At 41.4% G+C, this 171,808-nt stretch carries 130 protein-coding genes, 1 tRNA gene and 1 pseudogene (1 of these 132 only partly in view); 74 read left to right on the top strand and 58 right to left on the bottom strand.

Annotated features, from left to right (window positions below):
- Window positions 1–301: 301 nt before the first annotated feature.
- Together FRX45_RS18620 and FRX45_RS18615 are read left to right on the top strand one after the other, a co-directional pair.
- Entirely contained in the window at window positions 302–1,075 is a 774-nt protein-coding gene (locus FRX45_RS18620) for an SDR family NAD(P)-dependent oxidoreductase (protein ID WP_152269975.1), read from the top strand.
- 64 nt (window positions 1,076–1,139) lie between these two features.
- Window positions 1,140–2,075, top strand: a complete 936-nt coding sequence (locus FRX45_RS18615) for a hypothetical protein (RefSeq protein WP_152269974.1) — start codon at window positions 1,140–1,142, stop codon at window positions 2,073–2,075.
- Between the two features lie 214 nt (window positions 2,076–2,289).
- Here FRX45_RS18615 and FRX45_RS18610 read toward each other — a convergent pair whose 3' ends face one another.
- The gene (locus tag FRX45_RS18610) at window positions 2,290–2,721 is read right to left on the bottom strand and encodes a GNAT family N-acetyltransferase (protein WP_152269973.1); all 432 of its coding nucleotides are present in this window, start codon (window positions 2,719–2,721) and stop codon (window positions 2,290–2,292) included.
- Window positions 2,722–2,776: 55 nt separating this feature from the next.
- Window positions 2,777–3,913: a radical SAM family heme chaperone HemW gene (hemW, locus tag FRX45_RS18605; RefSeq protein WP_152269972.1), complete on the bottom strand. Its 1,137-nt coding sequence runs from the start codon at window positions 3,911–3,913 to the stop codon at window positions 2,777–2,779.
- A gap of 28 nt (window positions 3,914–3,941) precedes the next feature.
- Between hemW and FRX45_RS18600 the strand changes: the two genes are divergently transcribed.
- The 8 genes from FRX45_RS18600 to porN all read left to right on the top strand — a co-directional run bounded on the left by FRX45_RS18600 (window position 3,942) and on the right by porN (window position 14,824).
- Window positions 3,942–5,774, top strand: coding sequence for a BamA/TamA family outer membrane protein (locus tag FRX45_RS18600; protein WP_152269971.1), 1,833 nt, complete (start codon window positions 3,942–3,944; stop codon window positions 5,772–5,774).
- Window positions 5,775–5,836: 62 nt separating this feature from the next.
- Window positions 5,837–6,832: a DUF4271 domain-containing protein gene (locus FRX45_RS18595; RefSeq protein WP_152269970.1), complete on the top strand. Its 996-nt coding sequence runs from the start codon at window positions 5,837–5,839 to the stop codon at window positions 6,830–6,832.
- A 52-nt stretch (window positions 6,833–6,884) separates the two neighbouring features.
- Complete coding sequence (locus FRX45_RS18590) at window positions 6,885–7,661, top strand: uroporphyrinogen-III synthase (RefSeq protein ID WP_226805450.1); 777 nt, start codon at window positions 6,885–6,887, stop codon at window positions 7,659–7,661.
- A gap of 39 nt (window positions 7,662–7,700) precedes the next feature.
- Window positions 7,701–9,758: a thioredoxin domain-containing protein gene (locus FRX45_RS18585; protein WP_152269969.1), complete on the top strand. Its 2,058-nt coding sequence runs from the start codon at window positions 7,701–7,703 to the stop codon at window positions 9,756–9,758.
- Between the two features lie 161 nt (window positions 9,759–9,919).
- Entirely contained in the window at window positions 9,920–11,200 is a 1,281-nt protein-coding gene (porK, locus tag FRX45_RS18580) for a T9SS ring complex lipoprotein PorK/GldK (RefSeq protein ID WP_152269968.1), read from the top strand.
- A 162-nt stretch (window positions 11,201–11,362) separates the two neighbouring features.
- Window positions 11,363–12,124 carry a type IX secretion system motor protein PorL/GldL gene (porL, locus tag FRX45_RS18575; protein ID WP_152269967.1) on the top strand — a complete coding sequence of 254 codons (762 nt, stop codon included), beginning with the start codon at window positions 11,363–11,365 and terminating at the stop codon, window positions 12,122–12,124.
- A 76-nt stretch (window positions 12,125–12,200) separates the two neighbouring features.
- Window positions 12,201–13,721, top strand: coding sequence for a type IX secretion system motor protein PorM/GldM (porM, locus tag FRX45_RS18570; protein WP_152269966.1), 1,521 nt, complete (start codon window positions 12,201–12,203; stop codon window positions 13,719–13,721).
- A 53-nt stretch (window positions 13,722–13,774) separates the two neighbouring features.
- Entirely contained in the window at window positions 13,775–14,824 is a 1,050-nt protein-coding gene (gene porN / locus FRX45_RS18565; protein WP_152269965.1) for a type IX secretion system ring subunit PorN/GldN, read from the top strand.
- Between the two features lie 18 nt (window positions 14,825–14,842).
- Here porN and FRX45_RS23355 read toward each other — a convergent pair whose 3' ends face one another.
- The 6 genes from FRX45_RS23355 to gpmI form a co-directional block, all read right to left on the bottom strand.
- Window positions 14,843–15,004, bottom strand: a complete 162-nt coding sequence (locus tag FRX45_RS23355) for a hypothetical protein (protein ID WP_193311772.1) — start codon at window positions 15,002–15,004, stop codon at window positions 14,843–14,845.
- 72 nt (window positions 15,005–15,076) lie between these two features.
- The gene (gene uvrC / locus FRX45_RS18560; protein ID WP_152269964.1) at window positions 15,077–16,894 is read right to left on the bottom strand and encodes an excinuclease ABC subunit UvrC; all 1,818 of its coding nucleotides are present in this window, start codon (window positions 16,892–16,894) and stop codon (window positions 15,077–15,079) included.
- Window positions 16,895–17,215: 321 nt separating this feature from the next.
- Complete coding sequence (locus FRX45_RS18555) at window positions 17,216–17,800, bottom strand: hypothetical protein (RefSeq protein WP_152269963.1); 585 nt, start codon at window positions 17,798–17,800, stop codon at window positions 17,216–17,218.
- Between the two features lie 98 nt (window positions 17,801–17,898).
- Window positions 17,899–19,221 carry a porin family protein gene (locus tag FRX45_RS18550; RefSeq protein WP_152269962.1) on the bottom strand — a complete coding sequence of 441 codons (1,323 nt, stop codon included), beginning with the start codon at window positions 19,219–19,221 and terminating at the stop codon, window positions 17,899–17,901.
- A 56-nt stretch (window positions 19,222–19,277) separates the two neighbouring features.
- On the bottom strand, window positions 19,278–19,853 hold the full coding sequence (locus tag FRX45_RS18545) for an RNA polymerase sigma factor (protein ID WP_152269961.1): 576 nt from the start codon (window positions 19,851–19,853) through the stop codon (window positions 19,278–19,280).
- A 91-nt stretch (window positions 19,854–19,944) separates the two neighbouring features.
- On the bottom strand, window positions 19,945–21,486 hold the full coding sequence (gene gpmI, locus FRX45_RS18540) for a 2,3-bisphosphoglycerate-independent phosphoglycerate mutase (RefSeq protein ID WP_152269960.1): 1,542 nt from the start codon (window positions 21,484–21,486) through the stop codon (window positions 19,945–19,947).
- 160 nt (window positions 21,487–21,646) lie between these two features.
- On the opposite strand from gpmI, the gene FRX45_RS18535 reads away from it, so the two are divergent.
- The 3 genes from FRX45_RS18535 (at window position 21,647) to FRX45_RS18525 (ending at window position 25,318) form a co-directional block, all read left to right on the top strand.
- Window positions 21,647–22,858 carry a hypothetical protein gene (locus tag FRX45_RS18535; protein ID WP_152269959.1) on the top strand — a complete coding sequence of 404 codons (1,212 nt, stop codon included), beginning with the start codon at window positions 21,647–21,649 and terminating at the stop codon, window positions 22,856–22,858.
- Between the two features lie 147 nt (window positions 22,859–23,005).
- Window positions 23,006–23,410 (top strand): DUF4783 domain-containing protein, encoded by a 405-nt coding sequence (locus tag FRX45_RS18530; protein WP_152269958.1) that lies wholly within the window; start codon window positions 23,006–23,008, stop codon window positions 23,408–23,410.
- Window positions 23,411–23,584: 174 nt separating this feature from the next.
- Window positions 23,585–25,318 carry a GMC oxidoreductase gene (locus FRX45_RS18525; RefSeq protein WP_152269957.1) on the top strand — a complete coding sequence of 578 codons (1,734 nt, stop codon included), beginning with the start codon at window positions 23,585–23,587 and terminating at the stop codon, window positions 25,316–25,318.
- A gap of 11 nt (window positions 25,319–25,329) precedes the next feature.
- On the opposite strand, the gene FRX45_RS18520 is transcribed toward FRX45_RS18525, so the two are convergent.
- The 5 genes from FRX45_RS18520 to FRX45_RS18500 form a co-directional block, all read right to left on the bottom strand.
- Complete coding sequence (locus FRX45_RS18520) at window positions 25,330–26,688, bottom strand: MFS transporter (RefSeq protein WP_152269956.1); 1,359 nt, start codon at window positions 26,686–26,688, stop codon at window positions 25,330–25,332.
- A 31-nt stretch (window positions 26,689–26,719) separates the two neighbouring features.
- Window positions 26,720–28,114 carry a glucuronate isomerase gene (gene uxaC / locus FRX45_RS18515; RefSeq protein WP_152269955.1) on the bottom strand — a complete coding sequence of 465 codons (1,395 nt, stop codon included), beginning with the start codon at window positions 28,112–28,114 and terminating at the stop codon, window positions 26,720–26,722.
- A 64-nt stretch (window positions 28,115–28,178) separates the two neighbouring features.
- The gene (locus FRX45_RS18510) at window positions 28,179–28,841 is read right to left on the bottom strand and encodes a beta/alpha barrel domain-containing protein (protein WP_152269954.1); all 663 of its coding nucleotides are present in this window, start codon (window positions 28,839–28,841) and stop codon (window positions 28,179–28,181) included.
- Window positions 28,842–28,954: 113 nt separating this feature from the next.
- Window positions 28,955–29,962, bottom strand: coding sequence for a sugar kinase (locus FRX45_RS18505; RefSeq protein WP_193311771.1), 1,008 nt, complete (start codon window positions 29,960–29,962; stop codon window positions 28,955–28,957).
- A 117-nt stretch (window positions 29,963–30,079) separates the two neighbouring features.
- Window positions 30,080–32,206 carry a T9SS type A sorting domain-containing protein gene (locus FRX45_RS18500; protein WP_152269952.1) on the bottom strand — a complete coding sequence of 709 codons (2,127 nt, stop codon included), beginning with the start codon at window positions 32,204–32,206 and terminating at the stop codon, window positions 30,080–30,082.
- Between the two features lie 273 nt (window positions 32,207–32,479).
- Between FRX45_RS18500 and gldF the strand changes: the two genes are divergently transcribed.
- Together gldF and gldG are read left to right on the top strand one after the other, a co-directional pair.
- Window positions 32,480–33,199, top strand: a complete 720-nt coding sequence (gene gldF, locus FRX45_RS18495; RefSeq protein WP_152269951.1) for a gliding motility-associated ABC transporter permease subunit GldF — start codon at window positions 32,480–32,482, stop codon at window positions 33,197–33,199.
- 7 nt (window positions 33,200–33,206) lie between these two features.
- On the top strand, window positions 33,207–34,913 hold the full coding sequence (gldG, locus tag FRX45_RS18490; RefSeq protein WP_152269950.1) for a gliding motility-associated ABC transporter substrate-binding protein GldG: 1,707 nt from the start codon (window positions 33,207–33,209) through the stop codon (window positions 34,911–34,913).
- 191 nt (window positions 34,914–35,104) lie between these two features.
- Here gldG and FRX45_RS18485 read toward each other — a convergent pair whose 3' ends face one another.
- On the bottom strand, window positions 35,105–38,053 hold the full coding sequence (locus FRX45_RS18485) for a glycoside hydrolase family 3 N-terminal domain-containing protein (RefSeq protein WP_152269949.1): 2,949 nt from the start codon (window positions 38,051–38,053) through the stop codon (window positions 35,105–35,107).
- 333 nt (window positions 38,054–38,386) lie between these two features.
- Here FRX45_RS18485 and mutL point away from each other — a divergent pair, with 333 nt between their 5' ends.
- A complete protein-coding gene (gene mutL, locus FRX45_RS18480; protein WP_152269948.1) occupies window positions 38,387–40,246 on the top strand; it encodes a DNA mismatch repair endonuclease MutL in 1,860 nt (619 codons plus the stop codon).
- Window positions 40,247–40,471: 225 nt separating this feature from the next.
- On the opposite strand, the gene FRX45_RS18475 is transcribed toward mutL, so the two are convergent.
- The 3 genes from FRX45_RS18475 to queD all read right to left on the bottom strand — a co-directional run bounded on the left by FRX45_RS18475 (window position 40,472) and on the right by queD (window position 43,240).
- Window positions 40,472–41,860 (bottom strand): APC family permease, encoded by a 1,389-nt coding sequence (locus FRX45_RS18475; protein ID WP_152269947.1) that lies wholly within the window; start codon window positions 41,858–41,860, stop codon window positions 40,472–40,474.
- A 109-nt stretch (window positions 41,861–41,969) separates the two neighbouring features.
- Window positions 41,970–42,620 carry a Crp/Fnr family transcriptional regulator gene (locus tag FRX45_RS18470; RefSeq protein WP_193311770.1) on the bottom strand — a complete coding sequence of 217 codons (651 nt, stop codon included), beginning with the start codon at window positions 42,618–42,620 and terminating at the stop codon, window positions 41,970–41,972.
- Between the two features lie 263 nt (window positions 42,621–42,883).
- Window positions 42,884–43,240: a 6-carboxytetrahydropterin synthase QueD gene (queD, locus tag FRX45_RS18465; RefSeq protein ID WP_152269945.1), complete on the bottom strand. Its 357-nt coding sequence runs from the start codon at window positions 43,238–43,240 to the stop codon at window positions 42,884–42,886.
- Between the two features lie 199 nt (window positions 43,241–43,439).
- Here queD and FRX45_RS18460 point away from each other — a divergent pair, with 199 nt between their 5' ends.
- From FRX45_RS18460 to FRX45_RS18445, 4 genes are all read left to right on the top strand, one after another.
- Window positions 43,440–43,796: a putative zinc-binding protein gene (locus FRX45_RS18460; protein ID WP_152269944.1), complete on the top strand. Its 357-nt coding sequence runs from the start codon at window positions 43,440–43,442 to the stop codon at window positions 43,794–43,796.
- A 444-nt stretch (window positions 43,797–44,240) separates the two neighbouring features.
- A complete protein-coding gene (locus tag FRX45_RS18455) occupies window positions 44,241–44,633 on the top strand; it encodes a hypothetical protein (RefSeq protein WP_152269943.1) in 393 nt (130 codons plus the stop codon).
- Between the two features lie 456 nt (window positions 44,634–45,089).
- On the top strand, window positions 45,090–45,995 hold the full coding sequence (locus FRX45_RS18450; RefSeq protein WP_152269942.1) for an ion transporter: 906 nt from the start codon (window positions 45,090–45,092) through the stop codon (window positions 45,993–45,995).
- A 712-nt stretch (window positions 45,996–46,707) separates the two neighbouring features.
- On the top strand, window positions 46,708–47,310 hold the full coding sequence (locus tag FRX45_RS18445; RefSeq protein WP_152269941.1) for a hypothetical protein: 603 nt from the start codon (window positions 46,708–46,710) through the stop codon (window positions 47,308–47,310).
- 93 nt (window positions 47,311–47,403) lie between these two features.
- Here FRX45_RS18445 and cas2 read toward each other — a convergent pair whose 3' ends face one another.
- The 4 genes from cas2 to cas9 form a co-directional block, all read right to left on the bottom strand.
- Window positions 47,404–47,739, bottom strand: a complete 336-nt coding sequence (gene cas2 / locus FRX45_RS18440) for a CRISPR-associated endonuclease Cas2 (protein WP_152269940.1) — start codon at window positions 47,737–47,739, stop codon at window positions 47,404–47,406.
- 90 nt (window positions 47,740–47,829) lie between these two features.
- Window positions 47,830–48,726: a type II CRISPR-associated endonuclease Cas1 gene (gene cas1 / locus FRX45_RS18435; protein WP_152269939.1), complete on the bottom strand. Its 897-nt coding sequence runs from the start codon at window positions 48,724–48,726 to the stop codon at window positions 47,830–47,832.
- A 290-nt stretch (window positions 48,727–49,016) separates the two neighbouring features.
- Window positions 49,017–50,939, bottom strand: coding sequence for a hypothetical protein (locus tag FRX45_RS18430; protein WP_152269938.1), 1,923 nt, complete (start codon window positions 50,937–50,939; stop codon window positions 49,017–49,019).
- The gene (gene cas9, locus FRX45_RS18425) at window positions 50,878–54,687 is read right to left on the bottom strand and encodes a type II CRISPR RNA-guided endonuclease Cas9 (RefSeq protein WP_152269937.1); all 3,810 of its coding nucleotides are present in this window, start codon (window positions 54,685–54,687) and stop codon (window positions 50,878–50,880) included. The genes FRX45_RS18430 and cas9 overlap by 62 nt, the downstream gene beginning before the upstream one ends.
- A gap of 308 nt (window positions 54,688–54,995) precedes the next feature.
- On the opposite strand from cas9, the gene FRX45_RS18420 reads away from it, so the two are divergent.
- Window positions 54,996–57,074, top strand: coding sequence for a CehA/McbA family metallohydrolase domain-containing protein (locus FRX45_RS18420; RefSeq protein ID WP_152269936.1), 2,079 nt, complete (start codon window positions 54,996–54,998; stop codon window positions 57,072–57,074).
- Between the two features lie 64 nt (window positions 57,075–57,138).
- Here the strand turns inward: FRX45_RS18420 and FRX45_RS18415 are convergent, their stop codons facing one another.
- Together FRX45_RS18415 and FRX45_RS18410 are read right to left on the bottom strand one after the other, a co-directional pair.
- Window positions 57,139–57,912 (bottom strand): response regulator transcription factor, encoded by a 774-nt coding sequence (locus tag FRX45_RS18415; RefSeq protein ID WP_152269935.1) that lies wholly within the window; start codon window positions 57,910–57,912, stop codon window positions 57,139–57,141.
- A 5-nt stretch (window positions 57,913–57,917) separates the two neighbouring features.
- Window positions 57,918–61,085 (bottom strand): ligand-binding sensor domain-containing protein, encoded by a 3,168-nt coding sequence (locus tag FRX45_RS18410; RefSeq protein ID WP_193311769.1) that lies wholly within the window; start codon window positions 61,083–61,085, stop codon window positions 57,918–57,920.
- A gap of 168 nt (window positions 61,086–61,253) precedes the next feature.
- On the opposite strand from FRX45_RS18410, the gene FRX45_RS18405 reads away from it, so the two are divergent.
- The 11 genes from FRX45_RS18405 (at window position 61,254) to FRX45_RS18355 (ending at window position 79,089) form a co-directional block, all read left to right on the top strand.
- The gene (locus FRX45_RS18405) at window positions 61,254–64,439 is read left to right on the top strand and encodes a SusC/RagA family TonB-linked outer membrane protein (RefSeq protein WP_152269933.1); all 3,186 of its coding nucleotides are present in this window, start codon (window positions 61,254–61,256) and stop codon (window positions 64,437–64,439) included.
- A 99-nt stretch (window positions 64,440–64,538) separates the two neighbouring features.
- Window positions 64,539–66,440 carry a RagB/SusD family nutrient uptake outer membrane protein gene (locus tag FRX45_RS18400; protein WP_152269932.1) on the top strand — a complete coding sequence of 634 codons (1,902 nt, stop codon included), beginning with the start codon at window positions 64,539–64,541 and terminating at the stop codon, window positions 66,438–66,440.
- A gap of 19 nt (window positions 66,441–66,459) precedes the next feature.
- Window positions 66,460–67,161 carry a DUF3823 domain-containing protein gene (locus tag FRX45_RS18395; RefSeq protein WP_152269931.1) on the top strand — a complete coding sequence of 234 codons (702 nt, stop codon included), beginning with the start codon at window positions 66,460–66,462 and terminating at the stop codon, window positions 67,159–67,161.
- 118 nt (window positions 67,162–67,279) lie between these two features.
- Window positions 67,280–69,133 carry a glycoside hydrolase family 2 protein gene (locus FRX45_RS18390; RefSeq protein ID WP_152269930.1) on the top strand — a complete coding sequence of 618 codons (1,854 nt, stop codon included), beginning with the start codon at window positions 67,280–67,282 and terminating at the stop codon, window positions 69,131–69,133.
- A gap of 359 nt (window positions 69,134–69,492) precedes the next feature.
- Window positions 69,493–70,542, top strand: coding sequence for a glycoside hydrolase family 43 protein (locus FRX45_RS18385; protein WP_152269929.1), 1,050 nt, complete (start codon window positions 69,493–69,495; stop codon window positions 70,540–70,542).
- 31 nt (window positions 70,543–70,573) lie between these two features.
- A complete protein-coding gene (locus FRX45_RS18380) occupies window positions 70,574–73,036 on the top strand; it encodes a glutaminase family protein (protein ID WP_152269928.1) in 2,463 nt (820 codons plus the stop codon).
- 80 nt (window positions 73,037–73,116) lie between these two features.
- The gene (locus FRX45_RS18375) at window positions 73,117–74,142 is read left to right on the top strand and encodes a LacI family DNA-binding transcriptional regulator (protein WP_152269927.1); all 1,026 of its coding nucleotides are present in this window, start codon (window positions 73,117–73,119) and stop codon (window positions 74,140–74,142) included.
- 4 nt (window positions 74,143–74,146) lie between these two features.
- Window positions 74,147–75,334: a galactokinase gene (locus FRX45_RS18370; protein ID WP_152269926.1), complete on the top strand. Its 1,188-nt coding sequence runs from the start codon at window positions 74,147–74,149 to the stop codon at window positions 75,332–75,334.
- 137 nt (window positions 75,335–75,471) lie between these two features.
- Window positions 75,472–76,668: an aldose epimerase family protein gene (locus tag FRX45_RS18365; protein ID WP_152269925.1), complete on the top strand. Its 1,197-nt coding sequence runs from the start codon at window positions 75,472–75,474 to the stop codon at window positions 76,666–76,668.
- Between the two features lie 229 nt (window positions 76,669–76,897).
- Window positions 76,898–78,052: a cellulase family glycosylhydrolase gene (locus FRX45_RS18360; protein WP_152269924.1), complete on the top strand. Its 1,155-nt coding sequence runs from the start codon at window positions 76,898–76,900 to the stop codon at window positions 78,050–78,052.
- A 95-nt stretch (window positions 78,053–78,147) separates the two neighbouring features.
- Window positions 78,148–79,089, top strand: a complete 942-nt coding sequence (locus FRX45_RS18355) for a glycoside hydrolase family 43 protein (protein WP_152269923.1) — start codon at window positions 78,148–78,150, stop codon at window positions 79,087–79,089.
- Between the two features lie 281 nt (window positions 79,090–79,370).
- Here the strand turns inward: FRX45_RS18355 and FRX45_RS18350 are convergent, their stop codons facing one another.
- From FRX45_RS18350 to FRX45_RS18335, 4 genes are all read right to left on the bottom strand, one after another.
- Window positions 79,371–82,661 carry a S41 family peptidase gene (locus tag FRX45_RS18350; protein ID WP_152269922.1) on the bottom strand — a complete coding sequence of 1,097 codons (3,291 nt, stop codon included), beginning with the start codon at window positions 82,659–82,661 and terminating at the stop codon, window positions 79,371–79,373.
- 37 nt (window positions 82,662–82,698) lie between these two features.
- Complete coding sequence (locus FRX45_RS18345; protein WP_152269921.1) at window positions 82,699–84,315, bottom strand: porin family protein; 1,617 nt, start codon at window positions 84,313–84,315, stop codon at window positions 82,699–82,701.
- Complete coding sequence (locus FRX45_RS18340) at window positions 84,315–84,860, bottom strand: RNA polymerase sigma factor (protein WP_152269920.1); 546 nt, start codon at window positions 84,858–84,860, stop codon at window positions 84,315–84,317. The genes FRX45_RS18345 and FRX45_RS18340 overlap by 1 nt, the downstream gene beginning before the upstream one ends.
- A gap of 277 nt (window positions 84,861–85,137) precedes the next feature.
- Window positions 85,138–85,662, bottom strand: coding sequence for a DUF6702 family protein (locus FRX45_RS18335; protein ID WP_317163136.1), 525 nt, complete (start codon window positions 85,660–85,662; stop codon window positions 85,138–85,140).
- On the opposite strand from FRX45_RS18335, the gene FRX45_RS18330 reads away from it, so the two are divergent.
- The 4 genes from FRX45_RS18330 to FRX45_RS18315 all read left to right on the top strand — a co-directional run bounded on the left by FRX45_RS18330 (window position 85,592) and on the right by FRX45_RS18315 (window position 90,448).
- Window positions 85,592–86,320, top strand: coding sequence for a HupE/UreJ family protein (locus FRX45_RS18330; protein WP_226805449.1), 729 nt, complete (start codon window positions 85,592–85,594; stop codon window positions 86,318–86,320). The two genes, FRX45_RS18335 and FRX45_RS18330, sit on opposite strands and share 71 nt — an antisense overlap.
- Before the next feature lie 46 nt (window positions 86,321–86,366).
- The gene (locus FRX45_RS18325; protein WP_193311768.1) at window positions 86,367–88,679 is read left to right on the top strand and encodes a M1 family metallopeptidase; all 2,313 of its coding nucleotides are present in this window, start codon (window positions 86,367–86,369) and stop codon (window positions 88,677–88,679) included.
- A gap of 76 nt (window positions 88,680–88,755) precedes the next feature.
- Entirely contained in the window at window positions 88,756–89,211 is a 456-nt protein-coding gene (locus tag FRX45_RS18320) for a hypothetical protein (RefSeq protein WP_152269918.1), read from the top strand.
- 79 nt (window positions 89,212–89,290) lie between these two features.
- Window positions 89,291–90,448 carry a peroxiredoxin family protein gene (locus FRX45_RS18315; protein ID WP_193311767.1) on the top strand — a complete coding sequence of 386 codons (1,158 nt, stop codon included), beginning with the start codon at window positions 89,291–89,293 and terminating at the stop codon, window positions 90,446–90,448.
- Here the strand turns inward: FRX45_RS18315 and FRX45_RS18310 are convergent.
- The 3 genes from FRX45_RS18310 to FRX45_RS18300 all read right to left on the bottom strand — a co-directional run bounded on the left by FRX45_RS18310 (window position 90,417) and on the right by FRX45_RS18300 (window position 94,672).
- Window positions 90,417–90,833 (bottom strand): hypothetical protein, encoded by a 417-nt coding sequence (locus tag FRX45_RS18310; protein WP_152269916.1) that lies wholly within the window; start codon window positions 90,831–90,833, stop codon window positions 90,417–90,419. The two genes, FRX45_RS18315 and FRX45_RS18310, sit on opposite strands and share 32 nt — an antisense overlap.
- A 299-nt stretch (window positions 90,834–91,132) precedes the next feature.
- Window positions 91,133–93,685: an alanine racemase gene (alr, locus tag FRX45_RS18305; RefSeq protein WP_152269915.1), complete on the bottom strand. Its 2,553-nt coding sequence runs from the start codon at window positions 93,683–93,685 to the stop codon at window positions 91,133–91,135.
- A gap of 15 nt (window positions 93,686–93,700) precedes the next feature.
- Window positions 93,701–94,672, bottom strand: coding sequence for a TerC/Alx family metal homeostasis membrane protein (locus tag FRX45_RS18300; RefSeq protein WP_152269914.1), 972 nt, complete (start codon window positions 94,670–94,672; stop codon window positions 93,701–93,703).
- 304 nt (window positions 94,673–94,976) lie between these two features.
- Between FRX45_RS18300 and FRX45_RS18295 the strand changes: the two genes are divergently transcribed.
- From FRX45_RS18295 to FRX45_RS18285, 3 genes are all read left to right on the top strand, one after another.
- Window positions 94,977–96,242 (top strand): adenylosuccinate synthase, encoded by a 1,266-nt coding sequence (locus FRX45_RS18295; protein ID WP_152269913.1) that lies wholly within the window; start codon window positions 94,977–94,979, stop codon window positions 96,240–96,242.
- A 93-nt stretch (window positions 96,243–96,335) separates the two neighbouring features.
- On the top strand, window positions 96,336–96,773 hold the full coding sequence (locus tag FRX45_RS18290; RefSeq protein WP_152269912.1) for a hypothetical protein: 438 nt from the start codon (window positions 96,336–96,338) through the stop codon (window positions 96,771–96,773).
- A 9-nt stretch (window positions 96,774–96,782) separates the two neighbouring features.
- Window positions 96,783–98,069, top strand: coding sequence for an anthranilate synthase component I family protein (locus FRX45_RS18285; protein WP_226805448.1), 1,287 nt, complete (start codon window positions 96,783–96,785; stop codon window positions 98,067–98,069).
- A gap of 33 nt (window positions 98,070–98,102) precedes the next feature.
- On the opposite strand, the gene FRX45_RS18280 is transcribed toward FRX45_RS18285, so the two are convergent.
- From FRX45_RS18280 to FRX45_RS23880, 3 genes and pseudogenes are all read right to left on the bottom strand, one after another.
- The gene (locus FRX45_RS18280; protein ID WP_152269911.1) at window positions 98,103–99,266 is read right to left on the bottom strand and encodes a lytic transglycosylase domain-containing protein; all 1,164 of its coding nucleotides are present in this window, start codon (window positions 99,264–99,266) and stop codon (window positions 98,103–98,105) included.
- Between the two features lie 374 nt (window positions 99,267–99,640).
- On the bottom strand, window positions 99,641–99,784 hold the full coding sequence (locus FRX45_RS23885) for a sigma factor-like helix-turn-helix DNA-binding protein (protein WP_193311766.1): 144 nt from the start codon (window positions 99,782–99,784) through the stop codon (window positions 99,641–99,643).
- Between the two features lie 44 nt (window positions 99,785–99,828).
- Window positions 99,829–100,011 (bottom strand): annotated as a pseudogene (locus FRX45_RS23880) (sigma factor); the annotation flags it as partial.
- Window positions 100,012–100,231: 220 nt separating this feature from the next.
- Here FRX45_RS23880 and FRX45_RS18265 point away from each other — a divergent pair.
- The 7 genes from FRX45_RS18265 to FRX45_RS18235 all read left to right on the top strand — a co-directional run bounded on the left by FRX45_RS18265 (window position 100,232) and on the right by FRX45_RS18235 (window position 107,859).
- Window positions 100,232–100,305 (top strand) — tRNA-Ile (locus FRX45_RS18265).
- A gap of 186 nt (window positions 100,306–100,491) precedes the next feature.
- On the top strand, window positions 100,492–103,272 hold the full coding sequence (locus FRX45_RS18260; protein WP_226805447.1) for a type I restriction endonuclease subunit R: 2,781 nt from the start codon (window positions 100,492–100,494) through the stop codon (window positions 103,270–103,272).
- Between the two features lie 182 nt (window positions 103,273–103,454).
- Window positions 103,455–103,832, top strand: coding sequence for a GxxExxY protein (locus tag FRX45_RS18255; protein ID WP_152269983.1), 378 nt, complete (start codon window positions 103,455–103,457; stop codon window positions 103,830–103,832).
- A gap of 163 nt (window positions 103,833–103,995) precedes the next feature.
- Window positions 103,996–104,871, top strand: coding sequence for a DUF3800 domain-containing protein (locus FRX45_RS18250; protein WP_152269909.1), 876 nt, complete (start codon window positions 103,996–103,998; stop codon window positions 104,869–104,871).
- 241 nt (window positions 104,872–105,112) lie between these two features.
- Window positions 105,113–106,471 carry a restriction endonuclease subunit S gene (locus FRX45_RS18245; protein ID WP_152269908.1) on the top strand — a complete coding sequence of 453 codons (1,359 nt, stop codon included), beginning with the start codon at window positions 105,113–105,115 and terminating at the stop codon, window positions 106,469–106,471.
- 1 nt (window position 106,472) lies between these two features.
- The gene (locus FRX45_RS18240) at window positions 106,473–107,477 is read left to right on the top strand and encodes a hypothetical protein (protein WP_152269907.1); all 1,005 of its coding nucleotides are present in this window, start codon (window positions 106,473–106,475) and stop codon (window positions 107,475–107,477) included.
- Window positions 107,458–107,859 carry an SAM-dependent methyltransferase gene (locus FRX45_RS18235; RefSeq protein WP_226805446.1) on the top strand — a complete coding sequence of 134 codons (402 nt, stop codon included), beginning with the start codon at window positions 107,458–107,460 and terminating at the stop codon, window positions 107,857–107,859. Before FRX45_RS18240 ends, FRX45_RS18235 begins: the two co-directional genes overlap by 20 nt.
- Window positions 107,860–107,927: 68 nt before the next feature.
- Here the strand turns inward: FRX45_RS18235 and FRX45_RS18230 are convergent, their stop codons facing one another.
- On the bottom strand, window positions 107,928–109,580 hold the full coding sequence (locus FRX45_RS18230; RefSeq protein WP_152269906.1) for a M28 family metallopeptidase: 1,653 nt from the start codon (window positions 109,578–109,580) through the stop codon (window positions 107,928–107,930).
- Window positions 109,581–109,877: 297 nt separating this feature from the next.
- Here FRX45_RS18230 and FRX45_RS18225 point away from each other — a divergent pair, with 297 nt between their 5' ends.
- The 3 genes from FRX45_RS18225 (at window position 109,878) to FRX45_RS18215 (ending at window position 112,250) form a co-directional block, all read left to right on the top strand.
- Window positions 109,878–110,600, top strand: a complete 723-nt coding sequence (locus tag FRX45_RS18225; protein ID WP_152269905.1) for an outer membrane beta-barrel protein — start codon at window positions 109,878–109,880, stop codon at window positions 110,598–110,600.
- Window positions 110,601–110,697: 97 nt separating this feature from the next.
- Window positions 110,698–111,891, top strand: a complete 1,194-nt coding sequence (gene hflX / locus FRX45_RS18220) for a GTPase HflX (RefSeq protein WP_152269904.1) — start codon at window positions 110,698–110,700, stop codon at window positions 111,889–111,891.
- A gap of 23 nt (window positions 111,892–111,914) precedes the next feature.
- A complete protein-coding gene (locus tag FRX45_RS18215; protein ID WP_152269903.1) occupies window positions 111,915–112,250 on the top strand; it encodes a Rieske (2Fe-2S) protein in 336 nt (111 codons plus the stop codon).
- A gap of 83 nt (window positions 112,251–112,333) precedes the next feature.
- Here FRX45_RS18215 and FRX45_RS18210 read toward each other — a convergent pair whose 3' ends face one another.
- Entirely contained in the window at window positions 112,334–113,146 is an 813-nt protein-coding gene (locus tag FRX45_RS18210; protein WP_152269902.1) for a carboxypeptidase-like regulatory domain-containing protein, read from the bottom strand.
- Window positions 113,085–114,566: a xylulokinase gene (locus FRX45_RS18205; protein ID WP_152269901.1), complete on the bottom strand. Its 1,482-nt coding sequence runs from the start codon at window positions 114,564–114,566 to the stop codon at window positions 113,085–113,087. Before FRX45_RS18205 ends, FRX45_RS18210 begins: the two co-directional genes overlap by 62 nt.
- Window positions 114,567–114,833: 267 nt before the next feature.
- Here FRX45_RS18205 and FRX45_RS18200 point away from each other — a divergent pair, with 267 nt between their 5' ends.
- Window positions 114,834–116,723, top strand: a complete 1,890-nt coding sequence (locus FRX45_RS18200) for a BatD family protein (protein ID WP_152269900.1) — start codon at window positions 114,834–114,836, stop codon at window positions 116,721–116,723.
- Window positions 116,724–116,894: 171 nt separating this feature from the next.
- Here the strand turns inward: FRX45_RS18200 and FRX45_RS18195 are convergent, their stop codons facing one another.
- The 8 genes from FRX45_RS18195 to FRX45_RS18160 form a co-directional block, all read right to left on the bottom strand.
- Window positions 116,895–117,320: a hypothetical protein gene (locus tag FRX45_RS18195; RefSeq protein ID WP_152269899.1), complete on the bottom strand. Its 426-nt coding sequence runs from the start codon at window positions 117,318–117,320 to the stop codon at window positions 116,895–116,897.
- A 133-nt stretch (window positions 117,321–117,453) separates the two neighbouring features.
- Window positions 117,454–118,161, bottom strand: coding sequence for a hypothetical protein (locus FRX45_RS18190; RefSeq protein ID WP_152269898.1), 708 nt, complete (start codon window positions 118,159–118,161; stop codon window positions 117,454–117,456).
- Window positions 118,162–118,193: 32 nt separating this feature from the next.
- Complete coding sequence (locus tag FRX45_RS18185; RefSeq protein WP_152269897.1) at window positions 118,194–118,745, bottom strand: RNA polymerase sigma factor; 552 nt, start codon at window positions 118,743–118,745, stop codon at window positions 118,194–118,196.
- Window positions 118,746–118,768: 23 nt separating this feature from the next.
- On the bottom strand, window positions 118,769–119,725 hold the full coding sequence (locus tag FRX45_RS18180; protein ID WP_193311765.1) for a transketolase family protein: 957 nt from the start codon (window positions 119,723–119,725) through the stop codon (window positions 118,769–118,771).
- Between the two features lie 37 nt (window positions 119,726–119,762).
- Window positions 119,763–120,818, bottom strand: a complete 1,056-nt coding sequence (gene galE / locus FRX45_RS18175; RefSeq protein WP_152269895.1) for a UDP-glucose 4-epimerase GalE — start codon at window positions 120,816–120,818, stop codon at window positions 119,763–119,765.
- A 19-nt stretch (window positions 120,819–120,837) separates the two neighbouring features.
- Window positions 120,838–121,731, bottom strand: a complete 894-nt coding sequence (gene rfbA, locus FRX45_RS18170; protein ID WP_449369417.1) for a glucose-1-phosphate thymidylyltransferase RfbA — start codon at window positions 121,729–121,731, stop codon at window positions 120,838–120,840.
- A gap of 164 nt (window positions 121,732–121,895) precedes the next feature.
- Window positions 121,896–123,089, bottom strand: coding sequence for an inorganic phosphate transporter (locus tag FRX45_RS18165; RefSeq protein ID WP_152269893.1), 1,194 nt, complete (start codon window positions 123,087–123,089; stop codon window positions 121,896–121,898).
- 58 nt (window positions 123,090–123,147) lie between these two features.
- Window positions 123,148–123,792: a DUF47 domain-containing protein gene (locus tag FRX45_RS18160; RefSeq protein ID WP_226805445.1), complete on the bottom strand. Its 645-nt coding sequence runs from the start codon at window positions 123,790–123,792 to the stop codon at window positions 123,148–123,150.
- Between the two features lie 210 nt (window positions 123,793–124,002).
- Here FRX45_RS18160 and FRX45_RS18155 point away from each other — a divergent pair, with 210 nt between their 5' ends.
- The 4 genes from FRX45_RS18155 to FRX45_RS18140 all read left to right on the top strand — a co-directional run bounded on the left by FRX45_RS18155 (window position 124,003) and on the right by FRX45_RS18140 (window position 129,387).
- Window positions 124,003–126,795, top strand: coding sequence for a TonB-dependent receptor domain-containing protein (locus tag FRX45_RS18155; protein WP_193311764.1), 2,793 nt, complete (start codon window positions 124,003–124,005; stop codon window positions 126,793–126,795).
- Between the two features lie 36 nt (window positions 126,796–126,831).
- Window positions 126,832–128,232 carry a hypothetical protein gene (locus FRX45_RS18150; protein ID WP_152269891.1) on the top strand — a complete coding sequence of 467 codons (1,401 nt, stop codon included), beginning with the start codon at window positions 126,832–126,834 and terminating at the stop codon, window positions 128,230–128,232.
- Between the two features lie 64 nt (window positions 128,233–128,296).
- Window positions 128,297–128,812 carry a toxin-antitoxin system YwqK family antitoxin gene (locus tag FRX45_RS18145; protein ID WP_152269890.1) on the top strand — a complete coding sequence of 172 codons (516 nt, stop codon included), beginning with the start codon at window positions 128,297–128,299 and terminating at the stop codon, window positions 128,810–128,812.
- 110 nt (window positions 128,813–128,922) lie between these two features.
- Complete coding sequence (locus FRX45_RS18140; RefSeq protein ID WP_152269889.1) at window positions 128,923–129,387, top strand: hypothetical protein; 465 nt, start codon at window positions 128,923–128,925, stop codon at window positions 129,385–129,387.
- A gap of 103 nt (window positions 129,388–129,490) precedes the next feature.
- Here the strand turns inward: FRX45_RS18140 and FRX45_RS18135 are convergent, their stop codons facing one another.
- A complete protein-coding gene (locus tag FRX45_RS18135) occupies window positions 129,491–129,778 on the bottom strand; it encodes a cell division protein ZapA (RefSeq protein WP_152269888.1) in 288 nt (95 codons plus the stop codon).
- Between the two features lie 94 nt (window positions 129,779–129,872).
- Between FRX45_RS18135 and FRX45_RS18130 the strand changes: the two genes are divergently transcribed.
- Entirely contained in the window at window positions 129,873–130,166 is a 294-nt protein-coding gene (locus FRX45_RS18130; protein WP_152269887.1) for a hypothetical protein, read from the top strand.
- Here FRX45_RS18130 and FRX45_RS18125 read toward each other — a convergent pair whose 3' ends face one another.
- Window positions 130,167–130,457, bottom strand: a complete 291-nt coding sequence (locus tag FRX45_RS18125) for a hypothetical protein (protein ID WP_152269886.1) — start codon at window positions 130,455–130,457, stop codon at window positions 130,167–130,169.
- Window positions 130,458–130,481: 24 nt separating this feature from the next.
- Window positions 130,482–132,911 (bottom strand): phenylalanine--tRNA ligase subunit beta, encoded by a 2,430-nt coding sequence (gene pheT, locus FRX45_RS18120; RefSeq protein ID WP_152269885.1) that lies wholly within the window; start codon window positions 132,909–132,911, stop codon window positions 130,482–130,484.
- A 509-nt stretch (window positions 132,912–133,420) separates the two neighbouring features.
- On the opposite strand from pheT, the gene dnaB reads away from it, so the two are divergent.
- From dnaB to FRX45_RS18090, 6 genes are all read left to right on the top strand, one after another.
- Window positions 133,421–134,983 carry a replicative DNA helicase gene (gene dnaB, locus FRX45_RS18115; RefSeq protein WP_152269884.1) on the top strand — a complete coding sequence of 521 codons (1,563 nt, stop codon included), beginning with the start codon at window positions 133,421–133,423 and terminating at the stop codon, window positions 134,981–134,983.
- A gap of 263 nt (window positions 134,984–135,246) precedes the next feature.
- A complete protein-coding gene (locus tag FRX45_RS18110) occupies window positions 135,247–135,948 on the top strand; it encodes an RsmE family RNA methyltransferase (protein ID WP_152269883.1) in 702 nt (233 codons plus the stop codon).
- A gap of 18 nt (window positions 135,949–135,966) precedes the next feature.
- A complete protein-coding gene (gene dinB, locus FRX45_RS18105) occupies window positions 135,967–137,112 on the top strand; it encodes a DNA polymerase IV (RefSeq protein ID WP_152269882.1) in 1,146 nt (381 codons plus the stop codon).
- 83 nt (window positions 137,113–137,195) lie between these two features.
- Window positions 137,196–137,831: a peroxiredoxin gene (locus FRX45_RS18100; protein ID WP_152269881.1), complete on the top strand. Its 636-nt coding sequence runs from the start codon at window positions 137,196–137,198 to the stop codon at window positions 137,829–137,831.
- Between the two features lie 243 nt (window positions 137,832–138,074).
- Entirely contained in the window at window positions 138,075–138,332 is a 258-nt protein-coding gene (locus FRX45_RS18095) for a hypothetical protein (RefSeq protein ID WP_152269880.1), read from the top strand.
- A gap of 175 nt (window positions 138,333–138,507) precedes the next feature.
- Window positions 138,508–138,900, top strand: coding sequence for a histone (locus FRX45_RS18090; protein ID WP_152269879.1), 393 nt, complete (start codon window positions 138,508–138,510; stop codon window positions 138,898–138,900).
- A 63-nt stretch (window positions 138,901–138,963) separates the two neighbouring features.
- On the opposite strand, the gene pyrF is transcribed toward FRX45_RS18090, so the two are convergent.
- From pyrF to atpB, 8 genes are all read right to left on the bottom strand, one after another.
- Complete coding sequence (pyrF, locus tag FRX45_RS18085) at window positions 138,964–139,767, bottom strand: orotidine-5'-phosphate decarboxylase (RefSeq protein ID WP_152269878.1); 804 nt, start codon at window positions 139,765–139,767, stop codon at window positions 138,964–138,966.
- 57 nt (window positions 139,768–139,824) lie between these two features.
- The gene (locus tag FRX45_RS18080) at window positions 139,825–140,157 is read right to left on the bottom strand and encodes a winged helix-turn-helix domain-containing protein (protein ID WP_226805444.1); all 333 of its coding nucleotides are present in this window, start codon (window positions 140,155–140,157) and stop codon (window positions 139,825–139,827) included.
- Between the two features lie 565 nt (window positions 140,158–140,722).
- A complete protein-coding gene (locus FRX45_RS18075; RefSeq protein WP_152269877.1) occupies window positions 140,723–143,848 on the bottom strand; it encodes an Ig-like domain-containing protein in 3,126 nt (1,041 codons plus the stop codon).
- 301 nt (window positions 143,849–144,149) lie between these two features.
- Window positions 144,150–145,727: a F0F1 ATP synthase subunit alpha gene (atpA, locus tag FRX45_RS18070; protein ID WP_152269876.1), complete on the bottom strand. Its 1,578-nt coding sequence runs from the start codon at window positions 145,725–145,727 to the stop codon at window positions 144,150–144,152.
- A 69-nt stretch (window positions 145,728–145,796) separates the two neighbouring features.
- Window positions 145,797–146,360, bottom strand: a complete 564-nt coding sequence (gene atpH / locus FRX45_RS18065; protein WP_152269875.1) for an ATP synthase F1 subunit delta — start codon at window positions 146,358–146,360, stop codon at window positions 145,797–145,799.
- A 76-nt stretch (window positions 146,361–146,436) separates the two neighbouring features.
- On the bottom strand, window positions 146,437–146,946 hold the full coding sequence (gene atpF, locus FRX45_RS18060; protein WP_152269874.1) for a F0F1 ATP synthase subunit B: 510 nt from the start codon (window positions 146,944–146,946) through the stop codon (window positions 146,437–146,439).
- Between the two features lie 88 nt (window positions 146,947–147,034).
- Window positions 147,035–147,247, bottom strand: coding sequence for an ATP synthase F0 subunit C (gene atpE / locus FRX45_RS18055; protein WP_152269873.1), 213 nt, complete (start codon window positions 147,245–147,247; stop codon window positions 147,035–147,037).
- A 30-nt stretch (window positions 147,248–147,277) separates the two neighbouring features.
- Complete coding sequence (atpB, locus tag FRX45_RS18050) at window positions 147,278–148,387, bottom strand: F0F1 ATP synthase subunit A (protein ID WP_152269872.1); 1,110 nt, start codon at window positions 148,385–148,387, stop codon at window positions 147,278–147,280.
- A gap of 231 nt (window positions 148,388–148,618) precedes the next feature.
- Here atpB and FRX45_RS18045 point away from each other — a divergent pair, with 231 nt between their 5' ends.
- The 7 genes from FRX45_RS18045 to FRX45_RS18015 all read left to right on the top strand — a co-directional run bounded on the left by FRX45_RS18045 (window position 148,619) and on the right by FRX45_RS18015 (window position 153,391).
- A complete protein-coding gene (locus FRX45_RS18045) occupies window positions 148,619–149,422 on the top strand; it encodes a LiaF transmembrane domain-containing protein (protein ID WP_152269871.1) in 804 nt (267 codons plus the stop codon).
- A gap of 17 nt (window positions 149,423–149,439) precedes the next feature.
- Window positions 149,440–149,799, top strand: a complete 360-nt coding sequence (locus FRX45_RS18040; RefSeq protein WP_152269870.1) for a DUF4288 domain-containing protein — start codon at window positions 149,440–149,442, stop codon at window positions 149,797–149,799.
- A 10-nt stretch (window positions 149,800–149,809) separates the two neighbouring features.
- The gene (locus FRX45_RS18035) at window positions 149,810–150,841 is read left to right on the top strand and encodes a sensor histidine kinase (RefSeq protein WP_152269869.1); all 1,032 of its coding nucleotides are present in this window, start codon (window positions 149,810–149,812) and stop codon (window positions 150,839–150,841) included.
- Window positions 150,838–151,581, top strand: a complete 744-nt coding sequence (locus tag FRX45_RS18030; protein WP_152269868.1) for a LytR/AlgR family response regulator transcription factor — start codon at window positions 150,838–150,840, stop codon at window positions 151,579–151,581. Before FRX45_RS18035 ends, FRX45_RS18030 begins: the two co-directional genes overlap by 4 nt.
- Before the next feature lie 18 nt (window positions 151,582–151,599).
- Complete coding sequence (locus tag FRX45_RS18025) at window positions 151,600–152,169, top strand: hypothetical protein (protein WP_152269867.1); 570 nt, start codon at window positions 151,600–151,602, stop codon at window positions 152,167–152,169.
- Between the two features lie 73 nt (window positions 152,170–152,242).
- Complete coding sequence (locus tag FRX45_RS18020) at window positions 152,243–152,737, top strand: copper resistance protein NlpE (protein WP_152269866.1); 495 nt, start codon at window positions 152,243–152,245, stop codon at window positions 152,735–152,737.
- A 102-nt stretch (window positions 152,738–152,839) separates the two neighbouring features.
- The gene (locus FRX45_RS18015) at window positions 152,840–153,391 is read left to right on the top strand and encodes an outer membrane beta-barrel protein (protein WP_152269865.1); all 552 of its coding nucleotides are present in this window, start codon (window positions 152,840–152,842) and stop codon (window positions 153,389–153,391) included.
- Window positions 153,392–154,170: 779 nt separating this feature from the next.
- Here FRX45_RS18015 and FRX45_RS18010 read toward each other — a convergent pair.
- The 3 genes from FRX45_RS18010 to FRX45_RS18000 all read right to left on the bottom strand — a co-directional run bounded on the left by FRX45_RS18010 (window position 154,171) and on the right by FRX45_RS18000 (window position 157,058).
- A complete protein-coding gene (locus FRX45_RS18010; RefSeq protein WP_152269864.1) occupies window positions 154,171–155,667 on the bottom strand; it encodes an ATP-binding cassette domain-containing protein in 1,497 nt (498 codons plus the stop codon).
- A gap of 139 nt (window positions 155,668–155,806) precedes the next feature.
- Window positions 155,807–156,070, bottom strand: a complete 264-nt coding sequence (locus FRX45_RS18005) for a hypothetical protein (protein WP_152269863.1) — start codon at window positions 156,068–156,070, stop codon at window positions 155,807–155,809.
- Between the two features lie 271 nt (window positions 156,071–156,341).
- On the bottom strand, window positions 156,342–157,058 hold the full coding sequence (locus tag FRX45_RS18000; RefSeq protein WP_317163134.1) for an NUDIX hydrolase: 717 nt from the start codon (window positions 157,056–157,058) through the stop codon (window positions 156,342–156,344).
- 135 nt (window positions 157,059–157,193) lie between these two features.
- Here FRX45_RS18000 and FRX45_RS17995 point away from each other — a divergent pair, with 135 nt between their 5' ends.
- The 6 genes from FRX45_RS17995 to FRX45_RS17970 all read left to right on the top strand — a co-directional run.
- Entirely contained in the window at window positions 157,194–157,862 is a 669-nt protein-coding gene (locus FRX45_RS17995) for an HAD family hydrolase (RefSeq protein ID WP_152269862.1), read from the top strand.
- 379 nt (window positions 157,863–158,241) lie between these two features.
- Window positions 158,242–161,466 (top strand): SusC/RagA family TonB-linked outer membrane protein, encoded by a 3,225-nt coding sequence (locus FRX45_RS17990; protein WP_317163133.1) that lies wholly within the window; start codon window positions 158,242–158,244, stop codon window positions 161,464–161,466.
- 10 nt (window positions 161,467–161,476) lie between these two features.
- Window positions 161,477–163,354: a RagB/SusD family nutrient uptake outer membrane protein gene (locus tag FRX45_RS17985; protein ID WP_152269861.1), complete on the top strand. Its 1,878-nt coding sequence runs from the start codon at window positions 161,477–161,479 to the stop codon at window positions 163,352–163,354.
- Window positions 163,355–163,454: 100 nt separating this feature from the next.
- Window positions 163,455–166,805, top strand: a complete 3,351-nt coding sequence (locus tag FRX45_RS17980; protein WP_226805443.1) for a VCBS repeat-containing protein — start codon at window positions 163,455–163,457, stop codon at window positions 166,803–166,805.
- Between the two features lie 206 nt (window positions 166,806–167,011).
- On the top strand, window positions 167,012–168,289 hold the full coding sequence (locus FRX45_RS17975) for a Gfo/Idh/MocA family oxidoreductase (RefSeq protein ID WP_152269860.1): 1,278 nt from the start codon (window positions 167,012–167,014) through the stop codon (window positions 168,287–168,289).
- 127 nt (window positions 168,290–168,416) lie between these two features.
- Window positions 168,417–171,808, top strand: partial view of a family 16 glycoside hydrolase gene (locus FRX45_RS17970; RefSeq protein WP_152269859.1) — the 5' portion only. 31 nt of this gene lie beyond the right edge of the window; the window shows 3,392 of its 3,423 coding nt (coding positions 1–3,392); the start codon lies at window positions 168,417–168,419; the stop codon falls past the right edge of the window.

Genomic DNA, 171,808 nt, shown 5'->3' with positions numbered 1-171,808 from the left:
GCAAAAGAAAGCAGAAAAAGAATGACAATCTATACAGTAAAAATTAATGAAGATGACCCATTAAATAAACAATTAAATTTGTTTGAACCATTATAAAATATGTCAACCTATTTTAGGTACACACAGGTTGAAAAGAAAGAGCAGGGAAAGGATGAGTATCACAAAATACCCACAATGATATGCAGATGAACGGAGCGTCGCAAGGAACGATCAATCTGTGTTGCTGTAGCGGGTACCATAAAAAACATTGTTAACCGGGGTTGCATTTCAAATTTAAAATTTAAAATCTCAAATTGTTCTCATGTTCAGATTAGATGATAAAGTAGTTGTTATTACGGGCGGCGGAAGCGGAATAGGTAAAGCCATCAGCACAACCTTTGCAAAGCAGGGCGGTATAGTATATATTCTTGAGATGGATGAAAAAGGCGCTGCATTAACTGTTGACGAAATTACCACAGAAGGCGGAAAAGGCAGCTTCTTCAAATGCAATATCGCTGACCAGCAGGAAGTAAAAACCGTAATAGCGCAGATCACTCAAAAACATACGACAATAGATATACTCGTAAACAATGCTGGTATTGCGCATATCGGGCAGGCCGATACCACAGCCGAAGAAGATTTCGACCGGGTTGTGGCTGTAAATATTAAAGGCGTATATAATTGCCTGCATGAAACCATCCCTTTTATGAAAGAAAAGGGCGGTTCTATATTGAACATGGCTTCTATTGCAGCCCTGGTGGGTATCCCCGACCGCTTTGTTTATTCGGCTGCTAAAGGTGCAGTGGGCGCCATGACCCTGTCTGTAGCCAAAGATTATATTGGTTATAATATTCGTTGCAACTGCATTTCCCCGGCAAGAGTGCATACACCCTTTGTTGATGGGTTCCTGGCAAAGAATTATGCGGGAAAGGAAAAGGAAATGTTTGAGAAATTATCTAAAACCCAGCCAATAGGGCGAATGGCCAAACCCATTGAAATTGCGCACCTGGCGCTGTACCTGTGTTCGGATGAAGCTTCCTTTATTACCGGCTGCGACTATCCGATTGACGGCGGGTTTGTTAAATTAAATAACTGATCGGGGTTTTGATCATCAGCCGCAATTTTGTTTGAGCGCACGGCGTTAGCAATAAAATGATCACATGAAACATTATCGGGTTGCTTATATAGCGCTATGTATATGTGCTGCATCTTGCACCAAGGCAGATAATGGTGAGGCTGCAGAAGCAAAACTGATCTTCAGGTACAGGTTCGATTCAACGCAGGAAAGGTTGAATAATACCGGCCAACCCGCTTCGCTTCCTGATGGTAACGCCGCTCAAAGTCCTGTGTTCAATAGCATGAATACACATTACATTGAATTAGCGTTGAATGCTTCTACGCCATTGGGCAAAGGTGTTATTCTTTATAAAGCCCCCGAAACGGATGCGGGCGGAGAAGCCGCTATTGATTTTGAACGATCCGTTTCTGCCCGTAACAATGAAGTGTTTTATGCAATGTCCCTGAAAGACATCGCCTCCGGAGAATATGAATGGTTGCGTATTTCGCTGGCTTACCAGAATTATAGTGTGCAATACCATATTGATACTACCATTACTATAGCTACCGATACTACTTCCAGCACTATAGTGATTGACCAGGACCTTACCGGAACGATCGCGTCATTTATCGGGTATAATACTTATCTCAAATCCTATCTCATCAAAACCCAGTCGCTAACGGTTGATGGCAACCGCAAACAGGGATACTGGGGTTTTGAAACTACATTGAGCGGTGAAGGATTCAACGAAATGTATACCACGTCAGGGCAATCGCCTGAAGGCGGTACAACTGTAGTTAATCCCATTTTTGATACCTCACCTGTACCCGCAGGTTCCTGCGTGGTAACAGCGGCATTTATACCAGGCAAACTGGTTATTACAGGAAAGGAAACGGAAAATATCATAGTAGAAGTATCCCTTTCCACCAATAAAAGCTTTGAATGGAAGGAAGTGGTAAACAATGGCAAATGGGATCCGCTGAAAGGAGAACCGGTGGTGGATATGGGAATACGGGGCATGATACCAACCATAAAATAAACCGTGCATTACCACTCATCATTCCTTCATTAAATGGAGGGCTAAAATTTGTAAATTGTATAAGTTAAAGTGTAAAAATGCCTTTTTCGTACAGTTTATTAAGCAATAGCGCTATTCTTGTTATTATAGCGATACTGGCAGGAGCCCAGCTTGTAAGGGTAATTCGAAAATCATCTCACAAAACCAATTGAGCAGCATTTATCTTTTGTAGCAGTCATGATTTGTTTCTACGCATCACTCTTTCAGGTTGGGGATGAACAGCAAAGCCGTATTGTTCGTACAATCCATGAGCATCTTTGGTCATCAGCAGCCAGTTGCGCAAGTGCTGCAATTCAGGATATGCCATTATGGTTTTCATGAGCAGTTTGGATAGTCCGAGTCCCCTGTAATTTTTATCAATAAAAACATCGGCCAGGTAGCCGAATGTAGCCATGTCTGATATTACCCTTGCAAATCCAACCTGCTTATCATTTTCAAATACACCAAAACAAAGCGAATTAGCAATAGAGCGTTTTACTGTATCTATTGATATACCTGAAGCCCAATAAGAATCCCGGCTCAAATAATGATGAATATAAGGGAGGTTAAATTCTGTAATATTGGTTGAGATCCGAAACCTGTTTTCAATTTGTGTTACTGTGTTCATAAAGAAAGAAGATATATAAAGCTGGTCGCTTCCTTTTCATAAAATTACAGCGTAATCATTTTAAAAGCTCATCCTCAAATAAATTTGCCGCTATTCCATCGGCAAACAATTTGCCGGCATTGGTAAGCCTCAGGCTATTGTTCTGCATTATCAACTTCTCATTCATATAAGGTTGCGCAGCAGCTAAGAGCCGTTGTGCATAAGTTGCTCCAAACCGGGTTTGAATATGGCTGAGGTCAGTGCCTTCTGTAGTGCGCAAACTCGTCATAATATATTCATTAAGCCTTTGTACAGTTGTAAGCCTTTCTGTTTCTGCCGGGATAATATTTTGCAGGAGGGATTGAATATATAAAGTGTTATTAGCGATATTCCAGCTTCGGGCATCTGTTCCGTTAAAAGAGTGCGCTGCAGGGCCGAAGCCGTAATAGGCCTTGCCCTGCCAGTAGGAAGTATTATGGCGGCTTCTTTTACCCGGAATGGAAAAATTAGATATCTCATAGTGCTCATATCCTGCATCCTCCAGCCAGCTAATAAGTTGCATAAACTGCCTTGCCTGTTGTTCCGGATCGGTGTCCTGCATTTTATTTTTGGCGATCAGGCTGTGTAGTGCTGTTTTAGGCTCCACAGTTAACGCATAACAACTTAAATGTGGTATATTAAAATCGATGGCTTTTTTAACGTTCTGCTGCCATTTTTCATCACTTAGCCCCGGTGAGCCATAGATCAGGTCAATCGTAAGATTATCAAAACCTGCATGCTGTGCCAGCATAATGCTGTTAACAGATTGTTCGCCTGTATGCGCCCGGTTCATCCATTTCAGATCTTCTTCAAAAAAAGATTGAACGCCAATGCTCAGCCGGTTAATGCCCATGCTTTTCCATGAGGTCAATAGTTGTCCTGAAATATCATCCGGATTGGCTTCCAGAGTAATTTCAGCATTGGGATCAATATGAAACTTCTGGTGCAGCGCATCTAAAATGGAATTCAATGCTTCTGCCTGCAGCAGGCTTGGCGTGCCCCCGCCAAAATAAATCGTTTCAACGCTTTTATCATTATATACGGTGCATAATGCTATTTCTTTCAATAAAGCGTTTATTAAATCGTTCTTGAGCCGGAGCGAAGTGGAAAAATGAAAATTGCAGTATAAACAAGCCTGCCTGCAAAAAGGGATATGGATGTATATGCCTGCCAATGCTAAATGATTTTTGATTTCAGATTTTATGCTTTTAGTTTTGCTGGTAATGAACCGGCTGCGCTGCTTTACAGGGTTGGTGTTTTTTCTGGTGCTGTCGTTATACGCAGGCGCCCAGGATAAGTACAGGCTTCATTATATTTTTATTGACAAAGATACCAGCTTCCGGCCTGAAACACTGGATTTACAAACCACATTTGCTAACCAGGAGCATTGCCGTCAATACATTGATCAGGTAATTGGCTCATTGCAGGCTAAGGGCTATATCACCGCATCTGCAGACAGCACCGCGTTTGATTCAGCAACAGCCAAAGTTTGGATGTATATTGGAAGCACATACCAATGGGTTGAATTGAATACCGACAGCGCCGACAAGAAAATGCTTGCCTCCATAGGATGGAACAGCAAAACTTTTTCAAAGGATATGCTGAGTTTCAATAAAGTGCAGTATTGGCAGGAACGGATACTTAATTATTACGAAAACAATGGTTATCCGTTTGCAAGTGTTGTATTGGATAGCCTGACTGTACAAAATGAAAAGGTATCCGGCAGACTTAAAACTGAAAAAGGTCCCGCCTATAAAATTGATAGCATACGAGTATATGGAAAAGCAAAGATCTCCAATTATTTTCTGCAGCGATATCTGGGTATTGAGAACGGTTCTCTTTATAAAAAGGCCAGGCTTCAGTCTGTTAGTCAGCGATTGCTGGAGCTGCCTTACCTGAAAGAAATTAAAGCATGGGATATGACAATGACAGGCTCCGGCTCCGTATTGAACCTGTATATTGATCCCAAAAAGAGCAGCCAGGTAGATGTGCTGGTAGGATTTTTACCTGCGGCGGAAGGAACCGGCAGAACAAAATTGCAACTAACCGGTGAGGCGAATATTAATCTTAAGAATGCATTGGGCAGTGGCGAAACAATTGGAGTGAACTGGCAGCAAATACAGGTGAAATCGCCGCGGTTGCATCTGTTGTATGAACATCCTTTTGTTTTTAATACAGCATTTGGATTGGATTTCAATTTTGATCTGCTAAAAAAAGATTCCTCATTCCTTAATCTGAATGCCGGGTTCGGCGTACAATACCTGTCAACCGGTAAGCAGAGCGGGAAAGTGTTTTTTCAAAATTTTTTTACCAATGTACTGCCTGGCAGTATAGATACTTCACAGGTAAAAGCATCCAAAAAACTACCTTCCTATATTGATGTAACAACCAGCAATGTGGGGATAAACTATAAGTATAATAATACGGATTATCGTTTTAACCCCCGCAGGGGAAATGAGTTTACGGTTATAACTTCGGCAGGGTTAAGAAAAATTAAGCCCAATACAACTATTACCAGCATTAAAAAAGACGCATCAGGTAATGATTTCGATTATGCTTCGTTGTACGATACACTGGATCTGCGGACCTACCTTTTAAAGATCAATGTATCGGGCGCACATTATTTTAAAACGGGCAGGCAATCTGTAATAAAAGCTGCTGTAAACGGTGGGTGGTTGTATACACGTGATATTTTTAAGAATGAAATGTACCAGGTAGGCGGCTATAAATTATTAAGAGGTTTTGATGAAGAAAGTATTTATGCCAGCAGTTATACGGTATTAACGGCTGAGTATCGTTTTTTTATAGGATTAAATTCTTATTTTTTTGGATTTGCCGATGGGGGCTGGGCGCAGAACAATGCTTATGGTGAAATACAGCAAAAAGACCATACTTATCTCGGAATGGGAATAGGCATGGCGTTTGAAACAAAAGCCGGCATATTTAATTTAAGCTATGCGATAGGCAAGCGGGATGATATACCGTTTAATTTCAGGCAATCTAAAATACATTTCGGATTGGTTAGCCTGTTTTAGCAATAAGCCTGAAATAATTTATGACGATTCAGATATTTTTGCAGCATTAAACATTTGAACAATTGAGAAGAATCATTTTATTATGTGTGGTTTTGCAGAGCATTTTGATCTCTGCCGTATGCGGCCAGGATGATTCTTCGGGGGTAAAACTGCCTCCTGTACAGACAACGATTATAAAAGATTCTTCCATATCTAAACCTGCGCAGAAAAAGACCATCCCGGTTAAGGTAGTAAAACCATCCCAGGTGCTCTTACGAACCGATTCAATACCAATGGTTCAAAAAGATACCCTTGTTCCAGGGTTTCTGCCTTATGGAAGTGCTGTTCGCTCATATGTAATGCAACATCCCTATTATAATACTGGCGGTGATGTTGTTTATATGCCTTCACAACGGTACAGCCCCGATAGCAAGGATGAGCTGTTTTACATTTTATGCGGAACCTTGTTTTTCCTGGGCATATTAAGAGTAGGGTTTCCCAAATATTTCCAGGACGTATTTAACGTTTTCTGGAAATCGGCTTTCAGGCAGAAACAAATACGGGATCAACTTCAGCAGGCGGGGATGACAACCCTGCTCTTTAATATCTTTTTTGTTTTCAGCACTGCGCTTTTCAGCTACCTGGTAATAGAATATACAGCCAATAATGTTGCAAAGCCCTGGCTGTTATTTGCCATTTGTTTTTTTAGTATAGCATTGATCTATTGCGGAAAATATTTTATTTTAAAGCTAATGGGCTGGATGTTCGGGCAGCCAATGGCAGCGGATTCTTATATTTTTATTGTCTTTTTGGTCAATAAAATATTATCAATTTTATTAATACCATTGATGCTTGTCCTGGCCTTCGGCGATCCTGTATTTCAGCAGATTGCTTTTACAGTTTCAATTATTTTGTTAGGATTTTTATTAATATACAGGTTTATACTATATTTTTCTGTATTGCGTAATGAGTTAAAAATTAGCTTGTTGCATCTTGTTTTGTATGTCTGTGGTTTTGAAATCATACCGGTTTTACTGATTTACAAACTCCTGTTACATTTGTTTGGAAGAAGTTCGTAACTTTGCAAAATCATTGCCTACTAAAGATAAACATATAGTTAAACAGGAGAAAATGGCAGTAAGCAGTTCTACTATGTCTATTAAAAAGGTCCTGATAACCCAACCACGCCCGGATTCGGATAAATCCCCTTATTTTGAACTGGCACGAAAGCACAGTGTTGAACTGGAGTTTTTCCCGTTTATAAGGCTGGAGGGCATCCCTTCAAAGGACTTTCGTAAGCAAAAAATTGATATTGGCTTATATAGTGCTGTTATATTTACCAGCAGGCATGCTATTGATCATTTTTTTCGTATCTGTGAAGAGCTGAGAGTAGCAGTATCACAGGATACCAAATATTTTTGCATTACAGAAGCGGTAGCTTTATATCTTCAAAAGTTTATTCTCTATAGAAAGCGAAAAGTGTTTTATGGTGCTGACGGAACAAACAAAAGCCTGTTCGATGTAATTAATAAACACAAGGAGAATGAACAGTTTTTGTATCCCTGTTCGGAAAATCAGCAGGATAACGATATAATCAGCTGGCTCAAGGCCAATAAGTGCGAATTTGCTACCCCATTTATGTACAGAACCATCAGTAATGATGTAAAACAGGTGCTTACAAAATCTGAATTTGATGTAATATGCTTTTTTACACCCAGTGGGGTTAGAAGCCTGTTAGAGAATTTTCCCCGGTATAAGCAAAATGGAACAAGGATAGGCGCCTTTGGAAACAATACTTCCAGAGCCATAGAAGAAGCTGGTTTAACACTGCACATTAAAGCTCCCGCTCCCGAAACACCTTCAATGGTAGCAGCCCTGGAAAAGTTTTTAAGCAGCAATAAAAAGTAATTTAAGCAGCAATAAAAGTAATTTTACGAATTTAGCTGAATGGCTGAACACACCAATCATCTCATACATGAAACCAGTCCTTATTTGCTGCAACACGCCCATAATCCGGTTAACTGGTATCCCTGGGGCGAACAATCTCTAAAAAAAGCACAGCAAGAAAATAAACCCATATTGGTAAGTATTGGTTATGCCGCCTGCCATTGGTGCCATGTAATGGAAAAGGAAAGTTTTGAAGATGAAGACACCGCGGCTATCATGAATGAGCATTTTATTAATATTAAGATAGATCGCGAAGAAAGGCCGGATCTGGATCATATTTATATGAATGCCGTTCAAACAATGACCGGCAGTGGAGGATGGCCGCTCAATGTGTTTTTAACACCGAACAAAAAGCCATTTTACGGGGGCACCTATTTTCCTCCTTCTCCCGCTCTTAACCGGTCTTCATGGCGGCAGGTGCTGCAGGGTGTTATTACCGCTTTTAAGGAAAAACGCGATGAAATAGAAACACAGGCAGAAAACCTTACCGGCCACCTGTTGCAATCCAATGCTTTTGGGATCGTACACTCCCCTGACCAGGAAAAAATAACAGCAGGTCAGCTCAATACAATTTTTGACCATATTATGCAATCTGCGGACACAACGGATGGTGGTTTTGGACGAGCGCCTAAATTTCCACAAACATTCACTATACAGTTTTTATTGCGGCATTTTTTCCACACAAAAAATGAAAAGGCATTGCAGCAGGCATTGCTTAGCCTGGATAAAATGATTTATGGAGGAATATACGACCAGTTGGGAGGAGGATTTGCGCGGTACGCTACCGATAATGAATGGCTGGCGCCTCATTTCGAAAAAATGCTTTATGATAACGCACTATTGATAATTGTATTAAGCGAGGCGTATCAAGTCACCAAAAACCCTTTATACGCCCACACAGTGGAGGAAACGATGAATTTTATTGAACGCGAACTGATGAGTGAAGAAGGTGGTTTTTTTTCTGCTTTGGATGCCGACAGTGAGGGCGTTGAGGGCAAATATTATGTTTGGGATAAGAAAGAAGTTGAAGCCGTGTTGCTGGAAAACGCCGCCGTCTTCTGCAAGTATTATGATATCACCGCGGAAGGCAACTGGGAGCATCAAAATATATTAAGAATACTCCAACCTTTCGATGAATTTGCCGCTCAAAATGATTTGAATGGGGAAACATTGCAGGCCTTATTAAAGTCCTGCAAAACCAGACTTTTAGAAGTGCGGGGCAAAAGAATTCCTCCTTTAACCGATGATAAAATTTTGCTGAGCTGGAACGCCCTGATGAATATAGCCTGCAGTAAAGCGTATGCAGCCCTGGGCGATGAAAGGTATAAACGGGTAGCCCAAAAGAATATGGCATTTCTGCTGGATAAATTTAAGGAGGTGGACACGGACAATTGGATGCATACATACAAAAATGGAGTAAGCAGGCATCCGGCCTTTTTAGATGATTATGCATACCTGGTTCAGGCGCTTATTTTTTTGCAGGAGATTACTGGGGACCAGGATTGCCTGCTCAAAGCAAAGCAACTGACCGAATTGATAATTGATAATTTCAGTGAGGAAGAGACGGGCTTCTTTTTTTATACGCACCGCAACCAGCAGGACGTTATTTTGCGTATAAAAGAAATATACGATGGCGCAACCCCTTCGGGTAACTCAATAATGGCTTGGAATTTGCATTATTTGTCACTTGTTTTTAATAATGCCGCCTGGAGAGAAAGGGCATTGAATATTTGTGCTTCTTTAAACGGGGTGATCGTAAAATATCCCACCTCGTTTGGGATATGGGCATCTGTTATGAACGATATATTTTATGGGTTAAATGAAATAGCGGTGGTAGGGAATCGTTATAAAGATATTACCGGGGGTATTTTGTCGCATTACCTGCCCAATAGGGTAATTCAATCTGCCGGGGGAAATAATGACCATTATCCATTATTGAGCAACCGGTATGTGAAAGACAAAACCGCTATCTATTTATGCCGTAATTATTCGTGTTTACAGCCGGTAGAAAAGGTGGCAGATTTGATGCAACTCATTGATCAGGAACCGAAAAGATAAAGAAGGTCAGGCACAATAACTTGGGGAACATACCGTTTATATCTCCTGGGTTTCAGGATAATTTTGAGTCCTGACGCTAAAAAAAATATAATATTCAAAACGTCTAAAATTTAATTTAATATTTCATCTATATTTGTCCATATACCCTTTAAGCTATTTGTATGAAAATGAAAAGCCTGTTACTTAACCTCGTTGTAATTGCTACGCTGGGCATGGTGTTTGCAAGTTGTGGCAAGTTAAAATCATCTAAAGGCTTGCCAAAAGATGGTCAGTTACATGGAGTTGCACCAGGAGGAAAGTATATACTTCCAAAACCTCCGGGCATGGTTTATATCCCTCAGGGAACATTCCATATGGGAGCCAGCGATGAGGATATCAATTATGCTTTTACTGCACGTAACAAGCAAATTACCATCAATGGTTTTTGGATGGATGAAACCGAAATTACCAACAATGAATACCGACAGTTTGTAAATTGGGTTCGTGATTCTATTGCCGGTGATAAACTGGGTTATAAATCCAAAGATGGCAACAGTCTTGACTGGAAAAAAATTCAAACCATTAAATGGAACGATCCCAAAACTGTTGAGCAATTAGATGCCATGATCGTTACTCCGGATAACCGCATATTCGGTAAAAAAGAAATTGATGCAAGGGGATTGGTGTACCATTCAGAAACCTTTGATTATAAAGAAGCTGCAAGGAAGGAAAATGCAAAAGAAGCGCGTTCTAAGTTTATAGTTAAAAAAGATATTCCTATTTACCCCGATACACTGGTTTGGATAAGGGATTTTTCTTACTCTTATAACGAACCGATGTCGAAAAGATATTTTTCTCATCCCGCTTTTGGTAATTATCCTGTTGTAGGAGTAACCTGGAAACAGGCGGTTGCGTTTACCGAATGGAGAACAAAATATTTAAACAGTTTCCTTGAATCTCAGAAAAGAACCCAGGAATCAGATTTCCGGTTACCTACTGAAGCAGAATGGGAATATGCCGCACGTGGCGGACGTTCACAGGCACCTTTTCCCTGGGGTGGCTATTACCTGAGAAACAAAAAAGGATGCTTATTGGCCAACTTTAAACCCGGACGCGGTAATTATGCCGAAGACGGCGGTTTATACCCTGTTCGTGCAGACGCTTACTGGCCCAATGATTTCGGATTATATAATATGTCGGGAAATGTTGCAGAATGGACATCTTCTATTTATTATGAAGGCGCTTATAATTTTCAGCACGACATGAATCCTGATATTCGCTGGAATGCAAAAGACAGTGATCCTCCCCGCATGAAAAGGAAAGTTTTACGCGGCGGTAGCTGGAAAGATGTAGGCTATTTTCTGCAGGTGAGTACCCGCACTTACGAATACCAGGATACAGCAAAATCCTATATCGGTTTTCGTTGTGTAATTGATCTTCCGCCATCTGGTAAACGCAGATAGAACAGGCGGTTATCAACCAACCAATTGCTTATTTTAAAACGAATTGTACCGTACTAAACTATTTATGCTTTTGTGAAGTTGTATAGCTTGACATGGCATGATCATTACCTTTTGAAATCTAAAAAAGAAAAACCCTTTAAAAAACAAAAAACTCTCTTTTTTATGGCAGGCACAAACAGATCCACCGAAAGACTCGTTAACGTTTTAGTGTGTGTTGGCGCAGCAGTAGTAATTTTTGGCGCATGGGCTAAAATTCTTCACAAGCCCTTTGCTGATATTATGCTTACTGTTGGGCTATTAACTGAAGCGGCAATATTTTTAGCTTATGCATTTTTACCCCCTCCCGGTGGCGAAATGAAAGAAATAGCAGAAGCTTTTAAAGGCGGTGCTGTTTCCGGTGGTAATCCCGCCCTGGCATCTATGGACAAAATGTTACAGGATGCAGCTATTAACCCTGCCAACCTGAAACGCTTAGGCGATAATTTCAGCAAGTTTGGATTAACAGTTGAAAAAATGTCGGATATAGCCGATATTACTGCAGCTACAGGTGAGTATACTGCTAAAACCAAAGCGGCTTCGCAGGCGCTGGATACCGTTAAGGATGCTTATCTCGGCGCGGCCAATACGGCAAAAACCTTTAATGAAGCTTCCGAATCTACCAAACAATTTCACAACCAGGTGCAAACACTTACCAAGAACTTATCTTCTTTAAATACGATTTACGAATTGGAATTACAGGATACGAATAACCATCTGAAAGCGATGAACGGGTTTTACAGCAACCTGGTACAGGCCTCACAAACCATGCAGGGTAGCGTAGAAGACGCAAAGAAGACACAGGAACAAATTGGGCTGCTGGCCAAAAACTTAGGAAGCCTGAATAATGTGTATGGTAATATGCTGACTGCAATGCAGGGCAGATAATTTAAAATTGATGGGTTGAATATTCAATCCATCGCTTATTAACCCTTGATTCGTATACATTAAATCCTGAAAAATCATGTCACTACCTAAAGAGCCGCGGCAGAAGATGATCAACATGATGTATTTGGTGCTGACTGCAATGTTAGCGCTGAACGTATCTGCCGAAATCATCAATGCCTTTAAAACAGTTAATAGCAGTCTGGAAAAATCCAACGGCACGCTGTCTACAGCTACGTCTGAAATATATGATGCATTTGTAGTAAGCCTCGAAGACCCCAAGACCCGTGATAAAGCAGCTATCTGGAAGCCGAAAGCCGACCAGGTAAAAGAATTGTCTGCCCAGTTATCTTCTTATATTGATGGGTTAAAAGAAAAATTAAAGAAAGAAAGCGGATATAATGAAGAAACAGGCGCCGGCATAGATAACCTGGATGCCGCTACCCGGTTAATGGGCACAGGCAAAGAGGGCGAAGGAGAAAAGCTTCGTTTAGCATTAGAGCAATATAAAAAAGATATTCTTGCTATTGATCCCGACATCACAAAAGAATTTGATCATAGCCTTCCTATAAATACAGATATGCCTGTATCACAGGCTGGTAATACCAACCAGGAATGGTCTGCTGCTTATTTTCATATGACGCCTACTGTTGCAGCGCTAACGATTCTCAGCAAATTTCAAAACGACGTAAAAAATACTGAGAATAAGGTTTCATCTTTCTGCTTCAAGAAAATTGGCGATGTAAAAGTTATTTTCGACAAGTTTGAACCGATGATCGGGGCAAACGCTACTTACCTGATGCCAGGCGAGCAATTGGAAATTAAAGCCGGATTAGGTGCATTTAATGCCAGCGTTAAACCCAAGGTATTTATTAATGGTAACCCGGTAACGGTGGGTGATAATGGGGTGGCAGACATCAAAATGCCTGCCGGTGGCTCTGGTGGTCACAGCCTCAAAATAGATGTTAAATATCCTGATCCGTCTACAGGTGAAGAGAAAACCATCAGTAAAACATTTGATTATACCGTTGGTCAGCCTTCGGGTGTAGCCGTAATGGCCGATAAGATGAATGTATTGTATGTTGGTGTACCCAATCCTTTAACCATTACTGCCGGTGCAGGTAGCGAAAAAGTAAATGCTTCTATTACCAATGGAAAGATTTCAAAAAATGCGGGTAGCAAATATACCGCTGTACCAGATCAGCCCGGTGAAGCAAATGTAAATGTAATGGTGGATGGCAAAGCGGTAGGTAAGGTAGCTTTCCGTGTAAAATACCTTCCTCCTGCTACAGGTATGGTGGGTACATTTGAAGGTGGACAGGTATCAACAGCACAATTTAAGGCCATGGGTGGTGTAAGAGCGGTTTTGCAAAACTCCGAATTTGAAGCACTGTACCAGGTGATTAGCTATACTATAGCTGACTTAAGCAGTCCGGATTATAACCCGATTGCTAATAACGGTCCGCGCTGGAGTGGAGGTGCTGCCACATTGGTTAACAACCTTAAGCCAGGAAGAGGAGTATACATTGATAATATTAAAGCCAAAGGGCCCGACGGAAGAACGATCACTTTAAAACCATTGTCGTATATATTGAGGTAGTATGCCTTTTATATAAGTTTTATCATTTGTTTTAGATATTAACACTTTTGACCATGAAATGGAAATTCGCGAAATATGCTTTGCTGGTAGTGGCTTTTGGAATGGTTGTCAACACAGTTGATGCGCAAACCAGGAAAAAAAGCACAAGAAAGACGACTACATCGGCAAAAAAGAAGACAACTGCCAAGAAAACGCAGGCTAACGTAGCCAATGCCAATCTTGATGTGGCGAAGCAGGATACAATGATCGTTAAAGCGCCGCCCAAGCACGATCCTCTAAAAATGGATACGATAAGGAAATCGCTTCGCAACGACAATGCGATAGAGAAAAACCTTGTAAAAGATCGTACGCCATTGGCATATGAAAATATTCGCGAGGATGATGCCATTTACAGGGAAAAAGTATGGAGGGAAATAGATATTCGTGAAAAAGTAAATTTGCCTTTTCGTTATAAAGCAGATGAAGACAATGGTAACCAGCGTTTTATTGCTATTTTACTCAATACCATTAAAAGCGGTGAAGTTACAGCCTTCGATGCGTCTATAGATGACCGGTTTACTACACCCATGACGTTGGACCAGATAGGTTCAAAACTGGCGGGATCATGCGATACGATAATGGTACCGGATGTTGAAAAGGATCCAACTTTAGCGAAAGGAATTATGAAGGAATCTGTGGTATGCGAAGAGTTCAATATGGATGATATTACCAAGTTCAGAATTAAAGAAGAATGGGTTTTTGATAAAGAATCTTCCAGGATGTATGTGAGGATATTGGGTATTGCCCCGGTAAAGACCTATTTCGATAAGGTAACCGGCCAGGAAATTGGTTCTGCCCCCATATTTTGGGTATACTACCCCGATATGCGCCCCGCACTTGCCAAGTATGAGGTGTACAATGGTAAAAACTATGGCGCTCGGATGAGCTGGGAGGAATTGTTTGAAAGCCGTTTCTTTGGGAGCTATATTGTTAAATCTACACTCGATAACCCATATGATCTCTATTTGAAACAATATGTAAAAGATGATATCCTTCGTTTGCTGGAAGGTGAGGATGTAAAAAGCAGGATATTTAATTACGAACAGGATCTTTGGTCATATTAAAAAGTAGTCAGAAAATTTTCAGAAAGGATTGCCGGTTGCCGGCAATCCTTTTTTTATGGTATTATTGTTCCAACCGGGGATTATAATAAAGCGAAATGTAACTTTAATATTCATTAAAAATACCCACATTTGGGTATTGCAATATGAACCTGCTACACTATCTTTATCCCGGTTTTTCATAGGATATTGGATTTTAAAAACGGGGCTGGATATCTATCCTGGCCCCTTTTTTATTAGGGCTCTGGTAATATTTTATTGGTCTTTTTCCTGGTTTTTGAAATACGCATCAATAAGCTGTGCTCTTGCGCTACCAATAAGCGGTACCAGCTTTTCGGCGGGCGTTTGCTTTATATTTTTTACCGATCTGAATGTTTTCAACAGCATGTCTGCTGTAGTTTTTCCAATACCGGGTATCAGCTCAAGTTCATTTTTAAATGTCCCCTGGCTTCTTTTTTTGCGGTGAAAGGTGATACCAAACCGGTGTACTTCATCCCTGATCTGCCTGAGTAATTTCAAACTGTCACTTCCCCACTCTAATTTCAGAGATTGTTTGTCGCCACTAAAAAAAACTTCCTCTTCGTTTTTGGCCAACCCTATCACGGTCATTTGCCCGGTAAGATCAAGTTCACGAATGGCTTCAAGTGCGGCGCTTAGCTGACCTTTTCCCCCGTCAATAATTGCCAATTGAGGAAGTGGCTGTTCCTCATCAACCAGTCTCTTATATCTCCTGTAAACGGCTTCCTTCATAGTAGCGAAGTCATTAATTCCCTCTACTGTTTTTACATTAAAATGACGGTAATCTTTTTTACTGGGAATACCCATTTTAAAACATACCATTGCCGATACCGGGAAACTGCCCTGGAAATTTGAATTGTCAAAACATTCAATATGGGAAGGGAATGCAGGCAAAAGCAAATCCTTTTGTAACTGGAAAAGTGTTTCTTTTTTTTGTTCATCTGTTTTTCCTTCCAGTTGAAGCATTTTTCTCTTCTTCAGTTCTTCCTGGAAATAATTTACATTTTTTTGCGAGAGGTCTAAAAGTTTTTTCTTATCTCCCGCCTTTGGCACTGTTATCAATACGCCTTGCTGGGGATAATGAATTGGGAACGGTATAATGATTTCCGGGGCATTGCTGTTGAATGTATCCCTTAGCTGTGCAATAGCAAATTCCAGTACATCTGTTGCTGTTTCATCTAATTTTTTTTCAAGTGTGATGGTTTTTGTTTGTACAATAGTACCATTTTCCACCATCAGGTAGTTTACATAGGCAATACTCCCTTCTTCTAAAATGGAAAACACATCAATATTGCCCAGCTTATTGTTTACGATTGTTGATTTAGATTGGTATTGGTACAAATGCTCGATTTTTTTTCTGAGCATTTCAGCCTTTTCAAACTCCATGTTTTCTGCATGCTTTTTCATTTCTTCCCTGAACTTGTGAATAACAGGGGCTAAATTACCTTTAAGGAGGTCCTTTATCTGCAATAAACCTTCCCGGTAGTCTTCTTCAGTTTGTAATGCTTCGCAGGGACCCTTGCAATTGCCCAGGTGATATTCAAGACAGACCTTAAATTTTTTCTTCTGTATATTCCCGGGAGTAAGATTGAGCTTACAATTGCGCAGAGGTATGTTTTGCCTTATAAAATCCAGCAGTTCTCTTACTTTCCCAACTGATGTGTAAGGCCCCATGTATTCGGATCCATCGCTGATCTTTCTTCGTGTAAGAAAAATGCGCGGGAAATGCTCGTTCTTAATCACAATAAACGGAAAACTCTTATCATCCTTTAACTGGATATTATATTTTGGAAGGAACTGCTTGATGAGGCTATTTTCCAGCAAAAATGCATCCTGTTCCGAATCAACAATGGTAAACTCAATGCTATAGATGCGCTGAATTAATTCGTGTGTTTTATAATTGGTAAAGCTCTTGTTAAAATATGAACTGACTCTTTTTTTCAGATTTTTTGCTTTGCCTACATACAACAGTTCATGCTCTTCATTATAATACTTGTAAATGCCCGGTTGTATGGGGATGGTATGCACAATTTGCTGAAAGGATGCTGTAGTCATAATAAATCAACTGCAAAATTAGTTGAATTATTATTGGCAGGGATTATATAGCGGTATTGTAAAACAATATTCACAAAAAATACAAATGCCCGGTGGACTTGCTGCTATGGGTAAAAATCACATATAGTGCTGTGTAAACCATATTTCGTCTCATCTCTACGTGAGAAGAGAGACCTGCCTACCGCCTGCGCGACTGAGTCATTCAGGCGGGGATGACACCAGTGGGATGGGCAGGCGGGCGAAAGATGTCAGATTCTCACGTTTCTCGTCCGCCGCTTCACGATTAACTTAACACAGGGTCTGCTGCATTATATTTCAGCGTCAATGCCTGTCATCCCATACATATCTTTCGAGGATAACAGCTTCAGGTTGTCCTTCCTTTTGTATGAGTGTAGTGATCTGGCAGTTAAGGTTAGCTATCCACAACATTTTTTTTATTACTGAACTATCAGAACCGGGTATAATTTTTTCGACATAAATGGTTCTCACACCGGTATTTTCCTGGTTTAGCAAAATGTCTGTTTTACGTATCTGCACTTTGTCGTTTTTGGCGGTATACGTTAGTGTTATGGTGCCCAGTGTAGCATCAATAAAAGAATGCTCTTCATATTGTGATTTGAATTCGGGTGAACTGATATCGGGCGTCATAAACGCTGCCGCAATGTGCTTAAAATCCTTCTTTTCTATAATAGAAGTATCTGTAACGTTATGTATAGTTGTATATTTTATTACAGCCAGCGGCATGGAATCAATATAAGCCAACTGGCTGCGTATATATTTACCAACAGGATAAAATGCTTTCCCGGCAGTATCTTCCTTTGATTGATCTGATGATGTATCATTGTTCGTGCAGTTGTAAAGCGCAAAGGGCAAAAGAATAAAGAAGATGAACAATTGTTTTTTCATCTGTTAAAAATAATGAACAAATAATTGAATAGAATGGAAAAATGTACAAGTTTTTGGAGACAATAAATGCCGGCTGGCGTTAAGGAAAAAAGAAGTGTTTATCTTAATGTTTTTGTTACACCGATTTTGAATCCAAAATCAACTAAGTATTCTTTAACCGGGTACTGGCTCTTGTAGCTCGACATCAGCTGGTACCTCAGTTGTGGCCCGGCCTGCCACTTAAAGGATCCCATATTGTAAGAAACATAGGTTTCAATGCCTGCATTAATATTCCATTTGCGAATAAGGGAAGGATCCTGGCCATAACGCTTGAAATCGGTAGAAAGGAGATAAACGTTATTGGCGAAATTATATACTGGTTGCGCACTGGCGGCAATATTCCACCGTAATGTTGAATTGCCCAGCACACCCCATTCAAAACCAACAGGGACAGACACCTGAAAGTATTCATTATTGAACCATGATGATCCGCTGCCACTGAAGTTTTGTAACGTGGAGATAACATTTATTGAATCTGTGCCCAATGGGTTAGAAACAACTGCAAGCGTAGCCTGTTCTGGTTTGGAAGCATAAGCCCTGAGCTGGTATCTTGAATAATTCAATTGCAAGCCTGCCCTTAATAAAAAGTTATCGGTTAGTTTATATATTACGTTAGCTCCAACTTCGGCACCAATAGCGGGTTTATGTGTAACGAGATTATTTATCGTGGTGTTTTTTTGAACGGTACTGTACGGCACCCCTCTGAACACATCTGTAACCTCGCTAATTCCGCTTGTAAGTTTTCTATAGCTTATAGTGGGTGAGAAAAATAACTGCCATTCAAATTTTGATTTTTTAAATGCTTCACCGCCCCATAACACTTTCTTTATTTTTTTGTCATCATCATTTTCCTCTGCTGTTGTGGTAGTCTTAGGTTTTATAATAATATTTGCTCCATCCGAATGAACGGGCGAAATTTCAGAACCTGTTATTTCTATATCATCATTGTTTGCATAACTATCACCGGCATTACCGGTCAGCAATGGTTTTGTTGGAGTGATTGTTTTTTTGGTAAAAGAAGATAACCGAGGAGCAGCTTGTGCACCATTATCATCTCTTTCCGTTAAAGGGGTATCCGATGGCAATGCGGATGCATTTAAAGCAACGTCAGAAACGGGGGTTAAATTACTTCTCTGAAAATTAGGATTATTAAAAGTAAGCACCTTATTAACCGGTACCACTAAATTGTAAGTATAATAATCAACAAACACGGCAGTGCCAAGCAGTAGCAATAACGTTAGTGAAATGTACGGCCATTTTTTCCTGGGATGAAGAGAACGGTGAATGTTGCTCCAGGCTTTATCTGATGGATACATCTTATACTGATCAGCCTTCTCTTTCAGGAATTCTTCAAATTCATCTATATGAATATTTCTCTCCATAGTCAGTCCCTTGGTATATTCAATAACAGCTTAGTAGTTTTGGTTTATGATTTATTTTACGGATTAACAGCCGCCAACTCTAATTTTTCTGTGTATTGCGGTAAAATATGTTTCTTTATCAGTATGTCTTCCAGCATAGCTTTTGCTCTTGTATACTGCGAGCGGCTTGTGCTTTCTTCAATATCAAGCATCGTTGCAATTTCACGGTGCGAATAGCCTTCCACAGCATACAGGTTGAGTACAGTACGATACCCTATCGGCAACATTCTGATGCATTCAACCACCTGCTTTGCCTGCACTATGGAAGGAATACTTTCTTCACGGATATGCACACCCGAAGCATGTATAAGATCTACACTTTCAGTAAACTTTTTGTTCTTTTTCAGATTGTTGATACAGGTATGAACAATGATCTTCCTTATCCATCCTTCTAACGCCCCCCTGTTTTGAAATTGCCTTAACTGTCCAAAAATCTTAATGAAACCTTCCTGAAGCATATCTTCAGCATCCTCCCGGCTTTTTGCGTAACGATAGCAAACAGACAGCATTTTAGGACTATACCGGTAGTATAATTCCTGTTGCGCTGCTGCCTGGTTACGTATACAGCCCTTGAGCATTGCCTCTTCAGTCATGAAATCAAAGTTGATTTCATGTAATTTAGACAATTTTTTGATACAATGTGCTGCCCGGGAAAGAAAAAATTTGCTTTTTGATAACCGATTCTTACTGAGTAAGAAGTGATTTTTCCATTAAAACATTCCCCGTCATTTCAGCGGGAATGGGCAAACCCATTATTTTTAAAATAGAAGGAGCCAGGTCACCCAGTTTACCATTGTTTATTTTCCCTTTCCATTCGTTATCAATAATAAAGAAAGGCACAAGATTCAATGTGTGCGCGGTATTGGGCGTCCCGTCTTCATTAACAATATAATCGGCGTTACCATGATCTGCTGTAAGAAATACAGTATAGTTGTGTTCCAATGCTGCTGTTACTGCTTTTTCCACGCAGGTATCCACGGTTTCCACCGCTTTAATTACGGCGTCCCAGACCCCTGTATGTCCTACCATATCTGCATTGGCATAGTTGATACAGATAAAATCAGCAGTTTCATTGCTGATCTCCGGCAACAGGGAGGCTGTAAGTTCATATGCGCTCATTTCGGGTTTGAGGTCGTAAGTGGCTACTTTTGGCGAAGGAGCCATAATCCTTTTTTCCCCTTCAAAGGGCATTTCGCGTCCGCCACTGAAAAAGAAAGTTACATGCGGATATTTTTCCGTTTCTGCCATCCTGATCTGCTTTAATCCATGGGCAGCTATCACTTCTCCCAAAGTGTGGGTAAGATTATCATTCTCAAAAATAACATGCACATTTTTATAGGTTTTGTCGTATTCCGTCATGGTAGTATATTCCAGCGGAAGCGTATGCATATTATAATCCGGCATATCGGTTTGGGTAAGCACTTCAGTTATTTCCCTGCAACGGTCGGTCCGGAAATTGAAACACACCACCGCATCGCCGGGTTTTATGAGTCCTCTTCCGGCAACAGCCTGATTTTTAATAATGGGCTTTATAAATTCATCGGTAACATTTGCAGCATAAGAGGTTTCTATAGACTCAATAATATTCTCGGTTTGATCACCCACACCATTTACAAGGGCACTGTAAGCCAATTGCACCCTTTCCCACCGCTTGTCTCTGTCCATAGCATAATAACGCCCGGTAACCGTGGATATCTCGCCGGTAGTTTGGGCAAGATGCTGCTGCAGATCTTTAATAAAGCCCAGCCCGCTTTTAGGGTCGGTATCGCGGCCATCGGTAAAAGCATGGATAAAAACATCATCTAATTTTTCTTCCTGGCAGATGCCTGTTATCGCTTTCAAATGGTTGATATGAGAATGAACCCCGCCATCGCTTACCAGTCCTAACAGGTGCAATGATCTTTTTTGAGTTTTGGCATATCGTATGGCATTCAATAAAATCTTATTCTTCCTGAGCTCCCCGCTTCTTACGGCAACATTAATACGCTGCAACTCCTGGTACACAATCCTTCCTGCGCCAAGGTTTAAATGTCCCACTTCACTGTTGCCCATTTGTCCATCCGGCAGCCCTACCGCTTCACCACAGGTAACAAGAGTACTGTTGGGATATTTTTCGTAAAGAGAGCTAACAAAAGGCGTTTTGGCGTTTTGAATGGCATCGCTGGATTTTACCTTGCCCAATCCCCAGCCATCCATTATGATCAATATTACTTTTTTGCGTTTCATAGGGCAAAATTACACTATTTGACTACGTTTTGATTTATCCTTTATTCACTTTATTCACTAATATTGTTTATTGATAAGTTTACAGATATGGTAAATGACAAATAATCCTCTTCGTGACAAATTTAATTTCCTAAACACTCCTGCCTTTATACTGCTTATTTTGTCTGTAGCCTATATGGCTAACAGCTTTACCCATTTTCGGTTAGGCAATGACGTATTGCGTTATATTCAATTAAAAGAATGGCTTGAGACCGGAAAACACCCTGTCATGGAAATGGGGAATCACCTTCCGTATGGCTACCCGGTATTTCTGTTATTGCTTTCGAAACTCGGCTTATGCAGCTCTTTTTATATTGTGCTGGCGAACTATTTATATCTGGGAGGAAGCTTATATTTTGTGAACAGCATTTTTCGAAACAGGATAAAAGCCTGGCATCTTATTGCATTAACCCTGTTAAACTGGGCAATTGTTAAAAGCGCAATTACTCCTTTGTCTGATATTCAGTATATGTTTTTTTCAACAGGAACTTTATTTTTTTTTACAGCATACATGAGTAATAAAAAGATAAGCTTCATGGCAGGATTGTTGATTTTTGCTTTTTTGGCGATTATAACCAGGACCATTGGCGTGCTTCTTATTTTTTCAATGGTGCTGACACTTATTCTTCAAAAGAAGAATACAAACAGGGGGAAAGCACAGGCTTTGAGAATATTGTTACTTGCCACGACTTTATGTCTTATCCTCGTTGTTTTATTCTCAACCTTTTTCCGCATCAATGATTATGTCAATTTGATGCTTTCTTTTTTTGAAACTGATCCCACCGGGTTTTGGATGACCAATATCCGGTGGCATCTTGCCGATCTGGCAGAAATATTTATAAATACCTCACAATTCAAAATTAATTTTGTCAACACAGGCATAAAAGAAGCATTTTTCATAGTTGCAGGAGTTTTTTCACTGATCTATTTTCTTCAATTGCTTATAAAAAAGAAGAAGGATATTCCCATCGTCATCATTATTTATTTACTGGGTTATATCATCATAGTTTTTAATTGGCCAACATATGATGCCCGGTTTTGGGTTCCGGTTATACCCTTGTTAATTACGGTTGTATTGCATACTCCGGTGTCTGCGAACCCTTACCTCCATTATGGTTTTTTTTCGTGGAAGCTTGCTTATATATGTCTTGGTGCATTTGTTATTGGTTATTATTCCTATCTCACTTTTAATAAAAGTGCATTTGCCGAAAGACATGACGCAGGAATATGGAAAAATGAATACGAGACCTATTTTTTTGGCAGATCCATAGATAATCGTAATACAAAGCCCCGTCCTTATATTTTGTATATACTGGATACATATGATCGCTAATGAGTTTTAATATAAACTGCAATACAATATTTTATAAAAATATAAGTTTGTTTTATAATATATTTATTCATATTTAGTGTTAGTCTTAAGTTCAAGATTCAATCTGGCACATTTTTGGGGAGTATTTGGCAATGAATTCTTTTGTTCATGAAAAACTATTTTCTTAAAATCCTTTTATCTGTGGCAATGATAGGCGGACTGTCGTTTAATTACTCGGGTTCCCCTTACTCCTATTCAATTGAGGATGTAGTTACGGCCATGAATACTGGTAATGCCAACCAGTTATCGCATTATTTTGATAAAATGGTAGAAATTACCCTGCATGACAAAAGCAGCTCTTACAGCCGCAGGCAGGCTGAAATCATACTGAAAGATTTTTTCCATTCCTATGGCGTTGAAGCATTTCGCATTGTTCATAAAGGATCGAATAGCGGTTCCGAATTCTGTATCGGGAATCTCCAAACAAAATATGGTGAATTCAGAACTACCATTTTTATGATTACCCGCTCCCAAAAACAAGTGCTGCAGGAAATACGATTTGAAGAGAATTAACCTTAAATTTTAAATAACAGAGATGAAAACGCTGCCGCCCGGTGGCGTTTTCTTATTTATTGGCTTTTGTTACGGTTTGGTTGTTTGTGTATAATATTGAGCTGATACAGCTCAATTATTCTACTTTTGATATACCCTTCTTTAAGTATTTTTTCAAAACTCAACGATCAGCACATGCCACAGGATTCATTACAGGTAAATATTAATGGCAGGGGCATACAACAAAACACGTATGATGCTATTGTTATTGGTTCGGGTATCAGCGGGGGATGGGCGGCAAAAGAGCTGTGTGATCAGGGATTGAAGACATTGGTTTTGGAACGGGGAAGAAATATTGAACATATAGAAGACTATCCTACTGCTTTTAAAGATCCCTGGGAATTTCAGCACCGGGGTGATGTAACAAAAGCATACCTGAAAGAAAACCCGTTAATCAGCAAAGCTGCTGGTTTCAGCGAGGAGACGGCTCATTTTTTCATCAGGGATAAAGATCATCCTTATGTGCAGGAAAAGCCATTTGACTGGATACGGGGTTACCAGGTAGGGGGTAAATCCCTTACCTGGGGAAGGGCATGCCAGCGCTGGAGCAAATTTGAATTTACTGCACCTGCACGGTATGGCTATGGCTTAGAATGGCCTATTGGTTATGAAGATATAGCGCCCTGGTACTCACATGTTGAGCTGTTTGCCGGTGTTTGCGGCAACAAAGATGGTATAGAAGCTATGCCTGATGGCGAATTTCTTCCTCCTTTTGATCTGAATTGCGTGGAACAAACTATCCAGCAAAAAATAAAAGCCCATTATAAAGACAGGTTTTTAGTGCAGGCCCGTTGGGCGCAGTTAACCCAGCCCAGGGAAGTACATTTGCAGCAGGGCAGGGGCAAATGCCAGGCCCGGAATTTATGTATGCGCGGATGCCCGTTTGGCGGATACTTCAGTTCTGTGTCTGCTACTTTACCCTGGGCTAAAAAAACAGGTAAATTAACGATCCGGCCCGATTCTGTGGTAGAGTCTGTAATTTATGATGAGCAAAAGGGAAGGGCCAAAGGCGTACGTGTAATTGATGCCCACAGCAGGAAAGTAACAGATTATTTTGCTAAAATTATTTTTGTAAACGCTTCCGCCTTAAACAGTAGTCTGATTTTGCTGAACTCCACCTCATCCCGCTTCCCCAATGGATTGGGAAACGATAGCGGCTTATTGGGGAAATACGTTTGCTTTCATAATTACCGTGCTTCTGTAAACGGAGAAATGGAAGGTTTTGAAGATAAATATTATTACGGACGCAATCCTACAGAACCTATATTGGCCAATTACAGGAACCTGCATAAACAGGATACTGATTATGTGGGAGGCTTTACCACTTTTATGGGATCCTACCGTACAAGGATTGATGAAAGCTTGGCAGAAGAAACGATTGGCGCAGCATACAAGCAGGCGCTTACAGAACCTGGCGGATGGAAAGTGTATATGTATATGCAGGGTGAAACCATTCCCAAAGAAAAGAATCATGTACGGTTAAGTACAGAACAAAAAGATCAATGGGGGATGCCCTTGCTGGTAACTTCCGTTGGTTATGATGATAATGATGAAAAAATGATAAAGGATTTTTTAACGGAAAGTACGGCAATGCTGGACAAGTCCGGGGTAAAAAATATCCGGCAAAATGATACCAAACAGGCTCCCGGGCTGGATATTCATGAAATGGGAGGATGCAGGATGGGCATTGACCCACAAACATCTTTACTGAACAAATGGAACCAGTTGCACGCCTGTAAAAATGTTTTTGTAACAGACGGCGCCTGTATGACAAGCACCGGCAATCAAAGTCCTTCCATTTTATATATGGCGCTAACTGCCAGGGCAGTGCATCATGCCGTGGATGAACTTAAGAGAGGAAACCTGTAAATAGGCAATTATTATAAATCCACCGGTTTCAACTTTGGTAAAATAAGGTGTATAATAAGCAGCGCTACAATATATGCGCCGCTGGCTATAATAAACATGGAAGCATATCCAAACCAGTTGATCAGGTAGCCCGTAATGAAGGCTAAAAGGACACCCCCAAGTGCACCAGCCATTCCCCCAATACCGGTTACAGAAGCTACCACGTTTTTAGGAAACAGGTTGCCTGCTATAGCATACATATTGGCCGACCAGCCCTGGTGTGCGGCAGTTGCCAAAGCTATTAATCCTATTACCAGGTACATGCTGTGGGTTTGCGCGGCCAATGCTATTGGTAGCACACACAAAGCACAGATAAGCATAGTCGTTTTGCGGGCTCTGTTCTCCGACCAGCCCCTGTGCATGAAACGGCTGGCTAACCAACCAAAGAATATACTTCCCACATCGGAAACCGAATAAATGATCAGGAAAGGAATACCCAATGTGCTGATGCTGAACTCGTGATCCCCCCCCGTATTGTCTACAAAATATTTGGGTAACCAGGTAAGGTAAAACCACCAGATGGGATCAGCCAGAAATTTTCCGGTTATAAATACCCAGGTTTGCCTGTAACCCAATAATTGTCTCCACGGAATTTTTTTGGTCGTTACAGGTTCATTGTCGCTGTTGATGTAACTGAGTTCTCTTGCAGAAAGCTTCTTGTTTTCTTCCGGCCTGGTATACGTTAAACGCCATACGATCAGCAGAATAAAACCCAGAATACCGGTTATAATAAAAGCAGTGCGCCAGCCCCAGTGATGGATAATATAAGGAACAGTAAGGGCTGTAACAATGATGCCCACGTTTGTTCCGGCATTAAATATTCCCGATGCATGTGATCGTTCTTTTTTAGGAAACCATTCTGCAATGGTTTTAATAGCCGATGGGAAGTTAGCGGATTCACCCAATCCTAAAATAAATCTTACAACTCTTACGCCCATTACAGTATGTACAAAACCGGTTAACATACCTGCTATACTCCATACCAGTATGCCCAGCGAATATCCTTTTTTAGTGCCTATCTTGTCAATGAGCCATCCCATGATCAGAAACCCAATGGCGTAAGCGATTTTAAAGGCCGCATCAATCATGCTTACGATGATATTATAATCTTCATTGTTTTGCTGTGTGAATACGCTTCCTACGGGCAGCCCAAGCATTTGGCGTTTAAATACATCATCGGCAACCACAAATGAAAGCACCTGCCTGTCAATATAATTTACGGTAGTAGCAAAAAACAGTAGTGCCACTATGCGCCAGCGGTAGGTGCCTGCGCCTTTAGGATCGGATGCATTGCGAACGGTTTGCTCCAGGTTGGGTAATGATTGTATCATGTATTATGTTATATGGTTTTACGATCGTAAACTACAGGTTAAAATATTGCTTTGCATTATAATAAGAAATGTTTTGTACCATTTTCCCAAGCCATCCTGTGTCATTTGGCAGCAGGCCGTTTTCCACATCGTTGCCTATCAGATTACAAAGAATGCGGCGGAAATATTCGTGGCGTGGCCAGGAAAGGAAACTGCGTGAATCGGTTGTCATACCTATAAACCGGCTTAGCAATCCCATGTTGCTCAGTACATTCATCTGTTCTTCCATTCCATCTTTCTGATCAAGAAACCACCAGCCCGATCCAAATTGTATTTTCCCGGGCGTAATGCCGTCCTGGAAGTTGCCGGTCATTGTGGCGTATACGGCGTTATGCGCAGGATTATTATTATAGATAATGGTTTTTGCCAGTTTATTTTCTTTGTCTAACCGGTTAAAAAAGGCCGACATGGGCTGTGCCACGCTCCGGTCGCCTATTGAATCCACACCTGCGTCTGCGCCTAACCGTTGCAGGAGCCGGGCGTTGTTATTGCGCAAAGCACCGATATGAAATTGCTGAGCCCATTGCTTTTCCGCATTCCACTGGCATATAAAATAAAGCGTCGCCGATTTAAACTGCTCCACTTCATCAGCCTGGAGGCCTTTACCATTCCTGATGCTGTTAAAACTTTCTTCCAGTTGGGCCATTGTAAAATCGTTGGCATACATGGTTTCAAGCCCGTGGTCGGAGATGCGGCATCCGGCCTTATGAAAAAAGTCGTGACGTTTTTTTAATGCGTCTAACAAATGCTGGTAGGTACTGATATGGATATCCGCAGCGGCTGCCAATATATCTATATAGCCGTTATAGGATTTGGGGTCTTCCACCGCCATTGCTTTATCGGGGCGAAAGGCAGGAAGCACTTTTGTGCCGAAGCCGTTTTGTTCTATTTGGATGTGGTAGCGCAGGTCGTCTGAGGGGTCATCTGTGGTGCAGAGGATTTCTACGGAAAAATATTTCAGCAGGGCGTGTACCGGCAAGCCGGTTAATTTTTCGTTGCATTGTTTATATATGCGTTCCGCCGATGATTCATTTAATATTTCTGTTATGCCAAATGGATTCCGAAGTTCAAGATGCGTCCAGTGATACAACGGGTTACGCATGGTATAAGGTACTGTTGCTGCCCATACTTTAAACTTAGTGTAATCATCGGCGTTACCGGTGATATTATTTTCATCAACGCCGTTGCTTCGCATGGCTCTCCATTTGTAATGATCGCCTTTCAGCCATACTTCGGTAATGTTATTGAATTGTTTATTGCCCGCTATCTGATCCGGCGGTAAATGATTGTGATAGTCTATAACAGGCATTGCAGCGGCATACTCATGATAGAGTTGCTGTGCGGTGGAACTTTGCAGCAAAAAATCTTCGTTCAGAAAACTTTTCATATAGGCATATTAAACAATTGTAAAAATGGATAACATATGGCTTTTCTATCGTCAGCAGCGGTATTTATACTCTTGCCTTTTCAATATAATGAATGATCTTTTTTATATGGTCGGTCACCAATGCATATTGGTTGTTTGCCAGCCAGTCTGGAGGGAAAAGTTGCGATCCAATGCCCACAGCCGCGGCGCCGCCTTTAAACCAGTTGCCGATGTCTTCCCCGGTGGGCTCAACACCGCCGGTAACCATAAAGTGCATGGCTGGGAAAACTGCTTTTATTGCTTTAATAAAAGCCGGGCCTCCCAATTGTTTGGCAGGAAATATTTTTACAGTATCTATTCCCCAATATTCAGCCAATCCAATTTCTGAAGCAGTGGCGCATCCTGGTATCCATAATTTTTTATGCGTTGCGGCTACATGCTGTATTTCTTCAAGTATCAATGGAGAAATCAGGAAATCCGCGCCTGCATGGATAAATTGCTCTGCCTGCTGTGCATTTTTTATAGTGCCTATACCCAGTACCATGCCGGGCAACTGATCGTTGCAGTATTTCCGTAGCGCAATAAAGTTATCAAATGAATTGGCATTGCGGTTGGTAAATTCAAATAAACGTACACCTGCATCATAGGAAGCTTTAAGCACATTGCGGCACACCTCCGCATTGGTGTGGGTAAATAAGGGCATAAAACCCGTTTGTTGTACCAGTGATGCTATTTGTTGCGGGTCCATAATTATTTTAATTTATGTGGTGAAATGCATAGGGTTAGGGCATAAGGTATAGGGTACTATGGACAAACAATAAACTTTAAACTACAAACTACAAACTACAAACTACAAACTACTTATCTGATAATTCTTCCACTACCGTTTTGCTGTATCACGGTATCAATTTCTTGCTTCGTGGCTATATTAAAATCGCCGGTAATGCTATGCTTTATTACACCGCAGGCGGTAGCGAACTCAATGGCTTCATCTAAACTGTTTTTCATTTTAAGTGAATGTATCAGCCCGGCCATAAAGGCATCACCTGCACCAATGCGTTCAGCAATTTGTTGTATATGGTATGGTTGCGAAGTATATATCTTCCCTTCATTCCATAAATAACCAATGTACTGATTCGAGTTGGCGCTTTCCTGCTTTCGCATGGTCATCGCAATATGTTTTACATTGGGCAAAGCTTTTTTTAAAAGCGCAAAAGTGCTTTCTACAAGGTTGGCAGGATCTGGTTCAATACCAAAATACAGCTTTGCCGTATCCACATCGGCCAGTATCACATCGCAAAACTGCAACAGTTCAGGCATCACCCGGCTGCAATGTTTTCCATATTGCCAAAGCGTGTTGCGATAATTAAAATCGGCTGAAATTACCATTTTTTTTTGTTGGGCCGCCTGTAATGCCTCCATGCATATATCTGCGAGTTCCTGATTTAAGGCAGGTGTAATACCACTCCAGTGAAACCAGCCGGCTGTGTCCAATATTTCGGTCCAGTTTATTTGGCCGGCCTTCAGGTAACTGAATGCGGAATATTCCCTGTCGTAGATCACTCTTCCGGGCCTTGCACCCTGGCCGCTTTCATAATAATATGTTCCAACCCGTTTGCCTCCTGTTTTTATGATTTGCGTTTGAACACCGTATTGATGCAATTGGCTGAGCCCGGCTCTTGCCAGTTCATTTTCGGGTAAAGCGGTAATATATAAAGAAGGGCTTCCAAAAATGGATAGCGAAACCGCGATATTCGCTTCCGAACCTGCCCAATGCATTTCAAGTGAACGGGACTGAACTAACTTTTGCTGTTGCGGTGGAGTAAGCCTGAGTAAATATTCACCAAATAAAGCAATCTTTTTGTTCATAAACGGCATCTATCAGCCGAAAATAAAGCAAATCACTGAAAATATGCCTTCGATTATAGTGATAATAAAAAAAAGCCTCCCGATGGAAGGCCTTTTTTGCAGTTGGTTTTGGGGCTATTATAGATTATACTTGATAAATGGAACAATCAAGGAAGATTGCCCCTGCATTGTTTTAATATAATACAACCCCGGCGATAAGTTCAAAATGTCCACACTAACAATTGTAAGGTTACTGGCATGTATCCATTTTACAACTGAACCGGTTATATTGACAACTGCTAAGGTGGAAATGCTGCTTTGAGCTGATATTTTTATAAATATTTTTTCCCTGGCGGGGTTAGGGTATACCATAAGAGCAGGTAGAACCGGCAAAATAACCTGTATTATATTAGAAAAATATGTTTTGCCATCTGCCTCAATAATCTTTAAACGATAATAATTATTGCCGCCCAGGGGTTGTATGTCACTTAGTGTATAGTTAAATGCAAAGATATGTTGTGCGGCAATAAGGGGTGAAATAGGTGTATATAATGTTCCATTGGCGCTTCTTTCCACTATATACCCTTTGGAATCAATTTCATCCGATGCTTTCCATTGCAGCATTACGCCATTCATATCCCGGTAAGCTGTCCATTCTAATAATTTTATGGGCAGTGGATTGTTGGGATAAGCGCTTGAACCGGCAAGAGTAAAATTGCCAAATTCATTTAGCGCGTTGCTCGTTACGGAGCCATTGGACCCCGGTGTTCCCGCAAAACTACTCACATTCATATCCGTCCATTGCGAAGCGGTATAGCGTGCTACCCTCAGGGCATTCATATCGGTTACGCCACCGCTATTGGGGTCGTAAAAGGTAAGTTCCACATTTCCGCTACCCGTTCCCGTAATATTCCAGTATTCAATATGACTGATATGATGAATGCCTGCGCCCATAGTGGCACTCATGTCAAGATAAGGATCACTTCTTTTATATTCCACGGTAAAATCGCCTGTGGCATTATGAAGCAAAACGGGTCTCAGTTTGCCGCCTGATCCAACCGGGAAAGCAAAATCAGCATTGTTCAGTCCCTGTTTTTGAACCGGGCCTTCTATATAAGCATTGTCGCAACCCATATTTGTATAAGGCAAATGCGAATAATCGTGTGTGCAGCTTTGAAGGCTGGCTGTAGCGCTGAGGGTTAACAGGGCGGATGAGGATGTTTGTATGATGCCATGTTGCATATCCAGCAGGCCACTTACCGTAATATTTCGGTTCAACAGTGTAGAAGTATTATTGGTCGTGAGATTTTTAATAATGATCGTTCCTGTGCCTCCTCCCGAACCAATGCTTTGATTGGTACCCAACAGTTGTACTGCGCCGGGCATATTATCACTGCCTATATCAATATAACTCGTGCCTTCACATATAATATTACCATAAATATTGAAGTTGCCGGTGTGAGACCCATTTGTGTTGGGGTTAAATAAAAAGAAGCCGGAAAGCAGCCTTAAATCGTTTTGAATGATGCAATCTCTTGCAGAACCAATACCGCTAAAATTCAGGTTGCCATCTATGTAGAAGTAGCCAAAGACCCTGCCCGCAAGTGATGAGCCGGCACCATTTCTCTGGTATCTGTAGATGCTGCCCGGGTTAAAAATAGCAACAGCGTTTGGTGCTGCTGCGCCAAAAGGATTACCTCCAGCTTTATTAATATATTCCGCTCCGCTTTCAAATATAACCGAATTCAGATTCGTTGGTCCGAAGGCGTTCCCGTCAAACCCCGTATTAGCTGTGAATGTAGCGCTGGATTTAAACAAGAGTGAACTAACAGAGACTGCCGTTAAACGGTGTGCTCCATCAAAAAAATCAATACTGCCAGATACTTCTCCTGAATAATCCGATTCAATATTGAATGCAATAGCATTATTGCCACTAACATTTAATACAGTGCCAGCCTCTACTGCAAAATGCGGAGCGGTTACTGTTGCGTGGCCGATAGTAATAACGCTGGCAATTGTGGTACTGAAGTTTACTACGGCATTATTATGCAGCCATAGTTTGCCAATACTTTCCGTTGCAGGCATATCTGTTACGGTAGCATTGGATGAAAATTCGAGCACATCATTTACTGCGGGAGTAGTTCGTGTTGGTGTCCAATTGAATGGCTCGGTCCAGGAACCGGAGCTTACATTCCAAACATAGGTTTGCTGTGCAAACAATAGCAATGGTGCTGCAAAGATGCAGGTTAACAGGTGTTTTTTCATTTTATTCCTTTTTTTACGTGATGATTAGCAACGCACAGGAATTGAATTTTACGGTCAGCATTTGAAAATTAATAAAAATTTTGAATACATATTCAATAATTTTCAGGCTTCTCAATACACAATTGTATTTTTGAGCGCGCCTGAACGATCATTCGTCCGCCCGGATGACACCAGTCGGACGGGGCAGGCCCGCCTGAATGACTTTAGTTGGGCAGGCCCGTCAGTATGACTTTAGTAAGGCAGGCATTTCCATCATCCAGAATAAACTATTTCATGTTTGCAATTTGTAAAAAAGAGCTCAGGCAGTTTTTTAGTAGTTTAACCGGGTATTTGGCTATCATTATTTTTTTGTTGCTCAGCAGCCTTTTCCTGTTCGTGTTTCCCGATACCAACCTGTTTGATTACGGATATGCTACGCTCGATACTTTTTTTGAATTGGCGCCCTGGATATTACTGTTGCTCATCCCTGCCATTACGATGCGTAGTTTTGCCGATGAATTTAAATCCGGCACCTACGAAATATTGGTAACCCGGCCGCTCAGCAAATGGCAGATCATCGGGGGAAAATATTTTGCAAGTCTTATTATCGTTGCCATAGCCCTGCTGCCTACATTGATTTATATCTTTACCATAAAAAGTCTCTCAACAGGGGGCATTGACAGCGGCGGCATAACAGGTTCTTATATAGGACTTATTTTTTTGTCGGCCGCTTTTACTGCTATTGGTATTTGCTGCAGCAGTTTTACCAATAATGCGGTGGTGGCTTTTTTGGCATCCGCATTTTCCTGTTTTCTTTTATACAACGGGTTTGCTGCTATCAGTGGTATTCCATCTTTACAGGGCGGTTGGGATTACGTGATAGAAATGATAGGTATTGATTTTCATTACCGCAGCCTGAGCCGCGGCGCGGTTGACAGCCGGGATATGATTTATTTCCTGAGCATTATTGTGTTGTTTTTGTTTATTACCCGAAAAAAATTACTGAACCGATAGGCGTATCATGAAAAAACTGTTGCATTCCCCCTATAGCTGGATATTTCTTATTGCAGGATTGCTGCTCGTTAACTGGATGGCATCGCAATGGCATACCCGGCTTGATCTTACTTCAGAAAAAAGGTATACCATTTCGGCTGCCACCCGGGAACTGCTCCAATCATTGGATGGGCCTGTAACCATCACTGTTCTGTTAGATGGCGATTTACCTGCGGGATTTAAGAAGCTTGCCGGCAGCACCCGCGACATGCTCCAGGAATTTAAAGAGATCAGCGGAAGCAATATCCAGTATTTTTTCAGGCAGCCCGGGCAGGGCATGAATGATACATTAAAATCGGAACTGATAGATTCCCTGCATAGCATGGGTATCAACCCAACCAATGTACGTGCAAGAGCTAAAGAAGGAGAGGGAGAAGAACAGCGGCTGGTGTACCCCGGTGTTATTGTTGAATACAACGACAGGGTATCGGGCACTGACCTGCTGCAAGGGCAAAGTTCCATTGATGGAATTAATTCATTGAACAATGCGGAGGCTTTATTGGAATACAAGCTGGCCAGCGCTATTGATAAAATAAGGCGCGATAAGGTTCCCGTCGTGGCCTATCTTACCGGCAACGGACAGCCGCAGCGTTATGAAGTGTATGATTTGATAGAGAAAACATTAAAGCCCAACTATGGATTCAGTATTTTGCCTGTGGATAGCGTGCCGGTTATACCGGGTGTGTTTGACGCATTGCTGATTGTAAAACCTCTTACAGGATTCAATGAAGCGCAAAAGCTGAAGATTGACCAGTACATCATGCAGGGTGGCAAAGTAATATGGTTGATAGATAAGCTGTACGCCAGTCTGGATAGTTTGCAGCGCAACCAGGGAAGTTTTATAGCGTTTGAAATGGGATTGAATATAGATGATATGCTGTTTAAATATGGCGTACGCATCAATCCCGATTTGGTGCAGGATCTCAACTGTACACAAATCCCCTTGGCCGTAGGATCAATGGGCGACCGGCCGCAAATGCAGTTAATGCCCTGGGTATATTTCCCTTTATTATCTGCAATCAACAATAATCCTATTTCTAAAAACTTAGATTATGTGCTCGCGCAATTTCCGCAATCTATAGATACGGTTAAAGCCGAAGGAATTAAAAAAACAGTATTGCTGGCAAGTTCAGTCAATGCCCGAATATTGAATACACCTGCCAAAGTGGAGTTGAACAGTGTAAAAAATGAAGAGGATCTCCAAACCTTTACACAAACCCATATTCCCGTGGCGGTATTACTGGAAGGTAAATTCAATTCCTTATTTACCAACCGCATTTCTTCCGCTGCAAAAGACAGTTTATCCAATCTTTATAAAACGCCCTTTCGCTCATCGGTTGATAGCAGCAATAAAATGGTCGTAATATCCGATGGTGATTTGGTAACCAATTTTGTTTCGCAGGAAAAAGGGCCCTTGCAAATGGGCGAAAATCCTTTTACCCATTACCAGTATGGCAACAAAGAATTTTTTCTCAATTGTATGGAATACTTGATAGGCAACCCGGGAATCCTCGAAACGAGGGGCAAGGATTACACACTCCGGCTGCTGGATAAAAAGAAGGTGGATGAAAGCCGATCTTTCTGGCAGGCGCTTAATATTGTATTGCCGGTTGTACTGGTGATATTGTTTGGATTAATTTATACAGTTGTTAATAAAAGGAGATACCAGAAGTGAGTGGTCCGTAGTAAGTAGTAAGTGGTGTTATCGGGACCTGCCAACGACAGGCAAAATCCGAAAACGGAAATCCGAAACCCGAAGGAAATATAAAGAATCAAATCACAAAAAGAAAATAAAAACCTCGGCCGTGACACAGTGCTTAGGGACGCTTATTGTTTACTCATCTCAAATCAAAGTTTCAAATCTTTTTACTTCTCCTTTGTTGTAATTGCCTTGTATATCGCATCCTGTATATTGGTCCGGGTATTTAACCGGTATAGCTTTACATTGGTTCCGCCTTCCGGGTTTACACGATTGCTCAGGAAAATAAAAGTAAGATTGTACTTTGGGTCTACCCACACACAGGTGCCTGTATAGCCGGTATGTCCGAAAGTTAACGGAGAAGCATACCTGCAGGGATAGGGATTTTCGCTGATCCCGTTATCTTTTTCAGGTTTGTCAAAGCCCAGGGCCCGCCTGCTTATTTTACTGCTATACGCCGTAAATAATTTGATGGTTTCGGGCGAAAAGAAATAATAACCGTTGAACTTTCCCCCATCCAGCAGCATCTGCATCAATACGGCAAGGTCGTAAGCATCGCTGAATAAGCCGGCATGCCCTGCTATTCCGCCAAACATAGCAGAGCCAGGGTCGTGCACCGTGCCGCGCAAAAGTTGCCTGCGGAATATCTTTTCATTTTCAGTTGGCGGAATACGTTCCTCCGGAAATCTTTGCAATGGCAAAAAACCGGTGGTGGTCAATCCTAATTTCCGGTAAAACTCTTTGTATACATATTCATTCAATGGCATGCCGCTGATGGCTTCCACTATCTTCCCTAAAAAAATAAAATCATTGTCGCTGTAAATATATTTATTGCGCGGTCCCACCGGGCTTTCGAGTATTCTCTTGTAAACGGTATCTTCCCAGCTGTTGCGCATGTACATGGTATCGGCAACCTTAATATGGTATTGCGCCGTTTGTTCCTTACTGTAAAATCCTTCAAAAGGAATACCTGTGGAAGAATCAATCGTTTCACGGTAAAAAGGAATAAAGGCTTTTAACCCTGCCTGGTGCAGCAGTATATCATCAATTCTTAAATGCTCTTTATTGGTTCCTTTTACCCAGGTAAGATAATCGCCCAATGTTTTATTCAGATCCAGCTTTCCCTGGTCGTATAATTTCATTACCGACATGGTGGTGGCGCATATTTTAGTTACGGAGGCCAGGTCGTATATGCTTTCTAAGTTTACCCTTTCCGTGCTGTCGTAAGTATAATAACCATAGGCCTTATGAAAAACGATCTTTCCATCCTTTACAGCCATAATGGCCATGCCGGGAGCGGCGTGTTGCTGAATGGCTTCGGCGGCTATGGAATCTATTACTTTAAATTTTTCTGCGTTCATATCTGCTTCAGCCGTATAACTAACAGGCGCCGCAATGGTTTGGATGCCTGTTCCTGAAGGAAATGCATCGCAAATGGTTACCGGCAATTTGCCTTTTGTAATAATGGCTCCTTTTAATATATCCGCGGCTGCATCATGGGTAATGGCATCATCATCATAACAGGCAATAATATTTTTAGCATCGCAAAAGTTTTTAATGGCATAGGGGTTACCAAAAACAAAAGTGATGGATTTTTTAAGCTGCTGCACTTCTTTCAATAACTGCAAAGCAGAGGTGCTGATGCCAAAGTTGCCTGCGGGGAAACGGTTATAGTGGTGAATGCCAATAACCACCACATCATAACGGGTTTGGAGCTGGGCTGCAAGAGTTGCTATGCGTGAAGCATCTTCTTTATAACTAAAATAATAAACGTCTGCATTGTAATTACCCCTCATGCGGCGGGCAAAATCATTATCGTTATTAATGCCGATACCGAGGTAGGCTACTTTCGGCTCTGTTTCTGATTTTTTTATACCCCGCAGCGGTAGAAGAGGAAGAATACTGTCTTGCAAACGCAATGCGGTAATGGCATTGTCAGCAATTTTTTTCTTAATCTCATCGGTTTTTGTATTCAGGTCACGTACAAGGTTACGCGTATTTACAGGTTGCCAGCGGCTTAGTCCGTGCTCATATTTTGCACGCAACACCTTTTTCACCCTTTCATCAACCTGGTCCCAACTGAGCCTTTTCTTTTTTATCGCTTTTTTTATTTCTTCTATGCTGCCGGGAATATCGCCGGGCAGGCAAAGCATATCATTGCCGGCAACCAGTGATTCGGCCGAAGCTTTACCATCAGGGAAAAATTTTTTCACTCCCTGCATTTCCAGGGCATCGGTAAATGTAAGTCCGTTATAGCCGAGCTCTTCTCTGAGCAGTTTGGTTACGCTATTATATGAAAGGGAAGTAGCGCGGTTAGCCGTATTGTCAATGGCCGGAATAAACAGATGCGCAATCATTACGCTGCCCACACCTGCCTTAAACATTTCACGGAAGGGGTATAATTCAAGCGAATCCAATTGTTCACGTGTTTTATTGATTACCGGAAGATCGTAATGAGAATCTACCGCCACATCGCCATGACCCGGAAAATGCTTGGCGCAGGCCATTACGCCCACATCCTGCATGCCCTTCATATACATGATGCCATATTCGGCCACCTTGTATTTATTTTCTCCGAATGAGCGGTCGTTAATAACCGGGTTGTCGGGATTGTTATTGATGTCAACAACAGGAGCATAATTAACCTGTATACCCGCACGGTTGCATTGTTTGCCTACCCATTGGCCATATTCATATATCAGTTGCGGATCCTGCACGGCTCCCATCATCATTTGGCGCGGCAAACCAATCACACTGTCCATGCGCATACCCAATCCATTCTCCGCATCAATACAAATTAATAAGGGTGTTCTGGCCATTGCCTGGAAACGGTTAACGTATTCCGCTTGTGTAACGGGCCCGCCCTGGAAAAGACAAATACCGCCAATATTATATTTGTTGATGGCATCCGCTACTGCCTCTTCATAAAAAGTAACCTCACGGTTGCTACCAATGGAAGAAAGCCGTACAACCATCAGTTGCCCGAGTTTTTCATCATCGCTTAAGGTGGAGAATACACTATCTACCCAAGCTTGCTCATTGAGCTCACTGATATGCTGTGCGGTGGAGGATAAACTTATACAACAAATAACAATTGCTGTGAGTACCTTCTTCATGATCAAAAAATTGTTCAGTAATATATACCTCAGGCGAATTTATTATCATTGAGGCGTTAATGCAAATCAAATTGAGTTGGCGATGTGAAATTTGAAATTTAGAATTTGAGATTTGATTGGTTCTTGTCGATTGATTTTTTGAGACTTTTAAAATGTGACTGCCCTGTATTTTGGACATCAGTCTGCCGCCTTTCCACCCAGGTGTCCCACATGATTTTACGCTCTTTTGTCGTGTTAGGGTTTCTCCATTTTCAAAGTACCACATTTTCCCCATTCCCGCATTTTCTTATTTCCCCTTCCTAACCCGTATTTTTGCTGTTAAACTCAAAGGTTTTGTCAGACAGAATTCAGTTATTGCCCGATAATATAGCCAACCAGATAGCGGCGGGGGAAGTGATACAACGGCCATCGAGCGCAGTAAAAGAGCTGCTGGAAAATGCTGTGGATGCAGGTGCAACGGAAATAAAGCTGATTGTTGCCGATGCGGGAAAATCGCTGATACAGGTAATAGACAATGGCAGCGGCATGAGCGAAACAGATGCTCGTATGAGTTTTGAGCGCCACGCCACTTCGAAGATTAGTAATATAGATGACCTGTTTCGCATACGCACTATGGGCTTCCGGGGTGAAGCACTGGCTTCCATTGCCGCGGTGGCACAGGTGGAGTTGAAAAGCCGCCGTGAAGAAGATGATGCGGGCACGTATATTGAAATAGAAAACAGCCTGGTAAAAAAACAGGAACCCATTGCTTTTCAGGTTGGGACGAGCATAGCGATGAAGAATGTTTTCTTTAATGTGCCTGCGCGTAGAAATTTTTTAAAAAGCAATGCCGTGGAAATGCGGCATATCGTAGATGAGTTCATTCGCGTGGCAATGGCTTTTCCGGAAATTTTCTTTTCGCTTACCGCTAACGGGCAGGAAATATTTCACCTGGGGAGCGGTTCACTCAAACAACGGATCGTTCATTTGCTGGGCAATAACTATACTGCCAAACTTGTAAACGTGCAGGAGAATACCGACTATCTGAATATTTATGGTTTTGCGGGCAAGCCTGAAATTGCTAAAAAAACAAGAGGCGACCAGTATTTTTTTGTGAATAACCGTTTTATCCGGAGTGCATACCTGAATCATGCGGTAATGAGCGCCTACCAGCAAATGATACCCGCCGACAGTTTTCCGATGTACGTGTTGTTCATAGACCTGGATCCTGCGCAAATAGATATTAACGTGCATCCTACCAAGCAGGAAATCAAGTTTGAAGACGAAAAAATTATTTATGCGTTTGTGCAGGCTGCTGTAAAACATGCGCTGGCGCAATTTAGTATAATGCCCACGCTTAATTTCGATCTTGATCCTGGTATCCAGCAGTTGGATGCGGTATCCAAACCTTTTACAGACGAGAAGAAAGTGCATGCCGCAGCATCATCACTCTACAATACCTTCACTCAAAAAAACCAGGCACATTTAATAGAAAGTAAAAGCGAACTAAAACACTGGAAAGATTTTTTTCCTGCTAAGGAATCACAAATTGAACCGCTGCAAAAGGATACCGTTCCGGATAAACTGGAGTATGAACAAAGTGCTATTGGCCTTGCGGCGAATGCAATACAAAAATTACAATTGCTGGAGAACGCCGATCTGCTGCAGTTACATAATACCTATATGGCAGCCTCTACCAACCAGGGCTTTATATTGATCCACCAGCAGGCAGCGCATGAAAGAATTTTATATGAAAGATATGTTACAGCAGCCAAAGGCAGGCCCATTGCCACACAGCGGAGCTTATTTCCGTTAACCGTACAGCTTACTACACCCGACGCCGTACTGCTCCAGGATCTTTTGCCCGACCTGCAAATGCTGGGATATGAAATAGAGCTTTTTGGGAAAGATACTTTTGTGGTACAGGGCACACCTGCCGATGTGGACCAGGGAAATGAAAAAGTAGCCATTGAACAAATGCTGGAGCAATACAAACATTTTAACAACGATGTAAAGTTTTCAAAACGGGAAAAACTTATTCGCAGTCTTGCCTGGCAGCATGCGGTAAAGCCGGGCCGCTTCCTGGCACAAAAAGAAATGAAAGCGTTGGCAGATGAATTGTTTGCATGCGCACAACCCAACATCACACCTTCAGGCAATCCTACCTATATCGCGTTTAAGAAAGATTACCTGGAACGGATGTTTGGGAGGTAACTGGTAATTTGAAAATTTGAAAATGTGAGTGGGTCTTGCATGATGCAGGTTACAGGGTACAAGGAAATATAAAAAACAAATCACAAAAACCAAACTTCTCCACCGTGGCGGATAAACACTGTAGACTTAACAGATTCCAAATGCAAGATGTGAAGTCCGAAGCGAAATGTGCTGTCCAACTGCACCCCCCTGCGACCTGCACCTTGTAACTTGTAACCTGTAACATCACTCTTTCCTTCTTCTGAACCACCAGTAAAACGGAACACCCAATAATATCAGTGTTAGCCCTATACCTGCTTCACGGGGTCGTTCAATAAGGGTATTGCCTACGAGTAAAACACAGAAAATAATGAACAATGCCGGAACAATGGGGTAGCCCCATACTTTATAAGGCCTCGGTGCATCAGGCATCTTTTTTCTTAAAATAAAAACACCTAAGGTGGTGGCTCCGTAGTATATAAAAGCAGCGAAAATAAGCATATCCGTAAGCTGGTCAAATGTGCCCGATAATACGAGCAAACATGCCCATATGCCCTGGCACCACAATGCATTGCCAGGCACTTTTGCGGCATTCAGCCTGGCTACTTTTGAAAAGAATACCTTTTCTTTTGCCATTGCGTAATAGGTGCGGGCATTGCTGAGAATGGTGGCATGCGTACAGCCGAGGGTGGTTACCAATATTAATAATGATATAAGGAATACACCGGTACTTCCGGCAAAGACCTTTACGGCTTCCACCGCTGCAATGGTGTTATTGGATGCATGTACTTGTTCCATATTTGGTGTGGACAATACAGACAGGTAGGTCATGTTAACTAAGAAATAAAGTGTGATCACCAGCAGCAGTCCGATCGTGATGCTTAGCGGCACATTGCGGTGAGGGTTTTTAATTTCACCGCCCAGCATGCCTACGGAATTCCATCCCTCGTATGCCCAGAATGCAGCCAGCATAGCGGTAAATACCGCACTCATGGTTACAGGTGCTGCGTTGGTCGTTTCTAAATGAAATACTGTGGGTACGTTAGCCTCCGGACTGCTTAATCCGAGCACAACAATAAGCGTTATTCCTGCCAGAACAAGCAACATCAGTACCGTGCTTAGTCCTGCACCGGTTTTAAGGCCGGTGGTGTTGATCCATGTAAGTATAAGGACCAGCACAATAGCTGTGAGTTTAACATTGAAGCCGGCAAAAGGATAAAATACGCCTGCTATATTCATATCCGCCCATGATGCCAGCAACGGTGGGAGATGTACAATGCTGTGCAGCGATTGCGCAAAAACGTAGGCGATACTTGCCACAGCCGCTGTTTTAATAGCGGCAAAATTTGACCAGCCATAGAGAAAGGAAAAGAATCGCCCGTATATTTTTTTATAGTAAGCGTATTCTCCGCCGGTATCGGCCAGCATACTGGCAATTTCGGCATTGCTGAGCGCTCCCATGAGTGTAATAATGCCGCCCAGCAACCAGCAGATCAGCACCCACCCGGGTGAATGCAGTTCGGCAGCCATGGGCGCCACCTTTTTGTATACGCCCGAACCGATAATATTGCCCATTACCACTATAATGGCTAAACGAAGTCCAAGGGTGCGGTTCAGTTGGGAAGGAATGCTCATAAGCTGGTTTTGAAATAATAAAGCGGTTAAAATACAAATAAAGACGGGAAGTGAATGGATTTATGATAAGAATTTTAAAGGGGTTTAACCGGAGGGTACCGTCAGGCATTTAGTGGAAGGCTGTAATATTCTGCAAACTGTTAAGGTTTAAAAACTTGAAATGTTTCCCGCTGAGTTTTATGAAACCAGCACGTTGTAATCCGGTAAGCATCCGTGATACCTGTTCTCTTGTAGTACCGGAAAGATCGGCCAGGTCCTGACGCTCCAAATGAACGCGAATGCCGTTACTGCCGGGTTGATAATGATATAGTTTTGCGATTTCTAATAAGGCTCCTGCTACTCTTTCTTTAACGGAGAGATGGGTGAGGCGTACGGCATGCAGTTCAACCTGCCGTATTTCATTTAGCAATAACTGCATCATCTCCTTGTGAAGCGCAGGGCTCTTTTCAATCAATTGTTCATAAAAGGCAAGGGTAATATGGCATACATACAGATCTTCAACCGCTTCTACTGATACGGGTTGTTCATTCTTACTGCCACACATCCGGTGCCCGAGAATTGACCCTGCTCCCGCCAGGCGAAGGATCAGCGGACGTCCGCTTTTTCCATTCACTTCAACTTTTGCTATCCCCGATCTGATAAAATAAATACCTCCTCCGCGTTGTCCTTCAATAAGCAGGCGTTCCCCCTTTTGAAAATGAAGATACTTCTTATGGTCAGATAGTGCTTCCAGGATATCGTTGGAGCAGTTGCTGAGCACAGAACAATTTCTAACACGACAGGTATTGCATCTTGGATTAGGTTGGGCCATATGTGTATAACAGGAAATACCGGAAACAATTGACACAGGATTTGTGGCCAGACTTCCCCCTATCAAAGTTTCTCACTCTATGTTTTTAAAAAACTGACTACCGTGGTTAAGCCAGCTGATTTTTATCATGTTTTGATACTTTGCAGGAAGAAGTTCCCGAAGAATATAATATATACAAGGTCAGCGCGTATTGGTGTGTGAAGCTGCAGGTTTTATGTTCCATCGTATATTACGCCGCTGGTAAGGGTTTCACGTAGTTCTATACGGGCAAGTGGCTGTAACAGGGGTTTTAATCGCTGCCATATCCACATCGCAATCACCTCACAGGTTGGGTTTTCCAGTCCGGGTATACTGTTCAGGCATTTATGATCTAATTGATTCAGTATAAGATGTACACTTTCTTTTATTTCACCAAAATCAACTATCCATCCCGATTGCTCACCGGGCGTTCCTTTCGCGTAAATCCTTACATGGTAGGTGTGTCCGTGCATTGCTGCGCATTTGTGAGCCGGGGGTAGTTTTGGAAGAAAATGTGCCGCATCGAATGTAAAATCTTTGAATATAAGCATGGGTATACAGTGTTTTAAGAACAGTTGATCTTAAAACATTTTTTCAAATGTGCTGCAAATTAATGAGCAACTATGCTTTTAAAAATGCGGAAACGCATATAGTTTAAGTTTTAACAGTAGCCTGTAAATACCATTCCACACTCCGGGGTATAGTTTTGCAACATTTACATTTTATTGTTTTTCTGTTAACTGTACTTATATGGAAACAAAACCATTGATCTATTCCTGTTCAGGATGTTCCAGTGCAGCACAAATGGCCAACTATATTGCCGTTACCACCGACAGGGCCGGAGATGCTGAAATGTCGTGTATTGTGGGCGTGGGGGGCAATGTGAAAAAGTTAGTAAAGACCGCTTTGTCAAACAGGAAAATTGTTGTACTTGATGGTTGTCCTTTGTCGTGCGCAAAAGCGTGTCTTGCTAATCATGGTATTGAACCTGCAGTACACATAGAACTTTCCAGACTGGGTGTGAAAAAAATACAGCATGGAGATTTTGATCCTGAACAGGCACAGCAAATACTGGCATCTGTACGGAATACGTTGCGCAAAGTATAGCGTCACCACTTCTTTTTTATTATTTACTGGTTAACGCTACCATGTTCGGTGGTAAAGCGCATGCAGGACGGCAGCCAGCAGGATTAACATTTTTGGGATGCCACGGACGGCTTTATTTGCTATATTCGCCATTGGTGAAAAAATTGTTCTACATATTATCTTTTAAGCTGACGGGTATGCCTGATTTGACCGGCAAACCACTTTACGCCCGCCAGAGGATGTACTTCTTTTCCAATTTTAAAGACTTCAATACGCTGGCCCCGGCCCAATAAAATTCCGGCCCGGGGTGTTCATTTTTTAATAACCGGTTTTATTCAAATGAAATCAGGTCTTGTTTGCTGTTAAATTATTTAATACAGGTAAAGCTGTATTGATTTTACGGCAGGGCCTTCATTTACCCGGTCATCATGTATTTATTTAATCACTACATCAATAATCACTATCATGAAAAAGATACAGAAAGCGATGCTCCTCAAAGAAGATGCAGATGTGTTAAAGAAACTGCTGGAAGCTGATGCGGAACTTCCGGGCTCCGATGCTATAAGAGAAAAGCTGCAGCATGCAGAAGTTGTAAATCATGCCGACTTTGATTACGAAGTTGCGCGGCTTAATTCCCTGTTGCTGTTGCGTGATAAGGCAGGACGGAGAAATTTTCAATACCGTTTAGCCGTACCCGAAGCCGGAACCACGGTTATTAATACCGATAATGTATTCAGACCACTGGGCGCTGCTTTACTTGGCATGAGAAAAGGGCAGGAGCTCAAATGGAATACCAGCAAAGGGATACGGTATTTTTTTATTATCAATGTAGTTACTCCCGCAGAAGCATTTTATTGAGCTGGCGTATAAAGAGACTTATATAAATTGCTTTTGGTATGAAAACAGGGAACGAAGAAACTGGATGAATCTTCGTTCCCTGTTTTTTATTTATGCTCAACGGCTACTGCCTTGCCGGTGTTCCCGTTATGCCGGTGGATTTATAGGTATGAATCATTTTATTTTTTCCGGGCTCGGTTACTTTTACATTTTTAAATGAAGCAGTATTGCAGGTCATCGGTTACTATAGTCGTTCTGTAATCTTTTTTATGGCAGGATAAAACAAGATTATTTTCAATATTCGTTAAGGTAACATTGGAGATCATCGCATCGGGTAAACTAATTATGGTGACCGGCGATATATTATAATGCAACGTATTAAGCAGCCGGTTTTTATAATGGGCTTAGCTAATGCTTCCTTTCCTTTTAATTTATATGCACAACGCTCATATTTATATACATTTGTCCAGTGCGTATATGAGTTTATTCAGAATTATACCAGACAAAATTGATGTTGTTCAGGATCAAAACAAGCCTGATGACCACACTTCATGGCAATATAAGCTGTATGTAATCATTTTTCAGGCCAACACGCCCATGGGCAGGCTGTTTGATATTAGCCTGTTTTGTTTAATCCTGGTCAACATCCTTCTGCTGCTGCTTGAAAGCGTAGAAAGTATTTCGGCACGCTATGCTTATGTTTTTCAAATGCTCGATTATTTTTTTATCATTGTTTTTAGTATTGAATATGTTTTTCGTTTGTTATGTGTAAAACGGCCAAAGCAATTTGTACTGAGTTTTTATGGGGTCATTGATCTGTTGGCAATACTGCCTTCTTATCTTGAATTCATTTTTCCCCAGTCGCACATGCTGATGATTATCCGGTCATTCCGGCTTTTACGGATATTCAGGATATTCAGGATGGTTAAGTTCCTGGATGAAAGCCGCCTCCTGGTATTTTCACTGATAAAGAGTTTCCGGAAGATCCTTATCTTCCTGTTCTTTGTTTTGGTATTAACCTTTTTCCTCGGATCCCTGATGTATGTAATTGAGTTCAAACACAACCCGGGATTCAGTTCTATTCCTCAAAGTATTTACTGGGCTATTGTAACCATAACCACAGTCGGCTGTGGCGATGTGGCCCCGGTAACAGCGGGGGGAAAGGCACTGGCATCTTTTATTATGATTCTCGGATATGCGATTATTGCGGTGCCTACGGGTATATTATCTGCGTCTATGGTAAAAGAAAGCCGGTTGGACAAAGCTGGATTTATCTGTCCCGGCTGTGGGGCCAGGTCGGATAAAGACAATGTAAAATTTTGCTGGAGCTGTGGCAATAACCTCAGTACAGGCAATATTGCAAAAGAAGAAAATGCTGAATGACCCGGCAGATAGGTGTGAATCAATCGAAGCGCGCTCAATAATAAAAAATCAAAAAACTGCGCGGCAGCCCGAGTTCGCCGCGACAATAAAAGAATAAAAACCTACGCGGCAACCGGAGTTCGCCGCGACAATAAAAGAATAAAAACCTACGCGGCAAATTATTAAGTAGCTTATTTCTTTTACAACTTGCAGGAGTTGCCGTAGTGACATCTGCTTGTTTGTGATTTGCTTTCAACCGAAGCTCGCCGCGACAATAAAAAAATCAAACACTACGCGGCAACCGGAGTTCGCCGCGACAATAAAAGAATAAAAACCTACGCGGCAACCAAAGTTCGCCGCGACAATAAAAAAATCAAACACTACGCGGCAAATTATTATGTAGCTTAGCTCTTATACAACACTGTCCACCAAAAATAACAATACCATGTATGTTGTGATTTGCTTTCAAATTATTATGTAGCTTAGCTCTTATACAACACCGACCGGGGGCGCCTGTAATCATCAAATGTTGTGATTTGCTTTCAAATTATTATGTAGCTTAGCTCTTATACAACACGAATTGCCTAAGCGATTGATTTTAATGTATTTGGACTAAGTTTTACAATGAAAAAATGGGGCTCCGGCTCCATTTTTTTATTCCTGTTCTGCTAAAAGCGGTCCGGGACTTTGCGGGTTTCGGGTAATTTTCGCAGACCATTTTGTATTTTGCTGTATGCCTGATTACCACCTGCCGCTACTACCCGGCGAAAAATACCATGTGCTCAGCAGAGCTGTCGGAAATGAAAAGTTGTTCCGGAACGGGGGTAATTATGCATTTTTTCTCGCCCGTTATATCAAACATATTTCACCGGTTGCGGACACGTATTGCTATTGCCTGCTTCCCAATCATTTTCATTGTATCGTTAAAATAAAGGAGGAAGCGCAATTGGAGCGTCACTTTCATGAAGTAAAATACAATAAACAATTTTCGCCCGAATTGCTTCCTGAATTTGTGATGGAAAGATTCTCTAATCTGCTCAACAGCTATGCCAAAGCTTATAATAAAATGTATAACCGGAAGGGCGCTCTGTTTATTGATTATTTACGGCGAAAACAGATTGAAAGTGATGAGCAGTTTCGGGCTACCGTATATTATATTCATAACAACCCCGTTCATCATGGCTATTGCATCGATTTGAGTAAATGGAAATGGTCTTCCTATTCTGTTATGCGCTCAAATGAGCCAGCCTGGTTATTGCGACCTGAGGTGCTGGACTGGTTTGGGGGAATAAAAGGGTTTGAAGATTATCATAGCGGCCCTGGCTTAGACCTATAAGATTTGCCGCGCGGCTTTCCTGGGCTGCAAATCTTATAGGTCTTGCCCTGCTGCTCCCAGACCTGCAAATCTTATAGGTCTGCCGCCCTGCCCTTAAAATAGCTCCAGTTGCTGCGCTATGGCAGGGGCTTCCGTTAATTCCTTACCCCGGAATATTTCCATCATGCCAAACTGCTTGTCGGTAATGCTCATGATGCCTACATGTCCTTTGGCGGGGAGAAAGCTTTTCACCCTTTTAATATGCACATCGGCGTTTTCCCTGCTGGCGCAGTGCCGCATGTATATGCTGAACTGGAACATATTGAAGCCATCCGCCATAATATCCTTGCGAAATTTCGCATGCAGCTTTTTATCCTTTTTGGTTTCGGTGGGAAGATCAAAGAATACAAGTACCCACATGATGCGATAGGCGTTTAAGCGGTTGAACATATAAGCGTAATTGAAGGTTCCGGATGCCGGCCTGGGCTCAGATCTATAAGGTCTCCGGCGCAGTGCGGCTTCCCGGCAGACCTGATAGATCTAGCTCAGCTCCGGGTATAATATCTTCCTGCTCTTTCCTTCAAAGCATTTGGCCAAACTTGCGGTTGTACGCTGTACTGCATTCATCAGCGGGCTCTTTTGGCCGTCTGCCTGCACATCCATAGCCGGAATTTCCAGCAAGGCTTTTTTCATATTGGGTGTCATCTCCAAAAACTTTCCATTGCCTCTTATAATCTGGCACACCACTTTATCAACAAAAGGCCGGTAAGGTTCCATAATATCATCCGCCAGGCAGTATGCATTGTATTGATTGCGGTGATGAATGCCCAGCGTAGGCAATAAACCGCTGGAAGTTAAACTTCTTGCTACCAGCGCTCTCAGTATGGCATAACCGTAGTTGAGCAGGTTATTGGGTGGCGGACCGTAGCGCTCCCGCCTGAACTGCAGAAAATCGGGGAAGATCCTTTTCCAGTAATAAGCCGCTGCCCTTGCTTCATGATTTTCACTGTCTCCGCTTTTTACATCTTTGGCATAGGTGAGCAATAGTTTGTATTCTTCCCTTTCGTGCTGCAGCAGGGCCGCCTGGTTCTCTATTTTGCACATTACGGTTTGCTGCCACAATTGTTTTTTCAGGGGAACCGATGCTTCTACCTGGGCCTTGAATTTCTGGCTTTGAAGACTGTTGCCATCTAAATTAAACAGCATGCCGCTGGGGTGGTGCGTATCATCGCAACTGATGACCGCGGTATTGTTGGCGAGTAATTTGGACAGCAGGGCCTGCGTGATCGTGATCTGCTGGTTGTCTAATATCAGTAGCCCGATATCCTCTATGGGCGTTGATTTGGTTTCGCCGGTACCATGCATTTCAACAACAAGCTGTTCGTTATTGGTTTTAAGATAAGCGGGGTTGCCGAAATAAAGGGTTCGCTTTATCATGGATAAAGGGTTTCCATGATGAACGCATAATGGTTTTATTTAGTATGTGCAAGATTGGCATAAAAACGATAGTTGTTGTTTTTTACAAACACATCTCCCTTTGCTCATTAATACTGCTTTCACTCTTCTGCCGTAATTTAATGACTATAATATTATTGCCCTGCCCAGTTGTCAAAACAAAAGCTAAACATACTTTCGCTTCGCTAAAAAAAACGAAATGAAGAATAACAATTTCGTCTCCTTACAATTTTTTATTTCTCATCTTCTTCGATCCTGAGCTAGCGATAAAGCTAACTATCAGTATGTGTTTCAATTTTATCTGTCTTTGGTGAACAAAGACATAGTTCTTCAGCTCTTTCTCTATTCCAACACCCATTCGGGAACTCCCAGTAAGGAACAATTTCCTTACCTAACTTGTCTGTGAATACTTTAATTATTTTTTGAATATCATCTTTAGTTTTTCTTTCAAACGGTTCTTGTATTGGTTCAGCTTCTTTAATTTTACCTTTTTTATCTGTTTTTGAATTAAATGTAATTTTATCTGCTAAATTTTTTATTGCCTTTTCCAGATTTTCACTTTCATCGAAATGCTCTTTAAGTAATTTTTTATCTCTTTTTATCTCAGCTTCTTTTTCTTTAATAGTTGTCTTATGAAATTTCAAATCATTTTTGCTTAAATTCTTTTTCCAAATAGAATGGTTATTGCTGAGATTTTCTACTCTTTCTTTTTCAATATTATAGTTTTCTTCTTCATCTTTTAGTTTTTTACTCATTAAATCTAATTCATTGCTTAATCCTGTCGCATTCATCGTATCTTTCAATTCAATGGGGGAAGCAATTGTATGTTTTACAAAACGGATAACACCAGTACTATCAAAATCTAAAACACGATACAATTTATTTGAAAGGGAGGAAATGTTATTCCAATCTATTACATCGTCTGTCTTATCCGGCAGTGCAACCAAATCATTTTTGCTAAGTGTGAATAATAACTTATGACTTGGCGGAATTATTTTATTAGGAATTCTTATTTCTGCCTGAATGAAATCTGATGTTAGTTTTTGATAATCTAATGCTTCTTTAAATTCGATGAAATTAACTTTTCGTTCATTACCCTCTTTTTCTTGAGTAATAATGGCTCTGAATTTACTTTCCAAAACAACAAAGGTCTTGGGACGAATTTCAACCAAGACCTCCTTTTCTTCTGTATTGTCTGTATTTTTCTTTGATTGATTAACTCCTGCAGTATTTCTTACAGTAGCTTTCTTAATTTCAATCTTTTTTTCACCTATTATTATTGGATATTTAATCAATACATTTTCAGGAGTAAATTCATGCTCATATCCGGTGATAAATTGCTTTACTTGTTCTGTCCGGGCATGGTTTATTACTTTTTTACCCTTTTTGTTTTTAACATATTCAATATGCTCAATCATTGACTTATTAAATTCAAATAAAGGGAGCCACCTTCTTTCTTCATCATTGATTACAAAACCATCCTTCATTCTAATGTCATATAAAGCATTGTAGTAAATGGGAGTTTCGAGATATTGCTTCTTCTTCTTCTCCAATTCTTTTTTTCTTTCGTCATTAGGCTTGCTATTTAATTCTTTACTAAGGATGTCAACCAATTCGTTTTTGTAAATTATATACCTTTGTATCCTTTTGTCAATAACCTTATCTACATTGACTTTATTGATGCTTTCGGTGCCCCGCTTAATAGGTATAGAGTCAAAAGTTGTTGCTGCCTCAAAATAGGTCGATTTGTTGTTATTTATTTCATCAAGAAGTTTTGATTTTAATTCATCCGTTTCAATTAGTGATGCGAATTTTTCAAATAATAAAGTCAGCTGTTTTTGAAACTTTTCTTTAAATACAATATCAATAATTATTTCATCAAAACGTTTTTTGGAATTTCGCTTTTCAGAAAATATTCTTTCAATTATTTCAGCAATCGGGACAAGTGTTGAATTATACAATTTACGCTTACCGATTAAGGTTTCCTTGTGCAATCCTTGCCTGATAGAAATTGATGTGTAATTGTATTTATCAAGTTGTTTGTTTCTACTTGGGCTTGTAAGCACATTTGAATTTTTGTGAGCTACAATTATTTTACTCAAAGCGTCTTTTACCTGTGGAATAAATTCATCTTCATTTCCATGGTGTAAAGTATTTTTTTCTTGGTTTACCGGTTTCGTCTTTAACGTATTCATAAAGCAGACTTTGAAGAGCTTTGTATTTCTTTTTTTGAGCTATTTCTTTTTCATCTTCATGCTCAAGTTCGGTTAATTCAAATTGAGCGTTTAGTGTATTCAGTAGTTGTATATGCTGCTGTTTGGTACAGGCTATAATAATTGCATCCAAAGCGTGATGTCTATGATCAAGCCGTTTTGAAAAACTTGGAAATTCTTTTCTGATTTCGGCCTTCTGTGTTTCTTTATTCCAAACTGTATTATCAAAAATTGTATTAGCTTCTAAAGGCGTTGAACCACTTCCAAAATTTACTTGAAACTTCTCATAACGTTCTCTTATCAGTTCTTTCATCACTTTATCATTCAAATGCCAGGCATTACGCAACATATCAGTAATTTGTCCTGTTGTAGTCCAAACTTTGTCCATACCAATAGCTTCCCCGATTTTTTCTCTTATTTTTTTATTGATGTATTGAGTATCTTTTAACTCCCGGTTAATTGGATCTTCAGGAATACTTCGTCTTAACAGATTTTTGGCTTTTCTGCCTTTGAACATTTCTTTTACTTTTTCTTCCCATTGTTTTGCGGGGATTAATCTTACAGGTTGTTCTCTGTTAGGAATTTGGATACTATCATTATCATCCCTTTTACTTATAATAAATTCATAGGCTGTTCTATTGCCATTTTCTGCTTTAGCGCTATTTACTTCCGTCCATGTCAGTACTTTGTTAGAAAATGAATTGTCAGGATAGCGTTTTCTGGGTATAATATGTTCTATCTGTACTCTCAACTGCTTTGAAAAAACATCAGAAAAAGGAATAGGTTCATCTGTGTATGGGCATCTGAATTCTTGCTGCAACCATAAACGGTATTTTAAAATATCGGCTTTAGTAGGCTCAGTAATTACTTTTTTCCTTTTTTCTTCATGTTCTTTTCCTTTTCGGTTAGCAACTACTTCTTCAATTATTTTTATCTTATCAATATTGCCATTGCTTAAAGAAACATCTACCTTTTCCGATTCCTCTTCATTGAACATTTCACGCAACATTTTTTTAGCCCAATCATTACGTTCGTTATTCTTTTTCATTGCATCCCAAATCGCCTCTCTGTCATCTATTGAATTTTTTAATTCACGGCTTAATTCAATTCTTACTTCGTCAAATCCTCCATAAGTCAGATAAATTAATTGAACCAGCTTTAAGGTTTCGTTGACTATTTTTTCTACTATCGGATTATTCATTTTTCCGAACGGAACAGGCTGTAGGTTTTTTATTCTGTTCGCAATTTCTTCGGATGGTATATTAGTAATACCAGCTTTAGAGTGGTTTCCATAAACTACGGCTGCTGCTTCCCAATAATTCAAACCTTTAAATTCCTCTTCCGACATTTTTGAAGAAAGCTTTATCCTTGCACTTTTATCAGTAATAAATTCTTTTAAGGAATAAAGTTTCAAATCATCATTGGTTTCATTTTGTTCCTGCTGATTAAGCTCAATTAAACTCTTTATTTTTTTATCAGCCTTTTCAGTCATAGGATATTGTTCTGCATATTTTCCAACTGCCATTAATGGCAATAGATTGCGAATAGCTTTTGCCGAAAGTTGCCCCATTCCAGCATCGTCAAATTTAATTTTAGCAAGAGATAAGCATTGAGGAGCAGAAATGATATCAGCACTGAAATGGTTACGAATTCTATTTTTAATCATTTCAATATTTGCGCTATCATTGCCCGCTTTATATCCCGTAAGATCATAAATACATTCCCAAAGTAATTGCAGGTTTGAAACAGTATATTCTCTGGTTTTGTAATTTAACGATGAGATTGTTTTTCCATCTTTGTTTGTTCTATCTGGCTTATGCCTGTCTTTACCTTTTTTCGCTGTTTCTAAATACCAACTTTTATCATTAATATTTAAAACATCATCAATTTGTTTCTTTGTTTTATTGCCTTTTAATAGGTTGTCTTGTTCCTCCCCTTTTTTTGATATTTTAATGTAGTTAATAGAATAATATTCCGTTTCAGTTGGTTTCTTTTTTTCTCCCTCCTTTTTTAATTTTACTTCAATGTTAAATATTTCATTTACAAACGTTCTCCATGATTGCTCTTTTCTGTCTTGCAATCGTTCATAAAGAAGCTCTTTAATTTCAATAGGGGTTTTACCTAAAAGCTTTGAGCAAACCTCTGAATTTTCAAACAAATCAATTTGCTTTTCATCCTTCGGATGAAACCATATCCTGACATTATTTATTTGTTGCCATATTTTATATTCCTGATGTAAAGGATGGCTGCGGGGAATAACGGTTCTTCCTTTATAATGGATTTTACCGTCCCTATGTGGAATTATTTTACCATCCTCATCCTTTTTAATATCCGGTATCTTTTCAAATCTGCATTCTCCTTTGTTTTTGGCTTGTTGCCAGGGACGCTGGTAATAAATTATTTTATCCCTGATTAATGCTTTAAGTTGTAATTCAGGGTTGCCAATTTTTCGCAACTCTTTTTTTACCGATTCATCTTTTGTAAATGAAGCATCTATACATTTATTAACTAACTCCTTTGTGAAATTTGCTTTATGTTTTTCAAACTGAATTTTCCAGATAGTTTCAAATTCATCTTCATACCAATTTCTGTTTACCACATTATGGCGAATGCGTTTTAAACGATTTTCTTCAGGAATAGTTTTAATATATTCCTGATTAAAAAAGTTATTATAAAAATAGGAACCGACCGTACCTCTTTTACTTTGGATATACTTTTCTATACTATCGTTGATTAGCCACTTACGGTATGCCCAAGCCTCCTTTTTTAGATTTTGCCACGTAATATAAATTATACTTTTATCATTTTCATCCTCTACTTTTTTATAGGTGGCAACCTCGCCTTTTTTAAATTTTGAGTAAAAGGAACTTTCACCAACTTTCACAACATCTATCCCAATATCTCCATTTTCAAATTTTATTTGATATTGAATTTTATCAAGCTTTTTATTGAGCTTGTCCTTATATATTTTTTTTATGTCAACAACATCATCTACTACAAGCGAGGTATAAAAACCATCATCAGTCTGTTCATCGTCTTCATTGCTGCTGTATCTATCGCTACTATATCCCCTCCATTGATTTAAGTGCAACAAAATTCTACCCCAATCTCTTCTATCTTCTAAAGGATCAATCGCAGCATTGTTTCGTAGTTTATATAAGTCTTCGCCTATTCCGGTAATAATGCCCTCCTCGTTTTTTCTTTTCTTCTTCTTTTTACCGATTTCATCAACTTCATACTCTCTTTTTTTAGTGTACCATTTTCCGTTATTGCCATCTATATCTTTTGCTTCTATCGCTTTCCACATCTCCTTCCCATTTTTATTTTTCACTTTTCTATAAGAAGCGTCAGGCAGCATTCCCAATATTTCCAGTACGGCGCAAAGCTTATCTCTTCTCAATTTATAACGGCTTTTCAGTTTTCTACCAGCACGTATTCTTCGCCTTTGAGCAGTTGGAGTTTCATTAGTTTTTTCATTCAATTTTTTCCCTTCATTGAAACGGCTTAACATTTTACCCTCTTGTGAGATAATTCTTACACCCACTGCGGGCAAGCCATTTTTGCCTATGTGAATTCCAGTTCTATCATTATTTGTGTCAGTTCTTGTTTCAGGCAAATCATCCTCAAAATACTCATTGTATTTTACGGGTTTTTCTGTTTTTGCTTCAACTATTGCCCAGCCGATTGAGGTGGTTCCAATATCTATCCCTAAAATTTTTTTATTTATCATGTCTATTTTTATTTATATTTGGCTTATTAATTTGAAGCAAATCACAATAAGATTTTATCGTTGTGAAAACATTTAAAGCGGTTCCGACTTAGGTTGGGATCGCTTTTTTATGCCCTTACTTCCTAAAATCTTCCTTCTATCTATTGCTAAATTATTATGTAGAGTGGAACAATGGGTTTAGGTTATCGTTGGGGTACTATACCAATAGCAGCAATCACAGCCTTTAAGGTACATTTTTTTTGAATTCAATAATAAAAAAAATTGCCCTGCCCTCTTTATCTTACAGGAAATTAAACCATCGATTGATCATGCGGTACGCATTCATTATTGTTTTACTAATGGGCTTTTCGGTTCTGCATGCCCAGATGCCGGTTAACCTGAAAGGTTTTAGCGATAAAAATGGGGCGCAGGTGCAGGTTGCCCAAAACACGTTTTCTGTTTCATGGCCCTCTGGTAAAAAGCAACGTGCACAGGTAGTATTGAGTGTAAACAGGAATGAACCCCTGTTTAAAAGCATTAACGTACTGGAGGGCGCCACGGTAAAAAATATTGTGGAAGATGTTGATCCCGTGTTTTTGCTTACGGTTGGCAAACGCGACCTGGTATCGCAAAACGGATGGAATATTTTTTTCGACAAAGTGCATCTCAAGCCTTACCAGTTACATCTTGCAGAGATCAATAAAAAATCGGCATCGGTAAGCAGTTCCGGATCAAGAACGATCATTACCATACATGAAATTACAACACCCGGCTTTAGCGGAACCATTGAAATTACCCTGTATAATGGCAGCCCGTTGATGAACATAGCGGCTGTTGTATCCACCAGTAAAGATTCTACCGCTATTGTATATGATGCCGGACTGATAAGCAAAGAGATGAAATGGAACAGCATTTCATGGGCCGATGTGAACGATGAAATGCAGGCTGTTCAACCACAATTTACCGACAGCAGTAAAAATGAGATGGTAAAATATCGTACCATCATTGGTAACACAAAAACAGGCGGCATCGCTGTTTTTCCGGCGCCTCACCAATATTTCTATCCGCTCGATGAAGCATTTAACCTGCGCTTTACATGGCATGGCAACCATTACCGTAAAATCACAGATGGCTATGGCCTGGGTATACGGCAGGAATTAACGGGTGATAACCGCTTTGTACCCTGGTTTAATGCACCTCCCGGAACAGAACAGCGATTAAACTTTTTTTGTTTACTGGGTACAACTGGTCCGGAGGCATTACTGAATGATGTGAAAAAATTTACGAACGGTGATCGGTATGTTTCACTTCCGGGATATAAAACAATGGCAAGCCATTTTCACAATGAGTTTGTGATGAATGTGGTACTGGCTGGCAAGCCGGTGCCCGATACACCCAGTTTTATCAATGTATTTAAACAAACAGGAATTGATATTGTTCATCTTGCTGAGTTTCATTACACTGCGCATCCTAAGGGTCCTGATGAACAACGTTTGAAAGAATTGCATGCTTTGTTTGAACAATGCAGAAGACTTTCAACTGAGAATTTTTTATTATTACCCGGGGAGGAGCCCAATGAATTTTTTGGCGGGCATTGGCTGCAACTTTTTCCAAAGCCTGTTTACTGGATCATGTCGCGCAGCGACAGTGTTCCTTATAAGACGGTACACCCGGTGTATGGAGCGGTTTACCGCGTTGCCAATGCAACAGAAATGTTGGATTTATTAAAGGAAGAAAAAGGGCTGGCATGGACAGCGCACCCGAGAACCAAAGGCTCGGTAGATTATCCTGATAAATATAAGACATCAGCATTCTTTAAATCGGATCGTTTTTTGGGTGCAGCCTGGAAAGCGATGCCTGCTGATCTTTCGCAGCCCCGGCTGGGAAAAAGAGTGTTAGACCTGATGGATGATATGAACAACTGGGGCGTTCAAAAGAAAGTGCTGGCAGAAGCTGATGTATTTACAATTGAGCCGGAGAACGAAATGTATGCGCATTTGAATGTAAACTATTTGCAGTTAAACAACTTGCCTACTTACAACAAAGGCTGGCAAAGCATTCTGGATGTTTTACAAAAAGGGCGTTTTTTTTCAACCACCGGCGAAGTATTGATCCCATCATTTACGGTGAACAAAAAGCAGGCTGGCGATACGGCTGAGCTTGCGGAAAACGGGAAAGCAGCTATTGCTTTTAACCTGCAGTGGACCTTCCCCTTAAACTTTGTGGAGATCATATCGGGTGACGGAAACCAGGTATACAGGCATAAGATGAACCTGGATGCTACGCTTCCTTTTGATAAACAAAAATTCAGGGTTTCATTAAATTTGCCGGGTAGAAAATGGGTGCGCATAGAAGCCTGGGATGCAGCCGCTAACGGTGCGTTTACACAAACGGTTTGGTTGAGGTAAAATGAGCTAAGTCCGAACCAAAACCTGCCATGTTCGCTGTGCTGCAGATTCTGCCAGGCAGATATTACAAGTTCTCCTCCTTCTTCACCCTCGCATATTCTGTTGGCGTCATACCAAACTGTTTCAAAAAGCTTCTGCCGAAATTGTTCTGCGATTGAAAACCTGTCATAGCGGCTATTTCAAATATTTTATATTGGCCTTCGGCTAATAGTCCGGCGGCTTTTTTAAGACGGGTAATATTGATGAGCTCATGCGGCGTTAAGTGGGAGATGCCTTTTATTTTACGGTACAAAGTGGGCCGGCTCATATTCATAATGCGCGACAGGTGCTCTACATCCAATTCCGTATTATCCATATTCCGGTAAATGGCTTCATGGAGCGTTTCCAAAAAATGTTCATCCGATTTAGAATGCGCCATGCTTTTAATATGCACCAGCGGCGAACTGGCAAAATATTCCCTGAGCTTGCTGCGGTTGTTAAGCAAATTGGCGATCTGCACCTGCAGGTGCGCCGGCGAAAAAGGTTTCTCAATATAGGCATCGGCGCCAATCTCCAGACCTTCAATTTTTGATTGGAGGGTGTTCTTTGCCGTTAGCAATATAACGGGTATATGGCTGTAATCGAAATCAGTTTTAATTGTGCGGCACAATTCAAAGCCGTCCATTCCGGGCATCATTACATCGCTTACAATGAGTTGTATGGATTCCTGCAGCAGCAGTGCAAGCGCATCTTCACTATTGGTAGCGGTGAACAGGGTATATTTTTCCTGCAGTTCATCTGTCAGAAACTCAAGAATATCTTCATTGTCGTCTATTAATAAAACAGCAGGTGTCATCATCAACTTTATTTTGATTCATTATCCGCACTTTCCATTACAGCTTTGGAAGATAAGGGTAAACTCAACACGAAAATATTATAGCCGGGCGTATTCGTTTGTTTAAGATAGAGTGTGCCCTTGTGCAGTGCAGCCAGCGATCGCGAGAGTGCAAGGCCTATGCCGGTACCTTTCTGCTTTTCCGTTCCTTTGAGCCGATAAAAAGGTTCGAATATCTTTTCTCTTTTATTTTCAGGTATTACATACCCGTCGCTTATGATCTCCGTTGTAAAATGGCCCTGTGGACCGGCTTCCATTTTAATTTTTACCTCCTGTTGCGCATACTTTACCGCGTTACTGAAAAGGTTGCAGTATATTTTATTCAAAGCATCATCATCCACCCGGGCATACAAATCGCTTTCGGGGAGGGAAAGGGAATAGGCAAGATTCTTTTGTTCCGCCAGTGATTTGAAATTAGAAAAAGTTTCCCTGAGCAATGCCGAAACATTCATTTTTGATAAATTGAGCCTGAATCCTTTCGCTTCCGTTTGCCGGAAGTCGAGCAACTGGCTGGTGAGGTCAATGAGCCGGTTGGTATTCCTTTCCATTGTAGACAGGTGCTTTTGTATTTCAGGCCGGTTATGGGCCTGGTTGATTATTTTTTCCAGTGGGCCTTTTATGAGGGTGAGCGGCGTTTTTATTTCGTGCGCTACATTGGTAAAGAAATCAATTTTTGCTTCATACAATTCTTTTTCTTTTTCGTGGTGCAGGTATTCAATCTTCCTCCTGTTCTTTTCCTCAATATGATTGTGGTATCGTCTTACCAAATAAAATGCAAGCGCCATTGCGGCCAGGGTATACAATGCATAGGCCCAGGAGCTTGCCCACCAGGGTGGAAGGATTTGTATGGTTAACTGTGCGGGTTGCCGGCTCCACCCGCCGTTGCTGCCTGCTGCCTTAACATTAAAAACATAGGTGCCCGGCAACAGGTTGGTAAAATAAACTTTGCGGTTGGTTTTTATGGGTGTCCACTCCTTATCCGCGCCGTGCATGATATAGGCGTAGGCGGTCATTTCTGGGGCGGTATAGCTTAAAGCCGCAAAGTCAATGCTAAAGGAAGACTGATCATAAGGCAGCGTTATTTTCCGGGTGAGGAGAACAGACTTTGTAAGTGGTGAATCTTCGTCCTTAACCTGCACTTCTTTGTTGTTTACCTGTAGCCCTGTAATATAAACGGGAGCGACAAAATTGCTTGCTGAGAAGGTATCGGGGTTAAAACTGATCATTCCTTTTACGCTCCCGAAATACATTTTCCCTTCTTTGTTTTTATATCCCGAATTATAGTTGAACTGGTCATTTAATAATCCATTGGCCCTGGTATACACAAGCATTTTTCCTGTGGTAAGGTTAAGGCATACCAGCCCGCGGGAAGTAGCTATCCAAAGGTTTTTCCTGCCATCTTCCAGAATTTTAAAAATATAGTCGCTGGGCATGCCATTTTTGCTGGTATAACGGGTAAAGGTTTTGTTTTCTTTGTTGAGCTTGCATAGTCCGCCTCCTTCCGTAGCTACCCACAGGTTGCCATTGCTGTCCTCAAAGCTACTGTTCACCATATCGCTGCCCAGGCTTTCCCGGTGTTGCGGATTGTAACGGAAATTGCCCCGTCTGCCCGTTTTTTCATTATAAAAATATAAGCCGTCTCCAATAGTGCTTACCCATACCGTGCCATCGCGATCCTCCATAATATGGTATATAAAATGATCGCCCGGAACCTGTTCCACTTTTATAAAGCTCTGCGATATGGAATCATAGCGGGTAAGGCTAATCGAAGTACCAGTAAGCAGTTCACCGCTTCGTGTTTTATATAAAGAAAGTGGAAAATTGCTGCGCAGTCCGGGAGTAGCGGAGTTGTAATGCTGTATTACTTTACCGGTTCTGATGTCCATCACATCCAGCCCGTGCTCAAACGTTCCGATCCACAACTGGTTGCCTGTTGCCAACAGTCCGTGAATATTGGGATAGGAAATGCTGCCGGGTTTTCCTGTTGGCATATACTGTGTGATATGGCCCGTTTTGGGATTGAGCTTGTTCAAACCCCTGTCTTCAGTGCCGATCCAGAGGTTCCCGTACCGGTCCTGGCATATTTCTCTTACTGCATTACCACTGATGCTTTGCGGGCTGTTATCGGGAAAATACTTTTGAAAAGCGAGGTATTGTTTCGGAAAATAATTGACGCCTCCAAAATAAGTGCCCGCCCAGATACCGCCTTCCTTATCCCTACAAAGCGAATAAATAGCGTTATCTGACAGGGAATAAGGATCGTTGTATTGTTTGTGGAGGTTAGCAATGGTACCTTTCTCCGTATCATAAATAAAAATGCCTGATTCGCTGGCTATCCAGTATTCATTGTTTGTGATATGAACGAAGTCGCGCACAAATATGTTTGTTTTGTCGGGATTATAAGTAAGAACATCGGTATATGAACCATCTTTGGTATCAAAGATTTTGAGACCCTGCCCCGTAGTTCCTAAAAGTATTTTTCCGTTGCCGGCATAAAACATTTTCTCTATCCATTTGGTAGGCGTATGGGGTGAATGGCTGAATACGTCATATGACGCGTAGATCCCTGTTTCAGGATCATATTTTTTTAAGGTACCGAAGGTGGTAAACCATACTATGCCGGCATCGGTAACCCAAATGGAGGTTATCCATTCATCCCGGAGTTCGGCAATCTGGGCAACGTTGCAGGTAACGGGGTTATACTGGTAAAGTTTTGCGCCCATTAAGAACCAGATATTACCCTTGTTGTCTGTTTGTATTTCATTCACATCGGAAAGCTCAAGTGTGGGTACCCGCCTGAAATTTTCTTTTTCTGCATTGTATGCGTAAAGCCCTTTCCCTGTTCCAACCCACATATGGCCGGCATCGTCCTCCCGTAAACTGTATATAAAATTGTTGCCAATGCTGCCGGTATCCTGGTCGTCTTTCCTGAATATTTTAAAGCTGGTGCCGTCAAACCGGTTCAGCCCGTCTTTTGTGCCAAACCACATAAAGCCCCTGCTGTCCTGCAGGGTACAAAAAACGGTGTTGTGAGAAAGCCCGTTCTCCACCTGGTAATGCCTGAAGTAATAACCCTGCGCATAACCGAAGCAGTAAGCAAATGCAATCGTTACCAGTAGTAATACTTTCTTTTTCACAGTAGTAATGGTTGTAAACGAAGGTATAATTATTTGAGATTTGATACAATTTGAAGAAACATTGAGACGCCTGAGCGAATCAATTAAAAATATTCTTTCGTCCTTCACAGTGCCAAAAAATGGAAACGTTTCCATTTTTAAAGATTGTCAATAATAATTAACTGCCATATGAATGTACAAGTTATTGCCAGAACTTCGCGGCAGCGCATTTCAGCAATTGAAATCCTTCTGTCGCACTCCAAAAAAATGCTGGTTACCGCATGCATCTTTTTTACATTGCTTTCTCCCGTTTTTTCACAATCCATTGCTGTTTCGGGCAAGGTTACCGACAGCCTCGGCGCAGGGTTGGTTAATGTAACGGTTACTGAAAAGCGTACCCAAAATTCAACGCTCACCGATGTGGAAGGCAACTTCACGATGAACATCAGTTCATCAGGGTCGGTTCTTGTATTCAGTTCCGTAGGTTACCAGCCCCTCGAAGTAATAGCCGGAAACAAAACCAATTTCATGATCACACTGCAGGCAGCGAATGCCAGCATGGAAGAAGTAGTAGTTATTGGTTATGGTACCCGCAAGAAGCAATCCTTAACAGGCGCTATTTCTACCGTTACCGCCGATGATATTGGAAGGGTACATGGCGCTTCCACGGTTAGCGCTACGCTGGCAGGTAAATTGCCCGGTGTATCCTTTCGAATGGCGGATGGCAGGCCGGGCGCAAGTGCCAATATACAGATCAGGAACATGGGCGATGCGCTTTTTGTTATTGACGGTATACAGCAGGATGCGGGCCAATTCAATAACCTTGCACCCAATGATATTGAAAGCATCACTGTGCTAAAAGATGCTTCTGCTGCTATTTATGGTATACGTGCCGCCAATGGGGTAGTGGTAGTAACTACTAAAAAGGGAAGATTGAATACGGCCAACCGCATCAATATTGATTCTTACCTGGGTTTCCAGAACTGGACCCGTTTTCCTGACGTACTCAACAATTCATACGACTATATGCGCTACAGGGCAGAGGCAGAGATCAACAGGTATGGCAGTACTACGATCACCGATGAAGAATTGCAAAAATACAAAGCGGGAACAGAGCCGGGATATAAAAGCTTTAACTGGAAGGATTTTATTTTGAAGCCTAACGCCCCGCTCAATTCGCTTAACCTGAATGTTACAGGCGGCACGGATAAATTGAATTATTATTTATCCGCCACCAACTTATACCAGAACTCCCCTTTAGGCAGGGAATATAAATTCATGCGTACCAATATCCAGTCAAATGTTACAGCCAAAGTAGCCAATGGATTAAAAGTAGGTATGAGTATTAACGGCAGGATTGAAAGTCGTGAAAACCCCGGTGTTCCCGGTGGGGATGATTACTGGTTGGCCAGGTTTGCCATTTTAAGGAACACCCCTTTGGAAAGGCCTTACGCCAACGATAATCCCGAATACCTGAACGATATAAAACACAACGAAACCAACTGGGCTTACCTCAATTATAAGAACGCGGGTAAATACCGGAACGACTGGCGGGTGCTGCAGGGCAATTTTACCGCCGAATACCAGATACCCTGGATCAAAGGACTTTCTGTAAACGGTGTGTATTCTTATTATATAGCCGACTACCTGTTAAACAATCACGAATACACGTACAATACCTATACCTATGATGCTACTGAGGATTCCTATAAAGCCACTGGAGGCAGCACCAATCCGTGGCGGGAGCGTGAACAGATCAAACAGATCAACAAAACCACGCAGTTGCAGATCAACTATAACCGGTCTTTTGGCCTGCATAATATATCTGCCACCATTGTTAATGAACGGATACTCAACAACCGCTTACGCAACTGGATCCATTCTGTTCCCAGTACCAATGCGCTGCCACTCATTTATTTTAGTACGGCCGACAGGTACGATGACAGTGATGATAAAGAAGCGAGGGTAGGTTATGTGGGCAGGGTTAACTATGCTTATAATGACAGGTATTTCCTGGAACTGGCGGGCAGGCGCGATGCGTCCTATATTTTTCCGCCGGACAACAGGATCGGTTATTTCCCTTCCGCATCAATAGGATGGAGAATTACCGAAGAATCTTTTATGCAAAGATTGCTGGGTGATAAGAATATACTGAACGATCTGAAACTCAGGGCGTCCTATGGTATTCTGGGTGATGATGGCTCTTCACTGGGGCTCAGTCCTTTTCAGTATATAGAAGGATACAACTATAACCAGGGCATTGCTATTTTAGATGGCAGACCCATTGTTGGCTCAAGAGACAGGGGGGTTGCCACTACCAACATTTCATGGCTGGAAAGCAGGATCACCGATATAGGGTTCGATTTTGCATTGTTCAATGGAAAGCTTACGGGCACATTCGACTATTTTTACCGGAAACGCTCCGGACTGATAGCGGTTAAAAACGATGTACTTACGCCTATAGAAATCGGCTATACCCTGCCCCGTGAAAACCTGAACAGCGATGCACAGTTTGGACAGGAGTTTTCCCTCAATTATAATGGAAGAGTAAGAGACATAACCGTTTCTGCAGGGGCAAATATATCTTACTCCCGCTCCAAATTCCTGTCGTCCTACAACCCACTTTTCTTCAATTCCTGGGATCAGTATCGCTGGTCGCAGGAAGGGCGATATACGAAAACCAACTGGGGCTATGAAGTGATCGGCCAATTTGCTTCTGTGGAAGAGATCAATAACTACCCGGTTAATATTGACGGACAGGGCAACAGAACGATGCTGCCGGGAGACCTTATCTACAAAGACTTTAATAAGGACGGGAAGATTGACGGGTACGATGAGCGTCCTATAGGCTATGGCGTTGGTACGCAGCCCAATATCAACTTCGGATTTAATATCGCACTGGCTTATCATGATTTTGATTTTCATGCCGATTTTTCGGGAGGTGCAGGCTATACCTGGTACCAGAACTGGGAAATGAAATGGGCATTTCAGAACGATGGAAATTTCAATACCATTTTTGAAGACCGGTGGCATCGTGCCGATGTTAAGGATATGGGCAGCGAATGGATCCCCGGTAAATATCCCGCTAACCGCTTTAATGACGGCGGGCATAGGAACTATAACAACAGCTCCACATTTTGGGCGCACAATGTAAAATACATCAGGGCCAGGACCGTTGAGCTCGGTTATTCTTTGCCGGTAGCATTGATCAGCCGCATTAAAATGCAGCAGGCCCGCATTTATGTAAACGCGTATAACCTTTTCGCTATTGATAACCTTAAAGATTTTGGCGTGGATCCGGAAGTAAATGAGGAAAACGGGCTGCAGTTTCCGCAAAGCAGGGTTTTCAATTTTGGCGTAAATCTTTCCTTCTAAATAAAAATTATCACATGAAATGAGCCATGGAGATACTATGTAGAAAAGAAGATGATATGGGCGAATTCCGTGTGGCAAATAAAAAATAAAAATTAGCACATGAAAAAGATATTTCAATTCATATTGTTCACCGCCGTGATGGGTGCAGGGAGTTGTAAGAAAGACAAAGACTTCCTTGATATCAAGCCCATATCCATTTTGGATAATGAATCGGCTTTTTCCGACCCCGCGCAGGTATTATCCATTTTGGCTGACTTGTATAACCGGCAACTGGATTTCTCTACATTTGACGATTGGTCAACCTTTGCCGATTTCAGCGAAAGCTTTCCTTCAGAAAACGGCCGTGCCTATATTGTACAAAGAACGGGATGGGGCTATGGCGAATGGGGCATCAACTGGTTCGATTCGTATGCGTATATCCGCGAGCTGAATCTGTTTTTGCAGCGTTGTGAGGCTGCTCCCAATTTATCGGATGGCGATAAAAAACGTTTCCTTGCGGAAGCCCGTTTTTTACGCGCCAATTTTTATTTTGAAATCACCAAACGCCTGGGCGGTGTTCCTTTGATCACCGAACCGCTATTGTATGATTTTAAAGGAGACCCCAGCTACCTGCAGCATCCAAGGGCCAAGGAATCGGAGATGTATGATTTTGTGATAAGTGAAGCGGAAGCCATTAAAAATGATCTGCCTGCAGACGTCAATGTAAAAAGCCGGGCGTCAAAGGGCGCTGCACTGGCCATGGAATCAAGAGCGGCTTTGTATGCGGGTTCAATTGCTAAATATGGCGCAACTACACCACAGGTTGCTTTGCCCGGTGGCGAAGTGGGCATTCCTGCGGGCATGGCAAACGATTATTATACAAAAGCGTTGAACGCAGCAAAGGAGATCATTGATGGCAGCGCAGGCGGGTATGCATTGTACAACAGCAAACCAGATCTTGCCGAAAATTTTGCCAGCATTTTCTTAGATAAGAACAATAACCCCGAATCAATCTTCATTGAAGATTTCAAGTTAAAAAGCGGAAAAGTACATTATTTCACCGGCTGGAATCAGCCACGCTATGGCGCCGAAGAAGAAGAAGGCGGACGGATCAATCCTTCATTGAACCTGGTGGAATCCTTTGAAAAATTAGACAATACCTATGCGCCGCTACCGGTTGAGGATGGTTCAGGCAATCCCATTTATTACACCAACCAGGCAGATATTTTTGAAGGACGCGATGCGCGGTTATCCGGAACCGTTATTTTACCGGGCACTGCTTTTAAAGGAAGAAATGTGGATATATGGGCTGGATACCAGTTGGCTGATGGCAGCATACTTACCGGTGACGACAGGGGCGCCCAGAAAGTACTTCCGGGCGGAACCAATCCTGTGCAGGTAGTAGGGTTTGATGGTCCCATCAATGCAAAGGAATTTACCGCACAAAGTGGGTTTTATATCCGTAAGTATCTCGATCCTGCACCAGGAGGCGGCTCCCGTGGTACCAGCAGCGAAGTGCCTTTTCAGCGTTATCGTTTTGGCGAAGTGTTGTTGAATGCGGCTGAAGCTGCTTTTGAACTGGGCCAGCCGGACGTAGCAGCCGGATATATGAACCAGGTAAGGGCAAGAGCCGGGTTGATTATTGAATTAACAGCCGGCGATATTACTTTCGACAGGATCGTGCATGAGCGTAGGGTGGAGCTGGCATTTGAAGGGCATATTTTGTACGATATGAAACGCTGGCGGTTGGCCACCAAAGTATGGGATGGCAACAAGATGACAGAAGCCGACCTGCTTTCCAATATCGGCAAGGCTACCAAAAGAAATACCCAGCCTTATGCATTGTGGCCGTATAAATATCACAATCCGTCCAGCCCAAATAATGGCAAATGGATTTATAAGATCGTATTGCCTACATTGGTTACGGGAGCCAATAATTTTCAGCTCGGCAACTACTATTCTTTTATTGATGATAATGTGCGTTCCAATAATCCCAAAATCGTAAGGCAACCCAATCAATAAGTATTTAAAAACTTTAATTATGAAAATTACATTTCATTATTTCATCATACTGGTAACTGCTGCTACTTTTATGTCTTGTAAAAAAGACAATTACGATCCGCCAAAAACAAAGCTCAGCGGTAAATTGGTATACCAGGGTGAAGCTATACAGGTGGAGTACGATCGAGTACCTTTTCAGTTGTATCAATATGGTTTTGGTAAAACAGGCGCTATAGGCGGTACATTCGCGCCCGATGGCAGTTATTCCATGCTGCTCTTTAACGGCGACTATAAGTTTGTTATTCCCAATGACCAGGGACCATTTATATGGAAGAAAATGCCTTCGGGTGAGCCAGACAGTTTGTCCATCAATCTTAAAGGCAACCAGGAACTGGATATTGAAGTAACGCCTTACTATATGCTGAGAAATGCGCAGCTTACGGCCGGATCGGGCAAGGTTTCCGCCTCTTTTGCAGCGGAGCAAATTATTACGGGAACCGATGCAAAAGATATAGAAAGAGTGAGCCTGTATATCAATAAAACACAGTTTGTTTCGGGCGCTAACAATATTGCTTTTACGGATGTTTCCGGTTCTTCCATAACAGATATAGGTAGTATAACGATAGAAGGCACAATACCTGACATTGTTCCTGCTCAAAACTATGTGTTTGCGCGCATCGGGCTAAAGATAGCCGGAGTGGAAGATATGATCTTTACACCGGTACAAAAGCTTAGTTTTTAATAATAGCGTATTATGTAAGATGAATGAAGTATAAAGGCAGGATCTCTTGTGTTTGTACGCCGGGTTATTATTATTATTGCAGAATATTGTGTAAAGTTTATCATTCAAAGCAATCATCATGAAGCAATTTTTTTCTTTGGTTTTATTTATAATGATCAGTATGGGATTATATGCGCAGGAAGCATGGAAGCCCGTTTCTGGTAAAATTATTACGCAATGGGCTGCCGATATAAAAGCCGAACAGCCTTTACCCGAATACCCCCGTCCGCAGCTCACCCGCAAAAACTGGATGAACCTGAACGGGCTGTGGCAATATGCCATCGTTCCCAAAACAACAGGCGAAACCGAACCCACCGCTTTTGATGGCAAAATCCTTGTTCCTTATGCGGTGGAATCTGCCCTTTCAGGGGTAGGTAAAACGGTAGGAAAAGACAGTGTGCTTTGGTACAAACGTACAATCGAACTGTCATCCGCATATAAAAAAGGGAAAGTATTGCTCCATTTTGGTGCGGTTGACTGGCAGTGCGATGTATATGTGAACGGTAATAAGGTGGGTACGCACCAGGGTGGATATGATCCTTTTTCATTCGATATAAGCACCGCCCTTAAAAAAGGAAAGCAACAGGAAATTGCCATAAAGGTTTGGGATCCCAGTGATGACGGACCGCAGCCGCGCGGCAAACAAATTAAGAATCCTCACGGTATATGGTACACGCCGGTAACAGGTATCTGGCAAACTGTATGGTTAGAGAATGTGCCTTCTACCTATATTGCTGCTACTGTACAAACGCCCGATATAGACAAGCAATCGCTTTCCGTAAAAGTAGATATCGAAAACCTGCAGCCGGGCGATGCAATAAAAGTTGTTGCATACGATGGTCAGCAACAGGTGGCTGAGCAAACATTGAAGGGTGAAGCGGAAGTTGCCTTAATCATAAGCAATCCAAAGCTTTGGTCTCCTGCCCATCCTTTCCTGTATGATCTTAAATATACGGTTACCCGCAAGGGGAAATTGATAGATGAGGTGGGTAGCTATTTCGCTATGCGCAAAATTTCGGAAGCGCCTGATAACAATGGCATAAAAAGAATGTTGCTGAACAATGAGTTCGTATTTCAATACGGCCCGCTCGACCAGGGATGGTGGCCAGACGGTTTGTATACTGCACCAACCGATGAAGCGCTTAAATATGATGTGGAGCAAACCAAGGCGATGGGCTTTAATATGATCCGCAAACACGTGAAGGTGGAACCCGCCCGCTGGTACTATCATTGCGATAAACTGGGTATGCTGGTGTGGCAGGATATGCCCAGCGGCGATATGGGTGGAAATAAATGGGATATGCGGGTAGGACAGATATCAGGCAAAAACTTAGATAAGGAACGCAGTACAGAATCGGAAGCTATTTATCGTACGGAATGGAAAGCCATCATGAAAGCATTGCATAATTTTCCTTCGATCGTAGTATGGGTGCCTTTCAATGAAGCATGGGGACAGTTTAAAACGAAAGAAATTACGGGATGGACAATGCAACTCGACCCCTCGCGACTGGTAAATGAAGCCAGTGGGGGAAACTTTTTTACTGCGGGTCATATTCTTGATATTCATAATTATCCCGATCCGCAAATGCCGGCGCCGAAAGTATTTGGTGATAAGCAAATATTGGTACTGGGTGAATTTGGCGGATTGGGCCTGCCGGTTGAAGGCCATACCTGGCAGGAGAAAAATAACTGGGGATACCAGAGTTTTAAAAATAATGATGAGCTGCTTAACCGCTATACCACCCTCATCAACGATCTTACACCCCTCATTCCTTTGGGGCTCTCCGCAGCCATATACACACAAACAACAGATGTGGAAGTGGAAGTAAACGGGTTGATGACCTACGACAGAAAGATTATGAAGATGCCTCTGGAAAAGCTAAAGCAACTGCATCAGCAGTTGTACAATAAGGGACTGGTGAAGATGAAGTAGGCCTACCTGTTAGGTCTGCCGAACGGCGAAGCAGCGCAGCAGACCTAACAGGTTTACAGGAAATGCCGCGATCGGTGCGCGACGAAGGAGCGTCAGACCGAATACAAATTGGTTTGTAATTCGAACTGTATTGGTTATATTTTTTAGTTGAAGTGGAAGAATAGAGTGTTTGGCATTATTCTAAAGTGCCGCTCCTCTCCATGCGGAGAGGAGAAGGAGGTGAGGCTGAAAAAGAAATCGGAAGCGTACAAAAGGCAAAGCTAAAAGTGACCTATAGCGAACAGGAGGGGATAGAGGAAAGGAGGAAGCAATCAATCATAAGCCAATGAAACATTAAATAATAGACTGCCTATTTAAAAATGAGGAACTGTATAACTATATTTCTTATTCCATTACTCCTCTTTTCCTGCAAAACCCAATCGCAGGATAAAGAGAAGCATATGTTCAGCAATCCGCTGCTGCCCTCCGGCGCGGATCCCTTTTCGTTTTATAAGGATGGCTATTATTATTATACGCATACTTTGGGAAACCGGATCGCCATATGGAAAACCAAAAACCTGGCTGATCTGAAAAGTGCACAACGGAAAGATATTTTTATACCACCTGCCGGCACCCTCTATTCAAAACAACTCTGGGCCCCCGAAATTCATTTTATTCAAAACAAGTGGTATGTATACTTTGCGGCCGATGATGGAAACAACAACAATCACCGGATGTATGTACTGGAAAATGAATCAGCAGATCCTATGACCGGTGAATGGAAGTTTAAGGGAAAAGTTGCCGATCCGGCTGATAAATGGGCCATTGATGGAAACGTTTTCTTTTACCGGAAGCAATTGTATATGATCTGGTCGGGCTGGGAAGGAGATGTGAACGGACAACAGAATATTTATATCGCCAAAATGAAAAATCCATGGACGATTGATGGCAGCAGGGTATGTATTTCAAAACCCGAACTGGAATGGGAAACACATGGTGACTTGAATGATGCGGATAATCCGCCACATGTAAGCGTAAACGAAGGACCACAGGCTCTGTTCAATGGCGACAAGCTGTTTATTGTATTCTCAGCAAGCGGCTGCTGGACCGACTATTACGCATTGGGTTTATTGAAGTTTGCGGGTTCAGATAATTTGATGGACACTGCTGCATGGAAAAAAGCGCCGCTGCCTGTGTTTAAGCAATCCAAAGAAAATGGCGTATATGCGCCGGGGCATAATTCATTTTTTAAATCACCGGATGGGAAGGAAGACTGGATTTTATACCATGCCAATGCCTTGCCCGGACAGGGTTGTGGCGGGCATCGTTCACCCAGGGCACAGCCATTTACCTGGAACAGTGATGGTACACCCCGGTTTGGCTCACCTGTAAAAACGGAAACGATGCTGCCCGTTCCTTCGGGGAGATAGCAATATTATTGAACAAAACAAGACCAGGAAAATGAAAAAAGTTTGTGCTCTGTTCGCCGTTTATTTTTCTATTGGATTATTGATAGCCCAGGATCTTCGTGCTCCCGCTTATCCATTAATAACACATGATCCTTATTTCAGCATATGGTCTTTCACGGATCAGTTGAATGCTGCACCCACCAAACATTGGACAGGCAAGGATCAGTCTTTACTGGGTTTGATAAAAGTAGATGGAAAAACATACCGGTTTTTGGGTGACCTGGGGAAAGAATACAACAGCATTATTTCTTCCGGGGATGAAAAGCCATTCGAAGCGGTATATACTGAAACGCAACCCGCCGGTGGGTGGACGAATACCGGCTTTAATGATGCCGCCTGGAAAAAAGGAATGGCGCCATTTGGCGATAATGAATCCACTGCAAAGACCTTATGGAAATCACACGATATATGGATGCGCCGCAGTTTTATATGGAACGGCGGAGATGTGAATGCACTCTTTCTTAAGCTCCTTCACGATGACAACGCAGAAGTATATCTCAATGGCGAAAAAATTTACAGTCATACAGGATGGCTCAGCAAGTATCATTATATTCCATTGCCTGAATCTGCTGTAAAAAAATTAGTAAAAGGTAAAAATATGCTGGCTGTTCATGTTGCCAATACCGCCGGCGGCGCTTCGCTTGATGTGGGTATTGTTAGAGAAGTAAAACCACCTGCCGGCAAAATTATAATGCTGGCTGAACAAAAGAAAGTAACGCTAAACGCCACGCAAACCATATATGAATTTAGCTGCGGCCCGGTAAACCTAACCCTTAGTTTCACTTCGCCGCTGTTACTCAACGACCTTAATGTATTATCCCGGCCTGTTTCTTACCTCTCTGCTGCTGTTGTTTCCAATGATGGGGCCAAACATGATGTGGAACTTTATTTTGGCGCCTCAACTGCCCTGGCAGTGAATACCGGATCGGAAACAGTGGTTGCCAGCGGATATAAATCCGGTAATTTGAATATATTAAAGGCAGGAACCAAAGAGCAACCGGTATTACAAAAAAAGGGTGATGACCTGAGAATAGACTGGGGCTATATGTATGTAGCCGTACCCGAAAAAGACAGGTCGGTGCAATACATTACGCCTGCAAAAAATGCGTTCAATGCATTCCTGTCGGGAACTTACCGGTCCAATACACCCTCAACAGAAGGAAGGCAACTCATGCTGAACACGGTATTGCCGCTGGGTAAAACAGGCATTGATACCATTAGTAAAGTAATAATGCTCGGGTATGATGATGTGTACGCTGTGCAATACTTCGGTCAAAACCTGCCTGCCTGGTGGAAAGATGGAAAGAATACGAGTATTGAAAAGGAATTGGCAAAAGCGTATTCGGATTATAATACCATTATAAGGCAATGTAAAGCGTTTAACACAAGTATGTATAATGATGCGCTGAAAACAGGAGGAGAAGAATATGCGCAATTGTGCGCCCTTGCCTACCGCCAAAGTATAGCTGCACATAAACTGGTTAAAAGTCCGCAGGGAGAAATGCTGTTTTTGTCGAAAGAAAATTTCAGCAATGGTTCTATTAATACAGTGGATGTAACCTATCCTTCAGCGCCGCTTTATCTTATGTATAACCCAGACCTGTTGAAGGGAATGCTGAATGGCATCTTCTATTACAGCGAGAGTGGAAAATGGACAAAGCCATTTGCCGCGCACGACCTGGGCACTTTCCCGTTGGCAAACGGTCAAACCTACGGAGAAGATATGCCCGTTGAAGAAGCAGGTAATATGATCATTCTTACAGCCGCGATTGCCAAAGCGGAGGGGAATACTAATTATGCAAAAAAGCACTGGAAAACATTAAGCACCTGGGCGGGCTACCTGCTCAAAGAAGGTTTTGACCCCGTGAATCAATTGTGTACGGACGATTTTGCCGGACATATTGCGCGCAACGCTAACTTATCGGTAAAAGCCATTGTGGCTTTAGGTTGTTATGCGATGCTTGCAGACCAACTGGGAGAAAAAACTACCGCAAAGCAGTATAAGGACAGTACTGCTAAGATGGTGGAAAAGTGGATGAAGCTGGCTAATGACGGAGATCATTATTCGCTTACTTTCGAAAATCCCGGAACATGGAGCCAGAAATATAATTTGGTTTGGGATAAGATACTGGAATTGAAATTATTTCCTGAAGCGGTATATGACAAAGAGATAAAATATTATCTCACCAAACAGAACAGGTATGGCTTGCCGCTAGACAGCCGGAAAACCTATACCAAGTCGGACTGGATTCTATGGACGGCTACGCTTACAGATAATGCTGAGGATTTTACAGCGCTGGTGAAACCTGTATATGATTATGTTAATGAAACGCCAGACCGGGTGCCACTCAGCGACTGGCACGAAACGACCAATGGAAAGAAAGTAGGCTTTCAGGCAAGAAGTGTAGTTGGAGGCTATTTTATAAAATTGCTTGCAGATAAATTCAAAAAGTGAGGATCACAGCTTTTCCGGTAGTGAAATGATGTTTAAATACCAGGCATGCAACAGTAAATATAAATATATTGTAATACCCCATGAGTCAACCGGCCACTATTCTTGACATAGCAAGAGAACTGAATATAGCAGTGGCTACAGTTTCACGGGCGCTCAATGACCATCCGGCTGTAAAAGATACGACCAGGAAGGCAGTACAGCAAATGGCTAAAAAGTTGAATTATCATCCCAATAAAATAGCCACTTCGCTGCGGTTAGGACGTTCAAAGATTGTTGGAGTGATCATTCCAAGCGCTGAGATCAATTTTTTTGGATCGGTTATTCATGGTATAGAAAAAGTGATGAGCGAAAACGGGTACAATGTGCTCATATACCAGTCTAACGAATTATACGAATTTGAAAAAAAGGGAGTGGAAACATTTTTGCGTTCGCAGGTTGAAGGCGTACTCGCTTCTATTTCGAAGAACACCATTAACCTGGATCATTATGCCGCATTAAAGAAGCGCAATGTGCCACTTATTCTTTTTGACCGGGCCAATGATTCGCTTGGCGTGCCTTCGGTTGTGGTAGATGATTACCAGGGCGCCTTTAATGCCACCCGTCATTTAATTGAGCAGGGCTGTGTGCGTATTGCGCATATAGGCGGACAGCAGCATGTTGCTATCTTTAATCAGCGCTTAAGAGGATATATTGATGCTTTGAACGTGCATAATATACCGGTAGACGATAACCTGATCGTGTATGGAAAGGTGAGCATAGAATCAGGAAGGGAGTGTATGACCCAGTTGCTTTCGCAAAATATTGACGCCGTTTTTGCAGTTGAAGATTTTACTGCACTGGGAGCAATACAGTCCATTAAAGCAGCTAATAAAAAAATTCCAGGCGATATTGCCATTGTTGGTTTTGCCAATGAGGCGTTTGGTGAGTATATTACACCCTCCTTATCAACCGTAAACCAGCAAACCGTTCATATGGGAGAAGAGGCAGCAAAATTGTTTTTTGAAACCAGGAACAATAAAGAGTGGTCAAAAATACCGTCGCCGAAACTGGTGCTTCAGCCGGAACTGATATGCCGGCAATCGAGCATCAGAAAAAAACATAAATAGTAAGATGATACCCGGAAAATATGATGCAGAGCCATTAAAGGAAAATTTCAGGGAACGCTTTCATGCAGCGCCCATGCTGTTCCGTTCTCCCGGAAGAATAAATATCATTGGCGAGCATACCGATTATAATGAAGGATTTGTGCTTCCCGCGGCTATAGATAAAGCCGCCTACGTTGCCATTAGCAAAAGAAATGACGACAACATACAACTCGTTTCACTTGCATTTAACGAAACATACACCTGTAAGATTGCAGAAGTGCGCCCGTTAAAAAGCTGGACGGATTATGTGCTGGGCGTAGTGGACCAGTTATCGAAACACGGCATTGCTATCGGCGGATTTAACCTGGCATTGGATGGGGATATTACAATAGGAGCGGGCTTATCATCTTCTGCCGCTGTGGAATGCAGTGTTTTGTATGCATTGAACGAATTGTTTGCATTGGGACTCTCTAAAATACAAATGGTAAAAATGGCTCAGGCCGCTGAGCATGAATTTGCCGGGGTAAAATGCGGAATCATGGATCAGTTTGCTTCTGTGTTTGGTAAAGCAGCCCATGCTATACAGTTAGATTGCCGGAGCCTTGAATACCAGTATGTGCCTTTACATATGGAAGGGATTAAGATCGTACTTTTTAATTCCAATGTATCACATTCGCTGGCATCTTCCGAATACAATACCCGCAGGCAACAATGCGAGCAGGGTGTAGCCTGGATAAAGAAGTATATGCCGGAAGTGCAATCGCTGCGTGACGTGTCGCTTGAAATGCTTCAGGAACACGTGTTGCCAAAAGACACATTAATATATAAGCGTTGCAAATATGTGCTGGAAGAAAATCTTCGCTTACTCGCCGCATGTGATGATCTTAAAAAAGGTGATATAGCAGCATTGGGGCAAAAAATGTTTCGTACACACGAAGGCTTAAGCAAGGAATATGAAGTGAGCTGCACTGAGCTCGACTGGCTGGTTCAAAATGTGCGCAATGAAAAAGATGTGCTGGGCGCCAGGATGATGGGCGGCGGCTTTGGTGGATGCAGCATTAACCTTGTAAAAGAAAATGCAGTAGATGCCCTGGTTGAAAAAGTGAGTGCACAATACACGCAGGCTACCGGCTTAACACTCAGCGCCTATGCGGTGCAGATAGCTAACGGCACGGAAGAAATAGTACAGCCCGGAGAAAAGTATGCTGTATGAGTATGCTGTATGACGCCGCTGTGCGAAGTCTCTGACTTTTCACTCCATATGTTCTTCCGGGACTCTGTCCCGCACAGTAATAATGCCGGGATGAACCGTAATGACATAACATAAAACCAAAAAACCAAACGATTGTTATGATAAAAATAAAAACCTTTGCAATAATTACCTGCCTTATGGCGGTAGCGGCCTGTAACCAGGGGGCCAAAGAGCAGGATGCGGAACAAAAAAGCGGGGCAGATACTGCTGCCGTAAATGCATGTGTGCCTTCATTGGAGCATAAAAACTTTGAAGATACGATAGATGGTAAATCTACCGGCTTGTATATACTAAAAAACAAAGCCGGGGCCTGCGCTGCCATTACAAATTACGGGGGCAGACTGGTAAGCCTGGTAGTGCCTGATAAGGACGGGAAGCCTGTTGATGTAGTGGTTGGTTTTAAAAATGTGCAGGATTATGTAAGTTCCACCGAACCTTATTTTGGCGCTACGATAGGCCGTGTAGGCAATCGCATTGCAAAAGGGAAGTTTAGCTTAGATGGAAAAACCTATACGTTGTTTACCAACAATGGACCCAATACATTGCATGGAGGGAAAAAGGGTTACCAGGATGTGGTATGGGATGCAAGTCAGCCCAATGATTCCACATTGCAATTGAAATATTTATCCAAAGATGGTGAGGAAGGCTTTCCGGGAAATTTGAATATAACGGTATTGTATACCCTTGCGGTAAATAATGCACTGAAAATTGATTACAATGCCACCACCGATCAAAAAACGGTTGTGAACCTTACCAATCATGCTTTTTTTAATCTGAATGGTGAAGGCAGCGGAACCATTAATGATCATGTGCTGCAGATCAATGCGGATAAATACACGCCCGTTGACGCTACATTAATACCCACAGGAAAACTGGAAGCTGTAGAAGGAACCCCATTTGATTTTCGCCAGCCAACGGCTATCGGGAAAAGAATAGATACGGTAAGTAGCCAGCAATTAAAAAATGGTAGTGGCTATGATCATAATTTTGTGCTCAACGAAAATGATCCGGCCGCTCTGCATGAGGCTGCAGAAGCAACAGGCGATAAATCGGGCATTGTAATGAAAGTGTATACAACCGAGCCAGGGCTCCAGTTTTACGGCGGTAATTTTATGCAGGGAAAAAACACTTTTAAGAGCGGGGCTAAGGATGATTTCAGAACCGCATTTTGTTTGGAAACACAACATTTTCCCGACGCGCCCAATCAAAAGAACTTTCCGTCAATTATACTGGAACCGGGCAAGGAATATAAAACGTCTACTGTGTATGCGTTTTCGGTGAAAGGGGGGAAGTGAGAGGTGAAAGGTGAATAGTGAAAGAACCAAATCACAAAAAGCAAGAACCAAATAAATACAGATGGTTCGTCTCTTATCAAGACAGGTAAAATTCAAATCCGAAGCCTGAAATCCTACATCCGAAACGAATGTGCAACTATAAACCACAAACTATAAACTAAAAATCCGAAAGAGAATCGGCTTGTGAATCCTGATATCAGCTTTATCTTAATATTCAAAAATAATTGTAATGAAATTTAGACTGATCGTATTAAGCACTTTATTAATCAGCATGGGTTTTCAGCAATGCAAGCCCAAAGAAGAGAAAAAAGCAGATAATGAAGAAGTAGCTGATGTAAGAGGTACCTGGACAAAGGAGCAGGCCAATGACTGGTATGCGAAACAGGGATGGCTGGTGGGTTGCGATTTTGTTCCCAGCACTGCCATCAACCAGTTGGAAATGTGGCAGGCAGCCACATTTGATACGGCTACCATTAACCGTGAGTTAGGATGGGCAGCTTCACTGGGCATGAATACCGTGAGAGTATACCTGCATGATTTGCTGTACCAGCAGGACGCTGAAGGTTTTTTGCAACGCATGGATGCGTTTTTACAGATCGCGTCCCGGCACCATATTAAACCGCTTTTTGTGTTGTTTGATTCCGTTTGGGATCCCTTCCCCAAACTGGGCACACAGCGGGAACCTAAGCCCGGCGTTCACAATTCGGGCTGGGTGCAAAATCCGGGTAAAGAAGCTTTATTAGACAGCACCCAATACCCACGACTTGAAACCTATGTAAAAGCTGTAGTAGGAAAATTTGCATCAGACGATCGCGTGCTGGGCTGGGATGTATGGAATGAGCCGGAGAATATGAACAACGAATATTACCGTAAAATGGAGCCACCAAACAAAGCGGATATTGTATTGATATTACTGAAAGAGGCTTTTGAATGGGCACGTTCTGTTAATCCACAGCAACCACTTACTGCGGGCTTATGGTCGGGCGACTGGTCGGCTCCGGAAAAACTGAAGCCTATTGAAACGCTTATGGTGGAAGAATCGGATGTAATATCCTTTCACAATTATGATAGTGCGGCTTCCTTTGAAAAAAATATTCTGGAACTGCAACGCTATGGCCGCCCCATTCTTTGCACGGAGTATATGGCCCGTGGCAACAACAGTACTTTTGAAGGCTCATTGCCCATTGCAAAAAAGTACAATGTGGCAGCATACAACTGGGGATTGGTAGATGGCAAATCGCAAACCATTTATCCCTGGGATAGCTGGAAGAAAGCATACAAAGGGGAGCCGGAAGTTTGGTTCCATGATATATTCAGAAAAGATGGAACACCATACAGAAAAGCAGAAACGGACCTGATCAAAAAACTGACCGGCAAGTTGTAATAAGTGTTATATACAGCAATGCAGTAAAATTCATCTGATGCAAAAGTATTGTACAACACTGCAGCTATCCGGGCGATGATTAAAATATATTGCTGATGTATCCGATCATTTATTATGTATTGGTATTGCTGTTGTGTTCCGCTAAAGAAGAGATCAGGCCCGCAACAGAACAAATATATCTCGCCGATCCCACTATTTTCCAGGAAGACGGAAAATATTATCTCTATGGTACCGATGGCTTTAACGCCGATTCAGGATTTAATGCGTATATGTCGGAAGATATGCAGCATTGGAGCAAGGCTTTAACCGGTAATCAGCGGGTGCTTACTAAGGGTGCATCTTTTGGAACAAAGGGTTTTTGGGCGCCGCAGGTATTTCGTTATCACAGCCGGTATTATATGGCATACACAGCCAACGAACATATAGCGATAGCTTGTAGCGATAACCCTGCCGGTCCCTTTAAGCAAACCCGGATAAAGGCAATAGACGCGGATGTAAAGCAGATTGATCCTTTTGTGTTTAAGGACGATGACGGGAAGCTTTATCTCTATCATGTGCGGTTAAAAAACGGCAACCGGATATTTGTGGCTGAATTAAAAAGTGATCTTTCAGAAATCCTTCCCAATACCTTGCGGGAATGTATAAGCGCTGTAAACAACCCGCAGCCATGGGAAAACACACAGCAGTTGAAATGGACGGTTACCGAAGGCCCAACGGTTATAAAACGGGGACACCTTTATTATATGCTCTATTCGGCGAACGATTTCCGCAATCCTGATTATGCGGTGGGATATGCGATAGCCGATAATCCTTATGGTCCCTGGAAAAAATATGAGGGAAACCCCATCATCAGTAAAAAAGTTACGGGCGCCAATGGCTCAGGTCATGGTGATATTGTAAGGGATAAAGCAGGTGATTATTGCTATGTATTTCACACGCATTTTTCCAATGAAAAAGTGGCGCCGAGAAAAACAGTGATGATAAAAATACGGTTTACGGATAATAGAAATACAGAAAGAATGAAAGCGATACTTTAAGTTTTAAGTATTTGAAGTACGGAAGATAATGCCATTGATATAATTCGCTTATCATCAATGATGATTGGTTGGCAGGTTTGTTTAAGTGCCGAGTACTGTAAGTTGAGAAAGCATTAGCTTAGTCGTTATATACAGGTTGGGTATTTCATCCTATTGCTTTTCGTCCTTTTTATTTTCTATTTGTTTGAGTTCGTCTTTGACTTTTAATGCTGTTTTTGCATTAAGTGGTGTTATAACTTTTTTGCCAGTCTTGGCTTCTATTTCTTTTGGAATGGGTGTGCCTACTTTCCCCCCGATTTATCAGGGAATGCCGGTATAGGCGGCACGCCTTTCGGCCCCGGCTCCTGCAGTTTTTTCTGTAGTTCTTCAATCGCTCTTTGAAGCTGCGCATCATTGCCAAGCCATTCCTGGTGCGGGTCGTTGATAACTTCTATATCAGGATGAACCCCTTCTCCTTCAATAATGAATTTGGAGCCATCCGCCGCGAAGTGCGCGAATTCGGGCTTACGCATGTCGGCGCCATCAATAAAGGGTAGCGATCCTCTTATCCCCACAACGCCACCCCATGTACGTTGCCCCAGCAGGGGGCCTATTTTATAAAATTGAAACTGATAAGGAAACAAATCGCCATCGGACGCCGAATACTGGTCAATCAAACAAATTTTTGGACCCACCTGGGCATCGGGCTTTATACCGGCTATTTTATTGTTTCGCATCATCGTGCCCAATCCCGGTATCCGCCGCAGCCGTTCAATGATCATGGGCGATACATTGCCTCCGCCATTGCCCCGGTCGTCAATGATCAACGCTTCTTTGTCTAACTGCGGATAAAAATAGCGGGCAAACTGGTTCAGCCCTTCCGGCCCCATATCCGGTATATGCAGGTAACCTATTTTACCGTCTGAAGCTTTGGTTACTTTGGCGATATTTTGCTGTACCCATTCATGATAATAAAGGTTCGATTCATCGTCAATGGGTTTTACAAATATCTTACGGCTACCAGTAGCCGAAGCTTTGCTGTTTACCAGCATTTCAATCGTTTGGTTTGCTTTCCCAATAAGGGCCTGGTAAATATTGCTGAGCCTGCTCACATCCTTTCCGTTTATAGAAATAATGTAGTCACCTTTATTTACGTTTACTCCCGGTTGGCGCAGGGGCGATACCAGGGTTTTGTCCCAACTTTCGCCGGATAGTATGGAGTCTATTGAATAGTATCCGCTTTTATCGCGACTGAAGGTTGCACCCAGGAGTCCCATTTTTATACGCTCCACATCCGGTCTGTCGCCACTGTTTACATAAGCATGCCCGATGCTCAGCTCGCCGATCATTTCACCAATAATATAGGTAAGGTCATTGCGGTGATTCACGTAAGGAAGCAGCACTGCATACTTATCGTGCATCGCTTTCCAGTTCAGACCATGCATATGAGGGTCATAAAAGTAGTCCCGCATTTGACGCCAGCTTTCATCAAATATCTGTTTCCACTCTGCGTGCAGATCGGTATTTATTTTCAGCGCTGTAAGATTCAGTTTGTTTTTTGCATCTATTTTGATCTTGTTTAAATCTTCTATAAAATAATCGTCCCCCTTTTTGAAAATAATTTTCTTCTGATCATTGCTAATGGAATAACCATTTATATTCCCGATTTCAGTTTCCTTTTTATCTTCAAGATCAAAAAATTTAAATGATCCGGGCGAACGGAATGAAGAAGCAACATAATACAACCCCTCATTGGTGGCAGTAAGATTGTAATAATTGCCTGGTGTTACCGGCAGGGTTTCAATGCGGTCTGTTAACCCCGCCTCCTCTATTTTTACTTCCGGGACGGTGTTCGTTTGCTCCTCCGTTTTCTTCGGTGTCTTGTCCTTATCTTTTTTGGAAATATCTTTTCCCGTGCGGGAAGTGTCTTCCTTTATGGTTACCTCATCATTTTCAACCTGGAAAGGTGATGTAGTTCCTGCTGACAATCTAACCATATAGGGTTTGCTCATGTCTACGTAAGCGTGGTTCCATTCGGTGTTGCTGTATACCGGGTTAAAATCGCGTTCCGATACAAAATACAAGAGTTTCCCATCGGGGCTGAAAGCAGCCCTGCCGCTATTATACCAGTCATCGGTAACGGCAATGCTTTTTTTGCTTTCGATATTATAGAGTTTGATCACATCAAACCTGCGTGCTTTCCCCGGTTCGGTATAAGCTATCCATTTACTACCGGGCGCCCAGGTATACTCGCTTATCTCCCTGTTGTGTGAATGCGTGATTATTGTTTTGGCACCGTTAGTTATATCAATATAATATAGATCCTGGCTACGGTCGGCAAGCAATAGCAGTTTACTATCAGGGCTCCAAACCGGGTAGAATTTATAGCTGCTCCCACCTTTGGTTAGCTGGCGGGCGCTATCCGTTCCGTCCTGTTTTTGAATGTACAGTTCATCTTCTCCTGTTTTGTCGCTTATAAAGCTTATCCATTTACCATCGGGACTCCAGTCAACGTTCCTGTCGTTCGCTCCGCTGCTATGGGTAAGGTTGCGGGTAACGCCATTTTTTTCCGGCACGGTAAATACATCGCCCCTGCCGCTGAATACGGCCCTTTTACCATCAGGTGATAAACTATAGCTGTTCATGAATTTTGAAGCATCTGCCTGTTTGTTACGGCTCCACGACAGGTCTTCCGCCAGTGTAATATTCAGCTTTTCCGTTTTGCCGTTGTTCAGATCGTGTAGATAAATATATCCACCGTTTTCAAATGCGATCGCGTCATTGCCCAGCGAAGGGAACTTGCAGTCGTATTCGGTGAAGCTGGTGATTTTTTTAGTTTGTTTGGATTGGGTATCGTATTCAAACAGGTTCATCGTACGGTCGCGGTCACTGAAAAAGTAGATCCTGTTTTTGCGATACATTGGAAAAATATCCTGGGCGGGATTGTTGGTTATATTTTCGGTTGCAGCAGTTTTGGTATCATATATCCAAATATCATCTGCCATTCCACCTTTATAATATTTCCAGGTTCTGAATTCACGGAATACCCTGTTCATGGCAAGTTTACTGCCATCTTCATTATAAGAGCACCAGCCAGCCACGGAAAAGGGGAGCGCTTCACTCAAATCGCCCGACAGGGGCGCTTTGTATAGTTTGCCTTTAAACGGGTTGAAGGAAGTAGCGCGGCTGCGGTAAATGACTGCTTTATCATCGGGGGTCCAGGCCATTACAATATTGTTAGGTCCCATGCGGTCGGCAATGTCATCACGGTTAAGTGTAGCGGTATAGGTAATGCGCTTAGGTTCGCCGCCTGTAGCGGGAATAACAAACACTTCGGTATTGCCATCATACTGACCGGTAAAAGCAATTTGTTTGCCGTCATGACTGAAACGCGGAAAGGTCTCATACCCGGGGTGGCTGGTAATCTTTCTTGCTACGCCGCCGCTACGGTCAACAGTATACAGATCCCCGGCATAAGAAAATACTACCTGGTTTCCATTTACGGCAGGGAAACGCAGAAGCCGGGCTTCCTGTGCGTATAGAAAATGACAAACAATAAACAGGCATGATGTGATCAGCATGGTCTTTCTCATAATATGCGATTGATATTATGAAAGTAAGAAATAATGCTTATTTTTTCCTGTCGCTTACCACAAGATTATACCTGATGTAAAACTGGAAAGCCTGGTTGCGCGCCTGTGTGGGAGGTAAGATGTTATTGATGCGCAGGTCAACGAAATTGTTTAAAGCCTGGTTGTAACGGAAGCCGAACATAAAGCGGTCGTAATAATAATTGGCATCAAAGAGATAACGCCATTCGGATCCGTTGATTTTTGAAGATAAAGAATCATCTTTTAATTTGATGGTTTCTGAACGCAGCAGGGTATTGTTATTGGATGAGCGTTGTTCAATGTCAGCCAAGCCGCTGTTGAATGACGAGAACTGCAATCCGCTGCCTATATAAAAGTTCCTAACCGGGCTATAATAAAAGCTTACAGGCATATTAAAATAATACAATTTGCGCAGGTAAATATTTTCAGTATAGCCTGCATTACCCGAAGGAACAGTGAATGCTTTATGCGATAATAACAGTGAAGGAGTGGCCTGTGGCGTATTAAACTGGAATTCGCCCAGCAGGTATATCCTGTTGGTTACATGCAACTGCAGGTAAGGTGAGGGAATATAATCCGTGATGATATTTTTGCCCGCGGCCGAATTGTAATTATACGTTTGTTGAGAAGCAATAGCAATATTCTGGTAAGGTGCTATGCCCGCAGCAAACCAGCGATCAGTGGTTTCGCCCCAAAAGGAATGATAGGTTCTGTAAGATTTGACCAATTCTTTTTCTTCTTTTCTTTCCCGCCGTTTCATTTCACGCAGCAGAGCCTTTCTTTGAGTGCTCACATCGGGTAAGGTCGAAACATAGGCAGGAACAATTAATGTACCTGTTTTGTTACTGCCTGCAGATTCAGTAATATTTTTGTGGCTGCTGTAACCCGAATTTTCTGTATTAACTGAAGCATATCCCGTTCCTGCCGATAATCCTTCAGCAATATTGGTTTCATTATTATTAAGGATAACCTCAGCGGATCCGTTGCCTGCTTCAATTTTATGATCACCAACTGCTGATATTTTTTGCGGATTGCTTTTGACAGCAGAAAGCGTGTTAAGCTGTGCTATCCTGCCTAACCCACTATCTTGTTTTGAACCTGCATCAATCCCTGCTTTGTTTTTAAGCGTGTGTTTGTGTGAAGCTGCAGCAAACGGATGGTCGTTTTTATTTAAAACGACTGATCTTTTTTGGTTGGTATTGAGAACTGTTTTATCGTTATTTGATACTGCTCCTGCAGTTTTTTCTTTTATATCAGATGGTGTTATGTTTTTATTATCTCCGGGTGTTTCGTGAATGTTATTTTTATCTGTAGTATTAACCGTCCGCTGTGAAGTGGAATTATAATCAATAGTATTTGCAGGTTCCGGCGAAGTAAGTTCAGTGTTTTCCATATTGCCAGACGCCACACTTTGATCCATCGTATTCGTAACCATCCATATTCCAGCCGAAATTATAATAATGATGCTGCCCAACCACCACCATTTACCGCCACCTCCCCTTTCGCCTTTTTCAGGCAAGGGCATTTCCCGGTCAAGTTTTGCTTTCATTTGCTGCCACAGTATTTCTCTGCCGGGCAACTGCAAATGCTGCATCTTTTCCGCAATTATTTTTTCGTATGGTAGTCTCCGGTTCATTATACTACATGCAGGGTTTTTAAGAATTTCTGCATCAGGCGCCTTGCTTCACTCAGGTGCCATTTACTGGTGCCCTCACTGATCCCCATCATTATGCCTATCTCCTTATGTGTAAAACCTTCTATTATATACAGATTAAAAACGGTTTGGGTGGCAGGCGGCAGTTTTCTTACCAAATGAAGCAATTCCTGCGCATTTAATTTATCAATAGCTTCACTGTCAATATATGGCTCCGCGGCCTGGCCTAGTTCAAGTTGCCTGCTGTGTCTGGTATTTTGTCGTATAAAATCTATAGCGCTGTGAATCATAATGCTTCTTATCCAGGTATATAAGCTGGCTTTAAGCGGATCGAACCTGTGCATATTTTTATACACTTTCAAAAAACCATTATGCAATACTTCTATCGCATCATCTTCAATATGCGTGTAACGTATACAAACAGACATCATAGACACGTAGAACTGTTTATATAAACTTTCCTGTGCCTTGCGGTCATTATCTATGCACCCGTTAATAAGGTCAATATCTGCAGCGGTACTATTCAATTATTTTGTTGATTGTTTAATTCCTGCCACAATCATGCCCGGCTTTTAAGGCATCCTTTGTTTCAATGGGTAAGATAAAAACATTATTTCTTTATACCATGAACATTGACCTGTTTTTAAACGATTATAACACTATTTAAACATGCGATATTTACATTAGAATATACGGTTGGATGAGGCTGAAGGGTTGGGTGGAAGAAGGGTTGCAGGGTTTGCAGGTTGCAGGTTGCAAGTTACAGGGGGCATAAATAAAGTTCTTTCGCCTTTCACATTTTAGCTAAAATGAAAATTGCATACTGGTATCCGGATAAGAGAGCCTTGCGCTTTTCCGGTCGCCATTAACCCTGGTGTGCATCATATTTACCTGCTCTTTTTTGTATTCATACAAAAGATCATTGAAAACCTCAATATTCTTTACTGCCAAAATATTGCCTGCCGAAAAAAAGCACCAGGCGGCTTCTCCTTCAATTTCATATCCTATATAATTGAGCGTCACAGTTTTATTATCGGCTTTTAAATGGAGGTGTTTTTGAATATACCCCGTAATTTGTTTGTTCAGTAATGCCTTGTCCTGAGGATGGTATAAATCAATTTTCGTATGATACATCGCTTTTAATGCCTGTTCAAAATCATCCGTAAATATTTTACAGGCTACCTGTATTTCTTTGTCGGGATGGCTGTACTCAATTTCTGTTACACTCACGTAATATGGGTGAAGCTTCTGGTGTGCAATGTCTGAAAATAAGTTTCCTGCTGTAAAAAGGGGAAGAAGCAATAGCCACTTGTATAAAGATATAACCATCAGGCATCGTATTTTTTGTGGATACAAAAGTCTGATTTATTTTACTATTTCTTTGGTATCGCAGAGATTTGCCGGTATGAATGATTTTTTATTTTATTTCAGGGAAGGCATTTACCATATAACGGATATCAGGGGATATGATCATATTTTATTTGTTGCGGCGCTTTGTTTGCCCTACCTGCTGAAAGACTGGCGTAAAGTATTGATGCTGATCACCGCGTTTACCATAGGGCATTCCGCTACACTGGCATTAAGCATATACAATAAAATACTGGTACCCAGTTCGTGGATAGAGTTTTTAATTCCGGTTACCATAGTAATTACTGCTGTAGAAAATACAGCGGTAAAGCAATTCAATTTCAATAAGATTAATATGCGTTATGCTTCGGCGCTGATCTTTGGATTGATACATGGCATGGGCTTCTCCAATTACCTGCGCAGCATGATGGGGAAAGATGAAAGTATTTTTGCACAATTGCTGGCTTTTAATATAGGACTTGAGATCGGCCAGTTGCTCATTGTGCTGGTTGTTATGCTTGTGGCATTTATATTTGTAAACATTTTACAAGCGCCGCGACGTGAATGGCTGCTGTTTATTTCAGGAGGCATTTTCGCTATTGCTTTATTGCTGGCTATTGAAAGAGCGGCTATATTGTAACCAGGATATTAATATTTCTCTTTAAGAAAATAAAAAATACATATTGATGAATAAAATTTTGTTTGGTTGTGTGCTGCTGGTAATATGCTGTGCTGCTCATGCGCAACATCTCAGTAACCCCGGTTCCGATCATGGCAACCGTTTTGAACAATTGAGCTATTTGCTGCCTACGCCCAATGAATACCGCACGGCAAGTGGCGCGCCGGGCTCAAAATACTGGCAACAACGCGCCGATTATGATATCAGTTGCGAATTAGATGAAAACAACCTTAGTCTCACCGGCACAGAAACCATAACCTATTATAATAATTCGCCGGATCCTTTAAGCTATTTGTGGTTGCAATTGGATGAAAACATTCACGATACCAACAGTGATAATAATCGTGGGAACCGTTCTGCTATGCAGCCGCAAATGAACGACAGGGATTTGACCGACCTGGAGCCCTGGCGCAAAATGGATGGCTATGGAATAAAGATCACGCGTGTTGAATCATCTGGCAGGGCATTGGCCTATACCATCAATCAAACCATGATGCGTATTGACCTGGCTGCTGCTTTACAACCCGGACAAAAATTTGTTTTTAAGTTAGACTGGAATTATAGAATTCCCGACCGGACCTATCAAATGGGACGTGGGGGCTATGAATTCTTTCCGGGTGATGGTAACTATGTATTTACCATGAGCCAATGGTATCCGCGCATGGCAGTATATTCTGATTTCCAGGGATGGCAGAACCTGCAGTTTGCAGGCGGGGCCGAATTTGCATTAACCTTTGGCAATTTTAAAGTAAAAATGACGGTGCCTGCTGATCATATGGTGGCGGCTACCGGGCAATGCCGCAACTATAACCAGGTATTGAACCCCGCACAATTAAAAAAATGGCAGCGAGCTCAAACCGCTGAACAGCCTTTGGAGATTGCCACATTAGATGAAGCCGTAAATAATGAAAAAGATAAAAGTACGGAAAAGAAAACATGGGTATACGAGGCGGAAAATGTGAGGGATTTTGCATGGACGGCTTCGCGTAAATTTATTTGGGATGCTATGCCCGTGACAGTGGAAGGAAAAAAGGTGATGGCGATGAGCTATTATCCTAAGGAAGCGTACAATTTGTACAGTAAATATTCTACCAAGGTAGTTGCGCATACTATTAAAACGTATTCCAAACATACTATACCTTATCCTTACCCGGTGGCCATTTCGGTAGAAGCTTCCAGCGGCATGGAATACCCGATGATCTGTTTTAACTACGGGCGCACTGAAGCCGATGGCACTTACAGTGAAGCCATTAAATATGGAATGATCAGCGTGGTCATTCATGAAGTGGGGCATAATTTCTTTCCCATGATTGTAAACAGCGATGAAAGACAATGGTGGTGGATGGATGAAGGACTGAATACGTTTTGCCAGTTCCTTACTGAGCAGGAGTTTGATAACAATTACCCTTCGCGCCGCGGTCCTGCGTATCTTATCGCCGATTATATGAAGCAGCCCAAGAACAGTCTTGAACCTATTATGACAATGGGTGATAATGTGCTGAGTGTGGGATGGAATGCTTATGCCAAAGCGGCTACAGGATTAAATATTTTACGCGAAACCATTATGGGCAGGGAATTGTTTGATTATGCATTTAAGCAGTATGCCCGGCGCTGGGCTTTTAAACATCCAACACCCGCCGATTTGTTCAGAACGATGGAAGATGCCAGCGGAGTAGATTTAGATTGGTTTTGGCGAGGATGGTGGTTTGGCACTGAACCTGTGGATATTGCGCTTGACAGTGTAAAATGGTACAAGTCTGATGATCCTCAGAATGCGCAGACATTGTCAAAAAGATCTTTCACGCATATCGGGCAGCAAAGAAATAAAGAAGATAAAAGCATTCAATTTTATACCGACTCCGACACTACACTCCGCGATTTTTATTATTATAATCAGGGTGCTGATGAAAAAATGAAACAGGAAAAACAGGACGCACTGCTCGTTAAAGATGAGGTGAATAGTAAGAAGTGGGCTGGTAAGAATTTTTATGAGCTTAGCTTTTCTAATAAAGGAGGCATGGTAATGCCTGTGGTTATTGAATGGACGTTTAAGGATGGCACCAAAGAAACCGATCGTGTTCCGGTAACCGTCTGGCGTTTGAATGAGGAAAAATTCACCAAAGTATTTATTAAGGATAAAGAAGTGACCGCAATAAAAGTTGATCCCTACAGGGAAACAGCCGATATTGAGGAAGGCAATAATATGTGGCCTGTAAAAGAATTGCCAAGCAAATTTCAATTGTTTAAAGCTGCGCAGGGTCCGGCAAGAGGCGCCAGCAGCGGGGGAAATGCAATGCAGAAGCAGGGCAAAAACCTGTAAGGTCTGCCGGGTTGCTACGGGGCCGAGCAGACCTTGCAGGTTTATTCTAACCGGGCCCCCGTATAATTGAACCTTTATGCGAACTAAAATTATGCTTTTAGGAAGTTTGCTTTCCGGTATATTGCACTTAGGTCTGTTGGGGCAACCGGCAAGCGAAGTGTTTTTAATTGAAAAGACTAAAACTGACTCTGTTGCCAGCCTGATCAATGCATCATACAATCCTAAATTTTTCTTTTCCAGGCTTGAGGGAATAGACAAGAATTACTGCGCCTATACTGCATACGTTTTTTGCAGGCCCGAATCAGACGCTTTCCAGAAGATAAGCCTTTATTATAAAGAAGATTCAGCTTTGAACAAGTCCTTTCTTTACAATCGGGGTGTATTACTGAGAATAGATTTTAAAGAAAAGAACTTTTATAATATTTCTAATAAAATTTTTGATCAAAAGGGCATATGGGCTGAGCATTCATTTTCGGATGAACTGATAACTTTAGGAATATGGTTGAAAAAGTTTGTAGATGAATTGAGATAGACATGAGATGTTGAGCTACTTTTTAAGCTACGGTTGTGGTAATGAATACTCCTTCTTTCGTAAATATTACAAATCGTGTATGAAGCTTCAATTAAATTACATCTTACTTTTTGCTTTTACAGTTATCCCATTCTGCTCCGTAGGGCAATATAAATTTACCATTAAGGGGCATATTGACAATAGAGATGAACATTCGTCTAAAAGGATAGCTTCGGGTGATAAAATGATTTTAAGGTTTTATAACTTACAACGCTCCGATACTGCTTTAATTAATAACGATGCTTTTGTTATAAGAGGAGAAGTGCCATATCCTTCAATAGCCATGTTAGAATATAGATACGGTGGGTCTTTAATATTACTTGATAGTAGTGCCTATGATTATCATCTTAGACTAATTAAACTGGAAGGGGCGCAACGGCAGTATGAGTCTGAAATAAAAACCAATTCGCCATTCTTTATGACCTGGAAAAACTTCCAGGAAAATAAAACAAAGTTATTTGAAAAAAAAGCAGTCTTTACAGGCCAGGCGGAAAACACCAAAGATACTGACAGCATTTTATATTATAAATCAAATATCAAGTCGCTCGATGACGAAATTGCCCAAAGCTATAAACAACTGGCTGCTGACAATCGAAATAGCTATGCCACGGCCTACATTGTTCCGGCTGCACCTGATTTTTCGTATGACGGATATATAGACATATACAACTCGCTTCCGGGCAGTATCAAAAATACCTTTTACGGGAAGAATTTTCATAACCGCTTGCTGGCCTTTCAGGCAACAAAATCCACGGAGGGAATCAAACAGGTTGTTGATATTCCTTCGATTACAGGTATAGATACTGTAGCAAACAAGGTAACAATAGATAAAGATTTTTTTAAAAAAAATAAATATACTTTAATTGAATTTTGGGCAAGTTGGTGTGGACCCTGCCGAACAGTAAACCAGGAGTTAAGGCAACGAAGGGATGAATTAAAAAAATCAAACATAGAACTGCTTGGATTTTCCCTGGATATGTATCCAGAGCCATGGAAACGCGCAGTCGCTAAAGACAATACAGGCTGGCCGCAACTAAGCGATTTAAAAGCAACGGGATCTCCTATCGTTAAGTTCCTGGAAATAACAGCAATACCAAGTAATATTATAGTTGACTCATCAGGAAAGATCATAAAAAGAAATATTTATGGGAAAGAGTTAGACGAATTCATTCAAGACGAACCAGGCGCTCCTCTTTAGCTGATCGTTGCTTCCTTTCCTCTTTCTTTATGATCAGCTCTTTGGGAGAAATTTGAAGGATTTGATACATTTCCTCTTGTTGGTTATATGCCAAAGTGAGCAACTGTGATCCTCTGGTATAATTCCAGTGCCCTTTAACATCCTTCATTGTTTGTATAATAAATGTACCATCTGAATTGAATGCAATAGTGGACGGTGATTCTACGCCATGAACCAATCTGACTCCTTCAACTTTGTGGAAAAGTTCAGAGGTAATTATCCATGTATGGCATAACAAGGAATCAACAGATCCTGTTGGGATAGACTTTTCAGAGGGTTGACTAAACGCGTAAAGCGGTAACAACAACGCAATTAACAATTTATTTTTTAATATACTTTGAAGCATAAGAAAAGATTGTCAAAAATGGTGTTTGTAAGTTAATGTTTTTTCTAACAAAATCCGGACTAACATTAATGGTATCCCTTCGGTTAACCCCGGTATTACAGGATTACAGCGTCATGAGATATTTAGCATGTTGGTATTTTAGCGCAGATGAGTGCTTTAGGTTTACCAACAACGGCGAAAATGGAAGCAGGATAAGTGCAGATTAGAGCAAGTGTACAGGCGAAAAGTTAGAAGTGAAAGTGTAACAGAGACAAATGTTTCTCATAGCTGTCTGCTGATAGCTGTTGCCAAAGAAATGTCTACTCTTCATAATACACCCTTTGCACTCTTTGCGAAATACCGGTCATTATTTCGTAAGGAATGGTTTGTGCCCATTGCGCTAACTGAGCAATAGAAAGCCCTTTCCCAAAAACAATAACATCATCTCCTTCCCGCACACCCGGAATATCTGTTATATCAATCATGGTCATGTCCATAGCAATATTGCCAGCAACGGGCGCCAGGTTCCCGTTTACCAGTACACCGCCGGCGCCATTGCTTAAATTCCGGCGGTAGCCGTCTGCATAACCGATTCGTATAGTGGCAATAATGCTGTCTCTTTGCAGTATGCCCTTTCGGGCATATCCAACCGTTTCACCGGCTTTTATTTTTTTAATCTGGGCAATGGTTGTTTTTAATGTGGCTGCTTCTTTAAGCTCAAGCGCATGCATCGCCGTACTGTCTGTGCCATACAGCCCGATGCCCAGCCTCACCATATCAAAATGCAGTTGCGGGTGCCGCACTATCGCCGCAGTATTGGCGATATGGCGGATAAAAGCATAAGGCAGCAGCTCCTGCAATTGCGTGCAGGCAAGTAAATATTGCTCTGCCTGCCATTCCGTAAATATATCTAAGCCCGGATCTTCACTGCCGGCTAAGTGTGTAAATACAGATTGCACGGTAAAAAAGGAATTATTGGTAAGCGCTCCGGCAAGTGCTTTAATCTCTTTGAGCTCAAATCCCAGGCGGTGCATGCCCGTATCTATCTTTATATGTACCGGGTAGTTCTGCAAACCCTGCTCCTGTAAAAATTGACGGAAAGAAGCTAAAACAGGAAAAGAAAAGATTTCCGGCTCAAGATTGTTTTCAGTTATGGCATGATAACTGCTTTCCTCGGGATTCATCACCATAATGGGAAGCCCGATACCGGCTTTGCGCAATTCCACCCCTTCATCGGCATAAGCAACTGCCAGGTAATCTACTTTATGAAATTGCAGGATATTGGCTATTTCATAACTGCCGCTGCCATACGAAAAGGCTTTCACCATGGCCATTATTTTGGTGGAGGGCTGCAAAAATTGCTGGTATTGCTTAAGATTGTGCACAATGGCGGTAAGGCTGATCTCCAGTACGGTTTGATGCGCTTTTTGTTCCAGCAACGCGCTGATGCGTTCGAGTGCAAATTTTCTGGAGCCTTTTATGAGTATGGCTTCATCATGAAATTGCGTGCTGAGAAAATGGGTTATAAAATCTTCAGTTGAATCGTAAAATAAAGTTTCTGCAACAACCTGCTCAAATTTGTTTTTATATTGATAAAGATGACTGCCTATACCGATAAAACGATTGATTTTTTTTTGCTGTAAAGCAAAAGCGATCTCACTGTATAAATTTTCAGGATCCTTTGTTTCGGCAAAATCCGACAATATCACTGTACGTTTGTGATGTTGCTGCTGCTGCTCCAAAAAATCAAGGGCGATGCGCAACGAGCTGATATCTGCAATATAGCTGTCATTAATAATGGAACAGTTATTAGTACCTCTTTTCATTTCAAGGCGCATTTCCACCGGCTTCAGCATATGCACACGATCTGTTATGGCTTCGCTGCTATAACCCATGGCCAATAAAACACTGCAGCAGGTAATGGCGTTTTCTATGGCCGCATCGTCCATAAAGGGGATGTGGATGGTGAGAGGTGCGGGGTGAGAGGTGAGAGGTGAGAGGTGAAAGGTCAAAGGTGGAGGGTGAAGGGTGTTTAGAGAAAGGACGCTTGCCATCTCCTGTTCGTTCACTTCGAGGCGGATGGTTGTATGTGCCTCCTCTTTTTTTATATCAACTACTCTGATAGCACAATGCGCCTGCTTTCCCCAAAAGAAACAAGGAATACCGGATGCCTCAACGGTTTCAACAACCAGCGGATCATCCCCATTGGCGATCATCCGGTTTACACCGGTAAACAATAGCAGCTTTTCCTTTATTTTTTGCCGCTGATCTTTAAAGTTTTCACTGTGGGCATCACCCATATGTGTAAGCACGCCAATAGTGGGCCAAATGATTTTTTGCAAGGCCTGCATTTCCCCGGGTTGCGAAATGCCGGCTTCAAATAAACCAAGTGTATGCATGCCGTTCATTTGCCAGACACTTAATGGCACTCCAATTTGAGAGTTATAACTTTTGGGGCTGCGAACAATCTGATAATCTTTTTCGAGCAGCAGGTTCAGCCATTCTTTTACTATTGTTTTTCCATTGCTGCCGGTAATGCCCACCACCGGTATACTGAACTGTGAGCGATGAAATGCAACAAGTGTTTGTAAAGCGGTTAATACATTAACTACCCGGATGAAATTAGCATCAGGGTAATCCTTTGTTTCAAAAGAAAAATCAACAACAAAATTTTTAATCCCCCTTGCATGCAATTCCTGTATAAAACGATGGCCGCTGCGCCGTGGTCCGGGTAAAGCAAAAAATAAGGAAGTGGCTGCATGCACTACTTTACGGCTGTCTGTTAGCAGGCTATCAACTAAAGCATTCTGGTTGCGGGCCAGTAGCTTTCCCTGCACGATTGCCGAAATCTTTTCAATAGAATAACTGCCCATTATACGATAATGGTTTTATAGTTCGGTTGATTGCTTTGGCATTTTCCGGTTGTGGTAAATAGAATACAAAATGGAAGCTGCCAGGCATATAACGATTACTGCCAGGGAAATATATATAGAAATATGAATGTCAAAAAATTCAATCAGCATTTTAACGCCAATGAATAACAATACCACAGCAATGCCCTGTTGCAGGAAATCGAATTTACTGACCGCACCTTTAAGCAGAAAAAACAGGGCTCTTAAACCCAATATAGCAAAGATATTGGAAGAGTAGATCACCAGCACATCATCGGGAGAAAAAGGAACATTGGCTCCCTCACGAACGATAGATACAACGGTAGGAATAGAATCCAGGGCAAAAACGATATCAATGGCCGCCAGCATGAGCACAACTATTGAAAGTATAGTGAAATATACCTTTCCGTTACGGTTAATAATATACTTTCCTCTGGGTTCAATGGTGGTGAACCGCAGGTATTTTCTTATAAACCTGTACAGTTTGGATTCTCTTGGGTTAAATTCTTCCTCATCTTTTTTAAAAAACAACTTATAACCGGTATAAATGAGGAAGGCGCCAAATATATAGAGGATCCAGTGAAACCGTTCTATCAGTTCAATACCAATGGCTATAAAAATAATTCTGAAAACAATAGCCAGCAGGATGCCGATAAGTAAGGTCCTTGCCGTGTCGGAGTCCGATATTTTAAAAGAGCTGAAAATGAGGATGAATACAAAGATATTGTCAATGCTAAGCGATTTTTCCATCAGGTAAGCGGTTAAAAATTTAGTGGCCACTTTTGAACCGTCTTCAAAAAACAGAAATACACAAAAAGCAAGAGAAATAGCTACCCAGAAAACGCTTTGGTAAAAAGCACTCCTGATGGTTATATGCGAGTTTTTTTTACTGAACAAACCAAAGTCAAAAATCAGAGCAATCAAAAGAACAATGCCAAAAGTGAGGTAAGAAATTTCTGTAGGTGTCATTAACGCGTAATATTTTTTTCAAAGATAAGGGGCTATTTTTGATGCCTGATAAATTGTTGGGAGGCATTAAGGGAATGGTAGGTGGTAAGTAGTGAGCGTTCATTTTTAAATTTGCAGACGGTCTGACGCTCCTTCGCACATACCGACCGCCACCCCTGTAACCTGCAACTTGAAGCCTGCCACCGTCCTGCCATCCGGTAACCCTGCTCTCATTTCCAAATTTTCAAATTTTCATATCTCCACATTTTATTTCCCTTATTCCCTTCATTCTTCTATTTTTGCGCTCTTCCAAATTTGCATTTCAATGGTTGATGTATTATTAGGCCTCCAGTGGGGCGATGAAGGAAAAGGTAAGATTGTGGATTATTTCGCGCCTTCCTATGATGTGATCGCACGTTTTCAGGGTGGCCCTAATGCGGGGCATACCTTGTATGTGAAAGATAAAAAAATAGTGTTGCACCAGATCCCTTCGGGAATATTTCACGACAATACCATTAATTTAATCGGAAACGGAGTGGTATTAGACCCGGTAACGCTTAAAAGAGAGTGTGAAACCGTGGCTTCTTTTGGTGTTGACTATGCTAAAAATCTTTATATTTCTGAAAGAACCAATCTTATTCTGCCCACGCACAGAGCGCTCGATAAAGCATCTGAAGTATTAAAGGGAAATGATAAAATAGGCTCAACCCTGAAGGGTATCGGACCGGCATATATGGACAAAACAGGCCGAAATGCTTTGCGGGTTGGAGATATTCTTGATAAAAATTTTACAACGCAATACATCAGGCTGCGGCTTAAGCACCAGAAACTTTTAGACAGTATGCAGTTCCATGAAGATATTTCTGCATGGGAAGACGAATTTTTTGAGGGCATTGAATTCATGCGGCAGTTTAAAATAATAAATGGTGAATATTTTATTAATGAAAGAATAAGTGAGGGTAAAAAGGTACTTGCGGAAGGCGCACAGGGGAGCATGCTGGATGTGGATTTTGGAACATTTCCCTTTGTAACCTCTTCAAATACCATATCTGCGGGCGTATGTACGGGCCTTGGGGTGCCACCGCAAAAAATTAAGGAAGTAATAGGTGTAACCAAGGCTTATTGTACAAGGGTGGGCAGCGGGCCTTTCCCTACCGAATTGCACGACAGTGTGGGAGAAGAATTACGTAAAACAGGCAACGAGTTTGGCGCCACAACAGGACGTCCGCGCCGTTGCGGATGGATTGACCTCGTAGCTTTAAAATTTGCCTGTATGATAAATGGTGTTACGCAACTGGTAATGACCAAGGCAGATGTATTAGATGCTTTTACTGAGCTGAAGGTATGCGAAGCATATGAAATTGATGGTAAAGCCCGGCAACAGGTGCCTTACCAAATGACCAAACTGGCAATAAACCCGGTTTATGCTTCATTTAAGGGATGGGATACAAACATTACACAATTATCTTCATTTGATTCCGTTCCTGAAGCGATGAAGGATTATATAAGCCATATAAACGGATATTTGGGTGCTGAGATAAAATATATCTCCAATGGCCCCGGAAGAGACCAGATAATTCCGGTACTTTAATTGTTGTATTGTATTACAATAAAAATTATTTTTGAAATTATTTGGCTATCTCAAAATCTCGTAGAAATTTTACGTTGTTAATTTAGTCAAGCTATGGCAAAATCTGAAAGAGAAAAAAAACCTGCTGGTAAGGGAACTTCTGCTAATAATGGCAAAGCAAAGCCCTTAAAAACATCATCCAAATCAAAAAAGAAAGAAGATGAAGAGGATGAGGATGATGATTTGGAATTCGAAGAGAAACCTTCTGTAAAAGGGAAATCTGCGTCTGCCTCTAAATCTTCAAAAGGTGAGGATGAAGAAGATGATGAGGATGTTGAAGATGTAAAAGATGACTGGGAAAAAGTGGATGAAGATGACAATTGGGATCCCGATTTCGACGAGTTTGATATACCCAAATCAAAAGTAAAGAAAGCAGGAGGGAAGAAGGGGAAAGAAGACGATGATGATCTGGGTATTGATGATGAGTTTAAGGATATGGGGTTGTTTGATGATGGAGGACGTGGATTTGATGACGATGACGATGACTTTTAATTGCATAGAGTGAAAAGAACTTTTTGTTCCTTTCCTGTTCATGATTTTTTACAAGTTAAAGAGCAGATGCTGAGTTGGGCCAACCAGTTCAGCATCTGTTGTTTTTTAGATGATCATCAATACCATTTGCCGGAACATAGTTTTGAATGTATACTGGCAGTTAATGCGCAAAGCATTCTTCGCACCGGTCCTCACAATGCGTTTGAGCTGCTTCAAACGTTTATTGATCAAAATAACGACTGGTGCTTCGGACACCTGGGATATGATCTCAAGAACGGGATCGAGGCACTGCATTCCAATAATGCAGACCTGGTAAAATTTGATGATCTTTTCTTTTTTATTCCCGAAATAATTTTAATACTTCGCGGCAACGAATTACGAATAGGGATGAAAGCCTCTGGGCATGAGGCTATAGCCAATGCCGTTTTTAATGCTAAACCCGTTCTTAGCAGCACCCCTTTGCATATTGAAGTAAAAACAAGATTTACCCGTGCTGCTTATATTGATACCGTTCATAAGCTGCAGCAACACATACTGCGGGGTGATTGTTATGAAATTAATTTTTGCCAGGAATTTTATAATGAAAACGCGGTAATTGATCCGCTGCAGGTATACAGGTCGCTAAGCAATGAATCACCCAACCCCTTTTCCTGTTACTATAAGCTGGAAGATAAATACCTGCTTTGTGCCAGTCCTGAACGCTACCTGCGCAAAAGTGGGAATAAGGTAATGTCGCAGCCTATAAAAGGTACAATACGACGAAATAGCAATAATGAAGGGGCGGATATGTTAAATAAGGAAGCATTACAGCACAGCGCAAAAGAACGTTCAGAGAATATAATGATCGTTGACCTGGTAAGAAATGACCTGGCAAAAGTTTGCATAGAGGGTAGTGTGAAGGTGGATGAATTGATGGGTATATATGCTTTTCCGCAGGTGTATCAAATGATCTCTACCATAAGCGGTGAAGTAGAAAGCAAAACTCCTGTTGCAGAGTTATTAAAGGCAACTTTTCCAATGGGAAGCATGACAGGCGCTCCCAAAAAACGGGTGATGCAATTGATTGAGCAATACGAGAGAAGCAAACGGGGCCTATTTTCAGGGGCGATGGGTTATATTTCGCCAGAAAAGAATATGGACTTTAATGTAGTGATCAGGAGTATATTATATAACGCATCAAGCCGGTATCTCTCTTTTCAAGCCGGTTCTGCCATTACTTATTACAGTAACGCTGAGGCTGAGTATGAAGAATGTTTGCTGAAAGCAGCGGCCATAAAAAAAGTGCTGAATATATAAATTCAGCACTTTTCTTTATTAAGATAATCCCCTTTATTTCTTTTTAATGGTTCTATCTGTGCCTGTAGACATAATAGCCTTTGTTTTAGGAAGGTGGATAGCTTCCGGATAGTTACTGCGGTCATTACTGAAAACAGTATTGTTACCAGCCAGCATCATTTCAATGCATTCATTTAAGATGTCTTCGCGTTTTTCGTTGAATTTCTCCATTTTATCCTTAGGCAATCTCATGTCGTAACCATTGGTCACTACTCCGTCATCAAAACCGGGATTGTACATGCTGAATTCAGCTACTTCCATGCCCAGGTTTTTTGCCACTGTAGCTGCATTGAATTTTCCGTTAAGATATAATACTGTTGATTGATTCAGATTTTCAGCCGTGAGTTTTTCCATGTTCATTAAAGGAACCCGCTCTTCATCCTGTTTTTCTAAAATGTACCGGGCAGCTACAAATTTTTTAACATGCGCTCTTGATTCGGCAGGTAAATAGTACTGTAATTTCCAGAAATCGCGGCTATGGCTTTTTTTGATGGCGCTTTCTACTCTTGAAGCTCCGCCGTTATAGGCTGCAATAACCAGCAGCCAGTCGTCAAATTGCTTGTATAAAATTTTGAGATATTTTGCGGCGGCGTTTGTGCTTTTTGTGAGATCGCGTCTTTCATCCCTGTGGCGATTGATGGTTAAACCCATCAGCCTGCCTGTGGGGGCCATGAATTGCCAGGGTCCTACAGCTCCCTTGCGGGATACTGCACCATTGAACATTTCAGATTCAATAAGGGCAAGGTATTTCAGATCTGTGGGAAGTTCATACCGGATCATTATCTTATCTATGAGCGCCAGTTGACGAACATATTTAGATGTGATCTTTTCGAGCCGTGCTTCATGCCTTTTTTCATAAGCCCTTACAAAAGATACAGACATGGGATGTAAACTGCTGTAAACGTTTTGCTTGGTTACTAAGCTTTTATCTGCAGCTATTACTTCAGGCGCCGTCTTTACTTCTTCTTTAGCAATAGCAGCAGCCTCAGTGTTTTTAGAAGGAGAGCTAACTGCCGCTGCCACAACTATTTCTGTAGTGGCGATGCTGGTATCATTTTTCTGGGGTGTAGAATTGCCATGTACTTCTTTAGCTATAGAAGCTAAGGAGATACATAAAACAAGTGCAAAACAACCAAAACCTTTTAATAACATATTCATATAAACTCAATTTTTTGGTTTTCTCCCGGTTTGCAATAATGGTTCCAAAAAGGGAGGGTACAAAATAATTGGTTGATTCACAGGGGGTTAATGAATTCTTAAAGTTTCGTGAAGTTAAATCAGAGGTATTGGAGGAGTGGAAATCAAAAGTACTCCTTCAAAATGGATTGACATAGCTTTAAGCCAAAACTATGCCATGATTTATGGTAAAAACCATAGAATCAGCTTCAAAATTGCGCCGTATTGGCGCAATTCGGAAGTTATGACATGTAAAGATAGATCCAGAATTGAGTTTTAAAGTGATTTTACTCCTGAGGAAACGGACCTGTGTATATCGAACCCGATAGCCGACCCGATTTTTTTTAAGGCAAGTGTCATCTGGTTTTCAATGGTTTTAGGGAAAGATTCAATAATTCAGCAGCCTCCCTGTATTGTAGTCCTTCTTCTTTAATCAACTTAAAAATGAGACTACATCTTGCAGGCAGGCTTTGAACGGCCTCATGAATTTTGCGTATCATTTCGGCGGCGATCATTAATTGCTCAGGGTTGAAAAAAACACTGTTTAATTCAACCCGGCAATCATCCGGCAGCAAATTTCACGGCCCTTTTGCTTTTTCAGGTAATTGAGTGCGGTATTGCGGGTGATGGTAAAAAGGTAAAATTTCAGGTTTGTGATGGTATGGAGCGATTTGCCTTTCTCCCATATTTTAATAAATACATCAGATAGAGCCTCTTCCGAAAGTTGCTTCGATCTGAGAGGATAAGATAAATCTTAAATATGCTGCCTGAAGAAAAATTATTCCGAATGATGTTTTTTTCTACCTTTGCACACCATAAAATAAAAAAGCCGGGGTTGAAGAGCAAAAAGTTTTTATTTTGATAGGGGCAACAATCGGCTCTGGCGGTTTGCTAAAATAAAGTTCTTAGTTTAAAATAATTAATAATATTTCTTCTTTGAGGAGAAAGGACCCTTAGCTCAGCCGGTTAGAGCATCTGACTCATAATCAGAGGGTCGCTGGTTCGAGCCCAGCAGGGTCCACTCAATTATTTACAAGGTCGCGATGTGCGACCTTTTGTATTTTCAGATCTCCTTGCTGCACGCCTACATCCATGTAATTCAGCCTCTTACTGTATAAGGCAATTGTAATAACAATACTTTTTTGTAAGTTGTATTGCCAATTGGCTCATTCATTTCATTTTTATATTGCAATCTAATCCCCTGCCATTGAACCAAAATCCCGAACAGATAGCCCGAGATAAGATAGACACTGCATTAACGGAAAGCGGCTGGATTATTCAGCATAAAGCCCGCATTAACCTTTTAGCCGGTAGTGGAATTGCAGTAAGAGAATACCAAACCGACATTGGTCCTGCCGACTATGTGTTGTTTTTGGATAAAAAGCCGGTTGGTATCGTAGAGGCAAAACGTGCAGAAGAAGGCGTACACCTTATCATGCATGAAGAACAGTCTGAAGCCTATGCGGCTGCCAAATTAAAGTTCCTTGATAATCAGAAACTGCCTTTTGTATACGAAAGTACCGGTGAATTAACGCGTTTTACCGATTACCGTGATCCCAAACCACGTTCCAGAACAGTGTTTACTTTTCATCGCCCTGAAACGTTTCGTGAGTGGTTGATGCAGGAAAAATCGCAGCGGGCCAGGTTGCTGAATTTACCGGCACTGCCGGAGGAGGGTTTGCGGCACTGTCAGGTTACTGCAATCAACAACCTGGAAAAATCTTTCAGAAGCAATCATCCCAAGGCTTTAATACAGATGGCCACGGGATCGGGCAAAACTTTTACGGCCATTACATTTATATACCGCTTGCTAAAATTTGCCAAAGCCAAAAGAATATTATTCCTTGTTGATACAAAAAATTTGGGTGAACAGGCCGAACAGGAATTCATGAGCTATGTTCCCAATGATGACAACAGGAAGTTTACGGAACTGTATGCCGTTACACGGTTGAAAAGCAGTTTTATCCCCGCCGATAACCAGGTGTACATTTCTACCATCCAGCGGATGTACGCTATTTTAAAAGGCACAGAGATGGACGAAGGCGCCGAGGAACAAAACCCCAATGAACGTTTTCAACCCAAAGAACCGCTGCCGGTTGTGTACAACGAAAAAGTGCCTGTTGAGTTTTTTGATTTCATCGTAATAGATGAATGCCACCGCAGCATTTATAATTTATGGAAACAGGTGTTCGACTATTTTGATGTGTTCCAGGTAGGGTTAACCGCAACGCCAGACAATCGCACCTTTGGTTACTTCAATAAGAATATTGTTAGTGATTACGGTTACGAAAAGGCGGTGATAGATGGCGTGTTGGTTCCCTATAACGTTTTTACCATCGAAACAAAGATCACCAAAGAAGGAAGCAAAATACGGATGGGGGAAAAGGTAGACAAACGGGAACGCCTCACCCGGAAAAAATTCTGGGAGAGTGTAGATGAAGACATTGAGTATAGCGGCAGGCAGTTAGACAAAGACATCGTGAACCTTAGTACCATACGTACAATCGTTCGTGCTATAAAAGACAGCCTGCCTTCTGTTTTTCCCGACAGAACCGATAAGGATGGGAAATTTGAAGTGCCCAAAACCCTGATATTCGCGAAAACCGATTCGCATGCCGAAGACATCATTGAGATAGTGCGGGAAGAATTTGCCGAAGAAAATAAGTTCTGTAAAAAGATAACTTACCGCAGCACTGAAGATCCCAAAACAGTGCTCAGCCAGTTCCGGAATGATTATTATCCACGCATTGCCGTAACAGTAGACATGATTGCCACCGGCACGGATATACGTCCCCTGGAAGTGCTGGTATTTATGCGGGACGTAAAAAGCCGGAGTTATTACGAGCAGATGAAGGGACGCGGCACACGTACCTGTTCGCTTGAACAACTGAGAGCCACCGGAACGCCATCTGCCAGGTTCACCAAAGATCATTTTGTGATCATTGATGCCATAGGCGTTGAGCAATCGCAGAAAACAGACAGCCGCCCGCTGGAGAAGAAGCCGGGTATGAGCCTGAAAGACCTGTTACAGCATGTAGCTATTGGCAATACAGGTGAAGATATCCTGACAACATTGGCCAACCGCCTGATCCGCCTTGACAAGCAGATTGACGAAAAAGAAAAATTACATTTTGCCGAACATGCTAATGGACAAACTATCAATCATGTGGTGAAGCAGTTGCTGAATGCCTATGACCCGGATACGGTAGAAGGCATAAGGAAAAAGGTAGAAGGCGGGAACCCGGATATATCTCCTAATGAACTGGATGCAAAATTCAGGGCGCAACATACACAAATCATTGAACAGGCGGTTGCCGCATTCAACAACCCGGAGCTAAGGGATTATATTGTGGATGTTCGCAAAAAATACAACCAGGTGATGGATACGGTTAATATTGACGATGTAACCAAGCTGGGCTGGGTAAAAGACCAGGAAGCGGCTGCGGAACTTACCATCAGCAATTTTACCGCATGGATTGAAGCGCATAAGGATGAAATTACCGCCCTGCAGATTTTTTACAGCCAGCCTTACCGGCGGCGGGAACTCACCTACAGCATGATCAAAGACCTGTACGAAAAAATAAAAACAGAACAACCGCTGCTGGCGCCTGCACATGTATGGAGGGCATACGAACAATTAAAAGAAACGAATGGCTCCGCCAAAAATGAGCTGATTGCCCTGGTAAGCCTTATCAGAAAAATAAGCGGTATTGATGAAAACTTGATTGGCTACGATAAAACGGTAGACAAAAACTTTCAGGCATGGGTATTTAAAAAACAAGCAGGCACCACCACCAAATTTACCGAAGAACAAATGGTATGGCTGCGAATGATAAAAGAATATGTAGCCAATAGTTTTCATATGGAGAAAGACGATTTTGAATTAGACCCGTTTAATAAGCAGGGAGGGTTAGGCAGGTTTTATCAACTGTTTAAGGAGGATTATGAAAAAATATTGGAAGAGTTGAATGAGGTGCTGGCAGCGTAAAATTGTCTGAATCAGAATTTACAGAATGATAAAATGAACAGAATGGAAAGGGATGAGCTGACATATAGAATAATAGGAGCTGCCATGAAAGTTCATAATACTTTAGAAAATGGATTTCAATCCAAAATATAATGTCTGAATCATAATTTATAGAATTATAAAATGAACAGAATGGAAAGTTGATGGTAAGGGATGAACTGACATATAGAATAATCGGCGCTGCCATGAAAGTTCATAATACTTTAGGAAATGGATTTCAGGAAGTAATTTATCAGCGCTGTCTTGCGATTGAGCTATCAAATGGAGGGTTATCATTTGGAAGGGAGGTAGAGCAGGTAATTTTTTACAATGGCACTGAGGTAGGAACAAGAAGAGCAGATTTTATAGTAGAAGGGAAAATAGTGGTAGAATTAAAAGCTGTTATTACTTTGGAAGATGTTCATTTGGCACAGGCTAAAAACTATGTAGTGGCCTACGATTTCGCAAAAGGGCTGTTAATCAACTTTGGAGCAAAGAGTCTTGAATATAAATTGGTTTTCAATCCAAAATATAATGTCTGAATTAGAATTTACAGAATTACAAAATGGGCAGAATTGATAGTACATAGTAATTGCACATTCTGCTTATTCTAAAATTTTAAAAATTCTGATTCAGACATTTGTGGCAATTATTTGGCGACAAAACCGATAAAATTATTAATGAATTAAATCAGGCATTATCTGCGTGACAAAAAAGAATAAAAATATAAAACCCAATCATCGCTTTTTAGACGAAGCCGGAGATACTGCCTTTTATGGTAAAGGAAAAACAAGTATAATAGGAGTTGATGGAGTAAGTAAATCTTTTATCATCGGCATGGCAAAATTTAGACAACCGCTTACTGAAATAAGAAATACCATTCATACGCTACAGAATGAAGTAGCAACCAATCCCTATTTTGATGTTGTATCTGTGAGGAAGAAGAAAGCATCGAAAGGTTATTTCTTTCACGCCACAGATGACTTACCCGAGGTAAGAAAACTATTTATGGATTTTATTAAAAGTCTTGACTGTAGTTTTGAAGCGGTAGTTGGCAGGAAATCTATAGAACGGTATGAAACAGTGCATAAAGGAAAAGAACAATATTTTTATGCAGACCTTCTCTCGCATCTTTTGAAAAATAAACTTAACAAAACTGGCGGCGAGAAACTTATTCTTCATGTTGCAGAAAGAGGAAAAAGTACCAAAAATCAAAACCTGGAGTTGGCTTTGGAAAAAGCAAAAGAACGATTAGCAAATAGTATTAATTTCAAAAGTATCAAAGAGGATCAGGACGGTACATCGTATGATCCAATAAATCGGAAGGATATTATTTCAAATATTGTTTTTAATGTAACACAACAAATACAAGAACCGCTCTTAAATGTGTCAGACTATTTCTGCTGGGCGGTTCAAAATGTTTTTGAAAAAGGGGAACTTCGCTATTATAATTATTTGAAGGAAAAGATATCTGTAGTGATTGATTTGTACGATTCAGAAAAAATCGCCGGTTGGAAAAACTATTATGGGCCTAAGAATCCTTTAACTGCCGAAAATAAAATAAGCCCACCATTGCACTAATCCTTCACTTTGTGAAGGAAACGGCGTGGAGCCGACGTTCATGCAGAGCAGACTTAATACAAATATAGGATAATTTAAAAGCAAATCACAACTATAAACCAAAACAAAGGTGCAGGAACATAATGAAGCGAAGCAAAAACTCTCCTTGTTTACAAAAACAGAACCTATTTTTAAACTATTAGTAATCAATTATTTGTCACTTATTTAAGAGAAGGATTAAAGAAAACTAGCAGCTGGAATCATGATACAAGACCAAAATATAAAGCAATTGCCAAAAGGTTGGAAATGGGTGAAGGTTGGTGAATATGTAATTTCTGTAAAAGGAAAAAAGCCAAAGCGTATCTCAAAGGAAAAGACAAAAGAATGTTCAATTCCATATGTGAATATCAAGGCGTTTGAGAAAGAAGTTATTGATGAATATACTGACGGGGTTGGCTGTGCTTTATGTGAAGATGGAGATTTCTTAATGGTTTGGGATGGTTCCCGTTCCGGATATGTTGGCAAAGCAATAAAAGGTGCATTAGGTAGCACTTTAGTTAAGCTGAATTTTCCGGACATGCATAATAACTATGCTTATTATTTCTTACAATCAAAATATCTTGATATAAACACAAGGGCAAAAGGTGTTGGTATTCCCCATGTTGACCCAAACATACTTTGGAATTATGATTTATTGATTCCCCCCAAACCCACCCAACAAGCCATTGTTTCCAAAATAGAAGAACTCTTTAGTGAATTAGACAAAGGCATAGAACAGTTAAAAACCGCGCAGCAACAACTAAAAACTTACCGCCAGGCGGTGTTGAAATGGGCGTTTGAGGGAAAGCTAACAGAGCAATGGAGAAATGAAAAACAGAATTCAATAAAGGGAGAGGAATTTGTAAAACAGTTAAGCGTTGAAAAAGAAAAGCAACAAAAATTAAAAAAAATAAAGTCGAAACCAATACCATCTATTGAAGATGAAGAGTTGTCGAAATTGCCAAAATTGCCTGGCGAATTTTCTTGGGTTAGGCTTGGTGACTTATTATGGTCAGTTAAGGATGGGCCACATTATAGTCCAAAATATCAGGCTATAGGAATACCATTTATTTCTGGCGGCAATATTAGACCTACAGGAATTGATTTTAGTGGTTCAAAATTTATATCAGAAGAACTGCACAATGCACTATCACAAAGATGCAAGCCTGAGAAAGGTGATGTTCTTTACACAAAAGGTGGAACAACTGGTATAGCAAGAGTAAATACTTACGATATTGAATTTAATGTTTGGGTGCATGTTGCAGTATTAAAAACATTAAAATCTGTAAATCCATTTTATTTGGAGCATGTCTTGAATTCTACACATTGCTATAAGCAATCTCAGAAATATACTCATGGTGTCGGCAATCAGGATCTAGGATTAACTCGAATGATATTAATAACTCTTCCTGTTTGTTCATTCGAAGAGCAAGCTGTAATTGTTGAAGCCATCGAAAGCCGCCTCAGCGTAGCCGATAAAATGAAAGAAAGCATTACCGAAAGCCTGCAACAGGCCGAGGCATTAAGGCAAAGTATTTTAAAAAAGGCGTTTGAAGGAAAACTTATAAATCAATTGAAATAAAATGTTTCAAATTAAAATAAACAAGAGTGTCAAATTAGATGAGGTTGAACAACTATATACACAGTTGTACCAACACATCAAATTAGATATTGTCGTTGATGTGCTGTTACCTGTTGAACTTGACAGCAGCTATATTGGTATAGTGCCAACTCTTTACCAATTTGTTTTTACTTGGATGCGATATGAAAAATCGGGAAAACTATTAATAGATATTTCTAACCCCGAAGCAACTGACTATGAAGAGTTATATGAAAACGAATTAATTTTTCCATTAGTCAGTTTAGTTTGGAATGAGAACGAAGTTTTTGATAAGACAGGAAAGATTAACCTTAGAAAGTATTTGAAAAGCTACAACACTATCTATTTTGATAGAATGAAAGCAGTTAATGCCCAAAAGAATTGGAAGCTGTTACTTACAAATTTTGACCATTTATCAGAAGACCGTGGAATCTTACCATGCTTTGAAATAAATGGAGTATTCACGGCCAACGAAACTACATTATCAAATAATTTAAAAGGAGGAATTCAACAACTTCTTGGTTATTCAAAAGATGCTCAAAATTCATACGATGAAATTAAAGTTCATTTAATGGGTATTGTTTACGAATTAATGAAAAACACTTTTGAATGGGGTAACAAAGACGAAAATAATGTTCCGTTAGACCCAAGTTTGAGAGGTCTTTTAATCAAGTTTTATAAGAAGAAGAGAAGAAAATTAGTTGAAGAATTTAAAATCCATAAGGGACTTACAACATATTTTAAAAGCGATGTTTTAAAAGAGAATTCTTTATCAGAGATATATTTTTTGGAGATTGATGTATTTGATAGTGGAGTTGGATTTGTAAAAAAATATAAATCGCTTAACCCTTCAGAAAAATTATCGGATATAGACATAATCAAGAAATGCTTGATTAAGCATAACACTTCAGCCAAAGGATTAGAAAAAGGCGATAAAGGGATTGGCTTGGATAGAATCTTAACCATACTTGAATGTGCTGTTCTTTGATGGCAAGCCGTCCAGTAAAAACCCATGGACAAAAGAAGTATGGGTATACGACTATCGCACCAATATCCATCACACCTTAAAAAAGAATCCGCTGAAACTGGAAGACCTGCAGGATTTCATTAACTGTTATAACCCAACCAACAGGCATAAACGAAAACAAACATGGAGTGGAACCGATACTGACGGACGCTGGAGAAAATTTACCTATGATGAGATCATCGCCAGGGATAAAACCAGTTTGGATATCACCTGGTTAAAAGATAAATCACTGGCCGATTTGGATAATCTGCCTGATCCGGATGAGTTGGCGGAGGAGATTGTTGAAAACCTGGAGGCGGGAATAGAAAGCTTCAGAACTATTATTGCAGCGCTGAAAAAATAGAGCCGGTTTAATTAACATTCCAAAGCAATTCCTTTTTTTAATGTTATTATAATACCACAAACTAAAACTTATTCCCCTTTCTCCCTGATCGTCTTAAACTCCGAACCCGTTTTCCATTGCGGCCAGTTTTGTCCATACGCGAGGCGGCGCCCAACGCGAAACAGCAGTTGAAGATCGTCAATAGCGCCATCTAATTTCCAGGTGGCGGTATCATATTCATCGGAGGGGCGATGGTAATGTTTTTCAGTATATTCCTCATCCATTTTTTTGCCATACCCACTTTCTTTTCCAATAACATCAATACCGCTGCCGACATATAAAGCCGGGATGCCTGCTTTGGCAAAATTGAAATGGTCGGAGCGATAGTAATAGCCCGCTTCGGGATGCACTTCGGGCGTAATAACACGGTTCACTTTGGCGGCTTCTTGCCGCAGGTAATTTTCCAGTTCCGATTGTCCCTGTCCTACTATAATCACATCCTTTGTTTTACCATACCAGTTCAACCCATCCATATTGATATTGGCTACGGTTTTATTGGCCGGGTAAATAGGGTTTTGAGCGTAATAGGCCGAACCCCAAAGGCCCTGTTCCTCTGCGGTTACAGACAAAAAGACAATAGTCCGTTCAGGTTTTGTTGGCAAACTTTTAAATCCCCGCGCCAGTTCTAATAAGCCGGCTGTGGCGCTTGCATTGTCTAATGCACCATTGTAAACAGAGTCGCCGGTTTCATCGGGCGTTCCAATACCCAGGTGATCCCAGTGCGCTGTGTAAATGATGGTTTCGTCAGGATACTTGCTGCCTGTTATTTTGCCAATTACATTATTGGATTGATTGTAATTGGTTTTTACCTGTATGGAAGTTGATAATTTCAGGTTTAAAGCCGCGCCTTTAAAGTCCCTTATATCGGCACTGGCAAGTAATGCAGTGTCCTTACCGGCAGCAGTCAATAATTTTTGCGCTGCCGGCCCCGATATCCAGCCAATTACATCGCATATCTTTTCAACTTTTCCCCGCGGGTCTAAACGCAGGCGGGAGGTATTCCAGTTGTTCTGCACTACAGTAAACGGGTAGCTGGCTGCTTCGGTATTGTGAACAACTAAGCAGCCTTTGGCGCCCTGCCGGGCGGCTTCTTCAAATTTATACGTCCACCGGCCATAGTAGGTCATCGTTTTTCCTTTAAACAAGGACGTATCACCTGCGTTAAAACCGGGATCGTTCACCAGTACCATTACCACTTTCCCTTTTACATCTAATCCCTCATAATCATTCCAGTTATACTCCGGGGCTACCACGCCATAGCCCGCAAAAACAAGTTCATCATTATCAAGCGAAACGGCAGTATCTGTTTTGTCTGTCCATATCACATAATCATCCGGTCCTTTTAAAGTAAAATTTCCTTTGGCAGATTGTACCTGCATAGCTGGCGCAGCATGAGTAGTAATGTTCACCATCGGCACTTCCTGGAAATAACTTTCACCGTTGCCGGGTTCCAGCCCCGCGGCAATAAACTTTTCCTTTAAATATTGGATCGTTTTTGTTTCTCCTTCAGTAAATGGTTTTCGTCCTTCAAAATCATCATCCGAAAGTTCAGCGATATGCTTGCCCAAACTGTCGGCGCTGAAAGCGGCAAGACCATCCACTTCCTCAAAAACTGTTTTTTGGGGATTACAGGAGCCAAGTAATAATGCAATGGATACAACAATTAAAAAGGAGCGGTTCATAAAAGCGGAATTATATTAATGCGGCAAGTATAATAATTTTTTCAGACTATCAGGCGGCAGACTCTGTCTGATTGAGTTGTTATCATCCTTTTCTGCGCTTATTCATTTTTTAAAATCTACCCTAATATCAATATCTTGCGGGCGTTTTCCGGGGAAAGCCCCGATTCAACTCAACAGGCGCCGGTGTAATTCGTACTGGTTAACTGCTTTTACGGTTGAAGAAAATGTCTTTTATATTTGCTCTCTTTAACCTTTTATTAACCTGTTGCAGGATACATTTGTCACTCAATTTAATTTATGAAGCGTTTCTTACTGGTCATTTCACTATTAGTATGGGGTAATTTTTTATTGGCACAAACGGAAACAGATACGCTTTCCCGGCAAAAAAGCAGGAACAACAGCCAGCTTTCCGGCCGTGCTGCAGATCATTTTATGATCCAGATAGGCTATAATGGCTGGGGTGGAAGTCCTGATTCGCTTAATACAGGAGGTTTAAGCAGAACCTTTAACATGTATTTCATGTTTGATTTTCCCTTTAAATCAGATCCCCGGTTCAGTGCAGCTATAGGGGCAGGACTGGGTACCGACAATATGTTTTTTAAGGAAACTACAGTTGACCTGAGAAAATATCCCTTAAATTTTGCGCATGATACCATAAGCTCCTATAAAAAATATAAGATCGCTACAGGGTACCTGGAAGTTCCCGTAGAACTTCGGTTCGCCAGCAATCCAACCAGTTATAATAAATCATTTAAAGTGGCTCTGGGGGCTAAAGTGGGAACCATGATAGATGCGCACACCAAAGCTAAAATAACGCGCGACACGGAAGGATACGGCGGTTATACCCGGAAAATAAAGGACAAAAGAAATTTTAATACTACCCGCTTAGCCGGAACACTTCGTGTAGGATATGGTGTGTTTTCGATTTTTGGAACCTACCAGTTTAATGAATTCATCAGGGAAGGCGCCGGCCCAAATGTTAAGCCCTATTCTATCGGGCTAACGATAAGCGGGTTATAAATTTAATTTATTATATTTTTAAACGGAAGCGGATGTTAATAGTGACATCCGTTTTTTATTATGCATCATTTACCTTTGCGGTTCTAAATTTTAAGGATTGATAGATAAAAAGAGCAAATTTTTACAGGAAGAAAAAGCGGTGCTGGTGGGGCTGGTGCATAAGTTGCAAACGGAGCACCAGTTGAAGGAATACCTTGAAGAGCTGGCCTTTTTGGCTGAAACAGCCGGTGCAAAAGCAGTAAAAAAATTCTATCAGAAGCTCCCTCATCCTGATAGTAAAACATTTATAGGCAAAGGCAAGCTCGAAGAGATCAGGCAGTATATTGAAAAGAACGGCGATATACAGGTTGCCATTTTTGATGATGAACTTACCGGGTCGCAAATCTCCAATATTGAAAAAATATTGGAGATAAAAACGATAGACCGCAGCGATCTGATCCTGGATATTTTCGCCAATCGCGCTAAAACCGCCCAGGCCAAGGCCCAGGTTGAACTGGCGCAATATCAATACTTGCTACCGAGGTTAAGGGGTATGTGGAAGCATTTGGAAAGACTTGGCGGAGGTATAGGAACGAGAGGACCGGGGGAAACAGAAATTGAAACCGACCGGCGTATCGTGCGTGACAAGATATCGCTTTTGCGTAAAAAGCTGGTGGAGATAGACAAGCAGGCTTTTACGCAGCGGAAAGACCGGGGTGAATTCATCCGCGTTGCTTTGGTAGGCTATACCAATGTAGGGAAATCTACTATTATGAATGTACTGAGCAAGAGCGAGGTATTTGCTGAAAATAAGCTGTTTGCCACGTTGGATACCACTACCCGTAAAGTGGTTTTTGAAAATACACCTTTTTTGCTGAGCGATACCGTTGGATTTATCCGTAAGCTTCCGCATCACCTGGTAGAAAGCTTTAAAAGCACGCTGGATGAAGTGAAGGAGAGTGATGTGTTGTTGCACGTGGTAGATATTTCACACCCTCAGTATGAAGACCAGATGGCGGTGGTGAACAAAACACTTCAGGATCTGAAATGTTATGATAAGCCGGTCATTACCATCTTTAATAAAATGGATCTGTATGTAAAAAACACCTTTGATGAATGGCTGGATGAAGACACAAAAATGCAGTTATTAGAAGAGCTAAAACAAAGATGGATAAATGTAACACAGGGTAATTGCATTTTTATATCTGCTACTGAAAAGCAAAACATTGATGAATTGAGGAAGGTACTCACAGATAAGATCCGCGAATTGTATCGCATCCGGTATCCTTATAAAACTGAGTTTTTGTATTAAGGTTAAACACTGCATAGCAACACATGCCGGTCGAAAATAATAACTGGGTTAAGATAGCGGAAGATATCAGTGAGATTTATTTCGGCGCCAATAATATTGCAGAGAGAGAAGTTGGGGGAAAAAAAATATGCCTTGGGAAACTTAATGATATGGTTTTTGCCTTTGCTTCTGTGTGTCCGCATGCGGGCGGATTTTTAGCTGAAGGTTGCATTAATGCATCGGGACATATCGTATGCCCGGTACACAGCTATAAATTCAATATCCGTACGGGGTATAATGTAAGCGGGGAAGGGTACTATTTAAAACATTGGCCGGTGGCGATAAGAGCAGATGGTGTTTTTGTAGATATGGGTAAGTAGGGAGTTGCTCAAAAAATAAAAATGTTTACGAAGACGATCAATATAGCCACAAAGCGTTTTCCTGCGACTTTGGAGGCAAAAAATTAATAATTACTTCTTCTTTTTGGAGTTTTATATTCTTTAAAACATTCCAGGATATAAAGCCCTAATTCCGCATCACTCAGCATAACAACATACTCGTACTCAGGTCGGTAATATTTCATAAAACTGTCTAATTCCGGGCTTTCTAACCTGGTGAGTTTTCGTACAAACAGTTTGCTATAGCGGTAATCAATATATTTTTCCTGTTCTTCTTTTATCAGCCATCCCTGCAAAAATTTCATATTCCTGTTGCGGCGAAAGCGAAATACATTGATCAGTTCATTGATGTCAACGCCGGCCCCAGCTCCAACGCTGCCCGGCGACAAAGTAGAGATATGTAATCCGGGTTTGCGGTAATTAAACGCCTTTTCATATTCTCTCCGGTTTTGCAAAGAATCAAAGCGATAATTAGGCTTTCGAACGGTAACCCCGGGCAATTCAATCGCTGATATTTGTATGGAAATATCAAAAGCTGCGGGGTTTTGAACTGTTTTTACCGGGTATTTTGGGGTGCCTTTACCCAGGTAAGAGAACCATATAGAATCTGCCAGACTGACTTTAATGCTGTAAAAACCAAAGGAATCAGTTTGCGTTCCGTAACCCGAACTGGTAAGCACGCTCACTCCCGGCAGGGGATTTTTTTGTGTAATATCATAAACTGTGCCCTGTACCTCCTGCGCACGGATAAACAGCGGCAAAACAGCCAGCACGCAGGTTATAACGGAAACATATATACGATGATTGAGCCGTATACTATGATAAAGCTTTTTCCAGTAACCCCTTCCACCTTTCATATATACGCGTATATTCTTCATAATTGTTTTTAGGTTCTGCCAGGGCAACAGGCTTATACGTGCGGAATGCTTCCTGCGGTGTAGTGTAAATACCTGCGCCAATACCTGCGCCAATGGCAGCTCCCACTGCGCCATCATTTTCATATAGCTCTACCGGTGTGCCGGTAAAATTCACGAAAAGATCAGTAAATACTTCACTTAAGAACATATTGGCTTTTCCGGCACGGATAACAGAGGGGCGAAGCCCGTTTTCCTTCAGAATATCCAATCCATAACGAAAAGCGCAGGCAATGCCTTCCTGAGCAGCCCGAAATAAATGTGCTGGCTGATGCGTGGTTAACTGCAGATTACTGATCTGCGCACCCATCATTTTATTTTCGAGCATGCGCTCTGCTCCGTTGCCAAAGGGCAATATGGTAAGCCCGTTGCTTCCCAAAGGGATTTTTGCCGCCTGTTCATTTATTTGAGCGTACGATAAATTACTACCGGCCGCCTCTTTTACCCACCTGTTCATTATGCCGGTGCCATTAATGCAAAGTAATACGCCGATACTTTTTTGTGATGCACTGTGATTTACATGCGCAAAGCTATTTACTCTTGATTGCGGATCGCCTGTTAACTGATCACTAACGGCATATATCACTCCCGAAGTGCCTGCTGTGGCGGCTATTTCACCAGGCTGCATTACGTTTAACGACAACGCATTGTTGGGCTGGTCGCCGGCCTTATACGCCACCGGAATACCTGCTTTTAATCCCAATGTTGCTGCTACAGCTATTGTTACATTGCCGTGAACAGAAAATACGGGCTGCACCGTAGGTATGATATTTTCAGAAAATCCATAATAATTCATCACCTCCTTTGACAGGGCATTGGATTGAAAATCCCATAAAATGCCTTCTGATAATGCAGCAGGAGATGTGGTTATTTCCTGCGTTAACTGCATGGCAATATAATCGCCCGGCAACATCAGCTTGTCCACCTTTTCAAATACCGCAGGCTCGTGCTGTTTTACCCAGGCTAATTTTGATGCGGTAAAATTGCCGGGTGAATTCAGCAGAGATTGCTGGCAGTAGGAGGTTCCGATGGCTTCAAAAGCTTTATTACCTGTTTCAACAGCCCGGCTGTCGCACCAAATAATAGACGGTCTTAATACTTTTTTATCTTTATCAACAATTACCAGTCCATGCATTTGATAAGCGATCCCTATAGCCGCTACATCTTTGGGATCGTAAGTGCCGGAGGCATTGAGTTTTTGTATAGCCTGGCAGGTATACTGCCACCAGCTTTCGGGTTCCTGCTCCGCCCAGCCGGGATATTGCGAAATAATGGTAGCTTCAGTTTCAGGAAATTGGGCTGAGGCAACCAGTTTTGTATCGGCAGCATTAATTACAGATACCTTTATGGATGATGTGCCCACGTCAATGCCAAGAAGTAACATACAGTGAATGTTATTTGTTTATATTATAATCGGAACAAGATACTAAAAACATTGTTTGATTATGGTGGCATGCGATAATTGAATTATGTTTGGCTAAATGTTTTTGTTTCATTTACCCCGCTGTTGTCAAACGATTGTAATATACGCCGGGCATAAGCGTGAAGACTGTCTTTTAACGCAACTTTATCCCGGCCTCTTGTAGTCAAATGCTATATTTGTTATGCTCATATTGTGATTGTTACAGGCGTGGAGGGAAGAAAATAAAAAATGAATCGTATAGGAAAATATTTACTTCAGTTTGCATTGCTGCCATTTGTTTTTTGCCTCACGGCCCGGGAGGGTTCCGGTCAGGTGAAAGCTATTGCTTCAGCCAATAAAAATATCATTCTGCAGGATGAATTAATAAAACTGCAATTTAATATTGAGAATGCAGATGAAGTGCAGCAATTTGTTCCGCCTTCTTTTAAAGGGTGTAAGATTGTTGAAGGGCCGCACCATACAGCGGGCACTTCAGCCATTAATGGCGTTGTGAATAATTATGTTTCTTTTGTATATATTATACAGCCTGGGGGCCCCGGTAACTATTCTCTTTCAGGGGCCTCCGCTAAGATAAATAACCGGCGTTTTGTTTTCAATACCATCAGGTTTAAAGTTAACCAGGCAAAACACAACAATAACCAGTATAATTTTCAAAGCCAGCGCTACGATGATGTTTTGCAACAAAATTTATACAGCGATTATATTCTCCGCAAGGGTGAAGATATTCATAATAAGATCCGGCAGAATCTTTTTATTAAGGTGGATGTTAATAAAAATCACTGCTATGAAGGTGAGCCGGTTGTAGCCACCTATAAATTATATACCCGCCTGCGCTCCGAATCCAAAGTATCCAAAAGACCTTCTTTTAATGGTTTTAGTGTATATGATATAGTTGATCCTTCATCCGTGCCCTCCACTATTGAAACGCTGAATGGTAAAGATTTTAATGTATATCTTATCCGCAAATCACAACTTTTTCCGCTCCAGTCGGGCATACTTGAGCTTGACCCGGCAGAAGTAGAAAATTCCATTTCTTTTTTGAGTGCAGAAAAAGCAATGAAAGACAAAGGAGCGCATCTTCCGGAATTGCTGCGATCCTTTGAATCTGATGATGTTTCACACGAAGGAATTGTAACAGAAAATGTAAATATCAAAAGCAATCCATTAGCGGTAACGGTAAAAGCGCTTCCTGCTTCCGCCAAACCATCCTCTTTTAATGGGGCGGTAGGAGATTTCAGCATTGAAGCTACTATTAACAAAAATGAAATTACTTTAAATGATGCAGCGGTCCTCAGGATTATTATAAAAGGTGAAGGTAATTTTGGAATTATTAATGCCCCTGCCGTGCACTGGCCAAAAGACATTGAAGCATACGAACCTGAGATAAAGGAAGATGTTTTAAGAACCGTTGTACCTATGCGGGGCTATAAAACTTTTGCATTCACGGTAATGCCTAAACGAACAGGTAAAATAAAAATTGCCCCTGTTGAGTTCTCCTACTTTGATCCGCAGGTTAACCAGTATAAAACTGCAAAAACGGATTCTATTTTTATTAATGCTGTTCCTGCTGCGCAAAAAAACCTTTACAACGGCTCCGCTGTAACTGAAAAGGAGAATACAAAAATCAAAACGAACAGGTTCTGGATAATGGGCGTAGCTGCCGGGCTGCTGGTTCTATTTGGCTTTATTTTATTCAGGTATATTCGTTTGCCATTCAGTGCGCCCGCTGCGAAAGTTGTTAAAAAAGACAGCCGCCTGGAAACGATGCCTGTTAACCAGGAGGAATTACAGCCTGCTTTTTTATCCAATCCTTTATTTCGGACGCGCCTTATGCTTATACAGCAAAACGGGCAGGGATTTTACTCCGAATTGGGCAAAGCATTATGGAATTACATGAATGAAAGGTTACAGATCCCCCCCGGTACGCATCTGAGTAAAAAGAATATAGAGGAGCAATTGAAGATAAAGGGATTCGATGATATCATTATTGCCCAGTTTCAATTGCTTGCCCAGCAATGTGAGGTTGCTTTATATACTCCTGTTATTAATGAGGCCGAGATGCAGTCTGTATATGATCTTGCGGAAGATTTACTGGACAGTATTTCAAAGCATTCGTAAAACGTTATTTCTGTTTCCCGGATTATTATTCGCCTGTAAAAAGATACACGTGTTCCTTTGCCACACAATCACTCCCTTAAAAAAATAAGGCCAGCCCTAGAAAGAGCCAGCCGTTGCTAACCTATGAAAAACACCAAGTTAAAATTAGGTAATTATTCGGTATTTAAAAAATCATTTGTGCTTGCCGGGTTGTGATCCGCCGTTCTGCCTAGCTTTTATTCTTTGCTGCATTTCCCTGCGCACCATAGTCTTAAATCTGTCTTCCGCCTCATATACTTTTCGCCCCCTTTCTTCATCCAAAATACTGCGAAAATCCTTCCTGTATTTTTTCCTTATATCCAGGGCTTTTTGTTGTTTCTCAAGGGCATCATTAATATTCTTATCCTTTATAACAGCCCTTAATTCTTTTCGGTATTTATTAAACAGCGGCCAAAATTTTTCGGCTTCATTTGAAGAGAGTTGCAATTCCCTGGTGAGATACCCAATTTCAAGCATTTTTATTTTCTCTCTGCCGTTTCCGGAGTCTGCAACTTCTTGTCCGTTCGTTAGCAAGGTTGCAAATGTAATAAATCCAAAAAGTAAAAAAATTTTTTTCACGGAAAAAAATATTTAATTTTTTTATTTTAATAGAAAAGTTTTAAGAAAACCGTTAGTTATAGTAATAATATCTATATGTTATGGTATAATATTGAAAATTTAAAAAGCTGTTAGCTAAAAATACTGCCTCTTTTTAGAAAGATACCTCTCTACCAGAAATATCTTCCTCATAATTGCGGAGCGCTTCGTAGGGTATATCCATAAGCATATTTCCCAGGTTTGAATCATCCATCTTTAAAAAAACAATATCTACAAATTCCGTATCAGCATCGTTTTCTGAAACCCATTCCGGTGTTTCGGGTACGGCTGAAAGATAGCCTGCCAGGTCAATATCGGAAACCTCGGGTAGCTGTATTAACACAGGCTGTTGTTTATCATTTCCGGTAGATGACAGGGTATGGCTGCTATTATTATCCTGTGTATTATTCCAAAAAAACAATGTGCTTACTGCAATAACCCCGGTTATGGCGGCGGCTGCAGCATATTTCCACCATCCCCGGTTCCTGCTTTTAAAGCGGGTATTAATTTGAAAAACGGGGGCTTCTTTTTTTGTTTCATCCAGTTTTTCTGTAATGCTTTGAGGAAGTGTATCGAAATAACCAGCAGGAATATTGAATGCCGGTTTATTTTTTAATGATGCAATAAGAGGTGATAATGCTTGAATTTCCTCATCTGGCGACAAACCATTGTCCACTTTATTTTCTTTTGCCAGCCTTAATAGTTTTTCGGGTAAAGCTTCAAAATATCCAGGCGGCACTTTAAAAACGGTATTGTTTTTAATTTCAGATAGGACCGGGCTGATCTCTTTTAATTCTTTCTCTATGTCCGAATTACGTTTCATTAAATGTTAAGACTACGTTATATGTGGAAGGTTTAATGATTTAAAATAAAGTCTTCTATCTTTTTCACTGCGTGATGATAGCTGGCTTTTAATGCACCTTCCGAGGTATCAAGTACCCTGCTCATTTCTTCGTAGGGCATCTCATCGTAATAACGCAGGTTAAATACGAGGCGCTGTTTTTCAGGTAGTTCCTGGATGGCCAATTGCAATTTCCATTCTATTTTGTTTGCATCAAAATCCTTGTCGGCTTTCAGTTGGCTGGCTATACTGCCTTCATTGTCAATAGATACTGAAGATTTCTTCTTTTGCTGTTCGAGGTAAGTCAGCGATTCGTTGGTAGCAATCCGGTACAGCCAGGTATAGAGTTGCGCATCTTCGCGGAAGTTATCGAGCCCGTTCCATACTTTAATGAACACATTTTGTAAAACGTCATTGGCATCTTCGTGGTGAATGACCATACGGCGTATATGCCAGTACAGTTTTTCCTGGTACTTTTTTATAATACTGGTAAAAGCTTTCTCCCTGGTAGCGGGTATGCGGAATTCCTGCAGTAACAAAATATCATCAGCACGATTAATTGCCATACCTGGGTTAAATTTTAAATGCCTTATTTCCGCTTCAGCACTTTTTCCGCCGCGGCAACAATATCAGGAGTATCAAGCCCGTATTTTTTTAATAGCTCAAGGGGCTTGCCACTTTCGCCAAATGTATCTTTGGTACCCACATATTCAATAGGAACGGGGAAATGTCCGGCGGCCACCTGTCCTATCGCATCACCCAATCCGCCAATAATATTATGTTCTTCTGCCGTTACTGCACATTTTGTTTTGCGTAGGGTGGTTAATACAGCTTCTTCATCTAAAGGTTTTATGGTGTGTATATTCACAACTTCGGTACTTATTCCTTTTTCTTCCAGTAATATTCCTGCTTCAATAGCCTTCCATACCATGTGGCCGCAGGCAAAAATGGCAACATCACTGCCCTGTGAGAAATACTGAGCTTTACCGATCTCAAACTTTTCATCAGCTTTCGTAAATATCGGCCATACGGGTCTGCCAAAGCGGAGATATACAGGACCCACATAATCTGCTATGGCAAGTGTGGCAGCTTTGGTTTGATTATAATCGCAAGGCACGATAACAGTCATACCCGGCACCATTTTCATCATGCCTATATCTTCTAATATCTGGTGTGTGGCGCCATCTTCTCCCAGGGTTAACCCGGCATGTGAAGCGCATATTTTTACATTCTTTCCGGAATAGGCCACCGACTGGCGGATCTGGTCGTACACCCTGCCTGTGGAAAAATTGGCAAAAGTAGTAGTAAAGGGAATTTTACCGCCAATGGTTAATCCGGCAGCTATGCCTATCATATTGGCTTCTGCTATGCCACATTGTATAAAACGATCGGGAAAATCTTTAATAAATGCATTCAATTTTAATGAGCCTGCGAGGTCGGCAGTAAGTGCCACCACATTTGGATTTTTTTTGCCTAATTCATAAATGCCATCTCCAAATCCGCTTCTTGTATCTTTTTGCCCGGTTACCTGTATGTCTTTTAACATGATTTTATTCGTATATTTTATGCCGCAAAATAATGGATTAATTTAACTGGATATTTTTTCCTGTAAACAATTTTTCATCCTCTTTAAGCTTTTGTTCCCATTTCCAGGCGGTTCCCAAAATGTCTTCCAGGTTAAATTCGGGTTGCCAGCCCAGTTGTTGTCTGGCTTTATCATTATTGGCATAAATAGCAACCACATCGCCCGGACGGTTAGCGCCAATGGTATAATTCAAAGGAATACCCGTTACTTTTTCAAATGCCTGAATCGTTTCCAGTACGGTAATACCCGAACCTGTGCCAAGGTTAAATATTTCAGGATTGCTTTTGTTTTTCTTATCTATCAAATACTGGAGCGCCAGCGTATGGGCATGGGCCAGGTCGCTTACATGTATAAAATCTCTTACGCAAGATCCATCGCGTGTAGGGTAATTATTGCCAAATACCGTAATGCCGGGTAATTTGCCAATGGCGGATTGCGTAATAACGGGAACAAGATTCTGCGGTTTATCAATAGGTAACTCTCCTATGAGCGCGGATGGGTGGGCGCCTGCGGGATTGAAATAGCGCAATAAAACACATGCAGTGTCATTGACGTGCGAAAATTCGCCAATGATTTGTTCCCCCATTTGCTTGGTATACCCATACGGTGATTCTGCAGCTTTGGTAGGTGTGGTTTCTGTTACCGGTATATGATCGGGATTCCCATACACCGTGCAGGACGAAGAAAAAACGAAATAAGGGATTTTGAAAAATTCAACGCATTTCAAAAGGTTGATCAGTGAAACGAGGTTGTTTTCAAAATAAAGCAAGGGTTTTTCCACCGATTCCCCTACAGCTTTATACGCGGCAAAGTGAATGATACCGGCTATATCCTCATTTTCTTCAAAAATGGCATTGGTATCATTAAAGTCGCAAAGGTCTACCTTGTAGTTTTTTACTTTTTTGCCGGTTATCTTTTCGATGCCTTCCAGCAAACGCTCAGAGGATCGCGAATTATTATCAACGGAAATGATGTCGAACCCGTTTTCAACCAGGTCAACAATAGTGTGCGATCCTATATAGCCACAACCACCTGTTACCAGAATTTTTTTCATAGCTGTTATAAAATTTAATTCAAGATACTAAGTTCAGAAGATATTCGCCATAACCACTTTTCATCAGGGGTTCCGCTATTTTCAATAATTGTTCCTTATTTATAAACCCCTTTATATATGCAATTTCTTCTATGCAGGCAATTTTTATGCCCTGCCTCTGTTCAATTACCTGTACAAATAAGGAAGCCTGCATCAGTGAATCGAATGTTCCTGTATCCAACCATGCAGTTCCCCTGTCTAATACCGATACTTTTAGGTTGCCCCTGCGCAGATATTCCTTGTTCACATCTGTAATTTCATATTCTCCTCGTGGGGAAGGCTTTAAACTTTTAGCAATATTTATTACTTCGTTGTCGTAGAAATACAACCCCGGCACTGCATAATTGCTTTTAGGCTTTACCGGTTTTTCTTCGATAGAAAGCGCCTTCATCGTTTCATCAAAATCTACCACTCCATATCGTTCCGGATCGCTTACCTGGTAAGCATATACTATTCCGCCATCGGGATCAATATTATTGCTTAAGGTGCGGCCCAAGCCGCTTCCATAAAAGATATTATCACCCAATACAAGCGCCACTTTTTCTTTGCCTATAAATGTTTCCCCTATTACAAATGCCTGGGCAAGCCCGTTGGGTATTGCCTGTTCGGCATAGGAGAACTGCAGTCCTAAATGGCTGCCGTCTCCAAATAATTTTTTAAAGTTGGGCAGATCATGTGGTGTAGAAATGATGAGCACTTCCCTGATGCCTGCCAGCATAAGGGTTGATAAGGGGTAATAGATCATGGGTTTGTCGTAAACCGGCATAATTTGCTTGCTGATCGCATAAGTAATTGGATGCAATCTTGTGCCCGATCCACCCGCCAAAATAATTCCTTTCATTTGAAAAATAATGATCTGTTTATAGAATAACATATTGTACCTCAAACGCCACCGGACAGCGCTTTTTCGTCTTTTTCTAAAAATTCTGTGCAGCCATGCTTCACCTGAACAGAATACGAAAATTAAAGGCTGTGATAACCCGGTTTTTACCCCGGGCGAAGTTACCCACTTCGGGTTAAAGTATAGCAGATTAAAAATCAAAAAAAGAAATGCGAGAGCCAGTATATGATGGCTGCCATGAGCGCACTTATAGGTATGGTTATGATCCATGCCCAAAGCAGGTTAACGGTAACGCCCCAGCGTACGGCCGATAGCCGCTTAGTGGCTCCCACACCCATTATAGCCCCTGCAATGGTATGGGTGGTGCTTACCGGTATTTTAAGGTGCTCGGTAACAAAAAGCGTAATGGCGCCTGCTGTTTCAGCGGCAACACCTTCAAAGGGTGTTACCTTGGTAATACGGCTGCCCATGGTTTTTACTATTTTCCATCCCCCGCTTAATGTACCCAATGCTATTGCTGTATAGCAGGCTATAGGAACCCAGAACGGCATTTCATCAAAAGATTGGATACTGCCATGCGAAATGAGAGCAACAGTAATAATACCCATTACTTTTTGTGCATCATTGCCACCATGACCTATACTAAACGCAGCAGAAGAAACCAATTGCAGTCGTTTAAACCACACAGTAGACCGGTGAGCGTTTAACTTACTCAGGTAAAGCGTAAATATGCACATTATGAATATGATACAGGCGAGTAGCACCAGCTTAAAGTTGTGTGAATGAAAAATCACCTTCATGATATAACCATCGTAGTGTGATTTTAATTTAGCCGGATCGAATTCCATGATTTGGGAAAGCGTTACTATCGTAATCACTATAATGGCTATAGAAAACAACTTAGGCCAAATACTTTTTTGGAAAGAATGAATAAACCATAGTGAAATGATAAACGCCATAATCATTCCTACAAGCGGCGCTAAAAAAATAAATGCTACAATCTGCAAAACCGGGGCGGCATTTACAGCATAAAAGCCTGCATGGGCAATAGCCGCGCCTGTAAATCCGCCAATTAACGTATGTGAAGAAGAGGAAGGTATCCCAAACCACCAGGTAATGAGATTCCATATAATGGCGGCCGACAAACCTGCCAGTACCACCTGGAGCGTAATATAGCTTTCCTTTACGGTTTTGGCTATGGTATTTGCTACGCCATGATCTTTAAAAATAAAGAATGCTACAAAGTTGAACAAAGCTGCCCAAAGCACTGCCTGGAAAGGAGTGAGCACTTTAGTGGAAACAATAGTGGCTATTGAGTTGGCGGCGTCATGAAACCCGTTAATATAATCAAAAAGCAAAGCTAGAATGATAATTACAACTAATAAGGTCATACATCCTGGTTTGAAAATCTGGTAATGAGGAGATCTGAAAGTTTCAAATTCTCAAACATTATGCATATTTAACTATAATAGATTCGATTACATTGGCGGCATCTTCACATTTGTCTGTTGCTATTTCCATGGCCTGGTAAATCTCTCTTTTCTTTATTACTTCTTTAGCATCCGGCTCGGTAGCAAATAAGCGCTCAATGCTCATATCAAATATATCATCTGCCTGGTTTTCGATGCTGTTTATTTTTACCAGCGATTCTGTTATCTGGCGAAGGTTTTTCATGTCGCGTAATTCATGCACCGCCGTTTTAATATGTTCGCATGCCTGAACAATCAGTTCCGCGAATTTTTGCATGCCCTGGTCATTGGGATTAACGCGGTAAAATTTAATTTTTTTGGATGAAGCAAAAATATAATCAGCTATATCATCTAAGGCAGAAGCGAGATAATGGATATCCTCCCGGTCGAAAGGGGTGATGAAATTTCTGCCTAATTCCGTAAATATCTTATGGGTAAGGTCATCATTTACATGTTCAAGTTCTTCAATCTGGGAAGCTATCGCTGACCTTTTATCGTAATCCGGTTCGTGCACCACTTCTTTTAATTTCCTTGCCATTTCCAGTACTTTAACGGCAACTTCTTCAAAGAGTTGGTAAAAAACCCGGTCCTTAGGTAAAAAGATCTTCATTATAGAATTGATCATAACAGAAACTTTGGGCAAAAGTAAAGGTATCATTTTCTGCCCACCCCTGATTTCGAGAGTTAATAATTTCTTAACATGCCTGTTTTTGTTCCACATTTTATGCACCTCATTAACATTATGGTAATACCTGGGCTATATATTGTTAACGTTGCCGTAATTATGGGTTAACACCGGAAGCATTTCTTTGCCGAAAATTCAGGTATGCAAATTATGCTTAGAAGTTGTGCCGTATTTATTTTCATGCTATCCTTTTTATTTGTTCATGCGCAAACCATACCGTTAGCAGGCAAGGTGGTAAATGAAAAAAACGAACCCGTTCCGGGCGCATCTGTCAAAATTTCCGGAGTGCCCGGAGGAACCATTACGGATATAGAAGGCCGCTATACGCTGCATCTTTCGCCCAACAAAACATATGGATTAATTATTTCTGCAGTGGGTTATGCAGAGAAGCATATTGCTGAAGTAGAAGTGGCGGAAGGCAACGCAAACGAATTGAATATTATAATAGAGACGGCAGCAAAGGATTTGGAAGCGGTTGTTGTTACTGGCAGCAGAACCAACGCCCGGAGAGAAACGGTAAATTCAATTATCGCATTTCAAAAAAATACAAATACCGTTGCTTCTGTTATTTCGGCGGAGAGCATTCGACGCTCGCCCGATAAAAACACAGGGGAAGTGCTGAAAAGAATTCCCGGAGCCAGTATACAGGAAGGAAAATATCTTATTGTTCGCGGGTTAAGCGACAGGTATAATACGGCGCTTTTAAACGGGGTACAATTATCTACTACCGAGCCAGACAGAAAAACCTTTTCCTTTGATATTTTCCCTTCATCTATGATTGATAATATCATTATTAACAAAGCCTTTGTTCCCGAATATCCCGGTGAATGGGCGGGAGGGCTGGTGCAGGTAAATACTAAAGATATTCCCTCTTCCAATTTTCTTTCTGTGCAGGTTGGTACCGGGTTTAATACGCAAACGATCGGCAAAGATTTTTATACATATAATGGAGGGACCACCGACTGGTTAGGAGTTGACGATGGAACAAGGGCATTACCCGGTCATTTTCCCACCAAAACCAATTTCCAGGAATTACCTGATGCGGGAAAAACAGACCTGGCCAAAAGCATAGCCACCAATTGGTCTGTGCACAAGGGCAAAGCCCCTATCAATGCATCTTTCCAACTGAATGGCGGATTTAATACCAGGCTTTTCAAAAAAGATTTTGGAGCGATCATTGGACTAACCTATAGCCGTTCCAGCCGGAACATGGATTTTGATAATGGGTTCTATAGTTTTAATAATAACCAGGGTTCATTGCTATTTGATTATAATAGTCATAAATACAGTACCGATGTATTGGCAGGTGTGCTGGCGAACTTTTCAATAAAGCTGAACAGGAATAATAAAATCAGTTTTAAAAACATACTCAATGTAAATGCTTCGGATTATACTACCTTAAGAACCGGCATTGATTATGAGCAGGATCCTGTATTGGGGGAAAATATCCGTGCCAGGGAACTGGCGTTTCGTTCTAATACGTTCTTTAATACCCAGCTTACGGGAGAGCACAATATCGCATCGCTGGGTACTAAAATTAACTGGTATGGCAGTTTTAATATTCTTGATGGGTATATACCCCAGCAGCGTCGCGTGCAGTACAATCAATCAAAGCAGGAACCCGGCGCCCCTTATAATTTACTGATCGGCGAATCAAAATCTCAAAAAACAGGTAGCGTATTTTATTCTATGTTGTCCGACTATATCTATAATGCAGGCGGAGATATAACAAAGCGGTTCAGGCTTTTTGAGCAGAGCCAAACCATAAAAGCGGGCTATCTCTTCCAGGTAAAAGACAGGCTTTTTGATTCAAGGCCGTTCTCTATATATCTTGTAGACGGAACTTCTCCATTGCGTTTGCAGGATGAAGATCATGTATTTAATGAAGCAAATTTTGATGCAGGCGATCAGCGAAAATTTAAGTTTGATGAAATTATCGGCAAGCAATACCGGTATATGGCCAATAGCATTTTGAATGCCGGGTATCTTCAGTTTGATAATCAATTCAGTTCGTGGTTAAGAGTGGTGTGGGGCGCAAGGTATGAGCATTTTGACCAGTTGGTAGGCAGCGTAAAACAAAATGATGAACGCCATGCACATATTAAACAAAGCGATCTGCTTCCCGCTATTAATTTTACTTTTGAGCTGAACTCCAAAACAAATATCCGTTTATCGGGTTCCCAAACCATTATTCGTCCTGAGTTTCGTGAACTTACCAATTTTGCCTTCTACGATTTTGAATTAGGCGCGGCGGTTATCGGCTCCAGTTCCCTTAAACGAACCAAAGTAACCAATGTTGACCTGAGATATGAATTGTATCCGCGTGCAGGAGAAATGGTAACCTTAGGTGTGTTCTATAAGTATTTTAAAAATCCTATAGAGTTATATTTTAATCAGTCCGGTGTAGCTACCAATACTTTTAATTTTTTGAATGCACAGGAAGCAACAGGTTATGGAATTGAATTTGATTTTCGAAAGAAGCTGGATTTCGCCAGTGCATTGAGAAATTTTACGTTACAGGCAAATCTTTCCTACATCTTTAATAAAGTCAATGACCCCAATGTTAAAATTGACAGGCCCATGCAGGGTCAATCTCCTTATGTTGTCAATGCTTCACTTCAGTACGATATAGAAAAAGCAGGAATAAGTACAACACTTTTGTTTAACCAGATCGGTCGCAGGATTTTATATGTGGGAAATGAGCAGGTGCCCGAAATATGGGAAAACCCGCGTCCGCTTCTTGATTTTCAAATAGCCAAAAAAGTATTGAAGGGAAAGGGAGATATACGGTTGAACATATCCGACATATTCAATAAAAGAGCCTACTTCTATCACGATGTAGATGAAAATAAAAATCTGAAACTGGGTTCCACGGATGTAGTAGCTATAAGCAGAAATTATGGAACTTCTTTCAGCATTTCTTTTGGATATACCATTAAATAAAAATTGCACATTATAAAAATCAATAAATAAAGGATTATGAAAAAGATATTAGCATTTGCAGTTCTGGGAGTACTGATAACTGCCGGTTGCCGTAAAATTGAAGTTGACGGTAGCATTAAAGGAGATGATGGTGGTACACCGGGAGAAACTACTATTCTTTCGGGTAAGATTAACGCAGACAGAACCCTGAAAGAAGGAACAACATATAAACTGAGGGGAATAGTATATGTGGTTGATGGCGCTACATTAACGATTGAAGCAGGCGCAAGGGTAGAAGGAGAAAGATCTACCCGCGGCGCATTGATCATTACCCGCGGCACTAAACTAATCGCTAACGGAACAAAAGAAAAGCCTATTGTGTTTACATCGGATGCTGCAACACCTTCTTCGGGCGACTGGGGTGGTATTGTAATGCTGGGACGTGCAAAAACCAACAATTCCTTTAATGGCGCTGCAGGTATTGGTGAAATCGAAGGTGGCGTTAACAACGCAGATGGATTGGGATTGTATGGCGGTGCCGATGACGCGGATAATTCAGGATCGCTGCAATATGTGCGCATAGAATATGCAGGATACGCTTTTTTGCCCGACAAAGAATTGAATTCATTAACATTAGGTGGGGTAGGCAATGGTACTACTATTGATTATGTGCAGGTGAGCTACGCATTAGACGATGCATTTGAATGGTTTGGCGGTGCGGTAAACTGCAGTCATTTAATTGCCTATAAAACTTTGGATGATGATTTTGACAGCGATAATGGGTACCGGGGTAATGTGCAGTTTGGCATTGTATTAAGAGATTCATCGCGTGCCGACATTTCAAAAGTGGAAGCATTTGAAAGTGATAACGATGCCAATGGCAGTGATTTAACTCCTCAAACGGCGCCGGTATTCAGCAATATAACGGCTATAGGCCCCCGAGAGAAAACAACTAATATTGGTAATAGTTTATATAATGCAGCAGCACAATTGAGAAGGAATACCAGTACTTCTATTTTCAATTCTGTGATAATGGGTTGGCCTACAGGATTGCTGATTGATGCCAGTAAAGGAACACCTGTTCAGGGTAACATTACGGCAGGCAAACTGGTAGTGCAAAATACAACCATAGCGGGCTGTGCAACGCCCACCAAATTTGCCGATAATACGGGAACAGCAACGGGGTGGACAAATACGGATGTTGCCAACTGGTTTGGTACCACTGCCCATGATAATGCGATATTGGCTGAAAATGCTGAAGTAAAACTGGCCGACGTATTTAATTATTCAAACCCCGATTTTACCCCGCAGGCCGGCTCGCCCTTGCTGAATGCTGCCAGCTTCACGCATGCTAAGATAGCAACCGGATTTACTCCTGTTACATTCCGGGGTGCTGTAGGTGTTGCGGGCACACCCGAAGGCGACTGGTGGAAAGGCTGGACTTCTTTTGTCAATTAAAATTAAAACCTTACCGCTAATGATAAGCAGCCTTTTATGGGGCTGCTTTTTTATACTTTTATTTATGAGAATTTTTATGTCCATTGCTGCAATAGTGATCATGGGTATTGCCTGTAAAGGCACAAAAAAGGACGCAGTCGTACAGATCATTAAAGTGGATACCGCATTCTTTGATTCCATACGCCGCAACAGCGACACAGGCTTCACAAGGACAATAGGAGCGGGGGAATTTTATAGCGCTGAACAATATTATACGGGAGGCGACAGCATTGTTTCAAAAATAATGAAAGATACTGCCGGTCGTATAACGGGGTTTGTGCAATTTCATAAAAATGTTCGTACGGCCTATGCAGAGTATTATACGAACGGGCAGTTAAAGGCAAAGTTGTTGCCCGATAGCCAGGGACGGTTTGATGGTCAGGCTATTTACTATTATGAAGATGGACGCATAAAGAGTAAGGGTGTATATGATAAAGGGCTTTTTTCAGGAACCTGGAAGAATTATTCCGCAGAAGGAATGTTGATTTCAACTGACGAGTATGATTCAAACGGGCAGTTGATCCACTCTGTTACCCCTTAACTGCTGACAGGTATTTGAATCGTTGTAATGGTTTGCATCTTTCTTTCTATCCATTAGGGTGATGCCGGAGATGAATATTTAGTGAAAACGATTAATTTTAGTTGATGGAAATGGAATGGCTTAAATCTGGCATTACACCCCTGCGTGATCTCATTGCCTTTCTCAATAAAAAGGCGCAAACCAATAATATTCATAAAAAGCAACTCATAAAAGAGTTGCGTAATAACCTCAACGTTTTTAGCAATGGATTCCTGAACAATTCATCTTATGACACTATTATTGATCTGCTCAGTAATGATGCCTTCCAGGATGCGGTAAAGAATAATTTCACTTTTAAAAAACTGAACCCCGGTAAAATTGAAATGCATCATATACATGATGAAAGAAACAAAAAATACATCGGCTGGAATGCCGAAAAACTGGCGGATAAGATTGATGAAAAAATAATTGAGCTCAGGAATATTAAAAGATTGAATAGCGGCTCAATAAAAGAAGTAAAAAATAATATCACGCTTATGATGAGCAATCTTTATTTCCGGATGAAGCTTTTGGCTGATTTTATCATGTCGGGATAGATTTTTTGTTTGATGTTTGATAAAATAAACAAAGCCTTATAGACAGTAATTCCTGTTAAAATGGAAGCCAGTCAGTAATGACGTATTCCTTCGGGCAGGTGGCTTACAGTCCAAGTGTTTTATTCAGTTGTCCTTCCATTTTTGCGAGCGCTTCTGTAAGGTTCTTTTCCAAAACCGTTGATTTCCCGCTCTGTAGCTGGGTTGCATACCACAGCAATACCATAGATACATAGTCCTGCATATCCTTACCGGCAAACTCAGTTTTATATTCTATGATCTTATCATTAATGATTTTGATGGTTTTTCTTACCTGTTCTTCATCTTCAGGAGCTACTTTAATTCTGTAGGTTCTGTCGCCAATACCTATGTTGATAGCTATGAGTGTTTGCATATGCTGAATATTAATGTTATTTTTATTCACACTTTATCAACAGTTAATTGATTTTCTTTCGTTATGTTAAAAATAATTTCAAACTATTGATACAATGATTATCCCTGAATCTAAAACCGAAAAACCTTCCATGATGCTTGCAAAACTAAAATCCCTTGTATTTATAGATACGCTGATCTTTGAGTTAAGTGATGCTACTGCTTCCTCGTTAAGGGCTGTGCTTAAGGATGATAAAGGAAAAGTTTGCAGCATGTTCGAAACCGAAGTGGAACCTGCACAAAAATCTTTTTGCTGGAACGGGCTTAATGATTTACCATACGGTGTATATACGCTCGAACTTTCAGGTGGAAAAGAGGAGCAGTTAATGCGCCTGGTAAAAAGAATTTAACTATTGATTCGCAAGCAAAGCAATACATTGATCTATTTCCTTAATGTATGTATTGATGCGTTTCTCCAGTTCAGATTTAACTTCCTGTCCCGCCTGTCCTGAGGAGATTTTTGCTATCTCCACCTGCTGTTGTAGCCATGCAGCTTTCTCCTTCATCTCTTTTTCCCCGGTCTTTTTTTGTTCCAGATCCTCCCTTAACCTGTCATTTTCTTTTTGCAGCGCATAATATTGTTTTAGCAATAACTGCAACTTTTCATTTATACGGCTGATATCTTCGTTAAGATGGCTCATAAAAACACAACAATATGATACATTTTATTTTCTTATTTCTGCCGATAGCTCCTGCTCAAAGGTATGCATGATCTTTTGCATCATGCTATCAATTTCAGTGTCAGTGAGGGTTTTTTCTTTGTCCAAAAAAGTAAAGTTTACTGCAAAAGACTTTTTTCCTGCGCCCAGTTTATCACTTTCAAATACATCAAATAGTTTTATGGACTGTAGTTTTTGTATGCCTGTATTTTTAACAGCCTGCTCCACCTTTTCATAGGCAAGCTGTTTGTCCACAACAATTGCAAGGTCGCGTTGAACAGCCGGGAATTTCGTAATTTCGGTATAGCCCGATTTTTGACGGGAGGCATAATCACATACCTTTTCCCATTCCAGTTCAGCATACCATACCTGTTGTTTAATATCAAAACGTTTTACAGCAGATGCGTCTGCCAGTCCTAATTTTATAATTATATCATTATCAATTATTACCTGTATACCATATTGCAGGTAATTAACAGTGACCGGCTGAACCTTGTACAGGGTAAGTCCTGCAGCCTGCAAAATGCTTTCTGTAATTCCTTTCAGGTAATAAAAATCACTTTTGTCTTCTTTGGTTTTCCATGATGCTTCCTTTGTCATTCCCGTAATATACAGGCATAATTTCTCCTTTTCTTCGTATTGTCCAACGCCGCTGGTATGATAGGTTTTCCCAAATTCAAATAAACGGAGGTTATGGTTTTTACGGTTAATATTATGTACCAGGCACTCCAGCCCTGTTTCAAGCATGGAGGGACGCATAATATTTAATTCAGCGCTCAGGCTGTTGAGCATTTTTACGGAAGTATTCAATGTGGCATCGTCAAAATAGGCACTGTTGGTGATGGAGTTGGTGAATATTTCATTAAAACCATTCCCCGCCAGGTAATTGGCTACCTTTTCTTTTAATGCTGTTTGGTAAGCAATGGTCTCTACAGAAGGGCTTATGGTGATGCTACCCGGAATATCTACATTATCATAGCCGTCAATGCGCATCACTTCTTCCACAATATCTGCAGGTAATTCAATATCGGGCTTGCTGAAAGGGGCCGCCACCCTTATTTTATCAATATCTTCCTGGATCATCTCAAAGCCTGAATGAGTAAGTATTTTTTTTACGGTATCGGGGTGATAACTTTTGCCACTTAACTTTTTGAGATAATGATATGTAAGAATAACCTGCTTTTTTTCTTTGGGAGCAGGGTACACATCTGTAATATCCGATGCAATTTCTCCCCCGGCCAGTTCTTTTATCAGTAGCGCTGACCTTTTTAGCACGGTTACCGTATTGCTGATATCTACTCCCTTTTCGAAACGAGCGGCTGCATCGGTACGTAAATTATGGCGGAAGGATGTTTTGCGGATGGTAACAGGATTAAACCAGGCGCTTTCTAAGAAAATATTTTTGGTATCGGCGGTTACGCCACTATGTAAGCCTCCAAACACGCCTCCAAAACACATGGGTTCTCCGTTGCCGTTACATATCATCAGGTCATCGCCGTGGAGCTTTCGTTCTTTTTCATCTAAGGTGATAAAGGGGGTGCCTTCAGGAAGGTTCTTTACAATTACAGTATTTCCTTTTATCTGGTCTGCATCAAAGGCATGCAGGGGTTGGCCTGTTTCGTGTAAAATGAAATTAGTAATATCTACTATATTGCTGATGGGCCGCAGCCCTACTGACCTGATACGCTGTTGTAACCATTCCGGGCTTTCTTTAATGGTTACATTTTCTATGCGTACGCCGCTATAGCGTTCACAGGCTGTTTTGTTTTCTATTTTTACTTCAATAATATCACCCTGCCTGTCTTTTTTAAAATTGTTGCTGTATGGGTACTTAACCGGGTAATTTTTTTTGTCATGAACGCTTAAATAAGCGCATACATCTTTGGCAACACCCAGGTGGCTCATGGCATCCATACGGTTAGGGGTAAGTCCTATTTCATAAATCCAGTCGCTCTGCAATTTAAAATAATCGGCTGCGGCGGCACCGGGCATTGCATCATCCGGCAAAACCATTATGCCATCGTGGTTGTTACCAAGTCCTAATTCGTCTTCAGCGCAAATCATTCCATAGCTTTCTATACCCCGTATTATTGCTGCTTTCATGGTAACCGGATCTGCCTTATATGGGTAAATAGTAGAGCCCACAGGTGCTACCACCACTTTTTGACCAGCAGCTACATTTGGCGCGCCGCATACAATCTGTAAAGGTTTTTCTGCGCCTGTATCTACCCTGGTTAACCGGAGTTTATCGGCATTGGGATGTTTTTCTGTTTCCAGTACCTGCCCTATAACCAGGCCTTTTAATCCTCCCTTCACCGGTTCGGTCTGTTCAAAATTTTCTACTTCCAGTCCTAATGAGGTTAATATAACAGCTAATTTTTCGGGTGTAATATTTACCGGAAGGTATTCGCAAAGCCAGTTGTAACTGATGGTCATATAATGATTACTTCTTTTTCAATTTCAATACCAATTAACAAAGCGGTGGCAAAGATAATTAAATTGAGCGGGCGCCGAAAAAGGCTGTAAGTCCATACTGTTATTTTAATAGCCCGGCCAAAAAAATCCAACTGAATTGTTTAGCACAATGGGTGTGTATTATTTCCGTTATTGGCAACAATTTTTCGGTAAATTGTGTATAAATGAAAAATAATGGTGGAAAAGCCCACTCAACATGTGTAAAAGCATGTTGGTATAAATTAATAAAAAAAAGTGGAGCTGTAATTTGGTTATCAAAAATCAATGGTATTAAATTCGCCTTCCTGACACAGTTGGTAACATTCCGGTAATAATGCATTAACATTAGCGTCATATCTACGGGAGCACAGCATAATCAATTACAATTTGGCTCATTAGGGAAAGTGAAGAATGCAGGTTGTATGGAAAGGGTTATTATACTGTTGGCAGGCAGGCAAACAACGATATATCACCCTATATAAAAGACTTTAATGGATCATCTTACTAATCTCAATAAAGACCGTAAAACCCGCAGAAAAAGTTCACTCGATTTAAGCTCAATGGTATATGGTAAGGTACCGCCTCAGGCCCGTGACCTGGAAGAAGCAGTGTTGGGAGCCATTATGCTGGAGAAACCTGCTTTTGATGCCGTAGTTGAAATATTAAAACCCGAATGTTTTTATGTAGACGCCCACCAGCGTATTTTCCGTGCAATGCAAAACCTGGCACAGAAAAGTATGCCTATTGACCTGCTTACGGTAGTGGAAGAGTTAAGAACCAAAGAAGAACTGGAGCTGGTAGGCGGCCCATATTATGTAACCAAACTTACCAATGCAGTAGTATCTTCTGCAAACGTAGAAACCCATTCCCGCATCATACTGCAAAAATTCATTCAGCGCGACCTGATCCGTATCAGCGGGGAAGTGATCAGCGATGCATATGAAGACTCCATTGATGTATTTGATTTGCTGGACGAGGCAGAAAGCAAGCTTTTTGAAATTACGAATAATCACCTCCGTAAAAACTTCGACAGCATTGATACGGTATTGGTAAAAACCATACAACGCATAGAGGATATGCGCAGCCGGCAGGAAGACATAACCGGCGTACCAAGCGGGTTCCCTTCTTTAGACCGCATAACATACGGATGGCAGCCTACGGATCTTGTTATTTTGGCCGCCCGTCCATCGGTAGGTAAAACAGCTTTTGCACTTAACCTTGCACGTAATGCCGCCCTTCATGCCACCAAACCCACACCTATTGCTTTTTTTAGTCTTGAAATGAGCGCCGGACAATTGGTGCAGCGTATTTTAAGTGCCGAAAGTGAAATATGGCTTGAAAAAATTGCCCGTGGTAAAATGGAAGAACATGAAATGCAGCAGTTGTACCGTAATGGTATACAACGTTTGCAGAATGCCCCCATTTTCATAGATGATACACCTGCGCTTAATATTTTTGAATTGAGGGCCAAATGCAGGCGTTTAAAAAACAAGCATAATGTAAGCCTGGTTATTATTGATTATTTACAGTTAATGAGCGGTACGGGCGATAAACGCAGTTCCAACCGCGAACAGGAAATCAGTACCATTTCAAGGAACCTGAAAGGGTTAGCAAAAGAACTGGGTATACCTATTATTGCGTTGAGCCAGTTAAGCCGTGAGGTTGAAAAGCGTAAGGAAGGAGATAAAATGCCACAGTTGAGTGACCTGAGGGAATCGGGCGCTATTGAGCAGGATGCCGACATGGTAATGTTTTTATACCGCCCGGAATATTACAATATTACCGCAAACGAATTTGGTGAAAGCAATAAAGGCGAAACACATGTTCGGATAGCCAAACACCGTAACGGCTCTCTCGAAACCATTAAGCTAAGGGCCTTATTACATATTCAAAAATTTACAGAGATGGAGAGTGACGATTTTGGCGGTATGGGAATACCCAAAGGCAACTGGAAACCTGTGCCCGGTGAAGATGGAGATAATAACGCCCGCTTGTTTATACAAAAAGGGAGCAAAATGAATGACGGGCAGTTTGATGATGAGGCGCCGTTTTAAAGTATAATATAATGTTGTGTAAAATATTTTGCCTCATTTATACGTGAGAAGAGAAACCTGCCTGCCGCAGGCACGCGCCAGATGTCAGATTCTCAAGTTAAGTTTCGCGTCTGTCGTTTCACGCTTAACGTGGCAAAATAGTATATGCATATTTACATATTTGAGGTTGGATGATGAATCCTTCAATAGGCTTTCCGTTATGGGAAGCTTTTTTTATGAGCGGAAGCGTAATCTTTGTTTTATTTGCATGAAATATATGCGTTATGCCGCTTCCTTTTTTTTATACTGAATATACATCTTCTGCCGGTGCTGTAGTTGAGTTGGATGATGCCACTGCCAGGCATGTGAACCAGGTATTGCGTATGAAGACTGGTGAAAGGCTTTGTGTTACGAATGGGAAGGGCCAAAAATGTATAGGCGTTATAGAGGAGCAACATAAAAATGGATGCACTGTGTATATTGAAAACGAAGCAGATGTTCCGGCGCAGCAACCTCGGATTACAATAGCAATCTCGTTGCTTAAAAACGCATCTCGGTTTGAATGGTTTCTTGAAAAAGCCACGGAAACGGGTATTAATTCGGTTGTTCCCCTGATCTGCGAAAGAACAGAAAGGAGCCATTTTCGTTATGAAAGAATGAAAAGTATTGTGGTTAGTGCCATGTTACAAAGCCAGCAGAGCTGGTTGCCCGAATTGACAGAACCTGTGCACTTTAAAGAATGGATTAGCAAGGCTGGTAGTGGTAATAAATATATTGCCCATTGCCTGGATACAGAGAAACATATACTTACCGGATCAGCGCTTGCCAGGGATAAGATCATCTGTATAGGTCCTGAAGGCGATTTTAGCCCTGCAGAAATTGATATGGCATTGCATCATCAGTTTAAACCTGTGAGCCTTGGTAATACCCGCCTGAGAACGGAAACTGCTGGTATAGCAGCAGCTATATTGTTGCGAATTCAGTAAATTGCATATATCCCTGAAATGTCTCAAATACGCACTATAGCACATTTTGATCTGGATGCATTTTTTGTGTCTGTGGAATGTATCAACGATCCTTCTCTGAAAGGAAAGCCATTGATCGTGGGAGGAAGCAAAGAAAGGGGAGTAGTAGCTGCCTGCAGCTATGAAGCCCGTAAATATGGTATCCATTCTGCAATGCCAATGGCTACAGCTATGCGGTTATGTCCCCAGGCCACAGTGATAAAAGGAACCAGGGGTGAATACAGCAGATATTCCAGGTGGGTTACAGAAATTATTGCGGCAAAAGCTCCCTTGTTTGAAAAAGCGTCTATTGATGAATTTTATCTTGATCTTACCGGCATGGATAAGTATTTTAATCCCTGGCAATGGACCATTGATTTGAGGCAGGAAATTATTGATAAAACAGGGTTGCCTATTTCCTTTGCACTGGCAGCCAATAAAATGATTGCCAAAATTGCCACCAACGAGGCCAAGCCTAACGGTTACATGCAGGTGGGGCCGGATATGGGAAAGGAGTTTTTATCTCCTTTACCGGTAAACACCATACCCGGTATAGGCACGCAAACTTACCAGCATTTGCTGACCATGGGGATACAAACTATTGGTGATGTTGCTTCCAGGAAACCGGCCGACATGGAATTCTTTTTAGGCAATTATGGGTTGGAACTCTGGAACAAAGCGCACGGTATTCACCATGGAGAAGTGATTCCTTATCATGAAGCCAAGTCTGTTTCTACTGAAAGTACTTTTGAAACAAGCAGTACCGATATGGATTTTATTATGAGTGAACTGGTGCGGATGACAGAGCGTGTATCCTATGAATTGCGGCAGGATGATAAAATGGCGGGTTGTATTGCCGTAAAGATCAGGTACCCTGATTTTGAGACCACATCACGCCAGATGGCTATTTCGTATACTTGTTATGATGACGAACTTATTCCGGCAGCCAAAGATCTTTTTTATAAACTTTACCGGAAAGGGCAGCCTGTACGTTTACTGGGTGTGCGGTTGAGTGAGCTAACCGGCGAAGCCAGGCAAACCAATCTTTTTGAAAACACTGAAAAGAAAACAGGTTTGTATAAGGCTATAGATGCTGTTAAAGGCAGGTTTGGGAAGAATGCCATATCCCGGGCACGTACAATTTAATATTTTTTTAACCCCATAGTCTACTAAGCTGGTAGGAAAACAATATATTTGTAATCCTTTTTATAACCTTTAAATGATCTATTATGAGTTTGCGTTTAGGTGATATTGCACCAAATTTTACCGCTGAAACAACTGTGGGCAAAATTGATTTTTACGAATTTCTTGGCGATAGCTGGGGAGTTTTGTTTTCTCATCCTGCTGATTTTACCCCCGTATGCACTACCGAACTGGGCAAAACAGCTTTGTTGCAGGAAGAATTTGCAAAGCGCAATGTAAAAGTACTGGCTGTAAGTGTTGATCCGCTGGATAAGCATATTGGATGGGTGAAAGACATCAATGAAACACAAAATACCGATGTTAAATTCCCGCTTATTGCAGATCCTGAAAAGAAAGTAGCTACCGCTTATGGAATGATTCATCCCAATGCATCTGAAAACTTTACTGTACGTTCTTTATTTGTAATAGGACCGGATAAAAAAGTGAAGCTTACGATCACCTATCCTGCATCAACCGGACGGAATTTTCATGAAGTATTGCGCGTTATTGATTCGCTGCAATTGACCAGTAACTATAGTGTATCAACTCCGGCAGACTGGAAGCCAACCGAAGATGTGATCATTTCTCCCGCTATTTCTAATGAAGATGCGGAAAAGAAATTCCCTAAAGGCGTAAAAATTGTGAAACCTTATTTGCGTTATACTCCTCAGCCTAATCTGTAATCCGGGGTGTAAGACTTACTAAAGTCATATTTTTTGAATCACAGAAGCCCCCGGACACGGCCATTATATATTATATACCGTGTCTCCACGCTTCTGTGTTTTTTTACTACTCCTCTGTAAACATATTTGGATATCTTTAGCTGTCACACCTGATATACATATCACCTGACAATATAACTGCCTGGCGGAACTGTATTTCAGTCAAAATCTGAAACCATTTTACCTGTTCCGGTTATTGATTCTTTGAGCGTAGACGCTGATGAGCAAACCACCAGAACGGGAAGCATTTTCGATCCATTGCCCGCTTCTCCTGAAGGTAACATATACAATGTAAATCACCCCATTGAACTGGCATTGGGCTATTTTGGAGCCCCGGCTGTAAGTTATAAAAGAATTATTATCGTGCCTATGTATTTGAAGGAACATCTTTTGCAGGGTATTGCCGGCATTTTTATTGAAGAAGGTGATTGTTCAATATTGTTGTCCGGATGCAGTGTATAACCTAAGCGCTCCACCGGGTTGGGAAAGCGCAGAGCGGATAGCTGGTTATTAAATACCACATGATTTTGTATGTGATTACAAAAAAAATAAGCATGTTTTTTAGTATTATAAATATTATTGCCTAATTTTCTGCATCAATAAATCACTTCTTCAAACACAATAAATTCCAACAATCATGGCTAAAGCAAAGAAAAAAAGTGCTTCAAAGAAAGCTGCACCTAAAAAAAAGGCCCCTGCTAAGAAAGCAATAAAAAAAGCGGCTCCTAAAAAGAAAGCGCCTGCAAAAAAAGCAGCTAAAAAAGCTGCCCCTAAAAAGAAAGCACCTGCTAAAAAGGCTGTAAAAAAAGCGGCCCCCAAAAAGAAAGCGCCTGCTAAAAAAGCAGCGCCTAAAAAGAAAGCACCTGCTAAAAAGGCGCCCGTTAAGAAAGCGGTAAAAAAAGCAGCGCCTAAAAAGAAAACTCCGGCTAAAAAACCAGTAGTTGCTCCGGTTACAGAACCTGCAACTCCGCCTCCTGCAGAACTTCCTTCATCTCCTTCCGAAGATAATGGGGGATTATTCAGCTTATAAATATTCTCACGGGTAAAAAATAAAAATATATCTATATAGCGCAGCTAAGATGGTTGCGCTTTTTTACTTTATATACCCGCTCATCTCCTGTTGATATTGTGCTGCGATTGCTTTTGCCTCTAATGCGAAATCTTCTTTTTCACTGGCAAAAATAATTGCCCGGGAAACATTTATCAGAATGCCACAATCTTTATTCATCGCTTTTTCAGAAATTTCTTTCAGGCTGCCCCCCTGGAAACCTACGCCGGGAACGAGAAAAAAGTGATCGGGAAGTATATTACGGATATTGATGAATTCTTCGGGCTGGGTGGCGCCAATTACAAACATGAGGTTTTCTGTTGATCCCCATCCGGCTACAGTTCGCAATACTTTTTCGTACAATCTTTCTTTGCCCGTTTGCTGTAGCTCAAAATCTTTCGCTCCCGGGTTGGAGGTAAGCCCTAACACGATAGTCCATTTATTTTTATATTCCAGGAAAGGTCTTACGCTGTCTTCACCCATGTATGGCGCAACGGTAATAGCATCAAAGTTCAAAACTTCAAAAAACGCTTTTGCATACTCCGATGATGTATTGCCAATATCTCCCCGTTTTGCGTCGGCTATGGTAAAATGAGTGGAAGGAATATAGTTTACCGTTTTTTCCATGGCTTCCCACCCCCTGATACCCTGGCTTTCATAAAAGGCGGTGTTTATTTTGTAGCTCACGCAAAAGTCTTTGGTAGCGTCAATGATTTGTTTATTAAATTCAAAAACCGGGTCGGCATGTGATAAAAGATGCCTGGGGATTTTATTGATATCTGTGTCTAACCCTACACACAGATAAGATGATTGGGTTTTGATATGTTCTGAAAGTTGCTTTCTGGTCATATAACGAAGATAATAAGGAAAGAAGAAACAGGAGAAAAGGGTTGATTCACTATCATTTTACACTGATTTATTTTGTTTCTTTTTGCCTACATAATCCTGAAGCACTGATACATATTCTTCAAAGGCCTGTTTACCCTTTGCTGTTATTTTACATAAAGTTTGGGGGTAATTATCTTTGAACTGTTTAACCACATCAATATATCCGGCCTCTTTTAGTTTTTGAATTTGTACGCTCAGGTTCCCTGCCGTTGCCCTTGTTTTTTCTCTTAAAAATGTGAAGTCAGCTTCTTTCACACCTATCAGTAGTGAAATCACTGCCAGCCTAATTTGTGAATGTAATATAGGGTCTAAGTCTTTAAACATACCTTCTTCAATGATGGATTTATACATACCCGGCTGCCTGCAAATAGTATAACCTGGGATTATCAGGGTCAAGTTTCAAAAAAATTAAATGCCTTTTGCGTCACCATAGCCATTATTATTTACTGCAACCTGCTGGTTGGGATTGATCATATCGGTTTTTATAAGACCCTTATATTTTTTATAGAATATCTCTGCTCTGAAAGTTGTTTTGTCTGTTACGCTCTCATACTGGGCGATGTAATGTGTTGCTTGGTATAACCTGTTTTATCATTGCTGTAATTATATTCCCTACCAAACCGCAACACCGAAATCCCCCTGAGTCGTTTATCAAACACCAGCTTTGCATTAAGTGGCACCTCATAAGTATCTTTTAAAGTGATACTGGCGCCAGCTACAGGCTTACCCTTGTTATCCTTTATTTTTCCTGAAATTACAGATTGTCCGTGCGCTGTTGATGAAAACCAAATAGAAGAAAACCGGAAAAAATTAATATTCTCACAATTGCAGATTTATTGTATAAAGTAGTTTATATTATAAACCAAATTTTAAAAAAAATCCCCCTGTTAAAGGAGGATATATAGTTGTAATAATTTTATCGCCTGATAACGATACGCTCTCTTTCCCACCTGTCGCTGGTATGAATAAGGATGGTATATACACCTTCACTCAGGCGGCTTAGCTGGTTAAGTGTAATACTGTTTTGGCCCGATTCCACTGTCCTTTGTTCGCGCAATACTAATTTACCTGTCATGTCCAGTATCTGAAGTTCCATTGCGCCGCGTAATGCGGAGTAGAAACTGATATTTATGGAGGATGAGGCAGGATTAGGGCTGATCTTTAATTTCCCGTTGGTTTGTGCAGAAATTCTTACGGTAAGAATATTGCTGTATTTACTTACACCATCTTTACTTATAACCTTAATACGATAATATATGATATTGCTGTTAACATCAGGGTCAGCATCCTGGTAGGTAAATCTTACGGCTGTGTTTTGCGGAACAGAACTGGTTACCGTACCTATTTTATTAAAATTATTTCCATTTTCCGACCGCTCTACTTCAAAATGACTGATTTGCTCTGATGTAATAATCCTCCAGTCCAGATCAATTGCATGAGCACGTTGTACCGCGCTGAATTGAAGGAAGTCAACGGGCAAAATAACGCAGGGTATAACATTTATAGTTACCTGGGCGCATGAAGTAATGTTACAATCGCCTTCCGCCCTTACATAATAGGTTGTAGTAGCAGACGGCAGTACGGAGATCATATTTCCGGTGCCGATAAGCGTGTCGCCACAACTGTTCCTGTACCATCTCCATACCGCGTTGGTACCCAGTAATCCACCTTGTACTGTAAGGTTTACAGCATTGCCCGGGCAGGTGGTTTGAGCCGGTGATGCGTCAATACCTGTTGGTGCGGTTGACAGCGTTTTAGCTGTGAGCTCGAAACTGTTGGATGTATACCGGCAATTGACATTATTAATACTTCCGGCAGCGGCTACAATTACACGATAGTATTTACCAATATCTGAAGGCTGCACCGGATTGATGGTATAATCTACACTGTTTGCACCTGAAATATCCGTCCATGTAGAATTATCCGTGCTTACCTGCCATTGATATTCGAGGGTACCGGAAATCACTGTTGGATCGCTCAGTGCGGCACTGAATGTTGTTATACCATTTGTGCAACCAGCGGTATTGTTAACCGACACTGTAGGTGTAGGATCACACAATCCAAACTGTATATCGTCTATCGCCAGGTCATTACCGCAACCACCGGGAGCGGCATTGGTAATTTCAATGATGATCTGGCTTATGCCGGCAGGCATTACGAATTTCATTCCGTATTGTGTCCATGCACCACTTGTGATTTCAGGTGTAGTAAGATTGGTAATGATATTGCCGTTAGATGCATCACGAACTGTAAATATTAATTTAGGTTTTATTATTCCACCAAATGCATCGCAAAAAGTGCCATACGCAGAATTGCTGATATTGGAAACAAAGGCGAATAAGGAATATTTCAAATTGCCACAGGATATATTTATTTTATCACTGTAAACCTTATTTGATTTTACATCGGCATTCACTACCATCATCCTCCCTCCACCAGTATGATCAGCAAGGCTTATCCAGTGTGCTGTATTACCATTATTAGCGTTAGCGGTCAGTGCATATTGTTCTACATCTAATGGCTGCAAGGTGCCCCCTGTATAGTCCGTCGCCGCCGTTCCGGCAGAACCTGTTGCGGCGGGAATGGCTGTTGCAAGTCCGGATCCTGTTGCGAATTCCTGTTTATATATTATTTTATTTAAAGCTTCACAAGGAGGCATCTCAGCAGTGGTTAAAATAACAAATGGAGTGGGTTGATTTTCCCCCGGATCATCTGGTTTGGAGTTATTATTTAAATCCGGATTATCTCCATTGGTAGAAATATCTTCCAGGCTTACGCCGGCATAGCCAGTTCCCGTTGCTCTTGCACTATTATTATAAACCTTACCGATTACAATATTGCTTACACGAAAAGACACGCGTATGGTGAAATAATTATTGGCTACGGGAAAGTTGGGCAAAACCTGACCCGCGGCCAATAAACTGGTATTTGTGGTACCATTATAGGCGCTATTAAGTACTACTCCCGCTGGATTATCAATCAAAGTAACAGCAACATTGGTGGGACTATTGGCTAAGGTAAATGGTGCGCCAGCGGAGGCCGATCCTCTAAGTATTTCAGCAACCTGAACATTGGTTATATCCCATCCTCCGAAATTTTTTACCGTAATATCATAACTTAAATTATATTGACCCGGGGTACCTGTTGGAGTTGCAGAAGAAAGTTTTTTGGCGACTCCGATACCCGAAATTACTTCGGTAAGGTCATTACTCTGGTAGCAGGGTGATTGTGTGATAGGCGTTTTAGCTCCGGTAAGGATATTGAGATCCCAGTATGTATTATTGGCATCTGCTGCAATGAGTTTACCCTCAGCAAAATTGAGACCTACGATCTGACTGCCTGATAAACTGGCGATCAGGGTTGCCTGTAAAGGGTTGGGAGTTGCATAATCCTGATAGTTTACCGTAATATACTTTCTGTCCCAAACCATCAGCATTTTTCCATCAGGTGTTAATGTTAAATCGCCCGACTGTTGAGTGATTGTTACTCCTGAAGGCAGTGAAATATTTTTTTGAGGGCCGAAAGTGCCATTAGAAAAGTCAACTGTTCTCAATGCAATACCATATGGAGAAGACCCGGTAAATATTAGCTGGTAACACAAACCATTAGGATCGAATGCAAACCCAAGAATTGCTTTGTTATCATATTTTTGGAAAACAGCGGTTTTTGGTGGACACCCGCTACCGGGTTTCCAGCGCCAAACATATGTATCACCGCCGGTATATCTGTAATAATAAAGCATATGGTCTGCCGGGTTAAATGAAATGCCGGCCCCATAAATGCTGAATCCTGGTCCCTGGAGATTAGGAATACAATTTTCAAAATCACTTAAAGTAGTAGTAAGCCCATTATATTTAAATACATGTGCGGACCATGTAGTAGTGCCTCCTCCGCAAGGTCTTCCCACACTTACCGGGAATGAACCTGTAGCAGGAAATGTAGTAGGAGGTTGTGTATAGCCCTTAGTACAGGTTAACAGGATGATAACCATCAAACTATTTTGCCACCAGGATTTTTGAGAAGTGTAGAAATGTATTTTCATATTGCCAGGGTTTATGGCTATCACAAGTTTGGATTACCTGAAAATGATCCTTCTGGAACAAAGCTACTACGTGTAATCACTTATGTTTTTACTATTCGATGTATCTGCACTTTCCTTCGACTAAAATTTTCTCTCAATTATCATATATCAACACAAGTAAGTGAATACTCTTAACTCTGCTATACTATAACGTTGCCGGGTCAATCAAAGTATATAAAGTGTTATTGTTCAGAAGTACATAAAATGCAAACAGCCCCGGTAGCACTTACCGGGGCTGTTTGCCTGTGAGGCGAATTTATTTTTACTTATATCTCGACATAACTGCTTTCGCTATTTCCGTCATTTTCTTAATGCCTTCATCAGGGAGATTTCCTCTTTTGAATTCATTAAGTACATCAGGTAACTTATTTTCCATTTCTATCAGGAATAACTCTTCGAACTCTTTTACTTTATTTACAGGCACATCTCTTAACAATCCCTGGGTACCCAGGTAGATGATGGCTACCTGTTTTTCAACAGGGAAAGGAGAATACTGCGCCTGTTTAAGGATTTCCACGTTACGGGCGCCTTTATCAAGCACTAATTTGGTAGCCGCATCCAGATCGCCGCCGAATTTAGAGAAAGCCTCCATTTCACGGTATAAGGCCTGGTCGAGCTTAAGCGTTCCCGCTACTTTTTTCATGGATTTGATCTGGGCATTACCACCCACACGGCTAACGGAAATGCCCACGTTAATAGCAGGGCGAATACCTGCATTAAAGAGGTTCGATTCAAGGAAAATCTGGCCGTCTGTAATGGAAATAACGTTAGTAGGGATATATGCCGATACATCTCCAGCCTGCGTTTCAATAATAGGAAGCGCAGTTAAAGATCCACCGCCTTTAATAAGGTGTTTAATGCTGTCGGGTACGTCATTCATGTTTTTTGCTACTGCATCATCGCTGATCACTTTTGCAGCACGTTCCAGCAAACGGCTGTGGAGATAAAATACATCACCGGGATAAGCTTCGCGGCCCGGCGGGCGACGAAGCAGCAAAGATACTTCGCGGTATGCTACTGCCTGCTTACTCAAATCATCATATATGATCAACGCAGGGCGGCCCGTATCGCGGAAAAATTCGCCTATTGCCGCTCCTGCATACGGGGCAAAGAATTGTTGTGGTGCAGGATCGGAGGCCGAAGCCGCTACAATTACCGTATATTCCATAGCCCCATTGTCTTCCAGTGTTTTCATAACGTTGGCTATGGTAGAGGCTTTTTGTCCGCACGCCACATATATACAAAATACCGGCTTGCCTGCCTGGTAAAATTCTCTTTGATTGATAATAGTATCAACAGCAATGGCAGTTTTACCAGTTTGGCGGTCGCCGATGATCAGCTCACGCTGACCACGGCCGATAGGGATCATAGCGTCAATAGCTTTGATACCTGTTTGCAGCGGTTCCTTTACCGGTTCCCGGTAAATGACACCGGGCGCCTTGCGCTCCAGCGGCATTTCAAACAACTCGCCTGTAACGGGTCCTTTGCCATCTATGGGGTCTCCCAATACGTTAATTACACGCCCAACCAATCCTTCACCTACTTTCAATGAAGCTATACTTCCGGTTCTTTTTACTTTATGCCCTTCTTTAATTTCCGATGATTCACCCATCAATACCACACCCACATTATCTTCTTCAAGGTTCAAAGCCACGGCTTTAACGCCATTGTCGAATTCAACCAGTTCACCGGCACGTACATTGTTTAAGCCATAAATACGCGCAATACCATCTCCAACCTGTAATACCGTACCCACTTCTTCCAGGTCGGCGCCTGCATTAAAATTGCTTAACTGCTGGCGCAGTATCGCACTTATTTCATCGGGCTTAATTTCTGCCATATCCTTTAGTTTATATTGTTGTTAATCAATTTTTATATTAAAAACATGCTTTGCCATTTTCAGAATTGCTTACCTGATATTCTTTACGTAAATATTGCTCCGGAACTGCTTTTGAATATCTTTTAAATCCCTCAATATGCTGGCGTCTACTAATTTGTTATCGAATTCCAGTACAAAACCTCCTATAAGCTCTTCTTTTACAACCGTTTCCAATTCTATTGTTGGAAGTGCTGCATCCGTTTTTAATTTGTACTCAATTGCTTTCTTCAGTTCTTCGCTTATAGGTTCTGCTGTGGCCAATTTAACTTTGTGAATGCCTTTTATGGTATTGTACTGGTCAATAAATGCATTTACGATTTCAGGCAGGATGCTTTCCCTTCCTTTTCGTATCAATAATTTATTAAACGCTGAAGTAAGACCTTCCACTTTATCTTTGGTAATGGCATCTACAATACTGTTTTTTTTGTCTGCGTTTATTACAGGGCTGCGCATGAGCGTTACAAACTCACGACTTTGCCTGCAAACAGATTGTAAAAAAATCATATCGGCATATACCTTTTCTAACTGATTTTGCTCTGCAGCTAAATCAATCAAACTTTTGGCATATCTTCCGGCTAAACGTGGTTGGAGCATTAGAATGATTTGAGATTTGAAATTTGAGATTTGGAATGACGCTGTCAGATCATCTTTTCATTCCTGAACTCAAAATTTAGTTCAGCTTTATTTCGTTGGTTAATTGCTTTATATAATTCTCCTGTTCCGGCTTATTCGATAATTCGCGGCGCAATATTTTTTCTGAAACTTCTACCACCATATTGCCCACCTGGTTCTTCAGATCAATTAAAGCGGCCATTTTCTGGTTTTCAATGGCTTGCTGCGTATCTGCCATAATTTTACCTGCTGCTTCTTTAGCCTGCTCTTTAGCCTCATTGATCATTTTGTCCTTTATTTCTTTGGCTTCCTTTAATATCTGCGCTCTTTCTTCACGGGCCTGCACCAGTAATATTTCGTTATCGCTTTTTAGCTGCGCCATTTCCGCTCTTACTTTTTCGGCGGTAGCTAAAGAATCATTGATCCCCTGTTCTCTTTCACTAATGGCTTTCATAATTGGTTTCCATGCAAATTTGCCTAATACAAACAGCAGGATCAGGAATGCCAGCGTTGACCAGATCATTAAACCGGGGTCGGGAAGCACCAGGGGATTTATTTCTAATAACATATGATATGCTTTATGCTTAATAAAAGTTTACGTTAAAGGTACAGACCTCTTCGCCCTGTGCTAAAGGTCTGTACAAAATGAAAATTGTTTAGCCATTGCCAAGCAGGGCAACAACCACCGCAAATAATGATACAGCTTCTACCAACGCCGCAGCAACGATCATGTTGGTACGGATTTCATTGGCAGCTTCCGGTTGACGGGCAATACCTTCAACAGCGCCTTTACCGATCTGACCAATACCGATACCTGCACCGATAGCCGCTAAACCAGCACCTATTGCAGCAACACTTCCTACTACCATTTTTTAATATTTAAAAGTGAATAAAAACGATTATAATACCAGGTCCTGTTCATGATGTTCCTCAATTGCCATTCCTATATATAAAGCCGATAACATCGCAAAAATAAAAGCCTGTATAAAGCCGACCAGCAATTCAATAACACTGATAAAAACCGTAAAAGGAACCGCCATGGCAGAAGCTGATACGGCTTTAAATATAAAGACCAGGGAAATTAAACTTAATACCAGGATGTGCCCGGCTGTCATGTTCGCAAATAACCGGATGGTAAGCGAAATGGGTTTAATAAATACACCTAATAATTCAATAGGCATTAAAAATATCTTCATACCTGTAGATAAGCCAGGCATCCAGAAAATATGTCTCCAGTAATCCTTCTTGCCGTTAATATTTACTATTACAAAAGTGAACAGGGCAAGGGTGAGCGTGAAAGCGATATTGCCGCTTACATTGGCGCCCCCGGGGAAAAATGGGACCAGGCCCAGTAAGTTATTGATCCAGATAAAAAAGAATATCGTTAATAAATAGGGTAAAAATCTTACATGTCTTTCCCCTAAATACGGTATGGCTACTTCATCCCGTATAAAAAGTATAATAGGCTCAATAAACGACTGAAATCCTTTGGGTGCAGATGTTACGCCTGCTTTTTTATATGCTTTTGCTACACCAAGAAAAACAAAGATGAGTAGAAAAACAGTAATAAACATAGACACTACATTCTTGGTAATGGAAATGTCAAAAACTTTTTTGGAAGCTTCCGCATTAATACTGCCATCGGCATTCATTACTTTAATTTTTCCGTCAATCTGTTTGTATGGATAATTACCATTATAAACCACCGGTTGATGATGCTCATCTGATAACCGGGAAGAAGAAAACACCTCAAACCCTTTATCTGTTTTTAAAATAACAGGCAGATGTACAGAAGTATGTCCCCATAAATGCCAGCTATGGTCATCCCGTATATGATCCAAAATAGTACCTGCAACATCAAAATCTCCCTCTTCTTTTTGATCCGTATTGTGGTGCTGTTCAGTAACCTGATTCGTATCTGCATTTTGTGCAAAAGATGCATTATGATAAAAGCATATACATATACTGAAAACCGCTACCAATAAGGACTTTAGGCATTTTAATGACATGGTCACATGAAATTTGCCGCAAAGATAGGAGTTGGGGAGGAGAAATTTATAATTTGAAATTTAAGATTTGAAATTTATTTGGCTTTCGTTTTTGCTTTTTGGTTGCTTTTGTACCGGGGCAGTTTTTTTACCGGCTTAAACCGGTCTTTTACCGGCAATAAGCAATGTATAGCCTATATAGGCTTGTAATAAGGTACAGTGCACTGTAGTTTTGTGTAAAATATATCTGATATGCGAAGCAGAAGACATCATCGGCGAAACAGAAAACATTATAATGAAAACAGAACAGGTACGGTACTGGCAGGACTGTTCTTACTATTGGTGGGCGTTGCCGCCATCCTGCGCCAAACCATTTTTGATTTTCCTTCATGGGTGCTGAGCTGGCCTATGATTTTAATTGCGGTAGGCATATTTATAGGCTTAAAACATGGTTTTCGCGGCCCTGGCTGGATTATTTTAATTGGATTGGGTTGTATTTTCCTTGCGGACAAAGTTGTTCCGGGAGCCGATCTGAAGCCTTTTATATGGCCATTTGTTATTATTTCCATAGGATTATTTATGATTTTTGGCGCCAGTTCCAGGAAAAAATGGATGCGGGAAAAGTGGGGATGGGATGGGAATGATTTTGCAAAGAATCCGGATTTGCCCCAAGGTGAAGCTGCCCCCGGTGACGCTTCATATAACGTAAAAGATGAAGATGATTTTATAGACAGTACCGCTATATTGGGCAGCTCAAAAAAAGTAATTCTTTCCAAAAATTTTAAGGGAGGGGATATTACCAATTTTATGGGGGGCGCAGAAATCAATTGTTCCCAGGCCGAAATAACGGGCAGGGTTAAACTGGATATTACACAGATTTTTGGAGGTACCAAGCTTATTGTACCTGCACACTGGACCATTAAATCAACGGTTACGTCCATTTTCGGCGGCTTCGAAGACAAAAGGTCTCCGTCTGGCATCAGCCCCGATCCTGGTAAAGTATTAGTGCTTGACGGCACCACTATTTTTGGCGGCATAGAAATCAAAAGTTATTAACGGCAAAATCAAAATTTATGAACTGGTTCCTCGCAAAAATTGTATACCGTATTATTTGTGGTGAAGGAGATCATACAGCACAGTTTGATGAACAGCTAAGACTGATCGTAGCATCTGATGATGCAGAAGCATTTAAAAAAGCTACTGCTATTGGTAAGCAGGAAGAAGACAGCTTTTATAACAAATTTGAAAAGTTAGTACAATGGCAGTTTATTAATGTGTCTGAATTATACAGGATAGCGGAATTGATTGATGGTGCGGAATTGTACAGCAGGATTGAAGAAAAAGAAAATGGCGATCTTTATACTGAGCTCGTTCATAAAAGAGCCGCCAATTTACAATTGAACGGCTTCCGGCATTTTTTGCAGGCCTTATAAAATCAGCACTGTGCCAGCATCAGTATTATCCATTACGAAATACAGGTTTTATTTTACAATATTCTGGATCATTTGGTCTGCCATACATGCATGGGTATTGCAGGAATGGGGCTATAGTTTTGAAGCATCCTGGTTAGATAGTGCTGTTTGCAATATCCTCCTTGCCGGAATATCCCTGCTCATTATAACCAGCCTCAGGTTTTACCTGCCGCGTAAAGAGTCATTTACTTATCTTTTTCTGATGTGTATTGGTTTTGCCCTGCTATGGCTGGGTTGTGCAAAAGTGGTGCTATCCTATGTTGCAGATGCGTTTATGGTAAGCACTTTTAGTGAGTCTATGCCCATACGGCTTGCTATTGCGATACTTGTTTCGGGATGTGTAATATTAATCAGTGTATTGTGGTATACCCTCGAAGAACAAAAAGAACAGGAAAGAAGAAAAAATGAATCGGAAAAAATTGTTCGGGATGCGGAATTGTATAAGCTGCGGCAGCAACTGCAACCACATTTTCTTTTCAACAGTTTAAATTCCATCAGCGCTCTTGTAATCAGCCAGCCGGCCGAAGCAAGAAAAATGATACAGCAGTTATCAGACTATTTGAGAAGCACTCTTAAAAAAGAAGAGCATATGTGGGTAATGCTTTCAGAAGAGTTACAATATCTTGAATTGTATTTGGATATAGAGAAAGTAAGGTTTGGTCACCGGTTAGCAACAGAAATCAGGAATGAGGCATCTGCGCTATCTGCGCAATTGCCGGCTATGCTGCTTCAGCCCATTGTTGAAAACGCTATTAAGTTCGGATTATATGATACGGTAGATGATATTACCATAGGTATTGATTGTGTTGTAGAAAATCAAATGCTTGTAGTGACTGTAAAAAACCCTTTCGATCCCGAAATTTCTCAACCCGGAAAGGGAACTGGTTTTGGGTTGCGTTCTGTACAGAGAAGATTATCGCTCCTGTTCGCAAGGAATGACCTCCTCATTACTTCTACAGCGGGAAATATTTTTATTACACAGATAAAAATCCCTCAGCAATGATTAAGGTACTCATTATAGATGATGAACCATTGGCAAGAAGTATAGTAAAAGAATATTTGCAGGACTATGCACAGATTGAGGTGCTGGAAGAATGCCGCGATGGATTTGAAGGTGTGAAGGCTGTTATGCAGCACCAGCCCGATCTTATTTTCCTGGATATACAAATGCCTAAGATTAATGGATTTGAAATGCTGGAACTTATTGAACAGCCGCCGTCTGTTATTTTTACAACTGCTTTTGATGAATATGCCATCCGTGCATTTGAAGCACATGCCGCAGATTACCTGCTAAAACCTTATAGTAAGGAGCGGTTTGACAAGGCGCTTCAAAAATGGTTGGCACAGCAGGCTAATAGTACTGGTACGGCATTTTCGTCCGCATTGCTGGAAACGGCTGCTCAAACCCCGCTTCAGCACAGCCGTATAGTGGTAAAGAGTAATGGAAAAATAAAAATTATACCGGTACACGACATACAATACTTTGAAGCCGCAGACGATTATGTAAAAATACATACGGCATCAGGCACGCACCTGAAAAATAAAACCATGCAATATTTTGAACAATTGCTGGATGCCCGTCAATTCGTACGTACCCATCGTTCTTATATTGTAAATATACAACAGGTTACCCGCCTTGATCCCTACGAAAAAGAAAACTATATAGCGGTATTGCATACCGGGTTGAAGGTGCCGGTAAGCAAAGCAGGGTACCTGAAATTAAAGCAGGTGCTGGGATTATAAATATTAAAATGATTCAAAATGAAAAAAAGTATTCAACAAATTAATTTAATCAAACATATCCCCGTTGATGTCAGGGTGTGGAACGGATGCTTTGAATTGTACACTCATCCGGAACTTAGTGTTAAAATTGATGCCGGAGCCATCAGCAATATGGACATTGTTCCTGAACTGATGTTCGCAGACGATTACATAACGATATCAAATCAATTGTTTCCGGCTATATTAGCCAAAAGTGATACCATTAAAATAAAAATTTATGTGCCAGACGAAAGTGTTGTGCATTTTCGCCAGGTTGCGGGTAACCTGTTCGTATTAGGATCATACAAAAGACTGAAAACAAAAAATTGGTTAGGCAATGTTCATTCTCATCTTGATGAACTTTTTGTACGTGAAGAAGCAACACTGGAGGTTATTTCCGGAGATGTATATATTGACTCCGAAGATCAATCTGTTATACAATCAAGATCAGGGCATGAGAATTACCAGTTTTTTAAATTCTATAATGGCAGCAGTATTAAAGCGCATACGCATATCGGTGAAGTAAAATGGAAATTTTACCCTCAAAAAGAAAAGCATTATTTCGCATAATTTTTTCAAAATATTTTATGCAGTACCTGCGGATCTGCTTAGTTTTTTTATCTTTAGTAAAAGATAAGTAAATATGAAAGAAATATTGCTGCCTGTTTGTATTATAATGTTGTTTATTGCATGCAATAGTCGTCCTGATAGCACGCCCGCCACAAATCCCAATATAGATTCCGCTCTCGCTGTAAAAACTAAAATCCCCGGCGAACCAGATGCTACACGAATGCTTATTGGCGTGTTTGAAGGCGTATTACCGTGCGCAGATTGCGAAGGAGTAAAAACTGAATTAACACTATATCAGGATGTGGCCAATGCAGATAATAACAGTTATATTCTGACGGAAACTTACCTGGGTATAAACACAGGCGACACTACATTTACCAGCAAAGGCAAGTGGGATGTATTAAAAGGGATAAAAACAGATAAGGAAGCAACCGTGTTTTTTTTGAATTATGACAGTCCGGATGAATCTAAATACTATTTAAAGGAAGACGAAGCAACCATTGTGATGCTGGATAAAGAACAAAACAGGATACAATCCTCCTTAAATTATGCTTTGAAGAAAAAGTAATCATCTTTCTATCCGGGCTTAAAACTACACATTAGACCCCTGCAGCTATCCCCTGTTTGCACAATCTTCCTGCTGCACAACCGTTATGTAGTAAATCATTCTATGAAAAAAGTAATTCTACTCTTTGTTATTGCTTTATCAACGCTGTGTGTTAGCCAGGTTTATGCACAGAAAGACGGCAAGACATTCAGCTTTGGTTTTGGTTTTGAAGGCGGACCACTGGTGTACGATGCCGATATTAAAGATGTTTTCAGCTCCGAATTCGGGCTCAGTTTAAGGTTCTCTTATAAAGCTGGACCGGGGTATGTAACCTTTACACCCGGAGCGCTGCTGGTAATGCCCAAATCGGTTAGTGAAGAAGATATTAAAATAGGTAGTCACATCCCATTAAAACTCGGCTATAAATATATTTTTGCCGAAAGATTCTTTGTAATGGGAGAAGCAGGGTATGCCGCTTACACGTTTTACTCGGCCGATCCTTTTAGCGAAAGCGATGAGATCGTTAAAGAAAAAGACGGCGGGTTTACTTTTGCGCCTTCCGTGGGTGTTAACCTGGGGAAATTTGAAGCAGGCATTCGTTATGAAGCTACCCATCTTAAAGACTCAGATACTAAAATAGGTTTATTGGGACTCAGATTAGGGTTCAACTTTTAGTTAAGCAATAAAATATGTCATTCAATCAAAAAGCTGTTGCCGATTGGCAGCGGCTTTTGCTTTTTATTCTGTTCGTACTGCTCATAAAAAAAACCGAACGACAATGTTCGGTTTACTAATTTTTTCATCAGAGGTCATGCTTTCATCGTGTACAGGCAGGTGCTGTGTTATTCCTTACTTTTAGCGGTTTCACAGGAAGCTTGCGGCTTTCATAGAAATGGAAATGACGGTTTTCAAAGGTTCCTGTTTTTCGGGAGGATATGGAATTAATTTTATGGGCTTTCGGCAGCAGCCAGCTTATTTCATAAGATTGGATCAGGAATTAATGAACGGTTATTTTTCAGAGCTGGTCTTTCAGAGGAAGGATTTTATATATTCAACGTTGACAATACAAAGATGATCAATGTTTCAGTCCCTGCATAATCTATTCGCCGCACATAGGCTTTCCTTCGATCTTAGTACATAATATTCCGATTAGCCATTTTGCTTTGCTGCTATTTTTGGAAATAAATATTGGTATGTCAAACGTAAAATGTGAGAAGTGAAACAATTCTTTCACCTTTATCCCCGTCCGGATGCCAGCCCGAAAGAACCATTCAGGCGGGGCATTCAGCCCCGCCAGGATGAAGCCGGTCGGACGGGGGCGGGCTCTCACTTTTCACAATAACATACAGACATCATTTGCTTAACTTAACATTATCATATGTCAATAGAAGAGTGCACTAATTACATTGGTTGCGATCGTTGGAATATGGTTCCGGATTATGATTCCGGCAATACTATTTATAAAGGAATGGCGTTTGCGCTTCAACCACCGTAAAAACTGCTTCGCCTTCTTCTATCTGCATAAAATGTGTTACACATTCGGGTATCTCTTCTTTATAGTGGCTTACATACAGCAAGGTAGTATCAAACATCCGGCATATATCGTCAATGATTAAACGGAATTGCTGAACATGTTCCTGGTCTAATCCCTGGCAGGGTTCATCCAATATCAGCAAAGGAGGGTTTTTTACCAGTGCGCGGGCCAATAAAACAAGCCGTTGTTCTCCTGCAGAAAGCAGCGATAGCAATTTATTTTGAACGGCTTCTAAATGAAATAACGCAACCCATTGCTTTACCTGGTCGCGCTGTGCTGCTGTTAAGGCTCTGAACAAGCCAATGGAATCAAACAGCCCGGACGCCACAGTTTCAAAACAGGTGGCTGTATAATCAAAATATACATGCATTTCAGGCGACACATAGCCGATCTTTTTTTTAATATCCCAAATGCTTTCACCGCTGCCCCTGCGCTTGTCAAACAGATAAATTTCATTGGCGTAGGCTTTCGTATTATCCCCTGTTATTAAGCTCAATAATGTGGATTTGCCTGCGCCATTCGGTCCCGATATACTCCAGTGCTCTCCTTTTTTCACCTCCCAGCTAATGTTTTTTAAAATACTTCTGTCACCATACTGCACATTTACATTCACCATTTTTACAGCATATTCAAAATTACTTTCTAATGATTGATGTAATGTTTGTAAAATGGTTTGATTAATGTGAAAGCCTGTTGGGTGAACATGTTTGTCTGGGCTGAAATCTTTTTTGGGAAGCGACGATATTAATCTTCCTTTTTCTATTGTGGCAACATGTGTTATACAATGCGGTATTTCAGTAGCGGAGGTGATTAATATTATTTTTACGCCTGCATTGCTTAATGTATTAATGATACCATTAAGCATTAACCTGCCTTCTGTATCCAACCCCACAAAAGGATTATCCAGGATCAGCAGTTGAGGTTCGCTCAATATTGCTATAGCAATTTGCAGTCTTTTATTTTCGCCATTTGATAATTGTATCAATGGTTCCTGCATTATATGTTGTATATGCACCAGCCCGGGCAATTCTGTTAATGCAATTCCTGAAGAAAGTTTTGCATGCGGGTGATTGCCGAGGTTCAGTCTTTCGGCAACTGTTATCGTGTTTTCTGCGTCCGATGCATTATATCGCTGCTGGTAATAAAAATCGGATGTGCTGGAAAGGTTTTTAAAATGATGCTGTTGTTCAACTACCGCTATAGGTGGACGCTGGCCTGTTTGACCGTTAAAAATAATGCTACCCGAATAATAATGCATGCCGGCGAGCGCATGCGCCAGGGTTGTTTTCCCGCTTCCCGATGGCCCCGTTATAGCCCATTGCTCACTGCTTTGTATAACAAGTTCAATGTGGTCAATAATTGTTCTGCTGTTGAGCCGAACAGTTACTTGCTTAAGTTGTAAAAAAGGAAAAGCCATTGTATAAAAAATATTACAATGGCTCAAGTTATTATTTTGTTTACAATCTTAAATGCGCATCTCAAACTTTTGCGCTGCTTTTCCTTTCATTCTAAGGCAATAAGCGCAGCGAAAATTTGAAACAGCAGATTCTAATGGGTTAATCCTCATCTTCATAATACGCGTCTTCGTTGCTGTAGTACGACGATTCCCACTCTTTCACTGCTTTGTCATCCAGCAGTTCAATGATCTCAAAAATAGGATCTGATTTTCGTTTCCAACCCGTCACTTCGGTTTCGCCATATCGCGTTACAAACAGGCAGTGATCGGATTCGAGCATTATCTTAATAAGGATAATGGGAGACCCTTCTTTTTCTTCAATAAGATAATAACATTCTTTTTCCAGCAAAGCATACGAATACATAACATTTCAAATTTTAAATCTGATCAATGCAGAATTAATGGGTATTAGAAATACTAATGAGGTTGTAGTACGCTAGAAAATAATGGTGTTAGAAGAACCGGTCTGTCATTGGATGTTTGAAGTTCATAGGAAACGACCCGTTCACTTCTACAAATTTACAGGAAATACGAGTCACTAAAAACCTAAAATGTCTTGAAGGTGGATATTTTAGACAAATTTAATTTCGAGCCTGTAAATGAGCACGAGTAAGTATTAATAAAAAAAATATGTATTAAAATCCATTTAAAAGTTTTTCCGGATTAGGAATGAAATTAAGGAAAGCTTTAAAATGATCAGTGTATTTACGTTTGTTCAGTTTAAAATAAAAAGCTCCCTTTTTTGAATTTTTTTTGTCTTTTTCTTTTTGTTTAACCAATAGCCCGGTAGATAATACTTTACGGCTGAAATTGCGGTTATCAAAATCCGTGTCATAAACCGCTTCATATAGCGACTGGAGTTGTGGGATAGTGAATTTTTCCGGTAAAAGTTCAAATAGAACTGGATGCATTGCGGCCTTATAACGAAGCTGCTTTTTTGCCAGTGCTACCATTTCAGTATGGTCAAAAATAAGGGTTGGCATATCCTTAAGCAGAAACCATTCTGCATGGTATTCATCACTGAGTTGCTTTTCATATTTGAGAATATCAATTAATGCGAAATAAGCAATAGAAAGTGTTCTTTCAACGGGGTCGCGGTCTGGTGCGCCAAACACGAGCAACTGTTCCATGTACACATCTTCCAGCCCGGTTAATTTTTTTAGAATGCGGTTGGAAGCATGTTCCAAACTTTCTTCCGGACGTACAAATCCACCCATCAGGCTCCATTTCCCTTTTTCGGGTTCCAGTCCTCTTTGCACAAGAAGTAATTTAATACCGTTACCATCGAAGCCAAAAATGATGCAATCAATGGCTACAAGTACGCGGGTTTCTTTGGAATAACGGGATATCATGGGCGGCAGACTGATCTGTGAATTTAGTATAAAAGCAAAATGTACAACATGAAAATAATAATTTTTATGGCGTGGAAGTCCGATTTTTGCTTTTCGGATATATATTTCCACAAGCTTACATGCAAAATAGTAGCAATGAACAAACCCTTTAAGGCTTTTATTTTTGATTTGAACGGCACGATGATAGATGATATGGCGTTTCATGTAAAAGCATGGTATCATTTATTGAATGATGAACTGGGAGCTGCTTTAAGTGAAGAACAGGTAAAAGTGCAGATGTACGGAAAAAACAGCGAGGTAATGGACCGCATATTTGGCAAAGGTCATTTTTCTGTGGAAGAGGCAGATCGTTTATCGCTTGAAAAAGAAAAAAAATACCAGGCGGCATACCTGCCGCATTTAAAGCTTATTGAAGGATTAGGCGACTTCCTTGAAGCTGCCCGCCAAAGACATATACCCATGGCCATAGGTTCTGCAGCCATACCATTTAACATTGATTTTGTTTTAGACAATCTTCACCTGCGGAAATATTTTTCTGCCATTGTAAGTGCAAATGATGTGGAACGGAGCAAGCCTGATCCCGAGACCTATTTAAAAGCGGCTGCGCTGCTGCAGACAGCGCCTCAGCACTGCTTTGTGTTCGAGGATGCGCCCAAAGGAGTAGAAGCTGCATTGAATGCAGGTATGCAAAGTATAGTACTTACTACAATGCATGAAAGAGATGAGTTTTTGCAATACCCCAATGTCGTTCAGTTTATAGAAAAGTATTCAAATACGCTTATTCAGCAACTGGTTAAAAAATAGCATCTTATTGTTTGCTGTAAATCCACAATTTTTATAGGCTCAGCCAAACAAAAACGGCGCTTTAAAATAAAATGTCAAAAAAACACTTTTGTATTAAATTTTAACTATTTTTAACATAGTTTAATATGTGAAGTTATCTTGTATATCATGAAATTTCATTGTTGAACCGCATTTGAAAGTGGCTTGCTTTATATTGAACGATTGTATTTTTTAACTCCAAAACTGATTGTTATATGAAACACTTCCTCCTGTTATTATCCTCTTAGTTATTATTTACCTGTACCTGTATAATTTAATCGGTTAAATGTACAGGCCCGGTATGAGCTCACCTATGCTATTCTTAAAATTTGTATAATTACAGACTTCAAAAAACCAAAACATGATGCAACATTTTCTGCTTCAGAAAGTAAAGCATGCTTTTGCACTAACAATGGCGTTTCTTTTTGTTAGCGCGGGCGGCTTTGCACAAGCCATTGCTGTTAAAGGCAAAGTTACCAACAACATGGCCGAGCCCATGCCCAATGCCAGCATACTTATAAAAGGCACAACAACTGGTGTTACCACGGGCGAAAACGGCACATTTAGTATTAATGTACCTAATACCCGCTCTGTGCTGGTCATTTCGGCTATTGGTCATCAAACCAAAGAAATAACCGTAGGCAATCAAACCAATATTGATGTCGTGCTTCTGGCAGGCGAATCAAGTGAACTGGATGCGGTTGTTGTAGTAGGCTATGGTACGCAAAAAAAGGTTACTGTTACGGGGGCTGTGGCCCAGGTTAAAGGTTCTGAATTGCAGAAATCACCTGCAGTGAACCTTTCTAACTCACTAGCCGGGCGCCTGCCTGGTATAACCGCTATGAATGGAAGTGGTGAGCCTGGCTACGATGGGTCAACCATCCGTATACGCGGCACCAACACATTAGGGAACAGTTCAGCGCTTATTGTAATAGATGGTGTTCCGGAACGTTCGGGCGGTTTGGATCGTATTAATCCTGCTGATATAGAAAGCATGTCTGTATTGAAAGACGCCTCTGCTGCAATCTATGGAGCGAGAGCCGCAAACGGGGTTATCTTAATTACTACTAAACATGGTAAGTCTGGCAAACCACGTTTATCTTACGATTTTAACCAGGGATGGGCACAACCTACCCGTATCCCCGAAATGTCGGACGCAGTTGAATATGGAACCATTCGCAATGAATCTCAGATATTCGAGAATGTGCCCGCCGACCAGTGGGATGCAGCCTGGCAGGCATTGACCACCACGGGAACGTACACCCGTACCGATAACGGGGCTGAAGTAAAATCACCCGCTGGCTTTGCTCCCGAAGACATGCAGAAATATAAAGATGGCTCAGATCCCTGGGGACATCCCAATACCGACTGGTTTGGCGATGCATTAAAAAAATGGTCGCCGCAACAAAAGCATAATGTGCAGGTAAATGGCGGTTCTGAAAATGTAAAATATTTTGCTTCCCTCGGCTATCAAAATCAGGATGGGTATTATAAAAATTCCGCAACAGGTTATAAGCAATACGATCTGCGTTTTAACTTAGATGCCAATATCAATAAATATATCAGGGCAAGTATTGGTGTTAACGCAAGGGAAGAGTTCCGCTTTTTCCCTACAAAGGGTGCGGGAGCTATTTTCAGGATGTTGATGCGTGGTAAACCCAATGAACCCGAAATATGGCCCAATGGTTTACCCGGCCGGGATATTGAAAACGGGGAAAATCCTATTGTGATTACTACCAATGTTACCGGTTATGATAAGGACAAAAGGGATTATTTTCAAACCAACGGAAAAGTAGAAATTGACATTCCAGGCGTGCAGGGTTTAAAAATAACCGGCACCGCCGCACTTGACAAATACATGTATGAAGGGAAAAGGTGGGAAACACCCTGGTATTTGTACTCCTGGGACAGAGTATCCTATGAGACGGATGGCGTGACTCCTCAGTTAACGAAAGAATTACGTTCTACTTTTACCGATCCCCGGCTCAGACAGAACAGTGAAACCAGCCTGAATATCTTATTGGGTGCGTTGTTGAATTACGACAGAACATTTGGCGATCACACTTTTAATTTTCTTGCCGGTATAAACCGTGAAACAGTAAATGGTGAAACATTTAATGCCTACAGGCGGTATTTCATCTCCAATGCGGTAGACCAGATGTTTGCCGGCGGTGATGCCGAAAAGAACAATGGTGGCGGAGGTTATCAGCGGGCCAGACTAAGTTATTTTGGCCGCGTGGGCTATAATTTCCAGGAAAAATACATGGCAGAATTTTTATGGCGCTACGATGGTTCCTATATGTTCCCTGAACAAAGCCGCTTTGGATTTTTCCCTGGTATTCTGGCAGGATGGAGAATTTCTGAAGAGAATTTCTTTAAGGATAATGTAAATATTATCAATAGTTTAAAGCTCAGGGCGTCTTATGGACAAATGGGTAACGACCAGGTATATTTTAATGGCGCATTACAGGAATATCAGTACCTGGCTACTTATGGATTCGACAGGACCTATATTATTGATGACCAACTGGCAAAAGCTATTTATGAAAGGCGTGTACCCAATTACGATTTTACCTGGGAAGTAGCTAACAATTTGAATGTGGGACTGGAAGGCACTTTATGGAATAATAAGATCAATTTTGAATTCGATTACTTTTATAACAAACGCGATCAGATATCTATTCAAAAGCAGGGTTCCACACCCTCCAGTTCGGGTATATCTTCTCTTTTACCGCCTGTAAATCTGGGTAAGGTTGACAACAAAGGCTGGGAATTCAAGGTCGGCTATAACGGTCAGGCAGGAGATTTCACCTACAGTGTGAGTATAAATGGCGGGTATGCTAAAAACAAGGTGATATTTTGGGATGAACCACCAAGTGGTCCGGCATGGCAAAGATCAACAGGTCACTCTATAGGCAGCAATGGTTATGCTTTCCTGGCTTTGCAGTATGATGGTGTTTTTAAAGACCAGAAAGATATTGATGCCAATACCATTAATTACTCACCAATTGGTGGAACTAATTTAAGACCCGGTGATATGAAATTTGTTGACGTAGATGGAAATGATACAATTAATGCAAACGACAGAATAAGAATGGACAAAAACCGTGACCCCACTTTTACGGGAGGTATTAATATTAATATAGGATACAAAAACTTTGATTTGTCTATCCTGTTCCAGGGTGCTACCGGTGGCTTATTGTTCTTTGGTACCGAATCGGGCGATATAGGTAATTACCTGCAATATTCTTATGATCATCGCTGGTCTATTGAAAATCCAAGCAGCACGGATCCGCGTTTAGCTAATCGTGGTAATACATACTATGCCGGCGGAACGGGTGGTGCAAATACCTACTGGTTAAGAAGCAGTAATTATCTCCGTTTAAAGAATATAGAAATCGGTTATAATCTCTCTCCCGAAATAGGCAAGCGTGTAGGCATCAGCAATTTTAGGGTATATGCCAACGGACTGAACCTGATTACCTGGGATAAAATGAAAATATGGGACCCTGAATCTACCAGCGGAAGTGGTCAGTACTACCCCCAGGCCAGGCTTTTAAATCTCGGCTTCAGAGTAACCTTTTAAATGATTAACTATGACACGAAGACTGAATAATATATCACTCCTATTTATTATTACACTTGTACTTTTTGCGTGTAATAAAGACTTTTTAAACACTAAGCCCCTGGGTGAGGTTTCTTCTGAGGATGTATGGAAAGACGGCGCGCTTACCGAGGCGTTTGTAACAGAAATTTACAATGGATTGGAAACGGGCGGATTTAATGAGCAAATGCTCGCCTCCCTCACCGATGAAGCCGTATTTACCCATACGGGGAGAAGCATTAACACGGTTAATGAGGGAAGTTTAAGTCCTTCCAATACCGGTTGGGTAAGCGGCACCTACAATTGGGCAACCATGTATAGCAGAATACGATCGTGCAATGTGGCGCTGGAAAATATAAGAACCGCTACGTTTGATAACCAGGCCCTGAAAGACAGGCTGTCTGGTGAAGCGCATTTTTTAAGAGGTTATTATTACCAACAGTTGGTGAGGTATTATGGCGGCGTTCCATTAGTAGACAAGGCTTATGGGCTGGACGAAGATTATACAATCGCCAGGAGCAGTTTTGAAGATTGCGTGAACTTTATTGTTAAGGAATGCGATTCCGCGGTAGCTTTACTGGATGGCGTTAGCATAGCGAAAGGAAGAGCTACAGCTAACGCGGCCCTGGCTTTAAAATCAAGAATTTTATTGTATGCGGCAAGTGATATGCATGATGTTCCTACGTTACAGGCAAAAACAACATTACTTGCAAACTTTTCCACTCCTGAAGTATTAGGTTATACCAGTGGCGACAGGAATACCCGTTGGCAGGCCGCTAAAGATGCCGCTAAAGCAGTTATGGATGCAGCGGGTTCAGGATATAAGCTAAACCTCAATGCTCCCGTTTCTGCCGAAGAAGGTAAAAACAACTACATGTCTATTGCAATGGGCGGTGGTAGCAAAGCTCCCGGGGTAGACGCGTCAGCAGCCAGTGAAATAATCTTTGGAAGGTATTTTGTACCTGAAAAAGATGAAGGCGGAAGCTATCAGGGGCTATACAATGGACCTAATGGTTATCATAACTGGGCGGGCAATACACCTATTGGTTTATTAGTTGATGATTATGAGATGATGGATGGCTCAAAATTTTCATGGAGCAATCCTGTGCATAAAGCGCATCCATACGTGAACAGGGATCCCAGGTTATATTCCAGTATTCTGTATGACGGCGCTTCCTGGAAACCACGTGATCTTATATCGGGCAATGTTGATCCGGCAAATCAGATTCAGACAGGTCAGTACGACCTGAAAATTGGAGGTACACTTGTTAACTTTAATGGATTGGATACCCGTAGCAGTACCATAGAAGACTGGAATGGAAGTCGCACTGGCTATTATGTAAGGAAATTTATTGATCCTGATCCTGGAATAGTGGATAATAATACCAGACAATACCTTCCATGGCCTTTTTTCCGTTATACGGAAGCTGTATTTAATTATATTGAAGCTTGTATTGAATTGGGAGAAGACCCTGAAGCAAGAGACTGGTTAAATAAAATCCGGTTCAGGGCGGGAATGCCTGCTGTTACAGAATCGGGTGCTGCTTTGAGAGACCGTTACAGGAATGAAAGAAGAATAGAAATGTCCTTTGAAGAGCAGCGTTATCACGATGCCCGTCGCTGGCTGATTGCGCCAACTACACTTGGTCGTAAAATTACATTTATCAGCGTATTGGGTAAATTTAAACCGGGGAAAGAATTAAATGGCACCTACAAACATGATGAAACCATTTATGATTACACTTACACATCCGTTGTGGATCAGAACCATGAGGACCGTACCTGGGTGGATAAGATGTACTTCAGACCAATTAACCTTGATGAGATCAATAAAAACGGCAAGTTGGTTCAAAACCCCGGCTACGATTAATTGTTTATTTAAATTTTGATATTGCTTACCTTTAAATCTATGCTGGCCTTAAGCCGGCATAGATTTTTTAAAGCATATCCCTCATTCAAATTTTTGCACTGTGCTGCGATTTAAAATACTGCCCACAATAACATATTTTATTGTTGCATCTTGTTTATTTAGTTGCTCATCACCTGCCAACAGAAAAAAAGATGACAATAAAAAAGCGGACCCTTTATTTGCGCTGTTATCACCCAACCAAACCAATATCCATTTTAGTAACATCCTTGAAGAAAACCTCAATCTCAATGTGTTGATGTATGAATATATATACAATGGTGGAGGGGTAGCAGCAGGCGACGTAAATGGAGACGGTTTGCAGGATCTTTATTTTTCCGGCAACACGGTTGAAAATAAATTATACCTCAACAAGGGTAATATGCAATTTGAAGATATTACTGTAAAAGCAGGTGTGGGTGGCAGAGCCGGTCCATGGAAAACAGGCGTAACCATGGCCGATGTAAATGGCGACGGATTAACAGATATATATGCCTGTTACTCGGGAAGATTGCCTGCGGCAAAACGATTAAACCAACTATTCATCAACCAGGGGAAAGATAAAGACGGCATCCCGGTTTTTGCTGATCAGGCTGCACAGTATGGATTAGCCGATTCTTCGTTCAGCACCCAGGGATATTTTTTTGATTATGATAAGGATGGCGACCTGGATATGCTGCTGCTTAATCATAATCCCAGTTCCCTGCCGGTTTTGGATGAGGCAAGTACAGCCGGCATTCTGAAACAAACAGACCCTGAAATAGGCATAAAATTATTCAAAAATGATAAAAATGTATTTAGGAATGTAACAGCAGCATCGAAAATAAGCAATTCTGCTTTAACCTACGGACTGGGTGCGGGCATTGCCGATATCAATGGCGATGGCTGGCAGGATATTTATATCTGCAACGACTATAGCGTTCCCGATTATCTGTATATTAATAACAAGAACGGCAGTTTTACCGATATAAAGCAAACTGCACTGGGTCATACAACCCATTTTGGTATGGGCAATGACGTGAGCGATATTAATAATGATGCTTATCCTGATATTATAACATTGGATATGTTGCCCGAAGATAACCGCAGGCAAAAAATACTGGTAGCCCCTGATAATTATGAAAAATTCGACCTCATGCTGCGCAGCGGCTTTTATTATCAGTATATGCGCAATATGCTCCAGGTAAATAATGGCAATGGCACATTCAGTGAAACAGGGCAGTTGTCGGGCATTTCAAATACAGACTGGAGCTGGGCGCCGCTCGTTGCCGATTTTGATAACGACGGATGGAAGGATATGTATGTAACGAATGGCTATACAAGGGACTATACCGATATGGATTTTATAAAATACATGAACGATTACGTGCAGCACAACAGCGGCGATATCAAACGACAGAACGTGCTGGACCTGGTGCATCAAATTCCATCGTCCGATGTTGTTAATTACATGTTCCGTAACAACGGCGATCTTACCTTCAGCAATGTAAGTGCCGAATGGGGTTTTGATATTCCCTCTAATAGTAACGGTGGGGTATATGCGGATTTAGATAATGATGGGGCGCTGGATTTAATTATCAATAACATCAATAAACCCGCATTTGTGTATCATAACCTGTCTGCAGAAAAAAATGCGCATCATTTTCTGCAGGTTAAATTAGAAGGGGCAGCTCAAAATACGCAGGGGCTTGGCGCAAAAATTACCGTATACAATAAAGGGAAAATACAATATGCGGAGCAAATGCCGGCAAGAGGCTACCAGTCGTCTGTAACGGCTGTAGTGCATTTCGGATTGGGCAATGATAGTAATATAGATTCTATCAGGGTGGTATGGTTAAGCGGCAGGGAACAAATAGTGCATGGTATAAAAGCGGATCAGCAGATCACATTCAATGAAAAAGATGCTGCATCATCTTATCGCATTCAAATAAAAGACGATCCGTTATTTAAAGAAATTAAATCGCCCCTTGCATTTGCACATGCCCAAAGCAACATAAACGACTTTAAACGGCAACCCCTGATGATAAATCCAATGTCATTTTTTGGCCCCTGTTTAAATAAAGCAGATGTAAATGGCGACGGACTGGAAGATATATTTGCCGGGGGTACTTCGGGACAGGCGGGTGTATTATATATGCAACAAAGAGGCGGGCAATTTGTTATGCAGCCGCAACCTGCTTTTGAAGCGGACAAAATGAGTGAAGACGCCGATGCTGTTTTTTTTGATGCCAATGGCGACGGATTCACTGATCTTTATGTTGCCAGCGGGGGATATCACAGCTTTGCTCCGGGCGATACACGGCTGCAGGACAGGCTATACCTGAATAATGGTAAAGGAAATTTCAAAAAATCAGAAGATGCTTTACCAGCCATGCATTTCAGTAAAAGTTGCGTGCGAATAAGCGATATCAATGGCGATGGCCATCCGGATGCCTTTGTAGGAAGCCGGGTCATTCCCGGCCGTTACCCCGAAACACCACAGAGTTATATACTTATAAATGACGGCAAAGGCCGTTTCAGCGATCAAACAAAAAACATCGCGCCTGCATTACAATACGCAGGTATGATAACAGATGCTGCATGGTTAGACATGAATGACGATACTAAACCCGACCTGGTTATTATGGGAGAATGGATGCCGGTAATGGTATTCGTGAATAACAATGGTAAGCTGGAAGATAAAACCAGTACATATTTTGAAAAGCCCTGCTATGGTTGGTGGAACAAGCTATTGGTACAGGACATGAATGGCGACGGCAAACCTGACCTTATAGCAGGTAATCTTGGATTGAATACACAGTGCAGGGTAAGCGAAAAAGAACCTGCAGAAATGTATTTTAAGGATTTTGACGATAACGGATCTGTTGATCCCATACTATGTTTTTATATACAGAACAAAAGCTATCCTTATATTACAAGAGACGAATTGCTGGATCAGATGAGTACTATGCGAACAAGGTATACCAGTTATAAAGATTTCGCCGATCAAACCCTGCATGATATTTTCAGCAGCAGCGACCTGGAAGACGCCGGGCATTTAAAAGCCGATTGCCTGAGCACAACCTACTTTGAAATGGGAAGTGATAATAGGTTTCATGGCAAACCACTGCCTTTGCCTGCACAGGCATCACCGGTATTTACTATTAATGCTTTGGATTATGATAAGGATGGAAAGCAGGATTTGCTTTTATGTGGCAACATTAACCAGGCCCGTTTGCGCTTTGGTAAGTATGATGCTAATTATGGTGTACTGCTGAAAGGTGATGGCAGTGGAAATTTTGAATATGTACCGCAATGGAAATCCGGTTTTCGGTTATGGGGCGATGTAAGAAGTGTGCTGCAGGTCAATGGTAACTGGTTGTTCGGTATGAACCAAAGTGAAATAAAAGCATATAAACTGGAAAGTGAAAAGTAGTCGTGAGTTAGCTATAAAGCAGGAGTATAAAAGCCTGATGTAGCCTTGTGTATTCCGCAGGCTATAAATTTTTTTAGAATTACCGGAAATGCTATCTGAATGTCATAACTCCCCCTGTCTTATATTTAAGCAAACGTTTGTGCACCTGTTTTAATATAATAATTAGTACTTTAGAACTTTCCTCAGTAAAATTTTTCATCATCAATATGAAGTCAAAACAAAAAAATTCGAGGCGCCTGTTTCTGAAAAATTCAATAGGCGCCTTAGCGGCATTTACCATTGTTCCCAGGCATGTTTTAGGCGGCACCGGTTACCTGGCGCCGAGCGATACACTTACAAAAGCTGTAATAGGTGTAGGGGGCATGGGCCGTGGGCATTTTGCATATGCAGGTACAAAAACAGTAGCTGTTTGCGATGTAGATACACGGCATATTCAACTGGCCTTAGATGCGCTGGGCGGTGGAAAGGGTGTAAAAACCTTCAGGGATTACCGGGAACTGATTACACTGCCTGAAGTAGACATTGTGCATATTGCTACCCCTCCCCACTGGCACGGTATTATTGCCGCCGATGCGGCACGCGCCGGTAAAGACATTTGGTGTGAAAAACCCATGACGCGCACCATTGGAGAAGGCAAACGCCTGGTGGAAGCAGTGCAGCAGCATGGTCGAATATTTCGTTTGAATACCTGGTTCCGCTTTTCAGATAATTTTTATGGAATGGGCACTACAGTAAAACCCATTAAAAAATTAGTAGAAAGCGGGTTGCTGGGTTGGCCCTTAAAAGTTACGGTAAGCAGGCATACCGGCTTCGACTGGAAATTTTACTGGGTAGGCAAAACGCACCTGGAGCCGGAACCCATACCAAAAGAACTGGATTATGACAGGTGGCTCGGACCAGCTCCTTATAAACCTTATAATCCGCATCGCGTACACACTACTTTTCGCGGTTACTGGGATTATGATGGAGGCGGACTGGGCGATATGGGGCAGCACTATATAGATCCTGTTCAGTATTTTCTGGGTAAAGACGATACAAGCCCGGTGCAGATAGAGGTGGATGCTCCGCAGCAGCACGATGATGCAGTGGGCACCTGGCGCAAAATTAGTTATACCTACGAAGACGGATGCCAGATTATCTTAGACGGGGCCGGCACGGAGGAAAATGCAGCCTATATTGAAGGTCCCAAAGGAAAGTTATACCCGGGCTTCCGCTCAGATATTCCCGAACTGGAAAGAAAGCTGGCCGCATTCCCCGATCCTTTGCCGCAGGTAACCGATTTTGTGGATGCCGTGAAGAATAGAAAAAAATTCGCATTGAATGAATCCAATGGCCATCGTTCGGCTACAATAGTGAATTTGGGTAAAATTGCCCTCCAGTTAGGTCGTTCGTTAAAATATGATCCGGTAAAGCAGGAATTTATTAATGACGAAGGAGCGAACCGCCTGCTCAATCCACCTTTACGTGAACCCTGGTTTATGTAAAATGCGGAGTACTACACGTAAAGTATTACTGCGCTAAAAAGTTGAAAGCTATTTCGCGAAGTTTTCAAAACGTACCGGAATTGCAGAAGCAGGTATTAAAATATTAAACAAGACAATTTTCATTTACATGCGACAAATAATAATCACATTTCTTTTTTGCTTCAGTATGGTGCAGATGGCTGCTGCACAAACCGATGATAACCGTACGGTTACTACTAAAATAGCCGATCTGCTGGCAAAAATACCTGCAGAAGATTCAATACAATTAAATGCCAATGCAGAAGCAGTAGCCAAACTGGGAGAAGACGGTTTAACAGAATTGGTTAGCCGTTTAAATACGCAGGGCGATCATACCAAACTGCACTATGCCATTAATGGATTTTCATTTTCTGCCAGTCAACCGGGTAAAGAAAACTGGCGCCAGATGGCAATTAAGGCATATGGGGAGGCACTTCAAAAACTGTCTGATAAGGAAGCGAAATTGTTCATCATTACACAAATGGAACATGTGGGTAAGGATGATGCGGTGGCTTACCTGCAAGCTTACCTGCAGGATGAAAGGCTTTCCGATGCGGCATCAAGGGCTTTAGCCAGCATTAATACCGAAGCATCCAATAATGCCTTGTTGCAGGCATTGTCCAATGCCACAGGTAACGCACAATTGTCGCTTGTTCAGGCGCTTGGCGATACCCGGTCCACCGCTGCTGTACAACCGGTTTCGGCACTGGTTAAAAGCAATGATCCCAACTTAGCCAAAGTGTCTTTATATACCCTGGCCCGCATTGGCGATCCTTCTTCATTAAAACTGCTGAATGCCTCTGCTGCTAAAAGCGGTTACAGCTACGATGTAACAGATGCCACAGCCTCTTATTTATTATATCTTAATCAATTAGTGGCTAATGGGCATACGGGGGAAGCCGAAAAAGCAGCAAAAAAATTACTTAAAAAGGCTTCGGATCAGGTACATACCCGCACAGCAGCTTTAAAATTACTAACGGATATCCAGGGTGAAAACAGCGTGGAACTGTTAACCAAAGCCATGAAAGATAAAAATGCGGAGTACCGGGCTGCTGCATTGAAATATGGCCGTCCCTATCTTAATGAAATCAATTCCGCACAATGGATAAAAACTTTCAATAAAGCTGATTATGCTGCCCAGGCGGGAATACTTAAAATGTTTGGCGATAAAGCGATGTCTACTGCTTTACCTCTTGCCCTTCAATCATTGCAAAGCAGCGATGCAGATGTTCGCCTGGCTGCTATTACTGCTGCCGCAAAAATTGGCGGGCAGGAAACTTTACCGGCTTTGCTGAATGTATTGAAGAACGGCAATGCGGCAGAAATAGCGGCAGTACAAACGGCACTGTTATCTGTAAAGGGCGATAAACTGATTCCGGACGTAAGTGAAGCACTGGAAACTGCCTCCCCAGCCGGTAAAGCGGCGTTAATAGAAATACTGGGAGAAAGAGCTGCCCGGGGAAAAGTAAAAGATGTAATGCCTTTCGTTAACAGCTCCGATACCATAGTGAGCAAAGCAGCACGGGAGGCTTTAAAAAAGATGGTTTCGCCGGTTCAGGCTCCTCAATTATCATCGTTGCTGTTGTCTGCAAAAACTGCGGGCGATGTTACTGATATGCAGGAGTTGCTGGTTTCCGCTTTAAGCAATATGAAGAATCCGGAACAGGCAGGCAGCATTATTGTAGCCCAGGAAAAAAAGGCTCCGGCAGAAAAAAAATCACTTTTTTATAATGTATTGGCCGGTATTGGCGGAAAAAAGGGACTAAGCACAGTGCTGAATGCTTTTTCCGGCGGCAATGACCAAACCAAAGCAGCCGTTATTGCTGCACTTTCGAACTGGAAAGGCGGGCTGGCTACCACGCAGTTATACCAGATACTGGAACAGGAAGGTAAAGGGGCTGTTGCACCCGAAGCAGTAAATGGGTTTATAAAACAGATCAGCATTTCCGAAAACACAGGAGACCAAAAACTCATTCTGTTGCGCAACGCCATGGATTTTGCCGGCAGTGCGGATCAAAAAAAGGAAATTTTGAACCAGGTGGGGAAATGCAAAACATTTCCTGCATTATTATATGCCGGGAATTTTTTAGATGATCCTGCCTTGCAGCGGCAGGCCGGATTGGCAGTAATGGACATTGCTTTAGCCGACAAATCCATTTATGGAGATAATGTAAGGCGTTTACTGGAAAAGACCATACAGGTACTGGGAAGCGGCAATGAAGGTCAGTATTTAAAGGAAGCCATTCAAAAACATCTTGCGGCCATGCCGCAAGGCGAAGGCTATGTTCCGTTATTTAACGGGAAAGACCTTACAGGCTGGAAGGGATTGGTTGCCGATCCCATCAAACGTTCAAAAATGGACGCTAAAACCCTGGAAGATGAGCAGAAAAAGGCCGATGAAATCATGCGTACAGGCTGGGTTGTAAAAGATGGTTTGCTGGTTTTTACCGGCAAAGGTGAAAACTTGTGTACGGTAAAAAAATATGGCGATTTTGAAATGTATGTAGACTGGAAGATAACCAAAGATGGTGATGCAGGCATATACCTGCGGGGAACACCGCAGGTTCAGATTTGGGATACTTCGAGGGTAGATGTGGGAGCGCAGGTGGGTTCAGGGGGATTGTACAATAACCAGAAAAATGAGAGCAAACCATCCAGGCTGGCTGATAATGCCATTGGCGACTGGAATACATTCCATATTACCATGGTAGGCGACCAGGTTACAGTTTACCTGAACGGGCAATTGGTAGTGGATAAAGTGCCGCTTGAGAATTACTGGGATCGCAATCTTCCTATTTTCCCCCGGGAGCAGATAGAACTGCAGGCGCACGGCACCTACGTAGCGTACAGGGATATATATATTCGTGATATCCCGCGTCCTGAGCCCTATACGCTTACCCCTGAGGAAAGAAAGGAAGGATACAAAATACTGTTTGATGGTACGGCATTGCACGAGTGGGTGGGCAATAAAACCTCCTATATCATAGAAGATGGAAATATAGCCGTATACCCCAAACGGGGAGGCAATGGTAACCTTTATACAAAAGATGAGTATAGTGATTTTATTTATCGCTTCGAATTTAAGCTTACTCCCGGAGCTAATAATGGCATCGGAATCCGGGCTCCGTTAACCGGAGATGGTGCTTATGAAGGGATGGAAATACAGGTTCTTGACAATGATGCGGATATTTATAAAGACCTGAAGCCTTACCAGTACCACGGTTCTGTTTACGGCGTAATACCTGCTAAACGCGGTTTTTTAAAACCTGTAGGGGAGTGGAACCAGGAAGAGATTGAGATCAGGGGCAATAAGATCAAAATTACACTCAATGGCACGGTTATCGTGGAGGGTGATATTGCTGAAGCGAGTAATAATGGCACGGCAGATCACCGCGATCATCCCGGTCTGAAACGAACAACGGGGCATATTGGTTTTTTGGGACATGGTGATGTACTATTTTTTCGCAACATCAGGATAAAGGATTTAAGTAAAACGGAAGC

Origin of the sequence: Agriterribacter humi (genome assembly GCF_009192765.1) — a bacterium.
Lineage (GTDB): Bacteria > Bacteroidota > Bacteroidia > Chitinophagales > Chitinophagaceae > Agriterribacter > Agriterribacter humi.
This window is presented reverse-complemented; position numbering and strand designations above follow the sequence as displayed.

Coding starts and splice junctions, on each gene's coding strand:
- FRX45_RS18620 (WP_152269975.1), top strand. CDS start 302: ATGTTCAGATTAGATGATAAAGTAGTTGTTATTACGGGCGGCGGAAGC.
- FRX45_RS18615 (WP_152269974.1), top strand. CDS start 1,140: ATGAAACATTATCGGGTTGCTTATATAGCGCTATGTATATGTGCTGCA.
- FRX45_RS18610 (WP_152269973.1), bottom strand. CDS start 2,721: ATGAACACAGTAACACAAATTGAAAACAGGTTTCGGATCTCAACCAAT.
- FRX45_RS18600 (WP_152269971.1), top strand. CDS start 3,942: ATGCTTTTAGTTTTGCTGGTAATGAACCGGCTGCGCTGCTTTACAGGG.
- FRX45_RS18590 (WP_226805450.1), top strand. CDS start 6,885: ATGGCAGTAAGCAGTTCTACTATGTCTATTAAAAAGGTCCTGATAACC.
- FRX45_RS18585 (WP_152269969.1), top strand. CDS start 7,701: ATGGCTGAACACACCAATCATCTCATACATGAAACCAGTCCTTATTTG.
- porK (WP_152269968.1), top strand. CDS start 9,920: ATGAAAATGAAAAGCCTGTTACTTAACCTCGTTGTAATTGCTACGCTG.
- porL (WP_152269967.1), top strand. CDS start 11,363: ATGGCAGGCACAAACAGATCCACCGAAAGACTCGTTAACGTTTTAGTG.
- porM (WP_152269966.1), top strand. CDS start 12,201: ATGTCACTACCTAAAGAGCCGCGGCAGAAGATGATCAACATGATGTAT.
- porN (WP_152269965.1), top strand. CDS start 13,775: ATGAAATGGAAATTCGCGAAATATGCTTTGCTGGTAGTGGCTTTTGGA.
- FRX45_RS23355 (WP_193311772.1), bottom strand. CDS start 15,004: ATGAAAAACCGGGATAAAGATAGTGTAGCAGGTTCATATTGCAATACC.
- uvrC (WP_152269964.1), bottom strand. CDS start 16,894: ATGACTACAGCATCCTTTCAGCAAATTGTGCATACCATCCCCATACAA.
- FRX45_RS18555 (WP_152269963.1), bottom strand. CDS start 17,800: ATGAAAAAACAATTGTTCATCTTCTTTATTCTTTTGCCCTTTGCGCTT.
- FRX45_RS18550 (WP_152269962.1), bottom strand. CDS start 19,221: ATGGAGAGAAATATTCATATAGATGAATTTGAAGAATTCCTGAAAGAG.
- FRX45_RS18545 (WP_152269961.1), bottom strand. CDS start 19,853: ATGACTGAAGAGGCAATGCTCAAGGGCTGTATACGTAACCAGGCAGCA.
- gpmI (WP_152269960.1), bottom strand. CDS start 21,486: ATGAAACGCAAAAAAGTAATATTGATCATAATGGATGGCTGGGGATTG.
- FRX45_RS18530 (WP_152269958.1), top strand. CDS start 23,006: ATGAAAAACTATTTTCTTAAAATCCTTTTATCTGTGGCAATGATAGGC.
- FRX45_RS18525 (WP_152269957.1), top strand. CDS start 23,585: ATGCCACAGGATTCATTACAGGTAAATATTAATGGCAGGGGCATACAA.
- FRX45_RS18520 (WP_152269956.1), bottom strand. CDS start 26,688: ATGATACAATCATTACCCAACCTGGAGCAAACCGTTCGCAATGCATCC.
- uxaC (WP_152269955.1), bottom strand. CDS start 28,114: ATGAAAAGTTTTCTGAACGAAGATTTTTTGCTGCAAAGTTCCACCGCA.
- FRX45_RS18510 (WP_152269954.1), bottom strand. CDS start 28,841: ATGGACCCGCAACAAATAGCATCACTGGTACAACAAACGGGTTTTATG.
- FRX45_RS18505 (WP_193311771.1), bottom strand. CDS start 29,962: ATGAACAAAAAGATTGCTTTATTTGGTGAATATTTACTCAGGCTTACT.
- FRX45_RS18500 (WP_152269952.1), bottom strand. CDS start 32,206: ATGAAAAAACACCTGTTAACCTGCATCTTTGCAGCACCATTGCTATTG.
- gldF (WP_152269951.1), top strand. CDS start 32,480: ATGTTTGCAATTTGTAAAAAAGAGCTCAGGCAGTTTTTTAGTAGTTTA.
- gldG (WP_152269950.1), top strand. CDS start 33,207: ATGAAAAAACTGTTGCATTCCCCCTATAGCTGGATATTTCTTATTGCA.
- FRX45_RS18485 (WP_152269949.1), bottom strand. CDS start 38,053: ATGAAGAAGGTACTCACAGCAATTGTTATTTGTTGTATAAGTTTATCC.
- FRX45_RS18475 (WP_152269947.1), bottom strand. CDS start 41,860: ATGAGCATTCCTTCCCAACTGAACCGCACCCTTGGACTTCGTTTAGCC.
- queD (WP_152269945.1), bottom strand. CDS start 43,240: ATGCTTATATTCAAAGATTTTACATTCGATGCGGCACATTTTCTTCCA.
- FRX45_RS18460 (WP_152269944.1), top strand. CDS start 43,440: ATGGAAACAAAACCATTGATCTATTCCTGTTCAGGATGTTCCAGTGCA.
- FRX45_RS18455 (WP_152269943.1), top strand. CDS start 44,241: ATGAAAAAGATACAGAAAGCGATGCTCCTCAAAGAAGATGCAGATGTG.
- FRX45_RS18450 (WP_152269942.1), top strand. CDS start 45,090: ATGAGTTTATTCAGAATTATACCAGACAAAATTGATGTTGTTCAGGAT.
- FRX45_RS18445 (WP_152269941.1), top strand. CDS start 46,708: ATGCCTGATTACCACCTGCCGCTACTACCCGGCGAAAAATACCATGTG.
- cas2 (WP_152269940.1), bottom strand. CDS start 47,739: ATGTTCAACCGCTTAAACGCCTATCGCATCATGTGGGTACTTGTATTC.
- cas1 (WP_152269939.1), bottom strand. CDS start 48,726: ATGATAAAGCGAACCCTTTATTTCGGCAACCCCGCTTATCTTAAAACC.
- FRX45_RS18430 (WP_152269938.1), bottom strand. CDS start 50,939: ATGAATACGTTAAAGACGAAACCGGTAAACCAAGAAAAAAATACTTTA.
- cas9 (WP_152269937.1), bottom strand. CDS start 54,687: ATGATAAATAAAAAAATTTTAGGGATAGATATTGGAACCACCTCAATC.
- FRX45_RS18420 (WP_152269936.1), top strand. CDS start 54,996: ATGCGGTACGCATTCATTATTGTTTTACTAATGGGCTTTTCGGTTCTG.
- FRX45_RS18415 (WP_152269935.1), bottom strand. CDS start 57,912: ATGATGACACCTGCTGTTTTATTAATAGACGACAATGAAGATATTCTT.
- FRX45_RS18405 (WP_152269933.1), top strand. CDS start 61,254: ATGAATGTACAAGTTATTGCCAGAACTTCGCGGCAGCGCATTTCAGCA.
- FRX45_RS18400 (WP_152269932.1), top strand. CDS start 64,539: ATGAAAAAGATATTTCAATTCATATTGTTCACCGCCGTGATGGGTGCA.
- FRX45_RS18395 (WP_152269931.1), top strand. CDS start 66,460: ATGAAAATTACATTTCATTATTTCATCATACTGGTAACTGCTGCTACT.
- FRX45_RS18390 (WP_152269930.1), top strand. CDS start 67,280: ATGAAGCAATTTTTTTCTTTGGTTTTATTTATAATGATCAGTATGGGA.
- FRX45_RS18385 (WP_152269929.1), top strand. CDS start 69,493: ATGAGGAACTGTATAACTATATTTCTTATTCCATTACTCCTCTTTTCC.
- FRX45_RS18380 (WP_152269928.1), top strand. CDS start 70,574: ATGAAAAAAGTTTGTGCTCTGTTCGCCGTTTATTTTTCTATTGGATTA.
- FRX45_RS18375 (WP_152269927.1), top strand. CDS start 73,117: ATGAGTCAACCGGCCACTATTCTTGACATAGCAAGAGAACTGAATATA.
- FRX45_RS18370 (WP_152269926.1), top strand. CDS start 74,147: ATGATACCCGGAAAATATGATGCAGAGCCATTAAAGGAAAATTTCAGG.
- FRX45_RS18365 (WP_152269925.1), top strand. CDS start 75,472: ATGATAAAAATAAAAACCTTTGCAATAATTACCTGCCTTATGGCGGTA.
- FRX45_RS18360 (WP_152269924.1), top strand. CDS start 76,898: ATGAAATTTAGACTGATCGTATTAAGCACTTTATTAATCAGCATGGGT.
- FRX45_RS18355 (WP_152269923.1), top strand. CDS start 78,148: ATGTATCCGATCATTTATTATGTATTGGTATTGCTGTTGTGTTCCGCT.
- FRX45_RS18350 (WP_152269922.1), bottom strand. CDS start 82,661: ATGAGAAAGACCATGCTGATCACATCATGCCTGTTTATTGTTTGTCAT.
- FRX45_RS18345 (WP_152269921.1), bottom strand. CDS start 84,315: ATGAACCGGAGACTACCATACGAAAAAATAATTGCGGAAAAGATGCAG.
- FRX45_RS18330 (WP_226805449.1), top strand. CDS start 85,592: ATGTCTGAAAATAAGTTTCCTGCTGTAAAAAGGGGAAGAAGCAATAGC.
- FRX45_RS18335 (WP_317163136.1), bottom strand. CDS start 85,662: ATGGTTATATCTTTATACAAGTGGCTATTGCTTCTTCCCCTTTTTACA.
- FRX45_RS18325 (WP_193311768.1), top strand. CDS start 86,367: ATGAATAAAATTTTGTTTGGTTGTGTGCTGCTGGTAATATGCTGTGCT.
- FRX45_RS18320 (WP_152269918.1), top strand. CDS start 88,756: ATGCGAACTAAAATTATGCTTTTAGGAAGTTTGCTTTCCGGTATATTG.
- FRX45_RS18315 (WP_193311767.1), top strand. CDS start 89,291: ATGAAGCTTCAATTAAATTACATCTTACTTTTTGCTTTTACAGTTATC.
- FRX45_RS18310 (WP_152269916.1), bottom strand. CDS start 90,833: ATGCTTCAAAGTATATTAAAAAATAAATTGTTAATTGCGTTGTTGTTA.
- alr (WP_152269915.1), bottom strand. CDS start 93,685: ATGGGCAGTTATTCTATTGAAAAGATTTCGGCAATCGTGCAGGGAAAG.
- FRX45_RS18300 (WP_152269914.1), bottom strand. CDS start 94,672: ATGACACCTACAGAAATTTCTTACCTCACTTTTGGCATTGTTCTTTTG.
- FRX45_RS18295 (WP_152269913.1), top strand. CDS start 94,977: ATGGTTGATGTATTATTAGGCCTCCAGTGGGGCGATGAAGGAAAAGGT.
- FRX45_RS18290 (WP_152269912.1), top strand. CDS start 96,336: ATGGCAAAATCTGAAAGAGAAAAAAAACCTGCTGGTAAGGGAACTTCT.
- FRX45_RS18280 (WP_152269911.1), bottom strand. CDS start 99,266: ATGAATATGTTATTAAAAGGTTTTGGTTGTTTTGCACTTGTTTTATGT.
- FRX45_RS23885 (WP_193311766.1), bottom strand. CDS start 99,784: ATGATACGCAAAATTCATGAGGCCGTTCAAAGCCTGCCTGCAAGATGT.
- FRX45_RS18255 (WP_152269983.1), top strand. CDS start 103,455: ATGGTAAGGGATGAACTGACATATAGAATAATCGGCGCTGCCATGAAA.
- FRX45_RS18245 (WP_152269908.1), top strand. CDS start 105,113: ATGATACAAGACCAAAATATAAAGCAATTGCCAAAAGGTTGGAAATGG.
- FRX45_RS18240 (WP_152269907.1), top strand. CDS start 106,473: ATGTTTCAAATTAAAATAAACAAGAGTGTCAAATTAGATGAGGTTGAA.
- FRX45_RS18230 (WP_152269906.1), bottom strand. CDS start 109,580: ATGAACCGCTCCTTTTTAATTGTTGTATCCATTGCATTATTACTTGGC.
- FRX45_RS18225 (WP_152269905.1), top strand. CDS start 109,878: ATGAAGCGTTTCTTACTGGTCATTTCACTATTAGTATGGGGTAATTTT.
- FRX45_RS18215 (WP_152269903.1), top strand. CDS start 111,915: ATGCCGGTCGAAAATAATAACTGGGTTAAGATAGCGGAAGATATCAGT.
- FRX45_RS18210 (WP_152269902.1), bottom strand. CDS start 113,146: ATGAAGAATATACGCGTATATATGAAAGGTGGAAGGGGTTACTGGAAA.
- FRX45_RS18205 (WP_152269901.1), bottom strand. CDS start 114,566: ATGTTACTTCTTGGCATTGACGTGGGCACATCATCCATAAAGGTATCT.
- FRX45_RS18200 (WP_152269900.1), top strand. CDS start 114,834: ATGAATCGTATAGGAAAATATTTACTTCAGTTTGCATTGCTGCCATTT.
- FRX45_RS18190 (WP_152269898.1), bottom strand. CDS start 118,161: ATGAAACGTAATTCGGACATAGAGAAAGAATTAAAAGAGATCAGCCCG.
- FRX45_RS18185 (WP_152269897.1), bottom strand. CDS start 118,745: ATGGCAATTAATCGTGCTGATGATATTTTGTTACTGCAGGAATTCCGC.
- FRX45_RS18180 (WP_193311765.1), bottom strand. CDS start 119,725: ATGTTAAAAGACATACAGGTAACCGGGCAAAAAGATACAAGAAGCGGA.
- galE (WP_152269895.1), bottom strand. CDS start 120,818: ATGAAAAAAATTCTGGTAACAGGTGGTTGTGGCTATATAGGATCGCAC.
- rfbA (WP_449369417.1), bottom strand. CDS start 121,731: ATGTTATTCTATAAACAGATCATTATTTTTCAAATGAAAGGAATTATT.
- FRX45_RS18165 (WP_152269893.1), bottom strand. CDS start 123,089: ATGACCTTATTAGTTGTAATTATCATTCTAGCTTTGCTTTTTGATTAT.
- FRX45_RS18160 (WP_226805445.1), bottom strand. CDS start 123,792: ATGATCAATTCTATAATGAAGATCTTTTTACCTAAGGACCGGGTTTTT.
- FRX45_RS18155 (WP_193311764.1), top strand. CDS start 124,003: ATGCTTAGAAGTTGTGCCGTATTTATTTTCATGCTATCCTTTTTATTT.
- FRX45_RS18150 (WP_152269891.1), top strand. CDS start 126,832: ATGAAAAAGATATTAGCATTTGCAGTTCTGGGAGTACTGATAACTGCC.
- FRX45_RS18145 (WP_152269890.1), top strand. CDS start 128,297: ATGAGAATTTTTATGTCCATTGCTGCAATAGTGATCATGGGTATTGCC.
- FRX45_RS18140 (WP_152269889.1), top strand. CDS start 128,923: ATGGAATGGCTTAAATCTGGCATTACACCCCTGCGTGATCTCATTGCC.
- FRX45_RS18135 (WP_152269888.1), bottom strand. CDS start 129,778: ATGCAAACACTCATAGCTATCAACATAGGTATTGGCGACAGAACCTAC.
- FRX45_RS18130 (WP_152269887.1), top strand. CDS start 129,873: ATGATTATCCCTGAATCTAAAACCGAAAAACCTTCCATGATGCTTGCA.
- FRX45_RS18125 (WP_152269886.1), bottom strand. CDS start 130,457: ATGAGCCATCTTAACGAAGATATCAGCCGTATAAATGAAAAGTTGCAG.
- pheT (WP_152269885.1), bottom strand. CDS start 132,911: ATGACCATCAGTTACAACTGGCTTTGCGAATACCTTCCGGTAAATATT.
- dnaB (WP_152269884.1), top strand. CDS start 133,421: ATGGATCATCTTACTAATCTCAATAAAGACCGTAAAACCCGCAGAAAA.
- FRX45_RS18110 (WP_152269883.1), top strand. CDS start 135,247: ATGCCGCTTCCTTTTTTTTATACTGAATATACATCTTCTGCCGGTGCT.
- dinB (WP_152269882.1), top strand. CDS start 135,967: ATGTCTCAAATACGCACTATAGCACATTTTGATCTGGATGCATTTTTT.
- FRX45_RS18100 (WP_152269881.1), top strand. CDS start 137,196: ATGAGTTTGCGTTTAGGTGATATTGCACCAAATTTTACCGCTGAAACA.
- FRX45_RS18090 (WP_152269879.1), top strand. CDS start 138,508: ATGGCTAAAGCAAAGAAAAAAAGTGCTTCAAAGAAAGCTGCACCTAAA.
- pyrF (WP_152269878.1), bottom strand. CDS start 139,767: ATGACCAGAAAGCAACTTTCAGAACATATCAAAACCCAATCATCTTAT.
- FRX45_RS18080 (WP_226805444.1), bottom strand. CDS start 140,157: ATGTATAAATCCATCATTGAAGAAGGTATGTTTAAAGACTTAGACCCT.
- FRX45_RS18075 (WP_152269877.1), bottom strand. CDS start 143,848: ATGAAAATACATTTCTACACTTCTCAAAAATCCTGGTGGCAAAATAGT.
- atpA (WP_152269876.1), bottom strand. CDS start 145,727: ATGGCAGAAATTAAGCCCGATGAAATAAGTGCGATACTGCGCCAGCAG.
- atpH (WP_152269875.1), bottom strand. CDS start 146,360: ATGCTCCAACCACGTTTAGCCGGAAGATATGCCAAAAGTTTGATTGAT.
- atpF (WP_152269874.1), bottom strand. CDS start 146,946: ATGTTATTAGAAATAAATCCCCTGGTGCTTCCCGACCCCGGTTTAATG.
- atpE (WP_152269873.1), bottom strand. CDS start 147,247: ATGGTAGTAGGAAGTGTTGCTGCAATAGGTGCTGGTTTAGCGGCTATC.
- atpB (WP_152269872.1), bottom strand. CDS start 148,387: ATGTCATTAAAATGCCTAAAGTCCTTATTGGTAGCGGTTTTCAGTATA.
- FRX45_RS18045 (WP_152269871.1), top strand. CDS start 148,619: ATGCGAAGCAGAAGACATCATCGGCGAAACAGAAAACATTATAATGAA.
- FRX45_RS18040 (WP_152269870.1), top strand. CDS start 149,440: ATGAACTGGTTCCTCGCAAAAATTGTATACCGTATTATTTGTGGTGAA.
- FRX45_RS18030 (WP_152269868.1), top strand. CDS start 150,838: ATGATTAAGGTACTCATTATAGATGATGAACCATTGGCAAGAAGTATA.
- FRX45_RS18025 (WP_152269867.1), top strand. CDS start 151,600: ATGAAAAAAAGTATTCAACAAATTAATTTAATCAAACATATCCCCGTT.
- FRX45_RS18020 (WP_152269866.1), top strand. CDS start 152,243: ATGAAAGAAATATTGCTGCCTGTTTGTATTATAATGTTGTTTATTGCA.
- FRX45_RS18015 (WP_152269865.1), top strand. CDS start 152,840: ATGAAAAAAGTAATTCTACTCTTTGTTATTGCTTTATCAACGCTGTGT.
- FRX45_RS18010 (WP_152269864.1), bottom strand. CDS start 155,667: ATGGCTTTTCCTTTTTTACAACTTAAGCAAGTAACTGTTCGGCTCAAC.
- FRX45_RS18005 (WP_152269863.1), bottom strand. CDS start 156,070: ATGTATTCGTATGCTTTGCTGGAAAAAGAATGTTATTATCTTATTGAA.
- FRX45_RS18000 (WP_317163134.1), bottom strand. CDS start 157,058: ATGATATCCCGTTATTCCAAAGAAACCCGCGTACTTGTAGCCATTGAT.
- FRX45_RS17995 (WP_152269862.1), top strand. CDS start 157,194: ATGAACAAACCCTTTAAGGCTTTTATTTTTGATTTGAACGGCACGATG.
- FRX45_RS17990 (WP_317163133.1), top strand. CDS start 158,242: ATGATGCAACATTTTCTGCTTCAGAAAGTAAAGCATGCTTTTGCACTA.
- FRX45_RS17985 (WP_152269861.1), top strand. CDS start 161,477: ATGACACGAAGACTGAATAATATATCACTCCTATTTATTATTACACTT.
- FRX45_RS17975 (WP_152269860.1), top strand. CDS start 167,012: ATGAAGTCAAAACAAAAAAATTCGAGGCGCCTGTTTCTGAAAAATTCA.